The organism is Maridesulfovibrio salinus (assembly GCF_055394525.1).
This window is the reverse complement of record NZ_AP042461.1, coordinates 1,440,515-1,671,200: the sequence shown is the minus strand read 5'-3', so window position 1 is coordinate 1,671,200 and position 230,686 is coordinate 1,440,515. Positions and strand designations below refer to the sequence as shown.

Genomic DNA, 230,686 nt, shown 5'->3' with positions numbered 1-230,686 from the left:
TGTCAATGCCAGTATCTTGGTCTTCCCATGCCCCGCGAGTTCCTGAATGGCCTGTACGCCACTTTTAACAGGCATGGACAGGTCCATCAGCACAACATCCGGATTCAATCTTTTACAGAGGCGCACAGCTTCCTCACCATTCTCAGCCATGCCGAGCACATTAATTCCCGACTGGGACTTCAGAATGGTTTTAAGCCCTTCCCTGACCAAAGCATGGTCGTCAGCAATAACAACTCCGACAAGATTCAACATTTACACCAACGTCAGGTTTTAATCACACAGCCCTCAATAAAGCAATCCATAAGCTTAATGAAATCAATGTTACATCAGTTCAGGAAATGACTCAAGAAAGGTACAGTCATTTAATAACTACAAACAAGCATTGTCAGCCGAAGCACGTGCTTGAATTAAAAATTCATCACGCCCAACAGCTTGCACAATACGCATGTCTTGCAGCTAAAAAAAAGGCAGTCGAAACTTCGACTGCCCTTGACTTTCATGTGGCGGAGAGGGAGGGATTTGAACCCTCGATAGAGTTTTAAGCCCTATACTCGCTTAGCAGGCGAGCGCCTTCAGCCGTGCTCGGCCACCTCTCCGTTTGCATGGTGAGTGAAGTGATGTGCTTCACTCACTCAGGAAGCGTTTAAATATATTTACACGTCCTGAATGTCAACACCTTTCAAGATATTTTTTTTAATTATTTATGAACTATGTCTTCTTTTTTTCTAAAGGTAGAACGGAAAACAATATTCAATGGAGCAATCTTAACATTCAGAATTTTGCGAAGCTTATTTTCAAGGAACCTGTGATAGGATGACTTGATCAGTTTTTCATCGTTGATAAAAAAGATAAAAGTCGGCGGCTCTTCGTCAGCCTGGGTGACGTACTTGAACTTAGCCCTTCTGCGTTTGACCACCGGAGGCTGATGTTTATCAATGATATCCTTCATGATTCTGTTGAGCTCACCGGTGCTGATTCTTAGTGAACATTCTTTCTTCAGTTTCGCGGCAAGAGGCAGAATCCCGCCCAGACCGGACTTGCTGATGCATGAAGTATAAACCACCGGAACATGATGAGCTATTCTGAGCGCACGCTCAAAACCTTCCCGCAGTGCTTTCCTTTCTTCCTTGGAAACAAGGTCGATCTTATTGACTGCTATGATAAACGGGACAGCCTCTTTGAGCAGGTAATCCAAAAGCCGTTTATCCTGCTTGGTAATGCCGGACAGAGCATCAACAACCATTATGGTCACATCCGCTCTTGCACTGCTTCTTAATGCGCGCACTACACTGAAACGCTCAATAGTATCAGTAATATTAGTTCTGCGGCGCACACCAGCGGTGTCCACGAAAGTATAAATTTTGCCGCCACTGTCAAAAGTAACGTCAACGCTGTCACGTGTAGTACCCGCGATATCACTGACGATAACCCTTTCCTCACCGGTCAGAGCGTTCACCATGGAGGATTTCCCGGCATTGGGTCGTCCCAACATGGCGATTTTCAGGCCTTTGGCCTCCTCATCTTCTTCCTCCGGCTCAATTCCGGTGGCAAGAGCCATATCCGCCACTTTTTCGCGTAATTCCTGTAGATTGAAACCATGTTCGGCTGATACAGGCAGCATTTCAAAGCCAAGAGCGTGAAAGTCTGCGGTAGCCGTGGCCTCCATCTCTGCTCCGTCAACTTTGTTGACCAGCAGGAGAACGGGTTTGTTGCTCTGGCGGATATAGTTGGCAACTTCCTCGTCCAGAGTCGTCAGGCCGGTTCTGCCGTCCACAACCAGAATCAGCGAATGGGCGGATTCAATTGCTTCACGGGCCTGTTCAAAAATATCTCCCTGAAATTCACCGGAATTATTATCGCTCTCCATTACCAGACCACCGGTATCAATAAGGGCGTACTTAACCCCGTCATAGTGGCCTTCGGCATAGATGCGGTCCCGGGTGATGCCGGGCTCATCGTGGGTCAATGCCCTTTTCTTTCTCAATAATCTGTTAAAAAGTGTGGATTTCCCTACATTAGGGCGTCCAACAAGTGCAATAGTAGGCAGCATTTCAGCCTCCGCAAAAATAAATGAACTGTCATCCGCAACATATTTATCGCGTGAAAACACTATATATCAAAAAAAGCGGGAAGACATCCGCTTCCCGCCTCTTTCATCTTCTCAGAAAGGGCCTATGACACAATGCACGTAACTCTGTAAAGAATTTATTACTCCTGAGCCCGCTATGCAGCACTACTAAATTCAGGAACGTCTCATTTTAAAAGGGCTCTGCAGTCAAAATAAAAGATCGGTCCGGCATTGCAACATTATTAAAATATACGGCAGGAGCCCGCAATATCAATTGATACTGCGGGCTCACCTTAATTTCAAACCACCAAGTCAATAATCATTATTGACGAAGATCCGACAGAACCCTGTTCAGAGAATTCAACTGAAATAATAAACAGGGTAAACGTCGTTCATTGCTAAAAAGAAGACTACTCTTCCTCGAACAGCTTTTTGATAGCCTCGGTGTAAGGAGGCCTGAGAACACCCTTTTCAGTTATGATCCCGGCAATGAGTTCATTAGGAGTGGGATCAAAGGCAAAGTTGAAAACTTCCACGCCCTCAGGGGTAATCCGATGGTCTCCCACATGGGTCACTTCGGTCGGGGTACGGTCTTCGATAGGCACATCATCTCCGGTAGGAGTCTCGGGATCGATGGTGTAGACAGGAGCGGCGACGTAGAAAGGGATACCGAACTCGCGCGCAAGCAATGCCACGCCAAAAGTCCCGATCTTGTTCACAGCATCACCATTAGCAGCAACACGGTCGGCACCAACCACAACTTTCTGGACCAGCCCTTTTTTCATCAGCAATGCACATGCGTTATCGCAGGCAACTTTAACTGGGATACCGTCCCGATGCAGCTCATAAGCTGTCAGACGTGCCCCCTGAAGAAAAGGACGGGTCTCATTGGCGATAACGGACACTTTCTTGCCCTGATCAACCGCACCGCGGACAACACCCAGTGCTGTCCCGTATCCGGCGGTAGCAAGCGCTCCGGCATTGCAGTGAGTCATGATGGTATCGCCATCATCCATGAGTTCGCCGCCATACCTGCCTATATCCTCGCACATGCGGATATCGTCCACGTGGATTTCCTTGGCCCGCTTAAGCCAGATGGAGCAGAGTTCATCAAGTGAAACATCACCTGCTTCAGCCCATACCCGCTTCATTTCCCTAACAGCCCAACGCAGGTTTACTGCCGTGGGGCGGGCATTTTCAATTTTATCGAGGTTCTTTTCAAGGTCTGCCTTCCAGTCTGCACTTCCGGCCACCTCACGCCCGGCAAGATAACACCCGTATGCGGCAGTCACACCGATTGCAGGAGCTCCGCGAACAACCATAACCACGAGGGCCTCAACGATATCATCGGTTGTTTTGCAGTCGAACCAGTCCTCACGGGTTGGCAAATAGCGCTGGTCAAGCAGAACCAATGCGTCTTTTTCAGGGGAAAACTGAATATGCTCGGTCATTTGAATCTCACTGGGTTAAGAAAGTTTTTCGGAAATCATTTTGCTGACCATACCGGGGTTAGCTTTTCCTTTGGTCTCGCGCATGATCTGGCCCATGAAAAAGCTCATCAACTTCTTCTTTCCGCCCTTGAAGGCTTCAACTTCATCAGGATTGTCAGCCAGGACCTTATCAACGACAGCTTCAAGAGAAGATGAGTCGGAAATCTGAACCAGACCTTTATCATTGACGTACTTCTCGGGGTCAATCCCTTTGGTGAAGACTTCGCTGAAAATATCTTTACCTATTTTGATACTGATTACGTCCTTTTCCACGAGCTGGATAAGCTTCGCCATCATTTCCGGCTTAAAACTGCAGTCGGCAACATTCATCTCGCTATGGTTAAGTTCACGCAAAAAGTCACCTTTGATCCAGTTAACTACTTTTTTGGGATCATTGTGATTCTCAAGAACAGCCTCAAAATAATCAGCAATATCTTTTTCTGAGCTTATCAGCTCTGCATCGTCATCGCTAAGTCCCATGTCATCAATGAATCTGGCTTTGCGTTCAGTCGGGAGTTCGGGGAGCGAGGCCTGCCATTCAGCAATCCATTCATCTTCAATGACAAGAGGAACCAGATCCGGATCTGGAAAGTAGCGGTAGTCGTGAGCCTCTTCCTTGCCGCGCATAGAATGGGTTGTTCCCTTGTCCGCATCATAAAGGCGGGTTTCCTGAATTACTTTTTCGCCATCTTCAATGAGGTCAATCTGGCGCGCGACTTCGTAACGAATTGCTTTATGGATGTTTCTGAAGGAGTTGATGTTCTTGAGCTCCGCACGGGTTCCGAACTCTTTCTGGCCGACAGGACGGACAGAAATGTTTGCATCACAACGGAAAGAACCTTCTTCAAGGTTACCGTCACAGATACCGAGATAAAGAAGAATAGAACGCAGCCCCTTGAGATAGGCAACGGCCTCGTCAGCACTGCGCATATCCGGTTCACTCACTATTTCAATGAGGGGAACTCCGGTACGGTTCAGGTCTACAAAGCTGGCGTTTTCAGCCGCTGAGTGGATGTTTTTACCAGCATCCTCTTCCATATGGATACGAGTGATACCGATGCGTTTGGCATGCTTCCCGCCGTCAGCATCTTCGTAGGAGATATCAAGATGGCCATGCTCGCAGATGGGCAGGTCAAACTGGGAAATCTGGTATCCTTTAGGGAGGTCCGGATAGAAGTAATTTTTACGGGCAAAGATAGACTTCTGATTAATATCGCAGTTGGTTGCCAGCCCCATCTTGACGGCATATTCCATTACTTTTTCATTAAGAACCGGAAGAACGCCAGGCATACCGGAGCAGACTTCGCAGACGTTCTCGTTGGGGTCCTTGCCGAACTCGGTGGAACAGCCGCAGAAAATCTTGGTCTTTGTCTTGAGCTGGGCGTGAACTTCAAGCCCGATAACAGTTTCAAACTGAGTCATATGAATTACCATCCTTATATGATGTCTCCGGCTGCCCTTTGCAGGAGCCTTTCAGCGTAACTCCGGGGCTTAAAACTTTTTAATAAAAAGGCTTTAAGAATCCCAAAACTTTTTAACAGGGCTTCGCCATTTGGAGATAATATGTTTATTTGATTAAATACAATTAACCAATGAACAACCTGACAGAGAGGTAGAGTCTACCTCTCCAAAAAACTTAATCAAAAATTATGCAACCCCTCAATGAATCAGCAGGCCCACTATCCCTCAGGAGCCAGACCATGTTTCGAATCTTTCGAATAATGAGAAGTTGCGAAGGCTCCGCCGCTCCAGCTGCATGAAGCGGAATAAAATCACCGGATAAGTGATATGCGTTTCACAATCAACGCCTCAAGGCTGACCGGCTTATCAGCAGATAAACAGGCACATGATTCTTTAAATGATGCGCCGCGTATTTGTATTTATTCCCGGTTCCTATGTAATAATCAAGACGCGCCCCGCGAATGGCCTTTCCGGTATCCTGCGCAAGCCCGATACCATTCACCCTGTGGGCCGGACGCCCCTTTCGAGGGTAAATATCCGCCCTGAAAGAAACAATTGATCCCAGTGGCAAAAGCGAAGGGTCTGTAGCCAGACTGACCTTGCCATGCAGAGCTTTACCCATGGCTCCCAGAGGCTGCCCACGGGTGACTTTAAAAAAGATATAACTTTCGTTTTCAGCCATTAACTCCCACATCTGCCCGGGGTTCCTGAGCAGGTAGGATTTTATCATGGACCGGGAGAGCTGGCTCTTCTTGAGAACACCTTTCTTGTGCAAAATATGACCAAGCCCTTTGAAATCCAGTCCGTTACTGCCACTGAAAACAGCAGTCCGCAAACGACCATCTGGCAGACGAAGCACTCCGCCACCCTGAACATGCATGTAGAACAGATCCACCGGACACTTCAGCCATGCTACTTCAAGCCCCCTGCCGGACAAAACCTTGTTGATATCGATGGCCCGGCGGGAATGATAAGGCAGTATCTTCCCATTTTCAACCCGGTAGGCCTTACGAAGCTTTTCCGACCAAGGATGGGTCTGTCCGGGGCGGGCTTTCCTAAGATCAGGTGGCAGTCTGTAAACGGGATACTTATAAGGTCCCTGTCTGGTCAAACTGGCTTCAATCACCGGTGTATAATACCCGGTCATCTCCGCACCGGACTGGAGCTGATACCACACAAAATACTTACCCAGCAGCTCCGGATTTCTGTCCAGCCGGGGCAAAAGCCGCTCAAGATCTTCAAGAGACCTGCGCAACTGCCCCCATGTAAGGCGTAATTCATCACGTTTGAGAGCAAAACCGCCTGAAGGATTTCGTCGGACATACTCTATCGACTTCCGGATCTGGGGGAGAAGATCCCGCCAGGAGCGCATATCCTGAGAACCAGCGGAGAGTCTTCTTGCAGCAAGTTCCGCTGAATTGACCGGAAGCTTTTGAAACCGGACAGGGCCGCTTGGAGCTTTCAACCCGGGCCTTTTGCTTTTCCATACTTTGGTACTGGTCTCAGATCTGATAACCCTTTTCTTGGGGATTGTTTTTACTTTAGCTGCACAACCGCAGAAAAGAAAAGACAGCAGACACAAAACCGCCACCATTTTAAACGGAGAAATATTTTTTTTCATTTAGGTACTATGCTTCGATAACAACATCACTGAATCTGCCAACGCCATACTCACGCCGCCGCAGGAACTTCTCGGGACTCGGCCCGATAATCTGCAACTCTCGATGTCTCAACTGAACATCCTGAGCGATATGCATTTCCTTGGTACATCCGGTTGAGTATGTGGCATCCTTTCCCGCCCAGACCGGGGGCACACGTTCACCCATCAACTCAAAACTTTTTTCAATATCGGCATAAGTCTGGAATCGCCAGATGGTTATGAAACCGCTTCGCTGAACTTTTTCCCACATGAACATGAGGTCGTCTGCGTCCATACCCTCTTCAAAATACTCAGCCGGGTTGATGATGTAAATATCCTCCAGACGCTCTCTCAGATAGCCTACAAAGGTATTGAGTACCTTGATGGCGGTGTCTACCTGACCGGGAATACTTCCCACAATGGCACTGTAGAACATGACCGCTTTATTCTGTGACCTTGCCTGCTGCATTTCATTTATTATTTCGTCCGCCTTTGCGGTAATCCCAGCTTCAGTGAATTTTATTGTACTTGGTGATTTAGCTTTGAATTCAAGCCTGAAATGTCCCTCCAGAGTACGGTAAAAACAAATTACATCACGGGTGAACTGGTGGGTGTTCCCTACAAGCCTACGCCTGTTTCCCCACCCTTTGGCGAGAATAAGGTCCGACTCTTTCCAGGCCCGCGCAAAAGTAACGCTGCAGCGCACCAGATTCAGGCGTTCTCTGGTTCCATCGGAAATAACGACAAAAGGATTCTGGCGCAGACTGGACAGCAGATCGTTTTTGGAGATGCGGTTTTCAGAAATGAACAGAGCTCCCTTTAAAGCTTCAGCAAGTTCCGGGTCGTTTTCACGGTCCCAGAATGTGGGATCATCAAAACAGAACCCCTCACGCAGCGAAAGGATGACACTGTGCCCCTGACGTATCAGGGATCTTATCATTAAAAGGTCGGACATAAGTCCGCCGGTTTCATCAGGCAGATAAAGGATTCTAAGCCCGGGTCCGTTCGAATGTAATATATTACGCACGGGTGAAAAATCGACTTCATCACGAGAATACATTTTGGAAAACTGAAGGAAATCCCCACTGAAAAGATGCTTGCTCCACTGATCAGGAAGAGTTGCAAGACGGAAGAAGCGTTCCAGTTCGACCATATCCAGCTCAAAGCGCATATCCGCGAGACACCCGCAATCCGGTGCAGGGTAAGGGCAGGATTCAATGGCATTACGGAAAAATTCACTATCCACAAATTCCTTGCCTCTTTTAAACAGGACACTTTTTCGCTCACGGTAGGGGTCATCAAGACCGGACCGGGTCAGAAAAATAGTAATCATCCCTTTAAGCAGGCGCCACGGAATCATTATTGAAGAGTCCAGAGCCTGTTTGAATTTGTGTCGGCAGAGATTAAGTATCAGTCTGCGCTGATAGCGGTCGGCAACATGATTCTTGACCAGTTTAACCAGTTCCCGCCACGCAAATGCGTAAACGTTCAGAAGATCAGCTTCAAGCCCAGGGTTAACGAGCCTTTTGAACTGCCAGTCAGAACAGGGAGCAAAGACCTGATCATCCTCCAACGCAATCATAAAGCGTAACTGTTCCGGTGAGGCATTCTTCACCGGATCCATGAAGCTCTCCAAATTATTGGCGGTCATAAAGTGCAGAAGCCAGGCATCAAAAACCGGGTCTTCACCGTACCTGATATCTTTAATAGATGTAAAATCCGGCAGAATTGTCACTGATGGGTTACTCCGAAAGAAAGCCTTTGCTTCTTAGTTTCTGAAAAAAAGTATTGCTGTGAATACGGGCAAGCATAAGTTCTTTCTTATGTTTCTTGATGGTCACCCGGTAGCCGCGATTGAGCGGATAGGGAACACGACCGTCCTCAGTAAGATAAACATCTCCTGAAGATTCGGCGATATCGATGGTAAGAGGATTTTCCGCGGGAAGAACCATTGGCCGGATTCCATTAAGAAACGGGCAGACCGGAGTGACACACATAGCGGAAAGTTCGGGATGGACCAGAGGACCGCCCGCAGAGACATTATATGCAGTAGAGCCGGTGGAAGTGGAAATGATCAGACCGTCAGCACGGAGATTCTTGATCCACTGTCCTTTCTGGCCGATATCTAATGAAATTATCCTTGCAACAGCTCCCCTGGAAATGACCAGATCGTTTATAGCCACTCCACGGGCGACAATTCCCTTTCCCCGCTGGACCTCATAATCAAAGGCAGTTCGAAGGGAAATATCCAGATCTCCGTCCATGAAACGCTCTAGCGCTGTCTCCCAGTCCTCAGGAAGGACCTCAGCGAGAAATCCTACCCTGCCGTGGTTGATCCCTAGAACAGGAACTTCCCAATCAATGACATCCCCGGCCACACCGATGAAAGTGCCGTCTCCTCCGAGAACAAGTACCAGAATACATTTATCCCTGTAGCGGGAAACATCAATTCTGGCCGGCGGAAACGGATACTCTACAAGAACGGAATCAAGCCCCCGATCACTGAGCCAGAGGGCAATTTTATCCCCCAGCTCAGCGGCAGGACCGCCGCCGGACTTAGTTACGATAAGAACAGAACCTTGACTCTCAGACATAGAATACTCTCCTATTAGAAAGGGGCCCAAGATTCAACTGTTTGATCACCATATTTTCTGCAAAATTATTTATTTTTAGACTATACATTTCACACGATATTTTTTTGCTTATTTTAGCTTTGCCGCCTAACCGACCGACAAAAATATAAAATATTATTCTAATTTTTTTGTTTTTTACCCTAAAGCATATATTCAAACCTGCCGATACAGGTAATGAGGAGGATTATCTACCGTGGCTCACAACCCTGCAGAAGTAAGAAATATGCTGCGCACATATGGAAAGCAGCTTACCAGTGCCAAGCGACTGGCCCGTTTCAGGCGTGCCCTGCAGCGGTCCGAGTCACAGGACACTGTTACTATTTCGCGCGAAGCACGGCGGCGTGAGCTTATTGAGAAGATTTCCCGGGAAATTATCGAAAATCTCATTGTCTCGGGTAATGAAAATCCGGTAGTGTCCGATATATTAGAACAGCTGGAGCTTGATTTTGGCACCCGTTACCTGTTCGAGTACCCTCTCGACGGCAGTGATGTTCAGATTCTTCAGGAAACTGAAGAAGGAGTTTTTGATCTTCCACGTGAAGAAAAGTCTCAAGTCATGAACAGACTCTGGGAGATCACTCTGGACAAAGTAGATCAGACAATGCTCTGATCCATCAGGTCCAAAATCACGAACAAGTTTCAGACTGAATCTATAACCTCAATTTATTGTCAACTTGGTAACCCCGGAGGGGATCATGAAGATTAACCAGTATAACCCAGCCCATCTCAAGGCTTATTCAGAGAACCGGGTCAAGGACGCTGCGGACAAGACTCAGTCCCAGAACCAGACCTCGGCTCCTTCACGTGATGTGGTGAACGTTTCGTCACAGGCGAAGCTTTTAGGAACAGCCAGACAGACCGCCACAGACAGTCCCGACACCAGGGAACAGAAGGTCAGAGACTTGAGAGATCAGGTACGTGCAGGTACATACAAGCCGGACATCCGCAAGACGGCAATGAACCTTGTACGCGATGAAGTGGATTTTCTGCGTTAAAAAGCAAAAAACCGGCGAAACCATGACAGATTTCACCGGTAGAAATGCATTTTAATATATGGGTGCTACCCGCTACTTTCTTACCCGGCAACGGCTTCCTCAGGATTCATCGTTGGCCGGGCGGAAGTGTGATGGGTATTTGGAATCAACCTGGGGGACCTGCATTCCGCGCTTCGCCTCAGAGTTTATAACAATCGGGCCACCCAGATTAAGCGTGGTTTCGTCAGGCCGTCCCGGAGGGATTGTAACGGTCACCAGAACCGCCAGCTGTCCGATACTCTCAACACGGAGAATCCTTTTCTCAGCTTCGCTGAGGCGAACCTCGTAGTCATCCATGAAACTGTAGGGATCTGCAACCAGCAGCCCAAGTCCAGGATCTTCAAGGCTCTGCAAAAGCAGAAAAGGAGATGTCTCGCTGATCTGAATAAGAGCGAAGTCCCTTTTTTCATCAAAGCCGATAAGCCCACGGGAAAAGTAGATGATACCGTCTTCAGTAATCTCTCTTTCTCCGATACGGGTTCTGATTATTTTTGTTCTTTCTTTTGCCATAACTCGGTCGCAGCAAGAAGGTCCTGCTCTGTGTTTTCAAGCGCCAAACGGTTCTGTTCTTTGATCTTGAGGTAAACCTCTTCCCTGTAAACAGTAGTCTCGGTCGGTATTTCAAGGCCCAGCTTCACCTGCCGCCCCTGAACACTAAGCACCGTGATCTTTATGTTATCATCCAGATATAGAGCTTCCCCCGGTCTCCGGGTCAGAATAAGCATATTATTTTTGTGTAGATAATCCTGTTGGATCGTTTAGCTTTACATGAAAATAACCACCACTGCGGTGAATATTCTCATTTCTTGAACTGTCTTAGCTCATGAACATCTTGTGGGCAAGCACAAGCTTTCAGCTTTATTCTAAATTTTTATATAAAATTAAGCAGATTCTGCTTCATAATCATTGAAGAACTCTTAAGAACCGCTTCATACACTATCTGCTGTTGTGACAGCTGGGTCATTAATTCACCTATATCTACGTCTTCGATATGGGAGATTCTTTCCTTCTCGTTTAATTCCAGACCGGAGAGCACGCTGTCAGCAACGGAAAGACGGTTTTCCCTACCCCCGACATCCGCTTCCTGAGTCAGTACATGCTTCTGAGACAGACCAAGACTGTCAAGGCACTCCTGCACACCGGACTGGTTGTTGGTCTCCAGAAAAGCGACAAGATTACCCATAGTCTCAAACAGGTTATGAGACGGCGAAGCGTTGCTTCCCGTAAGCATGCTGTTGGCATTGAAAACCGGACTGGCATTTGAACTTCCCGGAGCTTCATAAATTCCACCGAAAATATCCTTACCGACATCGTTTATCCGCACATACTCATTTTCCTGAATCTGCAGATTGATAGCAGCGGTATCCGGACGTACAATAAATTGCGCTCCGGAAGTCAGGGTATTTACCCCGCCGTTGGAAAAAATGGTCAGAGTTCCGCCGGGAATACTCAGAACAACGTTGGACGCCACACCGTCAGCACTTTTAATATTGCCTTCATCCCAGGTTACTCCGCCGTCAAGGCTGTAGGAGTAACTGATGTTGGAGGCAAGAGTTGCCGTGGAATCAATCCTGACTGCAACATCGCTGTTGAAGTCCCCCTCAGCCATGGTCCTGCCGCCGCCAAGGGTTGTGCCCATGCCGGTAATATTGACAGCATCCTCATCGTCCCCCTTGTACTGAGCTGTGGGACGGACCCACATCCAGGTTCCAGTGGCATCATTGGTGTTATCAGCAGCATTGGCAGTAACGTCGGTTCCGTTATCCAGAGTCATGGTAACACCGTCAAAATCTAGTGTGTTACTTGTTCCGGAAAGGGTCTTGGTGGTAAAGGTATCGCCACCATCCTTGGAGTAACGGTACTGAAGATCGTTAGTGGTCCCTATGGTTCCTGAATCGAGAAACTGGACAACTATAGTTTTTTCTGCACTTCCGGTGATGGTAAAATTACTCGAAGAAACATTGGAATCATTGGTGGTCATCCAGAGCTTTTCTTCAAAGGCGTTCTTATCAACCTTATGTCCGGCATAGATGCTCTTGCCTTCGTACTCGGTATTGGAGAGGGCAACGAGCTGCTGGAAAAGCTGGCGGGCTTCATAACTGATCTGTTCCCGGTTATCATCAGTGATGGTTCCGGAAGAAGCCTGCTCGGCGAGCTCCTTGGCTCGGGTAACTATGGTTGATACCTGAAGGAGCGTACTGTCAGAAAGACTTAGCCAGCCTTTAGCGGTATCGATATTGTTGCGGTACTGCTTGACTGTGGCAAGGGTTTCACGATGGTCGAGAATACGGGCCATCCCCACAGGATCATCCGAAGGACGGTTGACCTTCTTCTGGGTCTGGGCCTTGATATTGCTATCCACCAAATCGGTGAGCGACCTGTTCATATTCGACACATAGGTGTTGAAAAGCATTTGCTGTGATACTCTCATAACCTTTCTCCCTTAGCCTGCTCCATCAAAAACATCTAATTCTTCAGCCCGAGCAGGGTCTGAAGCATCTGGTCTGCGGTTGTAATCAGTTTGGCTGCAGCGGTGTAAGAGTGCTGATACTTGATCAGATTACTCATTTCCTCATCAATATTGACACCGGAAACTTCCTGCTGTCTGTTATTCAGATCTGAAGCCAATGTTTCCTGAAAATTATAGTTGAACTTGGCAGTCCCTGTATCCGCCCCTACCACGGCAACGGTTGAATCATAGTATTCAATCAGTGTCTGACTGGTGGTTCCGTCAAAAGCGGTGGTGATATTTACATCCTTCTGCGCCATCTCTTTCATTTTGAGAGCACTGAAGTTATCACCGGAGTTGGCTTCACCGGCTCCGTTTACATGTCCGGCATTCACAAAATTGACGTCCCCGTTAACCTTGCCGTTGATCTCGATATCCGCTGCCTGAGAACCACTAAAATAAGTATTCAGCCCCAGTGCAGCGTAAAGACCGGTGGTATCGGTTCCCATCTGAAATTCATAACCGTCTTCGGCTGTAATCTGCAGCTTGTGGTTTACTATGTCCGCCGTCACATAAGTTCCGTATGAGCTGTTGATCGCTCCGGCCACATTGCTGAGTGTATGCTTTGTGGGATCAAAAGCATCAACTTCGGGAGTGGACGGATCAAAGTCAATAGGCCCGAATGAAGCCGAGGAGGCCAGCTCTCCTGATGTGGAGTTGTAAAAATACATCATGCAGTTCCCGGATTCCAGACGATCACCGAAAGGCAGTCCGGATGAACCGCTGCCGAGTGCGGTGGAATCGGAAGTAACGGCGTAAGTTCCTTCCATTGAAGTATGGCCCTCAAGCCCTGCGCCCTGCGAATGAATTCTATTGGTCTGCCAGACCAGTTCCTCGGCCAGGGCGTCCATCCGTTCCTTGTAACGACCGACATTGTTATCGCGGAAGGAAAAGAAACCTGTCAGAGTTCCACCGGTAAGCCTGCGGGTATTATCCTGCCCGGAAAAGCTCATCTGGGGAGTGATATTCTCTTTGGTGGAAGTATTCTGAACCCAGTAAAGCGCACTCTTGGGCACTATTGTGAACTTATCTCCCGCAGAGAAAGACTGCGTAGGAGCAGTATTTGAACTGTCGGGTGTTCCAAACCAGATCTTGATATCTTCAACCTGAATAGCTCCGTCCTCAGGACGGGCGGAGAACAGCTTGGTGGAACCGTCCTCTTCCTTGATCCAGGTGTTGCCGCCATCCAGAGAAACTCTGAACTGGGCAGCTCCGGCACCGGAAGTAACAGTACCGGGGTTAACCACTTCAACGGTATATTCAAATTCACTGGAGCCATCGAAGTAGGCAGCTCCGTCAAAATTGGAACCGGGAGTCAGGTTGTTCTGACTCTGCGGACCATCGTAGGAAATACGGAAATGCTGATCACCGTCCACCAGAGTCTGGCCGGCTGCGGTGGTTATGGTCATGTTGCCCGCGCCGTTGTCGATAACCTTGGTATCCATGATTTTGGACAGGTCGCGGATAAGTGTGGCCCGCTCATCATAAAGAGCGTTGGGGTTGTTCTGGCCATCTATCTGCTGCGTGTTGATCTGCTGGTTGATCTCGGCAATGCGGGTCATCATGCTGTTGGCACTTTCCACATCCTGCTTGATGTAGTCCTCAACCTGCTGCTGATACCTTACCAGATCATCCTGCATTGAATGCAGAGAATTGACCAGATTTCGTGAATCGTTCAACAGCTGCTGACGGGAAGCCGCATCATTGGCGCGCTGGCTGAGATCCTGCCAGTCATTAAAGAATGTGGTCAGACTGGCGTTGATGCCATACCCTCTGGACTCATTGAACAAAGACTCAACGCTGTTCAGAGTGTTGTAGAGAGAATCCCAGCGTTCACGCATGGTGGCCTTGTCGTTGTAGCTGTTCTCAACGAACTGGTCGAAATTTCTGTAGACCTCTGCTGCGCGCACACCGGTCCCGAGTTGGCCCGGACTCCAGTTTATGCTGGGACGCTCTTCAAGACGCACATTCCGGCGGGAGTAACCTTCGGTGTTGACATTTGATATGTTGTCACCGGTTACCTGAATGGCCGACTGCGAGGCGAAAAGAGCCCCTGAACCGAGGTTGAGTAGTGAATTAACGCCGGGCATTAGAGCCTCCCGTTAATCAGGGACGCCTGAGGGGAAGAAGTAGCGTACCGGCCCCGAGCGGAATATACATTCTGCTGCTTGGGGGTAATCTCACGATGCAGAAAATCCAGCATAGATGAAGACTGCTCAAGGAGGGCCTGCGCAAGCTGATGATTTTTTGTAGCCTGAACCGCACACTTCTGTTCCTGCTCGTCAATACGGGCGAGGTGCTTTTCAATTATCTTTCTCTGATCATCAGCTATAGCTGGAAGTATTTCACCCAGCCTGCCGGCTGAGGGGTCAATCTTTTGAATGAAATTTCTCAGGGAAAAACGCTCAGCTGAGATCTGACGCATAAGCTCCTGAATAACCAGTTCAACTCTGGTTACACCCTGAGGGTCTTTATTCATAAGCAGGGAAAATTCTTCCTGAAGAAGCATGGAAAGCAACAAGACCGCTTTGGACTGTCTGTCGAGATTTTCCTGTATGAGTTTGATCATTGTCTCTCCTCCCTGCCTTAAAAACCTGTATTTAATGTATTTTATACTTTTCTTAACTATTCTTCACAATTGTTGTGACTATAGACCTGCAAGCTTCTTGCCAATTTCCTCTGCAGTTGCTCCCTGCACATAAACTTTCTGATTGTGTTCCATTTCAATTCTACGGGCCAGGGCTTCTATCTTGGCCATGGTCTCGGCCCTTTCAACCGGCGAGTCCGCTACAGTCTCTCTACGGGCAGCCTTGCTGACACTTCCTTCCTGCTCACGGCTGACTTTTCTCTCAACCTGCATATTGACGGGAAAGTCACCGTCCTCAAGAGAAATACCGGGCTTGGGAAGAGGGATACCGGGCATGCCGTTTTCGCCGACACGTTCGTTCTTCGCCAGATGCTCCCCGTGAACGGATCCACTGCGGTTGACTTCATCAAGAGTCTTCAAAGCCGTTGAGTTTCCGGTTCCGGGCAAAGTGGACTTACTTGCATTATCCAGCTTGGAGCGCAGCTGCTGATAAAGCATGTCTCCCAACCCGATACCACCGCCTTCAGCCAGCTTCTCGGAAAAATCCTTATCAAACATTGCTGTGTACTGCTGCTCATACTGGTTATTCAGATAGCCTGACTTGGGAACATTCTTACGCATCTGTTTCCAGATCTTACCCATGAAGACCGCTTCAAACTTCTCGCATGCTTCGCGCAGTTTCTCATCTTTTGTCTCTCCCGAGGAAAGACGGTCGCTCATGGAATTCAGTTTGCGCTTGAAGCCCTGCAGTTCCTTATTTTCAGCATTAGACCTTGCGGTAGCTGTATCCATTGCATGATCTATCATTTAAATAACCTCCAGTTCTGCGTGCAGCGCACCCGCCACTTTCATAGTCCTGAGAATTGAGATCAGGTCACGGGGGGTTGCGCCGATAGCGTTGAGGCCGTCAACAAGTTCCTGCAGAGTCGCGCCTTCAACCAGCATGAGTCGGTTGTTATCTTCCTCAACCTCAAGTTCGGTCTCCGGAGTGGCAACGGTTTCAGCTCCTTCAGGTGCGAAAGGACCGGGCTGGCTGACATCCGCGGATTCAGCGACTACAACCTGCAGGTTGCCGTGGGCAATCGCCACCTTGGTCAGGCGGACATTACGACCGAGAACAACAGTACCGGTCTTTTCATCCACAACGACTTTGGCTTTAACATCAGGTGAAATTTCGAGATCTTCCAGAGCAGCCATCAGCGGGACCATATTGCCGCGAAACTGATCCGGGATAGCTACATCGACAGTAGAAGCATCAATGGCATTGGCGAAGGAGCCACCCACAACAGCGTTAATTCTCTTCACTACCTGCATGGTGGTTCCGAAATCAGCCATACTGAGATTGATGGTAATTTTTCGCTGCCTGTTGAAATCAAAAGGAACTGACCGCTCAATGGTCGCCCCGGAAGGAATCCGGGCCACGGTAACAACGTTCTTGGAAGCACTGGCCGCTTCCCCCGAGGCGGAAAAACCGCCAACGGTGAGAGCACCCTGTGCCAGAGCGTATACTTTACCGTCGATACCTTTAAGAGGAGTAAGAAGAAGAACACCGCCGAAAAGACTTTTACTGTCTCCGATAGAAGAAACTGTTACATCAAGAGGAGAGCCCGGGCGCGCGGAAACAGGCATCTTGGCTGTGACCATGACTGCGGCAACGTTCTTGGGCTTGATGGAAGAACGATCAACCTGAACACCCATTTTTTCCAACATATTAATCATGGATGTGATGGTAAACGCGGAGTTGGTTCCGTCACCGGTCCCCGAAAGTCCGACAACCAGTCCGTAACCGACCAGATCGTTATCACGCACTCCGCTGAAAGATGAAATATCCTTCAACCTGACCGCCCCGGCGGGCTGAGCGTGAATGAGTACGATGAACAGGATAATTACGGCAGCCGCAAGCCCTGTTGTTAATCTGTTCATCTTATCTACGAATCTCATCATATCCTCCGTGATCGAATGTGACTCTATTAAATTTACAAGTACCCTGTCCGCCCGCTAGAAGGGCCAGACGTTATCAAGAATTCTAGAAAGCCAGCCGGGTCTCTGCTTGTCAGCAAGAATGCCGCGCCCGTAGACTTCAATATGCGCGTCTGCCAGATAGCTGGACTGCACACTGTTAGAGGGCCCGATATCACGCTGACGAAGGAGGCCTCGAACGACCAGAACCTGGGTTTCATCATTTATGCGCACCTGACGGGCTCCTTCCACCTGAAGGACATTTCCTGGCAGAATTCTGACCACCCTGCAGGCAACAGAAGCGCTTAGTGTGGATTCGTTCTTGGCTTCACCGGTACTCTTGAACTTGTTGGACATACTTGAACCGATCATTGGATCAGTCCCCGCGTTCTTCTTGAGGTCAAAAGGATCTACCGCCCCGACCAGTCCTGCTGAAAAATTGCTAACACTCAGGCTTGTGGTATTCTCTTTTTCCGCTTTTGAATTGGAAGTATGCTTCCCGGAACTCGTCTCAGCCACAGTTACCACAACGATATCCCCGATTCTCCGGGCACGGTTGTCGTCAAAAAGATATTCCGAATCAGTGGAAGCGAACAGTGAGCCCGGATTGTTGGCAGGCTCCGGCTCGTACTGTGCAGGAGGAGTCATCACCGGCATGGGGGTTGGCGCCTGCTTGGCGGGTGAGCACCCGGCAGTCAGAGCCGCAAAACAAAAAATTGCCAGCATTGATTTTTTCATTTTCTCTTTCCTCCGCTTATACTTACTTTACCGTCACCGTCTGGGCGTTGACGACTGTTGCGATTACTTTACGCTTACTTTGCAAGTTACGTACCGTCACCGTCTGACCTACACCGCCGTCATCCATAACCTCAACCGGAACTGTAAGCCTCAGATGTTTTCCTTTATAAACCAGAGTAACCTTGTCACCCCTTGCAACAACAGGGGCAGGCTCAATGGAAGAACGCATTATGGGCTGCCCTGTTCCAACGGGCGCCTTGACACGCCAGGGACCACCCTTACCGTCCCATACGCGATTGCCCAGATGGGCCATATTTTTACTTTTCCAAGTTATAAGATCCGGAGTTATGATTTCTTTGCGGTTGATGGGGCGCACCGGACAGGGCACAGGCTTCCAGAGGTCCATAAAAACGGAACCGGACAACTGCCTGAGCACCTGTCCATCCACGCTGACCACTTCCAGTCTGAAGCTATTTGTGCCTGGCTTGAAAGCACGGGGGACAGTCACTTTCAAGCTGTCCATCGAATCTTTGAAAAAAAGGTGGTCCGGGAGTCTCATTTCCCTGAATTTATAATCGCCATCGAACTGCATGGCGTACGGAGTCAAGACTTTGACAACCGCTCTTCTTAGTTCTTCTTCAGACATCACTTTCCCGCCATACTGCATGGTAAGGGTGGCAGGAAGGATACAGTTGCGAATGAGTTCACCAAGATAGTGCTGCAGAATAACCCTTAACTTGGAACGGTTTACAGTTACGGGCCTGCGTCCTTTACCGGGTGCATTCCACAATTCGACAGCAGACAGGTCCGCCTTGGTCTTAGAAGGAAGATCTCCATAAAAGTCAGCAATATCGCCAAGAGTAACCCTTGGACCATGGACCACTGCGGCAGACTTGACTTTGATCCGCCAGTCGGTGTTCTGCTTTGACGCCAAGGCCGGGCCGGATAAAACCAGCGCAAGACCTCCCGCCAATAAAAACAGTAACGCTACCCTGCGAGTCACTTTGAAAAAATCTGCCATAGTCATAATAAAAACCTTCCTGTAATTTGTGCTCCGGCATGTGTCATTGAAGCTATTTCCGTCAGCACCCGGCATCTCTGTCTGCACCAGAGCCTTACAGAGATGCTAATCGTATTTCCACTGAAGCCCCTCTCGGGCCGCCAAAGCAACCCGGGATTCAGTTATTCAGAACCTATCGCTTAACGTTAATGGCAGTCTGGAGCATGGAGTCGGAAGTGGTAATAGCCTTGGAGTTGGTCTCGTAAGCTCTCTGCCCGACAATAAGCCCGACCATTTCATCAACAAGCTCGACGTTTGATCCTTCCAGATAACCCTGAGCAAGCGTACCGAACCTGTCATCACCGGGGGTTCCCTCAACGGGTGCTCCGGAAGCCTCGGTTTCAACATAAAGGTTCTTACCTACAGCATTGAGTCCGGCCTCGTTAATGAAGTCGTAGATAGGAACGTCCACAGCAGCCAGCTCCACGCCGTTTTTATCAAGCGCTGCAAAGTGGCCGTCTTCGGACACAACTAAGTTTACAGCTTCAGGAGGCACAATAAATTCAGGCTGCAGAGGATACCCATTGGAAGTAACAACCCGGCCTTCGTTATCCAGCTTGAATGCTCCGGCACGGGTGTAGGCCTCTTCGCCGTTGCGGTCGATACGGAAAAAGCCGTCTCCTTCAATTGCTATATCCAGAGGATTGCCGGTAGACTCAAAAGACCCCTGGCTGAAGAATTTATGGATGCTGACCTCTTTAACCCCCATACCGACCTGTAGTCCGGTAGGAAGCTGGTTCCCGCCTTCGGTAGCGGAACCGGCAATTCTCATGGTCTGATACATGAGGTCCTCGAATTCGACCCTGCTTTTTTTGAACCCCTGAGTGTTCACGTTGGCAAGGTTGTTGGAAAGAACATTGATGTGAGTCTGCTGAGCAACCATCCCTGTGGCCGCGGTCCAGAGTGAACGCATCATGATAATATCCCCCTATTTTTTACGTTGCCCTACCGACTTTCTGGATAAGCTTCTGGTCAAGCTGGTCGGTAGTGCTGATCATTTTCTGGTACATTTCAAAGCTGCGCTGACATTCAATCATGGCAACCATTTCATTGACTACTTCGACATTGGATTTCTCGATGTAGCCCTGTACAATTTCCCCTTCGGCAGGAACCTCCTCACCTTCAAGGACAAAAAGGTTTTCACCATTCTTCTTGAGTTCTTTGGTATTGGCCGGTTGGACGAAATCCAGCTGGGCAATTTCTGCGCCATCAGCTCTGATCACGCCTTCGGCATCGATGGTCACGTCCGAACGGGGCGGGATAGCCACCTGTCCGCCGTTTGCCATTACAGGATAACCCTGCTCGGTGATGAGAATTCCGTCCGGAGAGAGAGTGAAGACACCGTTGCGGGTCAGAAACTCGCCGCCGTCTTTCTGAACCTTGAAAAAGCCGTCTCCCCGCACAGCGAGGTCAAGCGGGTTGCCGGTTTTCTGAAAAGCCCCCTGCCCCATATCAATCACTTCATCTGAAAGTCTGGGACGAGCCATAATTTTAGGCTCTGGAAGCATGTTTTTATCGCGGATGAACGGCTTGGCATCCACGACATAGTCATGTGCAAATCTTTGAAAGGTGTCCTGAAAAGCGCAGTTGTCGCGCTTGAAACCGGTTGTATTGACGTTCGCCAAATTATTGGCGCTGATATCAATCCGGTGCTCGTTGGACATGGCCCCGAAGAGGGCACTGAAAATACTGGATCGCATGTCTATTTCTCCTGAAAGAAGATGTTCCTCGCTTTAATTGCTGCCCAACTCAATGCAAAGGGCAGGCCAAAGAGAGAACAAAGACATTACCGACCTGAAATAAATGAAAAAGTCCCGGCTCAGCGAACTGAACCGGGACCTTATCAATCATGTCGTATGCGTTACTTATTTGAATCAGACAGTGTGAAAGATTATTCCTCCCACTCTGATTTCAGGTATGATGCCCTGAGTGGCGTTCGGAGAGAGATAACCCATGGTTGCATCTTCAACCTCAAAATCAGTAGTGGCATCCACACTGCGTACTCCCTGCGTTGCGGGAGAAATATCAACATGTCCAGGAAGCCCAGCTACAGTGCTTCCGGCCGGACCAGCTGAAAAGGTGGCCGCCGGGGCTGCCTGAACATGACCGGCAGGACCTGCTACTATATTATCTGTGAGAACTGGCATTGTTTACACCTCTGGGACAAACTATTTTATACTATATATTTAATGTTTAAATTTTATAAGTCAAATCTAACGACAAACAAAGACCAAGTCAAAGACTCTGTTTACCTCAAGGGCCTCGTATGTTAATTTTCAAGGCACACCCACCCCTGAACCACGCGCCCCATTGTTGCGATGCTGCACTTCATTATTTGATAAAGATCACCACAAGACTTGACATTAAACTTCGACTCGCCTACGTTGCTGTCCTCGGTGCGGGTGTACCTCAGCGTTCCTGAACGAACAGTAGACACCTCCAAGTGGTAGACTTTCCTGATGATCATGTTTTCAGGCAAACCTCTTTCACCCGCATCAGGCCTCAATTTGTAACCTTTTGTGGGTTGTAAGATGCTGAGGTGGGCCTTTTTCGGGTCCACTTTTTTTTATTTTATCCGCCGCAAAAGGTGAAAAAACGGAGTAAGATGTGGAACAAGGCTCACTTGCCAACAAAATAAGCGAGTTCGTGGAACCCTCCATTGAAGCCATGGGACTCACCCTTTGGGGAGTTGAAGTTACTTCTGCCAACCGCCCCGCTGTAATCATTTATATAGACAGCGAGGACGGAGTCAGCATCGACCAGTGTGCGGCTGTAAGCAGAGACGTAGGGCTCATGCTGGAAGTTGAAGAGATAATCGACAGCGCCTATGTGCTAGAAGTATCCTCCCCGGGACTGGAAAGAAAATTTTTCAAGCCGGAGCAGTTTACCGGCTATATCGGAAAAAAAGTTGATGTAGCCCTTGTTTTCTCCATTGAAGGTCGCAAGAACTTCAAAGGAGTACTTGATAATACGGATGCTGAAGGGCTCAGCCTCAGACTTGAAGATCAGGAAGATCCCATCAGAATTGAATGGGACAGAATAAAGAAAGCAAAACTCATACACGAGTTTAAATAAATTAATAAGGCAGTCATTCGGCTTGCCGGCACTGCTGCCGCGAATATGTGCCGAAGCGGAGGAGCAACATGGGTTCTGAACTCAAAAAGGCGATTGACCAGATCAGCAAAGACCGTGGGATTGATAAGGATCTTCTCATTGACACCCTTGAAGAAGCGGTGCGTTCTTCTGTGGCCCGCAAATACGGCGATGCTATGGATATCGAGGTCAGCTACAATGAAAGCGAAGGTGAAATAGAAGTTTACCAGTTCAAAGTTGTGGCTGAAGAAGTTGAGGACGAAATCAGTGAGATAACTCTGGAAGAAGCTAAAGCGCATGATCCCAATGTTCAGATCGATGATGAAATGGGCTTTAAGCTCAAAGTTGAAGATCTGGGAAGAATCGCAGCTCAGTCTGCGAAACAGGTTATCATCCAGCGCATGCGTGATGCTGAGCAGGAAATCATTTACGATGAGTTCAAAAACCGCGTCAACGAAATCGTCAGCGGTATTATACAGCGTCGTGACCGCACCGGATGGATTATCAACCTCGGCCGAACTGAAGCTGTACTGCCCAAAGGCGAACAGATTCCCCGCGAAAGATACAAACGCGGAGACCGGGTTCAAGCTTTCATCATTGACGTACAGAAAGAGTCCAGAGGACCTCAGGTCACAGTATCCCGCTCCCATCCCGACTACATGACCGCACTTTTCAAACGTGAAGTCCCCGAAGTTGACGATGGCACTGTCAAAATTATGGGAGTTGCCCGCGATCCGGGCCTGCGCGCCAAGGTTGCAGTCAACTCCACAGACCGCGACGTGGATCCTGTAGGAGCATGCGTTGGTATCAGAGGTTCCCGCATCCAGAATATTGTTCAGGAACTGCGCGGAGAACGCATTGATATCGTGGTCTGGAGTCAGGACATAGCCAAGTACGCTCAGAACGCTCTTTCTCCGGCAGTAATCACCCGAATCGCTGTTGACGATGAAGAGAAAACACTTGAAGTTGTTGTTCCCGACGATCAGCTCACCGTTGCTATCGGCCGTAAGGGACAGAACGTAAAGCTCGCGTCCCGTCTGCTCGGCTGGAAGATTGATGTATTCACCGAATCCCGCTATGGCGAAATGAATGTTGCAAGTAAGGGTATGGATCAGGTTGCAAGCGTAGCCGAAATCCCGCTCGACAACTTCATTTCCGCAGGTTTCGAAACAGTCAGCCAGGTTGCCGGAGCCTCTGAAGAAATCCTGATGTCCATTTCAGGAATGACACCTTCCAAGGTTTCCGACATCAAATCAGCAATCATGCTTCTTGGCATAGCTGATGACGAACCCGAGTATGACGACACAGGGGAAGAATTTTCCGAAACAGTGGATATTCAAGAAGAAACAGCAGATGAAGCCGGCGAAGAATCCGGGGATGAGGCTGTTGAAGATGAAAATGAATCCGGGGAAGACGAAGCTCCGGAAGCAGAATAAAGGTAGTTGTATTTGACCGGAAAGGACAGCAGCAAAAAACACGTTCCAACCCGTTCGTGCGTAATCTGCAGGCAGCGTTTTGCCAAAGAAGAACTGTTCAGGTTCGTTATCGGCAAGGGGGCTTCCGATGATGAACTTATTCCGGATGAAAAAAAGGTTATGCAGGGCCGCGGATATTATGTCTGCGGCAATGCAAAATGCCTTGAAAGATTTAAATTTTTTCGGCCACGGAAGAAGAAATTCAGGGGGTAGTATTACATGGCATCAAAAATCAAAGTTAAGGAATTGGCCACCGAGCTCGGGGTCAGTACTAAAGACATTCTTCAAAAACTTCGAGAACTCGGAGTACAGGCAAAAAGCACTGTTGCCGACATAGATTCAGAACAGGCAGACACTATCCGCAATGAACTTGCCGGCAAATCCGGCAAAGTGGAAAGAAGAGAAGTTCAGCCCGGGGTTATCGTGCGCCGCCGTAAAGGTGGACGAGGAAAAGGCAAAGCAGAACAGGAAGAGAAAACAGCCTCTGATAAAGAAGAGAGCCAGAAAGACTCAAAGCCTGCTGCAACAGAAAAAAAAGAGCCTGCTGCGGACAAAAAAGAAGAGCAGACCAAGGCTAAAAAGGCTGAAAAGAAAGCACCGGCCAAGGCTGAGAAGCCCATGGTGAAGGTAATCAAGCCTGAAGAACTCGAAAAGAAGGAAGAAGCCCCCTCTAAAGAAGAAACTGAAGCTGCGCCCAAAGCGGAAACACCCCCTTCTGCTAAGCCAGTTGAAGAGAAAGCTCCGGCTGAGAAAAAAGCTGCTGCTACCCCGGCAGAAGAAAAAGCCGAAGAGCCTGAAGCAAAGAAAAAAACTGAAGAGCCCAAGACTGAGAAAAAAGCTGAATCTGCAGCCGCAGAAAAACCGGCTAAATCCGGGGATTCTGAAGGCAAAAAGAAAAAGCGCAAAAAGAAGAAAGAAGTCGAAGCTCCTAAAGTAAAAATTATTTCACGCCCTGATCCGAATCTGGAAGCAGCGAAAAGAGCTGCCGAAGGTCCGGGCAACAGACGCCAGCCTGCCAACCGTGAAGAGCCTCGTGGTGGAGGAAGGCCTGGCGGAGGAAGACCCGGCGGCGGTAGACCTGCCGGCGGAAGACCCGGTGGTGGCCGTCCTGCAGGCGGAAGGCCCGGCGGAGCTCCCGGAGGCGGAGGAAGACCCGGCGGAGCCCCCGGAGGCGGAAGGCCTGTTCCCGGTGCACCTCAACCCGGCAATGATCAGAGCAAGAAGAAAAAATTCAAGAAAGATAAGCGTGTTGTCGAGTTCGGAAAAGGCTACAAAGCTGACAATGAAAGAGAACTCGAAAGCAAGTTTCGCAAAAAGAAAGGCAAAAAAGGCGGCAAACGCAACGATCAGCAGCCTGTTCAGCAGAAGCCTCTTAAGGCCGCAAAGCGCAAGATCAAATTCAACGAAGCCATTCGACTTTCCGACATGGCTCACCAGATGGGTGTTAAAGCTCAGGAACTTATCAAGGCCCTGTTCGGTCTTGGAGTGATGGCTACCATTAACCAGTCTCTTGACTTTGATACCGCGACACTGCTTGCAGCTGAATTTGAGTATGAAGTTGAAAACGTTTCCTACTCCGAAGAAGAACTTCTCATCCCCAAAAATGAGGCGGATGATGATAAAGACATGCTGCCCCGTCCGCCAATCGTTACCATCATGGGTCACGTTGACCACGGTAAAACTTCACTGCTTGACGCAATACGCCACAGTGCTGTTACCGATGGAGAAGCAGGCGGTATCACCCAGCATATCGGTGCATACCATGTGACTACCGACCGCGGAGAGATCGTATTTCTCGATACCCCCGGTCACGAAGCGTTCACAACCATGCGTATGCGCGGTGCTCAGGTAACAGATATCGTAATCCTCGTTGTTGCGGCGGATGACGGTGTCATGGACCAGACCCGTGAAGCAATAAGCCACTCGAAGGCTGCCGGAGTCCCCATCGTTGTTGCTGTCAACAAGATGGATAAGGAAGGAGCAAGCCCCGAGCGAGTTCAGAGAGAACTTGCCGACCACGGTCTCGTTCCCGAAGACTGGGGTGGTGACACCATGTTCGTGCCTGTTTCCGCTAAAATGGGAACCGGTCTGGACGACCTGCTCGAAATGGTACAGCTTCAGGCTGAATTCCTTGAACTCAAAGCCAATCCGAGCAAGTCTGCCCGCGGTAATATCGTTGAGGCAAAACTTGATAAAGGACGTGGTCCCGTTGGAACCGTTCTTATTCAGGAAGGCACAATCCATCAGGGAGATCCCTTTGTCTGCGGACTCTACCATGGCCGTGTAAGAGCCATGTTCGATGACCGCGGTAAAAAGATCAAAAAAGCCGGACCGGCTTTCCCGGTCGAGATTCAGGGCTTTGACGGTATCCCCGAAGCTGGTGACGAATTCATCTGTGTTGCAGATGACAAGATTGCCCGCCGTATCGCTCAGGAACGCAAGCTCAAGCATCGCGAACGTGAACTGGCAGGTAAATCCAAGGTCACCCTTGAGTCTTTCCTTGCTTCCAAACCGGACCAGGAAGTGCAGACTCTTAACGTTGTGCTTAAAGCAGACGTGCAGGGCTCTCTTGAGGCAATCAACGAAGCACTCGCCAAGCTGGCTACTGACGAGATCAAGGTCGATGTTATCCACGGCGGTGCAGGTGCCATCACTGAATCCGACATCCTGCTGGCCTCCGCGTCACAGGCGATCATTATCGGCTTCAATGTAAGACCGACAGTTAAGATCAAGGATATCGCGGAAAGAGAAGAAGTTGAAATCCGTTTCTACGACATCATTTACAAGCTCGTAAATGAAATCAAAGACGCCATGGGCGGAATGCTTTCCCCGGACATCAAGGAAAACTACCTTGGTCAGGCGGAAGTCAAGCAGACCTTTTCCGTACCCAAAGTCGGTGTTATCGCAGGTTCTTATGTTGTGGACGGCAAGCTGACCAGGCACGCACAGGTTCGTCTGCTGCGTGACGGAGTAGTTATCTACACCGGATCCCTGACTTCTCTCAAACGATTCAAGGATGACGCCAAGGAAGTTGCCAAAGGCTACGAATGCGGTGTCGGTCTTGAAAAATTCAACGACATCAAGGATGGCGATGTAATCGAAGCCTTCGAAGTTGTTGAAGTAGCAAGAACTCTCGAATAAAAATCAATACCGGAGGCGGGCCTGCCGTCCGCCTCCGGATTTAATAATGAACACATGATTATCGGCGTACTTTCACTGGAATTCAGACTGCACGGAAACAGATCGCTCAAGGGCAAAAGAAAAATCTCATTAAGCCTGAAGCAAAAGCTTCGAAATAAATTCAACCTTTCGGTATCCGAAGTTGAAGCCATGGACTCCCACGAAAGGCTCATTATTGCCGCGGTCACAGTATCCAATGAAACACGCAGGGTTGAAAGCAGGCTATCCAAGGCTCTCTCAATGGTTGAAGCCATGAGCCCGGTAGAACTTGTACATTGCGAAACAGAAATTTTCAGTTCCTGACCATATCGGTCAGGAAAAATTTTTTTTTAGAGGTAACAAGAAATGAAAACATCAACTTCCAGACGCTCAGTGAAAATGGGCGACCAGATAATGCGCGAAATAGCCACAATGCTGGTGGAAGAAATAGCAGATCCGCGCCTTGAGTTGGTGACAATAAGCGGCGTTAGAATGAACAAGGACAACAAAATCGCCGAAGTTATGTTTACCATGGCAGGCGATAAAGAAAAGATAGAAGCCGCAGTCCAGGGCCTTGAAAAGGCCAAGGGATTTATCCGTAGCAAGCTCAGCAAGCGTATCCGCGTCCGCCAGATTCCCGAACTGAGATTTGTACATGACAATTTTCTCGAGGAGATGGTTTATGGAAGCCAAGTTGAAAGAGATATGTCGGATTCTTAAGGAAGAAGACGACTTTCTTGTTGCAGCCCATTTCAATCCCGATGGAGATGCCCTTGGCTCTACAGCTGCAATGGGATACATCCTTGAAAAACTCGGTAAAAGATTTCGCCTCTACAACCAGAGCGGTCTGCCCGAGTCTATGGAGTGGTTCAAGACCCCCTCTCCGATACTGACTGAAATACCTAAGGGTTTTGACGGCTGGTATATCGTTCTTGACTGCGGCGATGCGCCACGGATGGGTGAATCACTTATGAATTCCCTTGACCCAGAAAAGTCTATCAACATAGACCACCACATCGGCAATTCAGGATTCGCGGCTGTCAACTGGGTGGACACCAACCGTCCCGCGGTTGGAGAAATGATTACCCTCATAGCCAGAGAGCTGAAAATATCCCTGTCCGGTCATCTGGGTGAAGCAGTTTATCTTTCTATAGCCACAGATACCGGCTTTTTTACCTACAACAACACCAAGCCGGAAACACTTGAAATAATAGCTGACATTCTTCGCTACGGTCTTGATCTGGGTGAATTTGTTCCCAAAATACGCAATCAGTGGACCATGAAACGAATCAACCTGTGGACAATCGCCCTCAGCAAAGTCGAACTGCACCATGACGGACAAACCGCGCTGATCTTCATCACTCAGGAAATGCTCGATGAATCAGGAGCGACCGGTTCAGACTGTGAAGGTCTGGTCAGCTTTATCCTCAGAATCCGTGGGGTAAGGGTTGCAGTACTCATCCGGGAAGACAGCCCCATGCGCTATAAATTCAGCCTGCGCTCCCAGTCCCGGGACAATGTTCAGGCTGTTGCATCACTCTTCGGAGGCGGCGGACACAAGAATGCCAGTGGCGGACTGATAGAAAATAATCCTGACACCGTTCGTGATAAACTGATTTCCGCTATCGGTGAAAGAATCATAGAGTAACGATCTGATATGGGAAGAAAACCAAAAAAAAGCCCGTTCCAGAAGCATGGTGTTCTGGTTCTCAATAAACCATCCGGTCCGACATCCACAGATTGCCTGAATTCGATCAAACGTGAACTCAAGCAATACAAAATAGGCCATGCCGGAACTCTGGATCCTCTGGCCGAAGGCGTTCTGCTGGTAATGCTGGGTAATGCCACAAAACTCGGGCCTTATCTTACCGGTCATGATAAAGTATATACAGGAAGCCTGAGAATAGGTAGAACAACAGATACTTATGATATTCAGGGGACTGAGACTTCCACCAGCGACATCTCCGCAATAACGGAAAAAATGGTGGAATGTGAAATTTTAGCATGGAATGACTTGACTAGTCAGGAAGTTCCGGCCTATTCGGCTGCAAAGCACAAAGGCAAACCGCTCTATGAACTGGCCAGAAAAGGTGAAGAAACACCGGTCAAAATAAAGAGCATTGAAATATTTGATGCAGAACCGCTGGAAGTGACTCTGCCAATGGCCCGTTTCCGGGTTGGGTGCTCTGCCGGCACCTATATACGCTCCCTGGTCCACAGCTTGGGGTCGCGGCTCGGATGCGGCGCGGTAATGGAATCACTTAGGCGCGAAGAAAGCCGACCTTATCGGCTCAGTGAAGCACACGAACTGGATGATGTTCTTGCCGATCCGGATGGTCTTGAGGACAGGATAATTCCCCTTGCGGACGCCCTGCCCCACTGGCACAGGTTTACGGTTTCCGAAACCATGTCAGCAAACATCAGAAACGGAGCAAGAATTCAGGTAGAAGAAGTGTGTGCAGCAGACTTGAAAATAATCGAAGGTGAAAGGGCTATGTTCCTAGACACTGACGGTACTGCTCTGGCTCTCATGGAGACCAAGCTTATTGATGGAAAGCTGCTCTGGGTAATACTTCGCGGCCTGTGGGGCTGATTCCCCGCGGGAAACAACACTTCCGGCATAAACAAGAATACTCACGCATTTTGACGTGAAGGAGGATAGCGCTGTGGTTATGACTGCTGAAGAAAAGGCAAAAGTTATCGAGGAATACCAGACCAAACCCGGTGATACCGGTTCCCCTGAAGTTCAGGTTGCTCTTCTTACCGCAAGAATCAAATACCTGACCGACCATTTCAAGACTCACAAGAAGGATTACCATTCCCGCACCGGCCTGCTCAAGCTTGTCGGTCAGCGCAGGAACATCCTGAAGTACCTGAAGTCTAAAGACATTCAGCGTTACCGTGACCTTATTGCAAAGCTTGGTCTGCGCAAATAAGCAGTTTATGGGGAGGGTTTGCCCTCCCCTTCTTTTTGTAAAAATTAACACTTTTGTGTTTTCATCTGACTTTACATCATATAGATGTAAGGCAGCTTGGTTTAATTATAGATTAACGGACTGACATCTAAGTTTAAGTTCGTTACGTTCGGAATCCGTGCTCTCCTGCAATGGATTTTTAGTTGGCTGAGGAAGGGGTTCATTACCCCGTTTTCGTAATGAAATCCTCCCTTAGCCGGCTGGAAAATTCAGGCAGCACCGGATTCCATCATCACAACTGATTTATGAGGAATCTAAATGTTAGTACCTTTTGAGAAAACCAGTGTCACCGGACAGGTTGGCAATCTGGATATCACTCTGGAAACAGGTCGCATGGCCAACCAGACCAACGGAACCGTATGGATTCAATCCGGTGGAACCGTTGTACTCGTAACTGCGGTTTCCATGCCCACCAACGAGCCCCGTGACTTTTTCCCCCTGACCTGCAACTACCTTGAAAAAACATACGCAGCCGGACGCATCCCCGGTGGTTACTTCCGCCGCGAAGTAGGCCGTCCCTCTGACCGTGAAACCCTGGTTTCTCGTCTCATGGACCGCCCCATCCGTCCCATGTTCCCCAAGGCTTTCTGCGACGAAGTTCAGGTTATCGCCACAGTTCTTTCAGCTGATGCTGACACCAACCCTGACGTGCTTGCCATGACCGGTGCTTCTGCTGCGCTGCATATCTCTGATATGCCCTTCAACGGTCCGATTGCCGCAGCCCGTGTAGGTCTGGTGAAGAACGAATTTGTTCTCTACCCTACTTATAAAGGAGTAGCTGAAGAGTCCGACCTCAACCTTGTATTTGCCGCTACACGCGATGCGGTTATCATGGTTGAAGGAAGCTCCCAGTTCCTTTCCGAGAACACCATCGCCGAAGCCCTTGAATGGGGTCACGAACAGGTCGCTCCCATGTTCGACCTTCAGGACGCTCTTCGCGAAAAAGTAGGCCGTCCCAAAATTGAAGTCGTTGCACCGGAAAAAGATGCAGATGTCATCACCATCGTTACTGACAACTTCGCGGGCGATCTGGATAAGGCCCTGACCGTTCCCGGCAAGATGGAGCGCAAAGCAGCTAAATCCGAAGTAAAAGCCAAAGCAGTGGAAATGGTGACTGAGAAGTTCCCTGAAGATCCCGCTAAAGCAAAGGCTGTCAGCGATGTCATGGCAGATCTTGAGAAAAAGATCGTCCGTAAACGCATAGTTGAAAAGGGTGTACGTATCGATGGCCGTGACCTGACCACCGTTCGTAACCTCTCCATGGAAGTAGGCAACCTGCCCATGACTCACGGTTCCGCACTTTTCCGCAGAGGCGAAACTTCAGCTCTGGCAATCTGCACCCTCGGATCAAGCCGTGACGAGCAGCGCTACGAAACACTTATCGGTGAAGATACCAAGCGTTTCATGCTGCACTACAACTTTCCCCCGTACTGCGTTGGTGAAGCTAAATTCCTGCGTGCTCCTTCCCGCCGTGAAATCGGTCACGGAACTCTCGCGGAACGTGCACTGCGCCCTGTTCTGCCTTCCGCAGAAAAATTCCCCTTTACCATGCGTGTGGTTTCCGAGGTAATGGACTCAAACGGTTCTTCCTCGATGGCCAGTGTATGCGGAACCACCCTGTCCCTCATGGATGCCGGTGTCCCCATCAGCGCACCTGTTGCAGGTATCGCCATGGGTCTGTGCCAGGAAGGAGAAGACTTTTTTGTACTTACCGACATCCTCGGCGATGAAGATGCTCTCGGCGATATGGACTTCAAAGTGGCTGGTACTGAAGAAGGCGTTACCGCAATTCAGATGGACATCAAAATCAGCGGGATCCCTGCTGAAGTCCTGCGCAAGGCTCTCGGACAGGCCAAAGAAGCCCGTCAGCTCATCCTTGACGACATGAAGCAGGTAATCGGGGCTCCCAGAGCCGAGCTTTCCGTTAATGCCCCGCAGATGGAAGTTCTCCAGATCAATCCTGAAAAGATCAGAGACCTCATCGGCCCTGGCGGCAAAAATATCAAGGCGATTACCGCTGAAACCGCTGCTGATATTGATATTGAAGATTCCGGTAAAGTTTCCATCTTCGCCCCCACTCTTGAATCCCTCAAGAAGACTGTGGAAATGGTCCAGTACTACGACCAGACCGCTGAAGTTGGTAAAAACTACGTAGGTACTGTCAAGAAAATCCTCGAGATCGGCGCAATCGTTGAGATTCTGCCCGGACTCGAAGGTCTGCTGCATATCTCCCAGCTTGATGTGGAACGCATCGCAGAAGTAACCGATGTTGTTCAGCTCGGTCAGGAAATCACTGTTAAGGTTGTTGAAGTACAGCCTAACGGACGTATCCGCCTGTCCCGCAAGGCATGGCTCATGGAGCAGGCCGGTCAGGAAGTTGACCTTGAAAAATTCAAGATGGGCGGTGACCGTGGTCCCCGTGGTGGCGGACCCCGTGGCGGTGGACGCCGTGACGACCGCCGTGATGATCGTCGTGGTGGCGGACGCCGCAGATAATTCTTGCTCAAAATATTGATTTAACAATGCCCCGGAAGATTATTCTTCCGGGGCATTTATTTTGTGCTCAAATGAGTTGTATAGAATTACTTTCTCGGGTTAAAATAGATCTATAGTCCTTTTTACTTTTTCTCGTTTCTACCCAAACAACAGGAGAACCCATGAAGAGACTTATGATCACTTTTGCTTGTCTGCTGGCAATACTTATTTCCTCTATTGCTTATGCTGCTCCCAAAACCATCGTCGCCGCTGCCGACCCTTGGCCACCATTCATCAATCCGGACTCTCCCACCAAAGGGTTGAGCATGGAAATTATTACAGCCGCGTTCAAGACTCAGGGCTACGATGTAAAACTGGAAATTGTTCCATGGAACAGAGCTGAAAATGGAGTAAAGGAAGGCACTTACGACATTCTTCCAAACACATGGAAAAATGATAAAAGACTGGCCTATCTTGCCTACAGTCAACCTTACGCAAGCAACCAGATTAAATTAATCAAACGCAAGGGAGATCCTTTCGAATACAATGGGCTGTCCAGCCTTTCCGGAAAAATAGTCGGAATAATAAGCGGCTATGGATACAGCTCCGAATTTACCAACGACCCCGGCTTTGAACGCGAACCAACAGGTGACCTGATCACCAATATCAAGAAGCTGGTAGGGAAAAGGATAGACCTGACCCTCTCTGATGAAATCGTTGCCAAGGCTGTCATTGCTCAGAAAGACAGTTCACTTCTAGACAAAATTGAATTCACTAAAACCCCTATGTCCAGTAACGACCTTTTCGTAACCTGCGGCCTTGCCAACCCGAGGCATAAGGAAATTATCAGCGCTTTCAACAAAGGTCTGGAAGCAATCAAAGCAGACGGAACTTACCAGAAGATCATGCAGAAATACGGCATCAAATAGGCCCGAGCAAGCACCTTAAAAGTAATCGGCGGAATCTCTGGCACAGAGATTCCGCCGATTATTATACGATTGAATTTAATTTATCTACACCAGATACCATTTCCAGAAAGTATCGGCATAAAGAGTTGTCAGCATGGACCCGAAAGCCAGAAAAGGTCCAAAAGGAATCATGGAGCCATACTTCTGCTCCGGATCAACAGCCATCATTATAAGGCCAGCCGCAAGCCCGCTGAAAGCACCTACTGTGATTACCAATGGAAGATTCTGCGGCCCGGCCAGCGCCCCGATCATGAACATGATCTTCACATCACCGAGCCCCAATCCTTCGATACCCTTCAGGCCCCGGTAAAGCAGTCTCAAAGACCAGAACAGCCCACCACCGATTCCCGCGCCTAGCAGAGCACCCTCCCATCCAAGAGGGGTCAGTAATGCTGCACAGGGAATAGCAGCGACTGATCCGGGGATCGTAATAATATCTGGAAGAATAAAAGTCTTAAGATCGATAAAGGATGCCACAATCAGCATCCCGCCAAAAAACATGTGCATTATCCAATCAATTGAAAGTCCATAGGTTACCACCAGAAGCACTGCCCACATTACTGAGACCAGCTCGATTACCGGGTACAAGGGACTTATTTTCTCTTTGCACGAAGAGCATCTTCCTCGCAGGATCAGGTAACTGAATATGGGGATATTTTCGTACCAGCGGACAGTATGCCCGCATTCAGGACATGTCGAACGGCGTGGATCAGTCAATGTCTGACCGTTAATATAGCGAAATACGCAACAGCCATAAAAACTGCCCATGACGCCACCAATAACGGCAGCCACCATAATCTCATATAAATTGAAAGGTAATAGTACCATGTTGACCTTGGAAAGCTTGAAGATTTCGGAATTTCCTGCAAAACTGCCTTGTTCGCCAAATCAGCTGACGCGGATTTATTCCGGCCCCTACCAGAATCTCAAAGAATAGACCGGAAATTGCGAGTGAACATTCTGTCGTAGAAATGTGGATACGACACTTATGATGATTGAACAAGTTTTGACGGGAGATACAAATGGGCAGCAAATATAGATTTATACCGGAACTTACAGCAGACGAACTGGCCGCGAAACAATTGGACGGACTCAAATGGACCGTTGAGCATACCGCCGCCAACAGCCCGTTTTATGCTTCACGCTACAAGGAACAGGGCATAAACTCTGGTGATATAAAATCTCTGTCCGACCTTCAGAAACTCCCTTTCACCACTGCCGGAGACCTGAAGGACGGATATCCCCTGCCGCTGCTCTCTGTACCGGAAGAACAGGTGGTACGCATCCACGGTTCAAGCGGGACCACTGGAAAACGGAAAATTCTTTCCTATACCCGCAAAGATTTAGAGACCTGGAAAAACATGTTTGCCCGCTGTTATGAACTGGCGGGACTGACTACAATGGACCGGGTTCAGGTATGTGTGGGGTATGGTTTATGGACCGCCGGAGCGGGTTTTCAGCTCGGGTCTGAACATTTCGGAGCCATGACTCTCCCCGTTGGCCCCGGAATGCTTGAAATACAGCTCCAAATCCTTGTTGATCTTGAAGCAACCTGTCTCTGCTCCACTGCTTCCATGGCGCTCCTGCTTGGAGAAGAAGCCCACAAAGCAGGCTTGACAGACAAACTCAAGCTTAAGAGATGTATTTTCGGAGGAGAAGCACATACCCCGAAAATGAAACAGCAGTTCGAAGAATCCCTAGGACTGAAATCCAGCCATGATATTTCTGGTATGACCGAACTTTACGGCCCGGGGGCAGGAATCGAATGCGAGGCTCATGAAGGGATTCACTACTGGGGTGATGAATACATTGCTGAAATTATTGACCCGGTTACGCTGCAGCCAGTGCCGGAAGGAGAAATCGGAGAACTTGTGGTTACCACTTTGAATAAGGAAGCTTCTCCGCTTATCCGCTACCGCACCCGTGACCTTACCAGAATAATTCCGGGAAAATGCTCCTGCGGCTGCTCCATGCCCCGCCACGACATTATCTCCGGCCGCAGCGATGACATGTTTATATTCCGCGGGGTCAATATTTACCCCGGACAGATTGCCTCGGTACTGGAGTCATTCCCCGAAGCAAGTTCTGAATACCAGATATACCTTGAACGGCGTGAAGGGCTGGACCACATGACCGTAAGGGTAGAAAGAAAACCCGGTGCTTCAGAAAGCAATGATGCAAATCTCGCCAAGGCAATCTGTGATGAAATCCGTAAATTTATACTTGTGCGCACTAACGTGGAAATACTCAAACCCGGTTTACTGCCCCGCAGTTTCGGTAAAACCAAACGGGTTTTTGACGAGCGCGCTTAGCATTTAAGAGATTAACTAATTCAAAATGAAAGGCCTGCCGGAACTTGAATCGGCAGGCCTTCTCTTACATATGAATTGCTGAAAAAGATTCATCAATCCCTTCTTATAATAAAATTCGCAGCATCTACCAGATTATCTGCTATGTAGACTGCTTTTCCCTCGCACTTTGATTCTTCATTTTTGCCTTTTCCAGTCCGTACAAGAATGCTACCCGCTCCTTTGGCGAGTCCCAGTTCCACATCGCAGAGCTTGTCACCTATGACATAACATTGAACCGGATCCATTCCGAATTCATTAATTGCCTCATCAAACATACCAGTCGCAGGTTTACGGCAATCGCAATTCTGGTCAGGCGAATGCGGGCAGTGATATACAGCAGAAAAATCAACTCCGCTTTCAGCAAGGAGTTCCTGCATACGGTCATTCACCGCACGCATGTCAGATTCATCATAGTACCCTCTTCCTATACCGGACTGGTTGGTAACTACAATCAATCCAAAACCTGCATCGGACATCATTTTTAAACCCTCGCGGGCCCCGGGGAGCAATTCAACACCCTCAGGATCACTCAGGTAGTGCTTATCGACAATTATGGTCCCGTCACGATCAAGTAAAATATATTTCATATCCAGACTCATAAAAAAGGGAGAACTGAAAACAGTCCTCCCTGAGATTATTCGTTATGAAAGCAGCCACTCTCTCTGGTGCAATATCTGCCTGTAAGCCGAAAGCGACCTTAAGCAGACTATTTGCCTATTTTCTTCTTGGCGAATTTAAGCATTTTCTCAGCTTCAGCGAAATTGGGATTTATTTCCACTGCCTTCTCAGCAGCCTTGGCCATCTTGCCCCATTTCTGCCAGTCATAATAGAGGCGACCGGTATTGAAATAAAGATATTCATCCTTATCGCTTATCTGCAGAGCTTTGAGATAATACTTCTCAGCAGCTTCAAAATCCTTCATCTTGCGCAATACAATCCCGATACGGTTGTACAGGAAAATCGCGTCAGGGTCATTTGCAAGAGCCTGCTCAAGATACTCCAGAGCCTCATCATACAGGCCGGACTTAATAAACTTGTCGGCAATCTCGGCGCGCAGCTCGGTATCATCCTTAAATTCACGGATAAGCTTGTTAAAAAGCTTTTGAGCTTCCGAGACCTTATTCTCTTCAATAAGGGCCTGACCTTTATCAAGAGTGTCTCTTTTTCTCTGCTCCATTGCCTGCAGCAGCTGCTGTGCATTTGCGCTGACATTTTTCTGAAGCTCCTGAAGGATTTCCTTCAAAGTATCAAGCAAAGCTTTTTCGTCACCGCGCGAATAGTTGATAATGAGAGGATAATCCTCTCTAAGCTTTTTATCACCGTTGAGGACGTGGACGGTATTGTCGATGAGATCCTGAAATTCTTCCCTTTCAGACTTCATAAGCCCGCCCTTCAGCATCGTCAGAACTGCGTCATGGACAGCCTGTACGGCTGCCATGGCTTTCTGCTGTTTCAACAGGGAAGGAATGCCGGCCAGCTTTTTTCTGGCGTTTGTAAGTTCACCGGACATCGTTGTCTCCGACTTTAGATATTACCGCTTCTATTTTCCGGTTGCGTCTTTTACCAGATTACGGAATCTGGCGAAGAAGTAGCAGCTGTCATGCGGACCGGGAGCTGCTTCCGGGTGAAACTGGATCGCAATGATAGGTTTGTTTTTATGAGCAAATCCCTCAAGAGTATCATCATTAAGGTTCTTGTGGGTGATTTTAAGATCGGAACAGCCGGAAATGTCAACGCAAAAACCGTGGTTCTGTGAAGAAATTTCAATCTTTTCACTTTCCATGTCCATAACGGGGTGGTTACAGCCGTGGTGACCGAACTTAAGTTTGAAAGCCTTGCCGCCGAGAGCCTGGCCTAGAATCTGATGTCCAAGACATATACCTGCTACAGGCATATCCTCGCAGAATGCACGGGCGTTTTCAACCGCCTGTTCAAGTACTGCAGGATCACCGGGACCGTTGGAAAGAAAGATAGCGTCAGGCTTAAGATCACGAACCTGCTCTTCAGTGAAAAAAGATGGCACGGAAAGGACCTCAAAGCCCTGCTCATCCAGAAGACGGAGTATATTCCATTTCACCCCGTAATCAATAAGCACAAGTCTGGGCCCCTTGTCTTCCCATTTGTAACCGGAAGAAACGTCAACCTGAACAGGTCTGTTATCCTTCCACGCATAACATGCTTCGGAGGTTACTTTGTCAGCAAGGTTCTGGCCTTCCATGGTGGGAAGCTGTTTTGCCTTTTCCACCAGCTTGGCAGGGTCAAGCTCTTCTGTTGATATAATACCACGCATAGCACCGTTTATGCGCAGGTGGCGGGTCAGCGCACGAGTGTCAATCCCTTCTATACCCATTACACCGGACTCTTTGAGATACTCCGGCAGAGACTTTACAGAACGCCAGTTGGATGGGTGCTTGCAGCATTCTTTAACAATGAAGGCGGCAACATGTACTTTAGCGGATTCGATATCTTCTTCGGTAATTCCGTAGTTGCCGATAAGGGGATAGGTCATGCAGACCATCTGTCCAGTATAGGAGGGGTCGGTTAGGACTTCCTGATATCCGGTCATGCCGGTGTTGAAGATAGCTTCTCCGCCTGATTCGCCGGGCCCGGTGAAGGAAGTTCCCTCAAACCAGGTGCCGTCTTCAAGTGCCAGTATGGCTTTCATATTTTTTCCCTCTCAAGAATCTTTATTGCAGTATCCAGGTCTTCCGGACGGTCCACTCCGTGGCAGGAGTGTTCGGTAATTGTGACGTGGATGGGTATGCCGTTTTCCAGCAGTCGGAGCTGTTCCAGCCGCTCTCTTTTTTCGAGCGGAGAAACATCCGTGCCGGCAAAGGTTTCAAGGGCTTCCATTCGGAAACCGTACAGGCCGATATGCAGAAGGTAATTCCCGTCTCCGTCGTGGGAATATGGGATAGGTGAGCGGGAAAAGTATAACGCTCTGCCGTCTTTTGCAAGCGCAACTTTCACCCGATCGGGGCTGGCAGCCTCATCTTTGCTTATAGGAGATGCAAGGGTGGTAACCCTGACACTGCCGTCAGCAAAGGGACTGACCAACTCACTGAGCATTTCAGGAGCCAGACACGGTTCATCACCTTGTATGTTTACAACAACTGAATCACCGGGAACCCCCAGCTTTCTGGCTGCTTCAAGTACACGATCAGTGCCGCTTGTGTGGTTCTCGTCAGTCATGATAGCCGGAACGCCATACTTGCTGGCCGCTTCCATTATGATCTCACTGTCAGTGGCCAGAACAACCTTGTCCATTTCCGGGCATCTGGAAGCTCTTTCCCAGACATGCCAGAACATGGGTTTGCCGCAGATATCCGCCAATGGCTTTCCAGGAAATCGGCTCGAATCATACCGGGCCGGGATAACACCGTAACAACCGTATGTAATGCTCATTCAGTTACAAATCCTTAAAATCAGGCGACAAGGTAAAATAGTCATGCAGCCTGATGTATCCGAAGACTAATTTAAATTACGCTTGATGGCAGCACACGCCGCATCGGTACCACCGCGCATTCCATCGAGATATTTCTCGAAATCCTTCTTGACCTTCTCTGGTTTGAAAGCACGTTTACTGATATCCAGAAGTGCTTTCAAAACCGATTCCCAATCCTTTTCCTGTCTGGCAAGTTTGCTTTCAAAAATTTCTTCTCCGACCCAGGTAAAATTAGACCAGTACGGACCGATAACCGGAGTCACTCCGTGGGAAAGCGGTTCCAGAAAATTCTGCCCGCCCACGGGAGCAAGGGAGCCACCGATGAATGCAGCACGGGCAAGGGAAAAGGCTGAACTCATTTCACCAAAGACATCCCAGAGAACTACATGTCCGAAAGGAGCGCTTCCATCAATCTCCGAGCGGAGCACCCAAGGCAGCCCCGCTTCCTCAAGCATGGATTTCCAGGCATCAATACGGTGCATATGGCGCGGGAAAAGCCCAATCACAGTCTTGGGACGCTCTGCTTTCAGCCCCTCTACCAGCTTCAGGACCTGTGACTCTTCTTCCTTACGCACGGACCCCAGGATAATAAACGGTGTCTTGGGCCTGAAAATGGAAGAAAGCGGGTTGGCTGTGTAGGGAACTGCCTCCGCGGTTCCGGTTCCGTCAAACTTCACATTGGGCATAGTTCCGACCTTGTCTATTTCGAACAGGGTCTTGAAACGGATAGCGTCTTCCTCTGAAATAGCCAGAATTTCCTCGGGGGCTACAGAGCGGAAGAAATCAGGAAAAGCCATATAACCGGCAAGACTTTTGGTGGTCATACGCCCGTTGATTATCATAACTTTCACTCCCATTTCCTTGCAAGCGGCAAGAAAACCGGGCCATATTTCAGTTTCAACCAGAACCACCAGTTTGGGACGTACAGCTTCAAGTGCTTTTTTTGCCAGCTCAGGACTGTCAAAAGGAAAATAAGTAGTAGCCGCTGAAATATTTCTTGTGTTGGGATTGAGCCTGTAAGCAGTCCGCTCAAGCTCTGTAAGGCCCTGTGAGGTATTAGTGGTCAGAAGAAACCTTGTGGGACGCTCCATGGAAATGCTGTCCATGATTCTGGTAACAATTTTAGCCTCTCCCGCTGAAGCGGCCTGAATCCAGATATCCGCCTGAGGCGGCAGACTGTGCTTCAAGGTTCTGTGGTCAAAACCTTCTTTAAGACGATCATTGCGCTTTAGAAAAGGGATGGCGGCTTTCCAGCCGAGGCCGTAGAGAAATGAAGCTGTCCTGAGCTTGAGAGATTTTGACATGTGTTGATCCTGACTTTTCCGTTCCGTGGTCCGCCGCACCGGCAGGCCTGTTAAAAATTATTTCCTTTTCCTCTGTCCCAGCTCAATGAGCCTCGCTATCAATTCATTGAAAGAGTAGCCAGCGGCCTTCGCGGCGCGCGGGACCAGACTGGTGGGAGTCATGCCGGGAAGTGTATTCACCTCCAGCAGATAGGGAACTCCCTCTGAAATTATAAAATCAGCCCTGCTGTAGTCCGCCAGCCCGAGAAGCCTGTGGACTTTCAAAGTGATCTGCTGAATCTCTTCAGTCAAATCAGCGTCAATGGGAGCAGGGCAGATTTCTTCCGCTCCGTCCGGAGCGTATTTACTGTGATAATCAAAGAATTCGGCCTGATCAGGAGGAGTGATAAGAATCAACGGCAGCGGTTCGTTATCAAGGATACCACAGGTAACCTCAATCCCTTTGGTATACTCTTCCACGAGAGCACTGTCGCCGAGACTAAATACAGTTTCAATCCCCTTTTTCATTTCATCTTCTGTACGGGCAAAGGTCATCCCCAGACTGGAGCCGCCGGAATTAGGTTTAATAAAAACCGGAACCTCAAGCTTTTCAAGCCCCTTGCACCCCTCTGCGGGACAAATCAATTCCCAGTTCGGAGTCCGGATTCCGTTTCTGTCGAATACAGCCTTCGTTGCAGCTTTGTTCAATGTCAGAAAAGAACTTTCCGGCTCGGACCCCTGATAGGGACATCCAGCCTGATTCAGCATGGCCTGTATAAGACCGTCTTCACCGGGTGATCCATGGAGATTGATAAAAGCGAAATCAGCATGTCCGGCACGGGTAAGAATGTCGGCAAATTCTTTGGCAGGGTCGAGAAGTTCAACCTCATGCCCAAGCTCCAGAAGGGCTTTATGAATGCCTTTGGCTCCGCTTAAGGAGACTTCGCGTTCATCAGACCAGCCGCCCGCTATCAAAAGAACATGCATTGAGATCTACTCCGATCAGCTTGCCGAGCCGCTCTTCCAGAACAAGAGCCTGCTCGTAGGTTTGTTGAATTCTTTGTACTATTTTTTCGGTCTTCCCGTATCTTACTTTCAGGTCACCGAATCTTTTCTCAAGTGTAGTCAGGGTATCGTGCATAACGCGCTTGTCCGCGTAGCTAACGACCAACGGAAGGAAATATTTTTCAGCGTCAGGCTCAAAAGGCCAGAAGACATGATGAAGCACCCCCATTGCCACAGCCGGATTGCCGGTCAGCTTCATGGTCCATGCAGCGCCGAGCTGGCTGTGATTACCACCGTTATCAATGCAGTAGCTCTTCGCAATATCATGCATTAAGGCCGAAGCCTGTATGGTGGGAACATCGACATCCACTCCCGCATCCTTTGCCATTGTGCCCACCTGAACCGCGACACCGGCAACAAGTCTGCTGTGAGCTTTTATATTCTCAAACATGGAGTAGTCATCCCACCATCCTGTGCACTGCTCTGCGGAAGGAACAGTCCATTGAGGATCAAGCCTGACCGGTGGAGGAGGCAGTAGTGCCGACTCCATCGGAGGATATCCGGGAGATTTTTTTGCTGGGGATTTTTTCAATTCGATTTTATTCATAGAAAAATTGTTGTGCTCAGTTGCAGGCTGAAACTTCCTTCTGTTACCACTTTGTGCATAAAAAGGCAAAGCCCCGGAATTCAACACTCCGGGGCTTTGCCTTCATTTCATGAAAACGATATTTTCATAAGGCTACTATGTCCGTGACTGTGACAGAGAACCTGACTTTAATGAACAGTCTGAACCAACTGAATTATTGATGCAGGAAAAATGCCGGACAAAAGTAAAACACCTTGAATAAAGGAGGTTAGCCATGCCTGAATTTTGTATTTTCAAGACAGCAGCGGGGGGGGCTTTGCCTGCTATCTGACTGCCTGTAACGGGTAAGGAAAAATATTCCCCCGGCAGATCAGATATCTTCATGCAGCAAAGGATCCGACAGGAGTTCCATAACTCTGGCCATGTTGAAATCATGTGCATCACTGATCGCACCTTCACTTGCCCCGGCTTCCATTGTCTGTTCCAGAAGCTGGTCAGGATTGGCTTCAGTAGAACGCAGCCCCGTTCTGATATTGCCGGAAACACTGTCCAGACGATCTGCACGGGTCACTTGAGAATTTGCAGGTTCCTTGGGGGTATTATCATTTTTAAACGGAGCATTAGCTGTTTCCCTTACAAAACTTATTTCCATTTTGATTCCTCCTGATTATATGACCTCAGATAATACAAAAATCGTTCCCCTAAATTTTAAACATAATAATTTCATATTCTTAAAGAACATAAGCTGGATTATTCTGCCCAGTTAAGAATCTGCTACCCGGCAAATTTTGTTAAGGAATATCAAGCTGAGGCCGACATGACGTTTTTCTTGAATTACTAGATCTTGAATATATGCGAACGCCGCTTCAATGATGAGCCATTATCGCTTAATATGTGCGGTATCATTGTACTGTACAACCATTCACTTTTTATGAAATGTTCCAGATAGCTCAATATTTTCCTTGAATTTTTTTTGCCTAGGTTTTAATTCCCAGTGTGGGTGAGTGAGACATTTTTCCCGGAACTGTGTTTCGAGGAAAGTCACTATAGCCTGATGAGGTAAAACGGTTTACCGTTTATCTATTAATTTTTTTTAGGAGGTTTTACATGGCAATCGTTGAATATCAGGGCAAAAGCTTTGACGTTGATGAAGATGGTTTCCTTCTTAAGTTCGAAGATTGGAGCCCCGAATGGGTTGACTTCGTTAAAGAAAGCGAAGGTATCAAAGAACTGAACGAAGAGCACCAGAAAGTTATCGACTTCTTGCAGGACTACTACAAGAAGAACGGTATCGCACCTATGGTTCGCATCCTTTCCAAGGTCACCGGATTCAAGCTGAAGCACATCTATGAACTGTTCCCCTCCGGACCCGGTAAAGGAGCATGTAAGATGGCTGGTCTGCCCAAGCCCACCGGCTGCGTATAGTCCAATACAGTTAATTTCAGATTGTGAAACGCAATGGCCGCGGTGGCCGTTTCGTTTTTGTTCCAAAGTCAGAAAAACCCCGGAGATTGGCTCCGGGGTTTTTTTTGCGCTCTCCCTTGAAATATCAGCGACCTACCTTCCTGATCTGCCGCTTCAAGGACATAAAATCTGTAAACTTATACCAGGGATTTTCAAGCATCCGGGGATTTTCTATTTTTTCGCCCAAATCATCTTTTTGATACTTCGTCATTAAAAGGGCAGAATCAGCACGGTGATTGAAGGCTTTAAAGAAATCTTTCTGCTCCTGAGTAAGTTCCCCATAATAATTCGATTCGAATATTTTTCCAGCCTGTTTCTTGTCGACTCTGCCTGCATAGCCGATTGAGATCCTTTTGGAGGAAGATATCAGTCTGGTGCAGATTCTAACGACCGTGAAGTCGGAAAGTGCGGCAAGACCTCTATCACCAGAGCCGGGCTTAACAATAAAAGTACGGCAGTAGTAATCATCCCCGCCAAACTCACGAACATGAACCCCTGTATTGGGCTGCTCTTCGCCGGGAACCTTCGCGGGACTCACATTCCATCCTTCCCGTGTATGTATTATCTCAACCCAGGCTCCCTGCCCGCCATCCACATCAGAATAGTAATAAGTTTGCGCACTGACGACTCCTCTTTTCTCCCTGAACTCACCCAAATACTCCAAACCATTGAACTTAACACTCAGAGATGGAGATTTCGTTGAATAAAATCCATACTTTCCCGGAATCTTCTGAGCCATACACCCACACAGAGCCACCGTGGACAGCAAAGTAATAAGCAATAATATTTTTTTCATGACATAATCTCACGACTTCTTAGAGGTCTCCATGCCCGTGTTTCATGTCATCCAGAATAATTCCGGCCGTCCGCCCTGCAACTCCAGGATCACCGATAAGTTCACGCAGATGTTCCAGTTCACCACGCACAGCCCTTGCTGACTCCGGACTCCCCAGCCACTGCTTTACCTGACCATAAAAATTATCAGCGGTAGCATTTTCAAGCAGAAATTCAGGCAGGATTGATTTGTCAGGAATAATGTTCGCGAGACTTACATATTTAATTTTCAGCACCTTTTTAGCCAGTAAACCCGAAAGTGCCGACATTTTATACGCCACCAGCGTAGGAGTTCCGATCAAGGCGCATTCAAGTGTTGCAGTTCCAGATGCAGCCATTATCACATTTGAATTTCGCATCAGCCGATAACGATTTTCCGGCTCATTGATGGTAACGGGCAGATTTTCGGGCCACAACTGACGCAGTCTGCTCTCTTTCACTCCCGGAGCCCTTGCAATAGAGAAACGCACTTCGGGAAAATCTGCGGCAATCATTTCTGCTGCTTTGGCAAATTCCGGAAGGAGAGATGAAATCTCCTTGCTGCGGCTGCCCGGAAGAATTCCCACCAGATTCGTATCAGGTTCAATAGCATCAAGCTCACTCAGAGGGATAATGTCCAGAAGCGGATGTCCCACATATTGCGCATCCACTCGCCTTTCCTTGAAAAACTGCTGCTCAAAGGGAAGAATGCACAGAATCTTGCGCACATACTTTTGTAAAAATTTGGCTCTGCCCTGCCGCCAGGCCCAGATCTGGGGCGTTATATAATAATAGACCGGAATTCCCAGTTTGTGCGCAATTTTAACGAGTCTGAAATTGAAATCCGGGCAATCAATAAGGACAACGGCTTTAGGCCGCTCTTTCTTGAAAACCTCCTCGATCTCGCCGAATAGCTTCAACAGGCGGGGAAGCTTTGGAAAGACCTCTGTGAATCCAACCAGATTGATCAGCTGCATGGAATAACGAATATCACATCCGGCCTTTTCCATGTCCGGACCGCCCATGCCCATTATTTTAACACCCGGATCCTGCTTCATCAGTTCTTTGGCAAGCATTGCCCCGTGCATCTCACCGGAAGCTTCCCCGGCATTTATCCATATATTATTATTGAATTTATCCATTATATCTCTCTTAAGTTCATTGCAAAGTAAAACAATACGTTCGGGACATACAAAAAGCAATATTAACAAAAGCTGCCAGTAAAGTTTGTGAAAAACATATCATTAATTCGGTTAATGTTCTGCGAACCGCTTGCAATTATGAGGAAAATAGTGTTAACAGCAATGATGCTGACGAGGTTTTACTAATTATTACTTTTTATTAAGGAGTGCGAAATGGCTCAAAAGAACGTAAAACAAATGATGGGCGTTCTGTCCGGGGTTTTTGCCCATACCGGCCACCTTTCCAAAGAAGAAGCAATGCAGATGGCAGGCATGGACGAAGCAGAATTCAAGAACGTTTACGATAAAGCTGCGAACGTTGTTAAAAAACTTGAAAGCTACGACACTGCCGCCGAAAAATACGATAAATTTTCCGAGCACCTCTGGGAAGAACTTCAGGAATACGTTAAAAAGTTCGGCCCGTTCGGCGTGTAGATTTTTTATTCCGCCAGAGGCATGCGGACCTCATGCGGCTGCGGGAGAGGGCTCTTAGAGTCCCTCTCCCCAGAACACAATAATTTCTTATCTTATTAGAATTATCCATTCTTCAACGAAATAATCCAAATTCGACGCAGAGCTGATAACTGGACCGTTATCTGGTGTTTTGTGTATCCACCATCATTTCCGCTGACTCTACCGCCAACCTGAAGCTTGCAAGAGAGGCCTTGCCGGTTCCGGTAATATCATACCCTGTGCCATGATCCGGGGATGTTCTCGGGAAAGGCAGACCGAGGGTGATGTTTACCGCCTCACTGAAATGCAACAGCTTCAAGGGCGCAAGACCCTGATCATGGTACATGGCCAGAACAGCGCTGTATTTTCCTTCAGCGGCAAAATGAAAAATGGTATCGCCGGGAAAAGGACCTTCCACGTTGTAGCCTTGTTCGACTGCCTTTCTTATGGCCGGTTCTATTATTTCTATTTCCTCTGTTCCAATACGGCCCGACTCCCCGGCATGCGGATTCAATCCACATACCGCGACAGGAGCATCCAGCCCCAGTGATTTAACCAGCCTGTCGGTCAGATCAATACAGCGCAGTATTCTATCTTCAGTAATAAGCCCCGGAATATCGACAAATCTGGGATGGGTTGTGACAAGGCTGACCTTTAGCTTCGGACCTCCAAGATGCATGCACACATTTTCACGCCCCACACCGGACCTTGTCGCGAGAAACTCCGTGTGACCGGGAAAATCAAATCCTGCCAGTTGCAGCATGGCTTTGTGGAGCGGACAGGTGACCAGTCCTGCTACAACTCCCGAATTAAGCAGCTCCATGGCTTTTTCCAGAGATTCCCCCGCACAACGACCTCCCTCAGGATCGGCTTTGCCCACTTTAAGTTCAAAATCGCTAAGTTCTTGCGGGGTATATAAATAGTATCCGGCCTCAGCACCTGATATTTTTAAGGGATCATCCAGCACAGTATAGAATTTCTGCAACCCGAGATTATTTAAATGCCATAGCAATCCGTTCTCCGGACCGATCATAAGATAAGCACGGTCCGCTGCATGTTCTGAAAACATGCGGCAGGCCAATTCAGGTCCCAGCCCGTTAGGATCGCCCAAAGTCACACATATTTCTTTTTTCATAATTTTTACTGTTGTTTCTAGTATTAAAAAACAAAAACCTCCGGCAGATTTAAAATCCTGCCGGAGGCATATTCACGGGTAAATTAATTACTCCGGCCTAAGAGCTATGGCTCCAAGAGGCGGCAATGTCAACTCAAGATAATACGGGAAAGCACCGATATCTCCTGCCTTCCTAGACTCTACCTTGCCGACATTACCGACATTTGACCCGCCGTAAATTTCAGCGTCTGAATTAAAAATCTCCGACCAGCTTCCGCCTTCGGGACAACCGAGGCAATATCCCTGACGGACCACAGGGGTAAAGTTGAAAACCCACAGCACGGGCTTATCACCTTCACTCTTACGCAGAAAACTCAGCACGGAAGACCTGAAATCCGAAAAGTCCACCCACTCAAAACCTGACCAGTCATTATCATGCTTATACATGGCCGGATTTTCATGCATGACCCTGTTCAGATCAATAACAGTATTTCGAATCCCCTGATGGGATGGAAAACCAAGCAAGCTCCAATCCAGTTCCTGGCGGCAGTTCCATTCATTCCACTGGCCGAACTCACACCCCATGAACAGAAGATTCTTGCCTGGATGAGCCCACTGATAACTGAACAGGAGCCTCAGGTTAGCCATCTGCTGCCACATGTCTCCGGGCATTTTCGAAAGAAGCGCCCCTTTTCCGTGCACAACCTCATCATGAGAAATAGGAAGGAAAAAGTTTTCACTGAAGGCGTATATCATGGAAAAGGTCAGATTATTATGATGATATGCCCTATGGATAGGACTTTTCTCAATATAGCTGAGAGTATCGTTCATCCACCCCATATTCCATTTGAAAGTAAAGCCAAGCCCGCCAGTGTAGACCGGACGCGAAACCCCGGGCCATGAAGTGGATTCCTCGGCGATCATCATCGCACCGGGGAACTGATCATGAACCACCATGTTCAGGTTCTTTAAAAGTTCAATGGCATCAATGTTCTCATTACCGCCGTGTTCGTTGGGTATCCACTCCCCTTCGCGGCGTGAATAATCAAGATAAAGCATCGAAGCGACAGCATCAATACGCAGACCGTCGATATGAAATTCCTTGAGCCAGTAAAGAGCATTGGCCAACAGAAAATTGCTGACTTCATGACGCCCGAAGTTGAAAATATAGGTTCCCCAGTCCGGATGTTCCCCTTTTCTGGCATCGGCATGCTCATAAAGGGCCGTGCCGTCAAAACGTCCCAGCCCCCAATCGTCTTTGGGGAAATGCCCCGGAACCCAGTCCAGAATCACACCTATTCCCTCCTGATGACATCTATCGATCAGGTAACGGAGATCATCGGGATTTCCATGACGAGAGGTCGGCGAATAATAATGGGTCGTCTGATACCCCCATGATTCATCAAGCGGGTGTTCAGCGATGGGCATAAGTTCGATATGAGTGAATCCCATATCCTTAACATATGGTATAAGTTCTTCAGCAAGCTGGCGGTAAGAACGGTAATTCCAGCCTTCACGGCGCCAGGACCCCAGATGAACCTCATAACAGGAAATAGGTTTTTCCAGCGGTAGCCCGGTTTCTCGGCGTTTCGCCATCCAGCCTTCATCTTCCCATTCATAATTATCCAGCCCCCATGTAACAGCAGCATGTCCAGGGCGCATTTCAGTGCGAAAAGCAAAAGGATCGGTCTTGAGCACCTCATGGCCGTCTTTTTTTACAACACTGTATTTATACATCTGTCCGGGCTTCACCCCGGGAATAAATCCGGCCCAGATACCTGAAACACCTACAGGGAAAAGGGGGTTGACTCTGGTATTCCAGTCATTGAAATCACCGGTTACATGAATTTCACGAGCATTGGGAGCCCAGACGGCAAATCGGTATCCTTCCTGTTCCTCCTGAATATCAAAATGCGCACCGAGAATTCGGTAGAGGTCCCAGTGTTCCCCTTTACCGAACAGGAAAAGGTCAAACGGTGCAATATATGTAGGCAAAGTATCAGGCATGAGCGGTTCAATCCTCGGATTTAGTAGAGTTTTCCATGCACTCGATGTAGAAAAGGCAGTCTGTCTGATCACAGAAGCCGCTTTCCGCCCGGGCAAAGCAGTCATAATTTCCTTCCAGACGCTGGAGCAGACGTACTGCCTCCACAAGATTAAGTCCTTCGATATCCACGTGCAATCTTTCAGCAAGCTCTTCAATTTGTTTAAGGGACATTTGCACCTCTAAATTCTTGCACCAAGCTTTCGGTACAGATTTATATACTCGTCCGCAGAACGGTCCCAAGTAAATTCCCGGAGCATTGCCCGGCGGACCATTCCCGTCCACTCTTTCCGATCATGCCAAAGTTCAACAGCCTGCATGATGGCCTTGAAAAACATTTCGGGGTCGGGCCGTTCAAAGGTGAATCCGGTGGCAGCTTTATCCGGGTATGAGGTTATGGTGTCACACAACCCACCAACGGCAGTCGCAACCGGAGGAGTTCCGAAACGCAGGGCGTAAATCTGTGTCAGACCGCACGGTTCATAGCGGGAAGGCATCAAAAAGATATCAGCTCCGGCCTGAATACCGTGAGCAAGGTCTTCGGTATATCCTACCTGAACGCAGAACTGCCCCGGATATTCTTCCATAAGTTCAAGTAATCTGGCCTCATAGGTCAGGTTACCCTCACCGAGAACAATTACTCCCACCTCCTTCTCCATCAGCCGTGGAAGGATGTCAATGAGCAGGTCGATTCCCTTCTGATCCCGGAGCCTTCCGATAAAGCCCAGAACCGGCTTATGCTCAAGCTGATCGGACATATAGAAATCACGAAGCATTGCTCTCTTGCATTCCTGCTTTCCGGAAATATCTCCCGGACCATAACAGCAGGGTAGAAACTTATCATTACCCGGATCCCAAACATTATAATCCGCTCCATTCAGAATCCCGGTCAGTTTGTGGGTCTGACTTTTCAGAAACCCTTCAAGACCGCACCCGAATTCAGGGCCCAGAATTTCATCAGCATAAGTGGGGCTTACCGTCGTGACTGCATCACTGTAAGCCACACTGGCCTTGAGCATATTCAAATCGCCAAAAAACTCAGCCCCATGCATGGACCAGGCCTCCGCAGGAAGGCCGGACTCATGGAAAAGACGTTCGGAAAAACGGCCCTGAAAAGCAAGGTTGTGAATGGTTGTAACACTTTTGGTGTTCGACCAGAAAGAATCCTGCAGACGGTCAAAGTACAAATAAGGCGGGACAAGAGCGGACTGCCAGTCATGGGAATGTATCACAGCCGGAGGACTGGGAAGCAGTCGCGCCCACTTCAGAACAGCCTTGCAGAAAAAGATAAACCTTTCACAATTATCAAAATAATCCCCGTTATGAGTGTTGTAATAGTGACGACGGTCAAAATACTCACCCCGGGCCACAAAATAAACTGAGAGACCTTCGTATTCCGTCTGATATATCTCAGCTGTGGTTGACGGCCAGGGATACCCCACATGAAGATCGGAATAAACGAGCCGCAATTTATGCCCATCCAGATTCATGCGTCCGTAAAACGGTGTAATAACGGCTGTCTTAACTCCCTTGCTGCTGATGCTGGGTGGCAGAGCCCCCATTACATCCCCCAGCCCGCCGGTTTTGGAAAAAGGATACATCTCTGACGTTACGTACAAAACCTCATGCACTGATCCAACTCCGTTTTTTTAATACCCTGTTAATCAGATCCGCCTACAGCGGCATGCTTGCGCAACCTGAAAATGTTGGATGAAAAATCCCCCAGGATATCCCTGTGGTCAAAGACCAGCTCAGGCAGATCATCCAACTGGAAAAATTTAGCGACTCCAGCATCATCGCCCGCCAGCAAAGCTTCCGGGTCTTTGGCTACAGCGCTGTATGTCACACTGATGGTATGCTGCCGGTCATCCCTGCAGGGCATGGAATAAACTCCGACAAGGCCGGTAAGGGAAACTTCAAGGCCGGTTTCTTCACGGGCTTCCCGTACAGCAGCATGTTCAAGTGTTTCGCCATAATCAACAAATCCGCCTGGAAGAGCCCAGCCCAAAGGCGGATTGTTCCTTTCAATTAGAACCACGCCCCGCTGAGGTTCATAAATAATGATATCAACTGTAGGAACAGGATTGCGGTATACAACAATGTCCTCACCGCATCGGGGACAAGGTTTTGAGCCGTGCATAATGGTAGCCTTCAAAATTGTATCTGAGTTGACAAAACAAATATTATTCTACGGAAAATCAACTATGATTATTAACCGGAATAAACTTTCATGACAAGAGGATTCGTATTTTCTTACAATCGGTTATCCTGCCTTGCAAAAGGGGCTGTTCAATTTTTTTTACTGATTATGAAACGGAAGATTGCCCGCAATTTTCAGATCGGTTCAACTGTGGACAACTACTATAGCACAAAGCAAGAACAGGAAATAACGTAGACGTGACAAATTGGTTTCAGCCGGGAAACCTGTGCCTTCAACTCAATCAAAGATCAGCAAATAAGGTAGGGGGATAAAAAATGAAAAGGCCCCATCAGTTATTTCCGATGAGGCCTATTTCATTACTATCTCAGCAAAAGAATGAAGGTAATTTTAATATAGCAACGGCTGTGCCAAAAGAACGCACCTCGCCCACAACTACATAAAACACTGATTATTCAGACTTTTTATCAAAATTAATTTTATTAAAAGCTATTTAAACGGTTAAATTTTTTTAACCAGCCGACAGCTCCCCCCTGAATATAGGTAGTGCCGGTTAAAATTATTTAACGGCAGCTGAATCATGGACACCCCCCAGACAACAGCATGAAAAATGAAAAAGGCCCCGCCAGTTAATTCTGGCGAGGCCCGTTTTCAGCATTATCTCAGCAAAGGAATGAAGGTAATTTAGATATAGCAACAGCTGTGCCAAAACTCCCACAAGACCACAAACATACTCAACCACTTGATAACAATGAACTTTACATAACAAGAAAATATTATGATCATTTCCAAACGGTTTAATATTTTTAACCAATAGATAGTTGTCCCTAAAAAACAAGCAATGCTGGTTTAAATTATTGAACACTCGAGTGGGATTTAGAAAATATCTAGAATAAATACTAAGAAATGAAAAAGGCCTCGCCAGTTAATTCTGGCGAGGCCCGTTTTCAGCATTATTTCAGCAAAGGAATGAAGGTGACTTAGATATTGCAAAGACTGCGCCAGAAACGAACCTCCACTTTGTAAACACATAACACTCTGTATTAAATAAACAAAAATATTCCATGCGGGATTAACCACTTACTCTTTATAGTACAAGATATTTAACTACCCTTCTTCTAACACTGCTATAGAGCCAAAAAGAGTTAAATTTTTTTTACCTTATCTAATATATTGAACCTTCAATTTCCACAGATGAACCTGCCCCATTTCCATAAACGGATGGAGTTGAGTCTGAAACAGATCATATTTCTCACCCCGAACCTATCCGTTCAGGACAGAATAAATAGTTTAACGGCAGTGAAGTATAAAATTTTATACAAAAAAAGCCCGCCCCCATTCAGGGACGGGCTTAGTGAACAATATAATATCCATCTAATCAATAATGGAGAAACCAGAACGAATAAGCGTTCCCCTTGAGATGACACCATCCCTGAAGATTTTCAGCTTACCTCCCTTGAGGGGCTCAACAACTGTAGAGGGGCTACCGCCTTTGGGGCCTGGCTTGCCGTCATATACTCCCTCAACCTGAACTATCAATTCATCATCAAGGTTACCAGCAAGAGCTGTGGGAGGTTTTCCACTGAGATTTGCACTGGTGGCTATCAGCGGAGTCCTTGCCTTCATGCATAATGTGCTGGCAAGGGGGTGATCCGTCCAGCGCACCGAAGTGTATCCTCTGGAATCCTTGACGGCCGACGGAAGTTCCTGGCGGGCTTTGACCAGTATTGACAATGATCCGGGCCAGAACTGGTTAGCAAGACGGAGAAGTTCGGCTGAAGCAAAGTCAGTAACAAGGTCAAGCTGTTCCATACTGCCGATAATAAGCGGTAATGGTTTGGATACCGGACGTCCTTTTATCTGTGCAACCCGGTTGGCTGCTTTTTCATCGCAGGCATCAGCTCCAACGGCAAAAAGAGTTTCCGTGGGGTAGATAAGGACTCCACCTGTTTTTATTATTTGGACAGCTTCCTGTTCAGTCATTCCGTTAACTCCATTAATATCCAAGCGTGAGGAACGAATACTAATACCAGTTTTTTACATTATGTCCAGTCCCTTTTAATATGCTTAAGCCCACACTATTCACAGCAATATCATTTGTACTGCAATCCGGAATGACTTTATCTTCAGTTTGACTTAATAAAAGGGAAGTTACAGCATGAACAAACGGAGTCTTGAATGCCTTCTCCCGAAAACAGTTACAATATATATGAAGTCCAAAATTTTCTGAGTACCGTAAAAAGTACAGTACCGCTGTGGGCCATGGGAACAGAAGAGCCAGCTCACCAGAACGGACTAATAAACGTATTTGAGCATCTCTCCAAAGAACACTCAGAACTGCTCGACATCAGCCGTGACCTAGCCGCACTTGTCTGGATGCAGAATCCGCTAGACCGATCCGCGGCATCCAGATGCCTTGAGCTGGATAACAGCACGGGTCCCCGCAGAAGGCTTCTGGAAAAAATAGTGTCAGTCCCTCCGGCAGATATTCCTGTTCAAGATCTGGACAACCTGCTCCAGTCTGCTGACAGTAAACTGATCATCCGCCACCTTTTTCCCATTTTAAAAGGAGCTGACGGAATCCAGTGGCTCTCCCGATCATGGAACACACTACTGCGTCTGGGCAACCCGGAACTCCCCCTCAACGCTCTGGATTTCATTGATTGGAAAAACGAAACAATACATTTGAAACAGCGTCTTAAAGCAGAATACAATTTTTTGTACACCCCACCCGAGCAAGCTTTTAAAGAACTGAATGAACTTGACGCTGAAATATGGTCTCTCTGGAAAGAATATACCCGGGCGGAACTCCTGCTGCGTTGCGGAGAAAAAGAAAGCGGGATTTCAACTCTCAGGAATCTGTGGCGGGAAAATATATGGAACCTTAACTGGGGACAGAAACTTCATGCCCTGCTCTATCCGGTAGAAAAACAGTCTGTATTGGATAACAGTGCCGATGTCGCCATTCTTCTTTATTCGTGGAACAACGGCAAACTTATTGAGAACACTCTTAAAAATGTAGCCCGTTCAAACATAGGCGACGCCAGAGTGTTCGCGCTGGATAACGGCTCAAACGACTCAACCGGAGAAGTTGTAGCCAACGCGGGCGCCCTGTTTAGGGAAGGACAATATAAAGGAATACAGCTCCCCGTGAATGTGGGAGCCCCTCCGGCCCGCAACTGGTTGCTGGCTGAACCGGAAGTTCGCAAATCCAAATGGGCTGTCTTTCTTGATGATGATGTTGAACTGCCCGAAAACTGGCTTGAAGAGATACTCGGTACTGCTGTCCGATACGGTAATCCGGGGGCTGTAGGATGCCGGATAACCTCAACTACCGCTCCGAAATGTCTGCAGTCGGCTGACTACCATCTTTTCAATCCAGGAACAGGGACCTCACAGATTGAAGGACTTACAGAAAGGATAATGGTTTTTGACAGCTGCCGAAACGCCTTTGACTGCGGCCAGTTCAGCTATACGAGACCGGCCGTTCACCTCTCCGGCTGCTGCCACATGCTGAACATGGAAGCGGTGCACAAATGCGGTGGATTCGATGTGCGTTTCAACCCTACACAGTTCGATGATCTGGAAAGGGATTTGAGAGCCAGCCTGTCCGGCTACACCCACATTTATGCAGGTCAACTGGGAGTCGGTCATATCCAGCACTCCAGTCTGGCTAAAGCTTCAAATGTCAAATCCATGGCACAGGTCTTTGGAAACAAAATCAAACTGGAAAGCAAATACACGGAACAGGATCTCACCGCAATTTTCTCGAAGGACCTCCAGATGCTCTGGGCCGACATCGAAAGAAAATGGAGAGAGCTAGCGGGCTAACCACTCAGAAGTAAGTTTTTCCATTTCTTCAGGGGAAAAACACGGAGTGTCGTACATTCCCTTGGCATAGCGCTGCGTAAATCCATGATAAAGAATCAGAGCCGCTGCAACTGAGACATTGAAACTCTGGATCATGCCCTGCATGGGAATATAAACTTCATCAGGCACCAGCTCAGCCAGTTCTGGAGCTGTTCCGCTGTGTTCATTACTCAGAATAACAGCAGAAGGTTTACTCAGGTCAAAATCCATAAGCGGCCTTGCTGTTTCAGAGAAACCGGTCCTCAGAATCTGATAACCCTGATCCCGTAAACCGCCAATCATCTGAGCAGGATCTTTATGCCTTGTACGCTCAACCCATTTCTTGCCCGAGGCGGACGATTTCTTGTCGAGCTGTGGCCATTCAGCTTCTGTATAGTATAGGTGTATACCATATATGCCAAAGGCATCACAGCTTCTCAGAATGGCTGAAACGTTATGCGGATCCCATACATTATCAATAATGAGGGTGAAGTCTTTTTGGCGCTTGCCCAAGACTTCTCTGACTCTAGCCTCTCGTTGCGGTGTTCTCTGTCTTTCCATGGCGGTTTAGGTACAGCACCTTTCACCTGTTGGCAAGGTTGAGGACTCCTATTATTATAGATGTATATTTTTCCCGAAATAGATTGACATTCAATTGCCAAAAAAATCATGATGTGTAATTATTTCAGATGATATTTCCATTATGGAGGTTTTAATGCGAGCACTGATAGCGGAAGATGAATTTGTGGGCAGAAAGCTGCTTTCAACATTTTTATCCCCACTTTTCCATATTGACATCGTTGTAAACGGTCAGGAAGCCATTGAGGCGTACAGGCTTGCCCATGAAGAAGGTGACCCTTATGCCCTTATTCTGATGGATATCATGATGCCCGAAGTTGATGGACTGAGTGCGCTGACCGCCATCAGGGATTATGAAAATTCCGCTGAAGTCTATCCACCAGCCAAAGTAATCATGACCACAGCGCTTGACGATGCCAAGACAGTCATAAAGTCATTCCATGATGTTGAAGCCTCGGCATACATCGTTAAGCCTGTTGTCAAAGAAAAATTGTATGAAGAGCTTGAAAAGATCGGACTGCTGCGAAAGTAAATTCCGTTAAGACGGAGCGAGTATTATGAGCGAAGATGATTCCCTTATTGAAGAATTTTTCTCGGAGGTAAATGACAAATACTATCCGCAGGTGCTTGAGGGCATTGATCTTCTTGATGAACAGCGTATTGAGGAAGGTATCGAGATACTTTCGCGCCCTCTGCATACCATCAAAGGTGTGACAGGATTCATGTCCGGTTTTGAGCCCGCCTCTGCCTTTACTCACAAGGTCGAAAGTTTTCTGAAAAAAATGCAGGCCGGAGAAGTCGGGCATAGTCTACCGCAGATCGCTCTGGCCATTGAGTCTGTAAACTCAATATTCATGCTCATTGAGCAGTTGCGCAACACGGGAAGCTACGACAGGGGAACCACAGACGAAATTGAATCCCGACTTATGGGGGAAGGAAGAGCAGATTCCTCCCAAGATTCGGAAGCCTCAAATCCTATTGAGACCGAAACGCTGCCGGAAGCGGAAATTGTAACCATAAAGGCCAGAAGACTTCATCATCCGACCCAGTTGGAAGCCGTTAGCGCCACTTTGGATTCCATAACTGACGGAAGGCCCATTCTCATAGATTTCGGGACATCCCTGTCTGTCAGTTCCTCTTTTTTTGAACTTGTTTCAAGCTACTCTGACACTCACGAGATCGGAATAACAGGCATGAACAGCCATTGTACCAGCATCTTTTATTCCTGGGGTTTTCAAAACTACCTTTCGGTTTTGGAAAACAGGGACAGTTTTCTCAGTTAACGCCGGAGCACATGGGTAATGAAAGACAGTATTTCCAGTTGCATAAGCCAACTTCAAGAATCCATTACAGAACTTGAACACGGCTCGGGAGACATAAACTCCATTTTGCAGGACCTTGGGCTTGAGCATGTAAAGATGCCCTCTGCTCAGGTAATCGCGCTGATGGATATGCTCACAGATGGAATTACTCCAATAACCCCGGAACTCATAACCGCGCTGCTGGACATCACTGAAGCCCAAAAGAAATTCTATTATTGCATCGGCGGACTTCTGGACAAAGGAAACGTAAAGATTGATTCCCGAGCTTCTGTAGAAGAAGAGATACCGGCAACCAGCTCATCCGATGAAGATCTCCAGAAAGCTGAAATGGAAATGATGGCCGAAATGGCAGCCATGGTCGGCGAAACTCCTGACGAAGAAGACGGCTGGGAAAAAATGGATGGCGGCACTGTCAAACCAACTGAAAAAACAGAGACGGAGTCTGCCCCCTCTCTTCAGGAGGAGGACAGTGAATCGGATCAGCCCGAGGCGGAAAAAAATGCTGCCAAAGAGATTAAAGACGAGACACAAAGCCAGGCAGTCCGGGCTGCAGCTAAAAAAAAGAAAGATGCCCAGGCCATATCATCAATCCGTGTTTCCACGCAGCAGCTTGACTCGCTTATTGAACTGGTCGGAAAACTTATGGTGACCTACGCGGTAATAGCCCAGACAAAAACCGACAATATTTCAAAGATATCTTCAAGTCTCGGGGAACTGGACAAAGTCATCCGCAACCTGCAGTCGGAAGTCGATGAAATCCGCCTTGTTCCCCTGAAACAGATTTTCATGCCCATGCACAGACTGGTAAAATCAACTTCCCAGAAGCTGGATAAGCGTATTAAATTCACCATTGAGGGAGACACCCTCGCGTTGGACAAGACTATTGTCGAATGCCTGAACGAACCTCTTGTCCACCTGCTAAGGAATGCGCTCGACCATGGCATAGAATCCATAGAAAACCGCCAGATGTGCGGAAAAGACGAAGTCGGTCACGTCCACCTCTCCGCATCACGCAAGGGCGAATTCGCCTACATTAAAATTGCCGATGACGGAAAAGGGCTTGATGCCGACATACTGCTATCCAAAGCCCTTGAACGGGGACTGGCCGACCCGGAAAAAGAATACTCTAAAGAGGAAATCTACGAATTTATACTTCAGTCAGGTTTTTCCACCGCCAGTTCAGTAACCGATATATCTGGGCGCGGTGTTGGAATGGATGCGGTTGTTTCAGCAATTAAAAACACTCTGGATGGTAAAATATCCATCAAAAGCGAACTGGGCAAAGGCTCGACTTTCACCATTGCCATTCCCCTTAGCCGATCGGTGAACGAAGGAATCGTAGATGCCCTTATCGCCACCATAGCCGATGAGACATTCATCTTCCCGAGCCGGGAAGTTCAGGAGGTTTACGAACCGAGTGAACGTGAATTCACAGACCTTCCGGATGGACGGGAGACTGTTTCGGTACGCGGCAAAGTCTACCCGCTTATCCGTATGTACAAGATTTTCGAACTGCCTGAACCTGCCGATGATGTCTTTCCAAAAGTCATCCTTGTCAAACTGGGCGAAACCACGGCAGCCATTCTGGTGGATGAAGTTCTCAGGCAGCAAAAAGCGGTTGTCACCGGGTTCACCCTGCCCGTCAACACCATATATAATCTGCCTATACTGGGATTCGGCATGATGGGTGAAAAAGATGCTCTGGTCATAGACACTGAAGCACTCATCACAAGCCAGATGGGAATATCCGAAGACTAGCCCCGCCCTGAATCACATTTTTTGGCGCTGTTTCAAAATACTTTTCGATGCAGAATTTCTCTGTTATTGATGCATGTTCATTTTATCCGACCAACAAAAAATCAATACAGGACTAGTTAATGAAAAAAGCCATCTTATTTGCAGCACACGGTTCCAACAACAGGGCAGCGAGTTCAGCCCTGGGAAATATTTTAAAGATGGCCCAGCAAAAATACCCGGATCTCATAATCCAGAGTGCGTTCACATCCACCCATGTGCTTAAAAAAATGAAAGAACTGGGCCAGAAGCTGCCTACTGTAAAACAGAATCTTGAACAACTGGCTGAAAAAGGCGTAACCCATGTGGTGGTTCAGTCCCTGCATGTTATCCCCGGCAGTGAATTCAATAATATAAAACGGCTTATCGGCAGAGTGGAGCGCGGAGATATCCCGCTTAAGAAAGCTGTTGTGGGTAATCCTCTTCTTTCCGGTGACAAGGAAATAGATGAAGTTTCCGATATAATCCTAAACCTAATTGAGGAACGGGACCCGGAAAATGAAGCCCTGATTCTTGTTGCCCACGGCTCCAAATACTCTGACAGCGGAAACGCACTTTATGATAAATTCAAGCAGGTTCTGGAAGCCAAAGATAAATCCGCTTACCTCGGCAAGCTCAACGCTGAAGATGGTATTGTTACAATTGCTGAAAAGATCAGGGAATCCGGAATCAAAAAAGCTTACATGCTCCCGCTCCTTTTCGGTGCAGGAAACCATGTGAAAAAAGATATGGCCGGGGAAGACAACGAATCCTGGAAAAACATTGTGGCATCACGCGGCATAGAAGTTGAAACCATTCCGCAAGGAATCGGGGAGTTTGATGTTTTCGCTGAACGCTGGATGGATAATCTGGCAAAAGCAATCAAGGAACTTGAAAACTGAAATTTACGCAAATAACCTTTCTTGCCAATGTTCCGCACCGCATATAACATTATATGTCGGTGCGATTATTTTTTTGAAAGATGCAGACTCACTGTTATGAACGGCAGCAATAACTTCCAACGAATAAAACGAGAAACCAGCCCATTGTATAGCCGAATCTTTTGCGGTTGATTCATTTAAGATGAAAAAAATACTGACCATACACAACCATGACGGACAGGTAAGCGAAATTGATCCCTCGTCCAAACTGAATCTCGCCCAGATGCTTTTTCTGAACGGAGCTTTCAGGGGAGTTCCCCTGTGCTCAGGAATGGGCAGATGCGGGCTGTGCAAAGTCAGGTTTGAATCTCTCCCCCCTGAACCGAGGAAGGAGGAACTGAATCTGTTCAGCAGTGAGGAAATAGATTCAGGGTGGCGTTTATCATGCCTGCATCCGGCAATGGCTGACGAAATTCATGTTCCCTTACCGCTGAGAACTGTTTCAAGAGTATCTGATAAATTCAGTTCAAAAATACCGGGCAGACTGAAATTGGCCATCGACCTCGGCACAACAGGACTGCACTGGGCTTTCACTGTGGGTGAAGAAATTGTCAGGTCAGGGCGGGAACTCAACCCCCAGATGGGCCTTGGCAGCGAGATTATGACCCGGCTTGCTTTTGCAGCTCTGCCCGGCCAGTGCGAAACTCTCTCATCTCTTGTTACCGACCGTTTAAAGCAGATATTATCCGAGACCGGTCCAGTAGAAGAAATGGTCATCTCGGGCAACCCTTCCATGATTTCGATTCTGGCCTGTCATGATTTGCAGGGATTGAGTCATGCGCCGTATTCTCTCCCGGATAAGGGCGGAAACATTATTTACCTTGACACAGATCTCCCGCAAGCCTACATCCCGGCACATCTGGCTCCGTTTGTCGGTGCGGATATAACATCCGGTATAGTAGCTCTTAATTTTGCTGAAACCAAACCGGAGTATCCTTATCTCTTCGCAGATCTGGGAACCAACGGCGAGTTCGTACTGGCCCTCGACGAAGACAAATACATAGTAACGTCGGTCCCTATGGGCCCGGCTCTTGAAGGAGTTGGCTTAACAAACGGACGCACAGCAGGACCCGGGGCGATCAACGCTTTCACCCTTACCCCGGCGGGACTGTCAGCATCCTTTGTTGAAGAAACAACCGGCAGTCAGACGCAGAACTCGGAACTGCCCGGAATAACCGGAACCGGATATCTGTCGCTATGTTCATTGCTGCTCAAAGCAGGTGTGCTGACTAGAAAAGGCCACTTTGCACCGGGCAATACCCCCTTTGCAGCCAGACTTGCCCGTAATCTGACTGAGGTAAAAGGGACTCCTGTACTGGATCTTGGATTAAGGAACGGGCTTATTCTTCCGGCAACGGATGTCGAGGAAATACTCAAAGTCAAATCTGCATTTAATTTAGCCATGTCCAGCCTGCTTTTCAGAGCCGGACTGGCCCCGTCTGATCTGAAAGAGCTTATACTCGGCGGGGCGATAGGTCAGCATGTCAATGTAAACGACCTTGTCACAACCGGATTCATTCCCGCCGAAACAGCCAGAATAACCCGGGCCGCAGGAAACACCTCCCTCACTGGCGCCATTATTTTATCAAACAACAAACAAAGTCGGGATTTTGCCTCCTCCCTGCCGGATTGCTCCACTGTACTGGAACTGGCAGGTAGAGATGATTTTGGACAGCACTATCTCGAAAGGATGATATTTCAATATGTCTATTAAAGTAAGTTCACTCTTTCCGCTCCCAACGGCGGATATATCCAAGCGGATGGCCGGTTATGCCGACATCCTTAATAAAATCGTGCCTCTCAAAAGCAAGCACATGAAAGAACTGCATTACGCGGTGAGAGATCTCTCACGGGCCCTTACCGGAGAACGCTCCAGCCTGCCCAATGACTACATGGGCGACCCCAGAAGTCTGAACGCCTACCTGCGTTTCTTTCTGCCCTGGAACCTTTACCGCCTCTCACGCCTCTTTCAGGGGCTGGATATAAAACTGCCTGATAACGGGGTTGTTATTGACCTTGGATCCGGACCGCTCACCGTGGCCCAGGCTCTTTGGATTGCCAGACCTGATCTGCGTGAAAAGAAACTGACCTTCGTAAACGTGGACCGTACTCCTAAGCCCATGCGTGAAGGGACCCGTCTTTTTGAGGCTTTGGCCGGAAAAGATTCACCATGGCGCATGATCAATGTCAAAGGCGGTTCCACTTCAAAGATACGTGAAAAGGCAGACCTTCTTGTAACCGCCAATATGGTCAACGAAGCATCTGCCGGAAATCGCATGCCGCTTCCGGTGTGGGCGGAGGGCTTCTGCCACTCCATGTCCGGAAAACTTGCCAGAGGAGGGCGTATTCTGATCATAGAACCGGGAATCCGCCGTTCCGGAAGAATTCTTTCCGTAATACGTCAGGAGTTCATTGAGAAAGGATACTCAATTCTCGGCCCCTGCACCCATATCGAAGAATGCCCCATGAGCGGAGATCAGGGAAAGGCATGGTGTCATTTCAATTTTGACTCCGACCATTCCCCCAAATGGCTGCAGGATTTTTCTACCCGCTGCCGCCTGGAAAAGAACAATGTCAGCCTGAGCTTTCTTTATGTGGGACAAACGGATGATGAACCGCAGCAGGCCCACCAAGGTGAGATCCTGATCCGTGCAATATCCGATTCATTCCGCCTTGATGAAGGCGGATTCGGACAGTATGGATGCGCTGAACCAGGTCAGATTCTTCTGGTAGCCAAGGGAGGGGCAAAGACCTTGTTCCCCGGAGGTCTGATCGGAATGCCTGTCCCCGAAGAAGAAAAGCGGGATGCCAAGTCCGGCTCCCTTATGATCGATCTGCCCATACGCGAGTTCGATAAGCGCAAGACGCAGAAGCCCGCAGATAAATCTGCAGGCAGGCCTCAGCAGAAAAAAGACGACAAAAACCGTGAGCACAAGCAGGCCAGAGCTCCACGGAAGCATAAATAGATTTGATGCGCTACCGCGCTTTTATAAATTAATTTCGCCTCCGGCGGTCAAAGGAGCTAATCCCTTTTGGAATCCCCGATAGGGCTTTTGCCGCTGGAGACGAGACAACTACTTAGTATAAAAAAGCTCTCCCATGTAAGCTGAGCCTACAATGACTTTTGCTTACAAAGTGGCGAAGCCTTATAAAAAAAGTTTGGGATTTTTTAAACCCTTTTCAAAAGGTTTAAAGCCCCCGACTGGGTCGCCGAAGGCAAAAAGGATAAAAAGTGGAATTTATTGATCTGGGACTTATTCCCCACGGGGAAGCTGAGAAAATCCAGCTTGATAGACTGAACAAAGTTATGGAAGGAACGGCAGAGGAAGTACTCTTTCTGCTGGAACACCCGCCTGTTGTAACCCTTGGCCGCCAGGGCGGCCTGGAAAATCTGCTCATCAGTGAGGAAGCCCTCAAACATATGGGGGCCGAGATAGTCCAAACTGCAAGAGGTGGCAACATAACCTGCCACTACCCCGGGCAACTGGTGGTCTACCCGGTTATGCGTATTGAAAAAAGACGGGGTGGCATCAAAAAATTCTTCCATGACATGGAAGAAACAGCTATCCGGACCGCGATGAATTTCGGTGTGGATGCAGCCAGATGCGAAGGCCGTCCCGGCGTATGGGTCGGTCCCGGCAAACTCTGCTCCATCGGTATCGGAGTAAAAAAATGGATTACCTACCACGGCCTGTCCTTTAATGTTTCAAAAGAAATGCAGCTGTTCGATGCCATCACCCTCTGCGGACTGCACGGCGCCCACCCCACTTCCCTGTCCCGCGAGGCAGGACACGACATTGAAATAGAGGAAGTCAAAAATGTCTTCAGAAAAGAGTTCGGAAAAATATTTGCGGATTCCACCGTGGCTGCGGGTTAAACTCCCTACCGGAAAAACATTCAACAGCACTGCCAGGCTGCTTGCAGATCTCAACCTGAACACAGTCTGCCAGAATGCCAAATGCCCCAACTGCTGGGACTGCTTTTCACGAAAGGTCGCCACATTTCTTATTATGGGCAACAATTGCACCCGCAACTGTGCCTTCTGCAATATCGCTCCCGGACATATAGATCCCCTTGATCCAGATGAACCGCGAAGGGTTTCAGAAGCAGTCACCCGTCTGGGTTTAAAATATGTTGTCATCACTTCGGTTACGCGTGACGATCTCCCTGATGGGGGAGCTGACCACTATGCTGAAACAATCAACCGTATCCACGCCGAACACCCCGAATGCACTGTAGAAGTTTTGATCCCCGATTTTCAGGGGGATCAGGATGCACTGAAAACAGTCATCGAGGCCGGACCGGATGTCATCAACCACAATGTGGAAACCCCTCCGGATCTATATAGTGAAATCCGGCCGCAGGCGGATTATCAGCAGAGCCTTGAACTGCTGAAACGGGTCAAGCAACTAAGTAAAATCCACGCTAAGTCAGGTCTTATGGTCGGACTTGGCGAAAATGACCGGCAGGTCTATCAGGTGATCGATGATCTTGCCGCAATAGACTGCGACATAATTACCATCGGGCAATATATGCGTCCTTCAAAAGCACATCCCGCAGTAAAACGCTATGTTGAGCCTTCTGTTTTTGATGAATACGCCGACTATGGTAATAAATTGGCAGTTCCGCATATGTTCTGTGCCCCGCTTGTCCGCAGCAGCTTCAATGCGGCTGAGGCCTACGACAAACTTTAATTTAATTTCACGGAAAAACCATGAACCCCAGACCGGAATTCAAAGCGGCAATATTTGATCTCGATGGCACACTGCTGAATACTCTTGGAGAAATCGCAACCGCGTGCAACGCGGCACTTGCCCGCAGAGGCTACCCGCAGCACCCTGAAGACGCATATAGGCAGTTTGTTGGAAATGGAGCTAAAATGCTGTCCCTTCGAGCTCTGCCGAAAGAGAAACAGACTTCCGAAGAACAGGAAAAGTTATATGAACTGGTAGTGGAAGAGTTCGCGCGACATCAGAATACAATAGCCCGCCCCTATGCGGGAACAATGGAAATGCTTGATGCGTTCATAGAGTCAGGCAAAATAATATCGATTCTTTCAAACAAGCCCGAGGAATTCACGATTGAAGCGGTGGACAAACTCCTGCCCGGAGTGGACTTCTTCAAAGTCTGCGGTGGACGCAAAGACATACCCCTGAAACCTGACGCGGGTTACGCTTTGAAAATTGCTGATTCAATGGGCCTTGCCCCCAATGAGATTCTGTTCATAGGAGACTCGAACATCGATATGCAGACTGCCTGCAATGCCGGCATGATCCCCGTTGGCGCTGCATGGGGTTTTCGTGGTCCTGAAGAACTGATCGCGGCCGGAGCGGAAATAGTTATGGACAGCCCCTCAGATCTGATAACACTTCTTTCCTGAAAAATGAACAACAGGCCGTTCCGTCCCCCTGACAGGAACGGCCTGTCTTTTTTATTTACCGGTCCTAAATGTCAGTGAAAACGCGAACCAGACACGACGTGTATCATCAAGGAGTTTCTCGAACTTGCCCACGATAATCTGCCTGCCCTTAGGTCCTATTTTTACCATGAAGGGGTTGGGAGATTCTACATCAATCAACTCAGGATCCTCGATATTTCTGTCAGACGTTGCAGAGATTCTAGCCCCTTTGACATGTGCCGGCTTGCCTTCAATATACATCATTACAGGCAGCATATCCCCTTCCTTGAGTTTGGTGGGATCTTTGAGAGGAACCAGTTCGGCTCTCTGCCCGATCGGCTTATCCATGCCCGGCATCCACTTGAGTATGCATTTTGAGAGTTTGTAGGAACTCCCCTGATCAATAATTTTACCGCATACAGCTCTCGGTGCTCCGAAATTCTGCCATCCGCCTTCCTCAGTGTTGAACCAGTATTTATTGTCAAATTCAACCGTAAGCATAGAAAAAGAATCATTAAGCCAGGCATAGGCTTCGCCCTTATTATATACCGGCTCAAGTGCCACTTTCCAACCGTCCTCAGTAATTCCGGTCATGGCGGTGATACGATCAATAGGATACGGATCTGTTGCTCCCGGATGCCCGTACATCAGATGAACCTTATGGCCTTTCTTTTCAAGCCACATGTCATGGGCCGAGCAAACGGAACTGAATAACATGACAATAGCCAGTGCTGAAATAATACGCTTCATATTCATATTTTCTCCTTTTTTTGATATTGAAAACAAGATTCAATTTCAACTTAGCGAGTTAATTACAAAGCGAATCATTTCATGTCAACAGGATTCTCAGCTTTACCCTGCCGCTGATTTTAAAAACAACATATCATTCTAAATTACATAACATTTTTAAAACTCACACCCCGAATAAGTTTACGGGGTGTGAGTTTAACACAAGATCTTGTAAAACAGATGACTCACAAACAATTCACTTTGCGATGCAGATGGTACTTAATCAACACTCTGCCCTGCCAGTTCGCAAGTCAGATACAAACCAATCATCCTAAGTATTTTATTTATATCAAAAAAATTAGTATTTTAACTTATTCTTTACCAACCCTTGAGACAATCTGAGCACCTGATCCCGAACACTTTTCAGTTTCCAGTTTGCTCTATCATTAAGGGCTTCCCGGTTGGCATAAAATAAACGCTCAAGGAAAAGCTGCAGGTCATCTTCCGGCTTATCCCGAAGGACTTTATGCAGGGCATAAAAGTCATAAGGAGCAAACTGCTTGTTATTAACGGCAACACCTGACAGCACCCCTGCCATATCCGCGGCCATATTCTGCTGCAGTACTTTCAAGGGATTATCAAGCCCCTGCTTGTTGACGAATTCAAACATTTCAAGTTTAACCCTATCCAACGGGAAATGGGGAATAAGTGCATTGAAAACACTTCCAAGTATGAACGAATCCTTTACGGCCACCGACCTGGATGTTCCACCTCGAGTATAAGCCACAACCTGTGGCAGCCTTTTCAGATATCGGCTGATATTTTCACTCAAAGATTTCAACTGCTGACTGTACCCGGCATAACGGTCATCATCAGAACAGAGCCTTATGGTATCTGTGAGCATATCCCCCATAGGAATAAAAAACTGTCTTGAATAATCAGCAGGCCAGCCATCATCACTGCTTTCAACTGTGAATTCCAGCAGGTCGTAAAGATTCAAAGGATTAAGCATAGTTGCATAAGTAATGAGACTGAAGGCAATCTGCTGCTTTTCCTTTGTTTTTATATCAATAGCCCGTTTCAGGCACTTATAAGCCAGAAAAGCCACATCCTGACTGACCAGAAAATAAGCATTCTCAGGAATTATGTCTCGATAACCATCCTCGGAAAAATATTTATGCGCAAATACAACCTGCTCTGCATGATTTATTTCAGCCCACTTCATGAGATCTTCCCTGCCGGATTTATCAAGAAAAGCGCTTTGCCCATCCACCAGATACGCGGTATACAGCCAGAGATTCTTCATCGTGGTCAGGTATTCATCGGACTCAGCATAAAATCCGTTGTCATGTATTATATCCTTACGCTCACCCTTCCTGCGGGCCAGCCGGGAATACATGTCATAACAGGATTCAATATGCTGCTGGCTCAATTCAGTCAGTTTTCCTCCGAAATAAGGAGTATCCACTGCATCTGACTTATTGAGCTTCACACTCCAGATCACATTAAGCAGAACAGATTTGCGAATCAAAACAGCCGCGCGCCCTTTATCCGTATCAGCCCACTCATAAGCCAGATTATAAAAAGATAAGGCTTCCTTGAAGACTTTTTCATATTCGGAAGAGGAAAGAGAATCCCTTAACATTCCACCGCTGGCTTCCCCCATAGCGAAAGCGACCGTATAATTTATATTTGACGAGTCAGAACTGCGCCCCTGAAATCTTTTCATTATGTTACGGTAATATTCTTCATTCTCAGGAAGCATTCCAGTTACATCTTTAACGACCCCTCCCACAGGAAAAAGCCCGGACATCCTTTTTCCCACAATAGCCTTATTGATTGTGAGGTTTAAGAGATTGACACAATGATATTCAAAGTCTGCAGCAAATTCACCACGCATAGCCATTCCCGCCATACGTTCTTTATTTAACGGGATCAGTACATCCCTCCATATGGAATGGATTGTATCAATCAGTCCGGACCTGTCTCCTTCTGCCAGTTGCTTGTGTCCCTTAATGAACAGAGCCCAAAACAGATAATCACGCTTGGCATCGTAAGAATCCTCCAGTTCAGAAATAAGCAGCATGGCATTGTTCAGATACTGCTTCTGATTACTCTGCAGATACTCAAGAAACTGACCGACGGCAGCCCGCATATACATATCTGAAGGCTGATCCCGAATGATATCGGATTCAGCAAGTTCTACCGCTACATTACTTGCGCTTTTGCCGGAAATATCCCTCAGCAGCACAGTATTATAGTCATGCAGGGTGGTGTTATATCTGGCCTCATATTTTTCAATATTCTGCTCCAGGAACTCCCTGTCCAGAAAAGTATATCTGTGGGCCTTATCCAGAACACTATCCCAATACTGGGCATAAGCCTGAGCGGCACAGCCTAAAACAGCAAGAACTACAGTCGTCAGAACAATCAGCTTTTTATTCCTCATCGGCCACGTATTCCTTTTTTCAACAGATTCAATGCGAACTCCAGAAGTTCACATCTGGTGACAAATTTCCTTTTACCGGTACTGTGCTTCAGCTTTACCGAAATCCTGCTACGGTCTTCTGTTTTATAATACCCCACGATTCCAGCCGAAGTTTTAAACCCGGAAATACCCGGGTGTTCATATAGAACATTGAAAATCTCATCCATCAGCATTTTTTCGCGATTGACATCTTCGCAGATTGCAAGCTCCTCATAGGAAATTGTGCCTCCCCTTTCTGTAACGGCGGAAATTCGGGAAGGCGAGCTATCCGCTTTCTGTCCCGAAAAGCCGATTTCCCGCCCCCGGGCATTCCCTGAATTACCCGACCCACGGACCACCGATCTGCTCAACGGAGATCTGTTAAACGGACTTCCATCTCCGGGTCCGACTTTCGAAGCTCCGATGCCGCTGACCTCATCATCAGGAGATAATCCTCTCACTGATGCCGGACGACTTCCCCCGCCTGAACTGGCAACACCCATTCTACGATAGCCATTGACAGGCCCTGTCTCGTCCGGGGCTCCCACCCGCGATTGCCCGATATTTGCCGCAGCTTCCCTGCTTGAACGCGCGGGGCGAGGCATACCAAGCTGTCTGCTGTTCATGGTTCTTCTCAAAGCGGGACTGCTTTCATCCTCGCCGTCAGCTCTGCGCGAAATATTGCTCTCTTCACTGGATGGAGAATAAAATCTTGAAGGAACCAGACCTGCGGCAAGACTGCCGGTATTAGGAGCCTCTCTAGGCAGATTACTGTTTCCCGAGGCAATGTCAGCACGGTCATTGTCACCTGAACGCACAGGCCTTTCAAGCACATGCATGCTTTGAAGCCTCCCGGTATCAGGTCCGGAATCATCATCTAAATCCATATCAGGCAGACCGGTCGCAGCTACCTCAGGCTGACCTTTCACATTCCCCTTATTCTCTTTACCCGGTGCACGCTTTTTCGGCACTGGAGAACTCTGAATCTCAGTTTTCTCCTGCTTCATTTTCTCAGCTGTTTTTACTTCAGGCTTTACATTGCGCTCACCCTTGTTTGCAGGCGTTATTTTCTCTTTTTTGATTTTCTGTTTTTTCGGCTGCACAGGAGTAGTTTCGGAATGGACCTTTTCCACCTTATGCGGGGCTTCAACTACGGGTTGATCAGATTTTCCTGCCGGGACTTGCACCACGCTCACTTCAGGAGGCTTGGGAAGAATCTTAAGCCGGACAGGTGATGAAACAACTGCGGCAATCTTTTCAGGTTGTAAGGTAGGCAAAGAATGAAAAGTCCATAAGCAGGCGGCAAAAAAAACAATCATCCCCAGCAAAACTGCCCAAATCCGGCTTCCGTCTTTTTTCTCCGGATAGGCAATGGGCAGCAGCAATTCCCCTGCACCATAGGAATATTTTCTATAAGCCCAATTACTGTTGATCATTTTTCTGAACTGTTCAGTTGCGTCTGAACCGTGGTCCAGACCTGAGAGTCCGGCCAGACTTTCTGGATTAGCGATAAGGCCATCAACATATCACCCGTTCTTGAACCCTCTGCGGCAACAAATTCAAGGTGTTCATCTTCAGCTTTGATTTCTTCAAGCCTCAACTCAAGCTGTTCGGGATTATCTATGTCGGTAAAATCCTCCCAGCCGGCTTCACTTTCCACTCGCTTCTGCAGGCGCACACCCCACTTATCCCCACTCTCATCTACGTACAAACGGTAGGAATCTTTCTTGCCGGGCGCAGACTTAGTCCGTTCGCTGCTGACAACATCGCTAAGCTTCAGCTGTACATAATCCTTATTTGCGGTCGGCATTACAGCCAGAGCAAGAACAAGCAGAAACGCAAGATCTGCGAAGGAAAAAATCCAGACCAGACTTGGTTTACGCCTCATTGCCCTGCCCCTGACTATCGTAACTGTGGCTGGCCTGCGCGATTGAAGCGCTTATATTTCTCCGTGCTCTTCTTTGAAGAAGCATTTTCAACGACTCAAAAACGACATAAGCTACAAGGGCGAATATTGTACTAAGCAATGCTGTGCCCATTCCTGCAGAACTCAAACCTTCCTTAATACTTCCGTCCTGATCGATAAAAAGCATTGTCATACCGAGGATGGTCCCCAGAAACCCTATGGGAGGGAAGAGGTTGACCAGTGCTTCGTAGGGAGCAAGCATCTTATCCTCGAAAATGGACATGCCGTATTGGAACACTGCATCCTGAATAAATATCTTCGGCGGCTGAACAGCAGACCTGAAAGAAGCACCGATTTTTTCAGCATCCAAAGCCGATGCCGTTTCATTCGGGTTTCCGGAGTCGCCTACTTCAAAACGGATGTTTCTATTTTTACCGACCTTGGAATCATCTTCATTTTCCCGGGTACAGGCCTGATAAAAAACTTTTTGAATCACCTGACTCAACGAGTCTTCAGATTCCACTTCTTTAGACGGGTCTTTGCAGGTATGGCACTCTGTTCGTAGGTATGTAATTGTAATCCAGATCAGCAAAAACAGGATCAGCCCACCCATTCCCAAAAACATTACGATCTGGAGAAACTCTGCAATAACGCTTATATAGCCGGTCATTTGGGATAACATACACCGAGTCTCCTATTCTCTTTCGCGAGTGATATTTTCAAATTTTTCGAGACATTGCTGCAGAGAACGGCAGGACAGGCCAAGATCACGGACATCAAGATCATCGCGCTCATGCACAACATCTTTAAGTAAAGCAATATTTTTTCTGGCGACCACGTTCTCAGGCGACTCACCTTCCTGAGCGGGCAGGTATGTATCCAGACGAATCTGGACCACCAGCAGCAATGCTTTGATCAGGCGTTCCCGGAGTTCCACATTCTGTTCGTCCATGGAGAGCCTGAATTCCCCACGCTTTAAAAGCACTCTATCGAAAAACTTATCATTTTGTTCAACAAGCTCTTTTTGATAGGTTGTACTATTGTGAAGGTAAAAATTTTTTGAAACCTGACGCATGGATTTGGAAGACTCGATAAAACTGTCAAGCCATACTGAACGCCCTTCAACCGTAGGATCAATAAAACCGTAAGGGTCTTTATAAGGAATCTCGGATTCGCCTTTCACATTGATATCGGCCTGCTTTGCCCCCTTAAGCGCCATGCAGCCGGGCAGCAACAGGAGAATCATTATCGGGATTATTTTTTTCATTTGTTGACCTCGCAGTTGACTTAATTGATGTAATTAAACCCGACTATCTATTCTCTGTCGGTCTTAACCATCTCGAGATAGAACTGGAAAGAAGTAGCAAGAAAAGAATTGAAACCGGAAATGCTAATGGTTTTAACCAAAACCATAAAAGTTCGGTTTGGCGTTCCCACTTCATTCCAAGGAAATTCAGTATACTGTAACCTTGGTAACTGAAGGTAAAATACCGCCAGATAGAATACATAAAGACACCAGCAACAGTAAAAATACCCACTATTACCAAAAGAATACTTCTTGAACGACTTTCTCCAAAATTAAAATTATCATAATAATTATGAAATGGAGGCAAAAGAACCGAAAGTAAGATCACAATGCCAGTAAGAAGAAGAGCCAGTTCACCAACGCTATATTCAAAACTCAATGCCATTGCAGTAACCTGATCATCATTTATCAAACCATCTTCATATAGACACTCTATAAGTCCCTTACTGTTTATCGAGATACTCTTTTTCGGCAATGTAAAATGCAAATCACAACACTGATTTTCGGGAGTAAACCCTTTAAGGGCTACAATTCCATTTTCCGTAGTCAAGTCCTTACGAGAAAATGTAAAAGATTTATCGGGCTTTTTTCTATCTATAATAAAACTAGCACTTTCCCCATACTCTCTTAAAGGCAGCAGTGAAGCTAACAGTACTACTCTATTTTCCAAAACTGAATTGAAAGACAATTTAAATTCGTCAGCAAGTGATTTATTAACTTTAAAATAATTATTTTTTATTTTCGCACTGTTCTCTGTTGAACACCCTGACTTGGCCCCATCTCTATCTTTTATGTAAAATTCACCTTTGGCTTCAACTATGACCCACTGACCATTTTCATACTTTATCCGACCAGAGTCACATATGAAATCTCCTTCTGCATATGTACTTTCGGCAAAAATAGTTTCCGTTTTCTTTTCCAGAAAATCTCTGGTTTTTTTACTATTTTTATCAAAATTGATCTGAAAACCATCATACTGATGCATTTCCATACCCAGTATCGACACAACGGACACAGCACAGACAAAGGTCATTACAACCAAAGTACATAACGAAACATAGAATAACCAATTAGGGAATCTCATTTAGTGCTCCTATCAAATTACTTTAGAACTCTATTTTTAAGTCCACTTCTGTCTTAGGTTTAATACTTTGACTCTCCAGATACTCCTTTATCTGTATATTTATGGGAAATTCATTTTTGGCACTGTTCCAAGTCAACTCCTCACCAGCCCTGTACTCCCTGGGCTCCTCTCCGCTCATAATAAGCAGCCCCCAATGAGATCCATAACCGGTACCATTCCCCATAACCTCACTTACCGCGAAATTAACACTGGACTCACAATAAGTAGCGTTATAGACAAACATCCCTTTTTCGTGTCCGTAATATATGCTCCCTGTTTCAACGTGCTTGATAACTAATTCCTGACAATTATTCGCCGGAAGAGATTCAACAGCCCCCTCAGTAAGATCCGAATCTAAATTTTCTCCAGTAACAGGAGAGTCATCCGGTTTAGGAGACTGACCTCCCTCCCCATCCAAGCTCTGCTCGCTCGAAGGACTTTCACTTTCTAAGCTACCTGTAGAATTGGTAGACCTTAAACCTTCAGTTACAGCAGATTCATCCTGCTTAGGTGAACGGCCGCCCTTCCCATCCAGATCAGGCTCGATCTGATCATCTGGTAAAGGTGGTTCTACCGGATCTTTGGTGTATTCATCTTGTCCTTCATCTTCAACGCCTCCACCACTTTCGGTCTGCGGCGAAACCTTTTCACCCCCTCCAGACTTCGGAGCATTTTCAGGTTCTTTTTCCGGAGCAATGGGCTCTACTACACTGGAATTATTCACCACCATCAGATCATCAAAAACATCATACTCAGTAGTCCGTCTCTCAAAAGCAAGCGGTTCAAATTCAACCGAGCCACGGCGTGTTATAATTCCGGCGTAGTACAATGCCTCACCTTGTACCCTTCCCAGTTCATCCTTAAGTTTCCACAATTTTACGTAAGGACATAAAAAGGAATAATAGACGTAAACAGCCCCTTCCTCTCGCGCCAGATTCCTGAGCAGGGCCATATAAGTATGAACTCCCTCCAGGCCACCGCCAGACTTGCTTATCCATTTGAGAATATGAACTATATCCTCAGGTTGAACTTCATCCGCAGATACTCCCTTCGAAAGACTGAGTCCCTCGTAGGCTCGAACCTCTCCCTCACCCGCCACATTGCGAACATATTTGAATACGCAATCTACCTGACCGGTCTCGGAGGCAATTTTATTGTGAATACTTTTTGCGATTTCCCTGACAGCCATGCGGGTTCTACCGCTTGCTTCTACATAAAAAGTCAGCTTCTTGACTGGACTGCTCTGTACATGATCAGCACTCCCCAAAAGCAGGACAGATATAACCAAACACACAAAACAATAGACAGGTCTATTTTGATTATGACACACTCCAACCCTCAGCATTGACTGAAAAGACTTATAGATATGATGGTGAATACACCTTCCCCGACCAATTGAAAGATAGCTTCAAAAACCTCTTAAATTGATATCTTATATTTAGTCAACACAATATTGATATTTTAACACAATAATCTATATAAAAAGATGCACGAAGATATATCAGTAAACTGAGTAAAAAAAGAAGGGAAATTACTTCCGGGTATAATCCCGGACAGTCAGTTCTATGGTGGGTATTCCGTTGAATTTATCGATTTTGGGAGAAAAGGCGAAGCGCATTTTCGCTCCGATGAGCTCCGACCCAAGTTGGTCAGCCATACGCCATGCCTTGGCTGGCATACGCCGTTTCTTTTCCTTGTCAGCGATGGTCAGTTTGACGTGATCTTTGCCCATGGGACGACGCTCAAGCACCTCCACAGGCGGAGTGGTAAAAACAGGTTCCGGGTTGCCCATACCGAAGGGCTGCATAAGTTCAAGTTCTTTCAGCAGTACATAATCTATATTTTCAAGAGGAAGTTCCCGGTCAACTTTCAGGGTGGGCTTAAGTGGCTCGCTGCCGACCTTGTCAATCACCGCCTTATCAAACCTTTCCCTGAATTCCGGTAAATGCTCTGCCTTGAAAGACATCCCCGCAGCCAGCTTGTGTCCGCCAAAATTCATGAACAGCTCAGACATGGAGGTAAGCCCTTCGTGGATGTGAAATTCCTTTATTGAACGGGCAGACCCTTTGATCACACCGTTTTCTTCACAAAGCATCACTGTGGGCCGGTAAAATTTCTCTACCACTCTGGAAGCCACAATCCCTATTATCCCCGGATGCCAGCTTGTCGAATAAAGGACCAGCCCGGCACGTTTATCCCGCTTGATATGTTCCTCGGCCTGAGCAAGAGCCTCCTCCAGAATACGGTCTTCTTCGGCCTTGCGCTCGGCATTGAGTTCATCAAGAACTTTGGCGATAGGGCGTGCTGCCTCCATATCCTCGCACATGAGAAGCTCAAGAGCCTTACCGGGATCGCCCATCCTTCCGGACGCATTTATCCGGGGGGCAAGTCCAAATCCCACCTGCCCGGCTCCTATGGCAGCAAACATGTCATAACCGCTTACCACCTTAAGAGCGGCAAGCCCGGGACGGCGGGCATCCTTAAGCAGCAGCAACCCGTTTTTTACCAGTATACGGTTCTGTCCCTGAAGCTCAACCACATCGGCAATTGTGCCCAGAGCAACGAAATCAAGATACTGCCGCATATCAACAGCTTCCCCGGGCAGCAGCCTGTTTAGCCGGGCCATGAGCATGAAAGCTACTCCTACTCCTGCAAGGGTAGCACACGAACACTCACCAAAATCTTTGCCATTGTATTCGGTCATGCGGGGATTACATATTGCGGCGGCGGGAGGGAGTTCTTCCGCGGGCAGATGGTGGTCAGAAACCACAACGGTCATCCCCAGTTCATTGGCCGCGGCAATCTCCGCATTATTTGAGATACCGCAGTCAACAGTCAGCAGAAGCTCAATTCCGGCATCATGCAACTTTCTGATACCGTTTACATTCAGACCGTAACCTTCCTCAAGACGGTTGGGCAGATAATGCTCACACTCAATCCCCCTGTCATTGAGAAACGATTTGACCACAGCAGTTGAGGTCACTCCGTCCACATCGTAGTCTCCCCAAACCGCTATTTTCATACCCTTGGAAAGACACTCCGCAAGAACAGCTGCCGATTCTTCAAGTCCCGGTATTTCTTCAGGACGGCATAGATTGCGCAGTCCAGGTGAAAGAAATAGATCCATTTCACGGCTGGAACGAAATCCTCTGTTCCAGAGAATTTCAGCCAGCAGTTCGGTAATTCCTAATTCTTCAGCAATAGCGGGAATAGTGGCCGGCGGAGAATCTTCGCTTCTCGACTTCCATATTTTAGGCAATTGTATCTCCGTGGAGCAGTTGAAATTCAGGCTTATAAATCCAGATAAATCAATTCACCGGAAGCTTTCTTTTTGTCTTTTTCGGTACTCTCTTCCAGCTCAATATCAGGCGCGTCATCTTTGCGAACCTTACTTGTGCTTTCATTGTCTTTGCGGACTTTAACCGGTTCATCCCCTTTCAAGTATGAACCGAGAGTTTCAGAGCTGACCGCTGCTTCATCCCGGTGATTCATGAATCCGTTTATCTTGAGGAAAGACTTGAACATACCGGCTTCGTCAAATCCGGCGTTAAGGGCAATTGATTTCTTGAGATATTCAACACATCCGTCAATATCTCCTTTTTCAAAATAAGCTCTGGAAATATTGAGAAAAAGATGCTCATCATCGTCACAGAGATCCTCAGCGCGATGATAATAGGCAAGGGCATGATCATACATGCCGTTTTTACGCATACTGATGCCGAACTCATTAAAAAGATGCTTATGCTCAGGAGCATAAATCGCCTGAAGCTTTATCAGCCTTTTAAAAACATCCTTGGCACGTTCTACTTCGCCGCGGTCGAGATAAGTGAGCCCCAGACCGAAATTGGCCCGGACATTATCCTCATCCACCTCAACCGCGACGCTGAATTCATACTCGGCGCTGTAGCTTTCTTCCTTGTGACGGTGACCTTCCCCGCGTTCTATGCGGTCGCTCTGTTTACGCAGACTAGGCAAAACCCTGTAAGCGTAATATTCAGGTTCAGGCTGATAGTTTGAAAGAAACCTTTCTCTGTCAATTGTAAGCTTCGGACCTGACGGCATATCACTGCTGTTCAAAGCCTGCACTTCATAATTTCCGCCATCAAGTTCCTGAACAAACCAGTAGGATTTCTGAACGTCTTCACGCTCCGAGCTCTGCCCGGCTCCGAGCCCTGTCCGGGAAGAGAAAACCCCACGAGTCAGAGTCGCCGTCATCCGCTACTACCCTATCCTTCCATCTCGGCAACTATTCTGCGCGCCGCTTCGGCAGGATTATCCGCTCCGGTTATGGGGCGCCCCACAACCAGAAAGTTGGAGCCGCGGTCCACAGCCTGAGAAGGAGTTACAACCCTGCGCTGATCATCGGACACACTGGCCGGGCGGATGCCCGGGGTAAGAGCCAAAAAATCTTTTCCGCACTTTTCCTTGATCGCTTCCACTTCAAGACCGGAACAGACAACACCGTCAAGACCTGCCTGAGATGATGCCAGAGCCAGATCCAGCACAGCGGAACCGAGTCCTTCTGGGACAGGAAAAGGAATATCCTCTTCCCCCATACTGGTCAGAATAGTGATCGCCATGAGAAGAGGGCCAGTTCCACCGGAAGCACCTTCAACCCGTCCTTCACGCGCGGCGATTGCCATTCTTTCCCCGCCCAAGGCATGCAGGCTGAGCATATCGGCCCCGGCACGGGTTGCCGAACGCACAGCGCCTTTTACGGTATTCGGAATATCAAAAAACTTGAGATCAACAAAAACTTTGAACCCCATTTCCTTGAAGCGAGTTATAATTTCCGGCCCTTCAGCACAGAACAGCTCAAGGCCGACTTTCACCCACGGAGCAACACCGCGTACTTTTTCCGCCATTTCAATCGCGCTTTTGGCATCTTTGAAATCAAGGGCTACAACTAATTCAGACATATTACTCCCAGGTGCTTAAAATACTTTCGAGAAGTCCCGGATTACTGCAGGGACGATTTTTACCGGCAAGATAGATACATTTGAGCTCGCTGTAGGCCTGATCCAGATCATCGTTGACGATCCAGTATTCAAATTTAGGAGCGGAAGCCATTTCCTTCATCGCGTTGCTCACCCTGCGGTTGATTACCGATTCAGTATCTGTGTTGCGACTTTCAAGTCTGGTTCTGAGTTCTCCGTAAGAAGGTGGCATCAGAAATACGAAGATGCCATCCGGCATGGTTTCCATGAGCTGCATGCACCCCTGAAAATCGATATCGAAGAGGATATCCATCCCTTTGAAAAGCATCTTTTCCACGGGTTTTTTAGGGGTTCCGTAAAAATTGCCGTGAACCTCGGCCCACTCGGCGAACTCTTCATTTTCAAGCTTTTCGTTAAACTCATCCACGCTGAGGAAAAAATAATCCCTGCCATCCTCCTCCCCTTCACGGGGAGCACGGGTGGTGCAGGAAATTGAAAAGCCGATCTGCGGAAACTCTTCACGCAGCTTTTTGACCAATGTACTTTTACCTGTTCCGGAAGGGGCACAGAGAACAAGCACCTGCCCCTTTCTTTCGGGTCTTTTGATATCAGTCATTTTCACCCTCTTCGGAGACATAACGATGCCCGATTGTTTCGGCCTGAATAGCCGAAAGAATCACATGGTTTGAATCGGTGACAATAATTGAGCGGGTTTTACGGCCCTGAGTGGCATCCACCAGCCGTCCTTCCTGCCTCGCGTCTTCACGGAGTCTGCGCATGGGGGACGAAGAAGGATTGACGATGGTTATCACCCTGCTGGAAACCACAAAATTACCAAATCCTATATTAAGTAAAGTTTGTTTCTGCATCAGGATTGAAACCGCTATTCGATGTTTTGAACCTGCTCACGGCATTTCTCAAGTTCCGCCTTGAATTCCACAACGATCCTGCTGACCTCGGAATCCTGACACTTGTTACCGCAGGTATTAATTTCCCTGAAGGTTTCCTGCAGCAGAAAATCAAGACGCTTACCCGCATCCTTGCTTCCGCGCAGCACTTCGAAAATTCTCTCAAGATGGGCATCAAGTCTGGTAATTTCCTCGGAAACGTCCAGCTTGTCAGTAAGTATGGCTACTTCCTGCACCATCCGGTCTTCAATGTATTCAGCACCGAGAGTTTCCATGCTGTTGGTGACCCTTTCGATAAGCCCACTGCGCTTGGATTCAAGTATTTCGGGAATCTTAACCTTGATCTGTTCAGTGTAGCCTTTGAGCAGAGTAAACCTCTCTTCAAGATCACGTACTAGATCAGCACCCTCATCATTTCGGGAATCACGCCAGTTTGCGAGAGCTTTCTCAAGCCCTTCGGTAATGGACGCGGCCATCTCGGGATCAGGCTCGCTGGATGCGTCACGCCAAAGGGAAGAAAGGCCGAACAATCTGTTAAAGTCAGGAGTGAAAGCAACCTTCTCTTCAGAAGCCATTTCCTTGAGCTGATCAATCATGGCCTTGGCCTGCAGCTTGTTGAGGCTTACCCCAAGAAGCTCAGTGCTGAAGACTTCAAGATTGAGGGAAAGATCCACCCTGCCCCGGGACCCGTACTTACGGACCAGCTTCTCCCAGCGGTTTTCGTAACCGCGCAGGGAGTTGGGCAGACGCCATTTGAGATCCAGAAAACGGGAATTAACGCTGCGGATTTCCCATACATGGCTCCATTTATCTTCAGTGGTTTCGGCTCTGCCGAATCCGGTCATGCTGACTGGCATTTATATTTTCTCCTTAATGGTTATATCCGTAAGCCTCCGAAGACCTTTCAGGCCTTTTTAAAGGGAGGTGAAAGTACAAAAAAACTATTATCACTAAATCTCCACCCCCCTGCGGGGAGCCGGAGCCTTTTATTTAACTTTAACTATCAGTTTGTCTTCATCAATCCTAACCGGGATCACTTCCACCAGTTCACGGGGAATCTCTCCGGTAAAAGGTTCTTCAAGTTCACACGTGGAATAAAACTCACAGATTCCTTTCTTTCTGTTCTGAAATAATACCTTCAGAGATTCCTTTTCAGATATTATTTTCAAAAATTCATGCTTCTTACTTTCCACCAGTTCACGCAGAATTCTTCCGCGTTCCTTCTTGGTTGCGCCGTCAAGCTGGCCTTTCATTTCTGCAGCAGCCGTACCGGGTCTGATAGAATACGGGAAAACGTGCGCATAAGAAAGAGGCAGTTTACCGCAAAAATCAAGAGTATTATGAAACTCCTCTTCAGTTTCTCCTGGAAAACCGGTCAGTATATCCGCTCCCAACCCGAAAACAGGCCAGACGTCTTGCAGCTTATTCAGGAACGACAGGACATCTTCCGGCTTGTAGTGTCCTCTTCCCATGCGCTTAAGAACAGCACGGTCTCCGCTCTGCAACGACAGATGCAGTTGAGGACAGATGAGTCTGGAGCCGGAAAAAATCTGCAAAGCCCGGTCGTCCAGTTGTCCCGGTTCAAGTGAGCTTATGCGGAACCTAGCCCTCCCAGCCCATTCATGGGCGAAATTTTCTTCGATAAGTTCCATAAGATCCCAGAAATCAATCCGGTTTTCAAAGTCCCGTCCGTAGTGGCTCAGGTTGATTCCGCTAACTACCATTTCGCGGAATCCGGCATCCAGTAAGCGCTTTATTTCTTGTATGATATCATCAGCATCCCTGCTTACACTTGGCCCCCGGGTAATGGGAACAATACAGTAAGTACAGCGATGCGAACAACCGTCCTGCACCTTAACCACTGCTCTTGAACGCTGGTAATCCTTTATTTCAAATGGCTGAAAAACAGCTTTCTTTTCGGCATTATTCTGCCTGTCTTTAAGCTGGAGCAGTTCTGATTTGCGTTCCTGCGGGATAACTTCAGAAACCCCGGGAAGTTCGGAAAGTTCTTCGGCAAACACCTGTGCGGCGCATCCGGTTATTATGATCCGGGCAGATGGATTGCGGCGGTTGATCCCTCTTACGGTCTGCCTGAGGTCGCGCAAAGCGGATGCAGTAACAGCGCAGGAGTTAATCACAACGTCATGGGCCTCGGCATCATTCTCAGCCTGCTCATAACCCATCTGCAGCCACCGCTGGCGGATGGATTCACTTTCATACTGATTAATCTTGCACCCGAGGGTGGTAAGCCAGAATTTATTCATTATATCTTATCCATTATTTCTAATTAATAACAGGGACCTTTGCGGGTTGAATATCAGCTATTAACTTTCACTGCGGGACTTTCTTTGCCGGCCCCCCTGATTCTGCCCGCCGGGCTTTACAGTTTTCGGGGGGGTCTTTTGTTTCGCTACAGGGAAATCATTTTGGGGAGCATTATAATCGAATCTGTCAAGATAGTGTACGGGCAGACTGTAGCCAAGGGCAGACTCGATTTCCAGCAGTTTACTCTGCTCCTCCGGACCGCTGAACAGAAAAGCGGTCCCGTCCCGGTCAGCTCTTCCGGTTCGTCCTATGCGGTGGATATATATTTCTACGGTATCCGGCATGTCGTAGTTGATCACATGGGTAATATCACTGCAATCAATTCCCCGTGCCGCCAGATCCGTCGCTACCAGTATTTCAAATTCTCCGTTCTTAAACCCGTCAAGAGCCTTCTGCCGTTTACTCTGCGACAGATCACCGTGGAGGTCGGCAGCCTTGAAACCGGACTTGGCAAGCCGCAGGGCAAGTCTTCTCGCCCAACGCTTGGTGCGCACAAAAACGAGAACTCGCTTGTAGGTCAAAACCTTCAGTAATGATTTCAAAAAATTCTGTTTGAGATGCAAAGGTACTGGGCAGACCATGTGATTAACAGAGTCAGCGGCAACAGCATAGTCAACTTTGACTATTTCGGGGTCATCAAGAATCTGCCCGGCCAGTTCAGCAACAGGTTCAGGCATGGTTGCGGAAAACATCAGATTCTGACGTTCTTCGGGAAGCTGTTCCAGAATTTTTTTCACATCGGGCATAAAACCCATGTCCAGCATCCGGTCAGCCTCATCAAGAATCAGAGTTTCAACTTCGGAAAGATCAATTTCCCCCCGGCCTATCAAATCCAGCAAACGCCCCGGGCAGGCTGTTACCACGGTGACTTTCTTTACTTCCCTGATTTGCTTGGCTATCCCCACGCCGCCGAAAACCGCAGCACAACGGATTCCGGTCTGCTGCCCCAGAGTGAAAAAAGCTTCATGAATCTGAAGGCACAGTTCACGGGTGGGAGCTAGAACAAGGCCCCGGATAGGCCCGCGTTTTCCGGCATCCTTCTGTAACAGCCGCTCCAGTACGGGAAGAGCAAAAGCGGCAGTTTTACCGGTTCCGGTCTGGGCTAGTCCGATAACGTCCCGGCCATCAAGCACAGCGGGAATAACACGCCCCTGAACTGGCGTGGCATTTCGGTACCCCGCAGCACGAATACCTGACACAAGGCGCATGTCTAATCCGAAACTTTCAAAACTCAATTATCAGCTCCATGAAATGTAATAAGATATTCCAGAATTATATATTAAAATGTAAAAATCGTTCCATAAAAAAAACGCGCCCTTTCGGGGCGCGTCACTGCTGATAAAGTATCATCTGTGTCATAATGAGAACTGCCGGCAATCCAGCGAGCATTCAAAATCCTACACCAATGGCGCGTTTCGAATAGACCATGAAAAAACGTATATCTAACTACGCATAGTTCCGGTCTTTTTATTACGCCCGACATCCGGCACTCTCTCGCCAGACAGATGTTTTTGACTTTTTCATCAAGCTCGCGCGCCCATGCGGAGCGCGCGGACTATGATATATTTATGATAGCCTGTAAAGTCCTGCAGCCGCTACCACCTTCGCGGCAGCCTTCTCTGTGCCCATTCACTTAAATAGGGCAGCAGCTCTTCTCCAAGCTTGTGCAGCGGGACTATATTGCCTTCAATAATGATTCCCTGCGGAAACAGATTCATATCATGGTATTCTTTGGGCCCCTGAAAAGCGGTGTTCTTGGCCAGCAGAACCGAAACATTCAGTTCCTTGCAGAAGGCTATCAACCCTTCAGGAAAAAAAGCTGCATCTCTGATATTTTTACCGAGAGTCCTGAACAGAGTTTTGCATATGGATACAAAATGTTCCCTGCGCAGAGGCTGATGCATAGCCGCCACCGTCTCGTTTGACACAAAGGTTACGACCTTATCAAGCAAGGGTTCATAATTACGGGCATCCCGGGCATCTCCTAGAATTACCTCCGCAATATCAAGCTCCTTAAAAATCTTGTAACTCTGCAAACCGACCATTTTGTCGTACTCTATTCCATAAAGAACTATCTTCTCGAATCCGTTCCTGCGGGCATGAATGTGCTGGGCCAGAAGCAGTATTCCGGTTCCGGTTCCGATATCAAGGCCAACATACTCATCCTGTTCGAGAAGCTTGGGCGAAATATTCTGGGTGATAATTGATCTGATTATGTGACTGGTCTTGGTCACATCGGCAAGCATACGCAGAGAGAAAGACCACTGCCGCAGGTAGTTCATAAGCTCAATGTCATCATCCGGCTCATTCAGGCTGCGGTGACGGCTGAACATTTCACAAAGACGGCTCACATTTTCCAGAGAAACCGGCTCGTGAAAACCACCCTTGTTGACATAGCAGTAGAAAAACTTAAGCACCAAGCCCATAATCATGGTGTCCGTAATTTTGACGTCAGGGTCACTGAGCAAGTCCACTTCGTCCATAAGCGGACGGTCATTATAATTGGACGGATCAATGACCATATCGTCTAGAGAGATGAAAGGATGGTAGACCTTGCCAGCTTCCATTGCGCTCTGTTCCTGCATTTGTGCTTCTCCTTGTCGTGCATCAATATATTAATCCTTGAAGGCATGCTTTACCTACTTCACAGCAAATGCACAGACTGTTCCCTTTTCAAAAGAACAGGCACACAAATAAGTTAAAAATAGATCTTAATCCAACAAAACACTGTAATAAAAGAATAAAAACACACGATTCAGAACAAAAAAGAAGGCCGTTTTTTCTTAAAAAACGGCCTTAGCAGGCAATTAATGCCCGTTATCAAAAATAATGGGGACTTAAATAATCAGAATTTACCGAATGATCCTCCGCCCATATACTTGCTCAATATAGCATCGACCACTTCTCTGTGGGCTTTGAAGGGGTTTTCCGGCTCGGGCTTTTCGGCAATGGGGACCAGGTCATGCTGGGGAAAACGTTCAATATGCAGATTATATCCGCGAATCATAAGATTTTCGAGATTCACACTATCCAGCACGTTATAAGCGAGCAGAGTCTCCAGAGCCCGCTCATCACCATGCATTTCATATTCATTCCAGAGAAGAACCGCGAAATAACCGTCAAGACCTTCCGCATCACCACGGTCCATTCCGAAATAGCGTTCGATCCCTTTGAGTCCTCCGGTTATTCCCAGAGACCGGAAAACGAAACGCAGGTCAATATGGGCAGCCTCAACTTTAAACCCGAAATATTTCTCAATAAAAGGAACATCAAAGCATTTGCCGTTGAAACTTACTATGAGCGGATAACGCGTGATCTCTTCTTCGAAATCATAAAGGTTTTTACCCTGCACATAAGTTTTCACTTCCCGCCCGTTCCAGAGGGCTATTGTGGTGATATCGCAGCAATGGGCATCTGTGCCGGTGGTTTCAATGTCTATATAAGCAACTTCATCTCGAAAATGAGAATAAAGCCTCCACTGGTCGGAAGCGGGCAGACGGTCCGCAAACCAGCAGGCATCATATTCTTCCAATTTTTTGAGGGATTCTCCACATCCTTTTTCCAATTCACTTATTTTAGCATCGGAAAGAGGAATGGAACCGCCTTTGATCACATCACTCCACTGATTGACCCCGGACTGCCAGATTTTGGCTTCGGTGGTCGCGCCTATTCCTTTGAGATGGCAAAATGTTCTTTCGAGCATCAAAAAAGCCCTGTATTAAGTTCCGGTTTTAAAAATCTATCCGGCTTTCACCGGTTCAGGCACTGTCATTGTCACTAAAACAATTACCGCCCGCTGTGGAGGTGATTATCTATAATGGCATCGATAGTCCAGCTTTAACGCAACATTGACATTATCTCCATGCAAACATAGAAAAAAGGATGATGGTATTCTTTTTTCAGCATTACCTTACAATTTTTACAGGAAAATAGACAATGGAGAATTTCGATCTCTCGCAGCTGCAGAATCTATTAAAAAACGAAATCATGGTTCCGGTACAAAAATATTTCTCAACCTTTCCGCCGGAAACAATGCCTCTGATTCTCGCTGCTGCGGGCTGTACCGGCCTTCTGGCCGCGATTTTCGCCTACCTGATCCTGCGTCCTTCTTCCGCAAAAAAGAATACATCTCTGGAAAAACCTGAAGATTTCAGCACTTTTTTTCAAAAAAGCGGGACCATAATGGACCTTGCCATTGATGAGAATTACGAAAAGGTTATCGGCAGAGCTGTTGTCACTAAAATCAGGGAAAATGGACTTCAGCTTGAGATCATAGAAGATCTCGGGATTTCGAGTATATCCGGCAAGCCGGAAGTAACCCTTCTTTTTCCTCCGGAACGCTTCGGAAAATCCAAAGTCAACTCCTTCAACTCCAGAATTCAGACCCTTGACTGCAACAGCGATGGCTGCGGTAGGATGGTGCTGAGCCAACCTGAAAAATTTTCACTGGTCAAAAGACGCCGCCACAAACGCAAAAGAGTTGTGGACCAGCAGTTCATCAGGGTCAAGATATGGCGGGGTAAACCGGAAAGCGATGAAACATCCTTTGCAGATGCCGCTCCCGCTCTGGCCGTCAATTCATATGACCCCCGCTCCTCCGGGCATGAAGAGAACCAGGTTATAAACATTTCGAATGGGGGAATAGGTGTAAGTGCCCATCAGGAACTGGTGGATAAAAAAATGGACATTAATGACGATGTACTGATCAACATCTTCATGTTCAATTTCAGGCAGAAAATTTTCAAGCCGTACTGGTATGCCGGAAGAATACGCTCAATAGAGGAATTTGATGGAACATCCTACCGCATCGGCGTTCAGTTCACCATGAGTGGGCAGATACGTGATGAAAATGAGCAATATATAGACTGGTCTAACATATAAAAAGACAATAAAAACAGGCATATGAAGACAATTTATTAAACACCTTCCGGCTTCCACCTGCAGTTCTGATCAAATTTTAATACATTCCCGCTTGCAAATAAATCTCTTGCTGATAGCATGGGCAGTACCTATTACCCGCCCCGTTATAAGTTCAAACTACAGTAGCAGGAGATTATTCATGAGAAGAGAGATCAAACAGATATTCTACGGAGAACCAATAAGTGAAGGAGCAGGAGTCAAGCTGCACCGAGCTTTCGGATATTTCGAAGCTTCACTTTTCGATCCCTTTCTTATGCTTGACGACTTCCGGTCGGACAATCCCGAAGACTACCTCAAAGGCTTTCCCTGGCATCCCCATCGTGGAATTGAGACCATAACATACCTTCTGAAGGGAGATGTTGAACATGGCGACAGCCTTGGAAACAAAGCCGTCACCCACGCGGGAAGCGTACAATGGATGACCGCGGGAAGCGGAATCGTGCACCAGGAAATGCCCAAAGGAGACCGGGAAGGCTCCATGCACGGCTTTCAGCTCTGGGCAAATCTCTCAGCCGCAGACAAAATGACCGCCCCCGAATACAGGGAAATACCGGAATCAGACATCCCCGTTATTGAACGCAAAGACGGAACAAGCATCAAAATCATTGCCGGAGAAATTGACGGAGTCAAAGGTCCGGCCCATGGGATCGGAATAGATCCACAGTACATGGACATAACCATCCCCCCCGGACTTGAATATGTCCATTCCACCCCAGAAGGTTATACCGCTTTCATTTATATTACAGGCGGGCAGGGCTCGGTGAACGGTTCCCCGGTCGAGAACCGCTCTCTTGTACTTTTTGAAGACGGGGACGAACTGGCAGTTGCAGCTGACAGTACTCCCTTGAGTTTTCTGCTTCTTACTGGAAAGCCACATAACGAACCGATTTTCTGGCGGGGTCCCATAGTAATGCACACCGCCGAAGAGCTTGAAAAAGCCTTTCAGGAATATGAAGATGGAACCTTTATCAAACACCCAAAGCCAAGAGGATAAGACTATGGATTTCCCAGAAATTTTGAAAAAAAGAAGAGCTGTAAATTTCTTTGACCCCAATAAGGATGTTGATGAATCATTGTTGGAAAATGTCATTGAACAAGCCGCATGCGCACCTTCCAGCTACAACCTGCAGCCATGGAAACTCAAAGTTCTCCGTGATCCTGATCAAAAGGCGGCTTTGCGCAAACTGGCCTTTGATCAGCCTAAAATAACAGAAGCCCCGGTTGTGCTTATTCTCCTTGCCGACCGCGAAGGATGGAAGATAGACAACCCCACTGTTGGAAATGTTTTCTCGGACTTTGTGAAGTCCGGCAAAATGCTCGAAGACCAGCGGGAATGGTTCAGCGGCGTAACTCAGGGCCTTTACGGCAGAGACATGGAAGCCTCCCAGGCTTTCGCCTGCAAGAATGCCGGACTTTTTGCAATGTCTATAATGTATGCAGCAACAGCCAACGGCCTCGAAACACATCCTATGGATGGATTCGACCATGACGCAGTACGTAAGGAATTCAACATCCCGGATAATTTCTGGATCCCCATGCTCATTGCCGTTGGATACCTTAACCCCGGAACCGTTGTACCTCCAAAAGCCTGGCGTCAATCTTTAAAGGATATGATTATCGATTAAGGCTCTGGTGAGCGGTACCATTTACCAGACAGACGGTATACAGGCCGGGTCGTTTATCGACCCGGCCTTTTTATTTACCCGTTCACCGAAAATGAGATGCAGCACTCACTCACGAACGATTATAAAAACAAAAGCAGTAGAACCTGCCGCAGGGGCGGGAGCAGAAAAAGGATTTGCAAAACAAATAGGAAAAAAGCTGAATAAGGCTATAATATTTATAGCCATAAATTTATTACCATCGGGGGAAGAGATGAGTGAGAAAAGAGTAATGAACAGATGGCTTGCAGTTCTGGGAGCTGTACTTATGCAGCTTGCCCTGGGAGCAATATATGCGTGGTCAGTATTCACACCTTCGCTTACCCAGGCCGGATGGACAAAATTCCAGACCCAGGTGGTTTTTTCGATCGGGCTGGTCACCTTCGCGGTTTCAATGGTCTGGGCAGGTAAAAAACTTGCTCAATGGGGGCCCATGAAGCTTTCCTTCATGAGTGCAATTGTACTGGGTGGGGGATACGCCCTCGCGGGACTCGTAGGGGGGACAAGCTTTCCGGCTCTTTGTCTTTTCATCGGGCTCATCGGCGGAGCGGGCATAGGACTCGGATACGTTGTCCCGATCGCGGTGGGTATGAGATGGTTTCCTGACAAAAAAGGATTCATCACCGGACTTGCTGTTGCCGGATTCGGCTTCGGAGCCATGGCATGGGTCAAACTTGCGGGAGCATGGGGGAACCTCATCGGCAGCATAGGACTTTCCGGAACTTTTTCTCTTTACGGTCTTTTGTTCTGCCTGATGATTGCCATAGGTGCTATTTGGATGCGCTTTCCGCCTGAAGGATGGGTTCCGGAGGGTTATCATCCTGAGACCAATGCCGCGGCCGCGGAAGAAGCCAATGAAGAAAATTTCAGTATTGCGGAAGTGCTTCGCACCCCTCAGTTTTATCTGATTTTTGCCACTTTTGCCTTCAGCGCAGCGGCAGGACTTATGTCCATTGGACTGATGAAACTTTACCCGATGGAAGCCCTGCAGGGTTCAGGGTACTCAATGGCGGAATCAAGTGCTATCGCCGGGACCGCCATGGCAGTTTTCTTCAGCCTTGCCAACGGATTGGGCAGAATCATCTGGGGAACTGCCAGCGACAAACTGGGCAGAAAAAAATCAATTCTTCTCATGACATCAATACAGGGTATAACTCTGTTCCTGTTCACCATGATGGCCGGGAACCAGTTTCTGCTGTATCTGGGAGCAACTATCATAGGCTTCAACTTCGGCGGAAACTTTGCCCTGTTCCCCACAATAACCGCTGATACATTCGGTACTAAAAACGTAGGCCAGAATTATCCCTATATATTTCTTTCCTACGGTGTGGGCGGCCTCGGCGGCCCAATGCTTGGAGGTCAGCTTGGCGATATGGGCAACTTTCCTTTGGCTTTCTTCATCTGCGGTGTGAGCTGTCTCATGGGAGCCATAGCAATCTTTATGCTCAGAAAGCCGCACCGCTCTCCGGGTATTGATCCCGAACCGGCCGGCAACTAGATCAAGATATCAATTATCCCCGCGAAAGGCTTATCCCTTCGCTAAAGCACAAGAACTCCCTGCTAAAATAACGGGGAGTTCTTGAATTTTAAAATCTCAGGCAAACCAGAATTTAAACCATCCAGTCAAATGACAGATTTCGGAAACAGGAAAGTCACCGGAACACATATAACCACACCAATCAGGTTAGCTTTTTGCAATGATATAGACCAAAACTATATCAAGATCTGCCTCCCCCGCTACGGTAGCGAGGAGTATTATTTTGCGCCAATCTGAGTTACATGATTCATGAGCCTTGACACCCCGCCAAGCAGGAACTAACTTTTTGAAGTTGGACCAGATGAGACTACTTAAGCCGGAACAGATTTTTCAAACTCTTCCGGTTTATTTTATTATATTGAACCAAGACTCCAAGGAGATTCAAAATGGCTCTTGATGTACAGCTTTTCAAACTTATCAACGGCGACATGGTAATCGGCAAGTGGGATGAAGAGAACGATAAGATCAAAGATCCCGCAGTGCTGCAGACCGTCCCCTCACAGCAGGGAGTGCAGATGATGATCCTGCCTTTCGGCTACCCTTTTGATAACGAAATCGAAGGTGAAATCGAAGGCCGTCACATCATATACAAGTACAAGAACTGTCCCGAAGATGTCTCCACAAAATATCTTGAAGCATCCAGCAACCTCACCCTCTCCACCGGCGGCCTTGGCGGTCTCGGCGGCGGTATGGGTGGCGGCAATGTTTCCGATATTTCCGAACTGCTGAAAAAATAACACGGGCTTCTGACATTTGTAAAAATTGATTTCCCTCCGGCGGGCAAGGCTTTTTTCTTGAAAGCCCCATCCTGCACCGCCGGAGGCCAATTTAAAAACAGCACCAGACACCGCTTTCCATCAACATTTAATAAATAATTTCAGGGTGTAACTTTTGAAAAAGCTGCTTCCACTCCTGCCCCGGCCTACCCGCTATCTTGGTTCTGAATGGGGTACGGTTCATAAGGACCCCAATAAGGTCCGCGCGCACATTGCCGTAGGTTTTCCCGATCTTTACGAAATCGGAATGTCTTATCTCGGACAGAAAATTCTGTATGAAATTGTGAACAAACGTGAAGATTTCTACGCTGAGAGAGCTTATGTTCCCTGCGAGGAGACCGCTGCAATAATGCGCGATCACGGGGAGCTGCTGGCCACAATGGAAAGCGACACCCCCTTGAAGGATGTCGATGCTCTCGGCATAAGTCTTACGCATGAGCTGTGCTATACTAACGTACTATACATGCTTGACTTGTCGGGAATCCCCCTGAAATCCAAAGATCGTGACGATAATTCACCCCTGGTAATTGGCGGCGGGGGAGCATGTTTCAATGCCGAACCAGTAGCTGATTTTTTTGACGTGATGATGCTCGGGGACGGGGAAGAAGCGATCATCGATGTCATGGAAGTAATAGCAGATTGCAAAGAAAAAGGACTGGGCAGAAAAGCCCGTCTGGAAGCTCTCTCAGAACTACCCGGCATATATATTCCCGAATTTTTCGACCCAAAAAATCCCGGCGACTTCTTCGTGGAAAAAGCTGTAGTTCAAGACTTCGAGCCCATACCTTTTCCCAAGGACCAGATACTTCCTTACGGTCAGGCTATTCACGACCGCCTGACCATGGAAATAGCACGCGGCTGCACTCGCGGATGCCGCTTCTGCCAGGCCGGAATAATCTACCGCCCTGTCCGGGAACGTACTCCTGAAACCCTCACCGAAACCCTGATGGAAAGTCTGGACCGGACCGGCTACGAAGAGACTTCCTTTCTCTCGCTCAGTACCGGAGACTACTCCGCACTGGACACTCTTTTTGCCAAAAGTTTCGATTACTGCGCGGCAGAACAGATTTCTATTTCCCTGCCTTCCCTGCGGGTGGGATCGCTTTCCAATCCTATCATGGAACGCATATCCACAATCCGCCGCACCGGGGCAACACTGGCTCCCGAAGCAGGCAGCCAGCGCATGCGGGATGTGATCAATAAAGGAATCACCGAAGACGCCCTGCTTGAGCACGCCCTGATGCTTTATAACAACGGCTGGCAGAACATAAAACTCTATTTCATGATTGGTCTGCCAACTGAGACTTACGAAGACCTTGATGCAATTCTGGATCTTTGCATCAAAGTCCGTGACGTTGCAGGCAGACATATTAAGAAGCTCAATATCACCGCCGCGGTATCGCCTTTCGTACCCAAGCCGCACACCCCATTTCAGTGGGAACGACAGATCTCTCTTGATGAAATTTATGAACGTCTCGACTACATGCGTGAAAAGTTTGATAAACAGAAACGTATCAAACTGAAATCACATATCCCGAGAATGACTTTTCTCGAAGGGATCTTTTCAAGAGGCGACCGCAGACTGTGTCCGGTTGTCGAAAAAGCATATGAAAGAGGCGCTCTCTTCTCCAGTTGGAAAGACCACCTAAACCTTGAGCCCTATCTCGATGCCATGAAGGAAGAAGGGCTTGATCCCGAGGAATTCACGGGTGAGCGAGATCTTGAAGCACGCCTACCGTGGGATCACCTTTCATGCGGGGTCAGCAAGAAGTTCCTTCTTACCGAGCGTAACCGCAGCCAAGCCGAAAAGATTACCCCTGACTGCCGTTACAACACCTGCCGTAACTGCGGTGTATGTGAATTTGAAGGCCGCAAATCCCTTTTAAAGAAGCAGGCTGCAGAGAAGGAAATCCGTCCTCGCATGGTCTTCAAGGACCGCGACCAGACCGGGGAAATTCCTCCTTTTGTTCAGGAAGAAAAACCGGATCTTGGAGCCAAGGGTAGTCATTTCCGGCTCTGGTACACGAAAACCGGAACCACGGCCTACCTATCTCAACTGGATTTCCAGCCGGTGGTTGAAAGGGCCATGAGAAGGGCCGGGCTTCCACTTACTTTCTCGCAGGGGTTTCATCCCATGCCCCGTATGTCTTTCGGACGCGCGCTCCCGGTCGGAGTGGAAAGTCTCAAAGAATGGATGAACATTATGCTTCGCACTGAAATATCCGCACAGGAACTTATCGACCGAATCAATCCGCAGATGCCGATCGGCATCAAGGTAGTCGGGGCCGATCCTTTGAACCTATCCAAAAAACAGGCTCATCCGCAGATAGAGGAATTCACCTTGACTTTTACCTGCTCTGACGAAGACAGGGAAGACAAACTCCAAAGGCTAAGAGAGTTTGCCGAGTCCGAAACCTATATCGTTTCCCATACAACCAAGAAAAAAGTGAAGGAAAAGGACATCCGCCCCACTTTGATTAGATTCGAGGAGATTAACGAGCGGACAATCAAACTAGGTTTCGACTGGTCGGGAATGTACATGAGCCCGGTAAAAATGATAGCGGCCATCTGCCCGGATACGACCTTGCTGGATTACGACCTGATCAAGACTGATCAGCGTTTTGAATAGCTGAGAACACTGCCATATAGGACAGGAAAAGTCTGGAAACCGAGTTTTGAACCAGCTTAACTGGATTTTACAATAATACAATATTCGAAGGCCCTGCTGATGAAATCAGCAGAGCCTCTTTATTAGTTCCAGCAATTGAACCCGTAGGTAAAAGGTAATAATATTAACACGTCCAGTTACCCTGATCTCAAGTAAAGAGAAACAAAAATCTGAACCGGATGCACATCCAGAAACATGAAATGTACACCACATCATCAACCAACTGTCTTACCTGCGGTTGTAGGACTTCCGAATAAAACTACTTTGCGAGAAAACTTTTTATGCCCTCGCCAAGGCGCTTGATTCCTTCCTTGATTCGCTCTTCATCGGAATTGGAAAAGTTCAAGCGGAAAGTATTCTCTCCGGTTCCGTCAACATAGAATGGACGGCCCGGCACAAACGCGACCTTGTTCTTGATCGCCTCGTCAAAAAGATCCATGGAGGACATACCTTCCGGCAGAGTCACCCAAAGAAACATTCCACCTTCAGGACGGGTAACCGCGACTTCTTCGGGAAAATATTTTTCAATAGCCTCTACCATCACCTCTCGCTGGCTCCCGTATCTACCACGTATTTTTTCAATATGATCATCAAGGGAAAAATCTGTGACATAGCGGTGAATAACCCTCTGGGCAAACGTGCTGGTGTGCAGATCCGAAGCCTGCTTGGCGATAATCATCTTATCACGCATTTCACCTGGACAGACCATCCATCCAAGGCGAAATCCGGGAGCGGCAACCTTGGAAAAGGAACCGAGCAGAACACCGTTATCCTCCAGATATCCACGGACAAGAGGCTTATGGAAATCTCCCATGAAACGAAGTTCTCCATAGGGATCGTCTTCAACAAAAAGAATATCCCTTCCACGCAGAATATCAGCTACACCTTTGCGTTTTTCAGCACTGTAGGTAAGCCCGGACGGATTCTGGAAATTAGTTACAGCATAAAACATTCTGGCTTCATTGCTATCGAGAACCTTTTCCAACTCATCAAGATCAGGACCGTCATTTTCCAGTCCCACGGTAAGAAAATTAGCCTGAAACATTGAAAAGGACTGTATTGCTCCGAGATAACCGGGCCGTTCAAGCACTACATTATCACCGGAATTGAGGAAGACTTTTCCCAAAAGATCGAGACACTGCTGAGAACCTGAAGTAATGAGGATTTCATCAGCATCCACATCAATTCCTTTCTTCTGCTTATAGCGGTCTGCGATGTACTGGCGCAGTGGCTGAAAACCTTCTGTAGTGGAATACTGCATGGACTGAGGTCCGGTTTCCTGCATAACTTTCACTGCCGCGGTTTCAAGATCCGCCACCGGGAAAAGCTCAGGGTTGGGTAAACCGCCCGCAAAAGAAATTATTGACTGATCCTCTGTAACTTTGAGGATTTCACGAATAAAGGACCTATGGACAGTGGCCATACGATCAGCGAATTGTACAGGCATCAGAGCCTCCTTCATGGGGTATTGTGAAACCGCAATCAAAAGCATGCAGTTGTCCGTTCCGTCAGGTAGAAAGACCGGACAGGATTGGCGGCAGAGATTGCTTTGTCTGGAATTACAGCTTTGTAAAAAGAAAATTCGCAAAGCTGTTTTTACTGAAGTTCAACGTTGAAGGAATAAAAGCCTACTCATTTTCGTTCAGAAGGCAAGTAACAAAATTATTTTTGTGGAGCGGTACAGTTGCAGCTTATTGAAAAGAACACTGAACACCAGCATTCAGTATAGTACCAGATACATACAAACTGCTTTGGGAAATAACTGATCTCTAAAGGCTATCCCTCTCCAGACACCTTTCTAAGAGCTTTGACAAGCTGTTCTTTCATGACCGGCTTGGCAATATAAGAATCAGCTCCGGCTTTCATGAATTTTTCCTCATCGCCAAGCATGGAATAGGCGGTCATAGCTATGATGGGAATATTGCGGTTCCGCTCTCCGGCATCACCGCTCCGAATCGCATGGATTGCCGTGACTCCATCCATAACAGGCATCTGTATATCCATCAGGACAACATCCAGTTCATTCTGCTCAAGAATTTCAAGCGCCTGGGCGCCCTGTTCAGCGACCATTACGGAATATCCGACCTGCTTGAGTATTCCTGAAGTCGCCATCTGGGTGATCCTGTCATCATCCACAAAAAGAATCCTTAAATTACGGTCCACGGAATTTTCGTCCGGGCATGAGTCGAGTTTGATCTTATCAGACAATCCAAACGGAAGAGTTACAACAAAAGTGGAACCGACCCCTTCTTCACTTTCAACGACAATGTCCCCGCCATGAAGTTCCACAAGACGCTTGCATATGGACAGCCCTAATCCCGCGCCTTGAAATTTTTTTGTGTAACTACTTTCAAGCTGGGTGAAAGGTTCAAACAGGTTCTCCACCATATCTTCGGGAATCCCCACCCCACTATCGGCTACAGAAAATCTGACTTCGCACATATTATCTTTCCCCGATCCTCCGGGGGCCACCTCTACAGATACAAATCCTGAATCCGTAAATTTGATGGCGTTGCCAACCAGATTACTCAGGATCTGCTGCAGTCTGGTTTCATCCCCTTCAAGAACTTGGGGCAGATCAGGATCTACATAACTTCTCAGATCGATCCCTTTCTGTTGTGCAGCTCCTGAAAACAGCTGACGCAGGCCTTCCAGCACCTCTGGCAAATCAAAAGGCTCTGACCTTAAGGTCATTTTTCCCGCTTCAACACGGCTTAAATCAAGAATATCCCCCAAGAGACAGTTAAGCCGTCTGCTGGACTGCAAAGCGCATTCGGTAAACTCAAGCTGCTCGGGACTTTTCAGGCTGCCTTCCAATAACTGCAGCATTCCTACTATGCCATTGATCGGAGTCCTTATTTCATGACTCATATTTGCCAGAAACTCAGACTTGGCCCGGCTGGCGGCTTCAGCTTTTTCCTTATTTTTAACCAGTGCAATCTCCATTACTTTACGGCCGATAGCGTCAACAGCGGTGGAGGCCATCTGTTTGAGCACCTCCAGGTCAAAATCCGAATAGTCGCACTTCTTACCCGCAACCCCCATTACGGCGTATGATCTTCCATTATATACGATCGGTGTCGCAATCTTCCGGATAAAATCGCCCTGAACCGCACCGGAATCATCCGGGTTGCAGACTATTGAACAATCCTTTCCCAGACATTCAGCCCAGAAATCTTCATGAACAAGCCCTCCATTAAGTTCATTCACGCAATATCTGGCCAGAATACCGCTTTCCTGCTCCCATCCTTCAATGGAAATGTTACGCTCCGGAATTTCAGTCAATTTAAGGAAAGAAGCGGAACTGGAAGTCAACCGTTCAACCTCTTCGAGAGTGCGGACTGCAATATCTTCAAATGAATGGAAATCACTGTATTCACGAAGCTTAAGGCGGGCCCTTAAAAGACTCTCAGTACGCTTGCGATCAGTGGTGTCTATACCGACAGCCTGGAATTTATAAGCAACTCCATTCTCGTCAAAAAAGGCACGGTTAGTCCACTCGTGCCAGCAGATTTCTCCTTGGCAAAGAACCTCATGGACATGCCGCTGCACCGGATTATCGACCGTAAGCGACATATACCGATTGCGGACATGCTCAACATTTTCTTCAGGAATGAAATCCAGAAAACGCCTGCCAAGCAACTCTTCCCTCTTAGCATTGAAAAAAGAACAATAGGCCTCGTTTACATAAGTCAGCGTGCTATCCGCTAAGAACTCGCAAATCATTGCCGGGAGCTGCTCCACAATAGATTCATATCTCTCTTTTCCGGTCATTTTCAACTCCTGAGAAGCAATTTTAAACATCCTGGCACCTTATAATCAGCGCCGCTCATTATACCTCACAGTGAGAATTACTGTCCAGAAAGTAAACATGATTACAAAATACAAATGGGGAGGCAGACCGGGCTAGTCTGCCTCCCCATAGGGTTAGATGATAAGGAGATGGGAGCTAATTGTTCATTTGTGTTTCGATCCAATCTCTTACTTCGTCGTTGATCGGATAGTTACCCTTCAGCCCGCCAACAGATTCCCTGAATCTTTCGGCGATGTCCCTGGGCAGTTCAATGCTCAAAAGTTCTCGGGCTTCTTCCGAGTTTCTGCGGACAAAAATAATTCTTGGCTTATCGTCCCACATATAAACTGTGAAATAATTTGTATAGTCACTCTTGGAAGTTACTGGGGTAAACTTTGAATCCCAAGGGTGGTTCCCCCACTCCAGATACAGAGTTACTGCGTCTTCAGGGGTCATATCCCAATCAATATCCCAATTCTTATAATCTCTGAGGCTACCCATTTTAGTCTCCTTATTTATCTAATTTAGCTCCTTACTCCTTTAACCTTGATTAAATAGTAACAATTACTATTAGGATGTCAAGAATAAATCTTCTATTTTTTTTGGAGGTGCGTTAATAAAATAGATACATTTTACCACTTAAAAAATATCCAGAATATCAAGCACAAACATGTCCAACAAAGCTTACCCGGTCCCCCGCGAAAGAGTACGAACAGAAGAAATCATAAAAAAAAGCCGTTTCATTTGTGATATCTGCCCAGTCAGAGATAAAGATGAAGCTAAAGATTTCATTCAGGCAGTTAAAAAGGAATTTCCTGATGCCCGCCATCACTGTTCTGCATTCATCGCAGGACCTCCGCAGACAGGCGATATGGGCATGAGTGATGACGGAGAACCTCAGGGAACAGCAGGCAAACCGATGTTGCAGGTTCTTCAGGGGAGCGGCCTGGGAGATATAGCGGTTGTTGTTACCCGCTATTTCGGAGGGATAAAGCTTGGGACAGGAGGATTGGTCCGGGCGTATTCGGGAGCTGTTCAACAGGGGCTGGAAGTACTTGATGTGGTAATGAAAGTTCCCATGCGCCGCATTAACGTTGAGATATGTTACGCTCAGGAAGGAATGCTGCGGAGAATGCTGCCTGACTATTCAGCCGAAATCGAAGAACAGGACTTTGGAACGGATATTCTTTTTTCCCTGCTTATGCCTTCTGACTTCATCGACAAATTCTGTGCTGACATTGTCGAGCAGAGTAACGGAAGTGCTGAACTTATTGTCGAACCAGAAGATATCTGGAGATAAAAAGCGCACCCAAGCCAAAGGCTCAGGTGCGCAATTTGTACCGTTCTCACGAAAAGGAGAGTCTTTTCCGCCTTTCCGTGTTGATCAGCCGACTTTGTGAATATACCGGCTCTGTGAAAGGGGAGTGCCGCGAACGGCCCTGCCGTACCCCTTGAACCTGGTATTTTCCTGTTTCACTCTGTTGATATCCTGCTTGAGGGTAGCCTGAAGCTTTTTGGCTTCGCTGGTCAGATGCCCCTGCAGACTTTTAAGTTTATTCAACTTGTCCAGAATCTGGTCCAGACTGACACTTTCTTTGGTTTCAAGTGCCTGACTGGTAAGGAACCCCCTCCTTTCTGCCGCCTCAAAGGCTTCATCGACCTCCCCGGCCATAAGGTAATTGAGTTCTTCGTGTCCTATTTCCAGCGCCTGATCAAGAAGATGCAAGGTTTCAGCCATAATTATCTACCTCTTGGCAGCCCCCCTGATATCCTCACGGATGGTGGAGATGACAGTCTTCCATTTTTCAACGGAAGGCAAAAATTCATATTCAAGCAAATCAGCCAGCAGAATCCAGTCCTCGTTTTCCTGAACTTCGGTCATTTCAGTAAACAGGCTGGAAAAATCTTCTACAACTTTTTCAAAATCAACATTCTTTTTAAGTGAGAACTGCTCGCGGAGAATGCCCACCATACCAAGAAAATCGCGGGTTACATCAAGCAGATCCTGATAGAGTTCCAGAGCTTCGGCATCATCGGCCTGCCTGAAAAGTTCAGCTACCTGCTTTCCGCCTCCGGCCATGATATTTACTACTTTATAAAGCTCAAGAGTGATGGCTCCAGCCATTTCAACAGCGGAAGAACTCTTGATCTCAAGAGTATCAATCTCGGAAGTTTCAATATCTTCAGACTGGTTGGGGTAAATTTCGCTGAAAGGCTCATCATTGACCAGAACATCGGTTACGATGCGGTCATCAAGCTGACCACTGCTCATGACTTTTTCAAAAATTTGTTCCAGATTTTCAAAGCTGCTGATATCGAGATCAGTCTTGTTTCCATCGATAACGATCATTTGACTCTCCTCCTAAATTAGGTACGTAAAAATTTCCGGCTAGTCCGGTACGCACTTAATCATACAAAAGTCATGCCAAAGATCATTTAAGGGCCGCTGATAATGCGCTGACAAGTCCGGTGTATCTTTTAAGCTGATGCAAAAGACTTTCCATGGACTCCTGTCCCCGGGACTCCAGCTCCCACAGCGAAGAAAGGACAGACAACTCACTGCAGGATGAAAGAATATCCTGAATTTTCTGGAAATTGGCCAGAAATTTGATTTTCATCTTTTCCATTGGATCTGCCTGCAGGAGCATAGCCTGTTTACTAAGCAGAAAGAGAAAATTCCGGCATTCCGAAAGCGGACCGGAAAGTCTGGAAATAAATTCAACGGACAGGCTGAAATCACCCGGCTGAAAATCGGAAAGATCTTCCCCGTCAAGAAAACGACGGTAAACCTCCCGCTGCAGTGAGATCCATTTGAACCTGTCAGTCTCATCATGCCCGGAAAGCGAGGACAGGGCCATGAATCCCATTGAATCCCTTCCGGTAAGATAAATACGTGCTCCGCAATCCTTCTGAAGGCCCCACTCTCCTTTTTCTATGAAAGAATGTATCTCCTGAAAAACGGCTTCGGAGCTTATCTGGTACCGGCATTCGTTTTCCCTGTCACATTCAACCCCGAAAGGACATGGATGACAAGGAAGGTCCGGTTCAAAACAGACTGAATTTTCGCTCGCTGGCCCGGTATCCCACGGTTGGGCCGTAGCCAGAAAAACAGCCGCAACCGGTGTTCCTGATCCGGAAGCAAGGTGCATAGTTCCAGTATCATTCGTCACCAGCAGATCAAGTCTGCGCAACACAGCAGAAAGTTCCGGCAGAGCGGTACGCCCCATCAGATTCAGATGTGGAAAGTCACCCCCCTCGGTAATTCTTAATCCCAGTTCCTGCTCATCTTCTGTTCCCAGCAGAACAGGAACCCTTTTAAGTTCTTTCCAGATTTTATCACCAAGCTCACGGAAACGGGCAACAGGCCATCGGCGCCGATCCTCACTGGCTCCCGGCTGAAAACCAATAAATCCCTCAGCTCCTTTTACAGGATTCTCAAGCAGTTTAAGGGCCTTAATACGCTCCTCCGGGGCAGGGTCAGCGAGATGAAATTCTGCCGGCCTATCTATTCCTGCGACACGGCTGAATAAATCAACCACATTAAAAGGGCTTGCCCCACGGCTTGCGGATGCCATCTGCAGAAATCCGGCCCACTGAGTGGTGTCAGCGTTGAACCCGAAACTGTCCATGGCAAACCCACGCACTTCGCACTCCCTGCCCAGACGCAAGGCAAGAAGCCTTGCCGACACAGAAGGAGTCAGATTCACAACCAGATCAGGCGGGAAAGCCTTTTCAACTTCAGTACAAAAAGCTTCATAAGTACGCAGGGCATCTCGCCAGTCCCGGTCAAGAGAAGCAAGTATAGAGGCTCCGGGCAGAGAGAAAGTGCCCCGGATATCACGCATAAGCCGGGTGGTTCCCGCAAAATTATTAAGACATATTATCCCTGTATCATATCCTTGAGAATTCAACGCCGTAACAACGGGCTGGGTTTGAAGAAGATCTCCGAATCTTGTCAGATTGACAACAACTGCTTTCATGATGTGCATATCTCCGGCGGAAGGATGAAAATCAGATCAGGCCTCGCCTTAACTGTTCATTTAAACATTACTTTAATGGATATAGCGCAACTATACAGGCAACGGCAACAACAGCAAACGGTAACTTTTATAGATGAACGGGCGATAGTATCCGCCAAACGGTTTTGAGTTTCCATCCATGATTTTCTTTCACCGTTTATCGAAAAGGATGTGCACCTCCAACAAAAAATAGGTATAAACATATCAACCGGTCAGAAAAACGGCCTTGCCGTACCTCAAGCCGCCGGAACCTTTTTCTGCACAATCCAGGCACATCAAACACCTTCCAGGAGGCCAGCACATGACTGAAGAACAAAAAATACAAAGCCTTTCCAAAGAAAACAGGATCTTCAACCCTCCGACCAACGTACCTACCGCGTGCGTAAAGAGCCTTGAAGAATATAAAGAGATTTATGACCGCTCCATAAATGACATGGAAGGATTCTGGGCCGAACGCGCGGATGAGCTCCTTACCTGGGATAAAAAATGGGACACTGTCCTCGACTACGATTTCGACAAGCCCGAGATCAAATGGTTTGAAGGCGGCAAGCTTAACGCATCCGCAAACTGCCTCGACCGCCACATTGAAAACGGCCGCCGCAACAAGGCTGCACTTATCTGGCAGGGAGAGGAAGACCATGAAGTGAAGGTATACACCTATGACATGCTTCACCGGGAAGTGTGCCGCTTTGCAAATGTACTCAAAAAAATGGGTGTTCAGAAAGGCGACCGGGTATCCATCTACCTTCCGATGATTCCCGAACTGGCTATTGCCATGCTGGCCTGCACCAGAATCGGCGCGCCCCACTCCATAATTTTCGCCGGATTCAGCTCAAACAGCCTGCGTGACCGCATCAATGACTGTGGAGCCAAAGTTCATATCACTGGAGACGGTGTTCTGCGTGGGGGCCGTGCAATCCCTCTCAAACCCAATACCGATGAAGCGCTCAAAGAGTGCCCCTCGGTTGAACAGTGTGTTGTTGTCCCCAGAGCCGGAAACGATATTGAAATGGTTGAAGGGCGTGACAGACTCTGGGAAGAGCTGATGTCCGATCCTGAGATTACCGACAACTGCCCCTACGAGCTGATGGATTCCGAAGATCCGCTTTTCATCCTCTACACCTCCGGCAGCACCGGTAAGCCAAAGGGAGTTTTCCACACCACCGGCGGATACATGACTTATGCCGCGCACACCTGCCAGTGGGTTTTCGATCTCAAGGATGATGATGTTCACTGGTGTACCGCGGACATCGGCTGGGTAACCGGACATTCCTACATTGTATACGGTCCTTTGGCGCTCGGCGCGACAAGTATCATGTTCGAATCAGTACCCACCTATCCGGACCCGGCAAGATTCTGGCAGGTCTGCGAGAAGTTCAGGGTAAACATTTTCTACACCGCCCCTACCGCCATCCGTGCACTCATGCGCGAAGGGGATAAATGGACCAAGAAATACGACCTTTCCTCTTTGCGCATTCTCGGAACAGTTGGTGAGCCCATCAACCCCGAAGCGTGGATGTGGTATCATGAGAATATCGGTGCTGAAAAACTGCCCATCATTGATACCTGGTGGCAGACCGAGACAGGCGGACACATTCTTTCCCCGCTGCCCTATGCCACCCCGCTCAAGCCCGGCTCCGCAACCCTTCCGCTGCCCGGTATTGACGCGGCCATTGTGGATCGGCACGGCGATGAAGTCGGTCCCAATGAGGGCGGCTTCCTGGTCATCAGAAAACCATGGCCCGGAATGTTGCGTGGAGTCTGGGGGAATCAGGAACGCTTCAAACAGCAGTACTTTGCAGGATTCCCCGGAACTTACGAATCCGGAGACGGTGCGCGCAGAGATGCAGACGGCTACTTCTGGATCATGGGCCGGGTGGATGATGTAATCAACGTCTCCGGGCACAGACTCGGAACCGCGGAGATCGAATCCGCTCTGGTTTCGCATCCGGCAGTATCCGAGGCAGCGGTTGTCGGCATGCCCCACGAGGTTAAAGGTCAGTCAATCTACGCTTATGTAACCCTCAAGGCTGAATTTGATGAAGATGATGATCTCATCAAGGAACTGCGCACCCATGTCCGCAAGGAAATCGGGCCTCTGGCTTCTCCCGAAGTCATCCAGTTCGCTCCCGGACTGCCCAAAACAAGAAGCGGCAAAATCATGCGCCGGATTCTGCGCAAGATCGTGGAAGGCGACACTTCTAACCTCGGTGACACCTCGACACTTGCTGATCCTTCAGTAGTGACCGACCTCATCGAAGGATACGAAGAAATAATGAATCCTTAAGTATACAATTGGCTGTCTCGGAGTCTTCCGGTCCCAAAGGACCGGAAGGCAGTCCGGCAGCCGGGAAGATACCGGATCAGACCGGGATTCCCTTGCAGTTTCACTCTCTTGATGGAAGGTGGCAACAGAAGCTGTGAGAGGTTTCCCGGTCTTTCTTATTGCCTTTCTACCATTCGAAAAAAGGCGGTCCGTCTTCAGTTACACTCAGGTTTATAATTTTATATGCATCACGCAAATCCTCTCCGGGACGCTTGATGTTTATGACTATTGAAGATTCCCCGATAGTGACCGTAGTAAACTTAAACCTCCAGCGGCCGAAATCTCCGCTCATTGCAGAATCATCTTTAAGGATCCGGAACTTATCCAGCTGGACAACCTCAGGATCAAAAGTGACCCCGTCAAACTCATAGCCGCTGGAGCCAGGGTTTCGCATTTCGAAGGCAACTTCCTCTCCGGGCATCAGGATAAGTTCCATATCGTGGAGACCGTCCAGATCATACTCGGCTACTGAATCGGCAAAGGGGTTAATGGACGCGCAACCGGAAAGAATTACAGTCACGAAAAGTAAAAAAGAGACACATGCAACTGAATAATATTTCTTGTTTTTCATTTTTACAGCATTTTTTTGCGTCAAAATTGACACCCGTGTTTATAAATAATTTTTAAGCAACTATTTCAAGACTTTATAAATTTGTGAAAAACACAAATCAAGTGTAATAATAATGGTCGCGCACGGCAAGGGGAAGCTGTGCGTATTGATGGGTAAAAAAACCCGTTATCATAATTGTTTAGACGCTTTTATTTCAGGACGGACCTGAAATTTGCGTTTGGTACTTTTTATCACAGTATTTACCTTTCCAAGGAGTGTGAGGATGAAACGTTCATTACTGTTTCTTGCGCTAGTAGTTACTCTTGCCCTCGGCCTGGCCGGATGCAGCGCGGAAAAGAAGGAAGAGGCCCCTGCCAAAAAGGAAACCGCTGCCAGCGAGAAAACCCTTAAACTGGCCATGGACGCCGACCCTGTCTCTCTTGACCCTCATGTACAGCTTTCCGGCGGCATGCTTCAATACTCCCACATGGTATTCGACCCCCTCGTACGCTGGGCGAAAGACGGTTCCTTCGAACCCCGCCTTGCTGAATCCTGGGAACGTATCGATGACAAGACCATGCGCTTTCACCTGCGTAAAGGTGTCAAATTTCACAGCGGGAACCCTTTCACCGCTGAAGATGTAGTCTGGACCATTGAACGTCTGAAGAAGAGTGCCGACTACAAAGGACTTTTCGAGCCTTTCGCTCCCGCAAAGGTTGTTGACGCAAATACTGTCGACATCATCACCAAGGAGCCATACGGTCTTCTGCTGAACATGGCCACCTACATTTTCCCCATGGATAGAAAATTCTACTCCGGTAACGATGAAAACGGTAATCCCAAAGACGCCATCGTTAAGACCGGCCCCTCTTTTGCCAACGTGAACGAATCCGGAACCGGTAAGTACATTGTTGCCGAGCGTGAACAGGGTGTTCGTGTAGTTTTCAAAGCTTTCCCCGAATACTGGGACAAGGCCGGTAACGTAGACACTATTATCCTGACCCCCATTAAAAACGATGCTACCCGTGTTGCTGCCCTGCTGTCCGGTGACGTAGACTTCATCATGCCTGTTCCGCCTCAGGACCTTAAGCGCGTGGAGTCCACCGAAGGTCTGCAGCTCATCACCATGTCCGGCTCCCGCATCATCACTTTCCAGCTCAACCAGAAGCGCCAGAAGCCCTTCCAGGATCCCAGAGTCCGTCAGGCTATCGTTTACGCTACCGACAACACCGGTATCGTTGAAAAAGTCATGAAAGGTTTCGCAACTGTTGCCTGTCAGCAGGGCCCCGAAGGTTTCGCCGGTTACAATGCTGAACTCAAGCCCCGCTATGACCTTGAAAAGGCAAAGCAGCTGATGAAGGAAGCAGGATACGAAGAAGGCTTTGAGTGCACCATGATCGCACCCAACAACCGTTACGTTAACGATGAGAAAATTGCTGAAGCTTTCGTTTCCATGCTTGGCAAAATCGGTATCAAGGTTAACCTGAAGACCATGCCCAAGGCTCAGTACTGGGATCAGTTCGATGCCAAGGTTGCCGATATCCAGATGATCGGCTGGCATCCTGACACCGAAGACTCTGCCAACTACACTGAATTCCTGCTCATGTGCATCAACACTGAAACCGGTTACGGTCAGTACAACAGCGGAACCTACTGCAACCCGGAAGTTGACGCCCTGGTAATTCAGTCCCAGACTGAAACCGATCTCACCAAGCGAAACGCCATGCTGCAGAAAGTTGAAAAAATCCTTTACGATGAAGCCGCATTTGTTCCCCTGCATTGGCAGAACCTGTCCTGGGCATCCAAGGACGGTATGAACACCGAAGAAATCGTCAACGTACAGAACTTCCCCTACTTTGGTGACTTGATTATCAAATAGAGGAAATCCTTGAAGATATAACAAAAACAAAGGGAACTCCAATGTGGGGTTCCCTTTGCCATGTTAAGAGGCTGACCATTGTCCGTCTGGAGAAAAATAGAAAATGTTTGCATTCATAGTTCGAAGGGTCGCACAGGCGATCATCGTAATGCTGATAATCAGCTTCATAGGCTTTGCCATCAAGCAGAGCTTCGGTGATCCGGTAAGGGAAATTACCGGTGTATCCGTTTCAGCGGCTGAGAGGGAAAAGATAAGGGAAGAACTTGGCCTGAACGATCCTTTCATGGTCCAGTTCGGACGTTTTATGCAGGGTGCTGTCAAGGGTGATATCGGCAGGTCCTTCTTTTATAAAAAATCAGCCCTTGAAGTTATTCTCAGCAAAGCACCAGCCACACTTGAGCTGGTTATCTGTTCCGCCATTATTATTGTTATTTTTTCGGTTCCGCTGGGAATCTACTCGGCAATCCGGCCCAAGGCACTTTTTTCGCGCTTTGTTATGGGCGGGTCAATTGTAGGTGTATCAATACCCGTTTTTTTAACAGCTATTTTAATGATTTATATATTTTCAGTTGAACTGCACTGGTTGCCGTCCTACGGGCGAGGGGAAACCGTGAATATCGGCGGATGGCGCACCGGATTCCTTACAGCTGACGGCTGGCTGCACCTTATTATGCCCGCTCTGGCACTGTCTTCCATCATGCTCCCACTTTTCATTCGACTCATTCGCTCGGAAATGATGGAAGTCCTCGAAAATGATTACATCAAATACGCATGGGCCAAAGGGCTGACCCCCAAAAGAGTCTGGATTGTACATGCATTCAAAAACACCCTGCTTCCGGTCATCACGGTCGGCGGTGTTCAGCTCGGAACCATGATAGCATTCACCATCCTGACCGAAACCGTATTCCAGTGGCAGGGCATGGGCTTCATGTTCATTGAAGCGGTGGAGCGCGGGGACGCCCCGCTGATGGTTGCCTACCTAGTAGTGGTCGGGCTTATTTTCGTTGTTGTTAACACCGTGGTTGATGTCATTTACGGACTCGTCAACCCGCAGGTCAGAATTACGGGGCAAAAATAAATGAGAACCAGATCACGCTGGCAGAGATTCAAGGAATCTTATTTTCTGCACGATTTTCTGCACGACAAGGTTGCTCTAACAAGCTTCTGTATTCTGGTCGTGCTTTTGTTCATGGGTTTTGCTGCGCCGCTCATCGCGCCTTTCAATCCATACGATGCTCATAACATAAATATAATGGACGCTGAGATCCCACCCGTCTGGATGGACGGTGGAAACAGTGATTTCATCCTCGGCACTGATGCCCAGGGACGAGATCTTTTCTCAACCATGCTGTACGGCATGAGAGTTTCCCTGATCATCGGTTTCGGCGCTGTGGCCCTGCAGGCCTTCCTTGGCATCATGACAGGTCTTGTTGCAGGTTTCATGGGCAAAAGGGTTGAATCAATCCTGATGCGTATCGCTGATGTTCAGCTTTCCTTTTCCACCTACATGGTCGCAATCTTCATCTCCGCCATCTTTCAGGCGGCTTTCGGTGTGGCCAAGTATGAAGAGATTGCCGTTCCTCTGCTGATTCTTATCATCGGTTTTGCAGAATGGCCGCAATACGCAAGGACTGTCCGTGCTTCGGTTTTAGCTGAAAAGAAAAAGGAATATGTTGAAGCCGCTAGGGTTATCGGATTTTCACAGAAAAGGATCATGTTGCGCCATGTGCTACCCAACACCCTTTCACCGGTATTCGTTATTTCCACCATTCAGGTTGCAAACGCAATCATGAGTGAGGCGGCTCTGTCCTTTGTAGGACTTGGCATGCCTGTAACCCAGCCCTCTCTGGGATCACTCATCAACGTGGGTTTTGAGTACATATTCAGTGGTTCATGGTGGATAACCATGTTTCCGGGAATCGTGCTCGTATTGCTTATTCTGGTCATCAACCTGCTTGGAGACTGGCTTAGAGACTTCCTCAACCCCAAACTGTACAAGGGATAAAAATGCAACCGCTTCTTGATGTAAACAACTTGAGTGTTGAGTTTGCATTGCGTCAGGGTCCCCTTGAGGCAGTGCGAAATGTCAGCTTCACCCTGAATAAAGGTGAAAGGCTGGGGCTTGTAGGAGAATCCGGAGCAGGTAAATCCGTTACCGGTTTTTCAATTATCAACCTGATATCCAAGCCGGGTTATATTTCCAATGGTTCGATCATGTTCGAAGGGCAGGATCTTGCAAAAGTTCCATTTGAGAAAATGCGCGGCATCCGCGGTAACCGTATCTCTATGATCTTTCAGGACCCCATGATGACCCTTAACCCGGTTCTCACCGTGGGAACCCAGATGGTTGAAACGGTTCTGGCCCACATGAATGTCACCCGTAAGGAAGCCGAAGAGATCGCTCTTGAAAAACTTAGAAAGGTCTACATTCCCTCTCCGAGCAAGCGTCTGGATCAGTACCCGCATGAATTCTCCGGAGGTATGCGCCAGCGTATCGTAATTGCCATTTCACTGCTGACCAATCCGGCTCTGATCATTGCGGATGAGCCTACAACGGCTCTGGACGTTACCATTCAGGCCGAGATTATGGACCTTCTGCTTGAGCTCTGTGAAACCGAAAACATGGGCCTTATACTGATCACCCATGACCTTGCGGTTGTTTCCGAGGTAACCCAGCGTATCGCCGTTATGTACGCGGGCGGGATAGTTGAAACAGGATCTACGAAACAGGTAACGGAGGCTCCCGGGCACCCTTACACCCGTGGTCTTATCGCAGCCCTTCCCCAGACCGGGGGAGCCGGAGACCGTCTGACTCAGATTCCCGGAGCCATGCCCTCATTGATGAACATGCCTGCAGGATGCCCTTTCCATCCCAGATGCGAACACTGTACGGACATCTGTAAACAGGAGCGTCCGCCTCTTATAGAAAATAACTCCGGCATTCTGGTGGCCTGCCATCACGCCGACAAAATATAACCGGGATTAGTCATGCAAACCGATTCCCTTCTGAAAATTGAAAATCTGGTCAAACATTTCGACATTTCCGGCGGACTGCTTGACCAGTTGAAAATGGAAAACGGACGCATCACACGCAGGCACACCTTGGTCAAAGCTGTCAACAGCGTCAGTTTTGAAATAAGAAAAGGTGAAACGCTGAGCGTGGTAGGCGAATCCGGTTGCGGTAAATCAACACTTGCCCGAACGGTCATGGGCCTATATCCGCCCAACTCCGGGGAAGTCCATTACGCCGGGGAGCGGATAGACAACCTTTCCGCAACCCAGATGCTTCCATACCGCAGAAAAATGCAGATGGTTTTTCAGGACCCTTATGCATCCCTCAATCCGCGCATGACAGTACGTCAGATTATTGAGGAGCCGATCTATTTCCACAACAAAGGCATTTCCCGTGGAGATGCCAAAACCAAGCTGCACGATGTAATGCGCAGTGTGGGAATGGACCCGGAATGGGCAGACAACTACCCCCATGAATTTTCCGGCGGTCAACGCCAGCGCATCAGCATTGCCCGTGCTCTGGCTGTGGAACCTGAATTCATTGTAGCGGATGAACCGATCGCGGCTCTTGATGTATCCATTCAGGCCCAGATTCTGAACCTGCTCATGGATGCTCAGCAGGACCTTGGTCTGACCTATCTCTTTATCAGCCACGACCTCTCCGTGGTGGAGCACATAAGCACCCGTGTAGCGGTTATGTACCTTGGCTGCCTGTGCGAACTTGCTCCGGCGAAGGAAATGTTTGCCAATCCGCAGCATCCTTATACAAAAGCGCTGCTTTCGGCTATCCCGACTCTCGGCGGCGAAAAGAAAAAACATATTCACCTTTCCGGTGATGTGCCCACACCTATCAACCTGCCCTCAGGATGTGTATTCCACGGTCGCTGCTCACACGCGAACGACCGCTGCCGGGAAGAAATTCCCATGGCCCGGGATGTGGGAACAGACCGCCTTTGCGCATGCCATGCAGTTGAGGAAGGCAGATTATAATTTTGTAATGACAATCGATTTCTAATCGACAAAAAACTGAAGCCCGTTTATAAATAACGGGCTTTTTTTATAATTTATCAATTGATGTCGGGGGAGAAATGAATCAGTTGGCGAAGGGGACGTCTATGGCAAACTTGACTCAGGTTATGGGGATTTACTCTAAAAACATCAAAGACCACACCGGAACAGGCTCGACAATGCAGAGCCGTGAAACAAAGACTTATTATTACGTTTCAAGATCTGCCGATGAATACAACGTGCAGCCGCTCAACATGAAGAGTATTCCGTCCGGAATGTTTTCAACCATGAGCAGGGATGAATTCATCGCATCTTTCACACCTGAAATTGATTACTATCTCAACCATCCTCTTCCAGAGCTGGAACTGCTGAAAGAAAGACTTGCTGCAGGCACTGACAATTTTGAACCGGACTCCGAACACGAGAAGGTCCAGATATTGATGAAAGCTTTTCTGATGGAACCCAACAAAAATAATATAGACCTTTCCAGCCCGTTGGCTCATGCGCGACTTCTGGAGATAGTCGAGACTCTAAGCAACCAAAGTCCCGAATTTATCGAAGAAAAAAGACAAGAATTCAACTCAGCCGCAATCTCCCTTCGGAAACAGAAGCTTTATGAGGAAGCAATCAACTTCTATAGCAAAGCACTTGAGCTGAGCGAAGACGAGAACCTGCATTTTAATATTGCACGGGCATACTTCGAAATCGGAGAAAACGCAGAAGCTTTGATGCATCTGGACAAAGCCATTGATTTAGACTCTGAGCTGAAAACTGCCCATCAATTCAAAAAATACATTATGAAAAAAAGCAAATAAGGACTGCTGTGACAAAAATAATTTCACTCTGAGGATTTGGAACGGACTTCAAGCCCCAGATCCTCAAGCATGGTCAAATCATTTTCTATTCCCTGACCGGATACGGTCAAAAAATCGCCGACCATCAGTCCATTACACCCCGCATGGAATATAAACGACTGCAACGAACGCAGTGCCGCACGTCCGGCAGCCATGCGGACTTCCGCATGAGGATTGGTCAAACGGAACATTGCTATTGTCAGCAGGATTTCCAGCGGCTGCAAAGGCTCAACATTTTCAAGAGGCGTCCCGGGGATGGGAACCAGAAAGTTGAGAGGAATTGAATCAACCTCCTCGGCAGCAACAGCCATGGCAAGTTCGACCCTCTGTCCGTGACTTTCGCCAAGTCCGAGCAACCCCCCGCAACAGACTTCCAGTCCCGCTTTTTTTGCATCGCGAACTGTGCGGATGCGGTCAGCGTAACTGTGGGTGGTACAGACATTGGGGAAAAAACTTTCCGAAGCCTCAAGGTTATGATGATAGCGCACCACTCCGGATTCCCGGAGCTTCTTCAGAGACTCATAATCAAGACAGCCGAGGGAAGCGCAATGACAGAAGGACTTGTCCCGCATGCCGTCAACCGCCTCGCATACATGATCCAGAGATTTTTGCGGCAGAGCCCTTCCACTGGTCACATAACTGAAAAATTCAAGCGGAGATTTCCCGGCTTTGTCGGCACATTCCCGGATTTCATCAACCGGCATCAACGGATAGCTTGGAGCCGGGGTACCTGTAAAATGGCTGGATTGGGCACAAAACACGCAATCCTCGGAACAGTTTCCACTGCGGACATTGGCGATGGCGCAGAGGCTTACTTCTCTACCGAAGCGCCGTGAAGTGACGGTATGCGCCGCATGAAGGATTTCGGGCAATTCGCCGTGGGAGGCCCCTAGCACCGAAACAGCTGTGCGTTCATCTATCGCCGCTCCGGAAGTCGCGGCTTTCCAGAGTTTCTGCTTTTCACTTCTATCCATCAAACTATCCCTTATGCAGACTGACCACTTCATAAATTGCCGAGGTCAGGGTTTCAAGCTCCGATTGAGACATAACGTAAGGAGGCATAACATAAATAAGCTTACCAAAAGGCCGGACCCAAACGCCCCGCTTAACAAACTCGCGCTGGATGAATTCCATATCCACTGGACTTTTCAACTCCACAACACCGATTGCGCCCAGACAACGTACATCAGCAACAGATGAAAGCTGCTCACAAGGAGCAAGCCCCGAACGCAAAGATGAGGTAATGCCGTCCACCTTCTCTTTCCATCCAGATTCAACAAGCAGGTCCAGAGATGCATTTGCAACAGCGCAAGCCAACGGGTTCCCCATAAAGGTAGGCCCGTGCATGAAGACACCGCCTTTCGAAGAAATCCCCCTGGCAACTTCGCTTGTGGCAAGAGTTGCCGCCAGACTCATCATCCCGCCAGTTATGGCCTTGCCTACACACATTATATCAGGGCTTATCCCAGCTATCTCACTGGCAAACATAGCTCCTGCCCTGCCGAATCCAGTGGCTATTTCATCACAAATGAGCAGAACTCCATGCTCGTCACAGGCTTCACGAACCCGTTTCAGATATTCCGGCGGGTAAAAACGCATGCCGCCTGCCCCCTGAACAACAGGCTCCAGAATTACGGCAGCCAGTTCATGGGCATGCTTCTCTATTTTATTTTTGAAATCCGCGAAGTCCTCATCACTGCACCCACCATCAAACCTGCAGGGAGGAGCATCAGCAAAAACATGCTGCGGGAGCACGGATGTAAACATTGAGTGCATGCCGTTGACCGGATCGCACACAGCCATGCAGCCGATTGTATCGCCGTGATAGCCGTTGCGGATAGTCATCAACCTGTTTTTTTCGGGCTTTCCAGCGGCATACCAGTATTGGATAGCCATTTTGATAGCCACTTCAACAGAAACGGACCCAGAATCGGCAATAAAGACATGCTGCAGGGGGGCGGGAGATAATTCCACCAGCTTCTGCGCAAGCCGGATACCGGGTTCATGAGTGAGACCGCCGAACATGACATGCGGCATTTTTTCCGCTTGAACGCAAAGAGCCTCTCGCAGAACCCGATTATTATATCCGTGAATGGCGCACCACCAAGAAGCCATGCCATCAATCAGTTCACGGCCATCTTCCAGAATCAGCCTGACCCCCTCGGTCTGCTTCACAGGAAAAACCGTGAGCGGATTAACCGCGGAAGTATAAGGATGCCAGATGTGTTCACGATCAAACTGCAGCATGGAATCTGTAATGGGCATTCTTGCTCCTGTTATTTGATATTTGTGCCGGAGACTTAGGCAGAAGAGTTAAGTGAGACTATGGAAGATAAGCTCAGGACTTCCTAAACGAGAATTGTATCGGCATTCAAAGAAGAGAAAGATGAATCCACTTCTTCCCAGCATCTGGTATCATAACAGTTCCAATCCTTGATATGTGGGATAGAAACCAGCACGTTAATTCCCGAGAACTGCTCGATAGTGCGAATATTGTCTTCAGCCATGCCATATTCACAAGGGGCGGGACCGTTGGCGGAGGTCATGACAACACCGGTGATATCAAGCCCGGCATCAAGAAGAGCACCGATCGAAAGAAGAGTTTCGTTAATCGTCCCCAGCTTGTTTTCGGAAACCAGAACTACAGGGTAATCAAGTTCCTTCATGAGATCCAGCATGGTGGATTCTTCATTGATGGGAACCATTATCCCTCCGGCTCCTTCAACAAGCAGAATTCCTTCAGATTCAAGATATCGCACTTTTTTGGCGATCTGCCCGATATCCAAATCCTCTCCGGCCAGATTTGCTGCCAGATGTGGAGAGCATGCCGGTTCAAAGATAAAGGGACACTGATTTTCAGGTATCCACGTTGCCCCGGCAGCCCTGTATACTTCACCGTCCGGGGAATCCAGTCTGCCTTCAGCATTCAGGATACCGCCAGACTGAACAGGCTTTACCGGAAGCACACTGTGTCCTGCCTGCATCAGAAACCGTGCAAGTCCCGCAGTCACAACAGTTTTGCCTACATCTGTTCCTGTTCCGGTGATAAAAAGTCCGGCAGACATCCTACTCACTCTTGCGGGACTCAATCACTTCAAGAGGGTCCCTGTCACTTGTTTCAGCAAAAAAGAAATCCTTGTCGTACGGTCCGAAATGACCTTCGTCACCGACCAGTTTAAAAAAATCAATACGGGAATAACGGATGCAACGCTGATCACTGACCATATTGGTCAGGTAGTAGTTGAACTTATCCGTAGAGTGAGTGGACATAGTAAGATCAATAACCCTGTCTGCGAATTCGCACCAGGCGTGGCTTACCCACTTGCCGTCTTTAAAGATCCAACCATGCACCACTTCAGTTTCAGCATTTTCACTGGCCCCTTCAAGGCAGTATTCCCACGCGGACGGTTTGCGATCAAACATTACTGAGCCTCCCTTGTCATATTATCAAGAGCCATTTTCACAGCTCCAAGAGCATTTCCCACTTCATGATACTCCGGAAAAACAGCCTCAGTGTGCAGTCTATCTGCCACCTCGGGCAGAAGCTTTGCGGCAGCTGCTCCGATTCCCACTATGGGCAGGTTCAACGAAGGCTCAAAACTGACCAGAGGACTTGAAGATCTTCCGGCAATAATCCCGGCCATATTTCCGCCGATCTCCTTGCGAACAATATGCTCAAGCATAGCATTTTCGATTTTAAATCTGGTCTCTTCAAGCACCATCCGGGCAAAACCTTCAGCATCAAGGCCGAACACAGCCCCCAGGACTCCGGCAGCTTCAACAGACACGGAAGAATCTCCGATCTGAAGTTCACCAAGAACATGCAGTGCGTCAGTCGGAGTAAAACCGACTTCCTCAACGATCTGCTCCCTTACAAGTGAAGAGACAAGTCCGGTCAGCTTGATTTCTCCCACTCCTAGCCCTTCCATCATTCTGGTGAAGGTAGCAGGGCCGTTTTCTCTGAGAAATTCAATTGCAGCTTCGTCAACACTTTCAGCGGCAGGACCTACCTTGATCAGATGGGAATCATGTCCCTGCCCGATCCACCCTGCAGGAGCCGGAATCTCTCCGGCCATACAAAGAGGTACGACTCTGCCCGGACCGACTTCCAATTTCCCGGAACGGTTTATACGTGAAAAACTATCCCCGCCAACGCCGACGGTGAACATCTCAACAGCTTCAACGTGAGTTTCCCACTCGCCGATGATACTTCCGCTTTCCTGAATTGTCGGACGTGAATCGCGAATGAGAGTTACATCCGTTGTAGTTCCCCCCACATCAACAATCAGAGCGTCAGCGGCAGGGGAATAAATGCTTCCGTAGTAGGCAGTGGAAGCGGGACCGCTGGCAAAAGTATCAGCCGCCCGCTGCACGGCATTTTCCATGCTCATGGAAGTTGCATTACCTCGTATGACCACAACTGATTTTCCAAGCCCCCGTGCATCAAGGGCCTTGCCAACGCCCGCAAGGAATTCCTTCATAACAGGCATAAGGCGGGCATTGAGAACGGCGGTTGCCGCTCTTTCCTTCTGCCCGGCGCGGGTACTGATTGTATGGGAACAGAAAACAGGCTTGGGATCGGTAAGTGAAATAGCTTTTTCGGCAATGAGTTCGTGTGCAGGATTCTTGAAACTCATGGCGGCGCAGACAGCATAAGCATCAACATGTCCGCGCATATCCTGCAGTCCGTCAACAAGGGATTCTATGTCCAGAGGATCTTCTTCGGCCCCTGTGATTTTGTGCCCGCCTTCCACAAAACGCATCGTCACAACCGGAAGCTTGAGAGCCTTGGTCGGGCCGATCATAAAAAGCCCTACACGCGCACCTTTATTCTCTACCACCGCATTGGTTGCAAGTGTCGTGGAGACAGAAACAAGCCTGACATCATCCGGATTGATCCCGCTCCGGCTCATTGCCTTATCAAGTGACGAAGACAGTCCGATGCTCAGGTCATGATGGGTAGTGGGAGATTTGGCCGTGGCGACCACACTCATATCAGCGCAGTCAAGGAGAACAGTATCAGTGTATGTGCCGCCGGTATCAATACCGATGGCATAACCGCTGGAAAAACTCATAACAGATATATCCTTCACCCTGTGCGGGCATTATCGTTCTATTTCGTTTCGTTTTTTGTCGAACCGATCAGTACAGATAATGCCGCTTTGGATGATTGGCAAGTGCTATGAAATAATTACTCCCGCGTAAGCGACCACACTTTCATAGTCTCCGGTAACCTGTCCGGAATTAGTGTAATCAACCAGCCTGCCCGACGAGGCCCCGAGTTTAAGTGCCGCGAACATACCCATTGTCATAGGCAGAACACCGCACATGCTGATTTGGTTGGATGATACAATGGAATATAAATCTTTGGGATCCAGACGGATAATGGCCTCAAGCGCCATCGAATCCATCTTCTTGGCTTTGGCGGCGGTAATGAAATGGCTCATGTCCGAGCTGACCACTATTGAAACAGGCTCATCGCTCGCTGAGATAATGTCCGCTAAAGCATCCCCGGCCTTGTGCAGTGCCGTAGGAGATGACTCTGAAACACAGACAGGAACTATGGTTGTTTCAGGATTTATGTGATGCAGAAAAGGGATAATAACTTCAAGCGAATGTTCTCTGGAGTGTGCCGCCTGATTTTCAACAAACCCGGCTCCGCTTTCAATTATTTTACGGGCCAGTCTTTCATTGACCTCAAGCTTCCCTCCGGGAAACTCCCATGCCCCGGAAGCCCAGACAGACATAGGCGCGCCAAGCCCGGTATGATTCGGCCCCAGCAGTATTACATTGGGAGCGGGATTAGCCTGAGCAAGTGTTTTGCCGCAGGGAGAACCGGAAAACATATATCCGGCATGAGGAAGCATCACCAGTCTGTCATATGGTTTTTTAGACTTATCGGCAACTTTACCCACATACTGTTCCAGTTCACTTCTCAACTGCCGGGGATTATCAGTATAAAACTTACCGTCCACTACGGGCTGTCTATTCATAATTACCTGCCTGCAAATTATTGGAAAACCGGATCGGGCTTGAATTTGGAAGCTTCCTGCTCGATCTTGTGAGTTTCAAGTGCCGAGGTCGCCAGCCGACCGTATAGATCATCCGGACTTTTTTCTGCCACTTCTTCCATGAGCTTTTTCCATTCAGCCATAGCGCCAGCCTTTTCATAAAGCTGGGCCAGCCTGAATCTGGATGAGGCCCACTCCGGATCGGAAAGAGGAATGTACTTGTCGTATTCTGCCGCCCATTTAAGAGCTTCCCGATAACGTCCGGAACTTTCTGCAGCAAAAATAGTCATCAGAATACAATCTTTTATCTTTTCCCGATCTCCGCCTGTTTCAAGAAGCATGGTCAATGCCTCCTGAGCGTAGACGAAAACCTTTTTCAGATCCTTTTTTTTCATGGATGACTTTGCCATATAATACATGGCGTAAGCCCTTGAAGATTCCGGCAGAAGCAGATTTGAAGCCAGTCCGGCCCAAAGGGGGGTACTCCTTTCCGTTTCGCCCAAATTCTCAAAAGCCATGGCCTGAGCATATTCTATATGAACCTGCTGTTTGGGATCAAGTTCCCAGCTGTCCTTTGCCAGATTCACAAGATTGGTGACTTTACTCCAGGCCTGTTCTTCCACATATATTCCAAGAGCCATATCCAGCGCCATTTTGGAATACTTTGGAACCTGCTTTTCCTGCAGATAGCGGTCAATCAGATCAAGTGCACGCTGCGGCTGTTCCTTTTTCCAGAAACTTAGTGCTACGCCCAGTCTGGTTTCATCATTGACATCATTGCCTTCATTATTTTTCTTGGCGTACTTGTTCCAGTAACCGATAACCCGGCCATAGTTTTCATCCTTGACCAGCTCAGGAACGGCCTTGTCAAAGACCCTTGTACCGAGCTGACTGGCTTTTTCGCGCAAAGCGCTTCGCGGATATTTGTCCAGAAAATCCTGCACAGCTCCGAGGCACTCACCGTACTTTTTATTCCAGTAATACCACATACCCAGTTTCAGCTGTGCCAGAGGAGCCAATGGGCTGTCGGGGTGTTTTTCAATTATGCGGTTATAAATTTTCTGGGGACGCAGGTTATACGGACGGTCAAAGACCTTGTCCATTTCGCCCATACTGGGATCATCATAGATCCCCTCTTCAGCCAGTCGCATCATGGCGACCAGTCCGCCCTCTCTTTCCGGAAATTCCTTGGCGGCCTTCTCGTAGATTTCCTTGGCTGCAGTCTTGTCTCCCTGCTTGAGATAGATATCCCCTATGCGGGCAAGCACGATGTCTGATTCTTTGGCTTCCGGGGCAAGGTTGTAGTACGCCCAGTAATTTCCCTTGGCATCATTGAGCTTGCCCAACCGATTCTGAGTGTTTGCCGCCATTAGCAGGAATTCGAGATCCTCAATATAAAAACGGGGCCAGCGTTTATCAATGTAGTCTACAATCTGATAGGCCTGCTCGTTGTATCCGAGCTTATCCAGAGATTTGGCAAGCCCGAGAGCTGCATCACGCACAATCTTGCTGTCAGGAAACATCTGGACCAGATACTGAAACTGGTCAGCAGCTTTTTCATATTCCTCACGGGCGAGATAATATTCACCCCAGTAGTAGCTGATATAAGGGATGTTGGGGTCATTGGGATACTGGGTTTTCAGCAGATTGAAATATGCTTTGGCTTCGGGCATGTTTCCGACTTTAAGATTGATCAGACCAAGATTCAGCAATGCCATGGGGACATTAGGAGACTTGGTGTCCGCATTCATGGCTTCCATCCACGAACTTGACACCTCACCGAAATTATCAGCAAGGCTGCCTCTGTGAAACTCTGTGAGAGCCTCCGCCTTACCGTACAATGCCCGTAAACGCATCTCAGTGGGAACGTAGGGCATGAGGGAAACTTCCTTAAAACCGTTAACCGCAGTTTCAAGTTCCCCTTCATCCAACGCACCTTCGGCTGCCAAAAGCACTCCCTTGGCAATTTTCAATTTTTCTTCCAGTGTCGGCGCTTTCTGACCTTCCTCTGATTCAGCCTGCTCTATCTCAGTGAGTTGGCCTGTCTGTTCTACCGGATATGCGTCTGAAGCATTATAAAAATCATCAAAAGTTCCATTTTCTCCCAGCCCTTCATAAAGATCTTCAGCCTCTCCTTCTCCCAAAACAGGCAGCTCATCAGCCTCAATGCTGCCTTCTGAAAGTGGTGGAGTAATCTGGCCCGACACTCCCGCATCAGGCGGGGAAACATTTCCTGCGGCCTGCCCCTGAACAGGGGCGGAAACTCTGCCCGAAGCCTGCCCTGCGGGCGGCTCAACACTTCCGGAAGCCTGTGGTATGGAAGCGCCCCCCCTTCCGCCTGCTTTTACAGGAGCATCGGATTGGGTTGTACCGCCCCCCCCGGTCACCTGCGCTGTCTGTAGGGGCTGCTCAACTTGTGGTTCAGGTTCGGTATATGGAACTGTATCGGGGACGTACACCCCCTCAAAATCAGGAGCCGGAGGCGGAGCAACCTGTCCCACAGCTCCCCCCTCAGCAATCCTCGGAGACATTATTTTCCCATCGGGAAGCCTTTCGGAAACTGTAGCAGGCTCTTCAATCTGTCTGACAACATTGTTCTCAGCTGCAACAGGTTGAACAGTCGGCATCTCCGCTTCATCCAATGGAATTTCCTCGGAAAAAGCATTTTCTCCAACAATTTCATCCCTGGCTTCTATTTCTAAATCCTGAACAAAATCTTCTGCTTGCGGGACTTGAACTTCGCCAGTTGCCTGTCCTGAAACTTCTCCTGCCGCTGTTCCACCAATAGTTCCCCCGGCAGCCCCCCCGGTAACACCTTCATCAGGCGGAGCAACATTCCCTGACGCACCCGGTTCAGGAGCAACCTCACCGCTGACTTCAGGGTCCGGCGGAACAACTTCACCGCCTCCCATATTTCCCCCCGCTCTTGCAGGCGGAGATGAAGTATCAACTGTCCTTGCTTCAGCAGGGCCGACTTTAGCCACAGGGGCTCTATAGGTGTATGGAACGGAATAAAAAGGACGCCTGTTTACAGGAGGAACCTGCTCTACGGTCCCGTCATCTTCTGCCGCCTGCAATTCTTCTTTGAGAACAGGAGACTCTTCCTCAGGCGGCAGGTCCACTTCGGAGATTACAGGTGGTTTGGGGCTTGCCGTACTTTCAGACTTTTTTTTCGCTGCTGCAACTTTTTTGTCGGCTGCCTTGCGGGCCGCAGCTTTCTTTGCTGCCTCTCTCTTACGGGCAGCCTCCTGACGTGCTTTTTCAGCTCTTGCCTTCTCCTGCGGAGAACGCCATTTGGAACCTATGGGGTCCCGGAAAAACTGAAGAAGCATCTCCCCGTTACCCGCAGGAATACGAATGAATCCGAATCCGGTAATACGGGTTCCGATTGTAATGGAGCTTGCTCCCACGTTTATGGAGTCTACAATTCGAAGCCCTCCAAGCTGGAGGGGGGTGGGCGGCTTTTCAGCCTTAAGTGCATTTTGCGGAAAAGTGATAGTAACCTGTTTGCGGCCGGTTCTTCGAACGTTCCCGGAAAGATTATTCTGATCAAAGGCAAAACGGATAGTATCCATGTCTGCCCGGGTATCTATATAATACTCCATGGCAAGACCAGGATATGGGCAGGCGAGCCAAATAAAGGCCGCCAGAAAGAGCGTCCGGAAGACTCCGGTAAGTCGGCTGATCGTCACAACCAGGTATCTCTGCAATATTCCTGCCTACCCCGCATATCCACCACAGAAAAAATTAAAAATAATCTATACTTCCAGTTTTCTTTTCTTGATCTTCTCAATGAGCGTGGTTCTTTTGACACCCAGCATTTCGGCTGCCTTATTCTTAACGCCACCGGATTTTTCCAAAGCCTCGAGCAGGATTCTATCCTCTATTTTTTCAAGAAAATCCTTTAAACCGTCCGCGCCCTGCTCTGCCATATCGGAGAGAGTCGGCCAGTTAAAACCTGCGGGCTGCATAAGCTCCACGACTTTCTTCTTAGGCTCCTTGCCCACATCCTTCCATATTTTTTCAGGCAGGTCATCGGGCACAATTTCATCTTCATCGCAGAGAATACACATGCGCTCCATGAAATTTTCAAGCTCACGGACATTACCCGGCCATGTATAGGAAACCAGCATATCTGCGGCGTCGTCCCTTATTTTCAAAGGCTCCATTTCCTTATCTTCGCAGAAACGACCGAGAAAATGTCTGGCAAGAAGAAGCACATCCCCACCACGTTCCCTCAAAGGGGGAAGGTGCATGGGGATGACATTCAGGCGATAAAAAAGGTCTTCGCGAAAACGGCCCGCCGCAACCTCAGTTTCAAGGTCCCGGTTGGTCGCAGCAACAATTCTCACATCAACTTTTTTGATGGATGTGCCGCCGACACGCTCAATTTCCTTTTCCTGAAGAACCCTGAGAATCTTGACCTGAAGGCTCAGGTCCATCTCGCCTATTTCGTCAAGAAAAATGGTTCCGCCATCCGCGAGCTCAAATCGTCCGGGCCGGGACCGTACAGCATGGGTAAAGGCCCCCTTCTCATGACCGAAAAGTTCGGACTCAAGCAGTTCTTTAGGTATTGCTCCGCAGTTTACCGGAACAAAAGGGTTATCTTTGCGCTTGCTGTTGCGGTGCAAAGCTCGCACAAGCAGTTCTTTACCTGTGCCGGATTCCCCGGTTACCAGCACTGTACTGTCTGTAGGCGCCACCTTTGCGAGGACCGTAAAGACCTCCTTAAGCGCGGGACTGTTTCCAATAATTCCACTGAGATTAAGAGCCATCCGGCCTCCAAAAATTTATCCGGGGAACGGGTAAACCCGCTGTTCCTCCTGATCTAAGGGACCTGCATCATATAATAATGCGGAACCCTACACATTCACTGTCAATGAAATGACACAAAGTCAATACAGAAGTTCTTTTTTCCTGCAAAATATAACGAAAAAAACTGCAAGTATGCTTTTATGGAACAATCTGGACACAAATGGACTAATCCATATCTTCAAGCTCCCGACCCTTGGTCTCTTTCACCAGAAACATTACGAATAAAAATGAAACACCCGCAAAGAATGCATAAATGGAATAAGTGGCTCCAAGCCCGATCATGCTGACCAGCGAAGGAAAGGAGGCTGACACTATAAAGTTAGCCACCCACTGTGCCCCCGCCCCCAGAGAAAGTGCGGCGGCCCGGATACGGTTGTTGAACATTTCCCCCAGAAGGACCCAGACCACGGGCCCCCATGAAAAACCGAAACAGAATACATAAATATTAGCCGCCAGCAGCGCTGTGGTTGCCGGACCGTAACTCAAAGATGGATTACCGGATGAATCAAGAGGAGCAGTCCCGAAAAGATAGGCCAGTATAGCGAGTGTAACAAACATCCCTGCAGAACCGACAAGCAGCAGAGGTTTACGGCCAACTTTATCAATAAATACGATGGCTATCAGTGTGGTGACGATATTAACCAATCCGGTTACCACCGTGATCCACAGTGAAGACTCCTCAGAAAAGCCGACACTGCGCCAGAGCATGCTCCCATAATAAAAAATAACGTTTATCCCAACAAACTGCTGAAGCACCGAAAGCCCCAGTCCCAACCAGACCACAGGATGCAGACCTCCATCACAACGGAGTGCCGCAAATGACGGAGTACAGTCTATTTTAAGGCTGTTCCTGATTTCCTCCACTTTTTCCCGGGTTTTAGCACCGATAACTTTGACCAGTACAGCCTCAGCTTCTTTTTCCCTTCTGGAAGCAATAAGATATCGCGGGGATTCGGGAATCATGAGAGCGGCTACACCGTAAAAAACAGCAGGAGGAACTTCGGCCCAGAACATCCAGCGCCAAGTTTCAAAACCCAGCCAGAGGATATTGTCAGCCGAGCCGCCGGCCATCCCCACAAGAAGATAGTTACTGAGCATGGCCACAAAAATACCGGTGACAATTGCCAGTTGCTGAAGTGAACCGAACCTGCCCCGAAGCTCCGCGGGAGATATCTCGGCAATATATGCAGGTGTAATGGCACTCGCCAGTCCTATCCCCACCCCACCGAGAAATCTCCAGAAAATGAAGTCCCATACAGTTATGGGCAAGCCTGCACCTATACCGCTTGCAGTAAAAAGTAAGGATGCCAGCAGCATCGGCCGGATCCGGCCGAAACGGTCCGAGACGTAACCGGAAAGAAGAGCACCGAAAGCCGAACCGATCAAAGCAAGAGAAACAGACATGCCGACCAGAACCGGCCCCACTTTGAAATGATCCCCAAGGGCAACGACCGCACCGTTGATTACTGCGGTATCAAAGCCGAACAGGAAGCCCCCGAGCGCGGCAGCCGCGGAAATGAGCAAGACAAAAACCACACTGGCGGACTTTTTATCAGCAGCAGGAACAACCGGCATGAGCATCCCCTAAATTTTGAACAGTGACTTTGGCTAGAATGGCTATAACATAACAGTAACATCAATTAACACAACAAATTATTCCTTGTCATTACAACCGCAAGGGACAAAGATAGATAATAGGGGATTATAGTTTTATTAGCTGCACAGCCAGTTCAATTCTCCGTTTTGCACTGGACTGGCTTTTAAAGCCACTCAATCAATCTTCCATGCGCTTCGTGCCCAAAGTCTGAAAAGAGTATTGTACTACAATCTTTCTCCGGCAGCTAAGTTGATGAGGCAAAGAAAAAGCCGTAATATCTTTAAGACATTACGGCTTCTTATAGACTAAAAACGAAAAAAAGTTTCTTTTTAAATTCCGGATTATTTTTTTGCGCGCTTAGCAATCTCTTTAGCGGGGATTATTCCGGTCGCGGAAGCTGAAACAATGTTTCCGGCAACACCGGGACCGTCTCCGGCAACAAAAAGTCCCTCAAGAGCTGTTTCAAGCACATTGGAAGTCTCAACCTGAGTGGAGAAGAACTTAATCTCCGGAGCGTAGAGGAGGGTTTCCTCGTTCGCAACACCGGGAACAACTTCATTTAGTTTTTCAAGACCTTCAATGAGGTTTCTAACAATACGCTCGGGCAGTGCCATAGCGATGTCACCGCAGGTGACGTTTTTCATGGTAGGCTCGACAAAGCTGTTGCGCACCCGGTTCCATGTGGAACGACGCCCACGCTTGAGGTCGCCGAAACGCTGCAGGATAGGCTTGCCGCCACCGATGATTGTCGCCAGCTTGCCAATGGATTCACCGTATGCCTGGTTATCAGTCACCGGCTCTTCAAGCACAACCTTGGACAAAAAGGCGAAGTTTGTGTTCTCGGATTTCTTGTCCATATAAGCATGACCGTTTACACAAACGAAATCCTGATAGTTTTCAAGTGCGACAAATCCGCCCTGGTTTGTACAGAAGGTACGGACCTGATCGTCATAGGTATTAGTGCGGATGAAGAAAGTCGGATCATAAATCACGCTGCAAAGATCCCGCATGATATCGCCGTGAACTTCAACACGTACACCGACTTCAATACCGCGCTGGGTGATTGCAAGATCGTGTCTCTTCGCCACGGATCCCATCCATTCGGAACCGACCCGGCCGGGAGCAAGAATCACGTTCTTTGCGCGGTATTCATTCTTTTTGGTTACAACACCGGCAAGTTCACCGTTTTCAATAAGGATATCCTCCACAGCCTCACCGGTCTGGAACACGACACCCTTCTGCTCACAGTATTCAGCCATGCCTGCAATGTGTCCAGGAAGGTTGTCACTGCCCAGATGCTTCTGCTTGATAAGCAGCAGGTCGATGCCGTTCTTGAGCGCATCCTTACGTATATTTTTAGCTGTTTCCATATCGGTCGGAAAAACCTTCCCGTCCATATTGAAACGATTGAAAATTTCTTCAGTTTCATCAATGAGCTTCTTAGCTTCGGAAACCGGCATAAACTGAGTCAGGTCAGTCTTTCCCAGTTTATGGATATAGTTGAGCTTACCATCGGAAAAAAGGCCAGCTCCGCCGACACCGGACAGGATATTGCAAGGTTTGCACTTAATGCATTCCTGGTCCCCGGTAATGGGGCAATGCCTTTTGAGAGAAGACTTTCCCTTCTCAATGACCAGCACATCAAGATCAGTGTTTTCACCTAGATAGTATGCGGCGAAAAGTCCTGCGGGGCCACCGCCGACAATAATTACATCAAACTCTTTCTTCCCGTTGTTTTTCGGGCTCATAATTTTCTCCAGATTGGTCTTTTTATCTGCACTTTTAAAATCCACGCAGACATGCCAATATACGCTTTTATCGAATGATTATCAAAAACACAAGCTTTTGATGAAAAATTATTTCAAAAGTAAAATATATAATTTACAATATGTTAACCTAGAGCAATCAAAGAATCGACGGCCCCAAAGCCTGATTTACTTGACCCCGGGAAATTACTTCTCTAATTAGGTATGAAAATAAAAAGGAAGATACATGAGACTTACTACACGAAGCAGATACGGAACCAGAATGATGCTGGACATTGCCATGCACTGCAGAACCGGCCCCGTTCGCATCAGCGATATCGCCAGCCGTCAAGGACTCTCTACCAAGTATCTTGAAAAGCTGATCCGCGAACTCAAACGAGCAGGATTCATTTCCAGCAAAAGAGGCCCCGGTGGCGGACATACGCTGGCAATGGACCCCGAAAACATTTCAGTTGGTGATGTTGTCAGAAGCCTCGAAGGTGAAGCCGGACTGGTTGAATGTCTGGACAATGACGATCTTTGCCACAGAATAGACAACTGCCCCACTCGCGAGGTCTGGGTCAAAGCAAGCAAAGCCATGTATGCGGCACTTGACGAAATAAGTATTTCAGACCTCCTCAAAGAAGGGTCCTTCTGTATCAAGACCAACCCGTTCTGACTTTTTTACCTTTCATACCCACAGCCCCGTCCTAAATCTGGTCGGGGCTGCTTTATTTCATCATTTCAAGACCTTTTCATTTTTTTCCATTCCCTGCCTGCAGCACAAGTTTAAGCAACGTACATAGAGATGACGCTTCGGGGCTATCCGTTAAAACATGGCGCCAATTATTACGAACACATTTTTCCACAACTTGTTCAAAATTACCCCAACCGCCTTTAAATATAAGAACACTTGAACAATATAAATTTAAGTGTTGCCCAAAAACACGGTAACAGCATATCCTGCACCCATGACTTATAAAATAATATTTTTTATCATCGCGGCGGGCATAGCATGTATCTTCTGGCTTTCCCTGACATCCGGGATTCCGGGTAATCTCGGAGTGCGGGATGGCAAACTCAGTCCATGCCCGGATTCTCCCAACTGTGTCTCCTCGCAAGCCACAGAGAGCAGTCACAGGGTAAGTGCGATTAAAGCCACAGGAGACACCGAATCGGTCATGGCTGCAATCCGCACAGCAATTACGGAAATGGGAGGAGAGGTTACCAAATCTGAAGGACCTTACCTGCATGCGGTTTTCCGCAGCAAAATCTTCCGTTTTCCCGATGATCTGGAGTGCTATTACCTGAAAGAAAAGGGGCTGATCGAAGTACGCTCCGCCGCACGGATTGGCTATTCGGATTTTTCAGTCAACCGTAAGAGAATTGAAAAACTGAGAACTGTTCTGCAGGCTAAATTTTAGAAATGTTTGATCTGAATACCTGATAACTCCAACCAAAACCGATCATATATTAGTATTCGACCCAAAATACATCCTGAGGGTATGAAATTAACAAACACTCAACCCTATCAGGAGATAACAATGAAATTTTCCAGAAAAACACTGACATCTGCAATTGCCGTAATTATGCTGCTCGTGCTTTCAAGTGCTGCATACGCCATGAAAGCCGAGTACAACTACATGAGTGCCGCCTCTCTGAACAATGCAGTGCAGAATGGTGCTGATATTGCAATCGTTGATATTCAAGTGGCAGATGAATTCGCGGCCCATCACATCAAAGGTGCAATAAAAACATGCGCCTACCCTGTTAAATCTGCCGAGGACAAGGCAAAACTGGCTGACTCCATCGCCAAACTCAAAAACACTAAACAGGATATCGTTGTTATCTGCCCCAGAGGTAAAGGCGGAGCGGAAAGAACAATCAAACACCTCGCGGAACAGGGAATCGCTCCCTACAGACTTTTCATCCTGACAGAAGGTCAGGCTGGCTGGCCTTTTTCTGTTGAGAAAAACTAAGTATTATATCTTTTGGATATCCCCAGATTGTGTGGTGAAATATTTTTCATGTTGACGCGGTCTGAGACTGCTATTCAAATATTTTCCATACGTTAAAAAAAGCAAACAGAGCCTTGAAAATCTGATCTTCAAGGCTCTGTTTGCTTATAATTTAATTAAAAGATGTCGCCGCAATCGCTCTATCCATTCGGTAAGCAACTGCGGCTGTCTGCGGAGAACTTGAGGAGGTAATCCCCCTCTGCCTCCTTACTTATATAATAATCACTCAAACTCTTTTGGCAATACTTGCGAATGCACAATGATTGTGAATCGACTCAAAACTTTCCACGTCCACTTTGTACCAGAATATTTTAGGATGTTTTTCCAGACCATTAGCGGCATTTCTGACTACATCCTCAACAAATGTCGGATTGGAAAAACTTTTCTCTGTAACGTGCTTTTCATCCTCACGCTTGAGAAGAGAGTACACCTCACATGAACCGGAGCCTTCTGCGATCTCCACCAGATCCTCAATCCAGACAAAACCTTTGGATCTGGTTCTGATATGGACAACAGCCCTCTGGCTGTGCGCACCTTCGTCACTTATCGCCTTTGAGCAGGGACAGACAGTCATGACCGGAACTTTCACGCCCAGAGTAAATTCCAGCTCATCATTCACCAGCTCACCTTCAACGGTACACTCATAACTCATGAAGCCAGAACGTCCGCTGACCGGTGATTTCTTCTTGAGACAATAAGGAAAACTCAACTCTGCGTGGGCACTTCGAGCCTCAAGCCTGCGCCTTATATCACTGAGCAGATTATAAAAACTTTTGTAATCCAGTTCCTCGGTCCAGTCTTCCAGAGCTTCGACAAACCTGCTCATATGAGTTCCCTTGAAATGGGCGGGCAGATCAACAGACAAGGCTACTTTAGCCATGGTATTCTGGCTTCCGGACTCCCGGTCGCGGACAACAAGGGGCAGTGTGAGGTCCCGCACTCCGACTCGGTCGATAGACATGGCGACCTTGGCGGGACTGTTCTGTACGTCTTCCATTTTTTTCCTTGGAATGCTCAGGCGGCATTTCGGAGATCCTTCCGGTAATTCCTTCGGGGTTCATAGACCTATAAAGTTCCTATGTTTTCTCCAAAATTATTTATAATAATAATCCGCCGAACGTATTGAATTTAGCTACATTCTTTAAAACAGAGCTACACTTGTCAATTGGGGGAGATCAGACTGACAACTCCAATACCGGAAACAGAATCTTCCGGCAAAGAAACGCCAGATGTTCCAGATAACCCCGGTCTCCTCAATCAACAGGGGCAAATTGCGTGCTGCCCCCGGAGCCGGGCTAAACCAGAGTTTCACCGGTTGTTGTCAAACCGAGTTTACCGTGCTTTACGCCTTTTGTGGAAATAAGCCTGTGCGCCAGTTCTTTAATTGCTTTTCCGTCACCCTTAAGGACCAGAACTTCCAGGCAGTTGTCATGGTCCAGATGTACGTGCAGAGTGGACATGATCAGGTCATGGCTGTCGTGCTGCAATTCGGTCAGACGTTGAGACAGACCGCTGTGGTGGTGATCGTAAACAAGAGAAAGAGTTCCGGCCATTTCACCTTCCGTCTCGTCCCATTCCTTTTCAACCAGCATATTCCGAATCAGATCTCGAATTGCTTCGGAACGGGTCTGATAGCTTTTTTCATCACAAAGCTTGTCAAATTTTTCCAGCAGGTCGGAATCAAGGGATACCCCGAAACGTATTGTTTTACCCATTTTTCAACCCTCCGTATTAATTACATTTGCGGACCGCGGACTACCTCACGGATATTCACGGTCATTTCAGCATGACAGCAGGCGGCTTTTTCTGTGAGCGGGAGTGAGGTCTTCCATCCCATTCCCTCAAGCCGTTCCCAGACAGAGACAGAGACATCACGCACAGGCTCAGCCATCCAGATAACACCACCGGGCTTAAGTACCCGCCGGAACAGTTTCTCCAGCGGATCAAAAAATCTTTTCTCATACAGAACATCACCGCCCCATATAAAATCAAAGGAGCGGTCGGCAAGGGCTGGGTCACGCCAGTCCATCTGCAGCCACAACGGCTGGGAGATAGAATTCAGCTTCGCATTATCTCTGGCAAAATAAAGAGGCTCAATTTCATAATCGAAAGCTGTAACCTCTGCCCCGCGGGACTGGCCTATGATCGCGGTCAACCCCAGCCCGCATCCCAGATCAAGGCAGCGCTTCCCTTTAATCAGATCGGTATTGCGGTAAATCCAGTCCCCCAGAAGAACACTTGCGGGCCAGAGTTCCGCCCAATAGGGCAGCCTTTCGTCATCACCGAAGTCATCTTCACCGATGGACTCCCAGAGAGTCTCCAGATCAGCAGTCCTTTCTATCTTCCATATTCTTCCGGCAGTGCTGACCTCAATTGTTTCACGTTTTTCAGACATGTTATCGAACAAGGTATCTATCTATATTAAATGAACAAATTAATTGCATTAAACAGAAAAACTTTAGGCAGTATATTGAAATAAAAACTCAAGAGCAAACATTTGTGCGTATGCGTATGCTTTTTTTCGTCAAAACACAAGTTTTGGTAACACGGAGTATTCAATCACAACGTAACAGAATCATTCCATTTTCTAATATTCGTCAATTTTACATATAAATTTTGTGGATTTTGGCCTTATTCAAGGCTTTTATTTCTTAAGCAGGAATGCTATCAACTGAAAGTTCTTTGAACAACACGTCAGGAAACACAATAATTCAGTTCTACATCTATAGAAGGAGGCTTCATGATCCCTCAGGAACTTCTTTACGCCAAATCTCACGAATGGCTCAAAGTTGACGGCGACAGCGCTACTATCGGCATCACTCACTTTGCTCAGGAACAGCTCGGCGACCTTACTTTCGTTGAACTGCCCCAGGAAGGCGACACCTTCGCGGCAGGTGACGAATTCGGCTCCATCGAATCTGTTAAAGCTGCAAGCGAAGTTTACGCTCCCGTTGACTTCAAGGTTATCGCGGTAAACGAGGCTCTGGAAGACGCTCCCGAAAAGGTCAACGAAGACCCGTACGGTGAAGGCTGGATGATCAAAGTTAAAGTCACCGGTTCCACCGATGGCCTTCTTGATGCAGCAGCCTATGAAAAGGTGACCGAAGAAGAAGCCCACTAGACCGGAGCAATTCATAAAAGTTATTTCAATAATTCCCCGCTGACCATTTACGTCTGCGGGGATTTAATTTTTATACTGGAGGACAAAATGCCTTACGTGCCTCATTCCCCGGAAGAAATCCGGGAAATGCTTGAAGTTATCGGCGTAAGCTCAGTTGACGACCTGTTTGCCGAAATCCCGGTGGAACTGCGTCCAAAGAGCTTCGAACTGCCTGAAGGGAAAAGTGAAATGGCTGTTCTGGACAAACTTGAAAAGCTTGCTTCCAAAAACACCACCGACCTTACCAGCTTTCTCGGAGCCGGATTCTATGACCACTTTATCCCCTCTGCGGTAGACGCTCTCTCTTCCCGCAGTGAATTCTATACAGCATACACTCCATACCAGCCCGAATCTTCTCAGGGAACCCTGCAGGCGATTTTTGAATACCAGACCGCCATGGCAAGACTTCTGGATCTGGATTACGCCAATGCTTCGGTTTATGATGGAGGTTCCGCACTTTATGAAGCCACACTGATGGCTGTGCGCAAGACCAGACGCAGAAAAATCATCATAAGCGAAGCACTGAACCCCATCTACAGGGTTATGCTGGATTCCTATACCACCAACCTCAAACTTGAACTGGTAACCGTGCCCCACGATCAGGGCCGTACCAACATTAAGTCCCTGACCGCCGCTGTGGACAAGGATACCGCCGCAGTCATAGTGCAGAACCCCAACTTTTTCGGTTCTGTAAACGACTTCACCGAACTGTTTGAATCTGTTCATGAACATAAGGCTGTTGCCATTATGTCCACTTATCCGGTTCTCCAGTCCGTGCTTAAAACTCCGGGCCAGATGGGAGCGGACATTGCCGTTGCCGACGGTCAGTCCATCGGGCAGCCACTTTCTTTCGGAGGCCCTTACCTCGGTATTATGACCTGTACCAAAGCCCTTGTCCGCCAGATGCCCGGAAGAATGGCCGGAAGAACCGTTGATGAAGACGGCAACACCGGTTACGTGCTCACACTGCAGGCCCGTGAACAGCACATCCGCCGTCAGAAAGCCACTTCCAATATCTGCTCCAACCAGGCTCTCTGCGCTCTGCGCTCTCTTATCCACCTCTGCCTGCTCGGCGAGGAAGGCCTTCGACGGACCGCCACCCTGAGTGTGGAACGCGCCCACTATGCTGCAGAAAGGCTTACCGCCATTGAAGGCGTTGAACTGTTCACCAAAGGCCCATTCGGCAATGAATTTGCCGTAACTCTTCCGGTCAACGCATTTGAGATTATCGACAAGCTTACCGAACGCGGTATAATTCCCGGTTTTCCCGTGGGCCGCTACTACGAAGGACTTGAAAACGTTCTGCTGGTGGCATGCACTGAAAAGACCACTGAAGAACAGATCGGCATTTTTGCCGAAATTCTGCGGGGGGCAATCTAATGAAAACAGTATTCAAAAAATCCGTTCCCGGTCGTGAGGGCTGCTGGCCTGAAGAGCCCAAGAAAAAAATCGAGCAGCTGATACCCGCTGAACTTCTGCGCGAAGAAGCAGGTATGCCCTCTCTTTCCGAGCTTGACGTGGTTCGCCACTTCACAAAACTTTCCCAGAAAAACTTCGGTGTGGATTCCAACTTTTATCCGCTTGGTTCCTGCACCATGAAATACAATCCCAAGTTCACCGAAAAGGTAGCGGCCCTGCCCGGATTCGCCAAGCTGCATCCGGTTATCTCCCAGCTCAAGGGAGCAGGACGCCACTGCCAGGGAGCTCTTGCTGTAATTCATGAGACAGAAAGCCTGCTCAGTGAGCTTACCGGAATGGCCGCATTCACCATGCACCCCATGGCCGGAGCACACGGAGAACTTACCGGGGTAATGCTCATGGCTGCTTACCACGCAGACAAGGGCAACAAAAAGACCAAAATAATCTGCCCGGACTCCGCGCACGGAACCAACCCGGCATCCGCAGCAGTTGCCGGATATGATGTTGTTTCCGTGGAATCCACAGACGGTATCATTACCCCTGAGGCTCTGGCGGAAGTTCTTGATGACGAAGTGGCAGGTGTAATGATGACCTGTCCCAACACCCTCGGCCTTTTCGAGACCCATCTGCCCGAGCTGGTGAAAATGATCCATGAGAAAGACGCTCTGCTCTACTATGACGGAGCAAACATGAACGCCATCATGGGTAAGCTTCGTGTCGGAGATGCCGGGTTCGACATCGTCCACCTCAATCTGCACAAGACTCTGGGACCCCCTCACGGCGGTGGCGGACCAGGTTCCGGACCTGTCGGAGTAAGTGAAAGACTGGTCCCTTTCCTGCCCATTTCAAGAGTCAAGAAGCTTGAAGACGGTCAGTACTGCCTTGCCTACGACGAACCCAAATCAATCGGTTACGTTGCCCCCTTTTACGGCAACTTCGGTGTTTATCTGAAAGCATACGCATATATGCTCCGTCTCGGAAAAGAAGGCCTTATAAGAGCGACCGAGGGTGCTGTTCTCGGTGCCAACTACATGCGCAAACGCCTTGAAGACCATTTTGAAATTCCGCACAACCGCATCTGCATGCATGAGTTTGTAGCTTCCGCAGTCAAGCAGGCCCAGAACGGTGTACGCGCCCTTGATGTAGCAAAGGCCCTGTTGGACAAAGGCCACCATGCCCCGACCATCTACTTCCCGCTTATCGTCAAGGAATGCATGATGATCGAACCGACTGAAACTGAGAACAAGGAAACTCTCGACCGTTTTGTGGACGATCTCATTGAGATCGCCGAGCAGGCAGAGAACAATCCTGAATTCATTCAGGCCGCTCCATCCTCCATGTCCGTGAAGAGACTGGATGAAACCAAAGCCGCCCGTGATATGGTGATCACCGATGACCTCTAGTGATTTCCCGACTGAAAACCGCTCCTACGACCTTGTGGTCGTGGGAGCCGGTCCCGGCGGTTTTGACGCTGCCATTGAAGCGGCCGAAGAAGGAATTAAAGTCGCACTGGTTGAAAAAGACCTGCTTGGCGGAACCTGCCTTAACGTGGGCTGCATACCCACCAAGTTATACCTCGGGGCGACTTCTCCGGTTGATGAACTGGCCGCCCAGACCAAAGCCAAAGTGGCCAAAGGTGAAATTGAAATAGATTTCAAAGCCCTTTGCACCAAGAAGGACCGTTTCATTGGCGCGACCCGCAAGGCTATGGCCCAGAAAGCCAAGAAACTCGGAATTGATATCTATCCCGCAACCGCGAAAGTGATTGAGCCCGGCAAGGTGGAAGTTGCCCACCCGGAAGAAAAAGCTGTTCTCGAATACAGGAACCTGATTCTGGCAACCGGATCCCACCCCACAGTGTTTCCCGGACTTGAGCCGGACAATGAAACAATCCTCGATAACAGCGGTTTCCTGTCATTAACTGAAATGCCGGAATCCCTGCTGGTTATCGGTGCCGGATTTATCGGTCTTGAAATGGCCCAGATAGCAAGCCGCACCGGAACTGAAATCACAGTGGTGGACGCGCTGGACCGTATTGCGGTTTATGAAGACCCGGAAGTGTCAAAAGCTCTTCAGGGTGTTTTTAAACGCCACAAATGGAAATTCAATCTCGGTGTAAAGGTTAAATCCGTAACTGCGGAAGACGGCAAAGCGGTTCTGCGCACTGAAGACGGACAGGAATTCACCGCGGACAAAGCACTTATCGCCATCGGACGCCGTCCCAATTCCAAGGACATCGGACTGGAAGCACTGGAAGTGGAGACCGAAGGCCCGGGCTTTGTGAAAGTGAATGAGAACCTCGAAGCGGCAGAAAATGTCTATGCCATCGGAGACCTGAATGGCAGGGTTCTGCTGGCTCATGCTGCAAGTCATCAGGCCGGGTATGTAGTCCGCAGGATTACCGGCAAAACTGACAGTGCCTATGAGCACGGACCGATCCCTTCAATTCTTTACGGCGCTCCTGAAACCATGCGTGTAGGGCTCATGCCTTCCGACCTAACAGGCAAAGGCAAGGTTGAAACATCGTCATTCCCGCTGGTGGCCAACCCTATCGCTCAAGCTTACGCAGCTACTCAAGGTTTCGTTAAGGTGGTCTGGCTGGATGGCAGAGTTGCCGGGATTACAGCTGTGGGACACCATGTTTCAGGCTTCACAACTGCTGCAGCCATGATTGTTCAGGAAGGATGGACCAAGAACGACATTCATAAAGTTGTATTCCCCCACCCTTCATTGGACGAGGCTCTGCTGGGAGCACTCAAAGCTGAGCGAATCCCTTCAGCCGGCTGACTTCAGACCTTTTGTAAAATATATAATTAAATGCTAGATTGATCGCTCCATGCGAATCATGGAGCGATCAGTCACACTCAAACAAGTTGAAGCACTAAATGGTAAAAATCATCACAGCCGTTTTTGTCTGCCTTTCCCTGCTGCTCTCTGTTTCAAATGCACAGGCTGAAGATGATGTTACCTTGAACTTCGCAACAGAAGAACTGCCTCCTTTCAACTACCAGAAATCCGGGGAACCTGCAGGTCCTGCCGTTGAATTAGTAAAAAACGTTTGCGCCAAGCTTAATAAGACCTGTTCAATTGGGCTTTACCCATGGCGGCGCGCTGAGGCCATGACCAGAGCCGGCCATGTTCAGGGCTTATTCTCAGTGGGTTGGAACAAACCCCGCGAAAAATGGCTCTTTTATTCAACTCCTGTTTTCAGCACTGAATATGGCTTCTTCGAGTGTGAAGAAAAAAAGTTTACCTATTCTCCAGCCCAAAAAATGAAAGGAATGACCATAGGGGTGTATGGTCCCTCCAACCTTTCTTTCAATCTCGAAAAAATAAGAAAAGAACTCGGCAACGCATTCACTATCGAAGTTTTCACGGATAACCCTTCTCTCTTCCGCAAACTGTCCAGATGCAGGCTCGATGCTGTATACTGTACAAAAGAAGTCGGCCTAGCCACTATCAGGCAAATGGAGCTTAGCAATATCCGTTATGCTCACATGGATAAAAAAATATACTACCACATCGGCTTTTCCAGAATAAGCACTGCCGAAAAGCTATTTCAGCAGTTCAACCGTGAGCTTCTGAAAATGAAAAAGACAGGTGAACTTAACAGCATCGCCCGAAAATTCGGTGTTACAGCTGCCGATTAAATTATACAAACTATAAACTAACCCGTTCAACAACCCTCCGTTTATTTTCAACAACTCATTGCTCAATATCCCCTGCCCTGCTAAAGTGAAATTAATAATCTCAGGCCCCGGCTTATTGCATTCAAAAGTCAGGAGACCCCCGTGAAAAAAACACTTATTGCTTTAACAGTCCTTTTTCTATTGTTCTGCTATTTTGCAACAGCTGAAGCAAAAATTAAAATCTCCTTTGCTACACAGGATTTTTATCCATATTCATATTTGAAGGACAACAGAATCGGGGGACCGGGAGCTGAAATCATTCGCACGGTATGTAATAGAATAAATGCTGATTACACAATTTCCATACAGCCATGGCGCAGGTCGATACTTATGGTAAAAAAAGGTCAGTGTCAGGCTTTATTCATGATTGGCAAAAATCAGGAAAGAGAAAAATGGATATCTTTTTCGCCGCCTATCATAAGCGCCGAATATGGTTTTTTCGAATGCCTTGAATCACCCTTAGGATATTCAGGACCTGAAAGCCTTAAAGGAAAAAGAGTCGGAGTCTACGGGCCTTCCAACACTTCGGTACAACTTGAAAAACTGATTAAAAATATAAAAAACAACGTATTTGTCGATTTGACACCGGATGATATAAGCCAATTCCGTAAACTGGCCCGATGCAGAGTCGATGCTGTTTATTCAAACAAAGATGTTGGAATGGCCACGATAAAAAAGATTCAGGCAAAAAACATCAAGTATACCGGCACAGACAAGGTTATCAACTACTATATTGGATTCTCCCGTAGAAACACTCCTGAGATATTCATCCGCAGATTTAACAATGAAATAAACAGAATGAAGATGTCCGGAGAATTAAAACAGTTACTTGGCAGGTATGATATGCAGGCCGCACCCTGAAGGTCAGGAGTTCAGTACAAATTCTTCAATTGCATCCAACCGATTCAAGTAATCCTGCATGTATAGCGGTCCATTAGCTGTAAATGCTTCAGCTGTTTTTCTATGTTCCCTGCACCAGTTGGCAAGACGTGGATTTCTCCAGATCCGTCCGTAGGTTCTGATCATATGCAGTGTGTTATGACAAACCGGAGTCAACCCGGCAGTCTCCACCATAAGTTCAGTGTAGTCATTATTGAGATCCAGAAAAAAACTGCCTATCGCCCGGGCACAAAGATAATTCCCCCCGGAAGAAAGTATTTCAAGTAACTTGTCATGATCAATTTTTTCAGGCTGCCAAGGAATCATCCACTCATTCGGAACAGTTTCATCCTCATTGTACCGGACTTCCCCCTCAGCCATAAAGAACTCTATTTTACCAGCCAGAACCTTCCACATAGAACCGATATGTTCCACATCGCGGCTGGCATGAAGCCCTGTTATAACGTTATTTTCTTCAGTCAATTCAAACTTGAGAAACGGGCAGTGTGATTCAATGCGTTTATCCGATCCGGCCCAGATTCCCCCGAAAATACGGTCCATATCAATGACGGAAAGACCGTCAATCTCAGCCTCCCATTGTCTGAAAATGTCAGCCGCCGACTGCCACAGATTCCCCCACCCCTCCAGATAGGAATAAGGATCAGGGCCGAATGCCGGAAAATGTGAAAGACGTGACACGACAACAACCGGGACATGCGGATATTGTTTTCTCAGGTTCACCAGCATCTCTGAATATCTTTTGAGATAGGTTGCCGGATTCGCGCCGATCATTCCGAAATTGGACTTCATCCAGTTTTCAAATTCCGGGTGCTCTTCCCATGACTTGGGGTCTATAAAAAAAATGTACTTGTGTTCATCGTGAATAAACAGGGGACTGTTCTCATGAAAGAGATTCAGCACAATGAGTTCCGGCTCCGGATCATTAGGACTTATCATCTCAAATTGATGTGAAAGAATCCTGCCATGATAAAAATCCTTGAGCCCAAGTTTTCGATCAAAATCTTCAAGCTTCTGAGGAATCTTTGCGGGGGAACTGTTATAGGTAAAAGGAGAGGCCAGTACGCGATAAGAAACATCGAGTCCACGCTCCCCAACCTCACGGCTGAGGAAATCCATTTGACAGTTGCCCAGAAAGTAAAGCATTCTTAATCCTTGGTGTTTACGTTTAATCAAACGGATTTCACTCTATCGCCGACTTCCAGTCAAGGTTCCCATGGCTAATATTACTGTTGAAACTTTCGTTTTAGGTCCCCTTGAAACCAACTGCTACCTTCTGACATCCGGCAGCGATGCAATTGTTATCGACTGCGGCCTTGAACCGATGCCTCTCCTGCGGGCAATCCACAGTCGCAACCTAAATGTTCAGGCAATCTACCTTACACACCTTCATTTTGACCATATCGGCGGAGTCGCAGACCTGAAAAAAATAACCCAGGCCCCCGTCTACGGCAATACAAAGGACCTGTTTCTCAATGACGTCAGTATCAACTACGGTGGATCAAAAGAATTTTCCCATATGACCGACTTTGAAATAACCGAGCTCCAGCCGGGAAGAACAAAGGCTTTGGGCAGTCCGGTCATGGTTCTCGAAACTCCGGGGCACACCCCTGGAAGCTTTTCCTATTTTTTCCCCTCCATTGAAAGCGTTTTTGTCGGCGACCTTATTTTCATGATTTCTGCCGGAAGGACAGACTTCCCCGGCGGAAACCATGACCAGTTGATTGAATCTGTTGAAAAACGCATATTCATTCTGCCAGAGACTACCAGAATCTTCTCAGGGCACGGCCCTATGACAACCGTTAAACATGAAAAAAACAACAATCCTATTTTCAATAAATTTTAGACTGCTCTCATAAGGATCAGGAAACGTCCTTAAGCAAGTGCCTTCCACCGAAAATATCTATTTTTCAGCAAGAAATACCTCCCGGCATTGATTAATCTTGCAGCACAGGCATAACCCTTTCAAACAAAAACAGCCATGCTATCACCCGATAACATGGCTGTTTTTATACAATATACTGACTATACTTTGACTCGGAATCTAATATTTTAATCCCAGTTCTTTTTTCAGGTATCCGAAATCGATATGCTTTTCCACAAGCTTCACACCGTGCTCGATTTTGGCGGATTCACGGAGTTTGTGCCTTGAAAGGATGTCTTCCATCTTTTTAGCCACAGAAAAAGTATCATCCCGGACCATGATGATCGGAGTTTCAAGAACCTCGGAGCGGGTAAGGATAATATCATTGGGGTAAAGATTTCCGGTGAGGACAAGACACGGGCACTCCCCTTCAAGGGCAACCAGTTGAACATCTGAACGGTCTCCGCCGACAATAACCGCAGAATTTCTATGCCTGCGGAAGTGAGTCATGAAGTTCTCTACCTGCATTGTCCCGATCAGAAAGCTTTCCACCGGAAGATCAGTGCGATTGTGAGCGGAAATTATTTTACCGCCCAGCCTGTCCGCCAGATCTCCGACCTTGATAGTCCCCATCAGCGGATCTTTGGGAATAACCCCGAGGACTTTTACCCCCTTACGCTCCAGAAAAGGTTTTATCAGAGTGGTAATCTCGTCCATGAAAGTAGGAGGAATATCATTTAATATGACCCCTGCCAGATTGTCCCCCAGTGCTTCCTTGAGTACAACCAGATAGTCATAATTGAGCTCTTTCTGAAAACGGTCGATTACAATACTTTTTATGCCCAGCTTTTTGACCAGATGAATGCCGTCCACACCACAGTATTTTCCCGAGTACATTGAACCGGACCCGGCAACCAGCGTTAGATCCTTATCCGCGCTGATCTTGGCATAACCGTCAACAATGGGCTGCACATGGTCCTCAACCTTGCCGTTGAAAGCCTGCACCTTGAAATCATGAGTAACCACAACAGGCGTTACTACATTCGGCGGGTTGGAAACACCCAGAACGTTCTGAATAAAAAAGGCGTCCTCATCGCCGAGCTGCCCTTCCTTCTCAGTCGGGATCGCACCCACCGGTTTCATATATCCCAGACTGATTCCCTGTTTCTGGAAATGGAGTCCCAACCCCATAACAATCATATTCTTGCCCGAATAGCCGCTTGTGGATCCAATATACAAACCGGACATAGAACAAACTCCTTAAATCGTAATAAGTCAAAAATGTATGTAAAAATCTTAAAATTCGAGCAAGGAAAGCTGGAATTTAAAGTTGAATTATAAACTTCTCGTCAAAAACAGGCACACAATTCAGATTGAGCATGCCATCTAAAAAAATCTAGCCTACAGTCATACGCATATTGGCTACAACAGCTCCGTCAGGACCGGCTAGAACGGGATTAAACTCAGCTTCCTGAATCTCAGGGAGATCAGTAGCCATTTGGGAAACCATAAGCAGAATATCCTCAAGAGCACCAAGGTCAACCGCACTGCCGAATCGAACTCCGCGCAGTATGGGGTAAGCTTTTATCTCCCGGATCATTTCCTGTGCGTCATTCAATGCCAGAGGAGCCAGCCTTGATGATACATCACCAAGCATATCTTCGTGAAGCCCTGCCAGAGAAAAACTCACCAAAGGTCCGAACTGTGCATCCCGCCTGAAATGTATTGCTATCTCCTGAGCATCCACCGGTCCCATAGCCTGCACCAGACATCCGGTAATATAGGCATCCTTGCAGCGTCTGGCCGCACGGGTGGTAATTTCGAGAAAAGCCTTGCGAAGCTCCTGAGGAGTTTTAATCCCTGTTATTACCAGCCCCAATTCCTGCTTGCGGGAAATCTGAGGGGACGCAACTTTCAAAACAACCGGATATCCGATCCGCTTGGCGGCTTTTGCTGCCTGATTGGAAGTTCGGGCCAGAACGGTTTCAGGAACAGGCAGTTCATAAGCCGAGGCAAGATTCTGCGCATCAAGTTCAACCAGCTCACCGAGTCCGGTCAGCTTGCAGTTGTCCACAATACTTTTTGCTTTGGAGTAATCACGCCTGAAACAGACCTCAATAGGCCAGTCTTTCTTCTGCCAGCGGTAACAGCTGGTCATGGCATCCAGACTGCGGACAGCGGTTTCAGGAAAATCATAACATGGAATTCCGGCTCCACGCAGCAATGCCCGAGCCTTTCCAACGGAAAATCCGCCCATAAAACATGTAACAATAGGCTTGGAACATTCTTTTTCAAGGGCAATGATGTCAGCGGCAACTTTTTCCACATCGTTAACAATATTCGCTGCCGGACTGAGAATTACAAGTATGGAATGGAAAACATCGTCCTCTGCGACCGCTTTCAAAGTTTCCCGGTATGTTTCAGCCGTAGCGTCACCAAGCATATCCACCGGGTTGTAAAGTGAAGCATAAGCGGGAAGAATATTTTTCATCCGGTCAAGAGTGGCTGATGAGGGACGTGTTATATTCAATGATCCCTTTTCACACATATCTGCCGCCAATATTCCGGGGCCACCTGAATTTGAAACAATGGCAACATTGCTCCCCTGCGGCAGAGGCTGACAGGAAAAGGCATGCGCAAGATTGAACATATCCGCTATATCAACGGCCTGCATGACACCGGTCTGCCTGAAAGCAGCATTGTAAGCGGTGGTCGCGCCGGTCAAAGCACCGGCATGGGCCGATGCCGCCCGCGCGCCGGAAGGTGTTTCTCCTGCCCTCAGAAGAATAAGCGGCTTCTTGAAGGTGGTGTCGTAAGCAGTGCGCAGAAAGTCCTGACCGTCATTTAAAGTCTCGCAGTACCCCACAATAACTTTTGTTTCCGGGTCATTTGCCAGATAACTGAGCATGGTGGCTTCACCGAGAACAGCCTTGTTTCCAAGACTTATGAACTTGGAAAAACCGACCCCTTCACAATTGGCCCAGTCAAGTGCAGTTGAACAGATTGCGCCTGACTGTGAAAAAAACGCGATATTCCCCGGAGAAGTGAACTGCGGATCAAGGCTGACATTCATTGAGAGTGACGTATTCATCAGCCCCATGCAGTTAGGGCCCAGAATGATCATATCATTTTGTTTGGCTTTTCGCCCGAGATTCAACTCAAGCTGGTAACCGTCACGGCCGATCTCACCGAAACCTTCACTGGTTACAATTACAGCCCGCACCGGAATCTCAGCCAGAAGGTCTACAACTGGGGCAACTTCTGCCGCAGGCAGGCAAATTACTGCCAGATCAGTTGACCTAGGCAGTTTTTTGACCGATGAAAGTGCACTGATTCCATGAACTTCTTCTCCTTCACCATTGACGGGGTATATTTTACCCTTATATCCTGAAGCAAGAAGATTGGAGACAATCAGTCCGGGCTCGCGATCCTCCGGAGAAGATCCGACAACAGCGATGGATTCCGGCTCGAACAAAGCCTTTAAACAAGAATACGAATACATTATTAATATAAATCCAAGCAGGTTTTTTATGGTAGAAGAGTTTTCTCGCCTCCAGCAAGGTATCCACTATCGATTTTCTCAAGTCAAGCATTTAGCAATCGCACTCACTCACAGTTCATGGGCAAATGAGCAATCTGAACCCGTTGAGGATAACGAAAGAATGGAATTTCTTGGAGACGCGGTTCTGGAACTATGTGTCACCGAAGAACTTTTCAAAAGATTCAAGGATGCCCATGAAGGCCAGTTAACCAAAATAAGATCAAAATTGGTCAAAGAGAAAAGTCTGGCCTCAATTGCACTGGAAATCAAGCTCAATGAATTTCTAAGGCTTGGACGGGGTGAGGAGGCACAAGGCGGACGCAACCGTTCCTCACTGCTTGCCGATGCCATGGAAGCAGTTATAGGAGCTGTTTTTCTGGATGGAGGATATCAGGAAGCAAGGAAGCTTATTTTAAAACTCCTTGAGGGAAGGTGGCCGGAAACCTGCATGATAGAAAGCTCAAAGGACTTCAAAAGCAAACTGCAGGAAGTCACCCAGGCAATGTTCAAGGAAAGACCTACCTACATACTGAGTGGTACAAGCGGCCCTGAACACGAAAAGATATTCAAGGTAAAGCTTACGTTACCGGATGGTACTGTTTTCATTTCGGAAGGATCAAGCCTGAAAAAGGCTGAACAGACAGCGGCGGCAACCGCTTTGGAGCATTTGAGCTTTAAGGAAGAGACAGCCTGATAATACTTCCGGGTAATTTCCTTCATAATTGAAGTTTTATCAAGGACCGGGAGGCGGTGATCAATCGCCTCCACAGTCCTTAATCGTCACCCGGTTCATTGGCTACTAACCGCCGATGAGCTGCATAGCCATCTTCGGCAGTGAGTTCGCCTGCGACAGCATGGCAACTGCCGACTGAGTGAGAATCTGATTACGCACGAACTCGGTCATTTCGGTTGCTACGTCGACATCTGAGATTCGAGACTCAGCTGCCTGGACGTTTTCAGCCTGAATGGAAAGGTTGGTGATGGTGTTTTCCAGCCTGTTCTGCATTCCACCGAGGCTCGCACGGATCTTGTCTTTTGAAATGATAGCGTTCTGAAGCTTATCAAGAGCCGCCTGTGCAAGGGCCTGGGTTGAGATGGAAGTCTGTACACCCAGGGAAGATGCAGTAGAGTTGCCTATGGAAATATAGTAGTAATCCTCTGCACTGTCGTTACCTGTTCCGAAGTGAACCTTCAGAGGACCGGTGGAGTGGAGACCGTTACCGTTGTGGGCGGAGTTGTCACCGGAAAGGTTACCGTTAAGCAGGTGAATACCGTTAAAGTCGGTTGCATTTGCGATACGGGTGATTTCTGAAGCCATGGCCTGAAACTCGGAATCGATGATCAGACGCTGGTCAGAGTTGTAGGTACCGGTGGATGCCTGAGTTGCGAGCTCTTTCATTCGAATGAGCTTTTCGTCAATTACCTGAAGTGCGCCGTCTGCGGTCTGAATCATGGAAATCGCATCGTTTGCGTTTCTCATACCCTGGTTAAGGGATTTGATGTCAGCGCGCATGAGTTCGCGAATTGCCAGTCCGGCGGCATCATCTGCTGCGGTTCCGACTCTCAAACCGGATGAGAGGCGACGAGTTGAGACGCCGAGGTCGCCATACGATTCCTGCAGGTTTCGCGAGGCGTGCATTGCCATAAGGTTGTGGTTGATGACTAAGGACATATCTGAACCTCCTTGTAGTTCACAAAATTCCGTTTTTGTTAACCAGTCTTAAGCATCAGACATGCCAAACACACTTTGTTTTTATAATACAATACTTTAAGTATATAAATAAAGTCTAGACTTCTTAATATTACCTCCGATAGTCAATTTTTTCCCGCCCCTGAGAGCCTCACGACGTCATTTTTTTCCCTAGCCGCCAAAATTACAGCACTAAAATTTATTCATTCCTGGCGGGATGTTACAAAAGCGCTGCGATATCCGGGTTTTTGATTCTAATGTGAGGAATCAGGAACATTCTGCGGACAGGATAATCCTGAATAAAGACCCTTTATATTACTTAATGAAAACAGCAAAAGATAACCCCACTTTCGAAACGGCATATTCGAAAGCGGGGTTACCGGGTACCTGTGCTGGCGGGGGAGTCAATCCCGCCAGCGGAGGTTGTAGAAGGAGTTTCCTATATTTTCAGCATCGTTAAGGATACATCATTCACCTGTTAACGCTTGAGCTGGATAAGTTCGCCCATCATGGAGTCGGTTGTGGTGATAACCTTGGAGTTCGCCTGGAATCCGCGCTGGGTTGTGATCATGTTTACGAACTCAACCGCAAGGTCCACGTTGGACTGCTCAAGAGAGTTGGAAGCGATGGAGCCTCGTCCTCCTGTGTTCGGTCTTCCGGTAAGCGCGTCTCCAGACTCTCTGGTTTCGCTGAAGAGGTTACCGCCCTCTCGACGCAATCCCCAGTTATTGTTGAAGTCCGCGATGGTCAGGACATAAAGCTCCTGAATCTGCCCGTTGGAGTAACGGCCGGTCAGAACTCCATCCCTGCTTACGGATACGCTCTGCAGAAATCCGGCGGTGTAACCGTCTTGAGACTGGAACAAAGTGGTTGAACCTAAGCTGTAACTGGTAGTGGACAGGGCACTTTTTTCCGACTCACCGAAATTGGGTATCCGGGTTATGTCGGTAATATCAGTACCGAGCTGGGAGGCGTTTGAAATCGTGGCTGATCCGGTATCCCAACCCTTTCCGATACCGCTTCCTGAAAGATCCTTGTTTGAAAGACCGAAGTTCATTTCAATTGTGGTCGGTTCTGTGGAATCGGTAAAACTCGCGTTTGAAGTTGACAGGAAGTTTGCTGTCAATACCGGCAACCCGTCCTGAGAAAAGTTTGCCAGTGTCCAGTTGGACAGAGTCTTCAGTCCACCGGAACCAACACCACTCTTGAGGGTGAAGGCGGATACACCGGTGAGGTCACCAGCCGCGTTGAAAGTCAGTGTACCTGTCATGAGCATACCGGCCGCGGATGTGTTCAGAAATGTGCTGGTTCCGCTGACGATACGTCCATCTTCAGAAGGTTCACAGGTCACGATGAATTCCCAGACCTTTTTACCGCCGGCGTTACTGAGAGTAACCTGGTCAAAATAAGTGGTCACGTTGTGGGATGAACCGTTTGCATCATAAACCTTGATGGTCGACTGATAACCGTAGAGTGAATCACCGATTGGCGGGTCAGCTGTTCCGTCCCAGGCCTCAAAGAGAGAGAAGTAAGGGTTGTTGGCACTGGTAGAGCGGCTTGCATCGCCCGAGTCAAGGTTTGTCATCATGTTGATCTTGCTGGTGGCCTGAGGTGCGGACTGGAAGTTTTCCAATCTGATATCAGTCGGAACCCCGATTGTACGTACGGTATCAGTAGTATCTACAGTGGTCCCGGTAGCAATCTGGTTATTGCTGTTGTTTTGTACTTCCCAACCCTGGAGAACGTAACCGTGGGGGTCGGTCAGATAACCGTCTTTATCGAAACGGAAGTTACCGGCCCTTGTGTAGTAGGTGCTCTCTTCACTTTTGGGAGACACTATGAAAAATCCGTCACCGCCGATAGCGAGGTCAGTCGCTTCAGAGGTAGTCTCAAAAGAACCCTGAGCGAAGTCGGCATAAATTGCCCCCACCTGCACACCGCGACCGACCTGTGCGGTTCCGGTTGCTGTGGTGGTGTCCTGGCTGATGGCGTCTTCAAAGTGCATTCTTGCACTTTTAAAGCCTACAGTGTTGACGTTAGCGATGTTGTTACCCAGTACGGACATGCGGTCACCGTGTGCCTGCAGCCCTGTTATGCCTGAGAATAATGATGCTGATATACCCATGAGATCCTCCTTGAAGTCCAGTTGACTCTCAGATGTTTTCCTTTACCGATCCAGCAGACTCATGCCGTTGAGCCTTTAGTCTTCCTGACCTTTCTGGTCATCTTGCCCATCTTGGCCTCCGGTTGGTTCTGAAACATCTGTCGGACTTACTACTTCTCTGATATTGAGGAAGTTGATGTAGCGACCGTCTTTGAGGTGCAGAAACTGCTGACCGCCCTCAGCGACAACTCCTGTCACTTCACCACTTACTTCTGTCTTAACCATAACCGGCTTTCCGTCTGCGTCTTCCGCCGCCATGGCTATTGTATAGACCCCGTCTGACGCGTCCTTGCCGGACCAGTCCTTTCCGTCCCATTCGAACTCATAAGTCCCTTCGCCCTTGGAGCCGAGCTGAACTGTGCGGACGAGGTTGTTGTTTTGGTCGTAAATATTGATAAAAGCATTTGCTACCGGTTCGCCAAGTCCGTAGAAGACTTTACTGATTTTGTCGCCTTCGCGGCTGACGTTGTAACCTTCCGCCCTGACTTCCTTGCCGATGAATCCTACAGCTGAAACCATCTGGTCCTGAGCGTTGTTGTCGATCATGCTTTTCATGGAACCGTTAAGCTGAGTGAGCTGTTCGAGGCTTGAGAACTGAGCCATCTGGGACATGTACTCTTTATCTTCCATGGGATTTGCGGGGTCCTGGTTCTGCATCTGTACCAGCAGGAGTTTCAGGAATTCATCCTGTCCCAGCGATTTTTTCTGATTAGGCTGGTTGGCTGCCGCCATGTCGGCCTCTGCTCTGCCGAGTATGTTGCTGAACCCTACGTATCCCATGATTTACCTCTTTATTTTTATTCACGACTCTAAATTAATGTTAAGTTATCAGGTGCTTAAAAACTCCGGGAAATCCTGTGCTGCCACCAGCACTCTGCTTCCCGGACTTTAGCAGTTCACATTAATTTAAGGTCAGAACAATCAACTTACATTAAGCTACAATGTACAATCCGTTCCCGGAAATTGCTGCCGTCTGCTGTACACTGTGCATTTCCTGGGCCAAAGAGGTTCCTTCTTGTCTAAGCACTTTCCATCTACGTCGCATCTCGGACATCATTTCCTGATATTGTGCCTGGTTATGATCCTCAGCATTCTGCCATGATCCTTGAGTATCACGGTCTGCAATACCGGTCTGGACCTCAAGTTTTTCCACCTTGAGACCCTGCTCTTCCAGAGCCTGCTTAACAACATCAAGCTGCTCGGCAAGAACTTTCGCAGTATCAGGATTTTCAGCCCTGAGCACCGCTTTAACGTCTTTGTTCTTAACCTGAAGCATAACGTTTACAGTACCGAGATCATGGGGATTAAGCTGCAGGGTAAGCTGCTTGCGTCCCTGACCGAGGTTCTTGAAAGCTCCTTCCTGGACCTGATCCAGAATGCTTGACCGGGCACTATTTTCCCACATGGAATTTGCCTTGCCCGCCTGAGCGGACTTTGCCGCATTCTGGAGAGTTCCCATAGCGCCACCGAAAATCCCGCCGTTGGACCTTCCCTCAAAACCAGCTGCGGATTCGTCAGTAAGCTTGCCGAAAAATGAGGTCCAGCTGTCCACGTCCTTGGAATCAGTAAGCATCTGGCTCAGCCAGTGCTTGTTGTCCTTGGACTCCGAGTCGCTCATACCCTTTTCCTGGCTGCCTTCGAATCCCTGGCCCTTACCGTCTCTGGTGTTCTGGCCTCCATTCTGCGCTCCGTTCTGGCCGGCCTCCTTCACACTTTCACTTACTTCTTTGGCTGCGCCCATGGAATCGCTGATCACATCAGCGGAGGCCATACGGAAGTTGCTGGGAGACTGGTCTGTTGCTCTCTGCATGACATCCCGCAGCGAATCAGCCACGGTCCTGACCAGATTAAGATCCTTTGCATCCTGAGCATTCTGCTGTTTTGCAAGAATATCTTTGAGAACGGCAAAACCTTTTTTAAGATCAGCAGCGGTAGTTCCCTGAGCATTAAAAAGCTGTGCGATCTTTTTCCCGTCTTCTCCGGAAAGCTTGAACAGACTGCTGAGGGTTCTTGTTTCTTCTTCTGAAAACTGAATTTTCTGAGAGTCAGGCATAGCAGCAAGTTTCTGCTGCATCTTTTCTACCACATCCCCGAGATTGCCCTGCCTGATTGAGGCCAGCATGGACTTGGACTCATCTGGAGTGAAGCCCAGCTTGCTGAAAATTGAATTCAGGTTCTGTTCCTGAAAAGGGGTAAGGTCAATTCCCTTCAATCCCTTCATCATAGCGGAAAGCTCAGAAACCAGCTGACCATAGGTCAGACCGTTCTCGCTGAGCACTTTTTCCTCGAGCTCGTTGATATCCTTGCGGTCCATGCCGTATTCTTCGAGTTCATCCTTGATTTTATCCCAGTCCTCGCGGCTAACCTTCATATTCTGTGGCTGCTCTTCAACCGCCTGCAAAGCGACATTATTGGCTGCTTCGTCAATATAATCAGTAGCCCTCTCAGCTTCCCTGCTGTAGGATTCCGCCTCATTATATACAGACTGAAAGCTGTTAACAGTTTCCTGCAACGGCTGATAGAAGGATTCCGCCTCGGTCTGGCTGGAATAGAGAAAGGTATCGAACATTGCTGAACGATGTGAATTTTCTACCTGTGAAGTCCTGTCCAGAAGTTCGGACAGGTCCTTATTGTTTTGCTCGAGATGTGGAAGTATTTTCATTTTTGTAACTCCTCGCCAAACATGTATTCACGAGTCGTGCCAAAAATAAAGAGACATTATTTTAAGTAGTTAAGACAGGCAACAAACTAAAAAAGAGGCAGATTATGCCGATCGGGGGAAAATAGTTCTCAGGAAGAATCAGGAACTTACGAGCTCGGCCAGACGTTCATAAAGATCCAGAACCCTGACCCAGGACTGACGGCTGTAATCATTATTCTGCAGGTACAAATGCACATACCCCGAGAACTGTCTGAGAATAAGGGGACATGAATTCCAGAACGAATCGGAAAGTGAAGAACTTTTGAAAAGCCCGCGGCTGAACTCCCTGCCAAGCCGGGGAAGATGCTGCTGCATTTTACCGGACAAAGCCGGATGTGCTGCCGAAAACCGCTCCCAGTTCCCTTTTGCTGAGCTGTAACTCCAGAGCCCGAATGAAGCACCGAAATACTGTTGCCAGAAAGCGCCCAGCATATCACCTGCTGCGGCTCTTCTGCCGCTTATATGCTGCAGTGAGTACAAACCATGACCGCTTCTGGACGAGGAGTATAAACGCAGTCCGGGCATCCCTATTTTGGTCAACCCGTTATCATCATTCAGGATCATCCGCTTTGCAATGACTGCGATACGGGAAGGAGTAAAAGGATTGTGACAGTAGAGCTGATCCCTCTTGCAGCTCCAGCACCCCAAAGCACAACTCATGGTAGACCGCACCACATAATGCCCTTTCTGGTAAGGACCGGTTTCCCATGGATTGACATTGCCCATGGAGAGATTGAGGACTTTAAGTCCGGACCAGGCAGCGAGATGCATGGGTCCGGTGTCCGGTGTAATAAAAAGCTGAAGCGACTGCCCTACAGCAATAAGCTCTCCCAGATTAAGCTTGCCGGACATATCCAGAACCGGACCATCGAAAAGACGGGTGACCTCCTGTCCCATTCCCTTCTCCATGGGACCGCCGAAAAGAACCGGTCTCATCCCCCTGCCCAGCAGCTCTGAACAGAGACGGGCCCAGAAATCAACGGAAGGACGTTTGGATTCTTCGCTCGCCCCCAGAAAAAGGCCTATACGGTTGTCGCTGGTCCCGAGAGTCCTCGGGGCCGACCATCCTGTCTGGGCAATTTTATTCAGCGGTATGCAATCAAGTGCATTGAGATCCGACCAATGAAAACGGTTATGCCGATTGTTCTCCACCACACTGGCCCTGTAGAGCTGCCAGTCTCCTAATATATATGTACCGTTAGAAGTACTGACCGGACCGAGTTTGGCTGAAGCGTCCAGTTCTCCTGCCAGTTCGGCAGCCTGAGTGCGGATGCTGAGGTTGATAACAAGCTCATAGCTGTTCTTGCGCAGAACTTCCGCACCCTGCCACGGGAAATAGGTAACTTTGGGGCTCACCGGCATTAGAGGACGAAAGAATTTTTCCTCGGCAACAACCCATATTGGATGGCCGGGATAAGTCCTCTCAAGCCAGAGGAAAAGCGGGAATGAGAGTATCAGGTCTCCCATTCGCTGCATTTGAAGCACAAGTACCGGACGTTTCGACATGCGAAAAACATACAGTAATACTGGATGAATATCTATATCTAAGGTCAGGCATATCCGGGTGTTCTACATACTTGAATAGATTTGTTTTGAATCGGACTGAAAATCATTATCGGAGCAGACCAAAAGAGGAGCTAATAGTCCCCAGAGAGAGTACATAAGAAACATCAGACTGAAATCCCGCCCGGCAAGACCTGGCGGGATTTTATACTATTTAGGACCGTGTTCACACTTGGTTACCGGGTAATGGGCTGTTATTCCGTCAGCCCGCAAATCGTCATCCGATCTTTTGAATATCTTGCGCACCAAAAGCCTCACGTCTTCAAAGATCATATAGAACGAAGGCACCAGCAGCAGGGTGATTCCGGTGGCAAACAGAATACCGAATCCCAGTGAGACCGCCATGGGAATAAGGAATTTTGCCTGACGCGAAGTTTCAAGAATCATCGGGGCCAATCCGCCGAAAGTGGTCAGCGTGGTCAGCAGGATGGGACGGAAACGGGCCGTACCCGCATCCAGAACCGCGTCATACGCACAATGTCCTTTCCGCCGCTGTATATTGACATAATCAATAAAAACCAGTGAATCGTTCACAACTACCCCGCTCAAGGCCACGATGCCGAAGAGACTCATAAGACTGAGACTGTAGCCAAGCAGTATGTGCCCGATAACCGCACCGACAATTCCAAAAGGAATACAAAGCATTACAATCAAAGGCTGAAAGTAGCTTCTGAACGGAATCGCCAACAGGGCATAAATGACCATCATAGCCATGAGCAATCCGGAAATAAGACTGTTGGTGCTTTCCTGAAGATCCGCCTGCTTACCTTCCAGAGAATGCCCAAGCCCGGGATAATCGGCCTTGAGCTGGGGGATCACATTAGCCACCACATCGGCCATTATCTTGGAAGTTTCCTTGCGGGGATTAACATCCGCTTCAACTGTCACCACCCGGCGGCCGTTACGGCGATCAATGGTGGTGTAGGCTCTTCCGTCCTTTATTTTTACAACTTCGCGCAGAGGAACGTCTGTCCCGTCCGGAGTACGGATCATTAATTCTTCAAAATCATACTTGGATTCACGTTCGGATTCAGGAAGCCGGACCATGACCTTGACCTCATTTCTGCCACGCTGCTGTCTGAGGACCTCGGCACCGTAATAGGAAGCACGGATCTGTCTGGCTACATTCTGGGAAGTCAGCCCAAGACTCCGGCCGGCCGGAAGCAGCTCGAAATCGAGCTGACGTTTACCCGGTGAATAACCGGAATCGATATCCTTCACCTTGGGATAGGAACTCAATGCACTGGCCAGATCCTCGGATGCTCTTTTCAACACATCGATATCAGTATGGCTGAGTTCTATCTCCAACGAGCTTCCCGACCCGGGACCGCCACGGTCAGACTCAAAAAGAACAGACTCCGATCCGGGGATCGGCCCCAGAGTTCTTCGCCACTGCCGGACGAATTCGTCCGTTGAAATCGGCCTGATATCAGCCTCGGTCAGAAAAACCTGCACCTTGAGTACATGACTTCCGCTGGTTCCCCGTCTGCCGGAACCGCCGACTTTGGAATAGACACCTTCAACAAGTTTCTTGCCCCCGTTTGCATCAGCTACTTTTTCCGCCGCGGCTACAGCTTTATCCTGCACCCTCAAGGTGACTTCCTTGGAAGTTCCATAAGGAAGGTCCACTGTGAGATAAGCATAATCCGATTCAATCTTGGGAAAGAGGGTAAATCCCAGACGACCGCTCTTAATGTAAGCAAAAGAGACAACGAGACAGGCCATCCCGATTGCCACGGTCAGATAACGCCAGTTAACCGCCCGGTCCAGAAATGGTCTGTAGACATTTTGAACAAACCGCAACAGCCCGCCGGAAATCTTCTGCTGGTTTCTGAGTATGAAACTCATCAGCTTTCCGGGCTTTCGCTCACTGCCGTGCCCAAGGTGCGCGGGCAGAACAAAAAGGGATTCCACCAGAGAGATGAAGAAAACACTCACAACCACCAAAGGAATAATTTTAAATATCTTGCCCATTACCCCCGGTATAAAAAACATGGGCATGAAAGCGACAATATTGGTCAGAACACTGAAAGTTACCGGCATGGCAATACGCTTTGCCCCTTCACAGGCTGCTTCCATCCAGCTCATACCCTGCTGGCGCATGGTATAGACATTTTCCCCCACAACGATCGCGTCATCTACAACAATACCAAGAGAAATGATAAACGCGAACATGGAGACCATGTTTATACTCGCTCCAGCCGGGGAAAGAATGAGCATTGCTCCCAGAAAGGAAATGGGAATTCCAAGGGCAACCCAGAAAGCAAGACGCGGCTCAAGAAAAAGGGCAAGGAAAATAAATACGAGTCCCAGCCCCATGTAAGCATTCTTCAAAAGCAGATCCATTCGCTGGCTGTAAATATCCGAAGAATCATTTCGCACTGCGACATGAATCCCCTCAGGAAGGCTCTCATTAAAGGCATCAAGTTTGGCGTGGACTGCATCGGACACGGTAACCGGGGTCTGTTTTCCGATACGGTAAACCTCAATCCTTACAGCCGGTTTTCCGTCAAATGAAGTGATTATATCCTCGTCCTGAAAATCCTCTTTAACCACGGCGATATCTTCAAGCAGAACCTGTGTTCCGTCATCCTCAGTAACAATGGGCACACCAGCAAATTCACGGGCGTAGTCCCTGCGTTCCTTGAAGCGGACCAGTATTTCACCGCCTTCGGTTTTGATCCCTCCACCAGGGAGTTCCACGGAAGTCTTGTCGATAACATCAGCCACTTCGGTAAGAGTCAGTCCATAAGCACGCAGCTTATCCTGAGGTATTTCAATGGTCACCTGCAGCCCGCTGACCTCAGCCAGATCAACCTGTGTGATTCCGGGGTCGGCAATCAGATTCTCCCTCAACTGCTCCGCTACCTTGCGCAGAGCCAACGGGGAGGCGTCGCCGTAGACCATAAGAGATAGAACCCCCCTCTTGCGAGAGACAACGCTAATAACAGGATCTTCAGCCTCTTCCGGAAAAGAGGTGATCCGGTCCACCTCGCTTTTAATATCCTGACTCAGCTTCTGAAGGTCGTACCCCTCCACAGCCTCGGCAACGATAGTACCGAACCCTTCAGCGGCGGTACTGGAAACTTCCTTTACCCCGTCCAGCCCAATAATGCCCTCTTCCACGGCTAGAACAATACCCTGCTCGACTTCTTCAGGGCTTGCTCCGGAATATGTAACATTCACCGTAACAGTGTCAGTGGTGAACTCGGGAAAGACTTCCTGCTTGATATTGAACCCCATGACCAGACCGCCGACCAGCAGGATTATCATCAGCAGGTTGGAAGCCACCGGGTTTCCGGCCATCCATGCTATCGGGCCTTGATTCTTGTTCTGATCAGCCATTACTGTTCACCTTTGCGCTGTCAGCAACATTCTCGCGCAGATTCATATTCTGAAGAGGAGCCGATATATCTGTTATTACGAGCTTCTCTCCGGCAGCCACCCCGCTGTCCAGGTAAATATTGTCTTTATCCTTCCAGACCGGATCCACTTTGCGGATATCAAGCTGACTGCCTTCTTTCATTATCCAAAGCGTATTGTTGTCACGGTATGCGGTACGGGGGACAGCAATCACGTTTTCAAGTTTTCCTGAATCGATATACGCATTGACATAGCTGCCCATCAAAAGGGGATTCTCGCCCCCATTTTTCAGATTCAGAGGATCTTTAACTGATATTATGACCCGAGCCATCCGCCCTTTGGATTCCAGAGAAGGAAGCAGCCGTAAAACTTCACCTTCCCTCTCAAAGGCATTCTTTCCGGCCCCGACAACCACGCGAGCTCTGGCCCCCTTGTACCCGTTTGCCGCGGAAGGCAGGTCTATGCGCTTTAGCCGGTCCACGGGAACGGAAGCCATCACCCAGAAATAATCAGTCCCGACTATAGTGCCAATGGACTCGTTGAGACTGAGATAAGCTCCGAGGTCGGCATTCTTGCTGAGGACCATGCAGGCAAAGGGAGCCTTTATGCTGGTACGGGACAGATCAATCCGGGCCTGTTTGAGTTTAGCCCTTGACGAAGCAAGGTCAGCCTGGGCTTTTTCAAGATGCGGTTTTCTCAGCGCGAGCTCAGCTTCCTGAAGCGTGCCTCCTGAAGATTTCTTAAGAAGTTTCCACTCACGCCCGGCAACACGCTGATGCCCGCTCTCAACTTTGAGGTTGTATTCGGCTTCAGTCACCACAGCTTCCTGCTGTTTCACCGCCAGCTGATAATCCAGAGGATCAATGCGCAGCACCTGCTCTCCCTCTTCAAAAAAACCGCCGGGAATGAAAGATTTGCTGACTTCAATAACCCTGCCGCTGACCTGCGACTCAAGATTTATCTCACGGGCAGCCTCGACTGTTCCCATTACCGGGGTCCAGACTTCATAGTCCTGAACCTCAAGCAATGAAACGTTCACCAAAGGAGCTGAAACAACCGGGGCTTTCTTCTTGGCTACGGGTTTACTTTTCAGCAAAGCTCTGGCGCCAACTACTGCAACAGCGAGGATAAGCAGAGGCACAACGCCTTTCAGGCCTATCTGCTTGAAATAATACATAAATTTTTTAACCATATCTTAATCCCCCTTTTTAGCGGGAGCACTCTGCTCTTCAGTTTTTTCGACCGCATCAGCGGCAGATTCATCATTATCAGACTTTAACTCGGCGACATCTTCCAAAGAATCAGTCCATGTTCCGCCGAGAGAGCGGTAAAGGGCCACGCGATAATTACGCAGGTTTGCTTCATCCTGAGCAATATTGATTTCAAGATCCTGAACACTTACCAGCGCACTGAGTACGGGAAGGTAATCCTCAAGGCCCTGAAGGTAACGAGATCCGGCTTCCTCTAGATTGATACGCGCTGCTTCAAGCTGCTTCTTGCGGGCGGAAATATACTCCTTCTGCCATTTTTCCCGAACCAGAGCGTCCTGAACCTCTTTGAAAGCGGTATAAACAGTTTCCTTGTAATTGAGCAGTTTCTCATCCACCACCGCTCTCGTCCGCTCAACCTCGGCCTTTCGGGCATAGCCATCGAAAATAGGACCAGCCACTGAAGCGGCAAGGGAGGTCATCCATCCGGAAAAAATATTTGCCAGTTGGGCACTGGTGAAAGCGGCTTCACCGGAAAGGCTCATGGAAGGGAGGCGGTTGGCGCGAGCTGCGGTTACAGACCAGTCGGCTGAGCGCAGTTTGAGTCCCGCTGAGCGAACATCAGGCCTGTTTGCCATCAGATCAAGAGGGATGCCCAGACCCGGCATTTCGGGCAGCAGCGGATAATCGACAGTTTTGACGTCAACCGTTCCTGCCGGGCGCCCCAGCAGCAGGGCCAGTTCATTGAGCAGCAGCTTTTCCTCGGACTCAACAGGAGGGAGCAGGGCCTTGGTCCGGGCAACGTTTTCCCGCTGCTGATAGACATCAAGCGCAGTGGCCAGAGAGTTACGGAAACGCAGTTCTATCAGTTCAAGGTATGTCTCGTTGGTTTCGAGCTGTTTCTCATAGATAGCTTTCTTTTTGCGCTGCAGCTGGATATTGATCCACCGCGTTACAACTTCCGAAGCCACTGTCATTGCAGCGGTGTTCACGTCCTCACGGGAGGCGAGGTAATCAAGCTCACCGGATGCGGACTCGGCCTCAATGCGGCCCCATAGATCTATTTCGTATCCGGCGGAGAGTCCAAGCTTGTGGGTATTGGATTCCGTGGAACCTTTTGTCCCTTCCGTACCGTCATTCCCGGACCTTGAATTGGTATACGTCCCGGAACCGTCCAGATAGGGGTAGAGATCAGCTCTGGACTTTACCGCGGTGGCCCTCAGCTGCCTGAGTTTGGCCCAGGCTATACGGACATCGAAATTTGCGGTGAGAGCTTCCTCAACCAGTCGGTTCAGTTCGGGACTGTTGAATTTTTCCCACCACCGTCCCAACTCACGGGGCTGATCGGAATAAAGGTCATACTGCATGGGGACGCCGAGAGTCATACCGTCACGCGGATCAGGTTTAAACGGCGAACATGCTGACAGGGTAAAGACTGTCAGGCTCAGAAAAATCAGAATTTTAAACTTAGAGGATTGCATCCGATGGTCTCCATTGCATTACTTTTTTTATTTTAATAACTACAAGCGGGCTAAATAGTATTAGAATGGTGATAAAATTTGTTAACAATTGTAAAAACAGATCACAGGACCTTTCCGACCCGCAGCTGTAGAGGTAAGTAAACTCTCATGGAACAGAAATACCCGGTACTCATAGTTGATGATGACGCCAAGCTCAGAGAACTGCTTACCCAGTATCTTGAAGGTTATGGCTATACTGTTGCCACTCTTCCATCCGGTGAGGGGATTCTTGATAAAATCAGGGACACAACGCCTGAAATAATAATCCTTGATATCATGATGCCCGGTAAAGACGGCCTTGAAGTGCTGCGTGAGATTGGTCCCCACTCCAACATTCCGGTTATCATGCTAACCGCCAAGGGAGAGGACACCGACCGTATTGTGGGCCTTGAACTGGGTGCTGATGATTATATTTCCAAACCGTTCAATCCACGTGAACTGCTTGCACGCATAAAAGCTGTTCTCAGAAGATCCAACGATGCGGGCAATGTTGTTGAATCCGCAGGCGGACAGATAAGTGTCGCGGGAATCATACTCAACGTGGCCCACCAGAAACTTGAATTGGAAGGTGAAACGGTTGAACTTTCATCAACAGAGTTCAAACTACTCAAGGCCCTGATGGAAAACCCCGGGCGGCCACTGACCAGGGATGACCTCATGACCTCTGTATGGGGTAAAGATTTCAACGCCTTTGACCGCTCGATTGATGTTCACATCAGTAAGCTGCGGGCACTTCTTAAACCTTATCCGGCTCACGAATCACGCATTAAAACCGTGTGGGGAACCGGATACATGTTCGTGAGCGAATAATGAGAATCAGCCGCCTTTACCTTAAGATTTTTCTTTCTTTCATGCTGGTCCTTGTCGTTGCAGAACTAATCTTAATAGGTCTGCTGCATATGTCATGGTCCAAAAGCCCGAGAGTAAACCACATGCAGCGCCAGTTGATGACGGTGAAAAACCTCACTGAACTGGAAATGGGCACAATCCACGTCTCAGCAGAACATGAAAAGAAAACAATTACTCCCCTGCTTAAGGTTCTCGGGGAGTCCCTTAATGCGAAAATATGGATAACCGGACCCTACGGAGAAATTGTAGCCTCCTCCACCGAGGTACTCCCGGATATGAGTGAGTATACAGAGGGAGAGACAGCCAAATCTCATGAAGGAGTCTATGTATACAAAAAGCGTAACCAAAGGCTTAAAAGCATCTATGGAGTATATACGGCGAAATTACCTGAAGGATACCCGTTCACATACCACCTGTTCCACTCCTTCCCGAAATTCGATGAGGAATCCTGGTTTTTAAGGGGGCAGATAGTTCTTACAGCGCTTGCTGCAATTTTCCTGATTCCAGTGGCCAGAAGAATGATCCGCCCGCTTAAGACTCTGACCGCATCTGCCGCAAGAATGGGTCAGGGGGACCTTAAACAGCGGGTTGAAATAAAAGGTAAAGACGAAGTTGCCGAACTTGGCAAAGCCTTCAACAATATGGCCGAAGGACTGGAAAAAGTAGTGAAGTCAAGCCGGGAACTGACCGCAAACGTCTCCCATGAATTACGCAGTCCTCTGGCACGCATGCGAATTTCACTTGAAATGCTCAAGGAGCGCATTGAGGAAGGTAGTAATTCCGGCTGTGAAACCTTTATTGACGGTATGCAAGCGGAAATAACCCATATGGACGAACTAATTGGAAAGATAATAGAATTTTCCAAGCTGGATATGCACAAGCCGCCTGCAATGAATGAAACGGCAGATCTTAAATCTCTGCTTGAAGACCAGCTGAGTCAATATGAGCACATAGCCGTACGCAACAATCTCAAGGTCGAACAAAAACTTGATGAAGTTAAGATTTCGAACTGCAACCGCAACGGACTCAAAATCATCATGGATAATATTCTGGGAAATGCTTTTAAATATACTGACGCGGAGGGTGTTATTTCGGTAAATATGCATGAAGAAAACAACCGCATATTTATCGTGACCACAAATACCCACACACCGCTGGACGAAGATGATCTTGAAGAAATATTCAACCCCTTTCATAGACTGAAAGGGCAAAACATCCCCGGTTCAGGACTAGGCCTTGCTGCAGCACAGAAAATAGTCCGAATCCATAAGGGAGAAATACAAGCCGAAAACTGCGATGAGGGATTCAGAATCGTGGTGGAACTGCCGGTTGACGGAAGTTAATCAATTCAACAGGAGAATCCCGAAATGGATATCAAACTGGAATTTGAACTGGAAAATATAAACTGGTCGGAAATAGCTCAAATTTTCGAAAAAGCCCCACTTGGGACAAGAGACCCTGAAAAACTTGAACGTGCTGCCTCAAAAAGTGAACTGGTCTGCTTCGCCAAGGACGGTGAAAAATTCATCGGCTTTGCCCGTGCCATATCCGATGGCGAATTTCAGGGAGCACTTTACGACCTTTGTGTGTTACCGGAATACCAGTCAAGAGGAATCGGCAGGCTTATCATGACCGGAATGATGGAAAAACTTTCCCCGGTCAACCTGATACTTTTCGCAGTTCCGGGAAAAGAAGCTTTTTACGAAAAGCTCGGCTTCAAGCCCATGCTGACCGCTATGGGGCACTTTAAAGATGAAGACGGTATGATTGAGCGGGGCTACCTCAAGAAGTAGCCCGCTTAGCTCAAGCCTTACGGGCCTCAAGCACAAAACGGCCATACTTATGCATCACTCCGTCCTTATCGGCCTTTTTCATCAGACCGAGCTCAAAATGCTGCACCACGGTAAATCCAGCCTCTTTCAGCATTCCGGCAAGACCTTCAGGTTCGAAACCTTTGTAAGGTACATAGTTTTCACCATGAAAACTTCCGTCCTCCGGCAGCAGTTCACCGATGATGAGCTTTCCGCCTTTTTTCAAAATAAGTTTCATGGATGCCAAAACTTCCGGCATGTCCTCAACATGATGCATAGCCATTGAAGTAAATATCGCATCAAGCCGATCTTCAGGGATTTTCGCATCCTGAAGGGAGACGGACACAACCTCGACATTACCGAAATCTCCACCAGCGAGCTTACTTTGAAGCATACCGAGCATCGCTTCCGAGGTATCAAGCATGTAAAGCTTTTTTACCTGTGGGGAGAACCGCAAACCGACCAATCCGGTCCCGCACCCGAAGTCCAGCACTTCACTCTGCGAATTCAAATCAGCAATCTTTTCAACTTCAGCGGCAAATTCATCAGCAACACGCACCCGCTCAGGATTGCTGTCCCATTCTTTTGCCTTTCTGGTAAATTCATCATTAGACATAATTTCTCCTGAGCAACGCTTTCAACCGCTTAAACGGCGAAGGCCAATCAAAAGGTTTCAGGAAAGGAGCCCAGAGAGACCCTTTACAAAAGTTCTTTCCTCTGGACTCCGGAGGCATTGCTATTTCCAGACTTTCATAAATTCAGCGGAACTCTTCCCTGAATCAATATGCCTGATCAGCGCAGAACCGAACACTGCGGCATCAACCAGCCCTTCAAGCTCTTTGAGCTGTGATGGTTCCTTGAGACCGAAGCCAAGAGCGACCGGAATATCAAAAATTTCCTGCGCGCAGGCCAGACCTTCCTTGATTTCCTCAGGCAGTGAATCCCGGTCCCCGGTAGTGCCGAGAACTGAAACATAGTAGCAGAAACCGTTGCCGCCTTTGGCGTAAAGAGCCATACGCTCTTTTTCTGTGTTAAGCCCGACCAGAGGGATCAACGCGATGCCATACTCTGCAAGAAGATCACGAAAATCAACACCTTCTTCAAAGGGCAGATCTGCTATGATCAAACCGTTAACTCCGGCTTTCTGAGCATCCTTAGCAAATTTTTCCAATCCATACTGCAGCACAGGATTGAAATATCCCATCAAGAGCACTCCTGCGCTTATTTTTGCACGATGCTCGGAAAGCCCTTCAAGTATCCATTTAAGATCAATACCGTCCGCAAGACATTTCAGAGAAGCGGCTTCAACAACAGGACCATCGGCAACCGGATCGGAAAAAGGCATTCCTATCTCGATTACATCCGCACCGTTTTCGTCCAGCTCAATAATCTTCTTCCAGAACTGCTCCCGACTGGGGTAGCCACCGGGTAAGAAAGGAATCAGGGCAGTGCGTCCCTGCGCTTTGGCTTCATTAATTTTATCTGCAAGTTTGGTAATACTCATTTTATAAGCTCCCTATTCTCCATGCTCGGCGAGATACTCTTCAAGAATTCCCATGTCCTTGTCACCACGACCGGACAGGTTGACAATGACATTAGCTCCTGCGGGGATGGACTCCCTGTTTTCAAGAACCCATGCCACAGCGTGGGAACTTTCAAGGGCGGGCAGGATACCTTCCTTGCGGCAGAGCATCTGAAAAGCATTCAATGCCTGATGATCATTGACGGTCCCGTAACTGGCACGACCGGAAGCATGCAGGTGAACATGCTCAGGACCGACACCGGGATAATCAAGGCCGGGAGCAATGGAATGGGAAGGCATGATCTGCCCTTCTTCAGTCTGGAGCAGAAGAGTGTTCATACCATGCAGAACACCGGGTGTTCCGAGGTTGATGGGAGCGGAATTTGTGCAGCCCGGCTCTCCGGTTCCCGCTGCTTCAACTCCCACGATTTTCACGGCCTCTTCCTGTACAAATTCATGGAACATACCGATGGCGTTAGATCCGCCACCTACACAGGCGACAACCATATAGGGAAGTTCGCCGGTCTTTTCCTTGAACTGGGCCTTGGCTTCACGACCGATAACCGCCTGAAACTCCCTCACCAGCAGCGGAAAAGGATGAGGCCCGGCTGCAGTACCGAAGCAGTAATGAGTGGTCCGCTGCTCAGCAATCCACTTGCGCATAGCGGCATTAATTGCATCCTTAAGAGTCTGTGTTCCGGATTCCACAGGCACGCACTTGGCACCCAGAAGCTCCATACGGCGGACGTTGTGGGCCTGCCTCTTTACATCCAGAGCCCCCATATAAATTTCGCAATCCAGATCAAGAAGAGCGGCGGCTGTCGCGGTGGCGACACCATGCTGCCCGGCCCCGGTTTCCGCCAGAAGCATGGGTTTACCCATCATCTTGGTGAGAAGAGCCTGTCCTACAGTGTTGTTGACCTTATGCGCACCGGTATGAGCGAGATCTTCACGCTTGAGCCAGAGGTTGAACCCCAGTTCACTGGAAATATTCGCGCAATGAGTAAGTGCGGTCGGGCGGCCTACGAAATCTTTCAACAGACGGGTGAACTCCTGCTGGAATTCATCAGATTTCATTATTTTTTCCATTGCCTCTTCAAGCTCAAGCAGCGGCGGCATAAGCAGTTCAGGAACAAACTGTCCGCCGTAATCTCCAAAATATCCTCTTTTCATTATGGTATCCTCTTTTTGTCATATGCTCCGCCTCAAGTCATCCCCGGATCTCGCGGCAAGCCCTGCGCGACTCGCGGTGCGCCCTGCCGAGAGCCTCAACCCCTTTGAGAAGGGTATAAGAATCCCAGACTTTTTCATTCCGGATCGCCGCTACGTGTAAGGCCATGAGTTAATGAAGCATACGTTGATATTTCTTTATCTGGTCATTGCTTTGAAAGCAGCTTCCAGTTTTCCTTTATCTTTTTTACCGGGGGCCGACTCCACTCCGGAGTTTAGATCAACCCCGTCCGGATTCGCTGTTCCAAGGGCTTCCCGCAGATTTTCTGCTGAGAGTCCTCCGGCCAGCAACCACGGAACTGGTATTGTCACATTTTCAAATACGCTGAAGTTCATGGACACTCCATGCCCGCCACCGGATTTCCCGGCATCAAACAGCATGTAAGTGCAGTATGGAGCAAAACGATTAATATCGTCCTGAAATTCCTTAACCGACTCATACTTCTGCGGCCAAAGAACTTTAATCACCCTTTCTTTACCTATGGTCCGGCAGAATTCTTCATTCTGTCCACCATGTAGCTGAGCAAAATCAAGTGAACCGTTTTTCATAGTCTCGATTACTTCAGCGGCACTCTGCTTAACAAACACCCCGACCTTGCGGGCCGAAGATGTTTCAACGGACCGGGCGAACTCCGTATCCACATTGCGCGGGCTGGACGGATGGAAGATAAATCCGAGGAAGTCCGCCCCCGTCTGTTCACAAAGAGCCGCATCCTGTGCGCTGGTCATGCCGCAAACCTTGATCAGCAGACTCATGACCGTCCCCCGGCAACAAGAGCCGAAAGTTTTGCCTGTGGGTCAGGGCTGGACATTATAGACGTGCCGACCAGCACGCAGTCATATCCCAGTTCGTTCATCTGGGCGCAGTCCTCCGGTTCACTGATTCCGCTGGCACAGATCCAGATTTCCCCTTCACTCTTCTGTTTGATGAACTCAACAGAGCGGTTCATATCGATCCCCAGAGTATCAAGATCACGGTTGTTTATCTGGATAATTCTGGCTCCGGCCTGTTTAGCCCGCCTAAGATCAGTTTCGTCAAATGCCTCAACAACAGCATCCAATCCGACCGCATGCGTGTGCTCAATCATATCTTTAAGATAAGCATCATTTTCAAACATGCGCACAATAATCAGCAGAGCCGAAGCGGGAGTGGAAAGAGTCTGCTCCACCTGCATCAAATCGGTAAGGAAATCCTTGCGCAACATGGGCAGGCCGCTGCTTTTTATTTCATCGAGATAACTGAGGCTCCCCTTGAAATATGCTTCCTCAGTCAGGACGGAAACAGCTGAAGCCCCTCCGGCTGCATACATGGATGCAACTTCAGCAGCACTCAAACCGAGGTTGATGTCCCCTTTGGACGGGGAAGCACGTTTGTACTCGGCAATTACCTTGAGACCTTTTTCGTCGCGGCGAATGGCATCGGCAAAAGAAGGACGCTTACCTTCGAAGGAAATAAAAGTTTTCCCTTCAGCCTGCATCTGCCGGAGCATGTCCAGTTCGGCCTGTTTAGCTTTTCTGAATTTCTCAAGCATATCCTAATATTCCTTTTCCACACCCTCAGCCACTTTGGCTTTGGCTTTTTCCATGCCCTCTTCAAGAGAAACGGAATCAAGCAGCGAGATTGCCGCCCCGAGGTTCAAGGCAACCATATCCATCATGGCCTGAGGAGCATTTCCCGCAAGAACCTTGCGAATGGTAACCAGAGCATCAGCCCGGTCCCTGACCGCCACATCCTCAGGACTGGCCGCAGTAAATCCATAGTTAGCCGGGTTGACTTGAACTTCGGTCAATTCACCGTTTTGCACAAGGATAGCGTCATTGACTCCAAATGGAGTAAGTTCATCAAAATTGCCTGCCCCATGAACGACATAAGCCTTCTCGACATTTGTAAGAGCGAGGACCTCAGCCATCAGCCTCATTATTTCCGGTCTGCCTACCCCCAGAATCTGGTGAGTGGGACGCGCGGGGTTTAAAAGGGGACCCATGAGGTTGAACAGGGTCGGAATTCCCAACTCCTTACGAATGGGAGCCACTTTTCCAAAGGCCGGGTGGTAATTCGGGGCAAAAAGGAAAACAAACTTGTCCTGAACCAGTACATCGCGGGCTTCCGCGGCAGTTGTCCCGAGGGACACTCCCAGATCCTCCAATACGTCCGCACTTCCACACGATGAAGAGACAGCTCTGTTGCCGTGCTTGGTCACCAGATAGCCCATATCCGCAAGATAAAGGGCAACGGCAGTGGAACAGTTGAAACTGTTGGAACAATCACCGCCGGTTCCGCAGGTATCAATACAGGGGCTGTTTATCCCTTTAATGAGCTTTGCTTCACGCAGAGCCGCGCGGACACCTGCCGCAACTTCGATTGCGGTCTCTCCCTTTGTGCGCAACCCCATGAGCAGTGCCCCGGCCTGAGCATGAGTCATATCGCCGGAAAAAAGTTCCTCGAAAACGGCATCAGCCTGTTCAGTGGTCAGGTCCTGACCGGATGAAAGAGCTGTCAAAGCTTCACTTATAATCTGTGACATTTTTCTATCCTATATTATATGATGCGCTTCGCGCTTTTGGTTATTTGAGTCGCCGGAGGCATTCCACTAGATATTACCGTCCAAAAAATTCTTTAAGAGTTTCGGTCCATCAGGAGTCAGGATTGACTCTGGATGAAACTGCAGCCCGGTCCATGGCCTATCCTTGTAGCGCAGCCCCATCACTTCTTCCTGATCGGTCCAAGCGGTCAGTTCCAGCAGATCGGGAGCTTCTTCCACATTGACCACCAGAGAATGATAGCGGCAGACATTAAAAGGATTATCCAGTCCTGCGAAAATACCCTCTCCCTTGTGGTGGATATCCGAGGTCTTGCCGTGCATTATACGGTCCGCACGGACAACTGACGCCCCGGCGAAATGCCCAAGGGTCTGATGCCCGAGGCATACACCGAGTACAGGAATCTCTTTGGGTAAACGGGAAAGAAACTCAAGGGACAAACCTGCGTTCTCGGGGTTACTGGGACCGGGGGACAAACAGACCCTCTCAAGCTTACCGGACTCTGCCAGCTCAAGGATTTCCTCACGGTCATTACGCAACACGAGCGGATCAGCGCCCAACTGCTGGAAAGCCTGCACCAGATTGAAGGTAAAAGAATCAAAATTATCCACGAGTAAAAACATCACCGCCCTCCGACTGCAGAATTTCCTTGAGAACCCTTGCCTTGTTGTTGCATTCCTTCCATTCCATTTCAGGATCGGAATCATAAACGATCCCGGCCCCGGCCTGCCAATGGCACTTGCCGTCGCGAATCCACATGGAGCGGATAGTGATTCCGGTATCAAGGTTCACACTGTCCTTATCCAGACCGATGAAGCCGATGCAGCCGCCATAAGGTCCACGGGGAACCTCTTCAATCTCTGAAATGATCTCCATAGCCCGGATTTTAGGTGCTCCTGAAAGGGTCCCCGCAGGAAAAGTGGCCTGCAGAACATCAATGGCGTCATGATCGTCACGGAGATCTGCCTCAACATAGGAGGTTATGTGCATGACGTGGCTGAAGTATTCAATCTGCTTGAACTTCTCCACACTAACGGAACCAGGTTTTGCAATCCGCCCCAGATCGTTGCGACCGAGGTCCACCAGCATGACGTGTTCTGCTATCTCTTTGGGATCCGCCAGTAACTCCTCAGCATACTTGCGATCCCCCGCCGCATCTTTACCACGGGGACGGGTTCCGGCGATGGGACGGACTTCAAGTCTGCCCTTTTCACAGCGGGCCATCATCTCAGGTGAAGAACCAAGAAGAATCTCCTCTCGACTGAATTTCATGAAAAACATGAACGGAGACGGGTTAGCCTGTCGCAGCCTGCGATAAAGATCGAAGGAATTACCGCTGAAGGGTGCGGAAAAACGTGTGGAAAGGACCACCTGAATGCATTCTCCCTCGGCAATGAGTTCCTTCACCTTCTCCACACCCTGCTTGTATTTTTCACGCCCCGGAACAGCCACCGGATCACCGACCTTTGTAGGCTCACAGGTTGCTCCGAAAACAGGCGGTGTAAACTCGGGCTCGGCATCCTTATCAAGAGACAGAAAACAGCAACTGTGCCTAAGGTGGTCAAAAAGCACCACCTTACCCGGCAGAGCCAGCCGGACTTCCGCGTCATCAGCGGGAAGCCTGTCCTTAAGTTTCGGTTCAAGCATTCCGGCAATACCGTACCCCAGAGTACCGTAAAGACCACGGGTCAGGGCGGGAAGTTCTCCCACTTCCGGCTGGCTGTTCACATGGAGCGCCTTCATAACAGCACGCATGCCTTCCAAAAAGTCCATGCCCGAATAAGTGGCCAATCCTGCCAGTCTCGAATCAGCGCACTCCACAGAAAGCCTGCCGCCGACAGGTGACAGTTTCAGCCTGAAATCCCAGGCAATAAGACTGTAACGACCAAGTCGACCGTCAACTTCGGCACTCTCAAGTAGAATTCCCGGCGCATCACCGACCAGGCCCAGATAAAGGCTGATCGGGGTCTGCGTATCAGCTGGCAACCATTTGCCATACTGGGTCAGTTCAATTTTCATATTAGCTCTCCGTTAGATTATGCGCTCAATGTCTCCGGTGGCCCTCCAGGGGGCCGAATGCAAAGAACGTTTAGTATAAGCACTTACACCAATTATATATATAAAAAAAAGGCCGCGTTCAGGGAGAACGCGGCCTTTGATTTTTGAATGCAATTCTCCCTAGGTACTGTTTTCGCGCCACCACCAGGATGCACGGTCTGCCAGCAGGTCCATGTCACCAGCTGCAGCCAGGGAAAGAAAAGAGCGGAACAGACGAATAGCTTCCTGACTGTACTGATTCGCATCAGAAATAGTTGCGAAGAGATCGCTGTCCTGAGTTACCATCTTCTGTGCAGACTCAAGCCTGCGCTTGAAAGAAGGAGTCACAAATTTTTTAATGTTGGGAATTTCACGGGAACAGGCCAGAAAAGCCACGGTGGAACTAAAATTCAGGGCCTGAATCATAGCCATGGCCTTGTCGTGCTCCTCAACTGAAGATTCAAATGCACCGAAATCAAGGCGTTCGAAAAAATCCTGCACAGCCAGCAGAGAAGGACGATCTTCATCACGCTCGGCCACAAGTGCCACCGTGGGCTCAAAGTCTGTCGGAATAACGGGCCCGAATAAGGGATGGGTTCCGACGACAGGTCCGTCATACGCTCGCAGCATCTGCTGAACCGGGCGGCCCTTGACTGAACCGACATCGGAAAGGACTGCCCCCTTTTTCATATGAGGGATAACGACAGGAAGCACCTCATCCATAACCGTCACCGGAATACAGAGAATCACCAGATCGGTATCAGGCAGACGCCGGGCCATTTTCTCCTCGTCAAAAGGGGTATCAAAACGGTGAACCATAAGTCCGGCCCGTTCAGCCTTGAGCGCGAGGAAGCCTCCCATCTGGCCACGGGACCCGATGACAGCTACGCTATGGATTTTATTAAACTCGCACTCCATGACTAAAAACCGTTTCCTTTTGTTACTTTTGCCCATTCATCCCAGAACCCGGGGAAAGACTTGTTTACGCATCCCGGTTCTTCAGGGACAGCTTCAATTCCTGCCAGTAAAAAGATTGCGGTACACATTGCAAGGCGGTGGTCATCATAAGTGTTGAAAACGATGCGTTCACCTTTTTTCAGCGGAGCCGGAATGATGGTAATGGAATCATCGGTGATCTCAGCCTTACCGCCCGCCCGCATCACTTCTGCAGCACTTGCCTCAAGGCGGTCACATTCCTTGATACGAAGATGGGCAACATTGGTAATCGTGGTGGGACTGTCAGCAAAAGCCGCTGCAACTGCAACAGTCGGAACGAGATCGGGGCATTTACCCATGTCCACTTCCACTCCGTGAAGTTTGGAAGGGTAAACAGTCACACTGTGATCGTCACTTGCGATTCTGGCTCCCATGGACTGAAGGATGTACATGATTGCACGGTCCCCTTGAAGAGAATTTACATTCATTCCTTCAATCTTAACAGGATTGTCACCTACAGCCCCGGCTGCGAGGAAGTAGGAAGCGTTCGACCAGTCACCTTCCACCCGGTATTCATCACGGTCAAACTTTGAAGGCTCAACCACGAAACGAATTTCACCGGGCACAACCTTCTCGACCTTGCGCCAGTCAGTCTTTTTCCATTTACCATCCTGTCTGGTCTGGACCTCGAATTTTACCCTGAAATCCTCCATCACATTAAGTGTCAGGGCTACGTAAGGCCATGAAACCGCTTTTTTGCCAATCACATTTATTATGGTGGTTTCATCTGCCAGCGGAGCACCGAGCAGCAAACCGGAAAGGTACTGACTGGATTCTTCAAGGGAAATATCCATTTCTTTACCTGTGAAACCGTCAGCCTCAAGAGTTACCGGGGGGTAACCCTGCTTATCTGAGAAAGTAACTCTGGTTCCCTGAGATTCAAGCGCGCTGGTCAATGCGCCAATAGGACGGTCATGCATACGGGGAGTGCCCTGAACACGAAAGAGTCCCTTGCCTGCTCCAGCAAGTGCAGTTATCAGACGGCAGGTTGTGCCGGAGTCACGCATTTCCAAAACTGCGGGTTCTTTCATGCCCCCTTTTGGACCATCACTCATACCGGTAACAGTGGTAGCGGTTCCGTCAATGCAGAATTCAGCCCCCATTGTAGCGAGACAGTCCATGGTACGGTTGATGTCATTGCTGTCCAATGGATCAAGAACAACAGTAGTGCCTTCGCTGAGAGCTCCCGCAATCAAGGCACGGTGAGAAAGCGACTTGGATGAAGGAGCTTTAATAACAATTACGTTATCGGAAGTCATTTTATATATCCTGACTTTTCAGTCTTTTAAATTTTTTGCCTTTGGGACAACGTCCAAATCCGTTTTGACGCGGAATTGTAAAAATGCTCAAGAATTTTAAAAATTTTAATAAATTCCTGCTGCCGTTAACCTAAGAATTCATTTCCCTTAAATTTCATCATTCAAAAAGGCAAAGCCCAGATAAAAAAGTTCGGGAGAGTCCAGCGAACCATTTTCACTGAGTTCGCTGGACTCCGGTGGCATTATTAAAATTTACTACCGTTCTGAGAACCCGCCGGATAGCTTCCGAGAATCTTGAAAGTGAGACATCTCGCCTTCAGATCTTCGATCAGAGTTTCATGCTCTTCAGCACCGAGGTCTCCCTGAAGATCAACGAAAAACATATACTTCCACTTCTCACCGAGGAAAGGACGTGATTCCAGCTTGGTCATGTTTATATCATGTCCGGAAAGTTCATTCAGCACGGAAACAAGCGCACCGGGCCTGTCCGGAGTAGTGAAAAGGACTGAAGTTTTATCCCTTTTGCCTTCTTTACCGGGCTTGGGCCCAATAATGAGGAACCTTGTCCAGTTATCAGGCAGGTCTTCAATTGACTCGGCCACCACATGCAGACCGAAAATGTTGGCCAGTTTCACATGGCCAAGAGCGGCTACCGGTTCATCACTGTCGGCAACCATCTGAGCGGCCTGGGCTGTTGATTCTACAGACACGAGCTCTGCACCGGGAAGATTGGCTCGCAGCCAGCCGGTGCATTGCTCAAGTGCCTTGGAGTGTGAATAGACAGTTTTGATCTCTCCAATACCTGCACCTTTGCTGATAAGGCCGTGGCTTATACGGTGATACAATTCGGCCTGAATGAAGACCGGATACCGCATGAACAGATCGACATTCTGCCCGACCGTTCCCTTAAGCGAATTTTCAAGGGGGATAATGCCTAAATCGGCTTCGCCTTTGGAAACAGCCACAAAAATATCTTCAAAATTGTTTTTGGGTATCAGGTCGGCCTGACGCCCCATGTGCTGTAGTCCTGCAAAATATGAAAAAGTACCTTCCGGCCCCAGAAAAACCACCCGCTCGGGTCTTTGCAGTCTGCGGGAAGATGATATTATCTCTCGATATATAGCTTCCAGGTGTTCAGACGGCAGTGGGCCGGAGTTGCGTCCGGTCAGCCCCTGCAACACTTCCTGTTCCCGAAACGGTTTGAAGATCTGGTCCGAAGATCCGGCCTTGATTGCGCCTACTGCCAGAGATGCTGCCGCACGTCTGTTAAGAAGCTCCAGAATATCGCTGTCGAGGGAATCGATTTCATCCCTCAGATCAATTAGATTTTTTTTGCTGGACTGTGACATTTTTTTATTAATCCTCTGAAATTTCTTCTTTGATGCGCATGCCGAAATGTCGGCCCGCCTCATCAACCCGGCAAAGAACTTCATCGCCTTCTTTGAGTGTTACCACACTTACGGGTTCGCCATCACCATTAACAACTCTGATAGTCTCCGCATTCTGCAGAAAAACCTTGCCGGAAACCGGACCATCATCAGTCTGGACCTCGGCTGTGATCAACAGCATGGGGCGTACCTCAAGCTTGCTTCTGCCTACAACGGCAGAAGAAGTATTACCGTCCTTATCAACTACCAGAACCTCCGACCCTGACCGAAGTTCTTCAAGATATGTTGTCCTGTCTCCCGGGACGAGAGCATATGCATGTACCGCTCCGGCATTAACCCGGAAAGGACGCGCCGCGACATACGGGTTGGATTCGGTTTCAGCGTGCACCAAAAAAGTAAAGGCAGAAGAATTTCCGGTAAGAATTCCCTGCCCTTTTTTCAATTTGGATGTTGTATCCACACAGACCCGATGTGCCAGACCGGCTGCCTCTATTTTTGTGACTGTGGCTTTCTTAAGTTCCACTTTGCCCTGCGAGAGTTTGAGTTCGGCTACAATCTGCTTGAGTTCTGCGGCAGCTTCCGGTGTAACCACAATCGCGTCTGCCCCACGTTCCATTACCCCGGCGGCAAGCCTTGCCCGTTCCAGAGATTCAGCTTCAAGGGCCAGTGAATCAATCTGGGCAAGAAGGTTTTCAACCGGTATAATCTCCCAACCGGCTGCAAGGCAGACAGACTTTCCTTTTTTGTCAAGATCCACGGCAACAGCCTCGTCAGCCTTCTCAGTGATGGCCACACAGGGCATTTCTTCCGGAGTGATGACGCATACCCTGCCAAGAGATTCAATGGTTTCCTTGTCCTCTGGACTAGTGAGCACAGCGTCCACACCTGATTCAAGAGCAAGACTTACGAGCTTCTTGTCAAAGGGGATTGCTTTATAAATTATCTTTTTCATCATGATTTCCTGTATTTAAAACTACTCGCCTATGTATTCAAGTGCGGTATCAACATCTTCATCTTCGTGTACAATCTTGTGCAGAGCCTCGACCAGTTTCACGCGGTTCTTATGCTGGAAAACATTTCGCCCCACTGAAAGGCCGGCCCCGCCAGCTTTGAGAGAATCGGACACCATCTGCAGAAAATCACGGGTTGAATCCAGCTTGGGGCCGCCGGCTATTACTACCGGGATACAGCAGCTTTCCGCTACGCTGTTGAATGTGTCCATGTCTCCGGTGTACGGGACTTTTACAATATCAGCACCGAGTTCTTCACCAACCCGGGCGCAGTGAGCCACTACCTCAGGATCAAATTCGTTTTTGACCTTAGGGCCGCGAGCGTAAACCATAGCGATAACCGGAACTCCCCAACCCTGAGCGCAGGAAGATACTTCTCCGAGATCCTTAAGCATCCGGGCTTCGGTCTCATCACCGAGATTTACATGGACTGAAACTGCATCGGCGCCGAGACGAAGGCCGTCTTCAACTGTGCCGACAAGAGTTTTTGCATTTGGGAAGGGAGAGAGAGAAGTGGAAGCGGAGAGATGGACAATTAAACCTACATCGCGACCTTCCATTCGGTGGCCGCAGCGGACGAGACCTTTATGCATGAGGACTGCGTTGGCTCCGCCCTGAACCATATCTCCCACAGCCTCACGCATATTTCGCAGTCCCTCAATGGGGCCTACACTTATTCCGTGATCCATAGGCACGATTATAGTCCGTTCGGTATTGCGGTTGAAAATCCGCTCCATTCTGATGCTTTTACCAATCTGCATTTTAAATACTCCTGAAGTTTGCCTCTAAGTTCTCCAAGATCCGCTTCCCTTTTGGCGACCCCGCTAAAAAGAAAAAGGGCCGCCGGCGAGTCTTCGCCTGCGGCCCTTCTGTAGAGGTCGTTTGCTATGTTCTTTTCTACTTTTTCAACGAGCAAACCTCCACCCGACCACAAGCGTGGGTGCACCAAAAATAAAAAAAGTAGAAAAAATATGAGAGGCCGGTGCCTAGGGTGTTGAAAGTCTGCATGCAAGTCTTTTAACCGACCCAAGGAAAAAGAGTCAACAACTTTCTTTATTTTTTTTACCATCATTAATATAATGGACCCTTTTTGTAATACAGCTACACAAAAAAACACATCTCAAATTACAAACTTTACCTTTTTGTAATTTAGCACACATTCCAATAAGACAAAAAAGTACAAAAATACATTTTTGTAAGTAGTGTTTTTCTCTTTATAAAATAAAACACAATCATTTCAGACTCTTACAAAAATGGCACGCCTCATGCTTATAAAAACACATCCTTGAAGCAATCAACATCCCTAAGGAGGACTGTATGACTACTAAACTTTCACTGGCAGGCCGTAAAATACCGGCCCTTGCAACTCTCATGCTTCTTATGGCTCCCTCTGCAGCTTTTGCAGCAGAAGAAGCCATGACTCAGGCTCACGGTAACATTCTCTGGACCCTCATTGCTGCTATTCTTGTAATGTTCATGCAGGCAGGATTTGCATGCGTAGAAGCAGGATTCACCAGAGCCAAAAGCGCCGGTAACATCCTGATGAAAAACTTTCTCGATTTTTCCACCGGATCCATCATCTTTTTCCTTTTCGGATTCGGACTGATGTTTGGTCTGGATGCAGGCGGATTCATCGGATCATCCGGCTTCGGACTCTCAGGAACCGGCCTGACCGATCCGGACTCACAGTGGACCCTTACTTTCTGGTTCTTCCAGTCCGTCTTTGCAGCCACTGCAGCCACAATCGTTTCAGGCGGTATTGCCGAACGTACTAAATTCAGCGGATATATTCTGGTAACATGCATCGTAACCGGTCTTATCTATCCTATCTCCGGCCATTGGGCCTGGGGCTCCCTGTGGCTTGGTGATGCTGGAGCTGGCTGGCTTGAAGGAATCGGATTCATGGACTTCGCAGGCTCCACTGTTGTTCACTCCGTAGGTGGCTGGATAGCACTTGCAGGCGCGATAATACTTGGACCCCGCATTGGTAAATATACTGCAGACGGCAAAGCAAAAGCTATTCCCGGACACAATATTCCTCTTGCTTCACTTGGTGTATTCATTCTCTGGTTCGGCTGGTTCGGCTTCAACCCCGGTTCCACCACCACTGCAGACGGATCCATCGGCCTCATCGCCGTAACAACAAGCCTTTCAGCCTGCGCGGGAACACTTGGAGCAATGGCAACCTCATGGTTCAGATTCGGCAAGCCTGATATCTCCATGACCTGTAACGGCGCACTGGCAGGACTGGTCGGTATCACCGCCCCCTGCGCCACTGTAACTCCGGCTGCCGCTATAATCATAGGGCTCATCTCAGGTCTACTGGTAGTTCTTTCAATTGAGTTCATTGATAAAATTCTGAAAGTTGATGACCCGGTTGGTGCAGTCTCCGTCCATGGCGTATGTGGCGCATGGGGAACTCTGGCCTGCGGACTTTTCACCTCTCCCGCCCTTAATGATGGTGCAGGAGGACTCTTTTACGGCGGCGGCTTCTCACTGGTAGTCCCCCAGCTTATCGGAATCGCGGTCTGCTTTGTGTGGGCCTTCGGCGCAGGACTGGTAGCTTTCACCATAGCCAAGGCCATAATCGGTATCAGGGTAACCGCCGAAGAAGAAATGAAGGGCCTCGACATCGCTGAACACGGCATGGAATCATACAACGGTTTCCAGATCTTCTCCAACGAATAATCGAACAATCAGCAAGAGAGGAATAAAACAATGAAACTTATCATCGCATATATCCGCCCCGAGTGCCTGACTCCTGTTAAACAGGCTCTCTACACTAAAGGCATCTACTCAATATCTGTAACTAACATTCTCGGTTCCGGAAGACAGGCCGGCTTCACTGAAACCTACCGAGGAGTTGTAATGGAAGTTAACCTGCTCAAAAAAGTACGTATTGAAATCGGCCTTGCCGAAGAAAAGCTTGATGAAGCTCTCGAAGCCATCAAAACAGGAGCCCAGACAGGCAAGGAAGGTGACGGTGTAATCTTCGTGCAGGATCTCAACCGCACCATAAGAATCAGAACAGGAGAAGAATCACTTTAACCTCTAAGTGAATCACTATAACCCCAATTAGTGTAAAGCAGGATCGGGTTCTTCATCGGCAGAAGGGCCCATCCCCCGGCCCGGTGACCACCTCCACCGGACCTTCCCCGGCCGGAAGGGACTTCCCACCCTTCCGGCTTTTTCTTGGGAATTGTAAAAAAAGCGACTGTTGAAATGAATACTGCCCCTGAAATATCCATCCACGAACTGATTGAACGAGAATGTATAGTAACCTTTCTGCAGCCGCTTGTATCCATGAACCGCAAGTCACTTCTTGGTTACGAGGCTCTGGCGAGAGCTATAAACCCATACAGCGGGGAATTGATCCCACCGTTTACTCTTTTCGCCATGTGTGAAGACTTATGGACTTTGACAAGGCTCGACAGGGCCTGCCGAAGAAAAGCCCTTGAAACTTTTGCTCCCATTTCCAGAGCTGACCGTTCTTTGCTTTTGTCTGTCAACATAGATGCTGCCATTATAAACCATGACTCAATTAACCACGGACTCACCGGCAAGATGGCCGCAGAGTACGGAATTCCCACAAATAATGTCATTCTTGAAATAATTGAATCAAAAGCAGGAAGCGACAAAGCTCTTTCCACTTTTGTCGAGAAGGCCCGCAAAAGAGGATTTCTGATTGCCCTTGATGACATTGGAACCGGGCATTCAAATCTTGACAGGATACCGGAATTGAAGCCTGACATAATCAAGATAGACAGATCTCTGATTGAGGACATCCATAAAAAATTTCATAATCTGGAAGTAACCCGCTCATTAGTCAGCCTTGCAGACAGGACCGGGACCCTGCCCCTGGCTGAAGGCATTGAGAAAGTTGAAGAGGCCCTTACTCTGATGAGCATTGGCATTGATGTTTTTCAGGGTTACTACTTCGGAAAGCCGGCACCGGTTCAGGCTGTGCAACCTAAAAAAATCAAGCAGATAAACATTCTGGCATCACGTTTCAAAACCCATATGCTGGAAAAACTGAATCAGCAGAAGATAAGGGAAAAGATTTACAAAAGAATGACAGCAAAGCTGCGCGAGGCTCTTATGGATGGGCTACCCGGCTCTTCCGATTCAATTCTTTCATCTTTCATTACCGAAAACTCCAATATTGAATGTGCATATATACTGGACTCAAAGGGAATCCAGAGTTCGGAGACAATCTGTAATCCATACAAGCTAAAAGAAAACAGAAGGCTGATCTACCAGCCGGCCCCTCCTGGAGCGGACCACTCCCTCAAGGAATATTACCTGACAATAAAAACAGGAAAAGACTGGCATACCACAGCCCCGTATATTTCACTTGCATCGGGAAACAACTGTGTAACTGTTTCGACAAAGCTCTACGAAACCCCGAAGTCACCAATCCTGTGCATTGACATAAGCACTTAGTCCACAATCTTTTGCTCTCTACAACATAAGTATATTGCAAGGAGCAGGGGTTTGACATAAAGTTCCCGCCTCTAATGACTTAAATAAACGGATTCGGGAATGGATAAAAACACTAAAGACGGCCTTTTTTTCGCAGCAGGCGCATTTATAATGTGGGGTCTATTGCCAATTTATTGGAAAGCCCTTGAAAGCGTCCCCTCCCTTGAACTTCTCTGCAACAGAATCGTCTGGTCCATGTTTTTTGTCGGTGCGCTCCTCACTCTTAAAGGACGCTGGAAAGAAGTGCGCCTGGCAATCAATGACAAAAAGGGAAAAATACTCCTCACAGCCAGCAGTTGCCTGATAGGCTGCAACTGGTTCGTATACATCTGGGCGGTAAACCATAATCATGTGGTTGATACCAGTATGGGGTATTATATGACTCCCCTGATGAATGCGCTGCTGGGATTTATTTTCATGAAAGAAAGGCTGAACAGACTACAGGCCGCCGCCATTGCACTTGCTGCCTGCGGAGTCGCCTACTCAATATACGACTACGGAAGAATCCCGGCTATTGCGCTGACTCTGGCAATTTCTTTCGGATTCTACGGGCTGGTACGCAAAGTAATGAAAGTGGAATCCCTCCCGGGCCTTTTCATTGAAACGGCTGTGCTTTTTCCTATTTCCGCAGGATATCTCCTCTGGCTGGCAATAACAGGAGATATCAGCAGCATCAAAATAGGGTTCAGTGAGAATATACTTCTTATTGGAGCCGGGGCCGCGACTTCAATGCCTCTGCTGTTCTTTGCTCACGGAGCAAGAAAACTCAGGCTGGTCACGCTGGGGATGATGCAATACATAGCTCCGACACTGGCACTGCTGCTGGGTGTTTTCCTTTATAAAGAACCATTCAGCGGTGCCAGAGCAATCACATTTATATTCATATGGTCCGGAATTGCATTATATGTTGCAGATGGCCTGCGCAATAATGTAGGCTTTATGACAAAGCTCAATGGTCGCTTCCAAAAATTATAATAGAGCCCGACTGTTTTTTGAAATACCTCAAAAACATAAGTTATATTATTAAAGTACGGAGTCTTAATTGCAGAACCCAGAACAGGAACAGTTATTTTTGAACAAATGGTTACCGTTCAAACTAATACTGGCCCTGCTGGTTATTTTGGGTGTCGGCGGTGCGACAGGTATTACTCTGGACAACCTTGTTATCAGCGACCAGGAAAAAATATTCAGCCAACAGCAGACCCTGCAGACCAAACTGGCTGCAACCGCACTTAGCGACAGACTGGACAACATTCTGGGTACAGCTCAGGTCATATCCAGATATTCTCTTGAAGATTACCTCAGGGGTAACAGATCCGACAGCTCAATAAAAAGACTTTTCAAAATCAAAAAAAATGCCCTTGAATCCCTTCTGTATATCAGTTTTTCCACAGACGATGGCAATGAAAGAATCAACTCTGGAATCACATCGCCTAAAGCAGGCATAGCAAGCAGACAGGCCCGGAAATGGACCGAAAAGTACTATTCGACACTTTCGGGCAAACCCGATGGGTTTATAACCCCGCGACCTGTTGTATATGAGGATTTCAGGTGTGCGGGTCTTCTTATGCCCTTATGGATTGACAACAGTTTTAAGGGAATACTGACATTGGTGGTGGATCTTGGATTTCTCCTCGATAAATATATAGCCCCCATGCAGATAGGAACCTTCGGGTCGGGATACGCTATTGATGGTTCGGGCACTGTTCTTTTTGATCTTGAAAAGGAAGTTATCGGCAAGAATATTTTCGAACTGCATAAACAATTTCCAGATCTGATTAAGCTTGATTCCAGAATGCTGCATGAAACCAGCGGAAAGAGTGAATACACATTTTACACAATAAGGGGGGGTGACAAAGTCCGAAAACTGATGGCCTGGGACAGCGTCAGAATCGGAGATCTGAAACTGATTATCGCCCTCTCCGCTCCGGAATCTGACGTGAGCAACACCATGTCCTCGGTTCGAACCGCCAGATTCGCCATGATCGCTTTCATGGGCTTCACAATTTTCGGTGTTATTTTTTTCTTTTATTACTACCGTTCCAAGCAACTGCTGATTTTCCAGAATAAAGAACTGAAGCGTAAGGATGAACTGTTTGAAGCTATTTCTGCAAATGTTCCCGGTGCGATTTACAAATGTGAACAGAGCCAGCCCTACTCCATGGAATTCATAAGTCCCAAGATAAGTAAGATCAGCGGTTATTCGGAATACGATTTTCTAAACGGCGGTAGAAACAGATTCAATGAAATTATTCATCCCGAAGACCGAAACAGGGTAAAAGTAACGATTGAGGATGCCATCTCCAAAAAGAAATCCTTCACTGTGGACTATCGTATACAACACAGCAGCGGTTCACTGCGCTGGGTTCATGAAAGAGGTAAGAAACTGGCAGAAGAAAACAGTATAGTAGGATTCATTGTTGACATCACCGAACGCCGTAAAGAGACCCAGGCTCTTCATTCCGCTGAAGAAAAATACCGTACAATAGTTGAGAACGCCCCGTTTGGAATCTATCAGAGTACCCCGGAAGGAAAATTCATCAGTGCAAATCCGCAACTTGCCAAATACTACGGCTATACTGACGAAAAAGATCTCACCGGGGAAGTAAGCAACATTTCCACCCAATGCTATGTCTCCTCGGACAGCCGGAGAAGATTAATCACAATCCTCAATGAATTCGGATACACGGAAAATTTCGAAGCCGAACACCGCTGCCGTGACGGATCCTCATTCTGGGGAGCCGAGACAGTTACCGCCATTAAGGACGAAGAAGGCAACATCATACGTTTTGACGGTTTTATGCTCGATATTTCCGAACGAAAAGAGCATGAGGAAACCATGCGGAGGCTTGCCATGTATGACAGCCTTACAGGATTGCCCAACCGGGTTCTCTTTGACGACCGCATAAAGCAGGCAATATCCCACTCTAAAAGGACAGGAATGAAAGTGGCAGTCCTTTACGCCGACCTCGACAACTTCAAGCCCGTTAACGATGAACTCGGGCATATTGCCGGAGATGCGGTGCTCAAAGAGGTCGCCGGGAGATTCAGCGACTGTCTGCGCACCAGTGACACTGTTTCCCGGATAGGCGGTGACGAATTCATTTTCATTCTGCAGGACATAGGCTCAGAAACGGAAGTGGAGGTCGTGGCTCAGCGTATAATAGAAACCATGCGCGCCCCGTTTTATCTTGCCGAAAAAGTGTACCGCCTTGGGGTGAGCATCGGTATAAGCACCTACCCGGAAAGCGGAACTGAAAAAGAAGTTCTGGTCCGCCTTGCTGACGAAGCTATGTACCGGGCAAAAGCCTCTGGAAAAAACAGCTTTTCATACTGAGAATAATCTCCTGCCGTAAATTTACAAAAAAAGCATAAACCCGTTCCAATATCGCGAAAATAAACAATTCATTAAGTTGTATTGACCCCGGATACCAGTGTGATAGAAAAAGTCAGGGGACAGATACAATCATATCCGGCTTCTATCTGCTGAAACCCTTTTAAAAGCATCAGACCGGAAGTGAGCGTTCCACTCCATCTTTATAAGCCAATTCATGGAGACAAAAATGAATTTTCGCATTGAACATGACTGCATCGGACAAAAGGAAGTTCCTCAGGATGCCCATTACGGGGCCCAGACCATGAGAGCTGCTGAAAACTTCAGCATCACCGGAATTCCTATATCCCACTACCCCCAGATCATTTATTCTCTGGCCTACATCAAAAAAGCCGCAGCTCTGACTAACAATGAGCTGGGTAAAATTGATGACGAAAAAACTAAAGCCATCGTTTTTGCCTGTGATGAGCTTCTCGATGATAAGTATCACGACCAGTTCATTGTGGACATAATTCAGGGCGGGGCTGGAACATCCACCAACATGAATGCCAACGAGGTAATCGCCAACATAGGCCTTCAGCATCTCGGCTTCAAGCTTGGCGAGTATGAACATCTGCACCCCAACAGCCATATCAACATGGCGCAGTCTACCAACGACGTTTACCCCACATGCCTGCGGCTGACTTTAATATCCAAGATGGATCAGCTCATTGAGGCAATGGAATACCTGCAGAAGAGCTTTGCGGCTAAAGGCAGGGAATTCGCTCATATTCTGAAAATGGGTCGCACCCAGCTTCAGGACGCAGTACCCATGACTCTGGGGCAAGAATTTACTTCCTACTCTATTATGATCGGTGAGGATATTGAAAGGGTTCGTGAAGCCAAGCAGCTGATCTGCGAAATAAACATGGGCGGAACGGCTATCGGGACAGGCCTGAATGCTCCACCCAGATATGCTGAGATTGTAACTGAAAAACTGAAGGAACTGACCGGTTTTGAGCTTGAACTCGCTCCGGATCTGGTTGAGGCTACACAAGATACCGGAGCATACGTGCAGCTTTCCGGTGTGCTCAAACGTGTTGCAGTAAAAATTTCAAAGATATGCAATGATCTCAGACTTCTGTCTTCCGGACCCCGTTGCGGATTGAACGAAATCAATCTCCCGCGTATGGCCCCCGGATCATCAATAATGCCCGGCAAAGTCAATCCGATCATCCCAGAAGTAGTCAACCAGATAGCTTTCACAGTTATCGGCGGAGATGTTACCGTATCCATGGCTGCAGAAGCCGGGCAGCTGGAACTGAATGTAATGGAACCGGTAATAGCCGCGAGCCTTCTCAATTCCCTTACTATAATGCGGCGCGGTTTCAGGACTCTGGCAGACCGCTGTGTAGAAGGAATCACCGCCAATGAGGATGTATGCCGCGGATACGTTGAAAACAGTATCGGTCTGGTAACGGCCCTCAACCCCTACATAGGCTACGAAAAATCTACCGAAGTGGCGAATGAAGCTCTCAATTCGGGACGTTCGGTTTATGATGTAGTAATTGAAAAAGGGTATATGTCCAAAGAAGATCTGGATAAGGCTCTTTCTCCTGAAAGCATGGTCCATACCCACCCGCTCAACCTTGGGGCTACCTGCAAATAACATGAGTGCCGTGGAAGCCAGCTTCCACGGCACTTTTTTATTATAAACTTCAAAGGAGAGATCATGAATCAGGAAAAACCAGTTTCAGCCATGTCCATGATGTTTGTTGTGGTCGGTAACATGCTCGGGGCAGGGATTCTTGCCCTTCCGGTAAACCTTTGTGCAGCAGGATTTTTTCCATCTGTTGCCGCCACCCTGTTCATGTGGGTTCTCATGACTTACACGGCCTTGATATACTCAGAACAGAAGAGCCTCACCACAAACGAGCATGCCGATCTGCCGACATTCTTTCAGCAGGAGCTGGGAGCCGCGGGCAAATGGGTGACAATTGTTGCCAACCTGATCATACTTTACGGGGTACTTGTGGCCTATCTTTGCGGAATATCCGCAATCATAATGAGCCTGCAATCCTCTTTGCCCAAACCTGTTGTCATGATTCTCTATTTCCTGCTGGTGACCGGAATGACCGCATTCGGAATGCAGATGATGAAAAAATGCACCCCGTACATGGTCACTATCATGTGGATAACTTTCGGAGCGCTGGTTTTCATGGTTGTACCGGACGTATCCACGGTGAATCTCGACAAACTCGACTGGACATATATACCTGCAGGGCTGCCGGTACTTCTGATGGCTTTCCATTTCCACAACATCATTCCGAGCATCTGCCGGACTCTCAACCATGACCGTAAAAAGATAAGAACAGCAATAATAGGCGGAACCACCATCGGCATGGCTATGAATATTGTATGGCTCCTGGTTGTTCTGGGTGCACTTCCGCTTTCCAACCCTGAAACCCACATTGATCTGATCACTGCTTTCGGAAATAACGACCCGGCCACTATTCCGCTGGAAAAACTTCTTCAGACACCGGTTTTCACTTATGTGGGACTGATTTTCGCGGTTGTTGCCATGTCCACGGCCTTCATGGCTAACGGAACAGCGCTCATGAGCTTCATGCGAGACCTTACCGCCACACATTTCAACAGCAAGAGCAAAATTCTGGTCTGGACACTTTCCTTCCTGCCTCCTCTGGCAGTAGGCCTTCTTTATCCTGACATATTCCTTGTAGCCATCAACCTCGTAGGTGGAGTCGGCGAATGTATTATCTTCGGAATTCTGCCCGGATTCATTGTCTGGAAATATTCCCCGGCTGGATCCCTGCGCAAAATGTCCGGAATTATACTCATTGTTTGTTTTGCAGCAGTACTTCTGATTGAGCTGGGACAGGAATTCGGACTCCTGCACCTCAGTCCCAATGTCGAATACTGGACGCACCACACCAAATAGCAAAATACTCCGGCAGAGCGATAAGGTACTGCTCCATAAGTAATAAAACTGGAACCAGTGTATGCATGCATACCCTGGTTCCAGTTTTCTTATCAGTACAGCACTGACCTATCAAATTGTAAGCTTAAAGCAGGCTGAGATTTCACTTTACGAAACCGATGATGGCTTATCGTAATATAAACAGACAGGAATGGCAGACAACGGCGTAAAGAAGCTTTCTGAAACTTATAAGTGAAGACAGTCCATATGCTTACTTTTGTTTTGTCAGCAGATAATAGGTCACGCCCAGAGACACGATAACAACCCCAAGACTTGACACATACGGCCAGTCCACAGCCTTGAAGTCCAGAACTATAACCTTACGGGCCGCAGCCATGAGGGCCGTGGCAAGCACCAGACGGATATGGATAATGTTGTCCTCAAGATACATCACGATGTTGGCAAATATCTCAATGGCGATGAGCACTGCCATGAATGCTCCAAAAGTAGCAAGTATATCATTGATATTCAGCAGGAAATAAGGAGGAGTTGTCATCTTGGTATAGAGGACATAAACCACATCCAGAATACCCCAGAGTATGACAAAGGTCATAAGCACAGCCAAAGCCTTGACCGCGAAGCGAAGGACAGCCTGTAGGCGGTGGATAAGTGGGTCCTGAGAGCCGAGAACGTGGCAATCTTCTACTTCCGGTTTTCCGGGTTCACTGGAAGGCCTTTTCCGGCAGACCATACCATCATTCAAATCATTGCTGTCCTTACTCATGACCCCTCCCCTTTTGCGGGTTCAAAACGTCGAAGAAACTGTTTACCAATAGCCTCCCCGCGCCAGAAAGTTTTCGAGAACATGGCAGAACAGCATCACTGCCGGCCCGTTTTCCAAAAGCACTTGGCAAAATAATCAACGAGAGTTGAAAGTTATTATACCTTTCTCAGATTCCAACTTCCTGCCTTAACACGCTGAAACTTAAGTAGCAAGACACTGCCGGAATTAACCTCTTGTCTTACAGCAGAATAAATCCCCCAAGCTGGCCCGTTTATTCCGGCAATGTAGAGCTTCTGACAAAAGAACCGCGCATGGAGGGAATAACCCCTCACAAGTACAGGAGAGGATGCGATAAGCAATCAGTATTCAGTCTTGTTCTTAACCTTCCACTCGCCATATTCTTTCTTCAAGTGGTACAGAGCGTTTTCGCGCACTTTGTTGTCACGCATATCAAAAATCACCGAGTATTCGCCTTTGACCCATAATTCCACTTCATTCGGTGTCAGGGTTCTGATTGAATAGCGCAGGCCGGAAGTTGAAACAACCGCTTCATGATATTTCTGCAACACACCTCTGGTTTCAAGCATGGACCTGAAACTCTCAAACATGGCACTTTCACGCAGAAAATTATCCTCTGTAAACATCCGGGGATACTCTTCGCTAATAGTCACGAAATTAGTATAGAGCCTGTCGAAAAAAACTTTCAATTCCTCGAGAACTGCCTTTTTGTGCTCAAGTTTACTCATTTTCTTTTTGAGCACTTCTTTTTCTTTATCCGAGAGCTTGCGGACCTGTTCAGGCGGTTTAGGTTCGGCTTTGCCTTCAGCCTTGCCGGAATTAAGGGCTGCGAGTTCCTGCTCTGAGGGGCGGTGATAGTTTATGTCCACTTCTGAAATCCCGGCATCTCCTATTTCACCGGAAGAATAAACTGAATGTATTGAGAACCCCAGATTGGTCGTAGGATAATCCGCGACTTTTAGTTGCTGGAGCTTGGTAGTGTCTTGAAGGGCAAATTCCTGCCGCTGACCGTCAGAGAAAGAGACAACGACTTTCTTAACCCGGTTAACCTTCTCAAAATCTTTACCTGTTCCGATACCGTTCCTTAGGATAACAGAGTCCACTATAACTTTTGCCGGAAAAAAGAAATGCAGCCACTCTCCTGCGCCTTCACTGTCTCCCTTCTCAATCCATCCGGTCGTATAATTGCCATCGCTCAAGGACTTCCCGTCAAACACAGATTCACCCTCGCTGGGAATAAACGACGACACACGCACATGGTAATCATCGGCGTATGCAATCGTGCAGGAAAACAGAATGACAGCCAGCAAGAGCATTATTTTCTTAAACATAAATTCTCCGTAAAGAGGTTGGAAATCAATCTATCCACACCCGAACTCTTAATCAAAAATCAGGCCGCCTGTGTTGCATTACTCAAATAAACCCCGGCATACTGGAATGCCGAGGCAATCTTCATTTCATTAAACAGTCATGCTCCCTGCATCGAATCTACCAGGGCATTGGATCGGGAAGAATCACATCATCGGAATAATCATAGCTGTCAAACTGCTCCGAGAACCACTCAAAAAATTCAAAATAAGGAAATATTCTTCTCCCGGCCTCGACTTTATCCCATGCTTTCTCTCCGGCTGGATCAATCTCCTTGGAATCAAGCTTCATAATCGGAACAAGGTCCTGTGGACAGACATAAGCGACCTTGCCTACAACATAATATCTGATTGGATGATCTTTATACACAACCTGCATTACAGATGTACTCATAATTACCCTCAAAAGTGCTTGGACACGTTAATCTCCGGTCCTTATTAAACAGGAAAGGCTTGTAACGCCTGATACGAATTCTTGTTGCCCCTATAAAACAAACCCGGGCGGTACACAACCGTACCGCCCGGGTTTGAATTTAACGACAAAGTCATAATCATCAGACTGTCTAAAAAAGACAGGATCTAAGCATATTCAGAGATACTTGGAATTCAGTTTTTTTACGGCGCACCACCAACGTAGTTTTTTTAAGCTCTGAGACTCGCTAGAGATTTACATCGTGGATGCAATTTTAGCAGCAGCCTGAAACCGAATTAGTTCACCGGAGTTGCTTTAAGCGTGAAGGCCGCGGGGTTACCGTTCTCAAGCTTGTATTCGGGATGACCGATAAATCCGTTCAGCACACCATGGCCTGAAAGCTCAATCTGTTCATGATCTTCATAAGTCGCAAGGCCGATCCGGGTTTCAGCGTTAACTTTTGTTGTATCCCCGGTAAACTTGCAGGACCCCTTGATCAGCGATGCAATGGGCCTGGATGTGCTTCTGATAGCAGCGTAGCTGTCCTGCAGCTTACCGTCCTCTGTTACCAGCAGGACCATGTCACCCAGATAGTCATTTTTAGTAGTCGTAAATTCAAGGTCGTAGCGTTTCACTGAAACAGGAGCACCGCTGGCCATTCCAAGATCGGAGCCGAAAGCAGCAACCAAACCGTGGGCATCCAGAAACCTTTTATCCCATTCTGCTTTGTGCTGTGTCTGTTCCGCGTCAACACCGAAAACATAAAAAACCGAGTAACCAAAATCCAGAGACAGCTTATGCTTCTGCGGCGTTGACTTCATGTCTGAATAAATAATCACCCGGGTGACCATACCCGGCTTGTTAAATCTGTCTTCGTCAGAAGCCAGAGCGAGCATTACTTTTTTGGAGCGACTTCTGCCCGTCCCCAGACCGTACTTATAGATATTGCCCAGAGCCCCACCGAGCAGATTCCTAAAAAACTGCTGTTCCTCGGGAAGCTCTTTCAAAGGATCTTTCGAAAAGAAACCAGCTACCCCGCTTTGCTCTTTCCTGAATTTTTCCTTTTCCGAGGCAGTATAATCAGGCCAGTATCCGGACCAGACTTCTTCCACCACACCATTATCCGCGTCCATGCGCATCACTGTTACACTTTCAGCGGGCATGAGCGTACTGGCAAGCTTGGCGTCAATCCGGTCCGCCCAACTTGTATCCCCTTCTTTCATCATGCTCTGGTCAATATAAACCAGAGTCTGTCTTTCTGTATTCTTTCCCCTGAACTTCTCAAGATCAGGAACCCCGGAGCCCAGAATTGCCCAGCCGGGCGTAGCAATCATGGTTAAACCGATCACAAAAAATGAAATAATCAAACGCATCATGACAAGCCCCCTACCAGCGAATGAGTTGAGATATATAATTTTCATCCACACAAACGTTCATGCGGTCGTACTCTTCAGCACTCAGAACTTCATTGTTTTCAGCATAGATTTTGGTTTCATCAGACTGAAGCAGCCTGTTTACCAGAGTCTGCTTGTAGAGCGCGATGTATCTGTTGGCGTCATTAACAAGATGACTTATTATTTTATCCCGCTTTGCCTGCACCTGCTTATAAAGGCTGAGGTGTTCACCAAGATCTTCCGTCAGAGCCTTAATCTCGTTTCTGGCCTGCTCCCGTTTCACGGCGCGGCTTGAGTTGAGGGCCTTTACATTGGCGTCTCTGGATTTTGTAATCCTGTTAAGCCGTCCTTCGGCGTTCCTCTTCTGCTGTGCAGCTTCCATATAATGAGGATTCCGGTCATGAAAGATGGTCGATATCCAGATGCTGATACCCCAGACAGCAATGTTGGAGCCGAGACTGGTCAAAGCCGATGCATGAGGCCCCATTCCCGTGCTGGTCTGTTGCGCGCTGTTCAGGATATTGGCTCCGATCTCCCTCATCATATGGGCTTCCGAATTAACCACTGCTATGTACCGTACATAATAAATGGCTATGAAAACCACGATAAGAAACAGGGAGGCCACTGCAAACTGCCACCCTACATGCTTTTTTTCCTCAGGCCGGACATGGCTGCCGAAGTAAAAGGTAAACTGCTTAAGGGCCCGACCATGCTCATGTGATGCCCAGGCTACAACTCCGCCCACCGCCGCAGCGGAAGCAAATGCAAAAGCCGGAATATCCATGAACTCCAGCATGAAATTATAGTTGATCATCACCTCCCCGGTGGCGACCATTGTTAACAGAATAACGTACAGCCACATGGGGCGCATAACCACATCCCTGTTGCCTTCAAGCTGCCTTATCCGCTTATAACGCAGCGAAGCTTCCCGCAGGTCTTCGCATGCTTCGTCATACCCCGCGGTTGCATTGAGGGTTACATCCTCATCTTTTATCTGCTGATCCACCTCATCATCTACTCTGCGGTACTGCTCTTCCAGTTGTCCAACCTGCTCAATTTTATCCATGAAAGGAGAACATGAAGCCATAAAATCGGAATAGATCATCTGAAAACGACTCAGGGCATCACGGATATGAGAAGTACACACTGTATGCATGGACTGGGTAATTCCGGAACACTGGCAGAAAACAGCAGCGTGTGAGGCTTCCTTTTCCGCGGCATCAAAAACCTTCAGCTCAATATCTTCATATTCCGGGAGCTGCCAGTTCTGGCAGTGTTCAAAGCATTCCCGTATTGAAACATCCACTCTCTCCGAGCTCATAAAAACTCCTTTAACGATCCTGGATGATCTTTACCCCATCCAGACAGCTCTTAATTACCTTATTAGCAACCGTCTCTTCATGATTTCTGATAACAGCACTGGAATCAGAGACGATATCATCACGCTCCTTGGATTTAGCGGATATGTCCGCCAGGGTGACAGCTTCGAGACCGGCGACTTCTTTCTCCACTTCTTCTGCCGTCAATTCAGGCTTGCGGTTGTGGTCGTCAATACAGCCCGAGCAAAATTCCTTATCATCCACAACCACTTCCCTATTGGCCTGCTCATTTGATGACAGAAGAAATTCCACCCGCCGGTTCATAGCCCGGCCTTTTTTTGTCTGGTTTGACTCAATCGGTCTCATTTCGCCGATAGGAAGCGTTTTCATAACTTCCAGAAGAACCCCACGCTTATGAAGTTCTTCCATCACACTGAGTGCCCGCTTCTCAGAAAGCTCTTTGTTTTTTTTAGCTTTTCCCACGCTGTCGGTGTGACCAAGAAGCAGAATTTTCGTATCCGGATAATCTTTCAGGACTTTCCGGGCAAAAGCATTCAAAACAGATCTGGATTCAGCCTTTAACTTGAAAGACCCTGAATCAAAAAAAACCATTCCCGAAAAACGGACTTTCACCACCGGAATGTTGATCTCTTCCCCACCGACATCATTACGGGTTACATTGTATATTTTTATTACGGGCTTATTACTCAGCTTGCGGGTCAGATCATCAAGGCTTTTGCGCATATCAACTAGCCACAGACGGTTCCCCTCACTTGAATCGCCATACCACTTCGCGTTCCGCTTGAGCGGAGGTATTCCGGTTGAAGCCGGATCAGAAATAACTTCTTCCGGTTCATACTGCGTACTTCTATCCGGACGCTCCTGCTTTAGGTTTATATTGGACGCGCACCCACACAAAAATGAACACAAAAACAAAACACCCAGCTTTTTCAGTACTGCCCATTGCATCATGCCTCCCTGACCTGTTTATAAATATAAGCAAATAAATATTGTTAAACATTATTTCGAATATTTATTATCTATCATCAGCCTAGTGTCAATATAAGATAGCATAGCAAATAACAAAGAGAACAAAAAAGGCAACCCGAACATGGGTTGCCAACTAAAAAACACTTTATTTATTAAGTCTTACTATACTTTACGGGTCAGATAGTCATTAAAGTCAACAGGTTTGTTTTCGAATTCACCCTGAAAGAATGGCGATGAAATAAGAAACTCTGCAGATGAACGGTTGCTTGCTGTGGGGATATTGTAAAGGACTGCCAGACGAAGAAGCGCTTTCACATCAACATCATGCGGCTGGGGCTGCATGGGGTCCCAAAAAAAGATAAGAACGTCAATCCGCCCTTCCGCTATAAGTGCCCCCAACTGCTGATCACCACCAAGCGGGCCGGACTTCATCCTGTCCACAGGCTTGAATTCGCTTCCCGTCTCACCTGCTCTTCGCTCAATAAGCTTCTCCACCAGCCCTCCGGTAGTTCCCGTAGCCAGAAGGTTGTGCCCGCTGAGCGCATCAAGGTTGCACTCAACAAAATCGAGCAATTCATTTTTACAATGGTCGTGAGCAACTACTGCTATATTCTTAACGGACTTCATATCTGTCATATCCTCCATGATATCTGAAATTGGCAGCCAGATGGCTTTAGAGGCATAAACATCACCTTAAGCTACAATAGGGGTAATATGCTGAATTCATTTGCGCAAGAAACTATATGGCCACAGCAGTCAATTATATACCAAGAAACAATAGCCAAGTTTCTTGACAACCGGACAGTGTGGACAATACGTTTCAACAGCACAATTATTCAAAAAGTCATTGACACACTCAAAACAGGTAAAACTAACAGGACAATTTTTCCATGCATAAAACAGGGAAGATACAGGTCGCGGTATTTGCTCTGGTCTCTGCCTCATTCACCAATATCTATCTGACCCAGCCGGTTCTACCCGTTCTTGAGGCTGAATTCGGAGTCAGTCCCGTGCAGGTGTCACTGACCGTATCTTTTGTGATCCTTGGCATTGTCCTGTCCAATTTATTCTTCGGTTATCTGTCAGACCGATATCCGATCCAGCCGATACTTCTGGGGGGAGGTTTCTTTGTGGCGGTCGGGGGGACCGTCTGTGGGCTTACCCATGAATTCGATCTGCTTGTGGGAGCCCGTCTGCTTCAGGGACTTTTCATTCCGGCCCTGACCACAAGTCTGGCTGCCTGGCTGGCAAGAACCCTTCCCGCGGAAAGACTGAGTGTTGTTATGGGATCTTATGTCTCAGCCACCATCATGGGAGGACTGGGTGGAAGGCTGCTCGGGGGATGGATTCATCCGCCACTGCATTGGAGGTATGCTTTCTTTTCCGCAGCCGCACTAATCGTGGTGACAACTGTTCTGGCCGTAATCATGCTGCCTTACGCCAGTAAGGAATCAGTTGAAAAGGACCGGACATGCAATGGTATGGAATCCTATAAATCACTTCTCAAAAAGCGAGAACTGCTGCTGATTTACGCCTGTGGAGCGGGAAGCCTGCTGATATTCTCGCCTGTGTTCAACTATCTTCCCTATCGACTTTCACACCCGCCGTTCAATCTTCCTACAGAAGTAATTACTCTTGTATACTTGGTGTATGTCCTCGGTATTTTTCTGGGCCCCCTTGCCGGAAAAATGAGCAGCCGCATCGGCGGAGGAACAATGCTTATCTGCAGCTCAGCAATTCTGGGGCTTTCACTGCTGCTTTTACTTGTTCCCTCAATTACGGCTGTTATCGTCGGACTGCTGGGAGTCTGTGCCGGATTCTTCTCCATGCATACGGTAGCCGTGGTACTGCTTAACCGCAAACTCACCGGCAGCCATGGAAAGGCTAACGCCTTATACGTGCTGTTTTACTACACAGGAGGATGGATAGGTATAACAGGAGCCGGATTCGCATATGAACATGCGGGATGGAAAGGGGTGATCTGCTTTCTGTTAAGCTTTCTGATCATCCCCTTTACAGTAGGTTTGATTGAAAAAAAATCTGAGTTATAGAAGCTTAGCTTCCCAGTCTGCCTGTTTGAAACCGATAAGAACAAAATCCTCCGCAACAAGAATGGGCCTTTTGACCAGCATCCCGTCACCGGAGATAAGCTCGAACAGATCTGCGTCCGACATGGAATCAATGGTATCCTTCAGCCCCATCTCTTTATACTTCTTACCATTTGTATTTACGAATTTCTTCTTGTCCACTCCGGCAATATCCCGCCAGGCCAGGAATTCATCCCGAGTCGGGGTTTCTTTAACAATATGCCTGATCTCAAAAGAAATACCGTTATCTTCAAGCCAAGCCTTGGCTTTTCTGGAAGTCGTTCAACTGGGGTAATGTACTAGAATCATTTTGGGTTCCTCTGTATCTGTTAATATAAATCTGAGTTTGATGGCCTAATATCAATACCACAGATACAAGAACCTCTCAATTATAGATTGAGACAATACATTTACTGCCCACTGCTCATGAAATCTCTGCCTATCTCCTGTTGAGGATTTTCCGCAAAGTGTGCGTATAATCAGTTGTTACACCAAAACATCCCGCTTCGATGAGTGATACGGCTTTATTCATGTCATTGACAGTAAAGGGAGTTACCTTGATTCCGTTTTTTGAAAGATGACGCACAAGCTCAGTATCAATGATTTCAACATCCGGGTGATATGCCCTAGCTCCAAAATTCTCCAGATAGTTCAGAATGTAATCAGGATGCCGGTTTTCAACAAGGACAGCGACAGGAATTTCAGGAGCAAGGCGGCGGCTCTCAGCAAGATAGCTATGGTTGAATGAAGAGAGCAGAACAAGGTCCTCAGCTCCCATGTCACGAATCTCAGCCAGAACATCACCGACAACGGAGAGATCACCGGGCGAATTGATCTGATCTTTGATTTCCAGATTCATCGGAAAATTATTGCGTACAGAAAACGCAAGAGCTTCCCGGAAAGTCATTACCCGCTGTCCGCGAATCCTTTCGAGCATCCACGATTCCACCTCTCCCGAAGCGATAGTCCCGTAAGGATCAAGATCCACGAACCATGACCCGGCATCAAGACTGCGGATTTCATCCAGAGAAAAAAGATGTGTATCCCATGGCTCCCGGTCAGTGAAGTCTGTGCGAACTTTGATATCTGTCGTGCGGATAAGCACCTCGTCATGAAAAATGACCAGCGATCCGTCATTAAGTTTGTGGACATCCGTTTCCCAGAAGTCCGCTCCCATTTCAAGGGCCAACTCGGCAGCAAACAATGTATTTTCAGGAGCAATAGCCCTTGCCCCGCGGTGTGCGCAGATATATCCCGCACCTTCAAATCTATCGAAAAACACCTAGTCCTCTTTTTTGGTAAAATATAAATTGACCAGTGCCATAAGCGAAGTACCCAGAATCAGCATCAAAGAAACGGCATTAATAACTGGTGTACTGCCATCACGCACCTGCAGATAAAGATTGATGGGCAGCGTCGGTTCGGAACCGACAAGAAACAATGTTGTATTGAAATTCTCAAAACTCATGAGAAAAGCAACCGCCCCAGCTCCGATAATCGCAGGACGCAGAAACTTGAGGGTAATATACCAGATAACTTCAAACTGGGTCGCTCCGAGATTAAGGGCAGCCTCCTCAAGGGAATGGTCAAATTTTCTCAACCGGGCGGAAACAACCAGAGTCACAAAAGTTGAAATGAAAGAGAACTGTCCCATAACCACCAGCCAGAAACTGGGACGAAACAGGTCAAAATCAAGGCCGAACCTTTCATCAAAAAAAGTTCCCGCAGTATTGGAGGCCAGCAGCAGGGATATCCCTAAAATAACCCCGGGAATAACAAGCGGGGCAAGCATCAGAAAATAAAGAACTCCTTTGAAGCGGAATTCCTCTTTCTCAAACAGAAAGCTGGCGCAGGTTCCCACCACCACACAGAGAATGGAGACAAAAAAGGCAGTTTTAAAACTGGTCGCAATAGATCGCAGCGTCTGGTCATCATGGAAAAAACCGATACGCTCCGGCCCGGAAGAAAAAAACCAGTCCAAAGTAAAACCGTTCCATGGAAGTGAGGGAAAATTAGAATCATTGAATGCAAGTACACAGGTAACCAGCAGTGGCGCGAATAGAAAAACAAAATACAATAGAATAAAACAATTGAAAGACCAGTTATAAGTCCGGCTTCTCGGCAATGAACGGATCATGTCGCCACCTCCCCGAGTTTCTGGCCTGTTATTTTAAGTCCGGCCCAGATTATCAGGGTGCTGAGCAACAGAAGCAGAAACCCGAAAGCCGCTCCCTGATTCCAGTTGAAACTGGCAATGAACTGATTATAAATCTGCTCGGTAAACCAGAGGGAATTTTTGCCCCCCATCAGGTTGGGAGTAAGATAGTTCCCCAGCGCCAGCATGAATACAACGATTGATCCTGATGTTATCCCGGGTTTGCAGTGCGGGATGATAATAGTCCGCCAGATGGTTAAATGTCCGGCCCCCAGATCATGTGCCGCTTCTATAAGGCTGTCATCAAGACTCTCCATAACCGAAACCAGAGGAACGACCATAAACAGCATGGAGGTATAAACAAGTCCCATGATCATGGTAGCATCGTTGTAAAGCATTTCCACCGGCTTATCGAGGATACCCAACTTCAGCATAAAGAAATTCAGCACCCCTGATTCACGCAGAAGAATCATCCAGCCGTATATCCGCACCAGCTCGCTGACCCAGAATGGAAGAAGGAGCAGTATCATGAGCGTTCCCTGCACCCGGGCTTTCGCCAGCTTGGCGATATAAAAAGAGACCGGCATAGCCAGCAGAAAAGTTATGAATGTTGTTATGATTGCGTAGAGAGCGGTACGCACAAAGGTAAGCCAATAAATAGGCTCATCAAAAAAATTCATATAGTTTTGAAATGTCCAGACCATTTCCCCGTAGTCATCTTCCCCTCTAAAACTCATGGTAAGAAGATCCAGATGAGGCAGGACAATGAGCAGCCCGAGCCACATCAAAACCGGGGCCAGAAAAATCCAGAATGCAAGACGGGAACTCTTCATATCAGCCCTCCGCCTTGAAGCAGATTCCCGAATCGGGATGCCAGCCCACACTGATTTCATTTCCCGGCTCAATATAATCGAACTTGCGGTTCTGGGGCAGGGTGACAATGAGTTCGTTGCCCTCTCCTGTCACAGTGAGCAGACGGCTGTTGGCTCCGTCAAAAAGTATACTTTTAACGGTTACACCGAACATATTGAGACCGTCCGTGTTCCGAGGCTCAATGCGCATGGCTTCAGGACGTAGAAAAAGATTCACCCGGCTTCCACTGCTGCATCCGGTATGTGAAACCGCTCGGAAGGAATAGCCCTCATCAGTGCCGACCACCACATCCTGTCCGTTACTCTCGACTACTTTACCGCTCCAGACATTATTATCCCCCACAAAACGGGCCACAAAAGGAGTTTCCGGTTTACCATACAACTCCTGCGGAGTACCCACCTGCTCGAACCGTCCCTGATTCATCACAGCCACCCGGTCGGACATTACCAGCGCTTCAGACTGGTCATGGGTTATGTATATAAATGTTGTCCCGACTTTCGCCTGAAGTTTCTTTAATTCAACCTTCATCTGCTCCCGCAGCTTAAGGTCAAGAGCACCCAGAGGTTCATCAAGCAGCAACACCGAAGGCTCCAGAACAAGACAACGGGCAATGGCTACCCGCTGCCGCTGTCCACCTGAAAGCTGGTTAATCTGTTTTTCTCCGTAACCGGGCAGCCCCACCCGCTCAAGAATAGCTTCGGTCTTTTTCCTGATGTCTGCACCAGCCACTCCCCTTCTTTTCAGGCCGAAAGCTATATTTTCGGCCACATTCATCATGGGAAAAAGCGCAAGGTGCTGAAACACCAGATTGACCGGACGTTTGTTCGGCGGAACACCGAGCATACTTTCACCGCGTATTTCTATATCACCGGAACTGGGCTCATCAAAGCCGGCAATCATTCGCAGCAGGGTCGTCTTGCCGCATCCGGAAGGACCAAGAATGGAAAAAAACGATCCTTCAGGAACATCAAAAGAAACATCGTCCACGGCTTTAAAATCGCCGAACATTTTCACCATATTACTTATAGAGAGATCATTGCTCATGGATAAACCGGTAGTTAAGATTGGTGAGCAGGAGGGAAGCCTGACTGCCTCCCCCCTCAATTTGTAGATGCGAACAGGCCGGAATTAGTTGGCAGCCTTGATTTTATCAAGAATTTTACCTTCCATTCTCTCCAGATTGGCAGGAACAGGAGGATACCATTTAATATTATCGATAACTGACTGAGGGAATGAGCGGGCAAAGTTAGCAGCAACCGCTTTTTCGGTGAACTCAAGAGCACCTTTTGAGGCGGTGGCGTACTTCTCCTGTGAAGTGAAATACCCGGCATTTTCAGGCTTCATAATAAAATTGATCCACTTGTAGGCAGCGTCAGTATTTTCTGCCTTCGCGGGAATTGCGAAAGTGTCAATCCAACCGAGAGCGCCTTCTTCAGGGGCCTTGAAGTCAATAGCCTTGTTATCCGCATGCAGTTTCCATCCTCCGGCATCCCAGGCCATTGCAACATACACTTCACCGGAGCGCATGGATTCAAGGAGAGAATCTCCATTGGCCCAGTAATTCTTCACATTGGGCTTAGCCGCGATGAGAGTTTCCGCGATTTTATCGAGCATTGCCTTGTAGGCTTTGGGGTCTTTGTAAAGATCAAAGGGATTGTATCCAAGAGCAAAGCCCATTGCGATCAGAGTAGGCCTTTTGAGGCGGTAACTTACGCGCCCTTTGTTTTCAGGATTAATCAGTGCCTTGAAGGAGTCTGCTCCGGGAGCTTTTTCGCTGTTGACTATGAGGCCGGAAGTGCCCCAGCAGAAAGGCACTGCATATGATTTGCCGCCTACCTGCGTATTTCCCTTAACGGCCTTGAACATGGAAGGGATGAAAAGACCGGAATCAATCTTTGAATAGTCGAGAGCCTGATAAATTTTGTATTTTTCCTGTACAGAGGAAATGCGGTCCTGTGACGGCTGAGCCAGATCGAATCCGGCTCCGCGGGTCGCACGCAGCTTGGCGATCATTTCCTCGTTATTTGAAAAAGTAACTTCAACATCAATTCCGGTTTCCTTTTCAAAAGTATCGATAAGTTTCTGGGGAGCATACCCCTTCCAGGTCAAAAGCTTAAGGGTTTCCGCGAAGGCGGAACCTGCCATGACAAACACAGACAACAGTACGAACACAAAAATTTTTTTCATTGTCAAACTCCATCATTGAATGATCACAAGTAACCTAACTGCCACCACCACTTAATAACAATTACTCTGGTCAACCCATCCACAGCCTGACCCTGACACTTACCAGCATCCTGCTGCAACCTTTAACGAATTCAATATTGCTTCCAGTACTGGGTTAACCCAACAAGGCAAAACTACGCAAGGTTAATAAGAAATTCTTGTCGTATGTGTTACAATGCAACATCAAAAATGCGGCTTATTGCATAAAAAATGAAAAGAGTTTAGCAAGCGGTCAGTTATGAAAGACAGTAATAAAAAACCTCAATACCTTCAGGTCAAACGTCATATTCTGGACCAGTTACGTTCCGGGGCACTTACTGCCCACGATAAACTGCCCACGGAAAGGGAAATGACGGAGCAGTTCAGTGTCAACCGCAACACAGTGCGACACGCTCTCTCGATTCTGGAACGAGAAGGTAAAATATACAGATACGGGCGCAAGGGCTGGTTTGCCAGCGGGAAACGCCTAATTTTCGATCCAAGCAAGGAACACGTCAACTTCGACAGACGCGCCCGCCAGCAGGGTTTCTTCCCGGCATGGCAGGTAAAAGAAAGCGGGACCACTCCCGCATCCGGTGAACTGAAAGAGCTTTTTGAAGTTGATGAGGGTACTCCGCTTTTCCATGTGTTTGAAACCGGCAGTCTGGACGGGCAGCCTGTCCATTATTCGGAATACTTTTTCCTTGCGGAAGTATGTCCCGGGTTCCTGCCCAAGATAGTAACTCGCCCCATGACTGATGTTTTGAAGGATGACCATGGCATTCATCTCTACCAAAAATCCCTTTTAATACGCCCTATTAACATGGAAGAAAAAACAGCTTCCCTGATAGATCTTCCTGCTCACTACCCCGGTATGTTTTTCCGGAGGGTCAAAACCTCCCAGTCAGGTAAAATTGTTGAAGTTGACTTCGAATACTGGCGCGCGGACTCCATTGAACTGCGCAGCTCTTTTGAAAGTCCGGTGTAAGCCCTCTGACTGCCCGGTGATTAACTGTTCAAAATCCCACACCTCATATCTGCAGATAGAGCTTGACCCAAACGAACTTACAAGGAATAAAGCTGATCGGTCTTTAATTTGGACAGTTACAGAATAGACTTTCTTTTTTGACAAGAACTGCACCAAAAGATATTTTTATTTATTGTGCTATAAAGATTTGGGATATGGCGGTTTTACTCTGGAATTATTCAACCGCAATTTTTCTCCACGTACTCTTAAGGAGCTTAATATGGCATGGCCCCGGACTTGTGGGATTCGTTTCAAGCTGATCTCCATTTTCATTCTGATCAAGGTTCTGCCTCTGATCGTTTTAGCCTGGATTGCATGGAACGGCATACTGCTTCTTGGTCAAAACGTTGAAGACAGGGTAAACAAGCTCTCCACAGATGCAGGAGAAACTATCAATGACATCAGCAATATGTCTGTCGAAAGCTCCATCAGAGCCCTTGACCTCAAATCCCGGGAAACCATTGAACGCCTCACGACAGATACTGCCAGAAAAGTAGCCGAATTTCTTTATGCCAGAGACAATGACATCCTGCTGGCCGCATCCCTTGAACCTTCGGAAGACAACTACAGGAAATTTCTAGCCCCGCTGAACAGAAATATTACCGAGCATCAACCATGGGTGCTGAATGAATCCGGGGACGTATGGGTTCCCGAAGATCCAGAAAACGGTCAAGGACACAGGGTTTCCGCAAGAAACCCCGACAATGCGAAAGATTTCCACTCCCGTCCTCCGGACAATATCGGAATCCGTACCAAGAAACCTCTTTTTCTCGAAATGACCTATGTGGATCTAAAGGGAAATGAGCTGATCAAAATCACAACTTCAGACCTTCTTCCGAAAACCAGAAAGAACATCGCCGATAAAGCAAATACCTACTGCAAGGCAGAAGGGTATTTTGATGAACTTCAAAAGCTGAAAGCAGGAGAAGTCTACGTTTCAGAGGTTATCGGACCCTACCTGAAAAGCCCTATAATTGGTCCCTACACCAAAGTAAGGGCAGAAGAAAAAGGTATACCGTTCACCCCGGAAAAAGCCGGTTATGCCGGTAAGGAAAATCCCGTGGGCGAAAAGTTCAAAGGGTTGATCCGCTGGGCTTCCCCTGTGGTCAAAAATGGTAAAATAAAAGGGTATGTAACACTTGCACTGGACCACACCCACCTGATGGAATTTACCGACCACATAGTTCCCACATCCGAAAGATACACTGCAATATCTGACGCCTCTACCGGAAACTACGCATTTATGTGGGACTATAAGGACCGCAACATATCCCATCCCAGAGATTACTTCATTGTCGGCTATGATCCGGAGACAGGACAACCGGCAGTCCCTTGGCTTGAAGCGGAAATGTATGATGATTTCACGCAGAGCAACAAGACGATTTCCCGCTGGATGGAGAACGCAACCGTATTCAAGAATCAGTCTCTGCAGAAAAAGCCCTCAATAGAGTTGACAGACGCGGGCCTTCTTGGGCTTGACTGCAGATTTCTTAACTTTGCCCCACAGTGTGACGGCTGGCACAACCTTACTGAAAACGGCGGCTCGGGATCATTTGTGATCCTCTGGAGCGGTCTTTGGAAACTCACGACCGCTGCCGCGATACCTTATCACACCGGAATTTACTCCGGTAAAAGAGGTTTTGGATTTATTACCATAGGCGCAAATGTATACGAATTTCATAAGGCCGCCACAGAAACGGGTGAAAAAATAGAAGGTATTTCATCTGCCTTTCAAAAATCTCTGGAAGATCAGAATGAGGAAACCCAGAGAATTCTCCGAGACTCTCAAGCCAAGACATCCAGAAGGATTTCATTTTCCACATTATTGATGATCATCCTTGTAATTTTCATTGCAATATGGATGGCATCCACCCTCACCAAAAAGATAACCAACATGATCAAGGGAATCAAAAAATTCCAGGGCGGTGATCTGGACCACCGGCTTACAGTTGATTCAAGTGATGAAGTGGGAGAACTGGCTACAACTTTCAATGAAATGTCGGATGATATCCAGAAACTCATTCTGGATCTGCGTCAGGCCGAGGAAAAATACCGTGGATTCTTTGAGAACGCTACGGAAGGAATATTCAGAACCACAATTGACGGCAAACTGGTGAATGTGAACCCCGCTTTTGCCAAACTTCTGGGATACGATAGCCCCAAAGAACTTCTTTCCACGGTAAACGATATTGGTAGCCAACTCTACGTGGACCCTAAACGCAGAAAGCAGCTTATCCGTGAACTGCTAAAAAACGGCAATGTTCAGGACTTTGAATATGAGGTCAGACTTCCTTCCGGGGAGTCACGCTTCCTCACAAGCTACTGCCGTCTGGTTACGGATCAAGACGGCCAGATATATCTTGAGGGAATGTCCACCGATATTTCGGAACGGAAGCTGAAAGAAAAAGCAGAAATCGAGAAAGAAGCCGCCCTGTCCGCCAACAAATCGAAATCGGAATTTCTGGCTAATATGAGCCATGAAATACGCACTCCCCTTAATGCCATAATGGGCATGACCGAAATGCTATCCGAATCCGGCTTGACTGATGAGCAGAAAAAATATGTGAGCCTTTTCAAATCAGCTGGGGAAAGTCTGCTGAAACTGATCAACGAAATTCTTGATTTTTCCAAAATTGAAGCCGGACAAATGGCAATCCACCACGCAGCTTTCAATCTGCATGATATGTTGGAAAGCCTGAGCAGTATTATGGGGATGCAGGCCCGCAATAAAAATCTGGAATTCAACAGCTCAATTAATCCGGATGTTCCGCAGTGGGTCAAGGGAGATGAACTCCGCCTTAAACAGATTCTGATGAACCTGCTGGGAAATGCCGTAAAATTTACTGATGAAGGCTATGTGGAAGTGAGTGTTCAGGCTTCATATAAAGATGAGCGTAACGTAGAGGTCAATTTCGAAATAAAAGACACCGGAATCGGAATCGATGCCGGAAAAATATCCACTGTTTTCGACAGCTTCACTCAAGCAGATTCCACTGCCACACGCCAATATGGAGGAACCGGACTGGGATTGGCCATCTCCAAACGCCTTGCCGAATTGATGGGTGGCAGCATAGGGGTGGTCAGTGATCATGGCGAAGGAAGTATTTTTTACGTTAACATTCCTTTTGAGGTGATCACTCCCCCTAAAAATATAATCCAGTCTTCTGCAGAACAGCATCACAAGGGATCAGTAGACAGCAGTCCCAAAACAATACTTGTAGTTGAGGACTCCAGAAGCAACCGCCTGCTTCTCGAACATTTTCTGGGCAGCACCGAGCATCGGCTGATCATGGCTGAAAACGGCATGGAAGGTCTCGAGATTTTTAAAACCACTCCGGGTATTGATGCCATACTGATGGATATGCAGATGCCTGTTATGGACGGGATTCGGGCAACCGAAGAAATACGCAGATACGAACAGGAAAACGGACTTCACCCGGTTATGATAATAGCTCTGACAGCCAACGCTTTTGAAGAAGACAGGAAAAACAGCATTGAAGCCGGATGTGATCACTATCTGTCAAAACCGGTAAAAAAGGCGGATCTTATTAATCTGCTCGGAGAGGGCATAAAGACAAAAGAGCAATAGAAAAATCCCGCCCAAGTTTCAAAGGAACTGAGAAAAGTTTCTACAAATGTAAGCGCTATGATTTTTTTTGCTCATTCTCATCTTTTTTGTTTATTCTCATATCCTTTTACATCAGGTAATGTCTTTACTTCAGGTAGACTGATGTTTTTAACACGAATAAACGTAATCAGAGGGAAAACATGCTTAATTTCAAATTAGACGAAAAACTGTGTATCAGATGTGGCAAGTGTGTGGCCGATTGCCCGCCAATGTGTATCACCATTGAAGAAAACGGCTGCCCTTTCATCCCGGATGAAAAGAAATGTATCCACTGCCAGCACTGTCTTGCGATATGCCCTACCGGAGCTATTTCCATTATGGGAGCTGACCCGGAAAACAGCCTCCAGCTTGACTATGAACTTCCCACTGCCCACTCTATGGAAATCCTCATAAAGGGACGCCGCTCTACCCGCAATTATAAGAAAAAAGCTCTCTCCCCGGATAAAATACACAGGCTTCTGGAAACATCATGGCATGCTCCCACCGGGACCAATGCACAGGAAGTTCTTTTTACTACGACCATGACTGCGGAAGCCACTGAAGATCTACGCAGGGAAGTGTACAGCAAGGTAGGAAAGCTTCTGGAAGGAATGGGACCTGACGAAGGGGACCTTCGACATAAATACCTTAAAATGTCCTATGGATCTTACATAGAGCACGGTGCGGACTTTATCATGAAAGACGCTCCACACATACTCATTGCCAGTGCCCCCAAAAATATTCCCCTCCCTAAAGAAGACTGTATCATCGCGCTCACGACATTCGATCTTCTGGCCCAGACCATGGGAGTGGGGACCGTCTGGAACGGCATCATGACATGGTGCGTTGCCGACTTCTTTCCCGAACTGGCTGCAAAACTAGGAATTCCTGAAGATCATGAAATCGGATACTGTATGACCTTCGGTACCCCTGCTGTTAAGTATCATCGCACAGTACAGCGAACCCCTGCAAAACTGAATACGCTGGATTCATTCTAACTCCTGGGAACTTTAATGGAGGAAACCTCGAAGGTTAAAGGGGAGATCCTCCAGTATCATATTCTAAGCATAATGTATGACACTGGTTCAGTATAACAACTGATGGAAACAAACCCGATGTGGGATAATTCCTTTTCTGGAATTCAAAGCCCCGAGAATTAATTTACAAATAAAGGGAGAGTCATATGAACGTACTGGCAATTAACTGCAGCCCCCGCAAGAATGGAAACACCAAGGACATGCTCCTCAAAGCACTTGAGCCACTAAAGGAAGACGGCTGGGAAACCGAATTTTACCAACTTGGCGGAAAGAAAATCCGCGGTTGTATGGCCTGTATGAAATGCTGGGAAAATCAGGACCGGAAATGTGTGGTGGACAATGACAAATTCAATGAAGTTTTTGAGAAAATAATCAATGCCGACGCGATTATTATAGGCTCACCGACCTATTTCTCTGATGTTTCAGCTGAAGCCAAAGCACTCATTGACCGTGCGGGCTTCGTGGGACTCGCCAACGGAGGGCTGCTTGCCGGAAAAATCGGGGCCGCAGCCGTGGCTGTCCGCCGTGGCGGAGCTACCCATGTATTTGATACCATCAACCATCTTTACCAGATTTCCCGAATGATTCTTCCTGGGTCCACATACTGGAACATGGGATACGGCCTTGGAGAAGGTGAAGTTAAGGGTGATACGGAAGGCATGGCAAATATGGAGAATCTGGGCAGAATGATAAGCTGGCTCGGCAAAGCGGTTAAACCGCATATGGATTCTTTTCCCCAATTGACCGATAGTTATGGCGAAGGCTAAACCAAAATTCAGCATATAAAAATGGTCAGTCCCGAATCGGGGCTGACCATTTATTTTTAAATCGCAATGAGTTTAAAAAACTACATCTCTACCTTGAAAGGCCAGGCCATTATTCCGCCTTCCATTACTTTTACATTTTTCCACCCGTTGGCCTCAAGAACCCGCTGGGCTTCGTAACCGCGCAAAGAGATTTTGCAGAAGGTTACTATTTCCGCATCCTTGTCTTCCGGCATTTTATCAAGTGAACTGCGTAATTTACCCAAAGGAATCAAATTTTCGCCTACATCAAGACGCATTTCCTCAAATTCATCAGGAGCCCGTACATCAAGTATATAAGGCTTTTCTCCGCTGTTCAGCTTATCCTTTACTTCAACATTACTGATGCCGACCATCCTGCCGTCCAGCTTGTTTTCCAGAATATGGGCAGTTGTGATGAAATGATCGATTGCGAGAGAAAAGGGAGGTGCGTAAGGCAGATCGGCAACTCCGATATCCCTGACAGTATTTCCGTTCATGACGGCGACAGCTGCTTCGGAAAGCTGACGGTTCACATCACCGGGTCCGACACATTGAAATCCCAGAATACGCCCAGTTTCCGCATCTGCCACCATTTTTGATACAAGCAGCTTTGCTCCCATGAATCCGGGCTTGTCGGTGCTGGCGTTGGTTGCAGTAACGACTTTATACCCTTCAGCTTTGGCCTTCTGCTCGGAAAGTCCGGTTGCTCCGGCAGAAAGATCAAAAACCTTGCAGATACCGCTGTGAATTGTTCCGGGAAAAACATGCTTATCACCCAGCACAATGTTATTGGCAGCCACACGGGCTTCAAGGTTTGCCAGATCACCGTACGGCGCAAAAACTTTTTTTCCTGTGATACGGTGCGGTATTTCAACGCAGTCACCGGCAGCGTATATATCATGGTCCGATGTGCGCATATACTCGTCTACAACGATCCCGCCGAACTCACCTATATCCAGCCCGGCATCAGCAGCCAGTCTGGAATTAGGTGTTACCCCCACAGCAACAACCGCCAGATCACAGGGCACGATTGATCCGTCTTTAAGCTTTACACCTGTGAGCTTGCCGTCCTTGCCGATGAACTCACTCACACCGTTTTCCGTATGGACAGTGACGCCCTTGGAGGAGACATGTTTTTCAACCAGCTTGGCCATTTCCCAATCAAGAAAAAGCAGGAGCTGTGAAAGCATTTCCACCACACTCACTTCAACTCCGGACTCGGTAAGAGCTTCACAGACTTCAATTCCGATCAGTCCCCCGCCGACAATTACCGCTTTTTTTACTTCACCGGACCCGACCAGCTCACGCAGTTTGTCAGCATCCTTCATTTCGGACAATGACCTTACCCCGTTCAGCTCAATACCCTTCACAGGGGGACGCCTCGGATTGGCTCCGGTGCAGACAACCAGCTTGTCATAATCAACTGAAAACTTTTCCCCGGAAACAAGATCAGTGCAATCGACTGTTTTGTTATCGCGGTTAATGGCTGTAACCTCGGTGTTAACCTTGGCATTTACCCCTTTGGCTGCAGCAAAAAAGGCCTCGTTCCTTACCACCCCGGTAGGAGTAGCAAGAAGAGCGTTACGCTCATCAAAATTACCACCGATATAGTAAGGGTAACCGCATGAAGCCATAGACAGCTCCGGTGCTTTCTGCAGCAGGGTTACTTCGGCAGTCGCATCAAGACGCTTTGAGCGTGCTGCTGCTTTTGGACCGGCGGCAGAACCGCCAATAACGACTATCTTTTGTCCACTCATGAAATTTCTCCTTTTTTTGGCCCTTCAGGCCACGACTCAATCAGGAATCCGCGCTCAGCCTAATTTCTGTTTGTTTACCCATACAACTAATTGAAGTTGATGAATAGTGACCTTCATATACTCATTTTCAGGCACGCTACCCACTACCGGAAGTATGGGCATTGATCGAGATCAACAAAAAGCAGTGAGGCCTGAAAAAGTGAAGAAAACATCGAATGGATTTTTATTACTCAACATGAGCATTTATTTATAGATAATAAAGTCTACTTTTTAAGTATGAGTTGCCGTACAAATTCCAAAAAACAATTTACATAACTTGAAAGAATAGTATTATTTTAACCAATACCCCTTATAATCGACTTTCAGATGGAGGAGAAATGCTTAACGGACTCAGCCTTAGATGGAAGATAATGCTGATCGCTATACTCGGCCCTGTTGCTATAGCCATTGTTATGGGATTTATGGAGGCTTACAGTATTAAAAGCCAGGCGAAAAAAAACATCATTGAGCAATCCCGGGCTATTACCCTGCAAGCCGAAGCCGCGCGGGAAGAAATGTCCAAGAAACTCAACCTTGGAATTATCAGGCCGTTCGACCAGATTGAAAAAGAAAATATCCTAGAGGCAGTTCCGGTTATTACCTCCATTAATCTTACACGTAAAAACGCAAATAAAGTCGGTTATGAATTCCGGGTCCCTAAAGAAAAACCCCGTAATCCGAAAAACACCCCTACCCCCCTTGAGTCAGAAGTTCTCGCGAAACTTAAAGCCGACAACCTTGAAGAACTGGTTATCCACGAAGACGATGCCATCCGCTACTTTCGAGCTGTAAGACTGACCGAAGACTGCCTGTACTGCCATGGTGATCCCAAAGGCTCCCCGGACGCGGTAGGAGGCATAAAAGAGGGGTGGAAAACAGGGGAGATTCACGGAGCGTTCGAACTTATTTTCTCTCTGGATAAAACACATGAACAGATTTTCAATACTCTCCTGAGAGTCGCTGGAGCAACTTTGCTCCTGCTTGTTATCATAAGCGTAATAACCGCGATTCTCATGAAAATAAACATCATTACTCCACTGACTAACATCGAGAATTATGCCGTAGAAGTGGAAAAAGGGAATCTCGATGCCGAAGCATCAGGATCTTTTACTGCAGAACTTGGGCGGGTTAAGAGCGCAATCGAGGCAATGGTCGGCAAGCTTAAACTTAAGATGTCTGAAGCCAATGTAAAAAGTGAAGAAGCAGAAAAGCAGACGCGTAAAGCCGAAACCGCTCTGGATGAGGCTGAAAGCCAAAAAGCCAAAATATCCAGACTGCTTGACAAGAACAGTCAGATTGCTCTGAAAGCACAGGAAATAAGCCAGCACCTTGCATTATCGGCGGAAGAACTTTCCCTGCAGATTGATCAGGTCAATCAGGGAGCAGAAGTCCAGAACCAGCGCGCGGGAGAAACCGCCACAGCTATGGAGGAGATGAACGCGACTGTTATGGAAGTAGCACGCAACTCAGCCTCTGCAGCTGATTCAGCTGACAAAGCCCGTGAATTTGCCGTAACCGGTTCCGATGTGGTTGAACAATCCATAAACGCAATACGTCAGGTAGATGGATATGCTCAGGAACTCAAAGTTGAAATCTCATCACTTGGCCAACAGGTCGATGATATCAACCGGATTCTTGAAGTGATCAACGATATTGCAGACCAGACCAACCTGCTGGCGCTGAATGCTGCCATTGAAGCTGCCCGTGCAGGTGAAGCAGGGCGCGGATTTGCAGTGGTGGCGGATGAAGTTCGTAAACTTGCGGAAAAGACAATGAATGCCACCCATGAAGTTTCTTCTACAATCTCCGCTATTCAGACAGGGGCACATAAGAATATTGAAGCAGTGGACCGCTCAACCAAAGCGACTGCTCAGGCCACGGAACTTGCTAACCAGTCAGGTGAATCCCTTAATGAAATAGTAGATCTGGTCAACAACACTTCCGATCAGGTTCAGACAATTGCCGCTGCAGCGGAAGAGCAATCTGCCGCGTCGGATGAAATCAACCACGCAGTTGAAGAAATAAGCAGGATAACTCAAGAAACATCAGAAGGCATGAACCAGTCCACTAAAGCTGTCAATGAACTCTCAGAACTGGCCCAGCAACTCCAGGAACTGATTGATGAGATGGTGGAAGAAGACTAAAGAAATTAAGGCATCAGGGGGATACGGTTTCTCCCTGATGCCTGAAAATATTAGAAACCAGTCACCGCCCCATAATCAGGTCAGCAGTAACCGTTTAAAGTCAGTTTATGTAGAGTTGATGTAGGCAAGATAAGTAAGTCCGATATCCCGACAGCGAGAGGGAAATGAGAACAATATATGAGAGTACTTATATTTCAAGGGCAATAGCGGCAATATCATCGTGAATCTTGAAGCGAGGGTAGGTAAGGCAGTTAGAATCAGTGGCCTCAATGTCTCGTATATAATCGCGAACCTTCCCCAGTCCACCTTGACGAAACAGACTTATCTGTTTGTCGAAATCACGTTCCTCACAAGGATTTTCGCAGGGAATGAGCAACCCATCGGTAAACATCATAATATTACTGACCCCGGAGAGGTCATGTGTTCCTGTATTCAGAAAATCCAAAGCTTCCGGTTCACCGTTGAAGACTCCGTAATCCAGATTCATACGTGAACGTACCCTGGCAATCTGCTCATGCATGGCAATTCCGATGGGGGTGTCAGTTGCTTTACCTACTTCTTTCCACATAGTCAGCGTTTCAACATCCTGCTCTGGGCAGTCACAGAGAAATTCATAATGCCCTGTCTCATAAACACATACTATTCTGCAATCACCAATCTGAGCCCACTCCATCATCCCGTCGTGGATGCGAACAACAGCCGCACTCGTACTCCATAAATTTCGCTTGCAGCTGAGGTTCACATTGCGCTCAGCCATACCATTCCATATCTGCCTGTTGGCACGCTCCGCGAGTTCCTCCATAGTTCCGCAGTTCTTCCGGAACTCCTCACCGGCAAGACTTGAGGCCAGAAAACCTCCTGTGTGACCATCTTCATACCTGTCAGCCGTAAGGCTGGTCGCTCCATCAAAAACACCAAATAGATTTTCCTCAATCACAAGAAAATCTTCATTGATGACTCCGGTGCCATGCTCTATGAGTGATTCAATATTCATGTTTCAACCCTTGCCGATTAATAGCAAAGGTAATCGTTTTACATCAAATAGATAGACCCTATCTCTTAGCTTTCATCTTATCCGAAAATGAAATACTCAGAAGAAAACGATTAACTTCCAAGCTATGAAAACTTGCAGGCAACATGTAAAATTGTAGCCACAAAGCTAAGCTAACAATCCGGATTATCTAACTTTATAACAATTAAATGTTTAGAAAAATGAAAATTCTACATCTTTTAAGCCAGATTCCGGATTCCACTGGAAGCGGAAAATATGTGCAGGAAATGATCAAGCAAACCCTGCAAAGCGGACATGATGCTTTTCTTGTTGCCGGAGTTCCTGACGGTTTTTCACTCAATGATACTCCGCTTGGAGGAATAATCAGCCCTGGGCACTGCCTGTTTGTCCATTTTGAGAACCGGAGCCTTGACTTTAAAGTGGTCGGGATGAGCGATGTAATGCCTTATCCCAGCACGGTATGTTCCCACCTGAAAGAAGACGAGATCTCATCATATCTGGCGGCATTTGAAACAACCATAAAGCAGGCTGTTGATAGGTTCAGGCCTGACATCATACATTCAAACCATTTATGGATGGCCTCTTGCGCCGCCCGGCGCGCTGCTCCGGAAATACCTCTGGTTACAACCTGCCACGGGACCTGCCTGCGGCAACATAGACTTTGCCCTGAACTGGGCCGATCTCTTCTGGCGGAACTGTCCGGGATCGACAGAGTTATCGCTCTTTTCAACCAGCAAAAAAGTGAGATCATCAACCTTTTGAATCTCCCGGAAGAACGGATCGCAACGATCAGCGGCGGATTTAATGAATTATGTTTCTATACTGAATCAACCGGAATCAGAACTGAATCAGAGACAATCCACCTATTATATGCGGGCAAGCTCAACCGATCCAAAGGTGTTCCCTGGTTGCTGCGCAGTCTGATCAAACTCCACGACCTGAATTTTCATCTTCATCTGGTAGGTGGAGGAAGCGGGCCCGAAAAAAAGGAATGTCTGGAACTTGCCGCCCAGCTTGGAGACAAAGTCACTGTGCACGGAGTTCTTTCCCATCAGGAACTTGGAGAACTGATGCGTTACAGTCACATCTTTGTCCTTCCTTCATTTTATGAAGGTCTTCCCCTTGTTTTACTGGAAGCTCTGGCCTGCGGATGCAGGATAATAACCACAGACCTCCCGGGGGTACGCGAGCTGTTCTCCAACTATTCCGCCAATGCCCTGCACATGGTGCCACTTCCGCCGATGCAGACAGTGGATACTCCGACACCGGAAGGAGAACATCTTTTTGAGAAACGACTGCGGACAGCTCTTGAGGATGCCATCAACACCGAGCAGGCTGGCAACAGACCGGAAAATGAGGATTTAACCAGACTGACTGCTCCCTACAGATGGTCAAATATCTTCGGACGGATTTTAAAAGTATACGAGCAGGCTATATTATTTAAAACAGACGGGAACAGCTGACTAATATTGATTCCTGATTCCGGGTTGAACATAGAAAAGGGGCTCGAAGTTTTCAACCCGAGCCCCATAATTATTTCAATACAAGCTTAAACAAAAGATACAACAAGCATGACAAGTTACGTGTTATCCACCACATTATCAGCTGGAGTGTCCTTTTCCATCAATTCATGCTTGAATTCATAACGCAAGCCCTTAATAAGACAAAGACACAGCAGCAGCATTATTCCGGCAAACGGCAATGCGGCGGCAATCGCCATCCGCTGCAACCCTTCAAGTCCACCCGTGAAAAGCAGGATAGCCGCTGTTGTTGAAACCGTCAGACCCCAGACCAGCTTTTTACTGGCCGGAGGATCTTCTTCTCCCCCTGAAGTCATCATCCCCAGAACGAATGTTGCGGAATCCGCAGAAGTCACAAAGAAGACCACAAGCAGCAGCACCGTCAACAAGGTAAGGACATTGCTCAGAGGGTAGTAGGAATAAAGCTTGAATAGTCCAGTTGAAATATCCTGAGAAACCGCAGCAGCAATTTTTGCACCCTGCTCTAGCTCAAGATGGAACGCTGCTCCACCGAAAACACTGAACCAGACAAATGTCAGCAGAGTAGGAACCAGAAGTGCCCCGAGAACAAATTCACGGATGGTACGGCCACGTGAGATACTTGCAACAAAAAGACCGACAAAAGGCGACCATGATATCCACCATGCCCAGTAGAACAAGGTCCAGTTCTGGGTCCACTCCGGCCCCCTGAAAGGGTTGGTGGAAAGACTCATGCTGAGCAGCGAGGAAGAGTAGTCGGCAAAAGTGCTGAGCAGGACATTGAAGCTAGTCGTAGTCGGTCCCACAATAAGCATAAAGATCAGAATCAGAATAGCCAGCATTATATTGGCCTTGCTGAGCATCTGGATTCCCCTGTCCAGCCCGGTCATGCTGGATATCATGAAAAGGACCGTGACTATGGCAATGATGACAAGAGTACTGACGAAAGAAGCCTCAAACGGGAGAACGGAAGCCAGTCCGCTGTTGATCTGCATGGCTCCCAGCCCAAGAGATGTAACAATACCGAACACCGTTGCAAAAACAGCCAGAGTATCAATTACATAACCTGCAACGCCGAATATCCTGTCCCCCAGAAGCGGAAAGAAGCAGCTTGATATGAGCGGCGGCATCCCGCGCCTGAATGAAAAATAGGCTATGGAAAGACTCATCACGATATATATGGCCCAAGGATGAAATCCCCAGTGAAAAAAACTGTAGCGCATGGCAAATTTAGCAGCTTCGGGAGAAGCTTCTTTGATATAAGCGGGCGGATTAAGGTAATGGCTCATGGGCTCGGCCACTCCCCAGAAAATAAGCCCGATCCCCATCCCGGCGGCAAAAAGCATACTGAACCATCCAAAATAGGAAAAACGTGGCTTTTCGTGATCCGACCCCAGCTTTATATTTCCATACCTGCTGAAAGCCATGAAAATGCTGAATATCAGAAACAGGAAAGCAGAAAGCAGATACCCCCATCCGAAATTACGGATAATGGAGCTGTGCAGCTGAATTGTCCAACTGTCGAGAGCTTTCGGGTAAGCAGCTCCGACAACTATCAATGCCAGAACAATAAGCAGTGAAAAAATGAATACTATATTCTTTTCCAACTTGAACATGAATCAACCTCTTACTGGGAATCTTCTTCAACTTCAGGAAGGCGACAGACACCGGGAATAATGAAAACACTGCATGGAGATTTGTGCGGCAGAAGCTCTGCAGTGGAACCGATCAACTTGCCCACCGCGTCAAGATCCTCGGATTTTCCAACAATAATCAGATCCACACCCTTGGCGCGTGCCTGCTTTACAATCTCGCGGTAAACTATCCCGAGAGTGGTGATCACTTCTATGTGTTCATATGAATCGTCACATGTTTCAGCTATTTTGTGCAGATTGTCAGAAACTTCATTTATACGTTTCTCTTCCGTTACCGGGTCCGGAGCGCGCTGCCCCACGTTCAGCAGATAAAGAGTGTCCGCCTTGAAATTCCTGTTTACCAGATATGGTCTGACAACTGCGGAAGTCGGCTTGAAATCTGTCGCGTACAGGACACTCTGAAGTTCCACGACAGGACGGAGAAATTTAGGATTGTATATAAATACAGGCAGATTGCTCATCCGGAGAATGTCCGAATCAATACTGCCAAGCAGTGCCTGCCGCAAAAGCCCCTTGGGCTTCCAGTAAATTGTAAGGTAATCGGCTTTGACCTCCTCGGCGACATCAATCGCAACTGAAGGGACACTGCCGTTTCTTATAATATACTCAGCCTCAATGCCCATCTCCATGATTTCTGAACACTTTGCTTCCAGTAGGTTCTCAGCCAGCTCATGCTCACGAAAGCTGCTTTTGGAACGCACATGAATCAGGACTATTTTCCTTGTTCCGAAATTTCTCATGAAAGCTATCATTTCAAGAAATTTCTTTTCCGGTTCATCAAGACTGATCTTGATAGCCGCCTTTTCAAGCATTATCTGTCTCCGTGCCCCCTCGAACAAACCGGGGTAATATGTTCCAACTAATTAAAAATAAATAACTTATGTAAATCTGTCCCCCTCGGATACATATCCAATTGGCTTCCGTCAAAGGATTCAGGAGAATTCCTATCACTTAAAGGTCTGCCAAAAGAAATATCACCCAAATAACATATCCTGTCCGCCAAACCAAGAATCCCCACCAGACAGAGGGCGGCAGCCTGAAACTGCCCTTCCCTTCCATCTGATGGGGATATAATCAACCTTTCGGAACTTGATTCTAGTAGCGGTAGTGATCAGGCTTGTAAGGGCCTTCCTGCTTAACGCCGATATAATCTGCCTGTTCTTTGGAAAGCTTGTCCAGCTTGACACCAAGACGCTCAAGGTGCAGACGGGCAACTTCTTCATCAAGCTGTTTGGGCAGAATCATAACCTGAGGCTCGTACTCGTTCTTGGCCAGATCGATCTGGGCCAGAGCCTGGTTGGTGAAACTGTTGGACATTACGAAGCTTGGATGACCGGTAGCGCAACCGAGGTTTACCAGACGGCCTTCAGCAAGAACGATAACGGACTTGCCGGATTCCATCACCCATTTGTCCACCTGGGGCTTGATTTCGATCTTTTCGTTTTTGGAATTGTTTTCAAGGAATCCCATATCGATTTCGTTATCAAAGTGACCGATGTTGCAGATGATTGCTTCATCTTTCATGCGGGCGATATCAGCACCTTTGATAACGTGGTAGTTACCGGTGCAGGTAACGAAAACATCACCACGCTCAACAGCATCATCCATGGTGGTAACTTCAAAACCTTCCATTGCAGCCTGAAGCGCGCAGATGGGGTCGATCTCGGTTACGATAACACGGGCCCCAAAACCGCGCATGGACTGGGCGCAACCCTTACCTACATCGCCGTAGCCCACAACAACAACGATTTTACCGGCGATCATAACATCGGTAGCACGCTTGATGCCGTCAGCCAGAGACTCGCGGCAACCGTAGAGGTTGTCGAACTTGGATTTGGTAACGGAATCGTTGACGTTGATCGCGGGGAAGAGCAGTTCACCTGCTTCCTGCATCTGGTAGAGACGGTGTACGCCGGTTGTGGTTTCTTCGGAAACACCGCGAACTTTCTTAGCTATTTCAGTCCACTTGCTGGGAGTTTCAGCTACGGAAAGTTTCAATCTGTCGAGAACGCACTGAAATTCTTTGTTATCTGTTTTCTCATCAAGAATGGAAGCGTCTTTTTCCGCCTTTACACCGTGGTGAATCAGCAGAGTCGCGTCGCCGCCATCGTCAACGATCAGGTCGGGTCCGGAACCGTCAGGCCATGTCAGAGCCTGCTCGGTGCACCACCAGTATTCTTCAAGGGTCTCACCTTTCCATGCGAAAACCTTGGCAGTGCCGTTAGCTGCGATGGCTGCTGCGGCGTGATCCTGAGTGGAAAAAATGTTGCAGGATGCCCAACGGATATCAGCACCAAGAGCATGCAGGGTTTCGATGAGCATTGCGGTCTGGATTGTCATGTGCAGGGAGCCCATGACCTTCAGGCCTTTAAGAGGCTTTTCCTTGCCATATTTCTCACGGATAGCCATAAGACCGGGCATTTCACGCTCGGAAAGCTGCATTTCTTTGTTACCCCAGTCTGCCAGGGTGATGTCTGCTACTTTGTAATCAAGATTCGGATCTACTTTAAGCATTGAATCCTCCATTATTTTTTTACTGATATGCATACAAGGACAGTAAGTCCTTCATTTACGGGAAAATGTCGTACATCCACGGATTCCAGCCCGGACTCCGAGATCCATCTGCCCAATTCTTCTTCCGTGAAGCCGAGCCTGCGGTCACCGAACTCGGTCCTCATTCGCTCATTTGAATGAACCAGAAAATCCGCCACGACCAACCTGCCGCCTCTGGCAAGGGTTCTCGCGGCCTCGGCAACAGCCTTATCCGGCCTGGGAAGATGATGCAGGACCATGGAAATTACAGCCAGATCGGCCTCCCAGTCACGCAGAGGAAGATGGGTCAACTCACCTATACGCAGACTCACCTTATCATTATCACCGATCCGGGACTCCGCCAATTCAAGCATCTTCGGAGAACTGTCCACTCCGATAACCGTTCCGCACTTAACAAGCAGCGCCTCAAGCAGTGAACCGTTGCCGCAACCGAGATCAACCACCACGGAACAGTCATCAACTATCGAGACCAACTCTTCATTCAAATTGAAATCACCGAAAACATCGCTCTGCAGCCGCTCCCAGTCTTCAGCAATTTCATCAAAAAATTTGCGGGTCTCAAGGTTGCGCTCCGCCAGTACCTGCGCCACCCGCCTGCGGTCTTCCACAACTTCTGTCTCATTCTCTATAAGCCAGCTTACAGATTCAGCGAAACGGTTGCCGTTACCGGACTGGGCCAACCGATAAAAATTCCAGAGCCCTTCCCTGCGTGATTCCAGCAGGCCGCTCTCATGCATAATCTTAAGATGGCGGGAAACCCGGGGCTGGGACATACCCAGAACCTGCACCACCTCGCCAACATTAAGTTCATTATCGCGCAGCATGGCCAGAAGCCTGATTCTTATCTCATCTGACAACGCTTTGCTGTATTTCAAAATTTCCATCTGCAACCTCACCGGAAAAACATAACGACATCTTTATATAACAATATCCTCGAAGAACTACGCAGCATATTCAGATGCGTCAAGCATTAACTATCATTAAAAATGGAAATTGAGGCCAAATGGGTTTGCCAACAGTGATATTAATGTATAATCAGATTTCAAACAATTTTTCTCGCAAAAAATTATGGCAGCAAAGAAAAAATACAAAGGACCGGCCAAGCGGATATTTCATCCCCGCCAGAGGAAGACACGCCCGCTGAATGAAGCCCTTGGGGATTTTGTGAATACCGTTGACGGTGACCGCAAGCTGATGATTCCCAGGCTCTGGAAGGCATGGCCCGAACTGATGGGGGAGCTGGCGGAGTTTGCCAAACCTCTGGGACATCGCAAGAGAACTCTCATACTTGCTTCCGATGATTCAGTGGCCGCTCAGGAGCTTTCATATTTCGCGCCGGAAATCCTGGAAAGAATAAATTCATTTTTTGGTGAAGAAGTCTTTGACAAGGTGCTGTTCGAACTGTTAAACGGCAGGGTTCCATTGGACGGGTACGAATTACAAAGAACCCAGTTCAAGGACGCCAAGATCAAGAAACCCGGCAAATTAGGCGGGTTGAAAGACAAATTTGATCCCGAATCGGCGGTCGGAAGATGTTATCTGAAATACGTCCGCCTGTTTGAAAATTCATAATATTTCAGGACCTGAAAAAGGTCCAACCAAGGAGGATAACATGAGCGAAGAAACCCCTACTCTCGAGAGTCTTGAACTTAAGAAGCCCCTCGACAAAATGACCACCAAGGATCTGCGTCAGCTGTGCATGGACAAAATGCCCCTCATCGTAGGTGCATCCAGCATGGACAAGGAAACCATCATTGCCAACATCAAGGAATACCTCGGAATCGAGGAAGAAGAAGGTGCGGTTTCCCCTTACAAAGATCAGATTCTTTCCATCAAGAGAAAGATGAGAGAAATGCGTATTGAAAAGAAAGCTGCTACCGGACGTAAAGACCGCTGCCAGCTTCGCCGCAAAATCAACAAAATGAAAAAGCAGACTCGCGCACTCTCTAGAGCTCTGTAATCATTTTATTTTCGGAATATCTTAAAAATATTAAAATTAGTTGTTGACAGAGTGAGACAATCCAAATAAACACTCTTCTCGTTGCTGGGACATCGTTCAATTGGCAGGACGACGGGTTCTGGTTCCGTTAATCAAGGTTCGAGTCCTTGTGTCCCAGCCAACAACAACTTTTCTGAGATGCGTCCCCATCGTCTAGCCTGGCCCAGGACACCGGCCTTTCACGCCGGCGACAGGGGTTCAAATCCCCTTGGGGACGCCACTCAAGAGATTCAAAGCCAGCACGAATCTCACACATAACCGGCTTCATTAAATGTGATTCAGGCCACAGAAGCAGGTACCGTTTTTCTAAGATGCGTCCCCATCGTCTAGCCTGGCCCAGGACACCGGCCTTTCACGCCGGCGACAGGGGTTCAAATCCCCTTGGGGACGCCACGATTTCTCAAAAGCCCGATTCGCAAGAATCGGGCTTTTTTACGTGTACTCCATTAGGTCCTCCTTGGCTGAACAGATCCGCAATACTACCGCATCTTGACCGGCACCTCCTAACAGGCCCGCTCGATCCGAGCATTGCCCCGGAATTGAATTACTGTACAGATGAGTTTAGGACTTTACTGTGGAAATGAAATTCAAACGGGAATTGCTCATGAAGAGTATGCAACACTGCGCTTTAGAAAGTTGAAAAGTGATTGAGCAATATATATTCGTCCCTGCCACCTAGGAATTAGCAAATGACAATTTCAATAGGATTTGCCCTGCCTTCAGCCTAATTTTAAAGGCTGTGTAAAGAGACTTGGGAGTAGGCTAAAAAGGCAGCAATTTTATTTTTTAATCACACCCCCTCACATTTTTCCAAAAAGATTTAATTTTGTGTTGACAGCCACACCAAATACACATAAAAGGTTTTCTCGCTGCTGGGACATCGTTCAATTGGCAGGACGACGGGTTCTGGTTCCGTTAATCAAGGTTCGAGTCCTTGTGTCCCAGCCAGCAAAAATTTCTACCCGCTTCACATAGTATCAGGCTACTGAAGCGGGTCTTTTATACAGATGCGTCCCCATCGTCTAGCCTGGCCCAGGACACCGGCCTTTCACGCCGGCGACAGGGGTTCAAATCCCCTTGGGGACGCCATCTAATAAAACAGACTTATAAGCCAAGTAAGTCTTTACATAACATCAGCTTCATTATAGTGATTCAGGCCACTGGAGCAGATACAAATTTCTTGATGCGTCCCCATCGTCTAGCCTGGCCCAGGACACCGGCCTTTCACGCCGGCGACAGGGGTTCAAATCCCCTTGGGGACGCCATCAAACAAAATAGACTTACGGCCAATAAGTCTTACATAAATCCAGCTTCGTTAAAGTGATTCAGGCCACTGAAGCAGGTACTATTTCCAGATGCGTCCCCATCGTCTAGCCTGGCCCAGGACACCGGCCTTTCACGCCGGCGACAGGGGTTCAAATCCCCTTGGGGACGCCACTTTTCATAAAAAGGATTGAATCAATGATTCAATCCTTTTTTGTATTCTGCGACTACGCAAAAAAGCCCTATCACTGCCAGTCACCTACCTCTGGTTATGAGCCCATATCGCTGAACGAAATGCACTCTGCCATCTCTATCCACGAAGATAGCTTTTGGAACCGTTTCCACCTTCCTGACCTCATGGATCACTCCGTCAGGAGAAATGCGGTAGAGCTTACTCTGTGAACCGGACAGAATGTACAAGGAGCTGTCAGGACTCAGACTGAGCCCCCTTATATTCCCTAATCCCTCAGCAAACCGCACCCACTCTCCATCAGGATATACGGTATAAACAATTCCTGCCTGCTGGTCGGCTATGTAAGTGTGCCTTTTGCCTTGCGCCACCAGCATTCCTGAAAAAGAATTTTCAGGAAAACCAAGAACAGATAGCAGCATCAGAATAATTATTCCTGTCCTTATAACATTAATTCGCGGGCGATCAATTCCATGCATATTGTTCTCTCCTTTTGTTTGATTTTAGATACGACAGCGTATAATACAAATCCAATACCGTTTAACTGTCTATTAAAACCAAAAAGGTATTAATATGCGAATGCGTCAACTGCGATATTTTGTAACTCTTGCTGAAGAACTCCACTTTGGAAAGGCAGCGGAAAAACTGCATATCCAACAGCCTCCCCTAAGCCGTCAGATCCAAAGCATGGAAGAAGAACTGGAAGTCAAACTTTTTGCCCGCACAAACCGCAAAGTCGAATTGACAGATGAAGGCCGCTATTTTCTGAAGGAAGCGAAAGAAATGCTGGCAATAATGGATCGTTCCAGAATTAAACTACAGGCAATGGGCGACGGGACTGCCGGCAAGCTCAAAGTAAGCTTTATCTACCTTGCGCTTTCTTCTGAGTTTCCGCGGATAACTGGAAATTTCATCCATGAATTCCCGGATGTGGATGTATCTTTATATGACGAAAGTACATATTCACAGATAAACGCATTAAGGGAAGGAACCCGCCATGTCGGATTCATAACCATGAAACTGGTTGACCTTCAGGGGCTTAGGCATATGGTTGTACACAGGTCGACCACTTGCGCAGCTATACCGGCTAACCATCCCATGGCGGATAAAGATATCTTGACTCTGGAAGACCTTTCAGAACTACCATATATCTGCAGCACAGACTCTTATTGCAGGATGCGGGTTACTGAAATGCAGAAAAAATTTTCCGCTGCCGGACTGGAATTAAAAATAGGGATGAAATATGAGCGGAAGCATACCGGAAATGTTTTTGTTGCGGCAGGACTGGGCTGGACAGTTATCAATTCGGATTCAATAGGCACAATACCGGAAGGAATCGCTCTTAAGCCCCTGGAAATAGAACTGCACCCTTTTGAAATAGCCATGGTCTGGAATCCTGAAAGAATTACCCCGCTGGTGAGCAATTTCATTGAATACTATAAAGAATACTGTTCGGACATTGTAACCGTTCCGACAGCCTGAAATCCGAATTAACAATTAACCGAGACTACAAGGGCATACAATGAAACCGTCCATCCCCACGCAAGAGCAATGTGAAGAGATACTCAACTCCCTGAACGTTCCTGAAGACGTGATAAAACACTCCCGAATGGTCCAGTATGCGGCAATGCGCATTGGCCGTGACCTGAAGTGGCTCCGAGACCGGGGGCCGAATCTGGCTCTTATCTCCGCGGCCGCCCTGCTTCACGACATTGCAAAAGGACAGCCCGGCCACGCAAAGGCTGGAGCGGAGATTATCCGTAAAATGGGCTATGATACTATTGCTGATGTCATTGAAGTGCATAACGATGTTATCTACACAGGAGAGCTTCCTGTAACTGAAAAAGAAATCGTCTATATCGCTGACAAAATGGTAATAGGCGACCAATTGGTCACAGTCGCATACAAATTTGCCCAGAAAATTGAAAAACGTAAAAATGATCCCCAAACAGTTACCGAACTTAAGCACCGTAAAGAACTCGCCATGCGTATCAAGACCTCAATTGAACAGGAAACCGGCAAAAATCTTGAAGAACTGGCCATAGCTGAATGCTGATTTACCACCTGAACTGACACTTCAGCTAACTATAGCCCGGATATACTCATAATCCGGGCTTCTTATTGAATTAAATATAAACAAAATCTGGCTGAAAAAATTTATTCCCCACCACTCTTAAGCCTTATCTTACAAGGTATGGCAATAAATACTGGTCAAAATATACCACTTATGTTTATGATTTAACTAGGCCAGTTGCCGTTTAAATACACCTGATAAATAAATTAAAGTTCGTTTCGTTTTAATTCGGTTGCAACATTGTAACATTCTCGCAACAGTTGTAGGATTATGATCCTATAGAAACTGTAAGGATACACTCGCAGCTGGAATTTTCATACCATAACCTTTCATAATGATCAGGAGGCCATATGGGCAAAGGAAATAAGATAAAAAGGATGATGAGCTCTGATGAATTACCGAATTTTTTCCGCAAAATGGCATCCGCAATTGAAAATGGAGCTTCGGATGAAAACGCATACCTTGCCGCTATTGAAGGGTTTGAAAAACTCAAGATAGACGTTCGCAACGAACAGGACCAGACCGTAATCAAAATCAAGGCCAAGCCTTCCAAGGAGAGCACCTCCGCAGTAATCGACAGTGAAACTGATATTAATACGGATACTGATGCTGATGTTCCGGGTAAACCTAAATACAGCCAGTTGAAGAAACGTATGAAAAAATCATTCAAAACCATATTCAAAACTCTCCATGCCGAACAAATGCCACCGGCTGAAGTTGTGGAGGAATTCATTGCAGACTCACACCTGATGGTTTCATACACAGATAAGGGTCTGGGAGATGAATACTATGATGAATACATTGCGGCATGTGATGTATTCCAAAAAGCATTTGAGGCCGGCAACGTGGAGGCAACCCACGCGGCTTGCGATGAACTGAACCATCTCAAGACCAAATGCCACGCCAAATACGATTGAGATAAAATCTCAAATTTATGTGAAACCCATAAAAACAGGACTTGTTTTATGAATACCCAGACTACCTGCCCGCAGGCTGTCAAAGTTTCACCTGAGATCACTGATGAAGACCGCACCCGGTTCCATGAGGTAATCTCAACAGAACTTGCGGACTGGCAGGTTGAACAGGTGGTGACCCCCAGCAAGATATATCCGCGTCAGGAAAAGATGCTGGCACTGCACTGGCATCCCGAGTTCGTCCCCATGGATCTCATCACCAGAAGAGTGGAAGCCATGTTTCCCAATGTGACGGACAAAATGATGATCCCCACCCAGCACAACGTGCTTATGAGCTACGGGGATTACACCGGCGTTGAAGTGGATTGCTACGCCAGCGGCTTCAACCAGAAGGTACAGCTCCTGCTGCATTTCGAGAACCACAGGGTCGAAAACGCCCACGTTCTGAAATCCATGCTTGCCCATACATTCAAATATCGCTCCTCGCAGCTTTTTGAGTATATGGACACCATCACCAAGCCCATGGAAGACCGTGTGGCCAAAGCAGCGCGCAGCACAGGTGCGGATGACGACCTTGTGGAAATGGTCCGCATCTATGTAACCAAAATTCAGACCATTCTGGATGACGAATGGGCCGATGTGCCACGCGAGTCCATCAAGAACAAACTGATAAAGAACTATTTCGACGCCATGCGCCCCATATACGGAGACAACCTCATCAACCGTATTCAGGCTTACCTCAAGGCAATCAAAAAGCTCGTAAAGGCCAACTTCTCACTGAAGTTTTTCTATAGGGCGACTGAAATTATTGAGGAAGCACGCTCACTGGGCGGATGCGTTGTAATCCCCCACCCGGAGGAATTCTGGCCTATTCTGCTGGCAAAATACGATGTTGACGGGATAGAAGTCTGGAATCCACAGTCACAGCGATATACCGAATTCCTTATTTCAGTGGTTAATGAGCAGAACGCCAGAAGAGCGTCTGGAGGAAGGAACCTGCTCATTTTCATGGGCGATGATTGCCACATGAGCGAAAAGACCAAGCCTGTCGAGACTCAGGATACCGCCAAGGCGGCCCGTGAAATAGGCCTGCAACCGGCCTGGGATGATCTGAATATAAGAAAAAAACTCATAATTGCCGGGATAGACAGACAGTCTGTGATAACCGAATACAGGAGTAGGCTTGCAGGTTAGTTCCTGCCGCATCATTCTTCATACAATCTTAATAAGATTGCAACGAACAACCTGCACCCCGGTGATATTGCTCAACGACACTTGCACTACAAGCACCCGGCAGTGACCAGTTCACCGGTCACTGCCGGAACTATGGAGAATATCTATGTCAATTGAAAAAAAATTCGTCTTTGATTCCCTGCAGGATTCAGAGTCAATCCGTCTGTTCCTCAAGGCGCTGGTTGAAGGCTTTGACGCGGGAAAAATCAACCTCTCCACCAATGGAGATGAAATAGAACTGCATCCCAAAGGATTGCTGAACTTTTCCGTTAAGGCCAAAAGAAAGGCCGGAGCCAACAAAATCGCCATCAAAATAGCATGGAAAGATTCGGATCAGGGTGAAGATCCGACAGAAAAAACAATTAACGTTAACTCATAGCTATGCTCACATTTGAAGGACTTGACGAAAATTTCAAATTTCTGATTATTGAGGTCCAGAATCAGGTTAAGGCGACACGGGAATTCATAAAATCACCCTCCCGGTCTCTTTTCCGTAAAATTACTTCGCGCGATGATTACATCGACAACCTCAAGACTGTAATCGAAAATAAGTGCTACTCGCGCATAAACAGCTCAAAGGATCTTGATAAATCCATTCTGAACAAGATCAGAGCCATTCAGGTTTCCTCTGTAAACCTGGAGCGCATTGGTGACTACTGCGTAAATATTGTCAACCAGATGGCCTATCTTGATGACAAGAGCTTTGTGCTGCGTTTTGAGTCGGAAGAAGCATTTGATGTCATTGAAAACACCACAGATCTGATTGAAGAGGCATTTACCGAAGAAGACATGGCTCTGACACTGAAGATCTGTAAGTCAGAATATCGCCTTGATTCGCTCTACAAAGACAACTTCAATCACATTCTGGCTGAGATGGGTAGCGGTAAGAACATTCCCAACCTTGTCACAGTCCTGTTGATTTTCCGATACCTTGAAAGAATCGGAGATGCCTTGCTGAATGTGGGTGAAGCAATCATTTTCTCCATTCTGGGTGAAAGAATTAAAATCGAACAGTTTGAATCCCTTCAGCAGACCCTCAGTGTATCCGGATTTGACGGTTCATTCTCGGATATCGATTTTCAGGGAATCTGGGGCTCCCGCTCCGGGTGCCGCATAGGCAGGGTGCAAGCCAGAGAACTTGGCAAAGCAGCCAATCTGGATACACCTGTTGCTCAGGGAAGTATCTATAAAGAAGGCAACCTTGATAAGATAAAACAGGAACGCGACAATCTGGATATCTGGAACAATAACTTTCCGGGCATGGTTCCCGAAGTTTTCGGTTTTCTTGAAACCACTGAAGAAAACAAAGGCTCCATGCTGGTTGAATTTCTGCCCGGATGCACACTGGACACCATGATCCTGACCTCCGATGACGCAGACCTTGAAAATGCGCTGTTCACCCTTGAACAGACCCTGCGCCATATTTGGGGCAAAACCAGAAAGAAGGGTCCGCTTCCCACCACTTTCATGGAACAGCTAAAATCACGGCAGAACGGGGTCTTGCAGGTCCATCCCGAATTCAATCGCAACGCAAGGCAAATGGGCAGTACCGAGATAGTTTCATCAAAAGCCCTCATTGAAGAATGCATGACCATTGAGGAATCCATTCCTGCTCCTTTCACGGTTTTTATCCATGGCGACTTCAATTGCAACAACGTTGTCTACTCCAATTCAGACGAACGGATCAGGTTTATTGACCTCTACCGTTCCAGAGACTTCGATTATATTCAGGATGTTTCCGTATTCCTGGTCTCATGTTTCCGCATGCCTGTTTTTGACCGGGCGATCAGAAACAAGATCAATTCCGTCATTTCCCGTTTTTTCATCTTTGCCGAAGAGTTCGCTCTGGAAAACGAGGACCGGGCTTGGCAGGCAAGGCTTGCACTGGCCCTTTCCCGCTCGTTCTACACTTCAACCAGATTTGAATTCAACTACGCATTCGCCAAAGAGATGTTCAACCGCTCAATGTTCCTTCTTGAAAAAGTGAACCGCTACAGTGGTAAATGGGACAACTTCATTCTTCCTGAAGACATTCTCTACTACTAACCCTCAGCTGATCCAAGGTGATAACAATGAAAATAGGTGTTATAGGACTCAAAGGGGCATGGTCTTCGCAACAGCTTGCCGAGGCTGTGAGCAAAAAGACCGGCCGGGATACTAAAATTTTTGAAATGCAGGATGTCCGCCTCGACCTGCCCTCCGGAAAAGCACTGGTTGAAGACGAAGATCTTTCAACCTTTGATGCATTGATAATAAAAAAAATAGGCAAGGAGTATTCTCCGGATCTTCTGGACCGCCTTGAAATGCTGCGTATGCTTGAAGGACGCGGAGTTAAGTTTTTCTCTTCACCCTACTCCATCCTACGTGTTCTGGACCGCCTGACCTGTACCATTTCCCTGCAGCTTGGTGACATTCCGATGCCTCCCACGACCATAACTGAAGACGTGGACCACGCCCTTGCCGCGGTTGAAGAATATGGAGAAGCAGTCTTCAAACCCCTTTTCAGCACAAAGGCCAGAGGAATGTTTGTCCTTAAACCCGGACCGGATGCCCGCAGAACAATCGAAGAGTTCCACAAAGAATACAATACCATGTACATCCAGAAGACCATTGATCTTAACGGAAGCGATCTGGGTATTGTTTTTCTCGGTGGCGAATATCTCACCACCTATGCCCGCTGCAAAACAACAGACTCCTGGAACACTACCACCATCAATGGCGGCAAATATGCTCCGGTTGATCCTCCCCAGGAAATCATCGATCTGGCTCAGAAGGCTCAGGCTATCTTCAATCTCGATTTTACCTGTGTTGATGTGGCCATCACCAAAGATGGACCATTTATATTCGAAGTTTCGGCTTTCGGCGGTTTCCGCGGAATTCTCGATGCCCGGGGCATTGATGCGGCTGCCAGATACGTGGACTATGTAACCAAGAAGGTGGAAGGATAATGAACCAGAACACTGTATCCAGAGCAGGTATAATAAAAAAATACCGCGCAGAACTACCGGCAGACAAACCACTTTTCATTGATTTCGGTGGATGCATTATTGAAACCAGAGTCAACAACTCCGAGCTTCTGGCCGATCTTGAAAACTACTTCAAGGAATTCATGGTCGAAGCCGACAAAGGCGATATTCTTATTACCGCCCACGAATGCCCCGCAGTGGACCTCGGCCTTGAATACACCGTGAAACAACCTGACCCCGGAAAAACCAAAATAAAAGAAGAGTACGCGAACCTGAGCGATGGCCGTGTAGTCTACAAAAGACTCACCGGAATGATCTTCGCTTTTGGCGAGGGAGAGAATATAGCTCTCGGGCCGTGCATCGAGAACTCCAATCAGGTAATTAATTTCATCAACAACCGCTTTATAGAATACAAACTGAATCAGGGCTGCTTCCTCGGACATGCAGCCGGGGTTCTGGAAAGCGGTCGAGGGATAGCTCTGGCTGGTTTTTCCGGCATGGGCAAATCCACGCTGGCCCTGCACCTGATGAGCCGCGGGACAACCTTCATAAGTAATGACAGGGTTATGATCGAGGATAACGGTGAAGACATCACTGTCTATGGAGTAGCGAAGCAGCCCCGCATCAATCCCGGAACCGCTCTTAACAACCCGGATCTGGAATGCATAATAGATCCTGAAGACAAGAAGAAATTCCTTTCCCTTCCAAAAGAAGAACTCTGGGAACTTGAACACAAATATGATGCCCTGATTGACGAATGCTACGGTAAAAACAAATTCGTGCTGCGCGCTCCCATGAGTGCCCTAGTTATCCTTAACTGGCAGAGAAACGAACAGGAAACCAAAGTAGAAACAGTTGACCCCAAAGAGCGCAGGGACCTTCTTCCCGCTTTTATGAAGGGAACCGGACTTTTCTATCTTCCGGATTCAAGCGACAAAGAAAATGATCCTGATGTTGACGCTTATGCCGAAATTCTGTCAAAAACCACTCTTATCGAAATAAGCGGGGGAGTAGACTTTGACAAAGCCGCTGATGCCTGCCTGAAATTCATGCAGACCGGATCAATTTAAAACAGCCAGCAATATTAAGCCGCTTCGTTCTGAAAAGGCGTAGCGGCCTTGTTGAAATTATGAGCCGGGAATAACCACCTGAACAGGAAAGCTAGATGCGAATCAATTTAGAGAGGGAAGTAAGAGTTCCCGACCCGATAAAACTCGAACGCTACAGAAGAACACCCGATCTCGGCCCGAAAATACTTTTTTTCAGTGGCGGTACAGCTCTAAAAAAAACTTCAACCAAACTTACCCGCTACACCCACAACAGTATTCACATAATCACTCCATTTGACTCGGGCGGTAGTTCTGCGGTTATCCGCAATAAATTCAAGATGCTGGCTGTTGGCGACATCCGCAACAGGCTGATGGCTCTGGCAGACCAGTCAGTGCTGGGCAATCCTGAAATATACAGGCTTTTCGCCTACAGGCTGCCCAAAGAAGCTGATGATGAGGAACTGAGAGCCGAATTCAACAACCTGATGTCAGGAGACCACCATCTGGTCCGGGAGATCCCCTCTCCCATGCGCAAAATAATCCGCACCCACTTCATCCAGTTCGCGGACATCATGGAAGATTTCAATCTGCGAGGCGCGAGCATAGGCAACATAATCCTTACCGCCGGGTATATCACCAACCGCAGACACATGGACCCGGTTATTTACATTTTTTCAAAACTTGTTGAGGTCAGAGGAGTTGTCCGCCCTACTATCAATAAAGATATGCATCTGGCCGCTGAGCTTGAGGACGGCTCCTTTGTTGTAGGCCAGCACCTGCTGACAGGAAAGGAAGCCAGCCCTATCGCGTGTGGAATTAAAAAACTCTGGCTGGCTGAAAAGCTGGGTGATTCGACCCCCTGTAAGGTTTCAATCCGCAAAAAGCTCATTAAACTCATCCGCAGTGCGGAGCTGATCTGCTATCCTCTGGGAAGCTTTTATTCAAGTGTAGTCGCGAATCTTCTTCCGGAAGGAGTAGGTTCAGCCATCAAGAGCAACGGATGTCCCAAGGTTTTTACCCCTAACACCGGAAACGATCCGGAGCTCAAAGGACATTCACTTACCGACCAGATAAACAAACTCCTTTACTACCTGCGTAAGGATGATGTTAAGAATATAGCAATAGGTGATGTGCTTAATTTCATTTTAGTGGATTCGGTCAATGGCATTTATCCCGGCGGGGTGGATAAAAATGAAATTAATAAACTCGGGATTCAGGTTATAGACTGTGAGCTGATCAGTGAAGAAAGCGCGCCTTATCTAGACCCCGAACTGCTTTCCAAAGCTCTGTTGTCCCTGACCTGATAATTTCCGTAAATAAGGCTGGTACGTTATGGGAAAAGACAAGAAAGAAGAAAAGAAAAAAGTGTCGGTTAAGCAAACCATGAACTACGATGAAACTGTCTCATTTCTCGAAACACTGCTGGAAAGCTTCAAAGCCAAAAAGGTAGTGATTCACGGAGAAGAAGACTGCATCGCCGTTGTTCCTGCTGATGAGATCCAGATGGAAATCAAGGCAAAAGTCAAAAAAAACAAAGTCAAAATGAAAATGGAATTCGGCTGGTATGAAGAATCAGCCTCCGCCCCCGGAACAATCCTCGGTGCAGAAGAAGCTATTGAAGAAACTGAATCTGTCAAGGTAAATGGCACAGAAGACGTTTAGTAGCTATATTTTCAATAGTAAAAAAGCATTTTTATTGCGTTAAAAGCAATAAAAATGCTCTTTTTATGCCGCAAAATTGAACAATAAACAAAACAACCGATGACAACAACGATCTTCGACAGCATAAATTTGACTTAACAATTTGCGTAATTATTATATTATTGAGGAAGTGTATTAAATTACCTTTCAACTCAACGCATGTTTATGCATAAACCGCGGGAGGACAAAATGAGATCTAACCTGATCAAAATCCTGTCCATTATTGTTCTCACGGCGGTAATGCTCATTATGGCTGCAGCCGTGTCCCACGGTTCTAGTTTCCGTTTTGTAATGGAAAATCAAGGTAAAACATGGAAACTGGCCAACAGTAATTATCTAGGTTCTATCGGATTAAAGGATTTGCAGGCGACTTCAACTTTCACAGTTGCTGACATAGAAAATAAAATTGACCAGGGACGGACTGTCAGATTTTACGCCGGTAAGGGATTAACAGGAATAAACGAATATACCCTGCTTACTTCGGAAACAGTTTTTGACTACACTGAGATTTCAGGTGAACAACAGATCGAAAACGCTTTCTATGTCGAATTTGAACCCAAGAAAATTCGATTTGAACACTTCGACTATCATGGGCATAAACATCTTCACGGTAATATAGATCTTGGAATTCTTGAACAGGTTCCAGCCCCCATACCCATTCCCCCCTCTTGGATACTGGCTATAGCCGGCTTTGCAGCACTCTTTGGGGTCAGATACCGCCTGACACACTAACTTAAAAAACAAACCGCCACGGCTGGGCGGTTTGTTTTTTTATTTCTGACTCTGGTCAAGTTCATAAAAATAACTATTTTTAAATGGTTACCGTATATAATATCCATTTTTAATATGATTTCCCGTTAAAACTATCCACGGGATTACATTGATTTAACCTTGCTAAATCAATGTAAGGTTATCCCCTTCCTGTTAACTTCCGTTCCACGGTTAAAACCAAGTGAGAAATAATGCTTCCAGTTACTATAGATCCCGCACTTTGCAAAAAAGATGAACTCTGTATCCATGAATGCCCTCTTTCCGTCCTGACTTCACAGGGAAAAGGAAATATACCGGAAGTTCACCCCAAAAAGGCTAAATACTGCATAAACTGCGGACACTGTGCAGCAATATGCCCTACCAACGCCATAACTCTAAATGCCTTTGCAGATCAGGAAACAATTGCATTCGATCCGGCGGATATTCCCGATTTTAAATCTGTTGAAACCTTGATCAAGACCCGACGTTCCATACGCAAATTCAAGAAAAAGCCTATCAAAAGCCAAGAGATAGAGGAACTGATCAGTTTGAGTTCCTATGCTCCATCCGGACACAACGCACAGCCCGTGTCATGGACAATTATAGACACGCCTGAGAAAGTGCAGGAAGTGGCAGAACTCATTGTTGAATGGATGGATGAAGCCGCCAGAATGAAGAATCCGATGGATAAAAAACTTTTCCTCTCAGGATTGGTGAATGCCTATAAAAAAGGAAATGATGTAATCTGCCGCAACGCTCCTGCTCTGGTCGCTGCCTGGGCTCCGATACAGGGAATAACTCCGGAAGCGGACACTGTTCTTGCAACAGGATATGTCGAACTGGCAGCCCACGCAAAAGGACTAGGGGCATGTTGGGCCGGGTATCTGGTTTTGGCCGCGGCACACAGTGAAAAGATCCGAAGTTTTCTGGGAGTCCCGGAAGGACACATAATCCATGGTGCACTGCTTATGGGGTACCCTGCAGTTAAGTACAGAAATATGCCGGCAAGACACAAAGCATCAGCAGAAAAATATGGAGAAATGACAATACTCAAAGCCCGGGAAAACGGGCATTAGATTTTGCTGGCGCAGTTCCCTATAAAAAAAAGAATAGCTGACAATTACCTTTATAAGACAAAAAGACTTTACCATCGGTAACAAGTACAAAGCCCCGACAAGAATTGCCGGGGCTTTGTATTTATTACTGTTTATCCAGCCGCTTTCCCGGCCTGAATGCCGTCAGCAAAAATGCGGGAGTAAAAAGCCGTAAGGGATTTTTCATGAGGGCATCCGGCAGGACATGATACCAGCGATACCCGAGACTGTGATAAACCTTCTTGGCCAGACAGCCATACCCGGTCTGCTTTGCCGCCCATAAAGCGGCATCACGCTGGCATCTGGAAGTTGCTACTGCCTTGAAAATTTTTTCACTATACCCTTTATCAGAAAGCATCTTACGAATGCGCAAGTATTCCCGATACCTGCTGACAATATCTGCCACAGAGAAAAATGCACCGGTTATCCAGCTCATAGATATCGCCGCAGAAGTAATAAATCCAAGGCTGTGACCGTCCCGATAAAATTCGGCAGCCAGCCAGACCAGGGTCACCACCATACCGATGCAGAGTCCCAGAACAAAGTGGGGTAAAGGGGCCACACGCAAATAATTATATTTTTTCTGTGCAAGAGCCTTTATCATCACGGTTTATCCTCAGACCGATTAAAGTAAATCAATTTCATACGCCACAACTAGGGAGTTACCACCGTAATCATTTGCGTTCAAGAAATATCGGACAGTAGTTAAGAGCCCTTATTTTTAACAACTAAAACAACACCTTAACAACACAAATCACTTCGCAACAGCACGGGCCAATTCAGAGAGGAGCTCATCGACATCAAAAGGTTTCATAACCCGTGAGTCCATTCCGCTTTCGGCACATTTCTGCTTGAAGTCCTCCCCGGAGTTCGCGGACAACGCTATTATCCTCACAGGCGAATGTAGCCTGCGTATGGCTGTTGCGGCTGCAAAACCATCCATGACCGGCATTTGAATATCCATGAGGATTACATCGTACTCTTCCGACTGGGTAAAAACGTCCACACAATCTTTGCCGTTTTCAACAATAAGATAGTTGGTGATCCCATGCTTTTCGAAAATCTTGCGCAGAAGGATCTGATTCATACGGCTGTCCTCGGCAACCAGAATCCTTAACTTTGAGAGATCAGGAGGATCTCCGCCATCCTCATTCTGTACCTGGCTCCGACCGGAACTCTCATCCGAACATTCTTTCAGATACAGAACAAATGAGAAAGTAGCACCGCCATCCTTGTTATTGGCTGCGGTAAGCTCCCCTCCCATCAGCTTAACAAGCCTATAGCAGATTGCCAGCCCAAGTCCGGTCCCCCCATATCTGCGCGTGATTGAGGAGTCAGCCTGAACAAAGGACTCAAAAAGAGAATCTTTATCATCATCTGGAAGTCCGATCCCTGTATCGGAAACCTCAAAAAGCAGTCCGGTTTTCCCTCTCTCATCAATATCTGAAGCATGGCAGCAACGAAGGACCACTCCTCCCTCATCGGTAAACTTTACTGAATTACCCAGAAGATTTGTCAGAACCTGCCGCAGCCTGAGACTGTCCACCCTCACACATCTCGGGATGTCCTTAGTCTCCAGCTCCACGGATATCTTTTTATTCATGGCCCCGATGTCCATGATATCCCGCATCTCTTTCAAAAAAACAGGAAGATCAAGATCATCTTCATTCAGTTCCATATGTACGGAATCGAGTTTTGAAAAATCGAGAATATCGTTCACTATTACCAGAAGACTATCTACCGATGACTTGATCAGACGCAGGTTCTCCTTCTGCTCGGAAGTCATATCCGAATCCTGCAGCAACTGCACCATACCTTTAATCGCGTTCATGGGAGTGCGAAATTCATGGCTCATATTGGCAAGGAAATGACCTTTAGCCTCGTTAGCCTGCTCCGCCTGAATTCTGCTTAAACGCAGTTCATTCTCAATGCGCTTCATCTCAGATATATCTTCGACTGTGCCGAGCACACTTTTCCATGTTTTTTCATTTCCGGGGACAATGTTGCAATTAATAATCAGATACCGGTCTCCACCTTCTTCACGCTCAATGTGGATTTCACTTCTGTGTCTCGTTTTTCCGGAAGCAAAATCGAGAAGAATTGCTCTGAAAAACAGCCATGTCCGCTCATTTACATACGGACCAAACCCACCCTTTCCGGGTATCGCTCCTGAACGGGCGCGGAGGAACTCTGAAGCCAGATTGTTAGACATAATGATCTCTACAAGCTCAATGCATTCTCTAACGCCGCTGCTGTCATTAAGCATTTGGCTCCTGATTTGACTAACCTTCCCGGTGTCGTGGAGATCGAAAATCTCCTTGATTCTGGAGAAATCCATCTCCCATAAGGCCACGGGAGAATTTTCAAAAAGAGAGCTGAGGCGCAACTGATTTTCAGCAGCCTTCTCTTCAGCCGCCTTACGCATGGAGATGTCAGTCACAAACCCCTCTATATAAGCCGGAAACCCCGGTTCTCCCTCAACAAGCCTGAAGTCTCTGGACGTCCAGACACGGCCTCCGTCCTTTTTCCTGCACTCGACTTCATAACCGGAAAGCTGTCCTGTGTCCTGCAATAGCTCTATACCCCTGTCCCAGTCTCCGGGGTGAACATATATCTCGTTACGAACATTATTTACACTTTCAATCAGATCATTCTGATCAGCATAACCGAAAATTCGTGCCAGAGACCCGTTAGCTGTAAGATACCGCCCTTCAAGGGTAATCTGAAAAATACCCACTGGAGCATTATCAAAAATATCCCTATAGCGTATTTCCGCCCGCTTACGCAGAGCATCCGCCAGCCTCCGGTTTTTTATCTCCTGCTCAAGTTTTTCTTTCTGTAGATTTATCTCAGACTCGCGAACGGCAGCTTCATAGGCTTTTGTTTCATAAATCTGACGCTTGAAAATTGTCCGCACCAGAAGATAACACCCTACAGTTACGACTAAAAAGATAAAAAGAGAGATAAAAAGATGTGTCTTTAAACTGATAAATCCAAATATACGTTTCTCTTCCACCAGAGAAATTATACTTAATGAAGTGCCCTGAACAGGTGAAGATATTGCAAGATAATTCTGCTCACGCCCTGTTCTGCCAGCCTTTAGAACAGTCAGGCCTTCCCATTCCCTTAAGGCGTTCATCAGCAGAAGCTGCCCGCTTCTATGAGCCGAAACATCTGAAACAGCCAAGAGACCTTTGCCGATACGTAAGAAATCGCTGCCGACAGAAGGAGAAACAGTCATATCCCCAAGACTTTGGTAAAGACTTTCAACCCGTACCCACCCGACAACAGAGCCCATATTTCCATCCGAACTGGTGACCGGGAGACTTACAACAATGCACATCACTCCGCCGGACTCACCGCTGAAAAAACGGGGAGCGTCTCTGGTTACGTACAATTCGTAAAAATTATAATCCTCAAGCAGCAGACACTCACTGTCGGTATCAACAAGCAACCTGCCTCCGGAATCCAGCAGGGCGATCCTTGAAAACACCTTTTCCGAGCCAACGAACTTCTCCGACTGAACCTGAAACATTCGCTCGCAAACAGCCTCCACCAATGCAGAATTGACCTGATTGCCGGCAAGGTCAGCTTCTTCAGCCTCCGCTATAAGTGAACGGACCGCCCCACTTGCGGCCAGGCTGCCGAGTTCGGATACTCTTTTGGAAAAATAGAAGCTGACGGCCATAGCTCTCTTGGCGGACTCCCCGGTGAACAACTCCCGGGCTGTATTCCTGAGCTGGACCTGAGAAGCATAGCTCGTCCACAATGCAAATCCGACAAGGCAGGCAAAAATAATCAGCGAACTGACCAGAAAAAGCCTGTAACGCGAGTAATCGGCAACCCTACGGTTCCATGCTGTATCTATCTTATTCGTATCCAAACTTATCTACCTGTATAGAAGATTGACCAATCCTTTTTATAATATATTTTAAGCCGGAAAAACTCAAAAAAAATCAAACAATTTATATCATTTTACTCCATGCATATAAAAGCAGACAATTAAAAATCAGCGCTCTCAGTTTTTTATTGACAATGAATTTCATTTTCACTAAAACAGAACTCAACTAAAAAAAACAAAGGAGGAAATCATGTGTGCAGCCCTTATCGGTGGAATGGATCGCCTTAAAAGAGATTACATTACTTCAGCCAAAGAAAAAGGTGTTAAACTCAAAGTTTTTACGGGAAAAGAAAACAAAGTCTCTGCCAAGCTCGGAAATGCCGACCATGTAATCATTTTCACCAATCAGATATCCCACGCGGCAAAAAAAGATATTGTCAAATACACCAAAGCAAAACAGATCCCTCTTCATATGTTCCATTCATGCGGTGTTTCAACCCTCAAGAACTGCCTGGAACAGCTTTAACAGATACCAAAAAAACGGCAAAAGATCTCTGGGGAGTATCTTTTACCGGCAGCATGAAAATTAAACCATAAAGCTTGCGCTAGCCATGCAATGAACGAAGCAGATCAATATTCATCCTGTCGAGCGCAAAACCGGGGTCATCGTCCTTGGGAGTTTCAATAACCTTTGGAACTGCCGAGAAACGGGGATCATTAATGATTGTCCTGAACCCTTCCAGACCGATCTCGCCTTTGCCTATAT

General features: G+C 47.8%; 205 protein-coding genes, 8 tRNA genes and 1 pseudogene (2 of these 214 cut by a window edge). 90 read left to right on the top strand and 124 right to left on the bottom strand.

Annotated elements, in window-relative coordinates; all coding sequences use genetic code 11:
• From ACZ5PW_RS07440 to ACZ5PW_RS07405, 8 genes are all read right to left on the bottom strand, one after another.
• Nucleotides 1–252 carry the beginning of a response regulator gene (locus tag ACZ5PW_RS07440; protein WP_464559454.1) on the bottom strand. It extends 405 nt beyond the left edge of the window, so the window shows 252 of its 657 coding nt (coding positions 1–252); its start codon is at nt 250–252; its stop codon lies off the left edge, out of view.
• A 249-nt stretch (nt 253–501) separates the two neighbouring features.
• Nucleotides 502–596: transfer RNA gene (locus ACZ5PW_RS07435), tRNA-Ser, on the bottom strand.
• 101 nt (nt 597–697) lie between these two features.
• Nucleotides 698–2,050, bottom strand: coding sequence for a ribosome biogenesis GTPase Der (der, locus tag ACZ5PW_RS07430; protein WP_464559452.1), 1,353 nt, complete (start codon nt 2,048–2,050; stop codon nt 698–700).
• A 428-nt stretch (nt 2,051–2,478) separates the two neighbouring features.
• Nucleotides 2,479–3,519 (bottom strand): S-methyl-5-thioribose-1-phosphate isomerase, encoded by a 1,041-nt coding sequence (gene mtnA, locus ACZ5PW_RS07425; protein ID WP_464559450.1) that lies wholly within the window; start codon nt 3,517–3,519, stop codon nt 2,479–2,481.
• Between the two features lie 15 nt (nt 3,520–3,534).
• Nucleotides 3,535–4,980, bottom strand: coding sequence for an Asp-tRNA(Asn)/Glu-tRNA(Gln) amidotransferase subunit GatB (gene gatB / locus ACZ5PW_RS07420; protein ID WP_464559448.1), 1,446 nt, complete (start codon nt 4,978–4,980; stop codon nt 3,535–3,537).
• Between the two features lie 379 nt (nt 4,981–5,359).
• On the bottom strand, nt 5,360–6,640 hold the full coding sequence (locus ACZ5PW_RS07415) for an MltA domain-containing protein (protein WP_464559446.1): 1,281 nt from the start codon (nt 6,638–6,640) through the stop codon (nt 5,360–5,362).
• A gap of 7 nt (nt 6,641–6,647) precedes the next feature.
• Nucleotides 6,648–8,393, bottom strand: a complete 1,746-nt coding sequence (locus tag ACZ5PW_RS07410; protein WP_464559444.1) for an ARMT1-like domain-containing protein — start codon at nt 8,391–8,393, stop codon at nt 6,648–6,650.
• Between the two features lie 7 nt (nt 8,394–8,400).
• Nucleotides 8,401–9,252 carry an NAD(+)/NADH kinase gene (locus ACZ5PW_RS07405; protein WP_464559442.1) on the bottom strand — a complete coding sequence of 284 codons (852 nt, stop codon included), beginning with the start codon at nt 9,250–9,252 and terminating at the stop codon, nt 8,401–8,403.
• 232 nt (nt 9,253–9,484) lie between these two features.
• Here ACZ5PW_RS07405 and ACZ5PW_RS07400 point away from each other — a divergent pair, with 232 nt between their 5' ends.
• Together ACZ5PW_RS07400 and flgM are read left to right on the top strand one after the other, a co-directional pair.
• Nucleotides 9,485–9,901 (top strand): DVU0524 family FlgM-associated protein, encoded by a 417-nt coding sequence (locus tag ACZ5PW_RS07400; protein WP_464559440.1) that lies wholly within the window; start codon nt 9,485–9,487, stop codon nt 9,899–9,901.
• 85 nt (nt 9,902–9,986) lie between these two features.
• Nucleotides 9,987–10,286, top strand: a complete 300-nt coding sequence (gene flgM, locus ACZ5PW_RS07395; protein WP_464559438.1) for a flagellar biosynthesis anti-sigma factor FlgM — start codon at nt 9,987–9,989, stop codon at nt 10,284–10,286.
• Nucleotides 10,287–10,385: 99 nt separating this feature from the next.
• On the opposite strand, the gene fliW is transcribed toward flgM, so the two are convergent.
• From fliW to ACZ5PW_RS07335, 12 genes are all read right to left on the bottom strand, one after another.
• Nucleotides 10,386–10,835 (bottom strand): flagellar assembly protein FliW, encoded by a 450-nt coding sequence (gene fliW, locus ACZ5PW_RS07390; RefSeq protein WP_464559436.1) that lies wholly within the window; start codon nt 10,833–10,835, stop codon nt 10,386–10,388.
• Nucleotides 10,811–11,050, bottom strand: coding sequence for a carbon storage regulator CsrA (gene csrA / locus ACZ5PW_RS07385; protein ID WP_419780593.1), 240 nt, complete (start codon nt 11,048–11,050; stop codon nt 10,811–10,813). Before csrA ends, fliW begins: the two co-directional genes overlap by 25 nt.
• Before the next feature lie 146 nt (nt 11,051–11,196).
• Nucleotides 11,197–12,756 carry a flagellar hook-associated protein FlgL gene (gene flgL, locus ACZ5PW_RS07380; RefSeq protein WP_464559434.1) on the bottom strand — a complete coding sequence of 520 codons (1,560 nt, stop codon included), beginning with the start codon at nt 12,754–12,756 and terminating at the stop codon, nt 11,197–11,199.
• 35 nt (nt 12,757–12,791) lie between these two features.
• Entirely contained in the window at nt 12,792–14,924 is a 2,133-nt protein-coding gene (flgK, locus tag ACZ5PW_RS07375) for a flagellar hook-associated protein FlgK (RefSeq protein ID WP_464559432.1), read from the bottom strand.
• Nucleotides 14,924–15,403 carry a flagellar export chaperone FlgN gene (gene flgN / locus ACZ5PW_RS07370; protein ID WP_464559430.1) on the bottom strand — a complete coding sequence of 160 codons (480 nt, stop codon included), beginning with the start codon at nt 15,401–15,403 and terminating at the stop codon, nt 14,924–14,926. The genes flgK and flgN overlap by 1 nt, the downstream gene beginning before the upstream one ends.
• Before the next feature lie 78 nt (nt 15,404–15,481).
• Nucleotides 15,482–16,228 carry a rod-binding protein gene (locus tag ACZ5PW_RS07365; RefSeq protein WP_464559428.1) on the bottom strand — a complete coding sequence of 249 codons (747 nt, stop codon included), beginning with the start codon at nt 16,226–16,228 and terminating at the stop codon, nt 15,482–15,484.
• Nucleotides 16,229–17,362, bottom strand: coding sequence for a flagellar basal body P-ring protein FlgI (locus tag ACZ5PW_RS07360; RefSeq protein ID WP_464559426.1), 1,134 nt, complete (start codon nt 17,360–17,362; stop codon nt 16,229–16,231). It lies immediately after the preceding gene.
• Between the two features lie 57 nt (nt 17,363–17,419).
• Nucleotides 17,420–18,118 carry a flagellar basal body L-ring protein FlgH gene (locus ACZ5PW_RS07355; protein WP_464559424.1) on the bottom strand — a complete coding sequence of 233 codons (699 nt, stop codon included), beginning with the start codon at nt 18,116–18,118 and terminating at the stop codon, nt 17,420–17,422.
• A 22-nt stretch (nt 18,119–18,140) separates the two neighbouring features.
• Nucleotides 18,141–19,145 (bottom strand): flagellar basal body P-ring formation chaperone FlgA, encoded by a 1,005-nt coding sequence (gene flgA / locus ACZ5PW_RS07350; RefSeq protein ID WP_464559422.1) that lies wholly within the window; start codon nt 19,143–19,145, stop codon nt 18,141–18,143.
• Between the two features lie 166 nt (nt 19,146–19,311).
• Entirely contained in the window at nt 19,312–20,094 is a 783-nt protein-coding gene (gene flgG / locus ACZ5PW_RS07345) for a flagellar basal-body rod protein FlgG (protein WP_464559420.1), read from the bottom strand.
• Nucleotides 20,095–20,113: 19 nt separating this feature from the next.
• A complete protein-coding gene (gene flgF / locus ACZ5PW_RS07340; RefSeq protein WP_464559418.1) occupies nt 20,114–20,878 on the bottom strand; it encodes a flagellar basal-body rod protein FlgF in 765 nt (254 codons plus the stop codon).
• 174 nt (nt 20,879–21,052) lie between these two features.
• Entirely contained in the window at nt 21,053–21,325 is a 273-nt protein-coding gene (locus ACZ5PW_RS07335; RefSeq protein WP_464559416.1) for a hypothetical protein, read from the bottom strand.
• A gap of 460 nt (nt 21,326–21,785) precedes the next feature.
• Between ACZ5PW_RS07335 and ACZ5PW_RS07330 the strand changes: the two genes are divergently transcribed.
• The 11 genes from ACZ5PW_RS07330 (at nt 21,786) to ACZ5PW_RS07280 (ending at nt 33,284) form a co-directional block, all read left to right on the top strand.
• Nucleotides 21,786–22,253: a ribosome maturation factor RimP gene (locus ACZ5PW_RS07330; RefSeq protein ID WP_464559414.1), complete on the top strand. Its 468-nt coding sequence runs from the start codon at nt 21,786–21,788 to the stop codon at nt 22,251–22,253.
• A gap of 68 nt (nt 22,254–22,321) precedes the next feature.
• Entirely contained in the window at nt 22,322–23,707 is a 1,386-nt protein-coding gene (gene nusA / locus ACZ5PW_RS07325; protein WP_464559412.1) for a transcription termination factor NusA, read from the top strand.
• Nucleotides 23,708–23,719: 12 nt separating this feature from the next.
• On the top strand, nt 23,720–23,959 hold the full coding sequence (locus ACZ5PW_RS07320) for a YlxR family protein (protein WP_464559410.1): 240 nt from the start codon (nt 23,720–23,722) through the stop codon (nt 23,957–23,959).
• A 6-nt stretch (nt 23,960–23,965) separates the two neighbouring features.
• Entirely contained in the window at nt 23,966–26,887 is a 2,922-nt protein-coding gene (gene infB, locus ACZ5PW_RS07315) for a translation initiation factor IF-2 (RefSeq protein WP_464559408.1), read from the top strand.
• Between the two features lie 54 nt (nt 26,888–26,941).
• Complete coding sequence (locus tag ACZ5PW_RS07310; RefSeq protein ID WP_464559406.1) at nt 26,942–27,229, top strand: DUF503 domain-containing protein; 288 nt, start codon at nt 26,942–26,944, stop codon at nt 27,227–27,229.
• Between the two features lie 42 nt (nt 27,230–27,271).
• Nucleotides 27,272–27,625 (top strand): 30S ribosome-binding factor RbfA, encoded by a 354-nt coding sequence (gene rbfA, locus ACZ5PW_RS07305; protein WP_464559404.1) that lies wholly within the window; start codon nt 27,272–27,274, stop codon nt 27,623–27,625.
• On the top strand, nt 27,588–28,553 hold the full coding sequence (locus ACZ5PW_RS07300) for a DHH family phosphoesterase (protein ID WP_464559402.1): 966 nt from the start codon (nt 27,588–27,590) through the stop codon (nt 28,551–28,553). The genes rbfA and ACZ5PW_RS07300 overlap by 38 nt, the downstream gene beginning before the upstream one ends.
• A 9-nt stretch (nt 28,554–28,562) precedes the next feature.
• Nucleotides 28,563–29,498 carry a tRNA pseudouridine(55) synthase TruB gene (gene truB / locus ACZ5PW_RS07295; protein WP_464559400.1) on the top strand — a complete coding sequence of 312 codons (936 nt, stop codon included), beginning with the start codon at nt 28,563–28,565 and terminating at the stop codon, nt 29,496–29,498.
• 73 nt (nt 29,499–29,571) lie between these two features.
• Complete coding sequence (gene rpsO / locus ACZ5PW_RS07290; protein WP_464559398.1) at nt 29,572–29,841, top strand: 30S ribosomal protein S15; 270 nt, start codon at nt 29,572–29,574, stop codon at nt 29,839–29,841.
• 297 nt (nt 29,842–30,138) lie between these two features.
• Nucleotides 30,139–32,376, top strand: coding sequence for a polyribonucleotide nucleotidyltransferase (gene pnp, locus ACZ5PW_RS07285; protein ID WP_464559396.1), 2,238 nt, complete (start codon nt 30,139–30,141; stop codon nt 32,374–32,376).
• A 161-nt stretch (nt 32,377–32,537) separates the two neighbouring features.
• Complete coding sequence (locus ACZ5PW_RS07280; protein WP_464559394.1) at nt 32,538–33,284, top strand: substrate-binding periplasmic protein; 747 nt, start codon at nt 32,538–32,540, stop codon at nt 33,282–33,284.
• 84 nt (nt 33,285–33,368) lie between these two features.
• Here ACZ5PW_RS07280 and ACZ5PW_RS07275 read toward each other — a convergent pair whose 3' ends face one another.
• Nucleotides 33,369–34,118 (bottom strand): prepilin peptidase, encoded by a 750-nt coding sequence (locus ACZ5PW_RS07275; RefSeq protein ID WP_464559392.1) that lies wholly within the window; start codon nt 34,116–34,118, stop codon nt 33,369–33,371.
• A gap of 227 nt (nt 34,119–34,345) precedes the next feature.
• Here ACZ5PW_RS07275 and ACZ5PW_RS07270 point away from each other — a divergent pair, with 227 nt between their 5' ends.
• Complete coding sequence (locus tag ACZ5PW_RS07270) at nt 34,346–35,635, top strand: phenylacetate--CoA ligase family protein (RefSeq protein WP_464559390.1); 1,290 nt, start codon at nt 34,346–34,348, stop codon at nt 35,633–35,635.
• A 92-nt stretch (nt 35,636–35,727) separates the two neighbouring features.
• On the opposite strand, the gene gmhB is transcribed toward ACZ5PW_RS07270, so the two are convergent.
• The 8 genes from gmhB to ACZ5PW_RS07230 form a co-directional block, all read right to left on the bottom strand.
• A complete protein-coding gene (gene gmhB, locus ACZ5PW_RS07265) occupies nt 35,728–36,261 on the bottom strand; it encodes a D-glycero-beta-D-manno-heptose 1,7-bisphosphate 7-phosphatase (RefSeq protein ID WP_464559388.1) in 534 nt (177 codons plus the stop codon).
• Nucleotides 36,262–36,380: 119 nt separating this feature from the next.
• Nucleotides 36,381–37,184 (bottom strand): tetratricopeptide repeat protein, encoded by an 804-nt coding sequence (locus ACZ5PW_RS07260; protein ID WP_464559386.1) that lies wholly within the window; start codon nt 37,182–37,184, stop codon nt 36,381–36,383.
• Between the two features lie 30 nt (nt 37,185–37,214).
• Complete coding sequence (gene carA, locus ACZ5PW_RS07255) at nt 37,215–38,339, bottom strand: glutamine-hydrolyzing carbamoyl-phosphate synthase small subunit (RefSeq protein ID WP_464559384.1); 1,125 nt, start codon at nt 38,337–38,339, stop codon at nt 37,215–37,217.
• A complete protein-coding gene (kdsB, locus tag ACZ5PW_RS07250; protein WP_464559382.1) occupies nt 38,336–39,079 on the bottom strand; it encodes a 3-deoxy-manno-octulosonate cytidylyltransferase in 744 nt (247 codons plus the stop codon). The genes carA and kdsB overlap by 4 nt, the downstream gene beginning before the upstream one ends.
• Before the next feature lie 66 nt (nt 39,080–39,145).
• Nucleotides 39,146–40,423 carry a 3-deoxy-D-manno-octulosonic acid transferase gene (locus tag ACZ5PW_RS07245; RefSeq protein ID WP_464559380.1) on the bottom strand — a complete coding sequence of 426 codons (1,278 nt, stop codon included), beginning with the start codon at nt 40,421–40,423 and terminating at the stop codon, nt 39,146–39,148.
• Nucleotides 40,424–40,480: 57 nt separating this feature from the next.
• Nucleotides 40,481–41,389 (bottom strand): D-alanine--D-alanine ligase family protein, encoded by a 909-nt coding sequence (locus tag ACZ5PW_RS07240; protein WP_464559378.1) that lies wholly within the window; start codon nt 41,387–41,389, stop codon nt 40,481–40,483.
• Complete coding sequence (locus ACZ5PW_RS07235; RefSeq protein ID WP_464559376.1) at nt 41,355–41,957, bottom strand: HD domain-containing protein; 603 nt, start codon at nt 41,955–41,957, stop codon at nt 41,355–41,357. Before ACZ5PW_RS07235 ends, ACZ5PW_RS07240 begins: the two co-directional genes overlap by 35 nt.
• Nucleotides 41,958–42,363: 406 nt before the next feature.
• Complete coding sequence (locus tag ACZ5PW_RS07230) at nt 42,364–42,645, bottom strand: hypothetical protein (RefSeq protein ID WP_464559374.1); 282 nt, start codon at nt 42,643–42,645, stop codon at nt 42,364–42,366.
• 455 nt (nt 42,646–43,100) lie between these two features.
• Here ACZ5PW_RS07230 and ACZ5PW_RS07225 point away from each other — a divergent pair, with 455 nt between their 5' ends.
• Complete coding sequence (locus tag ACZ5PW_RS07225) at nt 43,101–43,418, top strand: TusE/DsrC/DsvC family sulfur relay protein (RefSeq protein ID WP_464555685.1); 318 nt, start codon at nt 43,101–43,103, stop codon at nt 43,416–43,418.
• A gap of 124 nt (nt 43,419–43,542) precedes the next feature.
• Here ACZ5PW_RS07225 and ACZ5PW_RS07220 read toward each other — a convergent pair whose 3' ends face one another.
• Nucleotides 43,543–44,253, bottom strand: coding sequence for a hypothetical protein (locus ACZ5PW_RS07220; protein WP_464559372.1), 711 nt, complete (start codon nt 44,251–44,253; stop codon nt 43,543–43,545).
• A gap of 19 nt (nt 44,254–44,272) precedes the next feature.
• Nucleotides 44,273–45,412, bottom strand: a complete 1,140-nt coding sequence (gene lpxB / locus ACZ5PW_RS07215; RefSeq protein ID WP_464559370.1) for a lipid-A-disaccharide synthase — start codon at nt 45,410–45,412, stop codon at nt 44,273–44,275.
• Between the two features lie 213 nt (nt 45,413–45,625).
• Here lpxB and ACZ5PW_RS07210 point away from each other — a divergent pair, with 213 nt between their 5' ends.
• The gene (locus ACZ5PW_RS07210; RefSeq protein ID WP_464559368.1) at nt 45,626–45,886 is read left to right on the top strand and encodes a hypothetical protein; all 261 of its coding nucleotides are present in this window, start codon (nt 45,626–45,628) and stop codon (nt 45,884–45,886) included.
• Nucleotides 45,887–46,043: 157 nt separating this feature from the next.
• Here the strand turns inward: ACZ5PW_RS07210 and pdxA are convergent, their stop codons facing one another.
• The 6 genes from pdxA to ACZ5PW_RS07180 form a co-directional block, all read right to left on the bottom strand.
• On the bottom strand, nt 46,044–47,039 hold the full coding sequence (gene pdxA, locus ACZ5PW_RS07205) for a 4-hydroxythreonine-4-phosphate dehydrogenase PdxA (protein ID WP_464559366.1): 996 nt from the start codon (nt 47,037–47,039) through the stop codon (nt 46,044–46,046).
• A gap of 87 nt (nt 47,040–47,126) precedes the next feature.
• On the bottom strand, nt 47,127–49,025 hold the full coding sequence (glgB, locus tag ACZ5PW_RS07200) for a 1,4-alpha-glucan branching protein GlgB (protein WP_464559364.1): 1,899 nt from the start codon (nt 49,023–49,025) through the stop codon (nt 47,127–47,129).
• Nucleotides 49,026–49,032: 7 nt separating this feature from the next.
• Nucleotides 49,033–49,236, bottom strand: coding sequence for a hypothetical protein (locus ACZ5PW_RS07195; RefSeq protein WP_464559362.1), 204 nt, complete (start codon nt 49,234–49,236; stop codon nt 49,033–49,035).
• Between the two features lie 8 nt (nt 49,237–49,244).
• Nucleotides 49,245–50,693 carry a glycogen synthase GlgA gene (gene glgA / locus ACZ5PW_RS07190; protein WP_464559360.1) on the bottom strand — a complete coding sequence of 483 codons (1,449 nt, stop codon included), beginning with the start codon at nt 50,691–50,693 and terminating at the stop codon, nt 49,245–49,247.
• A gap of 29 nt (nt 50,694–50,722) precedes the next feature.
• Nucleotides 50,723–51,202, bottom strand: coding sequence for an NUDIX domain-containing protein (locus ACZ5PW_RS07185; protein WP_464559358.1), 480 nt, complete (start codon nt 51,200–51,202; stop codon nt 50,723–50,725).
• A gap of 1,392 nt (nt 51,203–52,594) precedes the next feature.
• The gene (locus tag ACZ5PW_RS07180; RefSeq protein ID WP_464559356.1) at nt 52,595–53,203 is read right to left on the bottom strand and encodes an L-threonylcarbamoyladenylate synthase; all 609 of its coding nucleotides are present in this window, start codon (nt 53,201–53,203) and stop codon (nt 52,595–52,597) included.
• Between the two features lie 195 nt (nt 53,204–53,398).
• Between ACZ5PW_RS07180 and ACZ5PW_RS07175 the strand changes: the two genes are divergently transcribed.
• Nucleotides 53,399–55,051, top strand: coding sequence for a glycosyltransferase family 2 protein (locus tag ACZ5PW_RS07175; RefSeq protein WP_464559354.1), 1,653 nt, complete (start codon nt 53,399–53,401; stop codon nt 55,049–55,051).
• On the opposite strand, the gene ACZ5PW_RS07170 is transcribed toward ACZ5PW_RS07175, so the two are convergent.
• Nucleotides 55,040–55,630, bottom strand: a complete 591-nt coding sequence (locus ACZ5PW_RS07170) for a TrmH family RNA methyltransferase (protein ID WP_464559352.1) — start codon at nt 55,628–55,630, stop codon at nt 55,040–55,042. The two genes, ACZ5PW_RS07175 and ACZ5PW_RS07170, sit on opposite strands and share 12 nt — an antisense overlap.
• 154 nt (nt 55,631–55,784) lie before the next feature.
• Here ACZ5PW_RS07170 and ACZ5PW_RS07165 point away from each other — a divergent pair, with 154 nt between their 5' ends.
• The 9 genes from ACZ5PW_RS07165 (at nt 55,785) to ACZ5PW_RS07125 (ending at nt 65,064) form a co-directional block, all read left to right on the top strand.
• Entirely contained in the window at nt 55,785–56,180 is a 396-nt protein-coding gene (locus ACZ5PW_RS07165) for a response regulator (protein WP_464559350.1), read from the top strand.
• 25 nt (nt 56,181–56,205) lie between these two features.
• On the top strand, nt 56,206–56,931 hold the full coding sequence (locus ACZ5PW_RS07160; RefSeq protein WP_464559348.1) for a histidine kinase: 726 nt from the start codon (nt 56,206–56,208) through the stop codon (nt 56,929–56,931).
• A gap of 18 nt (nt 56,932–56,949) precedes the next feature.
• Complete coding sequence (locus ACZ5PW_RS07155) at nt 56,950–58,728, top strand: chemotaxis protein CheA (RefSeq protein ID WP_464559346.1); 1,779 nt, start codon at nt 56,950–56,952, stop codon at nt 58,726–58,728.
• A gap of 119 nt (nt 58,729–58,847) precedes the next feature.
• Nucleotides 58,848–59,645, top strand: a complete 798-nt coding sequence (locus tag ACZ5PW_RS07150; protein WP_464559344.1) for a sirohydrochlorin cobaltochelatase — start codon at nt 58,848–58,850, stop codon at nt 59,643–59,645.
• 181 nt (nt 59,646–59,826) lie between these two features.
• Nucleotides 59,827–61,398, top strand: a complete 1,572-nt coding sequence (locus ACZ5PW_RS07145; RefSeq protein WP_464559342.1) for an ASKHA domain-containing protein — start codon at nt 59,827–59,829, stop codon at nt 61,396–61,398.
• Nucleotides 61,388–62,650, top strand: coding sequence for a small ribosomal subunit Rsm22 family protein (locus ACZ5PW_RS07140; protein ID WP_464559340.1), 1,263 nt, complete (start codon nt 61,388–61,390; stop codon nt 62,648–62,650). The genes ACZ5PW_RS07145 and ACZ5PW_RS07140 overlap by 11 nt, the downstream gene beginning before the upstream one ends.
• Nucleotides 62,651–62,916: 266 nt before the next feature.
• On the top strand, nt 62,917–63,561 hold the full coding sequence (gene lipB, locus ACZ5PW_RS07135) for a lipoyl(octanoyl) transferase LipB (RefSeq protein ID WP_464559338.1): 645 nt from the start codon (nt 62,917–62,919) through the stop codon (nt 63,559–63,561).
• Nucleotides 63,503–64,378 carry a lipoyl synthase gene (gene lipA / locus ACZ5PW_RS07130; RefSeq protein WP_464559336.1) on the top strand — a complete coding sequence of 292 codons (876 nt, stop codon included), beginning with the start codon at nt 63,503–63,505 and terminating at the stop codon, nt 64,376–64,378. The genes lipB and lipA overlap by 59 nt, the downstream gene beginning before the upstream one ends.
• 20 nt (nt 64,379–64,398) lie before the next feature.
• Nucleotides 64,399–65,064 (top strand): HAD family hydrolase, encoded by a 666-nt coding sequence (locus ACZ5PW_RS07125; protein ID WP_464559334.1) that lies wholly within the window; start codon nt 64,399–64,401, stop codon nt 65,062–65,064.
• 51 nt (nt 65,065–65,115) lie between these two features.
• Here the strand turns inward: ACZ5PW_RS07125 and ACZ5PW_RS07120 are convergent, their stop codons facing one another.
• From ACZ5PW_RS07120 to ACZ5PW_RS07035, 18 genes are all read right to left on the bottom strand, one after another.
• Nucleotides 65,116–65,838 (bottom strand): DUF4198 domain-containing protein, encoded by a 723-nt coding sequence (locus ACZ5PW_RS07120; protein WP_464559332.1) that lies wholly within the window; start codon nt 65,836–65,838, stop codon nt 65,116–65,118.
• A 331-nt stretch (nt 65,839–66,169) separates the two neighbouring features.
• The gene (locus ACZ5PW_RS07115) at nt 66,170–68,260 is read right to left on the bottom strand and encodes a hypothetical protein (RefSeq protein ID WP_464559330.1); all 2,091 of its coding nucleotides are present in this window, start codon (nt 68,258–68,260) and stop codon (nt 66,170–66,172) included.
• Nucleotides 68,257–69,714 carry a hypothetical protein gene (locus tag ACZ5PW_RS07110; protein ID WP_464559328.1) on the bottom strand — a complete coding sequence of 486 codons (1,458 nt, stop codon included), beginning with the start codon at nt 69,712–69,714 and terminating at the stop codon, nt 68,257–68,259. The genes ACZ5PW_RS07115 and ACZ5PW_RS07110 overlap by 4 nt, the downstream gene beginning before the upstream one ends.
• The gene (locus tag ACZ5PW_RS07105) at nt 69,711–70,166 is read right to left on the bottom strand and encodes a hypothetical protein (RefSeq protein WP_464559326.1); all 456 of its coding nucleotides are present in this window, start codon (nt 70,164–70,166) and stop codon (nt 69,711–69,713) included. Before ACZ5PW_RS07105 ends, ACZ5PW_RS07110 begins: the two co-directional genes overlap by 4 nt.
• Nucleotides 70,156–70,866 (bottom strand): MotA/TolQ/ExbB proton channel family protein, encoded by a 711-nt coding sequence (locus ACZ5PW_RS07100; protein ID WP_464559324.1) that lies wholly within the window; start codon nt 70,864–70,866, stop codon nt 70,156–70,158. Before ACZ5PW_RS07100 ends, ACZ5PW_RS07105 begins: the two co-directional genes overlap by 11 nt.
• Before the next feature lie 12 nt (nt 70,867–70,878).
• Complete coding sequence (locus ACZ5PW_RS07095) at nt 70,879–71,451, bottom strand: hypothetical protein (RefSeq protein WP_464559322.1); 573 nt, start codon at nt 71,449–71,451, stop codon at nt 70,879–70,881.
• Nucleotides 71,452–71,494: 43 nt separating this feature from the next.
• Nucleotides 71,495–72,574: a hypothetical protein gene (locus ACZ5PW_RS07090; RefSeq protein WP_464559320.1), complete on the bottom strand. Its 1,080-nt coding sequence runs from the start codon at nt 72,572–72,574 to the stop codon at nt 71,495–71,497.
• Between the two features lie 22 nt (nt 72,575–72,596).
• Nucleotides 72,597–73,802, bottom strand: coding sequence for a hypothetical protein (locus ACZ5PW_RS07085; RefSeq protein WP_464559318.1), 1,206 nt, complete (start codon nt 73,800–73,802; stop codon nt 72,597–72,599).
• A 342-nt stretch (nt 73,803–74,144) separates the two neighbouring features.
• Nucleotides 74,145–75,872 (bottom strand): single-stranded-DNA-specific exonuclease RecJ, encoded by a 1,728-nt coding sequence (gene recJ / locus ACZ5PW_RS07080; RefSeq protein ID WP_464559316.1) that lies wholly within the window; start codon nt 75,870–75,872, stop codon nt 74,145–74,147.
• Nucleotides 75,873–75,904: 32 nt separating this feature from the next.
• Nucleotides 75,905–76,828, bottom strand: a complete 924-nt coding sequence (locus ACZ5PW_RS07075; protein ID WP_464559314.1) for a tetratricopeptide repeat protein — start codon at nt 76,826–76,828, stop codon at nt 75,905–75,907.
• An 11-nt stretch (nt 76,829–76,839) separates the two neighbouring features.
• Nucleotides 76,840–77,532, bottom strand: coding sequence for an orotidine-5'-phosphate decarboxylase (pyrF, locus tag ACZ5PW_RS07070; protein WP_464559312.1), 693 nt, complete (start codon nt 77,530–77,532; stop codon nt 76,840–76,842).
• A 1-nt stretch (nt 77,533) separates the two neighbouring features.
• On the bottom strand, nt 77,534–78,166 hold the full coding sequence (gene gmk, locus ACZ5PW_RS07065; RefSeq protein ID WP_464559310.1) for a guanylate kinase: 633 nt from the start codon (nt 78,164–78,166) through the stop codon (nt 77,534–77,536).
• A complete protein-coding gene (locus ACZ5PW_RS07060; RefSeq protein ID WP_464559308.1) occupies nt 78,159–78,419 on the bottom strand; it encodes a DUF370 domain-containing protein in 261 nt (86 codons plus the stop codon). Before ACZ5PW_RS07060 ends, gmk begins: the two co-directional genes overlap by 8 nt.
• A 14-nt stretch (nt 78,420–78,433) precedes the next feature.
• On the bottom strand, nt 78,434–79,315 hold the full coding sequence (locus ACZ5PW_RS07055; protein ID WP_464559306.1) for a YicC/YloC family endoribonuclease: 882 nt from the start codon (nt 79,313–79,315) through the stop codon (nt 78,434–78,436).
• 129 nt (nt 79,316–79,444) lie between these two features.
• Complete coding sequence (mtaB, locus tag ACZ5PW_RS07050) at nt 79,445–80,722, bottom strand: tRNA (N(6)-L-threonylcarbamoyladenosine(37)-C(2))-methylthiotransferase MtaB (RefSeq protein ID WP_464559304.1); 1,278 nt, start codon at nt 80,720–80,722, stop codon at nt 79,445–79,447.
• 60 nt (nt 80,723–80,782) lie between these two features.
• The gene (locus ACZ5PW_RS07045; RefSeq protein ID WP_464559302.1) at nt 80,783–82,018 is read right to left on the bottom strand and encodes a DEAD/DEAH box helicase; all 1,236 of its coding nucleotides are present in this window, start codon (nt 82,016–82,018) and stop codon (nt 80,783–80,785) included.
• Between the two features lie 360 nt (nt 82,019–82,378).
• Nucleotides 82,379–83,368: an SAM-dependent methyltransferase gene (locus ACZ5PW_RS07040; protein WP_464559300.1), complete on the bottom strand. Its 990-nt coding sequence runs from the start codon at nt 83,366–83,368 to the stop codon at nt 82,379–82,381.
• 260 nt (nt 83,369–83,628) lie between these two features.
• On the bottom strand, nt 83,629–84,486 hold the full coding sequence (locus tag ACZ5PW_RS07035) for a ribonuclease H-like domain-containing protein (protein ID WP_464559298.1): 858 nt from the start codon (nt 84,484–84,486) through the stop codon (nt 83,629–83,631).
• 233 nt (nt 84,487–84,719) lie between these two features.
• Between ACZ5PW_RS07035 and ACZ5PW_RS07030 the strand changes: the two genes are divergently transcribed.
• The 6 genes from ACZ5PW_RS07030 to ACZ5PW_RS07005 all read left to right on the top strand — a co-directional run bounded on the left by ACZ5PW_RS07030 (nt 84,720) and on the right by ACZ5PW_RS07005 (nt 92,306).
• On the top strand, nt 84,720–85,664 hold the full coding sequence (locus tag ACZ5PW_RS07030; protein WP_464559296.1) for a PilZ domain-containing protein: 945 nt from the start codon (nt 84,720–84,722) through the stop codon (nt 85,662–85,664).
• Between the two features lie 178 nt (nt 85,665–85,842).
• The gene (locus tag ACZ5PW_RS07025) at nt 85,843–86,697 is read left to right on the top strand and encodes a pirin family protein (RefSeq protein WP_464559294.1); all 855 of its coding nucleotides are present in this window, start codon (nt 85,843–85,845) and stop codon (nt 86,695–86,697) included.
• Nucleotides 86,698–86,701: 4 nt separating this feature from the next.
• Nucleotides 86,702–87,328, top strand: a complete 627-nt coding sequence (locus ACZ5PW_RS07020) for a nitroreductase family protein (protein WP_464559292.1) — start codon at nt 86,702–86,704, stop codon at nt 87,326–87,328.
• Between the two features lie 250 nt (nt 87,329–87,578).
• The gene (locus ACZ5PW_RS07015) at nt 87,579–88,862 is read left to right on the top strand and encodes an L-lactate MFS transporter (RefSeq protein ID WP_464559290.1); all 1,284 of its coding nucleotides are present in this window, start codon (nt 87,579–87,581) and stop codon (nt 88,860–88,862) included.
• Between the two features lie 425 nt (nt 88,863–89,287).
• The gene (locus ACZ5PW_RS07010; RefSeq protein ID WP_464559288.1) at nt 89,288–89,638 is read left to right on the top strand and encodes a hypothetical protein; all 351 of its coding nucleotides are present in this window, start codon (nt 89,288–89,290) and stop codon (nt 89,636–89,638) included.
• Between the two features lie 154 nt (nt 89,639–89,792).
• A complete protein-coding gene (locus ACZ5PW_RS07005; RefSeq protein WP_464559286.1) occupies nt 89,793–92,306 on the top strand; it encodes a TIGR03960 family B12-binding radical SAM protein in 2,514 nt (837 codons plus the stop codon).
• A gap of 298 nt (nt 92,307–92,604) precedes the next feature.
• On the opposite strand, the gene ACZ5PW_RS07000 is transcribed toward ACZ5PW_RS07005, so the two are convergent.
• From ACZ5PW_RS07000 to ACZ5PW_RS06990, 3 genes are all read right to left on the bottom strand, one after another.
• Nucleotides 92,605–93,792 (bottom strand): aminotransferase-like domain-containing protein, encoded by a 1,188-nt coding sequence (locus ACZ5PW_RS07000; RefSeq protein ID WP_464559284.1) that lies wholly within the window; start codon nt 93,790–93,792, stop codon nt 92,605–92,607.
• A gap of 329 nt (nt 93,793–94,121) precedes the next feature.
• Entirely contained in the window at nt 94,122–96,119 is a 1,998-nt protein-coding gene (locus ACZ5PW_RS06995; RefSeq protein WP_464559282.1) for an ATP-binding protein, read from the bottom strand.
• Between the two features lie 175 nt (nt 96,120–96,294).
• Nucleotides 96,295–96,639 carry a DVU0772 family protein gene (locus ACZ5PW_RS06990; RefSeq protein ID WP_464559280.1) on the bottom strand — a complete coding sequence of 115 codons (345 nt, stop codon included), beginning with the start codon at nt 96,637–96,639 and terminating at the stop codon, nt 96,295–96,297.
• Between the two features lie 169 nt (nt 96,640–96,808).
• Between ACZ5PW_RS06990 and ACZ5PW_RS06985 the strand changes: the two genes are divergently transcribed.
• Entirely contained in the window at nt 96,809–97,438 is a 630-nt protein-coding gene (locus tag ACZ5PW_RS06985; protein WP_464559278.1) for a YigZ family protein, read from the top strand.
• An 84-nt stretch (nt 97,439–97,522) separates the two neighbouring features.
• Here the strand turns inward: ACZ5PW_RS06985 and ACZ5PW_RS06980 are convergent, their stop codons facing one another.
• The 3 genes from ACZ5PW_RS06980 to ACZ5PW_RS06970 all read right to left on the bottom strand — a co-directional run bounded on the left by ACZ5PW_RS06980 (nt 97,523) and on the right by ACZ5PW_RS06970 (nt 100,118).
• The gene (locus ACZ5PW_RS06980) at nt 97,523–97,876 is read right to left on the bottom strand and encodes a hypothetical protein (protein ID WP_464559276.1); all 354 of its coding nucleotides are present in this window, start codon (nt 97,874–97,876) and stop codon (nt 97,523–97,525) included.
• Between the two features lie 6 nt (nt 97,877–97,882).
• A complete protein-coding gene (locus ACZ5PW_RS06975) occupies nt 97,883–98,488 on the bottom strand; it encodes a DUF8043 domain-containing protein (protein WP_464559274.1) in 606 nt (201 codons plus the stop codon).
• A gap of 82 nt (nt 98,489–98,570) precedes the next feature.
• Nucleotides 98,571–100,118 (bottom strand): glycosyltransferase family 9 protein, encoded by a 1,548-nt coding sequence (locus ACZ5PW_RS06970; RefSeq protein ID WP_464559272.1) that lies wholly within the window; start codon nt 100,116–100,118, stop codon nt 98,571–98,573.
• A gap of 340 nt (nt 100,119–100,458) precedes the next feature.
• On the opposite strand from ACZ5PW_RS06970, the gene acs reads away from it, so the two are divergent.
• Complete coding sequence (gene acs / locus ACZ5PW_RS06965) at nt 100,459–102,444, top strand: acetate--CoA ligase (RefSeq protein WP_464559270.1); 1,986 nt, start codon at nt 100,459–100,461, stop codon at nt 102,442–102,444.
• Nucleotides 102,445–102,610: 166 nt separating this feature from the next.
• On the opposite strand, the gene ACZ5PW_RS06960 is transcribed toward acs, so the two are convergent.
• Nucleotides 102,611–103,054 carry a hypothetical protein gene (locus tag ACZ5PW_RS06960; RefSeq protein ID WP_464559268.1) on the bottom strand — a complete coding sequence of 148 codons (444 nt, stop codon included), beginning with the start codon at nt 103,052–103,054 and terminating at the stop codon, nt 102,611–102,613.
• 262 nt (nt 103,055–103,316) lie between these two features.
• Between ACZ5PW_RS06960 and ACZ5PW_RS06955 the strand changes: the two genes are divergently transcribed.
• The 6 genes from ACZ5PW_RS06955 (at nt 103,317) to ACZ5PW_RS06930 (ending at nt 109,747) form a co-directional block, all read left to right on the top strand.
• On the top strand, nt 103,317–104,912 hold the full coding sequence (locus tag ACZ5PW_RS06955) for an ABC transporter substrate-binding protein (protein WP_464559266.1): 1,596 nt from the start codon (nt 103,317–103,319) through the stop codon (nt 104,910–104,912).
• 103 nt (nt 104,913–105,015) lie between these two features.
• Nucleotides 105,016–105,990, top strand: coding sequence for an ABC transporter permease (locus tag ACZ5PW_RS06950; RefSeq protein ID WP_464559264.1), 975 nt, complete (start codon nt 105,016–105,018; stop codon nt 105,988–105,990).
• The gene (locus tag ACZ5PW_RS06945) at nt 105,991–106,917 is read left to right on the top strand and encodes an ABC transporter permease (protein WP_464559262.1); all 927 of its coding nucleotides are present in this window, start codon (nt 105,991–105,993) and stop codon (nt 106,915–106,917) included.
• 2 nt (nt 106,918–106,919) lie between these two features.
• Complete coding sequence (locus tag ACZ5PW_RS06940) at nt 106,920–107,888, top strand: ABC transporter ATP-binding protein (RefSeq protein ID WP_464559260.1); 969 nt, start codon at nt 106,920–106,922, stop codon at nt 107,886–107,888.
• 12 nt (nt 107,889–107,900) lie between these two features.
• A complete protein-coding gene (locus ACZ5PW_RS06935; RefSeq protein ID WP_464559258.1) occupies nt 107,901–108,914 on the top strand; it encodes an ABC transporter ATP-binding protein in 1,014 nt (337 codons plus the stop codon).
• Nucleotides 108,915–109,039: 125 nt separating this feature from the next.
• On the top strand, nt 109,040–109,747 hold the full coding sequence (locus ACZ5PW_RS06930) for a tetratricopeptide repeat protein (protein WP_464559256.1): 708 nt from the start codon (nt 109,040–109,042) through the stop codon (nt 109,745–109,747).
• Nucleotides 109,748–109,770: 23 nt separating this feature from the next.
• Here the strand turns inward: ACZ5PW_RS06930 and bioB are convergent, their stop codons facing one another.
• The 10 genes from bioB to ACZ5PW_RS06880 form a co-directional block, all read right to left on the bottom strand.
• The gene (gene bioB / locus ACZ5PW_RS06925; RefSeq protein WP_464559254.1) at nt 109,771–110,760 is read right to left on the bottom strand and encodes a biotin synthase BioB; all 990 of its coding nucleotides are present in this window, start codon (nt 110,758–110,760) and stop codon (nt 109,771–109,773) included.
• 4 nt (nt 110,761–110,764) lie between these two features.
• Complete coding sequence (gene bioA / locus ACZ5PW_RS06920; protein ID WP_464559252.1) at nt 110,765–112,051, bottom strand: adenosylmethionine--8-amino-7-oxononanoate transaminase; 1,287 nt, start codon at nt 112,049–112,051, stop codon at nt 110,765–110,767.
• An 83-nt stretch (nt 112,052–112,134) separates the two neighbouring features.
• Nucleotides 112,135–112,851: a dethiobiotin synthase gene (gene bioD, locus ACZ5PW_RS06915; RefSeq protein WP_464559250.1), complete on the bottom strand. Its 717-nt coding sequence runs from the start codon at nt 112,849–112,851 to the stop codon at nt 112,135–112,137.
• Between the two features lies 1 nt (nt 112,852).
• A complete protein-coding gene (locus ACZ5PW_RS06910) occupies nt 112,853–113,209 on the bottom strand; it encodes a hypothetical protein (protein WP_464559248.1) in 357 nt (118 codons plus the stop codon).
• Nucleotides 113,209–114,861 (bottom strand): hydantoinase/oxoprolinase N-terminal domain-containing protein, encoded by a 1,653-nt coding sequence (locus tag ACZ5PW_RS06905; RefSeq protein WP_464559246.1) that lies wholly within the window; start codon nt 114,859–114,861, stop codon nt 113,209–113,211. Before ACZ5PW_RS06905 ends, ACZ5PW_RS06910 begins: the two co-directional genes overlap by 1 nt.
• Nucleotides 114,862–114,966: 105 nt before the next feature.
• Nucleotides 114,967–115,779, bottom strand: a complete 813-nt coding sequence (amrB, locus tag ACZ5PW_RS06900) for an AmmeMemoRadiSam system protein B (RefSeq protein ID WP_464559244.1) — start codon at nt 115,777–115,779, stop codon at nt 114,967–114,969.
• 17 nt (nt 115,780–115,796) lie between these two features.
• Nucleotides 115,797–119,507, bottom strand: coding sequence for a tetratricopeptide repeat protein (locus ACZ5PW_RS06895; RefSeq protein ID WP_464559242.1), 3,711 nt, complete (start codon nt 119,505–119,507; stop codon nt 115,797–115,799).
• Between the two features lie 48 nt (nt 119,508–119,555).
• Complete coding sequence (locus tag ACZ5PW_RS06890; protein ID WP_464559240.1) at nt 119,556–120,572, bottom strand: sigma-54 interaction domain-containing protein; 1,017 nt, start codon at nt 120,570–120,572, stop codon at nt 119,556–119,558.
• Nucleotides 120,573–120,777: 205 nt separating this feature from the next.
• Nucleotides 120,778–122,187: a sugar porter family MFS transporter gene (locus tag ACZ5PW_RS06885; protein WP_464559238.1), complete on the bottom strand. Its 1,410-nt coding sequence runs from the start codon at nt 122,185–122,187 to the stop codon at nt 120,778–120,780.
• A gap of 363 nt (nt 122,188–122,550) precedes the next feature.
• On the bottom strand, nt 122,551–123,957 hold the full coding sequence (locus tag ACZ5PW_RS06880) for an NAD(P)/FAD-dependent oxidoreductase (protein ID WP_464559236.1): 1,407 nt from the start codon (nt 123,955–123,957) through the stop codon (nt 122,551–122,553).
• Between the two features lie 244 nt (nt 123,958–124,201).
• Here ACZ5PW_RS06880 and ACZ5PW_RS06875 point away from each other — a divergent pair, with 244 nt between their 5' ends.
• The 3 genes from ACZ5PW_RS06875 to ACZ5PW_RS06865 all read left to right on the top strand — a co-directional run bounded on the left by ACZ5PW_RS06875 (nt 124,202) and on the right by ACZ5PW_RS06865 (nt 125,933).
• The gene (locus ACZ5PW_RS06875) at nt 124,202–124,633 is read left to right on the top strand and encodes an RrF2 family transcriptional regulator (protein WP_464559234.1); all 432 of its coding nucleotides are present in this window, start codon (nt 124,202–124,204) and stop codon (nt 124,631–124,633) included.
• A gap of 292 nt (nt 124,634–124,925) precedes the next feature.
• Nucleotides 124,926–125,378 (top strand): DUF1499 domain-containing protein, encoded by a 453-nt coding sequence (locus ACZ5PW_RS06870; RefSeq protein WP_464559232.1) that lies wholly within the window; start codon nt 124,926–124,928, stop codon nt 125,376–125,378.
• A 120-nt stretch (nt 125,379–125,498) separates the two neighbouring features.
• Complete coding sequence (locus ACZ5PW_RS06865) at nt 125,499–125,933, top strand: rhodanese-like domain-containing protein (protein WP_464559230.1); 435 nt, start codon at nt 125,499–125,501, stop codon at nt 125,931–125,933.
• A gap of 265 nt (nt 125,934–126,198) precedes the next feature.
• Here ACZ5PW_RS06865 and folE2 read toward each other — a convergent pair whose 3' ends face one another.
• The 3 genes from folE2 to ACZ5PW_RS06850 all read right to left on the bottom strand — a co-directional run bounded on the left by folE2 (nt 126,199) and on the right by ACZ5PW_RS06850 (nt 128,367).
• Nucleotides 126,199–126,969: a GTP cyclohydrolase FolE2 gene (gene folE2, locus ACZ5PW_RS06860; protein ID WP_464559228.1), complete on the bottom strand. Its 771-nt coding sequence runs from the start codon at nt 126,967–126,969 to the stop codon at nt 126,199–126,201.
• Between the two features lie 298 nt (nt 126,970–127,267).
• A complete protein-coding gene (nikR, locus tag ACZ5PW_RS06855; protein ID WP_464559226.1) occupies nt 127,268–127,687 on the bottom strand; it encodes a nickel-responsive transcriptional regulator NikR in 420 nt (139 codons plus the stop codon).
• Between the two features lie 20 nt (nt 127,688–127,707).
• The gene (locus ACZ5PW_RS06850; RefSeq protein ID WP_464559224.1) at nt 127,708–128,367 is read right to left on the bottom strand and encodes a class I SAM-dependent methyltransferase; all 660 of its coding nucleotides are present in this window, start codon (nt 128,365–128,367) and stop codon (nt 127,708–127,710) included.
• Nucleotides 128,368–128,712: 345 nt separating this feature from the next.
• Between ACZ5PW_RS06850 and gcvH the strand changes: the two genes are divergently transcribed.
• From gcvH to ACZ5PW_RS06820, 6 genes are all read left to right on the top strand, one after another.
• Nucleotides 128,713–129,093, top strand: a complete 381-nt coding sequence (gene gcvH, locus ACZ5PW_RS06845) for a glycine cleavage system protein GcvH (protein ID WP_464559222.1) — start codon at nt 128,713–128,715, stop codon at nt 129,091–129,093.
• Nucleotides 129,094–129,180: 87 nt separating this feature from the next.
• Nucleotides 129,181–130,512: an aminomethyl-transferring glycine dehydrogenase subunit GcvPA gene (gene gcvPA, locus ACZ5PW_RS06840; protein ID WP_464559220.1), complete on the top strand. Its 1,332-nt coding sequence runs from the start codon at nt 129,181–129,183 to the stop codon at nt 130,510–130,512.
• Nucleotides 130,512–131,954, top strand: a complete 1,443-nt coding sequence (gene gcvPB, locus ACZ5PW_RS06835) for an aminomethyl-transferring glycine dehydrogenase subunit GcvPB (RefSeq protein ID WP_464559218.1) — start codon at nt 130,512–130,514, stop codon at nt 131,952–131,954. Before gcvPA ends, gcvPB begins: the two co-directional genes overlap by 1 nt.
• Entirely contained in the window at nt 131,944–133,338 is a 1,395-nt protein-coding gene (locus ACZ5PW_RS06830; RefSeq protein WP_464559216.1) for a dihydrolipoyl dehydrogenase family protein, read from the top strand. The genes gcvPB and ACZ5PW_RS06830 overlap by 11 nt, the downstream gene beginning before the upstream one ends.
• A 98-nt stretch (nt 133,339–133,436) precedes the next feature.
• On the top strand, nt 133,437–134,201 hold the full coding sequence (locus tag ACZ5PW_RS06825; RefSeq protein ID WP_464559214.1) for a substrate-binding periplasmic protein: 765 nt from the start codon (nt 133,437–133,439) through the stop codon (nt 134,199–134,201).
• Between the two features lie 141 nt (nt 134,202–134,342).
• The gene (locus ACZ5PW_RS06820) at nt 134,343–135,101 is read left to right on the top strand and encodes a substrate-binding periplasmic protein (protein WP_464559212.1); all 759 of its coding nucleotides are present in this window, start codon (nt 134,343–134,345) and stop codon (nt 135,099–135,101) included.
• A gap of 3 nt (nt 135,102–135,104) precedes the next feature.
• Here ACZ5PW_RS06820 and ACZ5PW_RS06815 read toward each other — a convergent pair whose 3' ends face one another.
• Nucleotides 135,105–136,283, bottom strand: a complete 1,179-nt coding sequence (locus ACZ5PW_RS06815; protein ID WP_464559210.1) for an SGNH/GDSL hydrolase family protein — start codon at nt 136,281–136,283, stop codon at nt 135,105–135,107.
• A gap of 70 nt (nt 136,284–136,353) precedes the next feature.
• On the opposite strand from ACZ5PW_RS06815, the gene ACZ5PW_RS06810 reads away from it, so the two are divergent.
• The gene (locus ACZ5PW_RS06810) at nt 136,354–136,983 is read left to right on the top strand and encodes an MBL fold metallo-hydrolase (RefSeq protein ID WP_464559208.1); all 630 of its coding nucleotides are present in this window, start codon (nt 136,354–136,356) and stop codon (nt 136,981–136,983) included.
• A 198-nt stretch (nt 136,984–137,181) separates the two neighbouring features.
• Here the strand turns inward: ACZ5PW_RS06810 and ACZ5PW_RS06805 are convergent, their stop codons facing one another.
• Together ACZ5PW_RS06805 and ACZ5PW_RS06800 are read right to left on the bottom strand one after the other, a co-directional pair.
• Nucleotides 137,182–138,249 (bottom strand): phosphotransacetylase family protein, encoded by a 1,068-nt coding sequence (locus ACZ5PW_RS06805; protein ID WP_464559206.1) that lies wholly within the window; start codon nt 138,247–138,249, stop codon nt 137,182–137,184.
• Nucleotides 138,250–138,397: 148 nt separating this feature from the next.
• Nucleotides 138,398–140,503, bottom strand: coding sequence for an acetate--CoA ligase family protein (locus tag ACZ5PW_RS06800; protein ID WP_464559204.1), 2,106 nt, complete (start codon nt 140,501–140,503; stop codon nt 138,398–138,400).
• 28 nt (nt 140,504–140,531) lie between these two features.
• Between ACZ5PW_RS06800 and rnc the strand changes: the two genes are divergently transcribed.
• Entirely contained in the window at nt 140,532–141,236 is a 705-nt protein-coding gene (rnc, locus tag ACZ5PW_RS06795; protein ID WP_464559202.1) for a ribonuclease III, read from the top strand.
• A gap of 105 nt (nt 141,237–141,341) precedes the next feature.
• Here the strand turns inward: rnc and ACZ5PW_RS06790 are convergent, their stop codons facing one another.
• The 8 genes from ACZ5PW_RS06790 to ACZ5PW_RS06755 form a co-directional block, all read right to left on the bottom strand.
• The gene (locus ACZ5PW_RS06790) at nt 141,342–142,214 is read right to left on the bottom strand and encodes a flagellin N-terminal helical domain-containing protein (RefSeq protein WP_464559200.1); all 873 of its coding nucleotides are present in this window, start codon (nt 142,212–142,214) and stop codon (nt 141,342–141,344) included.
• Between the two features lie 496 nt (nt 142,215–142,710).
• Entirely contained in the window at nt 142,711–144,357 is a 1,647-nt protein-coding gene (locus ACZ5PW_RS06785) for a flagellar hook protein FlgE (protein WP_464559198.1), read from the bottom strand.
• Nucleotides 144,358–144,432: 75 nt separating this feature from the next.
• Entirely contained in the window at nt 144,433–145,176 is a 744-nt protein-coding gene (locus tag ACZ5PW_RS06780) for a flagellar hook assembly protein FlgD (protein ID WP_464559196.1), read from the bottom strand.
• Between the two features lie 151 nt (nt 145,177–145,327).
• On the bottom strand, nt 145,328–147,058 hold the full coding sequence (locus ACZ5PW_RS06775) for a flagellar hook-length control protein FliK (protein ID WP_464559194.1): 1,731 nt from the start codon (nt 147,056–147,058) through the stop codon (nt 145,328–145,330).
• Between the two features lie 138 nt (nt 147,059–147,196).
• A complete protein-coding gene (locus ACZ5PW_RS06770; RefSeq protein ID WP_464559192.1) occupies nt 147,197–148,603 on the bottom strand; it encodes a glycosyltransferase family 9 protein in 1,407 nt (468 codons plus the stop codon).
• A 207-nt stretch (nt 148,604–148,810) separates the two neighbouring features.
• Nucleotides 148,811–152,005 (bottom strand): efflux RND transporter permease subunit, encoded by a 3,195-nt coding sequence (locus ACZ5PW_RS06765; RefSeq protein ID WP_464559190.1) that lies wholly within the window; start codon nt 152,003–152,005, stop codon nt 148,811–148,813.
• Entirely contained in the window at nt 151,998–153,215 is a 1,218-nt protein-coding gene (locus ACZ5PW_RS06760) for an efflux RND transporter periplasmic adaptor subunit (protein WP_464559188.1), read from the bottom strand. The genes ACZ5PW_RS06765 and ACZ5PW_RS06760 overlap by 8 nt, the downstream gene beginning before the upstream one ends.
• A gap of 3 nt (nt 153,216–153,218) precedes the next feature.
• Nucleotides 153,219–154,712 (bottom strand): efflux transporter outer membrane subunit, encoded by a 1,494-nt coding sequence (locus ACZ5PW_RS06755; RefSeq protein WP_464559186.1) that lies wholly within the window; start codon nt 154,710–154,712, stop codon nt 153,219–153,221.
• Between the two features lie 147 nt (nt 154,713–154,859).
• On the opposite strand from ACZ5PW_RS06755, the gene ACZ5PW_RS06750 reads away from it, so the two are divergent.
• Genes ACZ5PW_RS06750 through ACZ5PW_RS06740 form a run of 3 tightly spaced genes read left to right on the top strand, consistent with a single transcriptional unit; the run spans nt 154,860 to nt 157,393 of the window.
• Nucleotides 154,860–155,561 (top strand): response regulator, encoded by a 702-nt coding sequence (locus ACZ5PW_RS06750; protein ID WP_464559184.1) that lies wholly within the window; start codon nt 154,860–154,862, stop codon nt 155,559–155,561.
• Entirely contained in the window at nt 155,561–156,943 is a 1,383-nt protein-coding gene (locus ACZ5PW_RS06745; protein WP_464559182.1) for a HAMP domain-containing sensor histidine kinase, read from the top strand. Before ACZ5PW_RS06750 ends, ACZ5PW_RS06745 begins: the two co-directional genes overlap by 1 nt.
• Before the next feature lie 24 nt (nt 156,944–156,967).
• Nucleotides 156,968–157,393, top strand: a complete 426-nt coding sequence (locus ACZ5PW_RS06740; RefSeq protein WP_464559180.1) for a GNAT family N-acetyltransferase — start codon at nt 156,968–156,970, stop codon at nt 157,391–157,393.
• 10 nt (nt 157,394–157,403) lie between these two features.
• On the opposite strand, the gene ACZ5PW_RS06735 is transcribed toward ACZ5PW_RS06740, so the two are convergent.
• The 14 genes from ACZ5PW_RS06735 to ACZ5PW_RS06670 all read right to left on the bottom strand — a co-directional run bounded on the left by ACZ5PW_RS06735 (nt 157,404) and on the right by ACZ5PW_RS06670 (nt 170,310).
• On the bottom strand, nt 157,404–158,027 hold the full coding sequence (locus ACZ5PW_RS06735) for a class I SAM-dependent methyltransferase (RefSeq protein ID WP_464559178.1): 624 nt from the start codon (nt 158,025–158,027) through the stop codon (nt 157,404–157,406).
• A 120-nt stretch (nt 158,028–158,147) separates the two neighbouring features.
• Complete coding sequence (gene trpA / locus ACZ5PW_RS06730; protein WP_464559176.1) at nt 158,148–158,915, bottom strand: tryptophan synthase subunit alpha; 768 nt, start codon at nt 158,913–158,915, stop codon at nt 158,148–158,150.
• Between the two features lie 12 nt (nt 158,916–158,927).
• The gene (gene trpB / locus ACZ5PW_RS06725; RefSeq protein ID WP_464559174.1) at nt 158,928–160,106 is read right to left on the bottom strand and encodes a tryptophan synthase subunit beta; all 1,179 of its coding nucleotides are present in this window, start codon (nt 160,104–160,106) and stop codon (nt 158,928–158,930) included.
• A gap of 195 nt (nt 160,107–160,301) precedes the next feature.
• Nucleotides 160,302–160,919 carry a phosphoribosylanthranilate isomerase gene (locus tag ACZ5PW_RS06720; protein WP_464559172.1) on the bottom strand — a complete coding sequence of 206 codons (618 nt, stop codon included), beginning with the start codon at nt 160,917–160,919 and terminating at the stop codon, nt 160,302–160,304.
• Nucleotides 160,916–161,695: an indole-3-glycerol phosphate synthase TrpC gene (locus ACZ5PW_RS06715; protein WP_464559170.1), complete on the bottom strand. Its 780-nt coding sequence runs from the start codon at nt 161,693–161,695 to the stop codon at nt 160,916–160,918. The genes ACZ5PW_RS06720 and ACZ5PW_RS06715 overlap by 4 nt, the downstream gene beginning before the upstream one ends.
• 3 nt (nt 161,696–161,698) lie before the next feature.
• Nucleotides 161,699–162,688: an anthranilate phosphoribosyltransferase gene (gene trpD / locus ACZ5PW_RS06710; protein WP_464559168.1), complete on the bottom strand. Its 990-nt coding sequence runs from the start codon at nt 162,686–162,688 to the stop codon at nt 161,699–161,701.
• A 66-nt stretch (nt 162,689–162,754) separates the two neighbouring features.
• Entirely contained in the window at nt 162,755–163,327 is a 573-nt protein-coding gene (locus tag ACZ5PW_RS06705; protein WP_464559166.1) for an anthranilate synthase component II, read from the bottom strand.
• Entirely contained in the window at nt 163,308–164,723 is a 1,416-nt protein-coding gene (locus ACZ5PW_RS06700) for an anthranilate synthase component I family protein (protein WP_464559164.1), read from the bottom strand. Before ACZ5PW_RS06700 ends, ACZ5PW_RS06705 begins: the two co-directional genes overlap by 20 nt.
• A gap of 159 nt (nt 164,724–164,882) precedes the next feature.
• Nucleotides 164,883–165,659: a prephenate dehydrogenase/arogenate dehydrogenase family protein gene (locus tag ACZ5PW_RS06695; RefSeq protein ID WP_464559162.1), complete on the bottom strand. Its 777-nt coding sequence runs from the start codon at nt 165,657–165,659 to the stop codon at nt 164,883–164,885.
• A 2-nt stretch (nt 165,660–165,661) separates the two neighbouring features.
• The gene (gene aroA, locus ACZ5PW_RS06690) at nt 165,662–166,996 is read right to left on the bottom strand and encodes a 3-phosphoshikimate 1-carboxyvinyltransferase (RefSeq protein WP_464559160.1); all 1,335 of its coding nucleotides are present in this window, start codon (nt 166,994–166,996) and stop codon (nt 165,662–165,664) included.
• 245 nt (nt 166,997–167,241) lie between these two features.
• The gene (gene pheA / locus ACZ5PW_RS06685; protein ID WP_464559158.1) at nt 167,242–168,345 is read right to left on the bottom strand and encodes a prephenate dehydratase; all 1,104 of its coding nucleotides are present in this window, start codon (nt 168,343–168,345) and stop codon (nt 167,242–167,244) included.
• A 7-nt stretch (nt 168,346–168,352) separates the two neighbouring features.
• A complete protein-coding gene (locus ACZ5PW_RS06680) occupies nt 168,353–169,336 on the bottom strand; it encodes a 3-dehydroquinate synthase II family protein (protein WP_464559156.1) in 984 nt (327 codons plus the stop codon).
• Between the two features lie 21 nt (nt 169,337–169,357).
• Nucleotides 169,358–170,155, bottom strand: coding sequence for a 2-amino-3,7-dideoxy-D-threo-hept-6-ulosonate synthase (locus ACZ5PW_RS06675; RefSeq protein WP_464559154.1), 798 nt, complete (start codon nt 170,153–170,155; stop codon nt 169,358–169,360).
• A complete protein-coding gene (locus ACZ5PW_RS06670; RefSeq protein WP_464559152.1) occupies nt 170,092–170,310 on the bottom strand; it encodes a hypothetical protein in 219 nt (72 codons plus the stop codon). The genes ACZ5PW_RS06675 and ACZ5PW_RS06670 overlap by 64 nt, the downstream gene beginning before the upstream one ends.
• Before the next feature lie 401 nt (nt 170,311–170,711).
• On the opposite strand from ACZ5PW_RS06670, the gene ACZ5PW_RS06665 reads away from it, so the two are divergent.
• From ACZ5PW_RS06665 to ACZ5PW_RS06635, 7 genes are all read left to right on the top strand, one after another.
• Nucleotides 170,712–172,082, top strand: coding sequence for an ammonium transporter (locus tag ACZ5PW_RS06665; protein ID WP_464559150.1), 1,371 nt, complete (start codon nt 170,712–170,714; stop codon nt 172,080–172,082).
• A 30-nt stretch (nt 172,083–172,112) separates the two neighbouring features.
• Nucleotides 172,113–172,442 (top strand): P-II family nitrogen regulator, encoded by a 330-nt coding sequence (locus ACZ5PW_RS06660; RefSeq protein ID WP_464559148.1) that lies wholly within the window; start codon nt 172,113–172,115, stop codon nt 172,440–172,442.
• 144 nt (nt 172,443–172,586) lie between these two features.
• Nucleotides 172,587–173,837, top strand: coding sequence for an EAL domain-containing protein (locus tag ACZ5PW_RS06655; protein WP_464559146.1), 1,251 nt, complete (start codon nt 172,587–172,589; stop codon nt 173,835–173,837).
• 99 nt (nt 173,838–173,936) lie between these two features.
• Nucleotides 173,937–174,851 carry an EamA family transporter RarD gene (gene rarD / locus ACZ5PW_RS06650; RefSeq protein WP_464559144.1) on the top strand — a complete coding sequence of 305 codons (915 nt, stop codon included), beginning with the start codon at nt 173,937–173,939 and terminating at the stop codon, nt 174,849–174,851.
• A 67-nt stretch (nt 174,852–174,918) separates the two neighbouring features.
• Entirely contained in the window at nt 174,919–177,213 is a 2,295-nt protein-coding gene (locus tag ACZ5PW_RS06645) for a PAS domain-containing protein (RefSeq protein WP_464559142.1), read from the top strand.
• A 226-nt stretch (nt 177,214–177,439) separates the two neighbouring features.
• A complete protein-coding gene (gene aspA / locus ACZ5PW_RS06640) occupies nt 177,440–178,858 on the top strand; it encodes an aspartate ammonia-lyase (protein ID WP_464559140.1) in 1,419 nt (472 codons plus the stop codon).
• Between the two features lie 63 nt (nt 178,859–178,921).
• Nucleotides 178,922–180,148 carry an aromatic amino acid transport family protein gene (locus ACZ5PW_RS06635; protein WP_464559138.1) on the top strand — a complete coding sequence of 409 codons (1,227 nt, stop codon included), beginning with the start codon at nt 178,922–178,924 and terminating at the stop codon, nt 180,146–180,148.
• Between the two features lie 250 nt (nt 180,149–180,398).
• Here ACZ5PW_RS06635 and ACZ5PW_RS06630 read toward each other — a convergent pair whose 3' ends face one another.
• From ACZ5PW_RS06630 to ACZ5PW_RS06600, 7 genes are all read right to left on the bottom strand, one after another.
• Nucleotides 180,399–180,911: a phosphate-starvation-inducible PsiE family protein gene (locus ACZ5PW_RS06630; RefSeq protein WP_464559136.1), complete on the bottom strand. Its 513-nt coding sequence runs from the start codon at nt 180,909–180,911 to the stop codon at nt 180,399–180,401.
• Between the two features lie 359 nt (nt 180,912–181,270).
• Complete coding sequence (locus ACZ5PW_RS06625) at nt 181,271–182,260, bottom strand: NADase-type glycan-binding domain-containing protein (RefSeq protein WP_464559134.1); 990 nt, start codon at nt 182,258–182,260, stop codon at nt 181,271–181,273.
• Between the two features lie 157 nt (nt 182,261–182,417).
• Nucleotides 182,418–182,690 carry a hypothetical protein gene (locus ACZ5PW_RS06620; protein ID WP_464559132.1) on the bottom strand — a complete coding sequence of 91 codons (273 nt, stop codon included), beginning with the start codon at nt 182,688–182,690 and terminating at the stop codon, nt 182,418–182,420.
• Between the two features lie 314 nt (nt 182,691–183,004).
• The gene (locus ACZ5PW_RS06615; protein ID WP_464559130.1) at nt 183,005–184,084 is read right to left on the bottom strand and encodes a hypothetical protein; all 1,080 of its coding nucleotides are present in this window, start codon (nt 184,082–184,084) and stop codon (nt 183,005–183,007) included.
• Nucleotides 184,085–184,094: 10 nt separating this feature from the next.
• Nucleotides 184,095–185,423, bottom strand: a complete 1,329-nt coding sequence (locus tag ACZ5PW_RS06610) for a hypothetical protein (RefSeq protein WP_464559128.1) — start codon at nt 185,421–185,423, stop codon at nt 184,095–184,097.
• A 10-nt stretch (nt 185,424–185,433) separates the two neighbouring features.
• Complete coding sequence (locus ACZ5PW_RS06605; protein ID WP_464559126.1) at nt 185,434–186,390, bottom strand: OmpA family protein; 957 nt, start codon at nt 186,388–186,390, stop codon at nt 185,434–185,436.
• 183 nt (nt 186,391–186,573) lie between these two features.
• Entirely contained in the window at nt 186,574–187,047 is a 474-nt protein-coding gene (locus ACZ5PW_RS06600; protein ID WP_464559124.1) for a methylglyoxal synthase, read from the bottom strand.
• A gap of 254 nt (nt 187,048–187,301) precedes the next feature.
• Here ACZ5PW_RS06600 and ACZ5PW_RS06595 point away from each other — a divergent pair, with 254 nt between their 5' ends.
• A complete protein-coding gene (locus tag ACZ5PW_RS06595) occupies nt 187,302–188,462 on the top strand; it encodes an MFS transporter (RefSeq protein ID WP_464559122.1) in 1,161 nt (386 codons plus the stop codon).
• On the opposite strand, the pseudogene ACZ5PW_RS06590 reads toward ACZ5PW_RS06595, so the two are convergent.
• The 6 genes and pseudogenes from ACZ5PW_RS06590 to ACZ5PW_RS06565 all read right to left on the bottom strand — a co-directional run.
• Nucleotides 188,457–188,768, bottom strand: a pseudogene (locus tag ACZ5PW_RS06590) (Spx/MgsR family RNA polymerase-binding regulatory protein); the annotation flags it as partial. The gene ACZ5PW_RS06595 and the pseudogene ACZ5PW_RS06590 overlap by 6 nt on opposite strands.
• Nucleotides 188,769–188,937: 169 nt before the next feature.
• A complete protein-coding gene (locus ACZ5PW_RS06585; protein WP_464559120.1) occupies nt 188,938–189,780 on the bottom strand; it encodes a glycerophosphodiester phosphodiesterase in 843 nt (280 codons plus the stop codon).
• On the bottom strand, nt 189,781–190,635 hold the full coding sequence (locus tag ACZ5PW_RS06580) for an ABC transporter permease (RefSeq protein WP_464559118.1): 855 nt from the start codon (nt 190,633–190,635) through the stop codon (nt 189,781–189,783).
• Nucleotides 190,632–191,486 (bottom strand): ABC transporter permease, encoded by an 855-nt coding sequence (locus tag ACZ5PW_RS06575; protein ID WP_464559116.1) that lies wholly within the window; start codon nt 191,484–191,486, stop codon nt 190,632–190,634. The genes ACZ5PW_RS06580 and ACZ5PW_RS06575 overlap by 4 nt, the downstream gene beginning before the upstream one ends.
• A 1-nt stretch (nt 191,487) precedes the next feature.
• Nucleotides 191,488–192,570: an ABC transporter ATP-binding protein gene (locus ACZ5PW_RS06570; protein ID WP_464559114.1), complete on the bottom strand. Its 1,083-nt coding sequence runs from the start codon at nt 192,568–192,570 to the stop codon at nt 191,488–191,490.
• An 84-nt stretch (nt 192,571–192,654) separates the two neighbouring features.
• The gene (locus ACZ5PW_RS06565) at nt 192,655–193,713 is read right to left on the bottom strand and encodes an extracellular solute-binding protein (protein WP_464559112.1); all 1,059 of its coding nucleotides are present in this window, start codon (nt 193,711–193,713) and stop codon (nt 192,655–192,657) included.
• A 277-nt stretch (nt 193,714–193,990) separates the two neighbouring features.
• Here ACZ5PW_RS06565 and ACZ5PW_RS06560 point away from each other — a divergent pair, with 277 nt between their 5' ends.
• The 4 genes from ACZ5PW_RS06560 (at nt 193,991) to ACZ5PW_RS06545 (ending at nt 200,169) form a co-directional block, all read left to right on the top strand.
• Entirely contained in the window at nt 193,991–194,719 is a 729-nt protein-coding gene (locus ACZ5PW_RS06560; protein ID WP_464559110.1) for a UTRA domain-containing protein, read from the top strand.
• Nucleotides 194,720–194,978: 259 nt separating this feature from the next.
• Entirely contained in the window at nt 194,979–198,347 is a 3,369-nt protein-coding gene (locus ACZ5PW_RS06555; RefSeq protein WP_464559108.1) for an ATP-binding protein, read from the top strand.
• Between the two features lie 179 nt (nt 198,348–198,526).
• A complete protein-coding gene (locus ACZ5PW_RS06550; protein WP_464559106.1) occupies nt 198,527–199,363 on the top strand; it encodes a nitroreductase family protein in 837 nt (278 codons plus the stop codon).
• 185 nt (nt 199,364–199,548) lie between these two features.
• The gene (locus ACZ5PW_RS06545) at nt 199,549–200,169 is read left to right on the top strand and encodes a flavodoxin family protein (protein ID WP_464559104.1); all 621 of its coding nucleotides are present in this window, start codon (nt 199,549–199,551) and stop codon (nt 200,167–200,169) included.
• 80 nt (nt 200,170–200,249) lie between these two features.
• Here ACZ5PW_RS06545 and ACZ5PW_RS06540 read toward each other — a convergent pair whose 3' ends face one another.
• Entirely contained in the window at nt 200,250–201,944 is a 1,695-nt protein-coding gene (locus tag ACZ5PW_RS06540) for an FAD-dependent oxidoreductase (RefSeq protein ID WP_464559102.1), read from the bottom strand.
• Between the two features lie 377 nt (nt 201,945–202,321).
• On the opposite strand from ACZ5PW_RS06540, the gene ACZ5PW_RS06535 reads away from it, so the two are divergent.
• Nucleotides 202,322–204,127 carry a methyl-accepting chemotaxis protein gene (locus tag ACZ5PW_RS06535; protein ID WP_464559100.1) on the top strand — a complete coding sequence of 602 codons (1,806 nt, stop codon included), beginning with the start codon at nt 202,322–202,324 and terminating at the stop codon, nt 204,125–204,127.
• A 187-nt stretch (nt 204,128–204,314) separates the two neighbouring features.
• On the opposite strand, the gene ACZ5PW_RS06530 is transcribed toward ACZ5PW_RS06535, so the two are convergent.
• Nucleotides 204,315–205,121 carry a protein phosphatase 2C domain-containing protein gene (locus tag ACZ5PW_RS06530; RefSeq protein WP_464559098.1) on the bottom strand — a complete coding sequence of 269 codons (807 nt, stop codon included), beginning with the start codon at nt 205,119–205,121 and terminating at the stop codon, nt 204,315–204,317.
• Between the two features lie 218 nt (nt 205,122–205,339).
• Between ACZ5PW_RS06530 and ACZ5PW_RS06525 the strand changes: the two genes are divergently transcribed.
• The gene (locus ACZ5PW_RS06525; protein ID WP_464559096.1) at nt 205,340–206,602 is read left to right on the top strand and encodes a glycosyltransferase family 4 protein; all 1,263 of its coding nucleotides are present in this window, start codon (nt 205,340–205,342) and stop codon (nt 206,600–206,602) included.
• A gap of 116 nt (nt 206,603–206,718) precedes the next feature.
• On the opposite strand, the gene ACZ5PW_RS06520 is transcribed toward ACZ5PW_RS06525, so the two are convergent.
• The 4 genes from ACZ5PW_RS06520 to ACZ5PW_RS06505 form a co-directional block, all read right to left on the bottom strand.
• The gene (locus ACZ5PW_RS06520) at nt 206,719–208,254 is read right to left on the bottom strand and encodes a BCCT family transporter (RefSeq protein WP_464559094.1); all 1,536 of its coding nucleotides are present in this window, start codon (nt 208,252–208,254) and stop codon (nt 206,719–206,721) included.
• 11 nt (nt 208,255–208,265) lie between these two features.
• A complete protein-coding gene (locus tag ACZ5PW_RS06515) occupies nt 208,266–209,105 on the bottom strand; it encodes a universal stress protein (RefSeq protein WP_464559092.1) in 840 nt (279 codons plus the stop codon).
• Between the two features lie 283 nt (nt 209,106–209,388).
• Complete coding sequence (gene ahcY / locus ACZ5PW_RS06510; protein WP_464559090.1) at nt 209,389–210,807, bottom strand: adenosylhomocysteinase; 1,419 nt, start codon at nt 210,805–210,807, stop codon at nt 209,389–209,391.
• 11 nt (nt 210,808–210,818) lie between these two features.
• The gene (locus tag ACZ5PW_RS06505; protein WP_464559088.1) at nt 210,819–211,730 is read right to left on the bottom strand and encodes an ArsR/SmtB family transcription factor; all 912 of its coding nucleotides are present in this window, start codon (nt 211,728–211,730) and stop codon (nt 210,819–210,821) included.
• A gap of 184 nt (nt 211,731–211,914) precedes the next feature.
• On the opposite strand from ACZ5PW_RS06505, the gene ACZ5PW_RS06500 reads away from it, so the two are divergent.
• From ACZ5PW_RS06500 to ACZ5PW_RS06460, 9 genes are all read left to right on the top strand, one after another.
• Nucleotides 211,915–212,418, top strand: a complete 504-nt coding sequence (locus tag ACZ5PW_RS06500) for a DciA family protein (RefSeq protein WP_464559086.1) — start codon at nt 211,915–211,917, stop codon at nt 212,416–212,418.
• Between the two features lie 40 nt (nt 212,419–212,458).
• Complete coding sequence (locus tag ACZ5PW_RS06495; protein WP_464559084.1) at nt 212,459–212,806, top strand: hypothetical protein; 348 nt, start codon at nt 212,459–212,461, stop codon at nt 212,804–212,806.
• Nucleotides 212,807–212,891: 85 nt separating this feature from the next.
• Nucleotides 212,892–212,966 (top strand) — tRNA-Gln (locus tag ACZ5PW_RS06490).
• Nucleotides 212,967–212,987: 21 nt separating this feature from the next.
• Nucleotides 212,988–213,065 (top strand) — tRNA-Glu (locus ACZ5PW_RS06485).
• Nucleotides 213,066–213,160: 95 nt separating this feature from the next.
• Nucleotides 213,161–213,238, top strand: a tRNA-Glu gene (locus ACZ5PW_RS06480).
• Between the two features lie 480 nt (nt 213,239–213,718).
• Nucleotides 213,719–213,793 (top strand) — tRNA-Gln (locus ACZ5PW_RS06475).
• Between the two features lie 63 nt (nt 213,794–213,856).
• Nucleotides 213,857–213,934, top strand: a tRNA-Glu gene (locus ACZ5PW_RS06470).
• A gap of 98 nt (nt 213,935–214,032) precedes the next feature.
• A tRNA-Glu gene (locus ACZ5PW_RS06465) sits at nt 214,033–214,110 on the top strand.
• A gap of 94 nt (nt 214,111–214,204) precedes the next feature.
• A tRNA-Glu gene (locus ACZ5PW_RS06460) sits at nt 214,205–214,282 on the top strand.
• An 81-nt stretch (nt 214,283–214,363) separates the two neighbouring features.
• Here ACZ5PW_RS06460 and ACZ5PW_RS06455 read toward each other — a convergent pair.
• A complete protein-coding gene (locus tag ACZ5PW_RS06455) occupies nt 214,364–214,777 on the bottom strand; it encodes a hypothetical protein (protein WP_464559082.1) in 414 nt (137 codons plus the stop codon).
• Nucleotides 214,778–214,877: 100 nt separating this feature from the next.
• Between ACZ5PW_RS06455 and ACZ5PW_RS06450 the strand changes: the two genes are divergently transcribed.
• The 12 genes from ACZ5PW_RS06450 (at nt 214,878) to ACZ5PW_RS06395 (ending at nt 226,061) form a co-directional block, all read left to right on the top strand.
• Nucleotides 214,878–215,780: a LysR family transcriptional regulator gene (locus ACZ5PW_RS06450; protein ID WP_464559080.1), complete on the top strand. Its 903-nt coding sequence runs from the start codon at nt 214,878–214,880 to the stop codon at nt 215,778–215,780.
• 40 nt (nt 215,781–215,820) lie between these two features.
• Nucleotides 215,821–216,354, top strand: coding sequence for an HD domain-containing protein (locus ACZ5PW_RS06445; RefSeq protein ID WP_464559078.1), 534 nt, complete (start codon nt 215,821–215,823; stop codon nt 216,352–216,354).
• Between the two features lie 368 nt (nt 216,355–216,722).
• The gene (locus tag ACZ5PW_RS06440; RefSeq protein ID WP_464559076.1) at nt 216,723–217,289 is read left to right on the top strand and encodes a GAK system XXXCH domain-containing protein; all 567 of its coding nucleotides are present in this window, start codon (nt 216,723–216,725) and stop codon (nt 217,287–217,289) included.
• 48 nt (nt 217,290–217,337) lie between these two features.
• A complete protein-coding gene (locus ACZ5PW_RS06435) occupies nt 217,338–218,480 on the top strand; it encodes a PHP domain-containing protein (protein WP_464559074.1) in 1,143 nt (380 codons plus the stop codon).
• A gap of 145 nt (nt 218,481–218,625) precedes the next feature.
• On the top strand, nt 218,626–218,898 hold the full coding sequence (locus ACZ5PW_RS06430; RefSeq protein WP_464559072.1) for an amphi-Trp domain-containing protein: 273 nt from the start codon (nt 218,626–218,628) through the stop codon (nt 218,896–218,898).
• A 2-nt stretch (nt 218,899–218,900) separates the two neighbouring features.
• A complete protein-coding gene (locus tag ACZ5PW_RS06425) occupies nt 218,901–220,565 on the top strand; it encodes a PhoU domain-containing protein (RefSeq protein WP_464559070.1) in 1,665 nt (554 codons plus the stop codon).
• Nucleotides 220,566–220,591: 26 nt separating this feature from the next.
• A complete protein-coding gene (locus tag ACZ5PW_RS06420) occupies nt 220,592–221,467 on the top strand; it encodes a GAK system ATP-grasp enzyme (RefSeq protein WP_464559068.1) in 876 nt (291 codons plus the stop codon).
• Complete coding sequence (locus ACZ5PW_RS06415; protein WP_464559066.1) at nt 221,467–222,555, top strand: HprK-related kinase B; 1,089 nt, start codon at nt 221,467–221,469, stop codon at nt 222,553–222,555. The genes ACZ5PW_RS06420 and ACZ5PW_RS06415 overlap by 1 nt, the downstream gene beginning before the upstream one ends.
• A 95-nt stretch (nt 222,556–222,650) precedes the next feature.
• Nucleotides 222,651–223,838, top strand: coding sequence for a GAK system CofD-like protein (locus tag ACZ5PW_RS06410; RefSeq protein ID WP_464559064.1), 1,188 nt, complete (start codon nt 222,651–222,653; stop codon nt 223,836–223,838).
• Between the two features lie 28 nt (nt 223,839–223,866).
• Nucleotides 223,867–224,196 carry an amphi-Trp domain-containing protein gene (locus ACZ5PW_RS06405; protein WP_464559062.1) on the top strand — a complete coding sequence of 110 codons (330 nt, stop codon included), beginning with the start codon at nt 223,867–223,869 and terminating at the stop codon, nt 224,194–224,196.
• A gap of 228 nt (nt 224,197–224,424) precedes the next feature.
• Nucleotides 224,425–224,967 carry a hypothetical protein gene (locus ACZ5PW_RS06400; RefSeq protein ID WP_464559060.1) on the top strand — a complete coding sequence of 181 codons (543 nt, stop codon included), beginning with the start codon at nt 224,425–224,427 and terminating at the stop codon, nt 224,965–224,967.
• A gap of 230 nt (nt 224,968–225,197) precedes the next feature.
• Nucleotides 225,198–226,061 carry a nitroreductase family protein gene (locus tag ACZ5PW_RS06395; RefSeq protein WP_464559058.1) on the top strand — a complete coding sequence of 288 codons (864 nt, stop codon included), beginning with the start codon at nt 225,198–225,200 and terminating at the stop codon, nt 226,059–226,061.
• A 124-nt stretch (nt 226,062–226,185) separates the two neighbouring features.
• Here the strand turns inward: ACZ5PW_RS06395 and ACZ5PW_RS06390 are convergent, their stop codons facing one another.
• On the bottom strand, nt 226,186–226,683 hold the full coding sequence (locus tag ACZ5PW_RS06390; RefSeq protein ID WP_464559056.1) for a hypothetical protein: 498 nt from the start codon (nt 226,681–226,683) through the stop codon (nt 226,186–226,188).
• Nucleotides 226,684–226,833: 150 nt separating this feature from the next.
• Nucleotides 226,834–229,962 carry an ATP-binding protein gene (locus ACZ5PW_RS06385; protein WP_464559054.1) on the bottom strand — a complete coding sequence of 1,043 codons (3,129 nt, stop codon included), beginning with the start codon at nt 229,960–229,962 and terminating at the stop codon, nt 226,834–226,836.
• 208 nt (nt 229,963–230,170) lie between these two features.
• Between ACZ5PW_RS06385 and ACZ5PW_RS06380 the strand changes: the two genes are divergently transcribed.
• A complete protein-coding gene (locus tag ACZ5PW_RS06380; RefSeq protein WP_464559052.1) occupies nt 230,171–230,446 on the top strand; it encodes a DUF2325 domain-containing protein in 276 nt (91 codons plus the stop codon).
• A 79-nt stretch (nt 230,447–230,525) separates the two neighbouring features.
• Here the strand turns inward: ACZ5PW_RS06380 and ACZ5PW_RS06375 are convergent, their stop codons facing one another.
• Nucleotides 230,526–230,686 carry the 3' end of a deoxyribonuclease IV gene (locus ACZ5PW_RS06375; protein ID WP_464559050.1) on the bottom strand. The gene runs 691 nt beyond the window's last position, so the window shows 161 of its 852 coding nt (coding positions 692–852); its start codon lies beyond the right edge, outside the window; the stop codon is at nt 230,526–230,528.

Excerpts from the sequence above, each read along its gene's own strand:
- ACZ5PW_RS06635 (WP_464559138.1), top strand. The coding sequence starts at position 178,922 with ATGAATCAGGAAAAACCAGTTTCAGCCATGTCCATGATGTTTGTTGTG.
- ACZ5PW_RS06705 (WP_464559166.1), bottom strand. The coding sequence starts at position 163,327 with ATGTTTTTACTCGTGGATAATTTTGATTCTTTTACCTTCAATCTGGTG.
- ACZ5PW_RS06530 (WP_464559098.1), bottom strand. The coding sequence starts at position 205,121 with ATGAATATTGAATCACTCATAGAGCATGGCACCGGAGTCATCAATGAA.
- ACZ5PW_RS06750 (WP_464559184.1), top strand. The coding sequence starts at position 154,860 with ATGGAACAGAAATACCCGGTACTCATAGTTGATGATGACGCCAAGCTC.
- ACZ5PW_RS06440 (WP_464559076.1), top strand. The coding sequence starts at position 216,723 with ATGGGCAAAGGAAATAAGATAAAAAGGATGATGAGCTCTGATGAATTA.
- ACZ5PW_RS07270 (WP_464559390.1), top strand. The coding sequence starts at position 34,346 with ATGGGCAGCAAATATAGATTTATACCGGAACTTACAGCAGACGAACTG.
- ACZ5PW_RS06745 (WP_464559182.1), top strand. The coding sequence starts at position 155,561 with ATGAGAATCAGCCGCCTTTACCTTAAGATTTTTCTTTCTTTCATGCTG.
- ACZ5PW_RS06760 (WP_464559188.1), bottom strand. The coding sequence starts at position 153,215 with ATGGTTAAAAAATTTATGTATTATTTCAAGCAGATAGGCCTGAAAGGC.
- trpA (WP_464559176.1), bottom strand. The coding sequence starts at position 158,915 with ATGAGTATTACCAAACTTGCAGATAAAATTAATGAAGCCAAAGCGCAG.
- ACZ5PW_RS07165 (WP_464559350.1), top strand. The coding sequence starts at position 55,785 with ATGCGAGCACTGATAGCGGAAGATGAATTTGTGGGCAGAAAGCTGCTT.
- ACZ5PW_RS06805 (WP_464559206.1), bottom strand. The coding sequence starts at position 138,249 with ATGTCCGGTTTGTATATTGGATCCACAAGCGGCTATTCGGGCAAGAAT.
- ACZ5PW_RS07365 (WP_464559428.1), bottom strand. The coding sequence starts at position 16,228 with ATGATAGATCATGCAATGGATACAGCTACCGCAAGGTCTAATGCTGAA.
- ACZ5PW_RS07300 (WP_464559402.1), top strand. The coding sequence starts at position 27,588 with ATGGAAGCCAAGTTGAAAGAGATATGTCGGATTCTTAAGGAAGAAGAC.
- ACZ5PW_RS07060 (WP_464559308.1), bottom strand. The coding sequence starts at position 78,419 with ATGCAGAAACAAACTTTACTTAATATAGGATTTGGTAATTTTGTGGTT.
- ACZ5PW_RS07120 (WP_464559332.1), bottom strand. The coding sequence starts at position 65,838 with ATGAATATGAAGCGTATTATTTCAGCACTGGCTATTGTCATGTTATTC.
- aspA (WP_464559140.1), top strand. The coding sequence starts at position 177,440 with ATGAATTTTCGCATTGAACATGACTGCATCGGACAAAAGGAAGTTCCT.
- ACZ5PW_RS07015 (WP_464559290.1), top strand. The coding sequence starts at position 87,579 with ATGAGTGAGAAAAGAGTAATGAACAGATGGCTTGCAGTTCTGGGAGCT.
- ACZ5PW_RS07180 (WP_464559356.1), bottom strand. The coding sequence starts at position 53,203 with ATGACTGAACAGGAAGCTGTCCAAATAATAAAAACAGGTGGAGTCCTT.
- ACZ5PW_RS07025 (WP_464559294.1), top strand. The coding sequence starts at position 85,843 with ATGAGAAGAGAGATCAAACAGATATTCTACGGAGAACCAATAAGTGAA.
- ahcY (WP_464559090.1), bottom strand. The coding sequence starts at position 210,807 with ATGCTTAAAGTAGATCCGAATCTTGATTACAAAGTAGCAGACATCACC.
- ACZ5PW_RS07010 (WP_464559288.1), top strand. The coding sequence starts at position 89,288 with ATGGCTCTTGATGTACAGCTTTTCAAACTTATCAACGGCGACATGGTA.
- pdxA (WP_464559366.1), bottom strand. The coding sequence starts at position 47,039 with ATGAAAAAAGAAATATGTGTGACTTTGGGCGATCCTAACGGGCTGGGA.
- ACZ5PW_RS06950 (WP_464559264.1), top strand. The coding sequence starts at position 105,016 with ATGTTTGCATTCATAGTTCGAAGGGTCGCACAGGCGATCATCGTAATG.
- flgA (WP_464559422.1), bottom strand. The coding sequence starts at position 19,145 with ATGACTATGGCAGATTTTTTCAAAGTGACTCGCAGGGTAGCGTTACTG.
- rarD (WP_464559144.1), top strand. The coding sequence starts at position 173,937 with ATGGATAAAAACACTAAAGACGGCCTTTTTTTCGCAGCAGGCGCATTT.
- ACZ5PW_RS06735 (WP_464559178.1), bottom strand. The coding sequence starts at position 158,027 with ATGTCTAATGATGAATTTACCAGAAAGGCAAAAGAATGGGACAGCAAT.
- ACZ5PW_RS06400 (WP_464559060.1), top strand. The coding sequence starts at position 224,425 with ATGAGATCTAACCTGATCAAAATCCTGTCCATTATTGTTCTCACGGCG.
- ACZ5PW_RS06565 (WP_464559112.1), bottom strand. The coding sequence starts at position 193,713 with ATGAAAAAAATTTTTGTGTTCGTACTGTTGTCTGTGTTTGTCATGGCA.
- ACZ5PW_RS07115 (WP_464559330.1), bottom strand. The coding sequence starts at position 68,260 with ATGAGGAATAAAAAGCTGATTGTTCTGACGACTGTAGTTCTTGCTGTT.
- ACZ5PW_RS07360 (WP_464559426.1), bottom strand. The coding sequence starts at position 17,362 with ATGAGATTCGTAGATAAGATGAACAGATTAACAACAGGGCTTGCGGCT.
- ACZ5PW_RS06975 (WP_464559274.1), bottom strand. The coding sequence starts at position 98,488 with ATGATCGTTATCGATGGAAACAAGACTGATCTCGATATCAGCAGCTTT.
- ACZ5PW_RS07235 (WP_464559376.1), bottom strand. The coding sequence starts at position 41,957 with ATGGAGTCGGCACTACTGCCTCCTCCACCGGTCAGGCTTGATCCTCAA.
- aroA (WP_464559160.1), bottom strand. The coding sequence starts at position 166,996 with ATGACTTCCGATAACGTAATTGTTATTAAAGCTCCTTCATCCAAGTCG.
- ACZ5PW_RS06560 (WP_464559110.1), top strand. The coding sequence starts at position 193,991 with ATGAAAGACAGTAATAAAAAACCTCAATACCTTCAGGTCAAACGTCAT.
- ACZ5PW_RS06430 (WP_464559072.1), top strand. The coding sequence starts at position 218,626 with ATGTCAATTGAAAAAAAATTCGTCTTTGATTCCCTGCAGGATTCAGAG.
- csrA (WP_419780593.1), bottom strand. The coding sequence starts at position 11,050 with ATGCTTATTCTGACCCGGAGACCGGGGGAAGCTCTATATCTGGATGAT.
- ACZ5PW_RS07040 (WP_464559300.1), bottom strand. The coding sequence starts at position 83,368 with ATGCAGGAACAGAGCGCAATGGAAGCTGGCAAGGTCTACCATCCTTTC.
- ACZ5PW_RS07195 (WP_464559362.1), bottom strand. The coding sequence starts at position 49,236 with ATGTCCCTTAAACAAATTGAAGAGCTTGCTGAAAGATTGCACGTGGAT.
- ACZ5PW_RS06380 (WP_464559052.1), top strand. The coding sequence starts at position 230,171 with ATGTGTGCAGCCCTTATCGGTGGAATGGATCGCCTTAAAAGAGATTAC.
- ACZ5PW_RS06575 (WP_464559116.1), bottom strand. The coding sequence starts at position 191,486 with ATGAAGAGTTCCCGTCTTGCATTCTGGATTTTTCTGGCCCCGGTTTTG.
- ACZ5PW_RS06665 (WP_464559150.1), top strand. The coding sequence starts at position 170,712 with ATGACTACTAAACTTTCACTGGCAGGCCGTAAAATACCGGCCCTTGCA.
- gmk (WP_464559310.1), bottom strand. The coding sequence starts at position 78,166 with ATGACTGATATCAAAAGACCCGAAAGAAAGGGGCAGGTGCTTGTTCTC.
- ACZ5PW_RS06960 (WP_464559268.1), bottom strand. The coding sequence starts at position 103,054 with ATGAAAAACAAGAAATATTATTCAGTTGCATGTGTCTCTTTTTTACTT.
- ACZ5PW_RS06825 (WP_464559214.1), top strand. The coding sequence starts at position 133,437 with ATGGTAAAAATCATCACAGCCGTTTTTGTCTGCCTTTCCCTGCTGCTC.
- ACZ5PW_RS06695 (WP_464559162.1), bottom strand. The coding sequence starts at position 165,659 with ATGGAGTGCGAGTTTAATAAAATCCATAGCGTAGCTGTCATCGGGTCC.
- ACZ5PW_RS06770 (WP_464559192.1), bottom strand. The coding sequence starts at position 148,603 with ATGTCGAAACGTCCGGTACTTGTGCTTCAAATGCAGCGAATGGGAGAC.
- ACZ5PW_RS06445 (WP_464559078.1), top strand. The coding sequence starts at position 215,821 with ATGAAACCGTCCATCCCCACGCAAGAGCAATGTGAAGAGATACTCAAC.
- ACZ5PW_RS06800 (WP_464559204.1), bottom strand. The coding sequence starts at position 140,503 with ATGTATTCGTATTCTTGTTTAAAGGCTTTGTTCGAGCCGGAATCCATC.
- ACZ5PW_RS07155 (WP_464559346.1), top strand. The coding sequence starts at position 56,950 with ATGAAAGACAGTATTTCCAGTTGCATAAGCCAACTTCAAGAATCCATT.
- ACZ5PW_RS07035 (WP_464559298.1), bottom strand. The coding sequence starts at position 84,486 with ATGCTCGAAAGAACATTTTGCCATCTCAAAGGAATAGGCGCGACCACC.
- ACZ5PW_RS06790 (WP_464559200.1), bottom strand. The coding sequence starts at position 142,214 with ATGTCCTTAGTCATCAACCACAACCTTATGGCAATGCACGCCTCGCGA.
- lipA (WP_464559336.1), top strand. The coding sequence starts at position 63,503 with ATGTCTTCAGAAAAGAGTTCGGAAAAATATTTGCGGATTCCACCGTGG.
- ACZ5PW_RS06815 (WP_464559210.1), bottom strand. The coding sequence starts at position 136,283 with ATGCTTTACTTTCTGGGCAACTGTCAAATGGATTTCCTCAGCCGTGAG.
- ACZ5PW_RS07175 (WP_464559354.1), top strand. The coding sequence starts at position 53,399 with ATGCCTTCTCCCGAAAACAGTTACAATATATATGAAGTCCAAAATTTT.
- ACZ5PW_RS07160 (WP_464559348.1), top strand. The coding sequence starts at position 56,206 with ATGAGCGAAGATGATTCCCTTATTGAAGAATTTTTCTCGGAGGTAAAT.
- ACZ5PW_RS06595 (WP_464559122.1), top strand. The coding sequence starts at position 187,302 with ATGCATAAAACAGGGAAGATACAGGTCGCGGTATTTGCTCTGGTCTCT.
- ACZ5PW_RS07335 (WP_464559416.1), bottom strand. The coding sequence starts at position 21,325 with ATGCCAGTTCTCACAGATAATATAGTAGCAGGTCCTGCCGGTCATGTT.
- ACZ5PW_RS06850 (WP_464559224.1), bottom strand. The coding sequence starts at position 128,367 with ATGTCTGAAAAACGTGAAACAATTGAGGTCAGCACTGCCGGAAGAATA.
- bioB (WP_464559254.1), bottom strand. The coding sequence starts at position 110,760 with ATGGATAGAAGTGAAAAGCAGAAACTCTGGAAAGCCGCGACTTCCGGA.
- acs (WP_464559270.1), top strand. The coding sequence starts at position 100,459 with ATGACTGAAGAACAAAAAATACAAAGCCTTTCCAAAGAAAACAGGATC.
- glgB (WP_464559364.1), bottom strand. The coding sequence starts at position 49,025 with ATGCCTGATACTTTGCCTACATATATTGCACCGTTTGACCTTTTCCTG.
- der (WP_464559452.1), bottom strand. The coding sequence starts at position 2,050 with ATGCTGCCTACTATTGCACTTGTTGGACGCCCTAATGTAGGGAAATCC.
- ACZ5PW_RS06435 (WP_464559074.1), top strand. The coding sequence starts at position 217,338 with ATGAATACCCAGACTACCTGCCCGCAGGCTGTCAAAGTTTCACCTGAG.
- ACZ5PW_RS07090 (WP_464559320.1), bottom strand. The coding sequence starts at position 72,574 with ATGAGATTCCCTAATTGGTTATTCTATGTTTCGTTATGTACTTTGGTT.
- flgN (WP_464559430.1), bottom strand. The coding sequence starts at position 15,403 with ATGATCAAACTCATACAGGAAAATCTCGACAGACAGTCCAAAGCGGTC.
- ACZ5PW_RS06540 (WP_464559102.1), bottom strand. The coding sequence starts at position 201,944 with ATGAGTGGACAAAAGATAGTCGTTATTGGCGGTTCTGCCGCCGGTCCA.
- ACZ5PW_RS06570 (WP_464559114.1), bottom strand. The coding sequence starts at position 192,570 with ATGAGCAATGATCTCTCTATAAGTAATATGGTGAAAATGTTCGGCGAT.
- ACZ5PW_RS06450 (WP_464559080.1), top strand. The coding sequence starts at position 214,878 with ATGCGTCAACTGCGATATTTTGTAACTCTTGCTGAAGAACTCCACTTT.
- ACZ5PW_RS06880 (WP_464559236.1), bottom strand. The coding sequence starts at position 123,957 with ATGAGCCCGAAAAACAACGGGAAGAAAGAGTTTGATGTAATTATTGTC.
- ACZ5PW_RS06545 (WP_464559104.1), top strand. The coding sequence starts at position 199,549 with ATGAACGTACTGGCAATTAACTGCAGCCCCCGCAAGAATGGAAACACC.
- carA (WP_464559384.1), bottom strand. The coding sequence starts at position 38,339 with ATGAAAGCCATACTGGCACTTGAAGACGGCACCTGGTTTGAGGGAACT.
- ACZ5PW_RS07000 (WP_464559284.1), bottom strand. The coding sequence starts at position 93,792 with ATGCCTGTACAATTCGCTGATCGTATGGCCACTGTCCATAGGTCCTTT.
- ACZ5PW_RS07170 (WP_464559352.1), bottom strand. The coding sequence starts at position 55,630 with ATGGAAAGACAGAGAACACCGCAACGAGAGGCTAGAGTCAGAGAAGTC.
- ACZ5PW_RS06415 (WP_464559066.1), top strand. The coding sequence starts at position 221,467 with ATGAACCAGAACACTGTATCCAGAGCAGGTATAATAAAAAAATACCGC.
- ACZ5PW_RS06605 (WP_464559126.1), bottom strand. The coding sequence starts at position 186,390 with ATGCAATGGGCAGTACTGAAAAAGCTGGGTGTTTTGTTTTTGTGTTCA.
- ACZ5PW_RS06390 (WP_464559056.1), bottom strand. The coding sequence starts at position 226,683 with ATGATAAAGGCTCTTGCACAGAAAAAATATAATTATTTGCGTGTGGCC.
- bioA (WP_464559252.1), bottom strand. The coding sequence starts at position 112,051 with ATGCCCATTACAGATTCCATGCTGCAGTTTGATCGTGAACACATCTGG.
- ACZ5PW_RS07220 (WP_464559372.1), bottom strand. The coding sequence starts at position 44,253 with ATGAAAAAAATATTATTGCTTATTACTTTGCTGTCCACGGTGGCTCTG.
- pyrF (WP_464559312.1), bottom strand. The coding sequence starts at position 77,532 with ATGTCTGAATTAGTTGTAGCCCTTGATTTCAAAGATGCCAAAAGCGCG.
- ACZ5PW_RS07225 (WP_464555685.1), top strand. The coding sequence starts at position 43,101 with ATGGCAATCGTTGAATATCAGGGCAAAAGCTTTGACGTTGATGAAGAT.
- ACZ5PW_RS06515 (WP_464559092.1), bottom strand. The coding sequence starts at position 209,105 with ATGCTTGAAAAGGCGGCTATCAAGATCAGTCTTGATGAACCGGAAAAG.
- rnc (WP_464559202.1), top strand. The coding sequence starts at position 140,532 with ATGGTAGAAGAGTTTTCTCGCCTCCAGCAAGGTATCCACTATCGATTT.
- ACZ5PW_RS06780 (WP_464559196.1), bottom strand. The coding sequence starts at position 145,176 with ATGGGATACGTAGGGTTCAGCAACATACTCGGCAGAGCAGAGGCCGAC.
- ACZ5PW_RS06980 (WP_464559276.1), bottom strand. The coding sequence starts at position 97,876 with ATGGCTGAAACCTTGCATCTTCTTGATCAGGCGCTGGAAATAGGACAC.
- ACZ5PW_RS06505 (WP_464559088.1), bottom strand. The coding sequence starts at position 211,730 with ATGGAAATTTTGAAATACAGCAAAGCGTTGTCAGATGAGATAAGAATC.
- ACZ5PW_RS06810 (WP_464559208.1), top strand. The coding sequence starts at position 136,354 with ATGGCTAATATTACTGTTGAAACTTTCGTTTTAGGTCCCCTTGAAACC.
- ACZ5PW_RS06405 (WP_464559062.1), top strand. The coding sequence starts at position 223,867 with ATGGGAAAAGACAAGAAAGAAGAAAAGAAAAAAGTGTCGGTTAAGCAA.
- ACZ5PW_RS06935 (WP_464559258.1), top strand. The coding sequence starts at position 107,901 with ATGCAAACCGATTCCCTTCTGAAAATTGAAAATCTGGTCAAACATTTC.
- fliW (WP_464559436.1), bottom strand. The coding sequence starts at position 10,835 with ATGGCAAAAGAAAGAACAAAAATAATCAGAACCCGTATCGGAGAAAGA.
- kdsB (WP_464559382.1), bottom strand. The coding sequence starts at position 39,079 with ATGAGCATTACATACGGTTGTTACGGTGTTATCCCGGCCCGGTATGAT.
- ACZ5PW_RS07310 (WP_464559406.1), top strand. The coding sequence starts at position 26,942 with ATGATTATCGGCGTACTTTCACTGGAATTCAGACTGCACGGAAACAGA.
- ACZ5PW_RS06395 (WP_464559058.1), top strand. The coding sequence starts at position 225,198 with ATGCTTCCAGTTACTATAGATCCCGCACTTTGCAAAAAAGATGAACTC.
- ACZ5PW_RS06630 (WP_464559136.1), bottom strand. The coding sequence starts at position 180,911 with ATGAGTAAGGACAGCAATGATTTGAATGATGGTATGGTCTGCCGGAAA.
- ACZ5PW_RS07275 (WP_464559392.1), bottom strand. The coding sequence starts at position 34,118 with ATGGTGGCTGCCGTTATTGGTGGCGTCATGGGCAGTTTTTATGGCTGT.
- ACZ5PW_RS07085 (WP_464559318.1), bottom strand. The coding sequence starts at position 73,802 with ATGGCTGTCAGGGAAATCGCAAAAAGTATTCACAATAAAATTGCCTCC.
- ACZ5PW_RS06930 (WP_464559256.1), top strand. The coding sequence starts at position 109,040 with ATGGCAAACTTGACTCAGGTTATGGGGATTTACTCTAAAAACATCAAA.
- ACZ5PW_RS06985 (WP_464559278.1), top strand. The coding sequence starts at position 96,809 with ATGTCCAACAAAGCTTACCCGGTCCCCCGCGAAAGAGTACGAACAGAA.
- ACZ5PW_RS06410 (WP_464559064.1), top strand. The coding sequence starts at position 222,651 with ATGCGAATCAATTTAGAGAGGGAAGTAAGAGTTCCCGACCCGATAAAA.
- ACZ5PW_RS06625 (WP_464559134.1), bottom strand. The coding sequence starts at position 182,260 with ATGTTTAAGAAAATAATGCTCTTGCTGGCTGTCATTCTGTTTTCCTGC.
- mtnA (WP_464559450.1), bottom strand. The coding sequence starts at position 3,519 with ATGACCGAGCATATTCAGTTTTCCCCTGAAAAAGACGCATTGGTTCTG.
- ACZ5PW_RS06580 (WP_464559118.1), bottom strand. The coding sequence starts at position 190,635 with ATGATCCGTTCATTGCCGAGAAGCCGGACTTATAACTGGTCTTTCAAT.
- ACZ5PW_RS07055 (WP_464559306.1), bottom strand. The coding sequence starts at position 79,315 with ATGCCAGTCAGCATGACCGGATTCGGCAGAGCCGAAACCACTGAAGAT.
- ACZ5PW_RS06910 (WP_464559248.1), bottom strand. The coding sequence starts at position 113,209 with ATGTTTGATCGCAAACCGTCCGCGTGGGAATACTGCCTTGAAGGGGCC.
- flgF (WP_464559418.1), bottom strand. The coding sequence starts at position 20,878 with ATGCGATCCAGTATTTTCAGTGCCCTCTTCGGGGCCATGTCCAACGAG.
- ACZ5PW_RS07075 (WP_464559314.1), bottom strand. The coding sequence starts at position 76,828 with ATGACGGCGACTCTGACTCGTGGGGTTTTCTCTTCCCGGACAGGGCTC.
- gcvPA (WP_464559220.1), top strand. The coding sequence starts at position 129,181 with ATGCCTTACGTGCCTCATTCCCCGGAAGAAATCCGGGAAATGCTTGAA.
- ACZ5PW_RS06755 (WP_464559186.1), bottom strand. The coding sequence starts at position 154,712 with ATGCAATCCTCTAAGTTTAAAATTCTGATTTTTCTGAGCCTGACAGTC.
- ACZ5PW_RS07415 (WP_464559446.1), bottom strand. The coding sequence starts at position 6,640 with ATGAAAAAAAATATTTCTCCGTTTAAAATGGTGGCGGTTTTGTGTCTG.
- infB (WP_464559408.1), top strand. The coding sequence starts at position 23,966 with ATGGCATCAAAAATCAAAGTTAAGGAATTGGCCACCGAGCTCGGGGTC.
- ACZ5PW_RS06865 (WP_464559230.1), top strand. The coding sequence starts at position 125,499 with ATGAAATTTTCCAGAAAAACACTGACATCTGCAATTGCCGTAATTATG.
- bioD (WP_464559250.1), bottom strand. The coding sequence starts at position 112,851 with ATGTCTGCCGGACTTTTTATCACCGGAACAGGAACAGATGTAGGCAAA.
- ACZ5PW_RS07095 (WP_464559322.1), bottom strand. The coding sequence starts at position 71,451 with ATGAAAAAAATAATCCCGATAATGATTCTCCTGTTGCTGCCCGGCTGC.
- ACZ5PW_RS07105 (WP_464559326.1), bottom strand. The coding sequence starts at position 70,166 with ATGAGGCGTAAACCAAGTCTGGTCTGGATTTTTTCCTTCGCAGATCTT.
- ACZ5PW_RS06830 (WP_464559216.1), top strand. The coding sequence starts at position 131,944 with ATGACCTCTAGTGATTTCCCGACTGAAAACCGCTCCTACGACCTTGTG.
- ACZ5PW_RS07030 (WP_464559296.1), top strand. The coding sequence starts at position 84,720 with ATGGAGAATTTCGATCTCTCGCAGCTGCAGAATCTATTAAAAAACGAA.
- ACZ5PW_RS06700 (WP_464559164.1), bottom strand. The coding sequence starts at position 164,723 with ATGAAAATTGAACTGACCCAGTATGGCAAATGGTTGCCAGCTGATACG.
- ACZ5PW_RS06720 (WP_464559172.1), bottom strand. The coding sequence starts at position 160,919 with ATGAGTCTGCTGATCAAGGTTTGCGGCATGACCAGCGCACAGGATGCG.
- ACZ5PW_RS06680 (WP_464559156.1), bottom strand. The coding sequence starts at position 169,336 with ATGAAAAAGATAATTTATAAAGCAATCCCCTTTGACAAGAAGCTCGTA.
- ACZ5PW_RS06970 (WP_464559272.1), bottom strand. The coding sequence starts at position 100,118 with ATGAAAGCAGTTGTTGTCAATCTGACAAGATTCGGAGATCTTCTTCAA.
- pheA (WP_464559158.1), bottom strand. The coding sequence starts at position 168,345 with ATGTCACAGTCCAGCAAAAAAAATCTAATTGATCTGAGGGATGAAATC.
- ACZ5PW_RS06455 (WP_464559082.1), bottom strand. The coding sequence starts at position 214,777 with ATGCATGGAATTGATCGCCCGCGAATTAATGTTATAAGGACAGGAATA.
- ACZ5PW_RS07355 (WP_464559424.1), bottom strand. The coding sequence starts at position 18,118 with ATGAAAAAATCAATGCTGGCAATTTTTTGTTTTGCGGCTCTGACTGCC.
- ACZ5PW_RS06875 (WP_464559234.1), top strand. The coding sequence starts at position 124,202 with ATGAGACTTACTACACGAAGCAGATACGGAACCAGAATGATGCTGGAC.
- ACZ5PW_RS07145 (WP_464559342.1), top strand. The coding sequence starts at position 59,827 with ATGAAAAAAATACTGACCATACACAACCATGACGGACAGGTAAGCGAA.
- ACZ5PW_RS07260 (WP_464559386.1), bottom strand. The coding sequence starts at position 37,184 with ATGTCCGGTGAACTTACAAACGCCAGAAAAAAGCTGGCCGGCATTCCT.
- amrB (WP_464559244.1), bottom strand. The coding sequence starts at position 115,779 with ATGAATAGACAGCCCGTAGTGGACGGTAAGTTTTATACTGATAATCCC.
- ACZ5PW_RS07140 (WP_464559340.1), top strand. The coding sequence starts at position 61,388 with ATGTCTATTAAAGTAAGTTCACTCTTTCCGCTCCCAACGGCGGATATA.
- ACZ5PW_RS06495 (WP_464559084.1), top strand. The coding sequence starts at position 212,459 with ATGAGCGAAGAAACCCCTACTCTCGAGAGTCTTGAACTTAAGAAGCCC.
- flgK (WP_464559432.1), bottom strand. The coding sequence starts at position 14,924 with ATGCCCGGCGTTAATTCACTACTCAACCTCGGTTCAGGGGCTCTTTTC.
- pnp (WP_464559396.1), top strand. The coding sequence starts at position 30,139 with ATGTTAGTACCTTTTGAGAAAACCAGTGTCACCGGACAGGTTGGCAAT.
- ACZ5PW_RS06500 (WP_464559086.1), top strand. The coding sequence starts at position 211,915 with ATGGCAGCAAAGAAAAAATACAAAGGACCGGCCAAGCGGATATTTCAT.
- ACZ5PW_RS06990 (WP_464559280.1), bottom strand. The coding sequence starts at position 96,639 with ATGGGTAGCCTCAGAGATTATAAGAATTGGGATATTGATTGGGATATG.
- gcvH (WP_464559222.1), top strand. The coding sequence starts at position 128,713 with ATGATCCCTCAGGAACTTCTTTACGCCAAATCTCACGAATGGCTCAAA.
- ACZ5PW_RS06885 (WP_464559238.1), bottom strand. The coding sequence starts at position 122,187 with ATGCCGGTTGTTCCTGCTGCTGATAAAAAGTCCGCCAGTGTGGTTTTT.
- ACZ5PW_RS06425 (WP_464559070.1), top strand. The coding sequence starts at position 218,901 with ATGCTCACATTTGAAGGACTTGACGAAAATTTCAAATTTCTGATTATT.
- ACZ5PW_RS06615 (WP_464559130.1), bottom strand. The coding sequence starts at position 184,084 with ATGATGCGTTTGATTATTTCATTTTTTGTGATCGGTTTAACCATGATT.
- gatB (WP_464559448.1), bottom strand. The coding sequence starts at position 4,980 with ATGACTCAGTTTGAAACTGTTATCGGGCTTGAAGTTCACGCCCAGCTC.
- ACZ5PW_RS06535 (WP_464559100.1), top strand. The coding sequence starts at position 202,322 with ATGCTTAACGGACTCAGCCTTAGATGGAAGATAATGCTGATCGCTATA.
- ACZ5PW_RS06905 (WP_464559246.1), bottom strand. The coding sequence starts at position 114,861 with ATGAGTTTTTCCAGCGGTTATGCCATCGGTATTGATACCGGCGGCACA.
- flgL (WP_464559434.1), bottom strand. The coding sequence starts at position 12,756 with ATGAGAGTATCACAGCAAATGCTTTTCAACACCTATGTGTCGAATATG.
- ACZ5PW_RS06620 (WP_464559132.1), bottom strand. The coding sequence starts at position 182,690 with ATGAGTACATCTGTAATGCAGGTTGTGTATAAAGATCATCCAATCAGA.
- ACZ5PW_RS07020 (WP_464559292.1), top strand. The coding sequence starts at position 86,702 with ATGGATTTCCCAGAAATTTTGAAAAAAAGAAGAGCTGTAAATTTCTTT.
- ACZ5PW_RS06765 (WP_464559190.1), bottom strand. The coding sequence starts at position 152,005 with ATGGCTGATCAGAACAAGAATCAAGGCCCGATAGCATGGATGGCCGGA.
- ACZ5PW_RS06945 (WP_464559262.1), top strand. The coding sequence starts at position 105,991 with ATGAGAACCAGATCACGCTGGCAGAGATTCAAGGAATCTTATTTTCTG.
- gcvPB (WP_464559218.1), top strand. The coding sequence starts at position 130,512 with ATGAAAACAGTATTCAAAAAATCCGTTCCCGGTCGTGAGGGCTGCTGG.
- ACZ5PW_RS07405 (WP_464559442.1), bottom strand. The coding sequence starts at position 9,252 with ATGTCTGAGAGTCAAGGTTCTGTTCTTATCGTAACTAAGTCCGGCGGC.
- truB (WP_464559400.1), top strand. The coding sequence starts at position 28,563 with ATGGGAAGAAAACCAAAAAAAAGCCCGTTCCAGAAGCATGGTGTTCTG.
- ACZ5PW_RS06775 (WP_464559194.1), bottom strand. The coding sequence starts at position 147,058 with ATGAAAATACTTCCACATCTCGAGCAAAACAATAAGGACCTGTCCGAA.
- ACZ5PW_RS06870 (WP_464559232.1), top strand. The coding sequence starts at position 124,926 with ATGACTTATAAAATAATATTTTTTATCATCGCGGCGGGCATAGCATGT.
- ACZ5PW_RS07185 (WP_464559358.1), bottom strand. The coding sequence starts at position 51,202 with ATGCACGGCTCAAAACCTTGTCCCCGATGCGGTGAGGACATTGTTGTA.
- ACZ5PW_RS06995 (WP_464559282.1), bottom strand. The coding sequence starts at position 96,119 with ATGACCGGAAAAGAGAGATATGAATCTATTGTGGAGCAGCTCCCGGCA.
- ACZ5PW_RS06660 (WP_464559148.1), top strand. The coding sequence starts at position 172,113 with ATGAAACTTATCATCGCATATATCCGCCCCGAGTGCCTGACTCCTGTT.
- trpD (WP_464559168.1), bottom strand. The coding sequence starts at position 162,688 with ATGTCACAGATTATAAGTGAAGCTTTGACAGCTCTTTCATCCGGTCAG.
- ACZ5PW_RS06555 (WP_464559108.1), top strand. The coding sequence starts at position 194,979 with ATGGCATGGCCCCGGACTTGTGGGATTCGTTTCAAGCTGATCTCCATT.
- ACZ5PW_RS07150 (WP_464559344.1), top strand. The coding sequence starts at position 58,848 with ATGAAAAAAGCCATCTTATTTGCAGCACACGGTTCCAACAACAGGGCA.
- ACZ5PW_RS07100 (WP_464559324.1), bottom strand. The coding sequence starts at position 70,866 with ATGTTATCCCAAATGACCGGCTATATAAGCGTTATTGCAGAGTTTCTC.
- ACZ5PW_RS07125 (WP_464559334.1), top strand. The coding sequence starts at position 64,399 with ATGAACCCCAGACCGGAATTCAAAGCGGCAATATTTGATCTCGATGGC.
- nikR (WP_464559226.1), bottom strand. The coding sequence starts at position 127,687 with ATGGGTAAAACAATACGTTTCGGGGTATCCCTTGATTCCGACCTGCTG.
- trpB (WP_464559174.1), bottom strand. The coding sequence starts at position 160,106 with ATGAAAAGAGGATATTTTGGAGATTACGGCGGACAGTTTGTTCCTGAA.
- folE2 (WP_464559228.1), bottom strand. The coding sequence starts at position 126,969 with ATGGAAGACGTACAGAACAGTCCCGCCAAGGTCGCCATGTCTATCGAC.
- ACZ5PW_RS07240 (WP_464559378.1), bottom strand. The coding sequence starts at position 41,389 with ATGCATGTTCTTTTGATAGCGGGCGGCTGGTCTGATGAACGCGAAGTC.
- ACZ5PW_RS07280 (WP_464559394.1), top strand. The coding sequence starts at position 32,538 with ATGAAGAGACTTATGATCACTTTTGCTTGTCTGCTGGCAATACTTATT.
- gmhB (WP_464559388.1), bottom strand. The coding sequence starts at position 36,261 with ATGAAATATATTTTACTTGATCGTGACGGGACCATAATTGTCGATAAG.
- ACZ5PW_RS06675 (WP_464559154.1), bottom strand. The coding sequence starts at position 170,155 with ATGCAGATTGGTAAAAGCATCAGAATGGAGCGGATTTTCAACCGCAAT.
- flgG (WP_464559420.1), bottom strand. The coding sequence starts at position 20,094 with ATGATGCGTTCACTCTGGACCGCGGCCACAGGGATGGTTGCTCAGCAG.
- ACZ5PW_RS06550 (WP_464559106.1), top strand. The coding sequence starts at position 198,527 with ATGCTTAATTTCAAATTAGACGAAAAACTGTGTATCAGATGTGGCAAG.
- lpxB (WP_464559370.1), bottom strand. The coding sequence starts at position 45,412 with ATGGATAAATTCAATAATAATATATGGATAAATGCCGGGGAAGCTTCC.
- ACZ5PW_RS06955 (WP_464559266.1), top strand. The coding sequence starts at position 103,317 with ATGAAACGTTCATTACTGTTTCTTGCGCTAGTAGTTACTCTTGCCCTC.
- ACZ5PW_RS06890 (WP_464559240.1), bottom strand. The coding sequence starts at position 120,572 with ATGGCTCTTAATCTCAGTGGAATTATTGGAAACAGTCCCGCGCTTAAG.
- ACZ5PW_RS06610 (WP_464559128.1), bottom strand. The coding sequence starts at position 185,423 with ATGAGCTCGGAGAGAGTGGATGTTTCAATACGGGAATGCTTTGAACAC.
- ACZ5PW_RS06520 (WP_464559094.1), bottom strand. The coding sequence starts at position 208,254 with ATGTTCAAGTTGGAAAAGAATATAGTATTCATTTTTTCACTGCTTATT.
- ACZ5PW_RS06525 (WP_464559096.1), top strand. The coding sequence starts at position 205,340 with ATGAAAATTCTACATCTTTTAAGCCAGATTCCGGATTCCACTGGAAGC.
- flgM (WP_464559438.1), top strand. The coding sequence starts at position 9,987 with ATGAAGATTAACCAGTATAACCCAGCCCATCTCAAGGCTTATTCAGAG.
- ACZ5PW_RS06940 (WP_464559260.1), top strand. The coding sequence starts at position 106,920 with ATGCAACCGCTTCTTGATGTAAACAACTTGAGTGTTGAGTTTGCATTG.
- ACZ5PW_RS07230 (WP_464559374.1), bottom strand. The coding sequence starts at position 42,645 with ATGGAAATAAGTTTTGTAAGGGAAACAGCTAATGCTCCGTTTAAAAAT.
- ACZ5PW_RS06600 (WP_464559124.1), bottom strand. The coding sequence starts at position 187,047 with ATGACAGATATGAAGTCCGTTAAGAATATAGCAGTAGTTGCTCACGAC.
- ACZ5PW_RS07110 (WP_464559328.1), bottom strand. The coding sequence starts at position 69,714 with ATGATCAACAGTAATTGGGCTTATAGAAAATATTCCTATGGTGCAGGG.
- ACZ5PW_RS06420 (WP_464559068.1), top strand. The coding sequence starts at position 220,592 with ATGAAAATAGGTGTTATAGGACTCAAAGGGGCATGGTCTTCGCAACAG.
- ACZ5PW_RS06785 (WP_464559198.1), bottom strand. The coding sequence starts at position 144,357 with ATGGGTATATCAGCATCATTATTCTCAGGCATAACAGGGCTGCAGGCA.
- rbfA (WP_464559404.1), top strand. The coding sequence starts at position 27,272 with ATGAAAACATCAACTTCCAGACGCTCAGTGAAAATGGGCGACCAGATA.
- ACZ5PW_RS07245 (WP_464559380.1), bottom strand. The coding sequence starts at position 40,423 with ATGTCAAAATCTCTCAAGCTCAGGACAGCTTCATTTCTCTACGGCCTC.
- ACZ5PW_RS07210 (WP_464559368.1), top strand. The coding sequence starts at position 45,626 with ATGGCTCAAAAGAACGTAAAACAAATGATGGGCGTTCTGTCCGGGGTT.
- mtaB (WP_464559304.1), bottom strand. The coding sequence starts at position 80,722 with ATGAATAAATTCTGGCTTACCACCCTCGGGTGCAAGATTAATCAGTAT.
- nusA (WP_464559412.1), top strand. The coding sequence starts at position 22,322 with ATGGGTTCTGAACTCAAAAAGGCGATTGACCAGATCAGCAAAGACCGT.
- ACZ5PW_RS06740 (WP_464559180.1), top strand. The coding sequence starts at position 156,968 with ATGGATATCAAACTGGAATTTGAACTGGAAAATATAAACTGGTCGGAA.
- ACZ5PW_RS06715 (WP_464559170.1), bottom strand. The coding sequence starts at position 161,695 with ATGCTTGAGAAATTCAGAAAAGCTAAACAGGCCGAACTGGACATGCTC.